Here is a 230,686-nt window from a genome sequence, read left to right as displayed (position 1 = left end):
AAAAAAGAGGCTCAAAAGCGGCTTTTGTGATTGAAGAAATTATTGGTGGGGGACAATCAAAAACCTTTGATTTCAGGCTGTCGCCAAACGACACCGATGAACCATTTCATCATTTTGATGAGATTTTCAACACCCGGATTGCTGAGGCCAACGAATTCTATGAAGAAGTTCAGCACGATGTAACGAATGATGATGAAAGAAATGTTCAACGTCAGGCTTTCGCAGGGCTATTATGGAACAAACAATTTTATCATTATAATGTTGGGAAATGGCTTAAGGGAGATCCTAATTTTGATGCACCGAGGGATTTCAACCACTATGTAAGAAATACAGAGTGGAACCACATGCACAATAAGGACATTATTTCAATGCCTGACAAATGGGAATATCCATGGTATGCTACCTGGGATCTCGCTTTTCACTGCGTTCCCTATGCATTAATTGATGCCCAGTTTGCAAAAAACCAACTTCTCTTGTTAACCAAAGAGTGGTATATGCATCCTAATGGACAACTTCCGGCGTATGAATGGAACTTAAGTGATGTAAATCCACCTGTCCATGCCTGGTCTTGCTTCAGGGTATTTAAGATTGATGAAAAGACCAATGGAAAACCGGATCTCCTGTTTCTGGAAAAGGTTTTTCAAAAATTACTTTTGAACTTTACCTGGTGGGTAAACCGTAAGGATAAAAACGGTAAAAATATTTTCGGCGGCGGTTTTCTAGGTCTTGATAATATCGGAGCTTTCGATCGTAATATGGAACTTAAAGACGGTGAGCATCTTGAACAGGCAGACGGTACAAGCTGGATGGCAATGTATGCATTGAATATGATGAGAATTGCAATGGAACTTGCCCAATACTATCAGGTATATGAAGACATGGCCATTAAGTTTTTTGAGCATTATCTTTACATCGCGGAAGCAATGGAAAACATGGGTGATGGAAAAGAAGGCCTTTGGAATGAAGAAGATGGTTTTTTCTATGATGTACTACAACTTGGGAACGGCGAAAGTGTTACGCTTCGTTTAAGAAGTATTGTCGGGCTTATTCCTTTATTTGCTGTGGAGATTATTGATCACGGATTATTGGAAAAAATGCCCAACTTTAAAATAAGAATGGAATGGGTGCTGAAAAATAAGCCGGAACTTACGAAACTGGTTTCCCATTGGGATGAAGAAGGTCACGGCAGAAAACATTTAATGAGTATCCTTCGTAAAAACAGACTAACAAAAGTCTTGACAAGAATGCTGGATGAAAAAGAATTTTTAAGTTCTTATGGTATCAGGGCCATGTCTAAAGTATATGAAGAAAATCCTTTTATTTTCTCTGTTCATGGGACAGAAAATGTGGTTTATTATACCCCTGCGGAAAGTGACAGCAGAATGTTTGGAGGAAATAGTAACTGGAGAGGCCCGATCTGGTTCCCTATTAACTTTTTGATTGTCGAAAGTCTGCAGCGTTTTCATTTCTATTATGGAAACAGCCTGAAAGTGGAATTACCGACAGGAAGCGGAGATAAAAGGAATCTGGATGAAGTAGCACAAAATATCAGTAACAGGCTATGTTCTATATTCCTTAAAGATGAACAGGGACAAAGAGCTTTTAATGGGGGAAACAATAAGTTTAATCACGATGAGCATTTCAAAGATTATATCACCTTTTATGAATATTTTCACGGAGATAACGGACGTGGAGTTGGCGCCTCACATCAAACAGGATGGACGGCAACGGTCGCTAAATTGATGAAACCGAGATAGAATAAAAATGTACCACTTTCTTAAGTGGTACATTTTTTTTATCAATTAATTAACCTTTAGTATTGAACATCATTGATGCCTTAATTTTAGCCATAAACCAAAACAAGCAACAAAAATAATAATTATAATAGATTATTGATAAATATTTCATATATTTACATCGTTAATCTTTAAGAAAATGAAACTCAATGTTTAAATCTTAAAGAAAGAAAATACCCTCAACAACACATAATAAGCATAAAGCCGGATTTTAACAATCCGGCTTTTTTATTTTGTTTATAACATCCTTAAATTTTTTCTCCATTTACAAATACATCATAACCGATTTCTACGTTAGGCTCCAAAGTTTTAGAAACAGAACAGTATTTATCAAATGATAACTGCGCTGCTTTCAAAGCCTTAGCAGGGTCTATGTTACCTTCCAAAAAAAACTGAACTTTAATTGATTTAAAAGGCTTAGCATCATCGACAGGGACTCTCTCACCTTCTACTTCTGCTTTAAAACCTGTGATATCCTGTCTTTGTTTTTTTAATATGGACACGACGTCTATTCCACTACATCCTGCAACTGCCATTAAAACACTTTCCATGGGAGAAACTCCTTTAGCTCCAGGCTGCGAAGTATTATCCAAAAGAATGGAATTCCCTTGGGAATTTGTACATTCAAACAAAAAGTCATCGTTTATTCTATTAAGTGTTATTTTCATTGTTCTGTTTATATTATTAAATCCTAGAATTAATCTATGATGTATTAAAGTTATCTATGCAAAATTATAAAATTCCTCTTGCTTTGATCTCAAGATATTTATTGATAACGTCAATATTTAAATTTTCAGGAAGGGTATACACTGTATAAATACCATACTTTCGAAGTTCCTGTATGATTAGTTTTTTTTCAAATTCAAATTTTTCAGCAATAACTTCATCATAAATCTCCTGCATACTCTCCGGATTCTTATGAATTAAAGTCTGGAGTTCCGAATTCTTAAAAAATACAACGACTAACAAATGATTTTTTGCAATGCCACGCAAGTACTTTAACTGCCTGTTCAAACCATCCAGCGTTTCAAAATTTGTAAAAAGTAAAATCAGACTTCTTTGGTTGATTGAATATTTTACATCCTGATAAAGGCGGTTAAAATCACTTTCAAAAAAATTGGTTTTAATATTATAAAGTGATTCCGAAATTTTCTTTAGCTGACCGGATTTGTTTTCTGCAGCTATCTTGTTTTCAGTTTTTTTAGAGAATGTCATCATCCCTGCCCGATCTCCTTTTTTTAATATAATATGAGACAGGGCCATTGTCGCATTGATAGAATAATCAAGAAGACTTAACTCTTTAAATGGCATTTTCATGGTTCGCCCAGTATCAATCAGCATGAAAATCCTTTGAGATTTTTCATCCTGAAACTGATTAACCATCAAACGATTGGTCTTTGATGTAGCCTTCCAATTGATTGTCCTGATATCATCCCCGGGAACATAATCCTTGATCTGCTCAAACTCCATGGTATGGCCGAGCTTTCTGATTTTTTTGATACCCCCCAATAAGAATTCACTTTGAAGAGCCATTAATTCATATTTCCGTAAATGAATAAAAGAAGGATATGCCGCTAAATTTGCATTTTTCTGGAATCTATATCTTTTTGAAACAAAACCTATCGGAGAAGAAGTATAAACATTTAAGCTACCAAAATTATATTCACCTCTTTCTTTAGGCTCAAGAATATATTGAAAGAATGCATTTCTGCCGGGATCAATTTCTTTTCGAATTAAAAAATCCCTTTTCTGAAACTGAAACGGAATTTCATCGATGATTTTAGTATTGATCTTAAAACCATAATTATTTTTAATATCAATTTTTATTGGATTCTCATCACCATTTGATAACTTTTCAGGTAAGATCCTTTGTGCTAAAACACCTTCTTTTTGATTAAAAAGTAAAAGATAATCTACCATTGCAGCCAAAAAGCAAAGCAAGAGCACAATATGAGCTACATAAATAAAAATTGGAAAGAAAAAAGCCAGAACATAAAGTATCCCCACTCCAATGAGCGTAAAGAAAAAGCGATTATTAATGTATAAGTTTCTCATTTTTCAGGTTGTGGATAACAGATTTTATGGCAGCCTTATAAATCCACTACAAGGAATCTATTAATCTCTTCAACATTTTGAAATTCTATAATATCACTTATTATTTATCTTGGAATTTCTATTCCCTCCAGAATCTGTCTGATTATTTCGTCAGCACTTAAACCTTCCATTTCTCTTTCCGGCGAAACAATTACTCTGTGTCTCAACACTGCATAACTGGCTTCTTTGATATCTTCCGGAGTTACAAAATCCCGCCCCCTTAAAGCCGCAAACGCTTTAGATGCCGTAAGTAAGGCTAAACTTGCCCTTGGTGAGGCTCCTAAATATAAAAACTGATTTTCTCTTGTATTAACAATGATTTTAGCAATATACTCCATCAGCTGTGCTTCTACAATGATTTCTTTCACCAACTGCTGATAGTTTTTTAATTGCTGCGCAGTGATAACACGTCCTACTGCTTCTGTTTTATCTTCGGTCCTGCTTTCATGTTGATTCTTAATAATCAGAACTTCCTGTTCAAGATTAGGATACCCAACATTTATTTTAAACAAAAACCGGTCTAACTGTGCTTCCGGAAGCCTGTATGTTCCTTCATGCTCAATCGGATTTTGTGTAGCAACGACTAAAAACGGCTCCTCCATCGTATATCGGATACCGTCCATTGTAATCTGCCTTTCTTCCATTACTTCAAACAAGGCAGCTTGTGTTTTTGCCGGAGACCTGTTGATCTCATCAATTAAAATAAAATTGGAGAAAATAGGTCCTTTTTTAAACTCAAACTCCGAATTTTTCACGCTGAATACTGAAGTCCCTAAAATATCCGAAGGCATGAGATCAGGGGTAAATTGTATTCTGCTGAAATTTACATCAATAGTTTTTGCCAGCAACTTTGCCGTAATGGTTTTTGCAACTCCGGGAACTCCCTCAATGAGAACATGTCCATTTGAAAGGAGCGCTGCCAAAAGATGTTCTATCATACTCTCCTGCCCCACAATCACCTTACTTATTTCGGCTTTTACTTTTTCTAAACTCACACGGAGTTCAATCATATCGATTCTCGATTGAAAATCGTTTTCTTCTTTATCAAGATTTATAGAACTTTGATTTTCTACATTTTCGTTCTCAAGGTTTTCCATACAATTTAATTTATCATTTGTCAATGTATCCGTAACCACAGTTACTACATCGTTATATTATTTATCGTATTATTTCATCCAGGATCGTATTCATTCTGGTGAGATCTTCTTTCATTACACTGGCATAAGGATCCTGAGCTTTCCGGATAAGAGCAATAGCTTCGGTAATTACCTCTATATTTTTCCCTGTTTTCAATTGCAGTTTCTTTGCAAACTCACTATCGAGATTCTGGGTATCGATAAGAAGATCCATTCTAACTTTATTCAGGAAATATTGGGCTTTTTTAGCCATCATATCATGAAAATCACCTTCCTGCAGATAAAGATTTCCGATACTTTTCACAAATTCTACAGAAGTATTTTTCAGAGGTTCTATTACAGGAACAATTCTCTGTTTCCTTTTTGCATTGAAAAAAATAAATAAGATCATCCCTCCTAAAAATACCCACCATGCATATTTCAGCGCTGGTTTTGACAGAATAAATCTCATAAAAAAGCGGGAAGAAGCCTTGGCATCTGCAGCTTCCACAAACCAAACGGTTTCCTTATCGTTAAGATACGAAAAAACATCCTGTGCATATTTTATATTTCCAGGTTTCAGAAGATAATAGTTGGTGAGAAAAAGTGGCTCACTATGAACGAAAATATTTCCCTTTCCCAACTTTACTTTTATAAAATTTGCCTGATCCGTGTTATTCTTTTCAACAGTCTTTCCTAGTATCTCAACACCGGGTTTAACATAAGAAAATCCTCTTCCAGACGGAAATTTATCTAAGTTAATAAAATCATTCTGATATTTCTTATCTGTAAACTTTAACACATTCTGATCTTCAAAAGAGATTTGAGAAGCATAAAAGCCTATACTATCAGAAATTTCTTTTGGTATCCTGCCTGCAATCAACATAGCATCCGATCCTTTGGAGACTTCATTCAAGATACTGCGCCAGGATTCCCTGTCAATTTCTTTTTCTATTATTAAAATATTGTGAGACTGCTTTTTATTCTCATTATAATATTCATAGGGTGTTTCAGCTATTTTCTTAAGCTGATTTTTAAAAAGATCTTTAGACTCTTTGTTAAATACAAATAACCCAAAAGGTGATTTTTCATTTGGATCAAAGTTCTTTCGCCAGTCTGTAACTTCCTTTTTATTAACTTCAAGCAATGCCAGAATCACCATGATAATGATGAAAATTACAGCATATATTTTGAAAGTTTTATTCATTTTTAAAGATTTTATTATGGCTTAAATGTCTGATATTGATTTTTAAATTTCAAATAATCCTGTTCGGTAATACTAAATTCACCATACCATACATAATCAAATATATAGGAAAGGTTTGAAAATTCTTTTTTCAGGTAATCTGCTTTAAGCTCTGTCGCATAATCTTTATTCGTCTTCTCAGGATTCCAGATGATAAGCTTTTTATCGCTCAACTTTTTAAGAACGTATAAAAACTGATAACGTACTGCGGAACGGTAATCTCCTGTTACTTCAAATTTTGCAATGCTCTCGGGAAAATTGATTTCATGGATATTTTCATGCAATTCTTCTTCATTGATATTTACTTTTTTATTCTTTTTCCCAAAGAAGAAGTTGCCGTCTTTACTTATGAGATACCTGACAATAAAATATAGCAGAAAACCTATAAGTAGAATGGCAAATAAACGCATCACAATAGTGGTAACCTTTGCAGAGGTTCCAAAGGTATCCTCACCGAAAATACCCTCAAGAATTCTTGCTATTTTCCGTTGCAGTTTTTGCCAGAAAGATTCCTTGGGTTTTATCGTTGTGTAATCAAACTCGTTTCCTTTGTATCTTGACTTAAGATTTTCCCTGAATTTTTTAGGATAAACCGTATTTTCAGAAACCGGGTGTTCTATCAATACAGAATCTGCACGGTACATATTTTTATAATGCCCTGTACTCAAAGAATCTTCAACATATGCTTCCGGTGGCAATTCATTGTCATCCTGAGCATACACGAATCCTGTTGAGAAAAAGATCAGTAAGAAAAAAACAATTTTATTCATTATTACCGATGGTTTCTATTTCTGCAAGTTCCACCTTCTGATGCAGATCTGTCCTGCTATCGTAATACATCAATCCAGAATTGATATACATAATATTTGAAAGAAAAAATGAAAGCAGCATGGAAATCCCATATATCACAAAAAAAAGCACTCCCATGGCTCCCTGAAAGGGATTTTGTTCAAAATTTCCATCAGGAGCTGAAGTAAGAATTGAACTGTAGAAAAATATCATGGGAATAAATGTGAAAATGGTGGTTATGGTATACATGATAAGAAAAATGATCGTTGTAGCTCCCCAATACTTCCAGTAAGGAGACTTTTCCCTTCCGTTGGTATAAGAAAACTGTGATCTTATCGAATAACTTAAACTCTCAAAAAAGCCGCGGCCACTATTAAAATAATCATACATCAAAAATGTAACAACATTAAACAATGTCGGATACACCAGCAACATAATAAATAATCCGATGATAATTAGTATCAATGCGTATGAGATGCCGATCATAATCAAAGCCAGGGGAGTTACAATAAATACCATTCCCAAGCAAAGTGTACCTATTCTTCCTGCGTTATTTTTAAAATCGCTGAGAATATCATCTGTCCTTATTTTTTCTTCGCCCTTTGAAAGTCTTTTCAGATAAAAAACAGGATAAAGATAATTGACAATCACCAGGATAAAAAAAAGCAGAAACGTAAGCAAGCAAACAACAATTAACATCCCTGCATTATCTTCAAAATACTGCTGAAAATAGTAACTGTTACCATTCATATTTGACCCGAATATCTGGGAAAACAGTTCCCTGTATCCAAAAACAAAAATGGTAGTCATTAAAATCAGCAACAAACCATTCAGCAAAATATAGTTTTTGAAATAATTCTTTCCATATAATTTGAAAAAATTAAAACTATCACTGATAAAGGTCCCGAAATCTCTTTTTTTATATAGCTGCATCATCTGTGTTTTTAATTTTTTTATTGACAACGGATGGATAAATAAAATAATAATATCCGATAACCGTTAGCGAACCTAGGATAATAATTAAATTTAAAGCTAATGGCATTTTTAAAGCATGCCTTGTAACATAGCCTTCAATAATTCCCGCACAAATGGTAAAAGGAATTGTACTTAAAAATATTTTGAAGGAATCTTTAAATCCATTTTTAAATGAGTTGAATCTCGACAGGGTTCTTGGAAATAAAATTGATGCCCCGAGAATTAATCCGCACATAGCTTCAACAACCATTGCGAAAATTTCAAAAACACCGTGTAACCATATTCCTCTTGCACTATCCTTAAGTGCCCCATAGTCATAAAAGAAGTACTGGAAGGATCCGAGCATCACACTGTTTGAAAGTAATGCATACAGTGTACCTACTCCTCCAAAAACTCCGTAAATATACAATTTAGCACCTACCCCAATGTTATTAAAGATAATCCCAATGGTACTTCCCCATGTAGAACCACTTTGATAGACACCAACCGCATTTCCTTTCTTAATATTCTCTATTGTTTCATTCACATAACTTTCACCCAAAATTATATTTACAAAATCCTTATCATAAATTGCTGAAAGGACTCCTATTGAAGTAAACAATGCAAAAAACAAAAACGCGTAGAGCAAATATCTTTTGTATTGATACACTAACAAAGGAACCTCTGTTTTGAAGAAATAAAGGACTCTGTTTTCCTCTACCCTTTTTGTTTTGTAAATTTTCTGGAATATCTGTGAAGAAAGATGATTTAAATAAACCGTAGTATTACTTTTAGGATAATAAGTCTGAGCAAAAGAAAGATCATTAATGAGGTTGATATACAACGATGACAGGTCATCCGGATTTTTTTTTATTTTCCCTTGAATAACCTGTTCAATTCCCAACCATTTTTCTTTATTTTGTTTTATGAAATAAACTTCTCTCATAATCTAAAGGCTAAAATAATAAAAATTATGTCTCAAATTGCGATTAATACCTCACAAAATGTAAATATTAATTTCAACATTGCCAGTGTTGGAGAAAGAATGCTTGCATTTATTATAGATCTCCTGATCAAAGTCGCTTATGCAGTCGTTACTTTCTATGTATTTTTCAATTTTCTTGATTTGGGATATTTATTAAATGGCCTGGATCAATGGTCTCAGATGGCTATTTATATTGCCATCACATTTCCCATTTACATCTATCCTTTGGTTTTGGAAAGCTTAATGGAAGGGCAGACTCCCGGAAAAAAAGTAATGAAAATCCGTGTGGTAAAAATCGACGGATACCAGGCTGGTTTTGGAGATTATCTGATCCGTTGGGTATTCAGGATAATAGACACATCTTTTGCGGGTGTTATCGGATTAATTTCCATGATTGTTTCTAAAAATAATCAGCGCCTCGGGGATATCGCATCAGGCACAGCTGTTATTTCATTAAAAAATAGCATTAATATTTCTCATACTATCCTGGAAAACATACAGGAGGATTATGTTCCTTCATTCCCTCAGGTTATTGCATTAAGTGATAATGATATGAGAATTATTAAAGATAATTACACAAAGGCCCTAAGAGTAGATGACCGGCAAATCATCAGTAAGCTTTCCGACAAGATCAAGAATATTTTGAAACTGGAAGTTGATCCCGTAAAAATGACGGAAAGGCAGTTTATCAATATTATCATCAAAGATTATAACTATTATACAGGAAAAGATAATTAGAATTTCTGTTTGGAATTATCTTTGTCCATAGATTACACTCGAATCCAAGTCGGTGCAGTTTTTGCACGTGATACAATACTAAGCTTTTAATTATGAAATTTGAAAACAATAAATCCGGAAATGGAGGAGTACTTACACTAAACAATGAACTTACAGAAATTGGCAGACTGACCTATACCATCTTCCCGGAAGAAAACAAATTCATTATATCCTTCGTTTTAGTGCATCCTGAATTTGAAGGCAGAGGAATGGGAAAATATCTCGTAGAAGAGGCCATCAGATTCGCAAGAGAAAACAATTGGAAAGTGTATCCTCATTGTTCTTATGCCAGATCAGTAATGATGAGAATGAATGATGTAGATGATATTTTTTTAAAGAATTAAAACCTCATTTAACAGTATTTGTTCAATATCATCAGGGTAATCTACTTTAATGTGATGATCTGAAGCTACCCATTCCATTATTTCCCCAAGCTTTAATACTTTAGAATTGGGAATTCCCATCGTATCCAGAGCACAGGCATTGCACTCCTGCTCATATTGATTATGAATTGGAATAACAAACAACTTTTTATCCATAAAGAGAGCTTCAGCCGGAGCTTCAAAACCTGCATTACATAAAATACCATCACAATTTTCAAAACAGGTCAGGTATTCCTTTTCATCGATGGGGAATATTTCAACATTTTTTATTTTAAGTCTCACTTTGCTGTACTTGGAAAAAACCTTCCACTGCACAGGAATTTGTTTTAATACTTTAATAATATTTTCATCAGAAAAGCTTGGTAAATAAACCAGGTAGTATCCTTTTTTATCAGGATTAAGATTTCGTATTTTATGTCTTATGACCGGCTTCTTTATTTGTGGATGATAATTTTCAAAATGAAAACCAATCCTTCTTTCACTGGGTACATAATACTTCAAGATAAGTTCACCCAGGAAGTCTCTTTTTTTAGGTTTTGGAGTTTCAGCAAAACTCATCGAAGCCTGATGACTAAGCTCAATCATCGGAAGATTCTTTAGCTTGCTTGCCCACCCCGTTAACGGTTCATAGTCATTAATGATGAGATCGTACTGCTTTAGTTCCAGATCATTGATTGTTTTTGCCGCCTCAATAAATTTATTTTCAGTAAATGTTTTTCGATAGGATAAACCACCTGTTTTGTTATAGAGTAAGGAAATCCCTTTATATTGAAAGTTAATGTCAAAATCAGCCTTTAATTGCGATTGATGACCACTGATTAAAGTATCAACCGAAGCATATTTTTTTAATATAGGAATGATCTCCTGAGCCCTTGCAACATGTCCGTTACCTGTGCCTTGAAACGCATATAAGATTTTCATTCAGAAAAGTTAGTTACAATTTTAAGAAGTTCGTTGGTATCAAGATCCTGAATTTCCTCTGTTTCATCATCCTGCAGCAGATGTTTATGCTCATCATAGTAAAAGATCTTCCATTCTTTATCATGGTACTCCAAAGCTGATAAGTTCTCTATCCAGTCTCCGGAATTAAGATAAGTGCAAGCGCCTTTTTTATTGGTAACTTTACGAATTTGAGGCTGATGGATGTGACCACATATGACAAAGTCGTAATGATTATCTATTGCAAGTTCAGAAGCCGTAAGTTCAAAGTCACCAATATACTTTACCGCCTTTTTTACGTTATTTTTGATTTTTTTGGAGAATGAGTATTTTTCCCTACCCATTTTTTCCAGGATCCAATTAACGACGTTATTGATCATGATTAGCAAATCATATCCTTTTCCGCCTAGTTTTGCGATCCATTTAGAATGTTGAACAGATGCATCAAATACATCACCATGAAAGATCCATGTTTTCTTTTTATCAATATCAAGACAGATTTTGTTGCAGACTTTAAGTTTACCTAATTCGAAATCGGTAAACTTTCGGAACATCTCGTCATGATTTCCGGTAATGTAATATACCTTGGTATTTTTTGTTGCAAATGAGAGAATCTTTTTAATTACCTTCAAATGAGGTTTAGGGAAGTAAGACTTTTTGAATTGCCAGATGTCAATGATATCACCATTCAAAACCAGAATTTTCGGTTGAATAGAATTCAGATATCTTAACAATTCTTTAGCCTTACATCCATAAGTTCCCAAATGCACATCCGAAATTACAACTAATTCAACGTTTCTTTTCATAGTTTTATGCAAAGAAACTAATTGAAAGTTAACTGTATATGAATGTTATATTATTTTTTTACAAAGAGTTCATAAGCTCCTCTGTAATTTCCATGTTATGATAAACATTTTGTACATCATCATCTTCCTCAAAGCGATCAAGCATTTTCATATTGGCTTTAAACTGCTCTTCAGTAACTTCTTTTGTATTGTTTGGAATTCTTTGAAGCTCTGCACTTTTAACTTCAATTTTTAGTTCATCTAATTTATGAGATAAAGAACCGAAATCTTCAAATGCAGTAGTGATCATTATTTCTTCATCATCTTTATCAATATCTTCTGCACCACCATCAATCATCTCCATTTCAAATTCATCCCAATCCATTTTTACCTGGCTCGGATCGATGTAAAAGATCCCTTTTCTATCGAAGATAAAGGCCAGTTCCCCGTTTTTCCCCAGGTTACCATCAAATTTATTAAAGACAGCTCTTACATTCGCTACCGTTCTTGTCGTATTATTTGTAGTACATTCTACAAAGAAAGCAACTCCTCCTTGTCCATACCCTTCGTATGTTACCTCTTCATAGTTTTCAGCATCAGCTCCACTTGCTTTTTTGATTGCTCTTTCTACGTTATCTTTCGGCATATTTGCACCTTTGGCATTCTGGATGCATCTTCTTAACGCCGGATTTGATTCCGGGTCTGCTCCACCTGCTTTTACTGCTAACGCTATATCTTTACCAATTTTAGAGAAAGTCTTGGCCATTTTATCCCAACGCGCCATTTTCGAAGCTTTTCTATATTCAAACGCTCTTCCCATTTTTATTTTTAAATTTTGAACAAAATTACTTAAAAGTCAACGAAAAAAAAATACCTCCAAAAAATTTGGAGGTATTAATTATTTAGAAAAATTAATTATTTTCTTTTTTTAGCTGGAGCTTTTCTTTTAGCTGGAGCTTTACCTTTCTTCACTACAGTCTTCTTCTCTACAACTTCTAGATCAGATTTCTTAAGTGCATCCCAAGCAGCACCGTTAACAGCTTCTACAACTACTTTTCTGTCTACCATTCTTTCAGCATCAGATGCTTTTTCAGATACAGTAGCATCTCTTTCACCTACACCTACAGATTTCAATTGAGTTCCGCTAACACCTCTTGATTCTAAAGCAGCAACTACAGAAGCAGCTCTTTGTCTAGAAAGTTTCAAGTTGTAAGCATCAGCACCTTTCTTATCTGTGTGACCAGTTACTAAGAATGTTCCGTCGTTAGATTGCTTAATGATTGTTGCAGCTTGATCTAATTTAGCGCTAGATTCAGGTCTGATAGTCGCTTTGTTGAAATCAAACAAGATATCTTTAAGAGCACCTGTAGCTTCTTTAGCGATTACATCTTTAGGCTTAGGACATCCGTTGTATTCTGGTAATCCAGGAACTGTAGGACAAGCATCATCTTTATCAAGGATACCGTCACCATCTGTATCTGGCCAAGGACAACCATTGTTTTCAGCTGGACCTGCTACTGTAGGACAAGCATCATCTTTGTCGATAACACCGTCACCATCTGTATCTGGCCAAGGACAACCGTTGTTTTCAACTGGTCCTGCTACATCTGGACATTGATCGTCTTTATCTGGAACTCCATCACCGTCAGTATCAGGACATCCTTGGAATTCTGGTAAACCTGGAGTATCAGGACAAAGATCGTCTTTATCTAAGATACCATCTTTATCTCTATCTCTGTTACCAAATCTAAAGTTCAAAGATGCAGAAGCTTGCCAGAAGTTTGCAACTGTAGATTTATCACCTGGAGTTGAAACATAATCTCCTTGAACACCTAAACCGAAGTTTTTAGTTACCCAGAAGTTGATACCTGCACCAGTAGAAACTGTAAAGAAGTTAGCTTTACCATTTTCATTACCGTTATCCCCGTTACTGATAACATAACCGTTAGCGTCAGTTCTTGGGAAAGTTAATGCAGTATAATCATGTCTTAAATAGTTCGCACCTACTCTTAAGTATGGATCAAACCAAGACTCCTCGTTCCATAAAAGACCCGCTGCCTTAGCTTGGAAACCAAGACCAGTCATTAGGAAAAATTCTTTCCCGCTGTTGAATCTCTTATTGTCAACGTTCCCTACTGAAGTCTGCCAGTCGATTACTAAACCTTTACCGATATTTCTTGCTACAGTAAGTTTAGATAATGGAGGCGTAATAGAGAAGTTGTTCATATTGAACAAAGTCTTTGTTAAATTTCTTGCAGCAAAAGTATTACTGAAGTTGTTTCTCTGAGCTGTATGATTTTCCGCATGAGCACCAACTCCGATCATCCACGGATTGTTGGTAGTCTGTGCGAATACAGTAGAAGCAACAGTAAGTGCCAATGCTGAAATTCCTAATTTTAGATTTTTCATAGAATTAAATGATTAAATAATTGATATTGCAAAATAAATATAATTTTTCTTTATATACAAAGTTTTTTGAATGATTTTTAACTTTTCTTTAATATTCTATCCAGGGTTCGTTTATTTTCTCTATCTTTTATCGCTTCCCTTTTATCAAAAAGCTTTTTCCCTCTTGCAAGGGCTATTAAGACCTTAGCTTTTCCCTTATCCGTAATATATAACTTCAAAGGTATAATTGTGTTCCCTGCATCTTTTAACTTTTTCTCGAATTTTTGTAATTCTTTTTTGTGCAAGAGCAATTTCCGTTCCCTTTTTGTTTTATGATTGTAAAAAGTACCTAATTTGTATTCATCAATCATCATGTTAATGATGTACAATTCCCCATCAATAAACTGACAGAAGGATTCTGCGATAGATGCTTTTGAAGAACGTAAAGATTTTATTTCTGTGCCTGTTAAAACCATTCCAGCTTCAATTTCTTCAATGATTTCGTACTCAAAACGGGCTCTTCTGTTTAATATGTTAACTGTTTTCTCGATCTTCATTATATTAAAATTTCTTTATGAAATATACAAAAATACCTTTCATTTAAAAACTTGACTATTACATTATTATAAATTACCCAAATTCTTTTCGTATTTTTGCGCCAAATTTACAAAACTATATGTTAACAGTATCTAACTTATCTTTACAATTCGGGAAAAGAGTTCTTTTTGACGAGGTAAACATTATGTTTACTAAAGGAAATTGTTATGGGATTATCGGAGCTAATGGTGCAGGAAAATCAACATTCCTTAAAATACTAACCGGAAAACAAGACCCAACCACAGGAAGTGTATCATTAGAGCCTGGAAAAAGAATGTCTGTTTTAGAACAGGATCACTTTGCATACGACCAATATAATGTCCTTGAAACAGTATTAAGAGGTAACAAAAAGTTATTCGAGATAAAAGCGGAAATGGATGCGTTATACGCAAAAGAAGATTTCTCTGATGAAGATGGTATCAAAGCTGGAGAGCTTGGTGTTATCTATGATGAAATGGGAGGATGGAATTCAGAATCTGATGCGCAAACAATGCTTTCTAACGTAGGAATCAAGGATGATATGCATTGGCAGATGATGAGTGAGCTAGAAAACAAAGACAAAGTAAAAGTTCTTTTAGCTCAGGCATTATTTGGAAATCCTGATGTTTTAATTCTGGATGAGCCTACCAATGACCTTGACATCGACACTATCGCATGGCTTGAAAATTTCCTGGCTGATTATGAAAACACCGTTATTGTTGTTTCTCACGACCGTCACTTCTTAGACACCGTATGTACGCACATCGGAGATTTAGACTATGCAAAACTTAATCTTTATACCGGTAACTATTCTTTCTGGTATCAGGCGTCTCAGTTGGCAACAAGACAGAGAGCCCAGGCAAATAAAAAAGCAGAGGAAAAGAAGAAGGAACTTCAGGATTTCATCGCAAGATTCAGTTCAAACGTAGCAAAAGCAAAACAAGCTACAGCAAGAAAGAAAATGATCGACAAACTGAATATTGATGATATCAAGCCTTCTTCCAGAAGATATCCTGCGATTATTTTTGAAATGGAAAGAGAAGCCGGAGATCAGATTCTTGAAGTAAAAGGTCTTGAAAAATCTAAAGATGGAGAACTTCTTTTTTCTGATATTAACTTAAACCTTAAAAAAGGAGATAAAGTTGCAGTTCTTTCAAAAAATTCATTGGCTATAACTGAGTTTTTCCAGGTATTGGCTGGGGAATCACAACCAGACAAAGGAACATTCAATTGGGGAATTACTACTTCTCAATCTTATATGCCTCTCGATAATACTGACTTTTTCCAGGAAGACATCAACTTAGTTGACTGGTTAAGACAGTTCACTAAAAATGATGAGGAACGCCATGAGGAATTTGTAAGAGGATTCCTTGGAAGAATGCTATTCTCCGGTGACGAAGCTTTGAAATCTTGTAAAGTGCTTTCAGGAGGTGAGAAAATGAGATGTATGTTCAGTAGAATGATGCTTCAGAAAGCCAATATTCTATTGTTAGATGAGCCTACCAACCACTTAGACCTGGAAAGTATTACAACATTGAACAACTCTTTATCTAATTTCAAAGGAAATCTTTTACTGGCGTCTCATGACCACGAAATGCTTCAAACAGTCTGTAACAGAATCATTGAATTAACTCCTAACGGAATTATCGATAGAGAGATGAGTTATGATGATTATCTTGCGGATAAAAAAGTAAAAGAATTAAGAGAAAAAATGTATTCTTAATTGATCAAGACAAATTGAAAATAAATAAAAAATCCTCAAATAAATTGAGGATTTTTTATTTTCAGGTATTTACTATTTAGTAAGTTTAGTTGTTGGTAACGTGACAGTTCCAGGATCTTTCCATAGACCATCCTTTTCTGCTCTTTTCTTAATATTCTGAGCGCGCTTTTCACTATCTGGATGGGAATTAAACATTTTTTGAAAACCGGATTGTGTACTTCCTTCGGAAAGCAAAGCCAACTTTTTAAATGCTGTATATTCTGCTACGACATTATACTTATTCGTTTTCATAAAATCGTATGAGTATACATCTGCTTCAGATTCCTGTTTTTTACTGTGTGAAGCATCCATAAATGCATTAGCCATCTTCCCTATCTGGCTGTCATTTAATGTAGCTACCGCAGAGGATGCTGAAGATGCAGCATCTAATGCCGCAGCCTTTAAATAAGCCGATTTAATAGCGTCTTTAGTATCCTGATTTTTAACATGACCGATTTCATGTCCGATTACCGCCAGCAGTTCATCATCTGTCATTATATCCATTAATGAGGAAAACACGCGAACGCTTCCGTCTGCACAGGCAAAAGCATTAATGTCTTTTACTTTATACACTTTGTAATTAAGATTAAGACCATCTTGTGATTTATGTTTACCGAAAAGTTTATTCAGTCTGATGGTGTATGGGTCTTTAGGGCCGGCTACAGGATTATTTTTATCCATCCATTCTACAGATTCTTTAGATAACTTTACAGCATCTTCATTGGTAAAAGTGAGCGCCTTCGCTCCTTTAGAAGCAACATCTGTAATTTTTCCTAAACTAATTTTTTGTCCCTGAAATGCGTGAACAGCTCCCAGTAAGCATACGCTTAAAACAATTCTTTTCATATTAATTTTATTTTCCTTTTGGCCGGCGAATATATGATTTTTTTCAACAAAAAAATCCTTTTCTGAAAAATTTCAGAAAAGGATCCACACCTAATATTAAGAAATCACCTACACAATAAATAAAGATGCAATTGCTGTTGCATCACTACCACTTAAAATTTCATCGTAAGCAGCAGAACCTGCTGCAGCTCCAAATGCAGTTGAAGTATTGTATCCGGCTTGATTTGTATTATCCTCACCCGCGTACACAGGGTTTGTTGCAGACGGCATGTTTCCTCCGTTGGCCAGTTCAATCCACCCTTTATTTCCTCTCATTCTTCTTACTTGCGAAGCATGTCTGGCTTCTACAGAGTGAATTTGTAAAGCAGCCTGTAATACTACTTTATTAGACATTACATTTCCTGCCTGTCCCTTATAGGCTCTAACGCCCGTATCTTCAAAGGCTTGCGCCAGAACAAGAAACTGATTATAATCTGTAAACGGAGTAAAATTACCTCCCGCCGTAAAGTCAAAAGTAGGTTTCGATGCGGGTGTAACTCCCAAAGAAGTTAATGTACTTTTCAAGAAACCAACATGTGCAGACTCATGTTTAGAGATTTGCATAAAAACGGTACGGTCAGCATTAGGAATTAAACTTGCTGTAGATAGTCCAATACTGTAATATTCATTTTCTAAGTATTCCAGCGTCAGGGCCAGTTGTAACGCATCGGTTAAAGTACTTTTTAAAAAGCTTCCTGTAACTGGTGTTGTATTTCGGTTTTCAGCTTTCGCCGGAGTTGACATTGCGACTCCTAAGCCCAGAGGAACCGAAGCAATAGCTGCTTTTTTTCCAAATGCTGAAAGATTTGTAATGGTCTCTAATCTTGATGCTTCTGTTGTAAAGAATTTATCATCAGAAAATCTATCTAGTAATTTAAGAATGTTCATAATAGTACGTTTTTAAAAGTAAATAATTTAGTTAATGCCTCTTTCTTTCCAGGTAAAAGGTGTCTTTATAAATCCTCCTGCAGCCATTACAACATCTTTTGGCTCTTTTGCCACATCCAATCCATTGGCATCAATCACATCATCCCCTGAAAAATCAGCAGATCCGGGATTGATAAGATTTCTGATCGCAGAAGCATGTCTTGCTTCCACAGAAACTATTTTCCCTGCAATTACTAAATAATTAGGATCCGTAATATACTTTCCTGCTGCATTATACGCAGCAACACCTGTATCTTCCAAAGCCTTAGCAGTAGCTAATACTGAACTTCTGTTATTAAAATTCACACCCGGATATTGAAATTCAAGCTTTGGCAGTACATTAGCAGTAACTCCTGATATTGCAGCTTTAAAGAAATCCCGATGGATTAATTCGTGATGATAGAGGTCAGTAAATAATTCTTTTTCAATGGTTGAAATACCTGAATAAAAACTGTTAACAACTTTAGTATAGAAATCTGCTTCGAGCTGCTCAAGAGCATAAGCATAATTCAATACCCCGACATCGCCTTTACCAAGGTCGAATACCTGGCCGTCTGTCATTTGAAAATCATCATTATCATCACAGCCTACTAATGCAAGACCTGCCATGGCAAGTCCAATGCCGCCGAGTTTTAAGAAATTTCTTCTACCGGTATCCAGTGTGGCTCCCTGGCTAGAAACATTAATCGTCTTTTTCATAATATTAATTTTTAAAGTGTTTAGTTATTTAATATCATTTACGACAATCAATTATCTTTGGATTTACAAAATCAAAAAAATGTTAACTTTTCTCTAAAACTTTTCCAAATAACCTATTGAACATCTAAAAAGCGACTCGATAAATATTAATAACAAATCAGAATTGAAAGGTCTTTAACGTCACTTAAAATCTTTGTTTTATATTATTATATTAACAGTTCATCATTCCTTTTTAAAATATATTTTCCCTATTTTTGTGAAATGAGTCAAAAATGGATTTACAGACCTGAACCCGATGAGGAAGTTGTAGACAGATTAAGTTCGTCACTTGGTTTCGGAACTTTTGAATCTAAACTTCTCGTTCTTAGAGGAATTGACAATTATCAAAAGGCAAGAGAATTTTTTAAGCCCAATCTCACTGATATACATAGTCCGTTTTTAATGGCTGATATGCAAAAAGCTGTAGAGCGTATTGCAACAGCTATCGAGAATGGTGAAAAAATATTGGTTTATGGAGATTATGATGTAGATGGAACAACTGCTGTTGCGCTGATGTATTTATACCTCAGCAAAATAGTTCAGAAAAAATATCTTGATTATTATATTCCGGACAGAAACTCTGAGGGATACGGTATTTCAACAGAAGGGATAGATTTTGCAAAGGAAAATGGATTTTCTTTGATTATAGCTCTGGATTGTGGGATCAAAGCAATTGATATGATTAATTATGCGCAGAATTTAGGCGTTGATTTTATTATTTGTGACCACCACTTACCAGGAGAAGAAATTCCTAATGCAGTTGCCGTATTAGATCCTAAAAGAAGTGATTGCAGATATCCTTTCAAAGAGCTTTCAGGGTGCGGAGTTGGCTTTAAATTATGCCAGGGTCTAAATACAATCTACAAAATACCGGATTCGGAGTTGTTTGAATTAACCGATTTGCTTGCAATTTCTATTGCTGCAGATATTGTCTCAATGACCGGAGAAAACAGGGTTCTGGCCAAAATGGGTTTAAAAACCCTTCGAAAAACAAGAAATTTAGGATTAAGACTCTTAATTCCCGAAGATAAACTTTCCCATTTTGAAATTTCAAACATTGTTTTTGAAATTGCTCCAAAGATCAATGCTGCCGGTAGAATTTCTCATGGAAAAGCAGCTGTAGAACTTATGGTTTCAGATAATCTGAAACATGCGCATCAGATTGTAAGTGACATTATGGGACTTAATGATGAAAGACGGGAACTCGATATGAATTCGACGCTTTCGGCACTTAATCAAATTATTGAATCTCAACAGGAAACCAATCTGACAACGATTGTTTACCATCCTGAGTGGAATAAAGGTGTTATTGGAATCGTAGCATCCAGACTCATTGAGACTTATTACAAACCCACTTTGGTTTTTACAGATGGTAACAACGGAGAAATGGTTGCTTCCGCAAGATCAGTTTCTGATTTCGATGTTCATGAGGCGTTGGATATGTGCTCAGAGTACTTTTTGAAATTTGGAGGACATCATGCTGCAGCGGGACTTTCAATGGAAAAATCAAAATTCGAGGCCTTTAAGGAAAAATTCGAAAAGGTGGTCGCTGAAAAGATTCAGGAACACCAGAAAGAATCATCGATCATTATAGATTCTGAAATAGAAATTGATGATATCAACCGCGAGTTTATAAATTTCCATAGAAAACTTGCACCCTTTGGTCCACATAATATGAAACCCATCCTCACTTTAAGAAACCAGAAATTATCGGGTTATATAAAAACAATGGGGAAAGATAATAACCACGTGAAATTTTATATTAAACAGGAATCCACCGGTAGAAATATAGAATGCGTTGGTTTTAAATTGGGGCAATTCTCTGAAGACTTCAGAAATAAACATTTCGATCTCGCATTTACTCTGGAAGAAAATCACTGGAAAGGAAATGTAACACACTACCTGAATATAAAGGATGTGAAGTTTAGGGACTAAGGATAAAATACAACTTTAACGCTATACTTTGCATCTCATATACACCTGCAAATGAAAATGAAAAAAATCGGTTTATTCTTCGGATCTTTCAATCCTATACATATTGGACATCTTATTCTTGCGAATTATATTCTGGAAAATTCAAATATGGAAGAATTATGGTTTGTTGTAAGTCCTCAAAATCCTTTTAAGGATAAGAAATCATTGCTTAAAGATCATAATCGACTGGATATGGTACAGGCAGCGATTAAAAATTACCCGAACATGAGGGCTTCCAATGTGGAGTTTTCTTTACCCAGACCAAGTTATACTATTGACACTCTGACGTATCTCAATGAAAAATACCCTGATCATTCATTCAGCTTGATTATGGGAGAGGACAATTTGCAGGGACTCCATAAATGGAAAAATTCCGAAACTTTATTAAAGAATCACCATATTATTGTTTATCCACGAATTTTTGAAGGCGAGAAAAAAGATTCTGAGTATGTACAACACGAAAATATTTCTTTTATCAAAGCCCCTATCATTGAAATTTCTGCAACCGAAATTCGCCATATGATCAAGGAAGGTAAAAATGTGCGGCCTATGCTCCCTCCTGAGGTTTTTGAATATTTGGATGGTAGTAGTTTTTATAAGTAACAAATATGAAATTTTATATCTTTTTTTTCATTTTTCTCACTCAAGCCTTTTTATTTGGTCAGGATACATCTACTAAAATAGCAGATTCTTTACGAAAGGAAAAAGAGATAGAATACATAAAAAGATTTCAGGAAAGGCAAAAATATTATAATGAACAATGTAGTAATGATTCAATTAAAGCAGTTGAAGATTCAAAAATTGAAAATAAATATTTTATATACCATATCGCACCAGGTGGAGATGATTTTCCAGCAAAGAAAGAGCTCGAACAAGCTTTAAAGAAGCACAATATTATTTGGGGAGGAACTTTTATCGGAAGCGACATACCAGCACATTACACCAGTAATTTATGTTATCATCGATATATGAATTACTTTACAGAAAAAAAATTTGGTAAAGATCTTATCGAGGACATTGTAAAACAATCACTTTTAGATCATGTGAATAAAAATCCTTCTATAATTTTTGAATATAATGATAATTTAAATTGGATCTATAAAGGAGATCCTAAATTAGCTGATATTTTACTCAATACCTTTTTTTTCAAAAATTTCATGTATCCAAAAGGATACATAGATTCTTCACAAAAGAATCAATCTTTTACTAAAGTTATGTTATATGTAGATGAGAATGACAATACTTTAAAAGTGGAAAGCTTTGATCATCATATAATAAATCTATACAATAAGCAGTTTATTCCTTACTTTGAAAAAAAGATTAAGAGCTTTATAAAATCTAGTAAATTTGTCCTCTCAAAACGAGCCATTCTGTATAATGGTATTAAATATTCTTTTAAAATTTATTATAAGTAATCGAAATGAATTTCATCGAAAAATTTTTCTCAAAATATCCCCAGGAAAAAATCATTAAATGGTTCAAGCAAATCTGTGTAGCTGAAGCAGTTTCCTGTTTTTTACTTTATGGGGTTGCCATGATCTGGAAAAGATACGATGACGAAGGATTGCTTCCCACAATTTTTATTATTGTCATCGGAAACATTCATGGTCTTTTTTTTACTATATATCTTTTACTTTGTCTTCCGGTGAGAAAAATATTCAAATGGGATGATGAAGATTTTGTTTTTGCCCTGCTCTCGGCATTTTTCCCATTTGCCACAATATGGGTAGACAAAAAATTAGCCCGTTTCGACAGAGAATAAATCGGTTTTCCACTGAATATACAATATATTAAAAAGGACTTATCAGTCCTTTTTTTATTTATCTACATTGCATTCCTAATACATATCTATCATATCACTTTTAATTGAGTAATAATCAACATCGAAATATAACTGAGACAGAAACTTTTTTAAGTCTCTTTTATGTTAATTTTTCCTAATTGCCGATTATGATGTAACAACTTTAGAACTTAAGTTGTCTAAATAATTGAAACAATCTTAATCTTTAAAATTTTTAATTTAAAATTTACATCCTGAAAATCAACAAGTTAATAATAAATCAAAAACATTTCAAGTACTTTGTATTGCATAATACTAAATTTATTATATATCTTTGTAATGTTAAATAATAACAAATACAAGCTATTAACAAACTAAAAATAAAATCATGAAAACGCCACTTCTCATTTCAGCTTTATTTTTCAGCGGATTTATTTTTGCCCAACAAAAATCTGATACTTTAAAAACTAAAAATATAGAGGGTATAACTTTAAAGAAACAGGTCTTCAGAAAACAAAGCGACCGTTTTATTTATGATGTTGCATCATCCCCTATTGCGAAAGGAACCAACTCTTTCAATCTGCTAAAACAAACTCCTATGATTTCCAGCATTGACGGAAAATCGTTAAAAATTATGGGAAAGTCAGAGGTTGTTATCTACATCAATAATAAAAAGACCAACATGGATTCTGAATCATTAATTGAAATGCTAAAAAATACGCCTTCAGAGGATATTCAGAAAATTGAGGTAATTACAGTCCCTGGCAGTGAATTTCAGGTTGAATCCAACGAGGGAGTTATCAATATTGTGATGAAAAAGAAGAGGAATAATGGTTATAATGGAACTTTGAAAATGCAAAATGAACAAAGTTATTATAACAATCCTTCAGCCGGAGTTTCTTTTAATTTCAGACAGAATAAATTTGCTGTAAATACCAATTTCAATACAGGAAGCTGGACAGAAAGAGAAAAATACAGGTTGTCAAACGGAGATTCCACCTTTAAAAATGAATCTTTTGGATTTAATGATGATCCAAACAAAAATTTTGGAGGAAGCGTAAATATTGATTATGAAATCGATAAAAAACAGAACCTCAGCTTCACTTATAATATGAGGTATAATAAGAGCTTTAACTCAATCTTAGATATCACAAATATTCAGAACGGAGTTTTAAAAAACAGAACCGTAAATGATGAAGACGCACAAAGAAGAAACCATTCTTTCAATTTAAATTATGAAATAAAAACGGATACATTAGGTAGTAAACTAACTTCCAATATTTCATATTTGTGGTTCAACAGGGATAAATACAGTATTAACGAAACCTTTCCATTTGTAACTGACAAGGATAACAAATATGGAGCGTTTAAACAATGGGTTCCCCAGATCATCAATAATTATGCTGCTAATATCGACTACCTTAAAAAAACAAAATCTGGAGATTCATGGTTGATGGGAGTAAGCTATAACAATACGAAAACAGATAACGATACAAGACAGGATATTTATACTGCTAATGGTTTTGTAAATGACTACGATCAAACAAATTATTTTATTTACAAGGAAAACATCTTAGGAGCATACATCACTTATGAAAGGAAATTAAACGAAAAATTGTCCGGTAAAATAGGAACCCGCTATGAAATGACTAAGAGCAGCGGAGAGATTCTGGGAAAAACCAGCTTCGACAGAAATTATAACAACCTGTTGCCGTATGTTAATATCAACTATGCAATTAATGCAGATAATAACATAAGCTACACTTTCTCAAGCCGGATCAGAAGACCAAGATTCTGGGAACTGAATCCATCAAGAACTTACTTTACACCGGATAATTATACTCAGAATAATCCTTTTGTATTAGCTTCTAAACACTACAATCAGGAAATTAACTATATGTTTAAGAATGCATTTTACGCAAATTTAAGCTTTAACTATGTAGAGGATGCTTCGAATCAGGTGCCATTACAAGGAACAGTCACCAAACCGGAAAAGGACAAAAATGGTCAGATCATTCTGGATGAAAATGGAAATCCTAAAATGGTTACGACTAAATTCCTAAGATATATCAGAACGAATTATGGAAATAACAAACAGCTGGGTCTCACTCTCGGAATGAATAAATCATGGATCAAAGAAATCTGGACAACCAATTACTCTGTTAATTTAGCTTATGTAATGTATTCAGGGACAGTAAGTGAAGATCCAACATCTGTTCAAATACCAGGACAAACAGAAGTTCTTGCCCCGTATATCGTTGATGTGAAAAATTTCAATTTTTCAGCACAGTTTAATAATACCATCCGCTTATCTGCCAAAAAAGACTGGTTCCTGGGAATCAATTATTTCTTTGCAAGCAAAAGTAAAATGGAAATCGGAGAAATGGGTATCAGACAAAGTCTCGACCTGAGTGTCAAAAAGATCATGGGTAACTGGACTTTTGTAGCAGAATTATATGATGTGTTTAATCAGAACTTCAATAAAATCAACGGTGTCCAGCCTAATGGTAGCTATAATAATGTGACCAATTTTGGTTATCCAAGAATATTGAATATCGGGGTCACTTATAACTTCGGAAACCAGAAACTGCAAAAAGCAAGGGAAATAAAATCAGCAAATGATGCTGTAAAATCAAGAACTTAATTAACTAACCTATTACAGCTTTAGATCATATACATAAGAGTCCAAAGCTCTACAAAAAAATAAATTTCATGAAAACGCCACTACTCATCGCAGCCTTATTTTTCAGCGGATTAGCACTCGCCCAGGAAAAAAAATCAGATTCGGTAAAAACCAAAAATATCGAAGGAGTTACTCTAACAAAACAGATTTTTAAAAAGCAGAGCGACCGCTTTGTATATGATGTAGCTGCTTCACCAGTTGCTAAAGGAAATACAACATTTGATCTTTTGAAGCAAACACCACTGCTATCAACTACAGATGATAAAACATTAAAAATAGCAGGAAAGAATAATGTACTGATCTATATCAACGGACGAAAAACCAATATGGACTCTGAGTCTCTGGTGCAGTTCCTTAAAAATACTCCTGCAGAAAATATCCAGAAAATTGAAGTCATTACGGTTCCCGGAAGTGAATACCAGGTAGAATCTTCTGATGGAATCATCAATATCGTTTTAAAGAAAAAAATGAGCGACGGATTGAATGGGAATATGAGAATGTCCAATAGCCAAAATAAATACAATGCAAGTTCAGCCAGTTTTTCTGCTAATTACAGAAAAGATAAATTAGGAATCAGTGCTAATCTCAACGGGGGAGAAAATATTCAACCTCAATCTTATATTCTGCGAAATGGTACAGATCAGCTAAAAAATGAATCGGTAGGAGATATTGATGATCCAAATAAAAATATTGGTGGCTATCTGAATATTGATTATCAACTGACCGAAAAAAGTAATCTGGCATTATCATGGAATTCCTGGGCTAACAGAAGTTACAACTCCACGATCGATTTATTTAATACCTTAACGCAACCAAACTCGTTGGGTGTGGTAGAAACAACGCATACATGGACTAAAAACAGAGAAGATTCCAGAAACTACAATAACTCTGTGAATTTAAACTATGAGCTAAAACTGGACTCCCTTGGAAGTAAATTTAATGCAAATGCCGCATATCTTATTTACAAAAGGTTTCAGTTTTCAAAAAATAACACCATGATTCCGGATGAAAACGGTAACGGTTATTCCAGACCAGGAAAAACAATCACACAAAATACTCCGCAGGTCATTAAGAATTTTTCAGGTACTGTAGATTATATTCAGAAATTTAAGAACGACTTTACCCTCTCTTTAGGTGGAAATTTCAATAAAACCAAAACTGATAATGATACAAAGAACTTTACATATCAGTTTATAGATAAGGATGGTAATTATAACAACAATCCACAGCCAGCACCGGATTTCAACCATTTTATATATGATGAAAATATCTATGGAGTGTATCTCACTCTTGAAAAAAAGTTTTCAGATAAATTTTCAGGAAAGGTTGGTGCCCGATATGAAATTACAAACAGCCTGGGAACAGCAGATAGTCCTACCAATATAATAGAAAGCCAAAAACATCAGAGAATTGAGAGAAATTATAATAATTTCCTGCCGTACCTCAGCTTCAATTATGCTATCAATGATAAGAATAATATTTCCTATTCATTTTCAAGCAGAATGAGAAGACCAAGCTTCTGGGAATTAAACCCGATAAGAAATTACATTACAGAGTTTAACTACACACAAAACAATCCCTTTGTAAAAGCTTCATCAACATACAATCAGGAATTGACTTACATGTATAAAAACTCTTATTTCCTGATTTTAAACCACTCTTATTTTAAAGATCAGATCACACAGGTTCCTTTACAAGGCTTTATAAAATCTGCGGATGGAAAAATAGGCACTCAAAATGTACTGCGTTACATCAGAACAAATTTTGGAGACAAGCAGGAAATGTCTGCCATGGTAGGAATTCAGAAAAATTTCTTTAAACAATACTTGACCCTGAATTTTAATGCCGGTGTTCAGCACAATATCAACAATGGTTCTTTGGCTGAAGATCCAACTACAGGAGACACTTTTGTTGATAAGGACGGAAAGCCATTGGTTTATACTAATACTGTAAAATCGACAAGCATTGTAATCACGAGTAATAACACCATTCGTCTAGATAAGAAAAAAACCTGGTTTTTAGGAGTTAATTATTTCTTTATTGACAAACAACAAATAGAGCTTGGAATGCTGAAAAACCTGATGAGTCTTGATTTAAGTATAAAGAAAAACTGGAACGACTGGACCTTTGCTCTTAATGTGAATGATGTTCTAAGAACCAATATCGTAGAAATAGAAGATTATCAGCCAAACGGAAATTATAATTACATCAGAAATGATCAGTACAGAAGAGGAATGACTTTAAGCATCACTTACAATTTCGGAAATCAAAAAATAAAAAAGGTAAGGGATATTGAAAGCGCCTCAGATGATATTAAAAACAGAACCCGATAAAAACATTCATTCTTCATATCAATTATTTTTGCCAAACTCACTGATTTCTCAGTGAGTTTTTTTATTCTGATTTCATTACTTCTGTTCTTTCCGAGATTCCATTAGCGTTGAAAGCTTCTATCTGAAAATAATACGCATCCGTTCTGTCTGCTCCAGTAAAGAAATACTCATTCTTTCCATATACCATGATGCTTCCGTATAATTTATCCGGCGACTTACCCCAATATATTACATACCCATCGGCATCCTGGTTTTGCTGCCATTTCATCCAGATACTTCGTCTTTCTCCATATTTCTTTGCATCAGCCCGCAAAGGAACAAAGTTCTGAACTTTTGGAGGTTTTTGTCCCGCTCCTTTTCCAAATACCCTGAAGCCACTTAATGCAAATTTTCCGGTAGGCATTTTAAGGTTTTCCATTTTAAGGAATCTTGCTTTTGCCGGTTTTTCCAGCTCCACATAATCGTGAGGAACATCCTTTGTGTTTTTACTTTTATCCACAATAACAGTCCATTTTTTCCCATCATTGGATCCATAGATTTTGTATTGATGCATCTTCCCTAAAGTTTTCCCTAAGAATTCCACGTCCTGATCAGCATAATTGATCTGAATTGCATTGATCGTGGAAACTTCGCCAAGATCCGTCTGAAACCACTCACCAGAATTACCTGTTTTAGCACTCCAGTAGGTCTTTATATCTTCATCAACAGCATAGTTTGAATGATATCCTCCTAATGTCGAAGAAACCTGGACAGGCTTATTATAATTCAACAGCATCCAACCTGCAAAAAGACCTTTGGAGAAATCTTTTCCCTGCGCATATTGTGGAAGATAAGTAGGGTAATCTCCATAGGATGTATCACAATACATTACATCATCTTTATCGAAACCTGCAGGCCAGATCCCCAGTCTTCTCTCAAAATTATTTTTTGTGGAAATAAAAATTGTTGAAACATGCCACCAGTTTTTATAATTGTCTTCGAAGGTTGCTCCATGTCCGGCACCTCTTGCAAAACCACCTGGTTTGTATGAAAAGGGATTATGCTGTTGATATTCGAAACCTTCTAAAGGGTTTTTACTCACATACACTCCATCAGAATATCCACTGAATTCAGTAGCTGGAGCTCCGTACTGCATATAATATTTGTTATTATGTTTCGTCATCCATGCACCCTCAACAAAAGGCTGTAAAAATACATTATCATTATACTCTCCAAAACGTTCCCAGCCATGATCCTCCGGCTTTAATCGCAATATAGGTTTTACAAATCCTTCAGATTGTAATGTCTTTACTTTTACTTCTGTTCCAAGCAAGGGCCATTCATTACTTGAACCCCAATACAGGTAGAGTTTATTTTTGTCTTCGTCATAATGAAAGGCAGGATCCCAGGCTCCGACTTTTAAAGTATCTACAGCAATTTTCCAATCATCTTTCGTGGGATTTGTACTTTTCCAGATCGGAAAGTCCTGTTCCCAGGTCGAGCCGAAAACATATAAAGTATCTTTCATGGCCCAAACTGCAGGTGCGTTTAGATCATGAATATATTTCTTATCCCGTAAAAATTTTCTTTGTACAAATTTCCAGTCAAGCATATCATCACTATACCAATAACCTTCTTGGTTTGTGGAAAACAAAAAAAGTTTGTTTTTAAAGTTTACGATAACCGGATCAGCAGTCGCCCGGTGTTTTCCCTGTTGGGAAAAAGATTCAAAAGGCGTATATCCGTAGTCGATATTAATGGGATTACAAAATGTTTTTTGCTGGGCTTTCAGACTTGCTCCCAACAAAACAAGCATCATAAAAAAGTACTTCTGCATCTTCATAATTTTTATGTAAGATCCAAATTTACTTAACTTTTTTCGGTTTTCTCCAAATAAAGCCATCTAATAGGTAATGGGTTAATTGAGGAACAACTAATAAAGGGACAATAAAGTGAAGCCAATTTAAAGAAGAATGGAAGCCTACTGAAAAGTGCTCTCGCCATACCAATATTTCCCATAAAAATTCTTCAAAAAAAGCGAATGCAACAATGATTATTATGAATAAATAAATTCCAAAAGCAGATTTAAACAGGGATAGCTTGTTTAATTGGGCATTATCCTTTTGCTTAATTTCTCTAATATAAATCAGGGAGATGTATGGAATTCCATGCGACAATACATTCAATAAAGTGAATATCAAATCATTATTAAAATATACAATTCCAAAGTACCAGGAAAGATATGTCCCTACAATTAGGGCGACTTTTGGGATGTTCATTTGCCTGGCCTTAAAAATATCAAAACCAGTTTTGACGATCCAAACGGACAAAATAATAAAATATAAGACTGTAATAAGATTTATATAATCTGGTAAGCTTCTAAGCCAGACAAATTCATTTTCAACAAACCATGTAAACGCCCTAGGTGTTTTTATCCAATATAGCATAGGATAAATCGTTGCTGTGTAAATAGCCACCTCATCTATTTTCTTACTCCAGATATTTGGTTCTAAACGGGAATAAATTCGCATGAAACCATATTGCTGTCTAATAAAATGAAAAACAGCAACCAAAGCCAAAAATGACCAAAAGGTCAGGCTGCCGAATTGATAGAGCAACAAACCCAAAATCCAACTCAACAAAGGAATCCCCAAATATAAAAGCTTTTTGCGCTGAACCTCTTTTTTAATAAAATAAGTTTTAAATAAGGTTGAGTAAACGTGAGCTACATCTACAAATACAATCAGGAATAACCAGGTGTAAAAAGAATATTCGTTTTCTAAATTTAGAATTTCCTTCTGAAAAACACAAATGATTAACAAAATCAAAAAGGGAGGTGCAAGTATAAACCAACCATCTGTTTTAGCATTATGAATCCAAGGCTGCTTCATATCATCTTTTCTGCAGTTCTGATTCCCTGATAAAAAGCTTCCTCAAAAATAGATATTCCTGAAAGGTCAGTATGAGCGAAAAATATTCTATTTCCAATAGACTGCTTAGCCATTTCAGCCTTTCCAAAAATTTGACCAGGAACAGGAGCAATCATAGCATGACCAATTTTATGAAATTGCATCTCAATAATAAAATCTTCAATTAAAGGGTGAGCTTTCTTAAGATCATCTAAAACGAAATTCTTAAGGTTATCTTCATCCATAGAAAATAGTTTTCTCCTTGCTTTTCTACAATCATTAGTCGAAAAACTTCTATAGTATGTGATTACTTTTTCACCCATAATCTGATTGACATTCTGATGCTGATTATAGATATACCCAAGACCATCAGATCCATAAATCACATTATCCCATGCTAATTCTTCATCTCCTCCAAATTCATTTTTCAAGGTAATTGTTGCTAAAAGCCAAGGTACATAGTTGAAAGATTTTGTATCTCTATCCATAAAAATTCTCTCATTTACAAATTGTGGCGTTGCGAATAGAACTTTTTCAGCAATTATTTTTTTTGTCTTTTTTTGAACATTATCAAAAGATAAAATCTCAGCATTATTCTTATTTAACTTTACGTCAAAAACCAAATGATTCGTTAATTGTTTTCCTTCTATATATTTAAAAAAATGTTTTACCAGATTGGCGTTTCCTTCAGGCCACGTAAAAACCTGATCCTTATATTTTTTGCTCCAATTATTTTTCCTTCCGGCAAAATAGTGAATACCAGCCCATGCTGAAACATAATCAATTCCTAAACCATAGTCATCCCTGCAGGAATAATCCAGTACCCATAGTAATTCTTCAGATTTAAAACACTGGTGTTTTAGCCAGTCTTTGAAAATTATTTTTTCCAATTTTACCCCCTCAACTTCCCTACTGGAATCTTCAACTGGAATAGCAAACCAATATTTATTATTTAGATCTTTTTTCTCACGATAATCATCCATAAGTTTAAAAAACCGATTAAGCTCATGTTGGACTTCAGCAGAAATTCCTTTTTGAGGAACAATATCATTTTGCCAGGCATTTTTATAAAATAGTCTTTCCTGCTGGGGAAACGTCATTTGGTATTCATCGAGTATTGGCTCTCCACTTTCATCATCTCCCTCATAGATCCCGCATTCTTGCAAAAAATCAATAATTTCCTTATTCTCCTTATTAGGTAAAGGCAGATAGTGTGCTCCTAAAGGGAATTTTGAATATCTATTTTCACCATTCGAAGAGTTCCCTCCAAAGTGATTTTCCATTTCAATTAACAGATAATCATCCTGGTTATTTTTGTTTAAAAATCGACATGCAGAAAGGCCCGATATTCCACCTCCAACGATAAGATATTTTTTATGTATTTCTTCAGTAGAGGCGGGAAAATCTTTAGCCCAAAGTTGATGTCCAAGAATGTGTTTAGTACCTGTAATTCTAAGCAATAGAGATTTCCCCTTCTTTTCACAATATTGTAAAAAAGGAAAAATAAGACTCCCAAAAACCATCGTTTTAAGAAAATCTTTCCTACTGTACTTTCCCCCACTCTTCATCAAAGTATCGAACTAATATCTGGTTATCCAATCTATTAACTTCCACATTATTTATTTTCATGTCCTTGCTAAAGTATGACAGCTGTGAGAAGTTATAATCATAAAATCTCAAATTAGGAATTCTTCTGTAGACTTTGTTATTTATTGGTTCAAAAGAGGCCATAGAGAATCCCCACTCACCGAAAGAAGGAACATAAGCATGATAAGCAGATGTAAAAGGAAATATCTGATGGAGTGTTTTCTCAATACACCAAAATGACTTTGGTGCAAAATAAGGAGATGTTGTCTGCACTACAATTTTAGTACCAGTTGTTGCAAGTCTTTCCAATTCTTTATAGAATTGCAGTGAATAAAGCTTTCCCAAACTGTAGTTTGACGGGTCTGGAAAATCAACGATAATCACATTGAATTTCTTTGTACCCTCTTTAGCCCAAACATAAGCATCTTTATTGATAACATTTACTTTGGTATTTGATAGAGAGCCATCATTAAGTTTGCGCATTGTTTCATTAGTTTTGAAAAAATTGGTCATTTCACCATCCAAATCTACTAAAGTGATATTTTTAACATCCTTATATTTTAGCACTTCCCGAACTGCAAATCCATCACCTCCGCCTAATATCAATACATTGCTGATATTTTTAGCCATTGACATTACCGGATGCACCAATGCTTCATGATATCTGTATTCATCTGTGGAAGAAAACTGGAGATTATTATTTAAATATAATCGAAACTCACGATTATTCCTTGTTAATACAATCCGTTGATAAGGCGAACTTTTTGTATACACTACATTTTCGCCATATAATCTCTCTTCAGAATAAGACAGAATCCTATCTGAGAATATAAAAAGTCCCAACAATAATAGAAATGCTCCAATTGATTTCACTCTTAAAGAAAGTGGACTTGATAATTCTTTCTTAAGATAAAAACATAAAAAGATAGCAATCGAAATATTAATTAACCCAAAGAATAAAGGGGTTTTTACAATTCCTAAATTTGGAATAAGGACAAGAGGAAAAAGGATAGATGCTAATAAAGCTCCGACATAATCAAATGCAAAAACATTGGAAACTAAATCCTTAAAACCAATTCTATCTTTTAGAATATTCATCAGAAGAGGGATTTCCACACCCACAAGCGTTCCGGTAAAAAAGACAAACAAGTACAAAACACTCTCGAAATGAGCTAAAGCATTGAATAATGTAAATAAAATAACAGAGCTTATCCCCCCGATTATTCCAACAAGAATTTCTATTTCAATAAATTTATCAATAAGATTTCCTTTTATGAATTTTGCAAAATAGGATCCAACCCCCATTGAGAAAAGATAAACTCCAATAATAAATGAAAATTGCTTTACAGAATCTCCTAAAAGATAACTTGCCAATGCCCCAGCAACCAATTCGTAAATTAATCCACAGGTTGCAATAACAAACACTGAAAACATTAAAAGTAACTCCAGAGGAATCCTCTTCTTATCCATGAATTGCTGCACTTATGATAATTGAAATTCCAACGATGATCGCTCCAAAAATAATAGCTAAAGCTACGTTTTGATTTCTAGCAATTTCATGCCATGTCCTTTCGGGTGTTAATTTTTCAACGATAAGATAGCAGATTAATAAAATCCCTATTCCTAAAAATGAATAAAGAATTGAATTAATTATTGGCAATAAATTAATTTTGTCCATATGTAATTTTTATTTGTGGTAAAATCTATAGAAGCCAACTCTTGAAGTATGACTTCTTGTTGTTCCATCGCGATAAGTTTCTGTTTTTTCACAATCGCAAACTTGATTTCCTTCATATGTAAGGTATATAAACCAAGTCAGAAATATCCCCCCTACTAAGAAGACGAACCAATTTTCTTTTAGATAATTAAATACTACTGACATAATTAAGATTGCATATATGGTGAATTTGAACTATCACTCCATTTGGATACATTGAAGAGATGTCTGCCCCAATAACAAATGATAAAGAAAATAATCATCAAAGTTAGGACAATTCCAAAGTTCCAGAATGAGACAGGTAACCAGGTTGCTTTAATATCCACAGAACTATTATCTCTATTCTCTATATTTCGTGAAGCCTCTGATAACGTTGTATTTAAACTAAGAAGCGAGTCTAGATTTTGATTTCCAAAAGTTCTTCTTACAAGTTCACCTATATCAGATTGATCTTTTCTTAATGTATTAAGATCTCCAAATGACACTGATTCTCGTGTATTATTGTTCACCACATTAATTATTCCAGATGCTTCCCTGGATAAACTTACACTACCGTCCGCGGAGGTATAATAATTAGAAGCTGTACTAGTTAAAATAGATTCCTGTTTTTCAGCTGAAATTACAAAATGATATTTCCCGGAAGAAATACCACAAAGATTAAATTCTTCGCTTGTACTACCTTCACTCCAGTTTTCACCATCTTCATATCCATGATACTCTTCAATATCTTTAGAGGTATAAACAACTTCGTTTGTATTTTCATTAACAAGACTCAATTGAACATTCGCCCATGAATTATCTACAGCTGAATGTAAATTTACTTTCAAAGGAGCTGAACCTCCGGAAAGAGAAAAGCTTTTGCTAACCATTTCTTTATTTTTCACATCTTCAAACTTTACCGTCTGCTCAAATACTGTATAGTTACTTCGTGAAGTATAAACATACAATTGTAACAGGCAAATTAAGAGTGCAACAATACAAAGAATATTAATAGCCTGTTTTAAATTAAAATAAAATGGCTGTACAATCCCAATTCCTGAATAATTAGGAAGATGTGGAATTTTAAATGCTCTTTTTATAGTATGCTTAGAAACATGATTGCCCACAAAATATTCCGTGGCGCTTACAGACTGTTCTTGAGAAATCATTTCTGTACCATTGACATATTCTTTATAAGTAGCCAAATTAAAGTTCAATGCATCTTCAAAAAAACCAGCTGCTGCATCAATATAACATTGCGTAGTTTCATACCATCTATATGTCTTCTGATCCCTAAAAATCTGCTTAGAACTTTTTGTTCTTAAGTTCTCTTTAGCCAGAGGTAACAAGAAGATCCAATGCCCATTACTTTCACTCAGAAAAGCATCATTCCTCTTTTCATCCTTCAAATAATACTCACGCCAATAAATACTTGAACCATATTTACGAACAATAATTCCTACAACACTATATTCTGTATCATTTATTATTCCTTTTCTTCCAATATCCAACACAACATTTTCAACTGGCTTTTTAACGACCCTACTTGAAGCGTTTTTGTGTACATTAATAAGATTAGCACATGATCTGCACACGTACTCATTTACAGGAAAATTAATTTCGTGTGTGTTTACAGTTTTGCAGACGGGACAAACATAATCCATTTTTTATCTATAAATCTTGTGTTTTTGGATGACTTTGGCTTTAAAGTAATGAATAATCTCATCTGCAATTTGTTCAACTTTATCGGTGTTATCCCTTAGATAATTGCAAAGGAAAACATCAAATGTTAATTGCTTATACTCAGGCCATGTGTGAATACACAAATGAGATTCTTTAAGGCATACAGCAGAAGTAAAGCTTTGGTTTTCAAATATGTGATTCGTTATTCCCACGATTTCAACTTCTTTATTTTCCAAAATTCCTTCGGTATATTTAAGAAAACCATTACTGTCTAATAGCAAATCTTCTAACTCCGTTTCCAAAGTTAGAAGAATATGTAAACCTTTACTGGTTGATAATTCCAATTAATTATATTTTGCGCAAATATATTATTTTCCTTTTATATCTAATTCTTAGGCAAGAAAACCTCTGCCAGCATACAACGTGCACTTCCACCACCATTTACTTCTATTGTATTTAGATCTGAATAGATAATTTCACAATATTTTTCAATGGCTGATACTTGATCTGATGTTAAAGATTCATATGCAGTCTGGCTCATTACTAGAAATTTCTGACCCTCCTTATTCTGGACCTGAAGCATATTCCCCGCAAATTGCTGCATCTGTTCTTCTGAAATCTCAATAATTTCTTTTCCTGAATTTTTGATGGTTTCAATAACCTTGCTTCTTTCAAGCTCGCTATCTATACAGTCCAGGCAAATGACAACAAATTTGTCAGCTACACACATCATAACATTGGTATGGTAAATAGGAAGTCTCTCTGAACCTACGGTCTGAAAAGAATGAAAAACAATAGGTTCGAAACCATATTTTTCGCAAAAATCTCTGAATAATTTTTCATCCAATCTTAAAGAAACAGAACCATAAGCGATTTTATTGTCATGGTCAAAGATCATGCTTCCTGTTCCCTCTAAAAAGTGTCCCTGGATTTCAGGAAGTGACCAATCATCTACTTCCGTTATTTCAAAACCTTTACTTTTTATTGTTTCCAGGATATCTTCTCTTCTCTCAACTCTTCTGTTTGAAGCAAACATAGGGTATAAAACTACTTTACCATCATTATGGAAGCTTACCCAGTTATTCGGAAAAATAGAATCCGGAGTATGAGGATCTGGGGTATCTTTAATTGTAATCACATTGATCCCCTTATTTCTTAACTTTTCAACAAAAACATTGAATTCGCTTAAAGCTTTAGCCTGAACATCCGAATCTTTCTGTTCAACCTGAAAGTAATTATTTTCTGCGGTCTCCGCATTATAACCGAAAGCAATCGGTTCAATCATTAATACTGTATCTGTAGTTTGCATTGTTTTTTAATTTAAAAATTGAAAGATTGGGCTATTAAACCTCTTTACTCTCTCACACTCTTACTTTATTATTCTCTCACTAATGGCATTGTAGAGCAGCGTAAAAGTCCGCCCATTTTGGAAATTTCACGGTATGGAATCTCTTCTACGGTCATTCCCCATTCATTTCTCAGATGGTTGTTCATTCTTGTAAATGTTTGATCTGAAACCACTATTTCAGGAGATATAGAAAAGATATTAGGAAACATTTCAAACATCTCTTCATCTGTCAAATGGAAACAATTTTCCTCCCCGAAAATATCAACAATCAAACGATAATCGCTTTCGTCCACAAAACCATTCTTATAGATAAGGCATTTATCCTTTCCAACAGGATTGAATGTACAATCTAAGTGAAGGATACCCTCGAAAGGAATTTTATCATTCTTTTTTAACTCGAGGTCTATGATCCTCTTTTTGGGAAAGTACTCTTTTAGGATCTCTATGGCGTATTCGTTGGTTCTTGCTGTTTTGTAATTTCTGTAATCTTCGCTAAAGCAAGTTCCTATAAACAGGAAATCATCCCAGACAATAACATCTCCACCTTCAATATGAGCCGTTTCCGGGAGATTAATAATTTTTCTCCAGGCCACTTTCTCAAAAACTTTTTTGTAAGCTTCCTGCTCATCTGCCCTGTCAGCAATTACATTGGAAATAATCATCTTATCATCAATTACAAAAGCAACATCTCTTGCAAAAACCTGATTGTAATCTTTGATAATGCTCGGACGCAAAACTTCCACATCGTATTTTTTCAGTACTGCTTCAAAAGCATTCATTTCATCAATAATATCCGATTCTTTAGGATATATGTTGTGTTCGATTGAGTAGTATGACTTGGCATCATAGCTTTCCTCAAGGGTGGGAACCGGTCCCAGAGAATTAGGTTGGCCCAGAACAACTGATTTTAACCTCCCCGTTTCGTTTTTAATATTTAGTTTCATAAAGATTTATGCAATGTACAAATATAAGTAAAGGTCCCTAGCTGGAAAACTTTTGAATTAGTTTCTCGAAGAATTTATTCTTGGTTACAATAGAATAATGCTACTCATTCATTTCTGAGACCCGTTAAACTTTAAAAAAATCTATAAACAACTGTTTATCATCTACATTTGTTGAAAAATAATAGTAAATATTACAAATAAAACTCCTATATTAGTGATATAATTTTATATAAAATTAAAACTAAATCATCAACATCAAAAAATCAAAATCATGAACAAGAACATTTCAGTGCTAAAAAATGCACAAAAATTAGGAAGAGATCAACAGAAATCAATTATTGGAGGTGCTGGCCCAACGAAGCCAAGATACTGCTGTGAATGGAATGATGACGGAAGCTGCAGAATCTGGACATGTGGTAATTGTGTATGTCCATAATTAAAAAACAAAAACCTGCTAAAATAGCAGGTTTTATTTTATCTTGTTCTATTCTCCTCGCCAGTTTTCTGTATTTCCTTTCCCTGATATTTTGAGCTTCCGAAATTGCAACTTACCCCCGAAAGTCATTGTATATTAGTTTTTTACACCAAGTAAAAATAAGAAATTTCAACATCCGATTTTTAAAATCCCATCATTTCTTTATTATAATTCTTCCTCCTACACCCTACAAAGAATATGATAAGAAACAAAAAATCCCAAAGCTCACTTTGGGATTTTTTTATTGTTGAAGCAGATATTATCTGTTTACCATATCGATATAGTCTCTTTGCTGAGCTCCTTGATATACCTGTCTTGGTCTTCCGATAGGATCTCCTTTTAATCTCATTTCTTTCCACTGAGAAATCCATCCCGGAAGTCTTCCTAATGCAAACATTACAGTGAACATTTCTGTAGGAATTCCTAACGCTCTGTAAATAATTCCTGAATAGAAATCTACGTTTGGATATAATTTTCTTTCAATGAAGTATTCATCCTCAAGAGCTACTCTTTCTAATTGCATTGCAATATCTAGAGCTTTATCCTGGATTCCTAATGCACTAAGAATATCATCAGCAGCTTTCTTAATGATTTTAGCTCTTGGGTCGAAGTTTTTGTAAACTCTGTGTCCGAATCCCATCAAACGGAAGTTATCGTTCTTATCTTTTGCTTTTGCAACATATTTAGAAACATCTCCTCCATCTTTTTCAATTAATTCAAGCATTTCAATTACTGCCTGGTTAGCGCCACCGTGAAGAGGCCCCCAAAGAGCAGATACCCCAGCAGAGATAGAAGCAAAAAGACCTGTATGAGCAGAACCTACCATTCTTACAGTAGATGTAGAACAGTTTTGCTCGTGGTCAGCGTGAAGAATTAATAACTTATCCAATGCACCTACAACTACCGGATCGATTTCGAAATCAGCATTTGGTAATCTGAAAGCCATTTTATAGAAATTCTCAACATAGTTAAGATTGTTATCTCCATGGTTTAATGGTAAACCTTGAGTTTTTCTGTAAGTCCATGCACAAAGATGAGAGAATTTAGCAATCATCAATTCAGCAGCATGGTCCATTTCCTCTTTAGAATTTACGTTAACAGCTTTTGGGTTAAAAGCGGTTAATGCAGAAGTCAGGGAAGATAATACTCCCATAGGGTGAGCAGAACGAGGAAAAACATCAATGATCTTTTTCATTTCGTCTGCGATGAAGTTATATTTTTTGATATTGTTTTCGAAAGAACTGTACTGATCCTGAGTAGGTAATTCACCGTGTAATAAAAGATACATTACCTCCGTAAAGTTAGATTTTTCAGCAATCTGCTCGATTGGATAACCTCTGTAGAATAATTCTCCTTTATCTCCGTCTAAGTAAGTAATATCACTAATGGTAGCTCCGGTGTTTTTATACCCTAAATCCAGGGTAATAAGACCCGTCTGGTCTCTTAGTTTTGAAATATCTATCCCTCTGTCTCCGATAGTACTATCCACGATAGGATATTCATATGAATTACCGTCGTAATTCAATATAACTTTGTTGTCTGACATTATTTATTTATTTTTTTTAAATTTACTAAAATTCCATAAAAAAACAGCAAACAAATTATCGTTCGCCGTTATTTATATTTTCAATTATCTTTTAATTTTAAATGCTTCCAATCCTGGGAAAATAGCTGTTTCTCCAAGAGCTTCTTCTATTCTCAATAACTGGTTGTATTTAGCCATTCTGTCTGATCTTGAAGCTGATCCTGTTTTGATCTGCCCGCAGTTCATAGCTACTGCTAAATCAGCAATAGTAGAATCTTCTGTTTCTCCTGATCTGTGAGACATTACTGAAGTAAATTTGTTGTGCTGAGCCATTTGTACAGCAGCCATCGTTTCAGATAGAGAACCTATCTGGTTTACTTTTACAAGTATTGAATTGGCAATACCTTCTTTAACACCTCTTGCAAGTCTCTCAACATTGGTTACGAATAAGTCATCACCTACAAGCTGAACTCTGTCTCCGATTTTATCCGTTAACATTTTCCAACCTTCCCAGTCATTTTCCTGCATACCATCCTCGATAGAGATAATAGGGTATTTAGCTGCTAATTCAGCAAGATAAGAAACCTGCTCACTGCTTGTGAACTGAGCAGCGTCAGCCGTCTGGAATTTTCTGTAGTCGTAAATTCCATCTTTATAGAATTCTGATGCAGCACAGTCCAGCGCCAGCATAATATCATCTCCAGGTTTGTAACCTGCTTTCTCAATAGCCTGAAGTAATGTATCCAAAGCATCTTCCGTTCCTGTAAACGTTGGAGCAAAACCTCCTTCGTCACCCACCGCTGTAGATAAACCTCTTGAATGAAGAATAGATTTTAAGCTGTGGAAAATTTCAGTCCCTTTTCTCAATGCATGGGAAAATGAATCTGCTTTTACAGGCATGATCATAAATTCCTGGAAAGCAATTGGCGCATCTGAGTGAGATCCTCCATTGATTACGTTCATCATAGGTACAGGAAGTGTATTTGCATTTACTCCTCCTACATATTTATATAATGGCATTCTTAACTCTGTTGCTGCTGCTTTTGCTGCTGCTAATGAAACTCCAAGAATAGCATTTGCTCCAAGATTTCCTTTATTCTTAGTCCCATCAAGGTCGATCATGATCTGATCTAAAAGGTTTTGGTCATAAACCGGAAGCCCTACTAATTCAGGAGCAATAACTTCTCTTACATTTTCAACGGCTTTAAGGACACCTTTCCCCAAATATTCTGAACCTCCGTCACGTAATTCAACGGCTTCATGCTCTCCCGTAGAAGCTCCTGAAGGTACCGCAGCACGCCCCATTGCACCATTCTCCGTGAATACATCAACTTCTATTGTAGGATTCCCTCTTGAATCCAAAATTTGTCTCGCTTCAATGTAAGAAATGTAACTCATAATTTTTCTGTTTATACTATCTGCAAAATGCTTCCAGTTGTTTATTATTAATTAATATACTTGAGTTACAAATTTAATGAAAAAAACAGTGGTATGAAAAAACTGGACTTTAATATTTGGTAATAAAAACATAAAATTCTCCAAAATTTTCAGGGTAATTTGGAGAATTTAAAAATGCATGACATAGCAACTGATTTTTGTTGCTTATTTCACGGTGTCAAATCATATTTTTTTCGTTCTTCCGGCGTTAATGTTCTTAAAGTTTTAGCTTTTTCTTCTTCAGCCTGGGCTTTTGCTTTATTGGCTTCCTCTTTTGCCGTTTCTGAAATTTTGCCCTGAAGTTCAGTTATATTATTAACAATATTATTAAAACTAGTCCAATAGAGCTCTCCTTTGCATTGCTCTTCAAAATTAATACAATGTTCTTCCAATCTGTATAATGCATCTCTAAGCATATTAACTGGAGCAGTCCTTTCACCAAGCCTGGAAAGGCTTTCTGTAATTTTAGTCATTTGTTCAGCAGAAACACTATCCCCCGACTTCAGCTTACCCATGAGCGTACTTGTTATATCTGTGGTTCTGGCAATGGCAGCATCTGGTTGCACCTCCGATAATATTTTGTTGATTTTCCCATCTGGTTTGATGCTTACTATGGCTCCTCTTCGCATGGCATCATACGACATCTGATAGTTTGAGGTTGTACTTTTCAGTTCTTCCAATGTTGCCTTATGCAGGTTACTGCAAGAAGTGAACAAAAGAACTGTTCCCAATGTTAAAAATATATTTTTCATCACATTACATTATAAATTGAGTTATCAGTTGGGTCATATTTGGCTTTGCCTTTTCCAAGTACATGTGCTAATGCACTGAAAGTTTCGTAATCTAAATCCTCCATGATTTCTTCAGATCCTGCATCTTTAAACTTTAAGATGATCTTTCCGCTTCTGGATTTAATGTTCCAATCTAATAGGTAGTTTGTGATAATTTTAGTCATGATTATAGTTTTTAGGTTATTTGTTAGGTGAAGGAGCTAAAAGTCCTGCCAGGGCTCCAATCGCTCCTGATGAAATAGCAGTAAAAATGGTAATTAACTGCTCGTTTAAAGTAATTTCCTTGTGCAAGGATAATATAATCAATCCTGTTATGATACCAATAATCGCAAGCCCAAACATCAGGACGATAATTCTATATATCCAGGTATCGGTTTCTTTGGGATTTTTTACTTCAATACTATTGACAGCCTGAATAGGATTATCCCTAAATTCCTGCTGTAGTTTATTGTTGTTGCTTAGTGTCTGTTTGAAATCTTCAAAACTGTTGTTAATTGTAGTTTTCATGATGGTGAATTTTACTCTATCAAATTTCTCACTAAAAGAGATTAAAGTCAATTACACAAAAGGGTTATTATGCAATTAGTCTGATGGTTATATCACTATTGTAAAAATCAAAGCAGTTCCATCTTCTTTGGAAACAATTTCAAATTCTCCATTTAGTTCCTTCATCCTGCGTTTCATATTTCGAAGACCATTCCCTTCATTTTTTCCTTCAATCATCCCTATTCCATCATCCGAAATCTCCATACTAAATTCACGATCCATTTGTGAAAACGAAATTGATATTTTATTTGCCTTGCTATGTTTATAGGCATTATTCAATGATTCTTTTAAGCACAAAAACATATTTCTTCTAATTTCAGCGGAAACCGGCATATTGTGAATGATCCCCCGATCTGTCACAATAAAATTGATGGATGTTTTTTTCAGGAAGCTTTCAGTATACATTTTTGAGTAACTTGTAAAGCTTCCAATCGTATCGTTTCCTGTATTCAAATTCCAAAGCATTTCCCTCATCGAAATATTCATTTCTTCAGATGTTTTTAGCAGCTCGTCAATATCATTTGTTAGATCACTATTTTCTGCTTTTTGTTTTAAAAATTCTGCCTGAAGCTTAAGAGCTGAAATTCCTGCTCCCAGATCATCGTGCATATCATGTGAGATCCGTTCCCGCTCCTGCTCAATCAGTTTTTGTTTTTCGAGCTCTTTTTGTAACAATTGATTTTGGTATTCTGCTTCTTTAAGTTGTTTTTCTTTTACAAACAAAAGCTGCTTCCTATTGTACATTAATACTACAAAGATGATAAATACCACAAAGAACAGCATAACAACTGTAATGATTGCATAGGTTAATTTTAATTCATTAAGAGAAGTCATTATGTTTTTTTGTGTATTTGGATAAAGAAATTAAAAAAAGGAAATAAAAAATGATATTAACAATAAAAAAAAATGACTGTGACGCAATTAATACTTTATCATCAATTTTATCAAAAACGTACCGCGGTATAATTCTTAAAATAAAAAATACTCCCCAAAATAATAGCCCACAGGAAATCCAGAACTTTGGATCCTGCATGATGCTCCTGGTATTTGGACGTTTTAATTTTCCATAGAACCAAATTAGACTATAAAGTATGTATACTAACGAAAAAGCAATACCTATTGTCTGATTGACTTCTTTATAATTTTTTAAAATGAAACCAAGATAGATAATGAGAAAAAGAAAGAAAATTACATTATTGATTTTAACCAGGACGATATCCTGTCCCCGATTAAAATAAATGAGGAAAAATAATGTACAAAATAGAATATAAGCATTGTATAAGAAACCAAAGTTCGCGGTGGTCTTAAAATATATCTGGACAATGTACATTAAAAATTCAAGAATAAAAGTCAATCCGAGGTAGAGACACAAAAATTCCTGTTGCTTCTTTCCATTCCTTATACTTAGGATCAACGAAAAAGAAGCAACAAGAAAAAGAATAATCAAATATGCTAATTGGAAATCAGAGTACATTATGGTTGCATATTACCTATATCATAGAATCCTTGATCTTCCTTTTGAAATGCTAATGATAATCTGCTTTGTTTTTTATTATCATTTAAAACTCTTGATACTGCAACATTTTGACTGTTAATATCACAATTTTTATGTATTGCAATTAACCTCACATTCACCTCTTTAAAGTTTCCGGACAAATCATTTCTAAAGGTTTCAAACATAACATTAGAAAAAGATATATATTCTGTAATTGCATTGTACGTAGAGTTTTCTCTAATAGCCTTTCCTACTCCTCCCAAAAACTCTTTTCTCATTTCAGCATAAATTTCATTTGGCAGTTCTATTGTTTTAGCCATTCCGGCACTATCTACTAAATAAGCATCATAAGTGATAAAATCAAAAACATTCAGATCTTCATGATCACACACAACAATTATATAGTATAAATTATGCTTATGACTTCCCGGTTGAATAGTAGGGAATCTCATCAAAGAGGTTTTATCCACAAAAATAAAGTGTATATATTTATATTTTATGGGAAGGTTTTTGAAAGATCCGGTTTCAATTTTAAAGTCTTCAAGAGTTTCCTTCAGTATTCTATTTGCTCCCTCGTTCATACATCCGGTTTGTTCTGCTGAAAGTTTCAAGTTCACAAGTGGACTCAGTGTAGAATAATCATTGATTACCTCGCAATCTAATTGTAAAATATCTCTTATTAAGTCCAATTTTTTTTCAGCACAGTCTGTGCTTTCATTCTCTAAGTTTCTCATGGTTTTTTAGTTTTTAAAGTGGTTAAATTTATTGATAGCTTCTACTTTATTGCTTACATGCAATTTTCGATAGATATTTCCAACATGCTTTTTTACCGTATCCATGCTTATGCATTTTTGATCTGCAATTTCTTTATACAACAAGCCTTGTGAAAGTAGTTCAAGAATTTCTTTTTCCCGATGCGTCAATTCATCAAATTCTTTTACATCGGTTGTCTTTTTTTCAAAATGATTTAGCACCCTTCGTGCTATAGAAAAGCTCATCGGTGCACCTCCATTGTATACATCACGAATAGAGGCGAGAATTTTGTCCATGCTTTCTCCTTTGATGAGATATCCCATTGCTCCTGCTTTTAGAGAATTAAAGATCTTTTCATCATCTTCGAAGCTTGTACACATGATAAACTGGGTATCGGGCATATCTTTCCGTACTTTTTCAATGATTTCAATTCCAAGCATATCCTGAAGTTGAATATCCATCATCACAACGTCCGGAGAAATAAGAGGTAAATTATGCAGTGCATCGTTGCCGTCAAAGAACTGGGCAATGACTTTCATATCAGCCTGATAATTGATGACCTTCTTCAACGCATTGTTGTAGTTTTTTTCATCTTCTACTATGGCTATTGAAATGGTCATGTCCTTTACTTATTTGAGACAAATATCTACAGAAAACAAAGCAGAATCAATTACACTTTTGTGTAATCTTTAAATTTGAGTTGGTTTATTTAGTTTTTCTTCTTTTAAAGTTAATCAATTTCTTTCAGTTAACGACTGATATCATATCACTTAATTTAAAATAATATTTTTTTGATTATTTAATCAATTCATCTAGAACTGGTGTACTTACACTGTTAATTTCTGATATGTTTTTATCATTAATCTGCTCAAAAACCTGAATAGTGTTTTCTCCTTTTTTCAACCATACACCAGGAACATACAATGTAAGCTGGGGACCTACCTTGCTCCAGTATCTCCCTACATTTTTTCCATTCACAAACACAATTCCTTTTCCGAAATTTCTCATATCAAGAAAAGTATCTCCTTTTTCTTTGAGTTGAAATTTTGCTTCTTTTATTACAGGGCTCCTTTCAGGAATATCTTTCGACTTATTTTTTAGTTCAGGTATCTTATCAAAAGGAAGCGAATACATTTTCCATAGACCTTTAACAGGATCTCCATTGATTTCAACAGGACTTATTATTCCCTTAAGGTTATGTACAATTTCAGCTCCGTAATTGATCCGTCCCATATTTTCAACAAGGATATCCAAAGTCTCCCCGGCTTTGATTGAGATATCAAGATCATATTTTTTATAGTATCTGTTCAATTCACCTTTCCAAACCTTATCAATATAAATATTTGCATAATCTCTCAACCCTTTTATTTCAAGTTTCCCTTTATGATCCTTATCAAATTTTATCCAGTAAAGAACGTAGCCGTTACCTTGATTCAGTTCTTCAAATGTATAGGGTCTTTCTGCTGATATAAATTTCTGTCCCTGTACTAAATCAAAAATAGAAAGAGTTTTAGAAAATTTCACATGTGAGAATGTAATAACCCTTTCCCTGGCGGGTACTTCAGGAAGCTTTTTTGGATTCAGTTTTTGAAATATAGTACGTAGTGCTGTATACTTTGGAGTTTCCCATCCTGCTTCGCTTATCGGAGCGTCATAATCATAGCTTGTAATATCCGGTTGAATGTCGTGGTTCTTATCATAATTAGCACCACTGGTAAATCCGAAATTGGTTCCTCCATGAATCATATAATAATTAAATGACACTCCATTCTTGATGTATAACTCAGTTTGTTTTACTACATCTTCTACAGGAACTTTCACAAAAGGTTCGGCCCAGTGGTCAAGCCATCCCGGATAATATTCAGCTACCATATACGGTCCTTTATTTCCGTTATATGCATTCACTTTCTCTTTAAGGGTCTCAATATTATCTTCCCCGTTGGCCGTCGGTAATGCACCTTCTATCGCTCCGCCCTCAAAAAGGGAGCTTCCGTCCGAGGTAAAGAATGGGACAGAAATGCCCGATTTAATCAACATATTTTTAATTTCATGGCTGTATCTTCGATGCTGCTCCAATGGTATGTCTTTTCTTTGGGCAACATAGGAGCCAAACTCATTTTCTGCCTGAACCATTATAACAGGTCCGCCATTATTGATCTGCAAAGGAATGATCTGCTTTGCCAGTTGATTAATATATTTTTCGCACTCTTTCAAAAAGGGCTGGTTATAGGTCCTTATTTCTAAATTTTTATCCTTTTGCAACCACCATGGATATCCTCCAAATTCCCACTCTGCACACACGTAAGGTCCAGGACGTATAATCACATACAATCCAACTTCCTGTGCTGTTTTTATAAATTTTTTCAGATCTTTTTCTCCAGAGAAATTCCACTTTCCAGGAGCTTCTTCATGATAATTCCAAAATACATAGGTAGTAACCGTGTTTAGCCCCATTGCTTTCATCATCTGAAGACGGTGTTTCCAGTACTCTGATGGCACTCTAGGATAATGAAGTTCACCCGAATGGATAATAAACTCTTTTTCATTCAAAAAAAAATGACCGTCTTTAATTTCAAATTGATTTCTTTTTATTTGAGAAAACACTGAATTAAAGGACATAATCAGAATGATCAGAAGAAAATATTTATAGTGAGATTTCATAGGGCAAGGCATGATTTTTGTAAAAATAAAGAATAAAATTAAAGACTTCATATTAAACTTTATCAATCATGAAAAAAACGATCATTTTACTCAACACTATATTTCTTTTAGCAGTAGTAGGCTGTAAAAAATCAACCGATGGCAATAAAAACATCATTAAAACTGATAGTTCAGTATCAGCAGTATCTGATCAAAATGGAAAGATAGATTCAGCTTCGGCAAGTTCATCCATTATAAACGTAAACGGTAAAAGAATTGAAAAAACAGATTTTGTATATAAGGCAACCGATGGATCCTTGGTAAAAGTAGTTTTCAAAAATGATCCAAAAGAGAATACTGTCGCAATAACCAGTAACAAAAAGACGTTTACCCTTCCTAAAGAAGAAACTAAAGATGGGGAAACAGTCTATAAAAAAGACGACATGACTGCAAGGGTAAAAGGAGATAGCCTGCACCTTGAGCAAGGAAACAATGTGATCGAATTAGTAAGAACCAAAATATAAAAATAAAAAAACCGTTCAGAGTCCTGAACGGTTTTTATTTATATCTGAATGAATATTATTCTTCAGTCTTTTCCTCTGTAGAATCAGCTGCTTCAGCCTTAGGCTCTTCAACTTTTTCTTCTACTACAGGAGCATCAGCAACTACAGTTTCTGCTTTTTTAGCAGTTGTAGATCTTCTGCTTCTTCTTGTAGCTTTTTTCTCTTCAGCATTAGGATTGTAAAGCTCATTGAAGTCTACTAACTCGATAAGAGCCATATCAGCAGCATCACCTTGTCTGAAACCAGTCTTGATGATTCTTGTATAACCGCCATTTCTTTCAGCGATTTTAGGTGCTACAGTTCTGAATAATTCAGTAACAGCTTCTTTATTTTGAAGATATGAAAATACAGTTCTTCTATTATGTGTAGTATCTTCTTTTGCTTTTGTTAATAGGGGCTCAACATATACTCTTAAAGCTTTAGCTTTAGCAACAGTAGTGTTGATTCTTTTATGCTCAATTAGAGAACAAGCCATATTAGAAAGTAACGCACTTCTGTGAGAAGCTGTCCTTCCTAAGTGATTGAATTTTTTACCGTGTCTCATTATTAATTATTTATCAGCGTCTAACTTATATTTTGCAACGTCGAAACCGAAGTTAAGACCTTTTGAATGCACTAATTCTTCTAGTTCTGTCAAAGATTTTTTACCAAAATTTCTGAATTTCATCAAATCAGACTTACTGTAAGAAACTAATTCTCCTAACGTTTCAACTTCTGCAGCCTTCAAACAGTTCAGAGCTCTTACTGAAAGATCCATATCTGCTAGTTTAGATTTAAGAAGTTGTCTTGTGTGAAGAGTTTCTTCGTCATATTGGATAGATGCTTTTACAGCTTCTGTTTCAAGCGTGATTCTCTCATCAGAGAACAACATGAAGTGATAAATTAATATCTTAGAAGCTTCTGTCAAAGCATTTTGAGGACTGATGGAACCATCAGTTTCTATATCTAATACAAGTTTTTCGTAGTCTGTTTTTTGCTCTACACGATAATTTTCAATACTGTACTGCACTTTCTTAATTGGAGTGAAAATAGAGTCAATAGCAATAGTACCTACAGGTGCATTGTTTGACTTATTTTGTTCAGAAGGAACATACCCTCTACCCTTTTCTATATTGAAAGTAATTTCGAAAGTTACATCACTGTTCAGGTTGCAAATCACCAACTCAGGATTCAAGATCTCAAATCCGTTGATTGATTTACCTAAATCTCCAGCAGTAATAATCGTTTGACCAGAAACCTTAGCAACAACCTGCTCGTTGGACTGGTTTTCCGCTATAGATTTTAATCTTACCTGCTTAAGGTTAAGAATAATTTCGGTAACATCTTCGATTACTCCTGGAATAGTTGAAAATTCGTGCTCTACACCTTCTATTTTGATAGATGAAATAGCATATCCTTCCAGAGAAGAAAGCAACACTCTTCTCAAAGCATTACCTATTGTAAGCCCGAAACCTGGTTCTAAAGGTCTGAATTCAAATTGACCTTTAAATTCATCAGAGTTAAGTAAAATTACTTTATCGGGTTTTATGAATTGTAAAATTGCCATATTATTGGGTTGAGCAAAAATTTGATTAAAAAATTATTTAGAGTAAAGTTCGACGATAAGCTGTTCCTTGATCTCCTCCGGAATCTGGATTCTTTCAGGCGCAGATACGAAAGTACCTTCTTTCTTCTCATCGTTGAATTGTAACCACTCATAGTTTGCTTTATAAGCTAATGCATCAGTAACTACTTCAAGAGACTTAGACTTTTCTCTTACTGCAATTACATCACCAGCTTTAAGCAAATAAGATGGAATGTTTACCAGTTCTCCATTCACAGTGATGTGTCTGTGAGAAACCAATTGTCTAGCACCAGCTCTGGTTTTAGCAAAACCTAATCTGTATACTACGTTATCCAATCTAGATTCGCAAAGTTGTAATAGAACTTCACCTGTTACACCTTTACTTCTGTGTGCTTTATCGAATAAGTTTGCAAACTGTCTTTCTAAAATACCATAAGTATATTTAGCTTTTTGTTTTTCAGCTAACTGAACTGCATATTCTGATTTCTTAGCACCTCTTCTTTTGTTAGGACCGTGTTGTCCTGGCGGTTGGTTTTTTCTTTTCTCGAAGTTTTTATCATCTCCGTAGATTGCAGCACCAAACTTTCTAGCAATCTTAGTTTTAGGTCCAATATATCTTGCCATAATGGGTAAATTCTAAAAATTAAACTCTTCTTCTTTTTGGTGGTCTACATCCATTGTGCGGCATTGGAGTCACATCAATGATTTCGCTAACTTCAATTCCTGAATTGTGAATAGTTCTGATTGCAGATTCTCTACCTGCCCCAGGACCTTTCACAAACACCTTTACTCTTCTTAATCCAGCTTCATGAGCAACATTAGAGCAATTTTCTGCTGCCATTTGAGCAGCAAATGGAGTATTCTTTTTAGAACCTCTGAATCCCATTTTACCGGCAGATGCCCAAGAGATAACTTCTCCGCTTTTATTTGTTAAAGAAATGATGATGTTATTGAAAGAAGCCTGAATATGCGCTTCACCAATAGCTTCAACTTTTACTTTTCTTTTCTTAACTACTTTAGTTTGTTTTGCCATAATTCCTAACGATTATTTACTAGCTTTTTTCTTGTTAGCAACAGTTTTTCTCTTTCCTTTACGGGTTCTAGAGTTGTTTTTCGTTCTCTGGCCTCTTAAAGGTAGTCCTAGTCTGTGACGTATTCCTCGTTGGCATCCTATGTCCATCAATCTCTTGATGTTCAATTGCACTTCAGAACGTAATTCTCCTTCTACTTTAATGTTTTCAGAGATATAAGTTCTAATTGCAGCCAATTCATCGTCATTCCATTCGTTGACTTTCTTGTCTTCGCTGATACCGGCAGCTTTAAGGATTTCAGAAGAAGTACTTCTTCCCACCCCATAAATATAAGTTAAACCGATAACGCCTCTTTTGTTTTTTGGTAAATCAATACCTGCAATTCTCGCCATAATTTAATATTAGCCTTGTCTTTGTTTAAATTTTGGGTTCTTCTTGTTGATCACAAAAAGTACACCTTTTCTGCGTACAATTTTGCAATCAGCGCTTCTTTTCTTAATTGATGCTCTAACTTTCATTTGATAGTATTTATTTTTTAACAATAGCCAAATGGAAACCCGAAGACTCCATTTGGCGTTTGTTTAATATCTAAAAGTAATTCTCCCTTTTGTCAAATCATAGGGAGACATTTCTAGTTTTACCTTATCTCCAGGTAAAAGTTTAATATAATGCATTCTCATTTTACCAGAAATATGAGCTATAAGTATATGCCCATTTTCTAGCTCTACACGGAACTGAGCGTTCGAAAGTGCTTCCGTTATTACGCCGTCTTGTTCAATATGTTTTTGTTTCGCCATAAATTAATATCCAGTCGTTCTTGATAATTTAGACTGCATTAAGCCATCATAATGATGGTTCAGCAGATATGTATTAATCTGTTGAACAGTATCTAAAATAACTCCAACCATAATCAATAGTGACGTTCCCCCGAAAAATAGGGCGAACGCATCTGTCTGAACTAAGCTTCCGTGTACAATTGCCGGAAGGATTGCAAAGATAGATAAAAATATTGCACCTGGCAAGGTAATTTTAGATAAAATATCATCTAAATAATCAGCCGTCTCTTTTCCTGGTCTTACTTTCGGTACCAAACCTCCGTTTCTCTTTAAATCATCGGCCATTTGGTTCACCGGAATTGTAATTGCAGTATAGAAAAATGAAAAGATTATAATCAGTAATGCAAACAATACATTGTACTGCCAGCTAAAAACATTCTTGAAACCTGCAAGAAAAGTATTGGATTCATCAAATTTAGTTAATAAACCTGGAACAAACATCAATGCCTGAGCAAAGATAATTGGCATAACTCCGGCAGCGTTAACTTTCAATGGGATCCACTGTCTTGCTCCCTGCATAAGATTTTTATTTACACCTCCTCTTGCTTGTGCTCTGCTTACATATTGAATTGGAATCTTTCTCACAGCAACAGATAACACTACTGCTAAAAGAACAACCAACATCCAGAATATCACCTCAATAAGGATCATAATAGATCCCATCCCTCCTTTTCCGTTCTGCACGGCCATTTCCTGAACAAATGCTTCTGGAAGTCTAGATAAGATACCTACCATAATAAGGATAGAAATACCATTTCCTATTCCTTTATCGGTAATTTTCTCACCTAGCCACATTGCAAATACTGAACCGGCAACCAAAATAACAATACTTGGTAACCAGAACATGATAGAATTTGGCTCTACATAGTATGCAGACTGGAACTGAGCATATGGTAAAAATAATTGAGTAATAGAAGTTAAATAAGAAGGTGCTTGTACTAAACACACACCGATTGTTAACCATCTTGTAATTTGATTCAATGTATTTCTACCTGACTCTCCATCTTTCTGAAGTTTCTGAAGATAAGGAATAGCCATCCCCATCAACTGAACAATAATAGAAGCTGAAATATAAGGCATTATACCAAGTGCCATAACAGAAGCGTGGCTGAAAGCCCCCCCTGTAAACGACGAAAGCAAGCCAAGGAGACCTGCTCCTTGCTTGTTACCGCCTTGACTTTTATAATGCTCTAAGAGATCTCCTACTTGTGCAAGGTTAATTGCAGGTAGAGAGATATAAGATGCGAATCTATACACAAGGATAATACCTAACGTAAAAAGAATTTTATCTCTTAATTCCTTTAGGCTCCAAATATTTTTGAGGGTTTGTATAAATTCTTTCATTAGTTACTATTATAATGTAATTGCTTTTCCACCTGCCTTAGCAATAAGCTCTTCAGCAGATTTAGTGAATTTGTCAGCAGAGATTGAAACCGCAGATTTCAATTCTCCTCTACCCATAATTTTCACTATTTCGTTTTTAGTAGCTAAACCGTTTGCTACCAAAACTTCTTTAGTAATATCTCCAGTGATAGATTTATTTTCTATTAAAGTTTGGATAGAGTCCAGGTTAATAGCTCTATATTCTTTTCTGTTTACATTTTTGAAACCAAATTTCGGTAATCTTCTTTGTAAAGGCATCTGTCCACCTTCGAAACCGATCTTCTGAGAATAACCAGCTCTAGATTTCTGACCTTTGTGTCCTTTTGTAGAAGTACCTCCTTTTCCACTACCTTGTCCTCTACCAATTCTTTTTGAATTAAAAGTAGAACCTGCAGCAGGTTTTATGTTGTTTAAATTCATTTTAATTTCTTTTTAAAATTATTTTTGAACTTCAAGTAAATGACTAACTGCAGCTATCATTCCTAAAATAGAAGGCGTAGCTTCGTGCTCTACAACTTGGTGAAGTTTCTTAAATCCTAATGCTTCAAGCGTTCTCTTTTGGGTTTTCGTTCTTCCAATAGCGCTTCTTACTTGCTTTACTTTAATTGTTGCCATTGTTTTTATATTAACCGTTAAACACTTTAGTTAAAGAAACTCCTCTCATTCTTGCAATTTCCTCAGGTCTTCTGATGTCTAACAATGCTTTGAAAGTAGCTTTCACCACGTTGTGAGGGTTAGAAGATCCTTTAGATTTTGAAAGGATATCGTGAATACCAGCAGATTCCAATACCGCTCTTACCGCACCACCGGCGATAAGTCCTGTACCGTGAGAAGCAGGTCTTAAGAAGATATCTGCACCACCGTATCTAGCAGTAGTTTGGTGAGGAATAGTGTGGTTCATTACAGGAACTTTCACAAGGTTTTTCTTAGCATCTTCAACTGCTTTAGCAATTGCAGAAGCAACTTCCTTAGATTTTCCTAAACCGTAACCAATAATTCCATCTTCATTTCCAACAACTACAATAGCAGAAAAGCCGAAAGCTCTACCCCCTTTAGTTACTTTTGTTACTCTGTTTACAGCTACGAGACGATCTTTTAATTCTAATCCTCCCGGTTTTACTCTTTCTATATTATCTAGTCCTAACATATTTTCCGAAATTTAATGATTAGAATTTAAGTCCACCTTCTCTCGCACCATCAGCTAGAGCTTTCACTCTTCCATGGTATACGAAACCGTTTCTATCAAACACAATATTTTCAATTCCTGCAGCGATAGCTTTAGCAGCGATAGCTTTACCAACAGCAGCAGAAACTTCAATTTTAGTTCCATTAGCGTCTACTCCTTTCTCTCTTGAAGAAGCAGCTACTAAAGTTTTACCATCTTTATCGTCGATTAACTGAGCGTAAATTTCCTTATTACTCTTATATACCGATAATCTTGGCAATTCAGAAGATCCAGAGATTTTTCCTCTTACTCTTCTTTTGATTCTTATTCTTTTTTCTAATTTACTTAATGCCATTTTCTTATAATTTATTAAGCAGATTTACCAGCTTTACGTCTAACATTTTCACCTACGAATCTTACACCTTTTCCTTTGTATGGTTCAGGTTTTCTGAATGAACGGATCTTCGCAGCCACCATTCCAAGAAGTTGCTTGTCGAAAGACGTTAAAGTAATAATTGGGTTTTTACCTTTTTCAGTCAATGTATCAATTTTAACTTCGCTAGGAAGCTCTAATGTAATACCGTGAGAGAATCCTAAAGCCAACTCAAGTTTTTGACCTGAGTGAGATGCTCTATATCCTACCCCTACAAGTTCTAGTTTCTTTTCGAAACCTGCAGATACACCAACAATCATGTTGTTGATTAACGCTCTGTATAAACCGTGAAGCGCTCTGTGTTGTTTAGAATCAGATGGTCTGTTTACATTCAGTTCTCCATCTTTTTGTTCTAAAGTAATTCCTTCTGTAAGTTCCTGAGTAAGTTCTCCTTTAGGACCTTTTACAGTTACTACACTGTTATTTTCAGTGATGGTAACTCCAGCAGGAATTGTTATAATTGCTTTACCAATTCTTGACATTTTCCTTTGATTAAAAATTAATAAACATAGCAGATTACTTCACCGCCTACTTTCTCTTCTCTAGCTTTCTTATCTGTCATTACTCCTCTTGAAGTAGAGATAATAGCTACACCCAAACCGTTCAATACTCGTGGAAGTTCAGCAGAACCTTTGTACTGTCTCAAACCTGGTCTTGAAGCTCTCTGGATAGATTTAATAGCTGGTTTGTTAGTTTGCTTGTCATACTTTAAAGCGATTTTGATAGTCCCTTGAACAGCGTTATCTTCAAACTTGAAGTTTAAGATATACCCTTGATCAAATAAGATTTTCGTAATCTCCTTTTTGATTTTCGATGCAGGAATTTCCACCACTTTGTGGCCTGCGCTTTGTGCGTTCCTTACTCTGGTTAGGAAATCTGAAATTGGATCTGTTACCATTTTTCTATTTTAAATTATTGGTTGAAGAACAATCAGTATTGAAAGGACTTGAAGAGTAAAATATCAGACTTCAGAAATCTTAGGTCTGATATTTTTTTCTTTAGTATCCAGACAACTTAATTGTCCCGATTATTGATTAATGATTACCAACTAGCCTTTTTAACTCCTGGGATAAGACCGTTGTTTGCCATTTCTCTGAAAGTTACTCTGGAAATTCCGAACGTTCTCATGTATCCTCTTGGTCTACCTGTTAGTTTACATCTGTTGTGTAATCTTACAGGAGAAGCATTTTTAGGTAATTTCTGAAGTGCTTCATAATCACCAGCTTCTTTTAAAGCTTTTCTTTTGTCAGCGTATTTAGCAACTAGTGCTTCTCTTTTGCGCTCACGCGCTTTCATTGATTCTTTAGCCATTTCTTAGTTCTTTTTAAATGGTAAACCGAAGTGAGTTAATAATGCTTTCGCTTCTTTATCTGTTTTCGCAGTTGTAACGAAAGTGATGTCCATCCCTTGGATTTTTTTCACTTTGTCGATTACGATCTCAGGGAAGATAATTTGCTCAGTAATACCTAAGTTATAATTACCTCTACCATCGAAACCATCAGCTTTGATACCAGAAAAATCTCTAATACGTGGTAAAGCAGAAGAAGTAAGTCTGTCTAAGAACTCATACATTTTATTCGCTCTTAAAGTAACTTTAGCTCCTACAGGCATTCCTTTTCTCAATTTGAAAGCAGCTTCGTCTTTCTTAGAGATAGTACCTACGGCCTTTTGACCAGTAATGTTTGTAAGTTCTTCTACAGCATAATCAATGATCTTTTTGTCTGCAGTAGCATCACCTAATCCTTGAGATAAGATGATTTTTTCCAATTTAGGCACCTGCATTACAGATTTGTACCCAAATTCTTCCATCATTGCAGGAACAATTGTTTCTTTATATGCTTTCTTGGGTCTTGCTATATATTCCATGTGTTATTTAAAATTATAAAGTTTCACCCGTTTTTTTGTTGATTCTTACCTTCTTATCTCCTTCAGTTTTGTAACCTACTTTTACAGCTTTACCGTCTTTACCAACTAAAGCTACATTTGAGATATGAATAGAAGCTTCTCTTTCAACGATTCCTCCTTGAGGATTTGAAGCTGAAGGCTTAACGTGTTTCTTAATGATGTTAAGTCCTGCAACAATTACTCTAGGGTCTCTACCTTCTTTTTTGATCACTTCAATAACTTCACCAGTCTTACCTTTGATATCTTTCTTACCAGTAGTAATGATTACGTTATCTCCTCTTTTTATTTTTAACTTTGACATTTTCTTTTAAAAATTTTTAAAATTAAAGTACTTCAGGAGCTAATGAAATGATTTTCATATATTCTTTGTCTCTCAACTCACGAGCCACAGGTCCGAAAACACGTGTTCCTCTCATTTCTCCTGCTGCGTTTAGTAATACACAAGCGTTATCTTCGAATTTGATGTATGATCCATCTTTTCTTCTAACTGCTTTTTTAGTTCTTACTACTACAGCTTTAGATACCTGACCTTTTTTAGCATTTCCTGATGGTGTAGAATCTTTGATCGTAACTACGATTTTATCACCAACTGAAGCATATCTTCTTCTGGTTCCTCCCAGAACTCTGATAACCAATACTTCTTTAGCACCTGTGTTATCAGCAACTTTTAATCTTGATTCTGTTTGTAACATTACTTAGCTTTTTCAATGATTCTTACTAATCTCCATCTTTTACTCTTGCTCATTGGTCTAGTTTCTTGGATAAGAACTGTATCTCCTTCTGTGCATTCGTTGTTTTCGTCGTGTGCAGTATATTTTTTCGTTTTTAATACGAATTTACCGTACATCGGGTGTTTCACTCTAGTAGTCTCACTTACAACAATGGTCTTTTCCATTTTATTGCTGGAAACTATTCCGATTCTTTCTTTTCTTAAGTTTCTTTCCATAATGTATGAAAATCTTATTGTTGTTTAGTGGTTAACTCTGTATTTAGTCTTGCGATTGTCTTTCTCAAATCTCTGATTTGAATTGGATTTTCAAGAGGACTGATTTTGTGAGCTAATTTCATTTTAGAGAACTCAGCTTTAGCTTCAGTCAATTTAGCTTGAATATCTTCTGCGCTTAGATTTTTAATTTCAGCTTTTTTCATTGTATTCAAAGATTATAGAGGTTTAACAAAATCGTTCGCAACTACAAATTTGGTCACTACCGGTAATTTCTGAGCAGCAAGTCTTAAAGCTTCCTTAGCGATTTCGTAAGGTACACCACCCACTTCAAACATAATTTTACCTGGCTTTACTACAGCTACCCAATATTCCACAGCACCTTTACCTTTACCCATCCTTACTTCAGCTGGTTTTTTAGTAATTGGCTTATCCGGGAAAATTTTGATCCATAGTTGACCTTCTCTCTTCATATATCTTGTCGCAGCGATACGCGCAGCTTCAATCTGTCTTGCAGTGATCCAAGCTCCTTCTGTAGCTTTGATTCCGAAAGTTCCGTAAGCAAGTTGATTACCTCTCTGAGCAATCCCCTTCATCTTCATCTTATGAACTCTACGGAATTTGGTTCTTTTTGGTTGTAACATAATTTCTTAAATTTTAGATTTTAGAATTTAGATTTTAAAAAAGTAACGGTCATTTAAAAACTATCCTCTAAAATTTTATTAATTATTTTTTTTATCTCTTGAAGGTCTTCTGTTATCTCTGTCTCCTCTGTTTCCTCCTCCTGAAGGTCCTTTTTTCTGTTGTCCTACTAAAGGAGAAAGTTCTCTTTTACCATAAACTTCACCTTTCATAATCCAAACTTTAACCCCAAGTCTACCATAAGTAGTATGAGCCTCTGCAATGTGGTAATCGATATCAGCTCTGAAAGTAGATAAAGGAATTCTTCCGTCTTTGAAAGATTCGCTTCTTGCCATTTCAGCTCCGTTCAATCTACCAGAGATCTGAACTTTGATACCTTCTGCACCCATTCTCATTGTGCTTGCAATAGCCATTTTAACAGCTCTTCTGTAAGAAATTCTGTTTTCAATTTGCTTAGCAATGCTATCAGCAACTAATACTGCATCAAGCTCAGGTCTTTTGATTTCGAAAATGTTGATCTGAATATCCTTACCAGTCAATTTCTTCAACTCTTCTTTCAATTTATCAACTTCCTGACCTCCTTTCCCGATGATAAGTCCCGGTCTAGCAGTAGTAATAGTAACTGTAACTAATTTTAATGTTCTTTCAATAAAGATTTTTGAAATTCCACCTTTAGATAATCTAGCTTCAAGGTATCTTCTGATTTTGTAGTCTTCAGCGATTCTGTCTCCATAATCGTTTCCACCAAACCAGTTAGAATCCCATCCTCTGATGATACCTAATCTGTTACCAATTGGATTTGTCTTCTGTCCCATACCTTGATTAATTTTCTTTATTACCTAAGATTAGTGTAACGTGGTTAGATCTTTTTCTGATTCTATGACCTCTACCTTGTGGAGCTGGTCTTAGTCTCTTCAATTGTCTTGCACTATCCACGAATATTTCTTTAATGATAAGGTTAGCTTCTTCTATATCCGAACCTTCGTTTTTCGTCTGCCAGTTTGCCATAGCAGAAAGAAGTAATTTCTCTAACTTGTTAGATGCTTCTTTTTTAGAATATTTAAGGATATAAAGAGCTTTATCTACCTGCTCTCCTCTGATGATATCAGCAACTAATCTCATTTTTCTTGGAGAAGACGGGCAATTGTTTAATGAAGCCTTTACAACGTCTTTGTTAGCTTCTTTTCTTGCGATTGAACTATCTTGTTTTCTTGATCCCATGATTATCTGCTTCCTTTGTTTTTGTTACCACCATGACCTCTGAAAGATCTTGTTGGAGAAAATTCGCCTAACTTGTGACCAACCATGTTTTCTGTAACATATACAGGGATAAAAGATTTCCCGTTATGTACAGCAATAGTTTGTCCTACGAAGTCCGGAGAGATCATCGATGCTCTAGACCAAGTTTTGATAACTGTCTTCTTACCAGACTCTATATTTGCCTGAACCTTCTTATCTAAAGTATGATGAATGAACGGTCCTTTTTTAAGTGATCTTGCCATAATTATTTTCTTTTAGATACGATGTAACGGTTAGACACTTTGTTTTTCTTTCTAGTTTTGTAACCTTTAGCCGGTTTACCGTTTCTAGACCTTGGGTGACCTCCTGAAGAACGTCCTTCACCACCACCCATTGGGTGATCTACCGGGTTCATTACAACCGCTCTTGTTCTTGGTCTTCTACCTAACCATCTGCTTCTACCAGCTTTTCCTGATACTGTTAATTGGTGATCAGAGTTAGAAACAGATCCAATCATTGCATAACATTCAGTAAGGATCATTCTAGATTCTCCTGAAGGCAATTTGATGATTGCATATTTTCCGTCTCTTGAAGTTAATTGAGCTGAAGAGCCAGCACTTCTTGCTAAAATAGCACCTTGTCCAGGCTTCATTTCAACACAAGAAATAACAGTACCTAATGGAATATTTTTCAATTTCATTGCGTTACCGATATTTGGCTCTACGCTTTCTCCTGCAATCACCTTTTGATCAACTTTAATACCGTTTGGAGCGATGATATATCTCTTCTCTCCATCTGCGTACTCTAATAAAGCGATAAATGCAGTTCTGTTTGGATCGTATTCTACAGATTTTACCGTTGCTTCAACATCATGTTTGTTTCTTTTGAAGTCGATAATTCTGTATTTCTTTTTGTGTCCACCTCCGGTGTAACGCATGGTCATTTTACCTGTTTGGTTACGTCCACCTGACTTTTTAATACCAACTGTTAGAGATTTCTCTGGTTTGTTGGTAGTAATTTCCTCAAAATTATTTACAATTCTGAATCTCTGTCCCGGGGTGATAGGTTTTAATTTTCTAACAGACATTACTATTATTTATAATTAATAATTAATTTACAGCAAAAATATCGATAACCTCACCTTCAGCAAGTTTGATTACCGCTTTTTTCAATTTGTTTGTCTTTCCTACTTGAAGACCTTTTTTAGTGTATTTCGAAGAAACCTTCGGAGCATAAATCATTGTGTTAACGTCTGCTACTTTTACACCGTAAGCTGCTTCAACAGCTTTTTTGATCTGGATTTTATTCGCCTTAGTATCCACTAAGAAAGAATAAGAACCTCTTAAATCTGTAAGGTAATTAGCCTTTTCTGAAATAACTGGTTTAATAATAATAGACATGACTTATTTCTTTAAATTTTCTTGGAATTTCTCGATAGCACCTTCTAAGAATACGATCTCACCTGCATTGATTAGGTCATAAGAACTAATTTCGTTATAAGCAAGAACTTTAGTCTTAGGTAGGTTTCTTGAAGATAAATAAACATTTTTGTTTGCTTCATCTAAGATGTAAAGAGATTTTTTACCTTCGAATCCTAAAGCGTTATTGATGTTGATAAACTCTTTAGTTTTAGGAGTTTCGAAATTGAAAGCCTCTAATACTTTAATACTGTTATCTCTCAATTTCTGAGATAAAACAGATTTTTTTGCTAATCTCTTAAGAGCTTTATTCAATTTGAATCTGTAGTCTCTTGGCTTAGGTCCGAATACTCTACCTCCACCTCTGAATGTTGGAGATTTAATATCACCATATCTAGCAGATCCAGATCCTTTTTGCTTCTTAAGCTTTTTAGTAGAAGCCGTAATTTCGCTTCTTTCTTTTGATTTATGAGTACCTTGTCTCTGAGCGGCAAGATATTGCTTAACTTCTAAGTAAACCGCGTGCTGATTTGGCTCAATTCCGAATACTGTTTCGTCTAGAGTTACTTTTCTTCCGGTCTCTTTTCCTGATGTATTTAATACTACTAGTTCCATTTTCTGATAATTACATAAGAATTTTTAGCTCCCGGAACAGCACCTTTTACTACTAAAAGATTTTGTTCTTGATCCACTTTTAATACTTGAAGGTTTTGAACAGTTACCTGCTTACCTCCCATTCTTCCAGCCATTCTCATCCCTTTGAATACTCTTGAAGGGTCTGAACCAGCACCGATAGAACCTGGAGCTCTAAGTCTGTTGTGCTGACCATGAGTTGCCTGCATTACACCTCCAAATCCGTGTCTTTTAACAACACCCTGGAAGCCTTTACCTTTTGAAGTCCCTGTTACGTCAACATACTCACCTTCAGCGAATAAATCAACTTTTACTTCTTCTCCTACTTTTACTTCATCAACGAATTCTCTGTAGAATTCTACCAATTTAGCTTTAGGAGCAGAACCAGCCTTTTTAAAATGGCCAGCTAACGCTTTACCAACGTTCTTTTCACTCTTGTCATCGAAACCTAATTGAACTGACTTATAACCGTCCTTTTCAATGGTTCTGACCTGTAAAACCGAGCACGGACCAGCTTGAATAACTGTACAAGGAATGTTTTTTCCTTCTTCGTTAAACAAAGACGTCATACCGATTTTTTTACCAATAATACCTGACATTGTTTATGTTATAATAAAATTTATCCTTTATTTATCCTCATTTTCAGCAAGCTAAGTAATTTCCACGTTTGAGATGGGCATACTTTTCCCCTAAAATGAGTGTGCAAATTTATGGATAATTTTTAGATTGACAAATTTTTACAGCAAAATATTTTGATTTTTAGTCGTTTACAAAATAAATTACTTTTCAAGCCCGAATCTAACCAGAGCATAGAACATAGCATGGCTACTTCGTGATAACACTCAGACCTATTTCTTCGAGCCTCTTTTTATCCTCTTCTAGTATGCCATCATCGGTAATCAGATAATCTATTTTATCTAAAGAAGAAATCTTACCGAAGCCTTTTTTGTTTAGTTTGGATGAGTCCGCCAATATCATCACTTTATCGGAACATTCTATCATTAATTGATTGAGATGTGCTTCAGCTGCATTGGAAGTACTGATTCCAAAATCCATATCAATGCCGTCTACCCCCAGGAATAATTTATTGCATGAAAACTGAGCAAGAATTGTTTCGGATATAGAGCCCACGATCGATGTAGAACTTTTACGAACCTCACCCCCCAATTGTATAATATTTATATTAGGATTATTGCATAACTCCAATGCCACTCTCAGCGATGACGTAAGCACAGTAAGACGGCCGAAATTCACCAGCATCCTTGCCAGATAATGCATTGTAGTTCCTGAAGCCAGAATAATACAATCGTTTTCTTCTATAAGTTTCACTGCCGCCTTGGCAATATTCTGCTTAGCCTCTACATTAATATTCTCCTTTTCATCTACGTTCTTTTCATACGCATACCTCACATGCTTGCTTGCACCTCCATGATTTCGAAAAAGAAGACCCAAGCTTTCTAAATAGTTCAGATCCTTTCGAATGGTAACGGAAGAAACATTATACTTTTCGCATAATTCCTGCACGAGAACATAATCTTTCTTTTCCAGCTCCTGCAGTATCTCAGTATGCCTTGGTATTAATTTTTCCATTCTTTTTCTTTCCCCAAAGTTATTGTTTTTTTCCAAGAACATAAAATTTCACTTATTTTCTTTTTACTTTCATTTTTAATTACTAGCTTTGAATTCGAAACTTAACGAAACATTATGAAACGAAATGAAGAACTCAGCAAATTAACCACCGTAAAAGAATGGGACTTTTTAGTCATTGGTGGAGGAGCAAGCGGTTTAGGTTCGGCATTGGACGCAGTAAGCAGAGGGTTTAAAACATTACTGCTGGAATCTCACGATTTCGCGAAAGCTACTTCCAGCAGAAGTACAAAGCTGGTACACGGCGGCGTAAGATATTTGGCACAGGGAGATATCGGTTTGGTAAAAGAGGCATTGAAGGAAAGGGGATTATTGGCAAAAAATGCAGCCCATGTGGTAAAAAATCAATCATTTATTATTCCTAATTATACATGGTGGGGAGGAATTTATTACAAAATAGGACTTTCGATTTACGATTTTCTGGCAGGGAAATTAAGCTTAGGTAAAACAAAATATATCAGCAAATCAAAAACAGTTGAAAAACTTCCGACGATTGAACAGAAAAATCTGGCAAGCGGGGTTGTATATCAGGACGGGCAGTTTGATGACGCGAGATTGGCTGTTAATTTAACCCAGACCATTATTGAAAAAGGAGGCACAGCAGTTAATTATGTTAAAGTAATTAACCTGATAAAAAACAGTTCCAATAAAGTAATCGGTGTAATCGCTGAAGATCAGTTTACTAAGCAGCAATTTGAAATCCACGCAAAAGTAGTCATTAATGCGACAGGAGTTTTCACGAATGATATCCTGAATATGAACAACCCGAAACATGGAAAATTCGTTGTTCCAAGCCAGGGTATTCATTTGGTACTGGATAAGTCCTTCTTGAAAAGTGACGACGCCATTATGATTCCGAAAACTTCTGACGGAAGGGTCTTATTTGTCGTTCCATGGCACGACAGAGCGCTTGTAGGAACAACCGATACATTATTGGAAAGTGAAAGTTTTGAGCCACGAGCATTGGAAGAAGAAATTAAGTTTGTTTTAAATACAGCAAGACAATATTTAGCAAAAAAACCTACTCGGGAAGATGTAAAATCTGTTTTTGCAGGACTTCGGCCGCTTGCCGCACCAAAGGATGGAAGCAAAAGCACAAAAGAAGTTTCGAGAAGCCATAAAGTGGTAACATCCGATACAGGATTGGTTTCCATTATCGGAGGAAAATGGACTACCTATCGAAAAATGGCAGAAGATACTATCGATGAAGCGATGAAAGTTCACCATCTGGGAACAACTACATCCAAAACAGAACATCTTTCGATTCATGGAAATGTAAAACCTGAAACGGTAGACAGAAGCAATCATTTGTATGTTTACGGATCAGACATTCCGGAAATCAAAAAACTACAGCAGAGCAATCCTGAATTTTCAGAAAAAATACATCCTGATCATCCATTCACAGTTGCTGAAGCAATTTGGGCAATCCGTCAGGAAATGGCAGAAACCATTGAGGACATCCTGGCCCGAAGAGTCCGTCTTTTATTTTTAGATGCAAGAGCAGCAATCGACAGTGCACATAAGATTGCTTCTATTATCGCAAAAGAAAACGGACATTCAGAGGAATGGGCTAATGAGCAGGAAAGAGAATTTATCGAATTGGCAAAGGGATACCTGTTAACTCCTTATTCGCCAAGATCCATTTAACCTAAATCAACGTCACAACATGAGTGAAAAGTTAATTCTCGCTCTGGACCAAGGCACAACTTCGTCAAGAGCCATTTTATTCAATCACAGCGGAGAAATAGAATTTGTTTCTCAGAAAAGTTTTGAACAGATATTTCCTACCCCGGGTTGGGTAGAGCATGACCCTAATGAAATCTGGTCTTCCCAGGTATCGGTAGCAGCAGAAGTTATCGCTAAAGCAGGTATCTCAGGGCTTGAGGTTGCAGCGATAGGGATTACAAACCAGCGCGAAACAACGATCGTTTGGGACAGAGAAACAGGTGAACCCGTTTATAATGCTATCGTATGGCAGGACAGGAGAACATCAAAATACTGTGACTCGCTAAAAGAACAAGGGTATACAGACATGATCAAAGAAAAAACAGGTTTGGTTCTTGATGCTTATTTTTCAGCAACCAAAGTAAAGTGGATCCTTGATAATGTAGATGGAGCAAGAGAGCAGGCAGAAGCAGGAAAATTGTGTTTTGGAACTGTTGATACATGGCTGGTATGGAAGCTAACGCGTGGAAAAATGTTTATCACAGATGTTTCGAACGCAAGCAGAACAATGCTCCTAAACATCCAATCTTTAGAATGGGATGAAGATCTTTTAAAGTTATTTAATATTCCAAAAGCGATCCTTCCTGAAGTAAAACAAAGCAGTGAAGTTTATGGAGAAACCGCTACCACTTTATTCTCAACAAAAATCCCAATTGCAGGTATTGCCGGAGACCAGCAGGCAGCTTTGTTCGGACAAATGTGTACAACACCGGGAATGGTAAAAAATACATACGGTACAGGATGCTTTCTTTTGATGAACACAGGGAAAGAGGCCGTTCACTCTAAGAACAACTTGCTGACAACCGTTGCATGGAAGATAAACGGAGAAGTTAATTATGCACTGGAAGGCAGTGTTTTTGTGGGAGGGGCTGCAATTCAATGGGTAAGAGACGGGCTCAAATTAATTAACTCAGCTGACGAAATTAACAGTCTGGCCAAAACCGTCGAAGATAATGGAGGTGTTTATTTTGTACCGGCACTTACAGGTCTGGGAGCTCCATATTGGGATCAGTATGCAAGGGGAACTATTGTTGGAGTGACAAGAGGAACCACTAACGGACATATTGCCAGAGCTACTCTAGAAGGTATAGCATTCCAGGTATATGATATTGTAAAAGCGATGGAGGCAGATTCCGGAACTGGTAGTTTAGAGCTAAGAGTTGATGGTGGTGCTTCCAATAGCGACTTACTAATGCAAATCCAGTCTGATCTATTCGGTTTCAAGATTACACGCCCAAGAACTTTAGAAACAACAGCCCTGGGTGCTGCCTATCTTGCCGGACTTGCAGTAGGTTATTGGAAAAATATTGACGAAATTCAATCTCAATGGATCGTGGATAAAGACTTCCACCCTCAGCTTGAGAAAGAAAAAGCCGACAAGATGATCCACTTCTGGCACAAAGCAGTAAAGCGTTCTCAAGATTGGATTGAAGATTAATTTCCACTAAATAAAATAAACTATGACTCCATTTATAGCAGAAATCATCGGAACAATGCTTATGATCCTACTCGGAAACGGTGTAGTGGCCAATGTTGTTTTAAAGGATACAAAAGGAAACAATTCCGGTTGGATTGTAATTACCACAGCCTGGGCACTTGCAGTTTTCGTTGGGGTAACGGTTGCAGGGCCAGTGAGTGGCGCTCATCTGAACCCTGCCGTAACGTTAGGCCTGGCTATCGCGGGAAAATTTTCATGGGATCTGGTTCCCACATATATCGCCGGAGAAATGATTGGCGCCATGTTAGGTGCTTTTCTTGTCTGGCTATTTAATAAGGATCACTTTGCCATTACCGAAGATGAAGGGGCAAAATTAGCATGTTTCAGCACAGGTCCGGCAATAAGAAAGCCGGTTTCGAATCTTATCAGTGAAATTATAGGAACGTTCGTGCTTGTTTTTGTGATCTTCCATTTTGCCGATCCAAGCCTCACTTTGGGTAATGATCCGACCGCTAAGATCGGACTGGGGACTGTTGGTGCTCTACCTGTTACCTTACTTGTTTGGGCTATTGGCTTATCATTAGGAGGAACTACAGGTTATGCCATTAATCCTGCCCGTGACCTTGGACCAAGGATTATGCACGCTATTCTTCCGGTAAAAGGAAGCAGTGATTGGGGATATGCATGGATTCCTATTGCAGGACCAGTGCTAGGAGCAACCCTTGCGGCTTTATTGCATCTCGCTTTAAGTTAATCAAAGAAAGTTTACAGTATGAAAAAACTACTTTTTATATGCCTGATTATTTTAGGTACAGGGAGTCTCTTTGCCCAGGAGGACACAGAAGTCAAGGATGACGGTCGCCTGGATTTCACTGCTAATATCCAGAATAACCACTTGTGGAGAGGCTTGATTATTACAGATAAGCCCGTGGTAATGGGAAACCTTTCTTACGCTTTGGATAAAGAAAAAAAATGGAAAGTGGGAATATGGGGAGCATCCGCTTTAACCGACGACAAGGATGGCACGCATTATAAAGAGATCAATTATTATGTTCAGTATTCTGACGGACGGCTTTATATTGGGTTATGGGACTTATTTAACTCCAGAAACATCAATACTGCAGTAGCTTCGGATGATATCTTTAATTATTCAAACAGAAGAACCGCCCATATTATTGATCTGAGAACAAATTACACCTTCGGTCCTTCGTTCCCTTTAAACATTGAAGCAGACATCATGCTTTATGGAGGCGCTAATGCGGGAGAAGTTGTTTTGAAACCGGACGGGAGCTATAAAAAGAATAAATATTCCACGTATGTTCAGGTAAGCTATCCTGTTATTGCCCATCAAAAAGTAAATCTGGATGCATTTGTTGGTGGAGGCTTTGCCTTCAATGACAGCACATTTTTATATGGTAATGGAAAAAACAGTTTTGATATCGTAAATGTAGGTATCAAAGTCAGCAAAGCTTTAAAGATAACGGAACATTATACCCTTCCCGTATCAATGATGGCCATGTGGAATCCATCAAATAAATATGCAAGGATTCAGCTGGCAGCAACCGTATTTTAAAAAAATCAACATAATAAGAGGTCCATTCCGGTCACAACCGGAATGGGCTTTTTTACATATATCATTGATATCCTTAAGACAAAGTAAATACCGTGTTTTTACGGTGTAATTCTTGCATAAATCTTTTTACATTTGATCAAAAAAATGAAAAAGATATTCTGCGTGCTTATCCTCTGCATCGCAACCCTTTCCTTTTCACAATCTAAAGTTCCGTTTACTGGAAAAAGATCTTTCAATATAATAGAAGGATATAGCGGAACCGGCACACCAGCCTATTATCTTGATGTAAAAAAGAACGGCGATGTTTATTTTGGCTATGTACAGGTAAATCAGGCTAGCGGAGAAGAAACCAGTGAAGAAATAAATGCAGGGAAATACACCCCTCAGGTCATGAAGGTCCAGTTCAAAAAGTACAATGAAACTTTCTATGTAAAGTTTGATAAAGAAAAAATATACCTTACTGATGAAAAGGGAAATATCCAGAAATCTGAGGATTGCTGTTCTGCGATGGAAAATGATAAAGAAAGTTGTACCTGTGAAAGCGCTTTTTACCAATAATGAAAATAATTAAGTTTTTAGTCATTCTTATTTTGCTTGTTTCATGCAGCGAAAGAGAGAAACATCCGTACACGTTTTATTACTGGAAAACAAAATTGTCTTTAGACAATGAAGAGAAAAAAGCATTAGATAAAACAACCGTCCCGATTCTTTACACAAGGTTCTTTGACATCAATAAAGTAAACGGTAGATTTCAGCCTTTAGCCGTCATCACCAAAGACGAAAGTTTCGAGACAGACAAACAAATTGTCCCTACCGTATTTATCACCAACCAGACTTTTGTTAATATTTCAGGGGAGGAAATACACTTCCTTGCAGAAAGCATACATCATTTAATTGACAAAAAGAGTAAAGAATATAAGCTGAAGACCAATCATGAAATTCAGATTGATTGTGACTGGACAGCCGGAACACGTGACGATTATTTCGCGTTTTTAAAAGAACTTCACAAAATTTCCGGGAAAGACATTGACTGTACGCTTCGGCTTCATCAGGTAAAAGATAAAGCAATAATGGGAATCCCTCCTGTAAAAAAAGTATTCCTGATGTGCTACTCCACCTCTTCTCCTTTGGAAACATCTGATAAGAATTCAATTCTGGATGTTAATATCCTTAAAAGCTATCTTTCAAAATTGGAAGATTATCCAATCAAGGAAATTGAAGTGGCTTTACCTATTTACTCGTGGGGAATTGTTACCAATCATTTAGGAAGACACAAGCTCATCAATGCTTTATCACAAAATGACCTGAAAAATCCTAATTTTAAAAAGATTTCAGATCATGAAATTGAAATTCAAAAAGATGGATTTTACTTTGGAAATTACCTGAATAAAGGATTTACCATAAAAGTTGAAGAAATTACAAACGACCAGCTCAGAGATGTCATTGCTTTTTTAGATAAAAAAATACCGTTGTTTAATATCGTTTATTATCAATTAGATACTAAATTTGTTATGAACCAAAATTTCAAACTGATGTCTAAATTCCAGAGTGATTTTTAACATCATAGAATACAATAAAACACAACGTAAAAAAATACTACATACCCATGAAAAAGTATATTCTCACAATTGCAGTCTTTTCACTTTTTTATACAAAATCAGAAGCTTGCGCCTGGTCAGATCCGGACTATGAGTATTTTAATCTTTTTACCCAAAGTATTATCAAGGATAAATCATATCTGCCATTTCTGCACAGTTACTCAACAAGATTTTATACTGACTTTAAACCAGGTCAGATTCCGGATGAAAATATTGGGGCATGGAGGAAATTCTTTGGCAATCAGCTGAGCTATCAGGAAACCAATTATCTGGTAAATAATATAAGCCTTAATGAGCTTAATGAGCTCAAAAAAGGAAATCCGGGTAATCAACTATTGAAAAAACTGGGAACAGGTTTCTATCAGAAATATCGCGAGGGAATTGATTACTTAATTGAAGCCAAATATCTTGAGCCCTATATGAGAATCAATTTTATTGAAAATCCTGACTCTTATTTTTACAACGGCCCTCAAAGTGATAAAAATGCAACCAACCTTGATTATAACAAAACTATTTCAGCATTAACCTCTTTATATAATGCTGCAAAAAATCCTGAGATAAAACAGCGATACGGTTACCAACTGGTCCGTTTCAATCATTATACCAGAAATTATGACGCTGCACTTCAGGCTTTCAGAACCTATATTGAGCCGATCAAGTTAAAAGGAGTTCCTTACTTTATGGCCCTTGACCAATTAGCCGGCGCACAAAGAGGTATGAAGATGAACAGTGATGCCAACTGGAACTTCTTTCAGGTTTTCATGAATAGTGATAGCCGTAAAGAGTCTGCTTTTGTTTCTATGAAACTTTCTGATACCGCATCTTTTAATAACATTTTAAAAAGAGCAGGTACTCCGAATGAAAAGAATATGGCTTATTTTCTTTTGGGATATGAAGATTTCACCAATCCTATTCCTATAATGGAGAAGATGTACGATATTGATCCTAATTCGGAAATTCTGAAAGTAATGGCGGTAAGAAGTATCAATGAACTGGAAAGAGCTTATCTTCCTACTTATTATTATTCTGACGACACAGATAACGCAACCGTTCAAAAAGAAAACTCAAGTACATCTGCTGATTCTCAGAAAAAAGAATCTCCGGAAGTAAAAGAAAAAAAACTTTCATTCTGGCAGAAGATTATCCGGTTCTTTAAAAACCTGTTCGGAGGGTCTAAATCGGATAAGACAGCTGATGGAAAAGCAGATCAAAGTGATGATGAGCTATTAGATAATCCTAATCGAATTCCTATCCACACAAAAAATCAAAGTTTTTGGTATGGAGATAGCAAGCAGATAGATTATCTTAATGATCTTGAAAAATTTACCTCAAAAACCAAAGAGAAATCTAAGGATGAATATTGGCAGATTGCAGATGCATACCTTAAATTCTTAAAAAAAGACTACAAAGCAAGTACTGAAATTCTGGAAGATATTAAAACAACCAATCCTGAATATCTTGAAGAGATCAAAAGGATGAAGGTCTTAAATGATATTGTTTCCCAACCGAAGATTACTTCCGATTACGAAGATCATCTAATGAAAGATTATCCGGAATATTTCATCGAAAAAGAAGTGAAGACAGACAGTACAAATTCCGATTATGACAATTATTACGGTCCTGTTCCATCTACTGCCTCATTCCTTAAGGACGTTTTAGCGAATCGATATTTCCTTCAGGGAGAGGATGGGAAATCATTCCTAATGAGTAATAAGCTTTCTGATCTCCAATATAATCCTAATTCAAGTTTGGTTAAAAGTGTAGAGGACTTTTACAGGAAGCCTAATAAAAATCAATTCGAACAGCAGATCATTGCCAAAAACATGGACGATGTAGGAAATATTGAGGCATTCTTCAGTGTAATTTATGGCGACCGGGCGATGAGAGTTGCCGATTTTGAAAAAGCAAAATCATATTATCAGAAAGCGCAGGACTTTGTAGGAATTCCTAGGATCAATTATGACTGGGTTTCCAGTGAACAACCAAAAGTTCCTCATCAATATGCTAAAGACGAATACAATGGTTTCAGAAATATCCCGGATTATGTTTTTGGCCATAATGTATGGGAAAGCTTCGAAAGTGATGCAGCCACCAGCATGGAAAACGAAGACTACACTCAATTTCCTTTCATAAAGACCATGATGAATAAGCTTGAATTAGCAGATGCTGCTATAGAGCTTAAGAAAATTGGTAACGGAAAAGATGAAAAAGCTGCTAAAGCGAGCCAGCTTATTGGTAATTTATTGTATAATACTTCTATTCTTGGTTATTACCGACAGCTGTTCGTAATGGATGTAAATAATAGTAATGGTGGCAAATATGATTTCTGGAATACAGATAAGAAAACACCATATCAATATTATTATAAAAATTTCCTTGACAGATCTTACATTGAACCGGATAATTTTGATCTGGCTATCAATTATTATAAAAAAGCACTGGCCCTTTCAGGGAATAAGGAAGAAAAAGCGAGAATCTTATTCCAGATGGCTAGTGCAGAGCAAGGAAAATACTATCAATACGAAGCAAAAAATCCATCAAAGATAAGCTACTCCGATCCTCAATATTCTGAGAAAAGCGATGCCTATCAAAAGCAACTGGACAATATAAAGAATGAAAAGTTCCGAACCTATTTTGCTTTATTAAAAACCCAGTATTCTGATACGGAAACTACCAAAAATCTAATGGGAAGCTGTTCTTATTTTAGTTACTTCATGAAATAGGAGCAATAGCTTTCGGTCTGAAATAAAAAAAGGAATCATAATGATTCCTTTTTTTGTTTTTCCAACCATTCCTCATGCTTCTTTTTAAACAGATCATGTTTGAAGCTTTGATTTCTTTTAGCCGCATCAATAGAATGGGAAGTATGGATATCCACATCATCTTGAGCAAAATCAGCTAATTTCTCATAATAGGTATGCAGCTGATCCAATTCTTTTTCGGATAAGTCTTCTATATCCACAATCCGGTTACTCGCTTTTTCATGGGCTGCGATCAGCTCATTTAGTTTAATCTGTATAGCTTTAGAATCTTTATTCTGGGATTTCTGAATAAGAAATACCATCAAAAAAGTAATAATCGTCGTTCCTGTATTGATCACCAGCTGCCAGGTTTCAGAATAATGAAATACAGGTCCGGAAAGGGCCCAGATTACAACAATAGCAGTAGCTCCAATAAAAGCATGGGAACTTCCTGTAAATTTGGTTGCCCAATCTGAAAATTTTTCAAAAAAATTATTATCCTTATGACTCATAGTGATTATTATTTTAAAGAATAAAAGTATTAAATAATATTGTTCTTTAAACAAAATAACTACAAAGCACTTTAGAAAAAGTAATTTGCTCCAAATTGATATCTGATTCCGTCGATCCTGAAGCCAAAGTTATTAGCCGGATCGGAGTTATCATTGCGGATATTTTTATCCAATAGATTATAAACACCAAAAGTAAAGCGAACATTTTTATTGAGTCGATATACCGCTCCTAAATCCAGTAAAAAATAAGATGGTATTGGAAATTCCTGTGCTCTTCCTCTGGATACTCCCGGCTGACTTTCACTTCTGTAGTTCATTCTTGACCAAAACTCGAGGCTATAATTTGCTTTCCAAGCTAAGTTTGCATTTACCATATGCTTTGGTATTCTTGCATATGCTTTATTGTAAAGCGAAGGAACTTCATTGGATTTAATTTTGGTGTCTGTATAGGTATAGTTGGTTTTTAAGGTAAGATCTTTTGTCAAGTTGATTCCAAGATTAGCTTCCATTCCTATACTTTTAGCTTTACCCAGATTTTCCCTTGTTGAAATAAAATCATAAACATGATTGTATAGACTTTCAAATTGTGCACATTCCTCAGTATTATTACACTTTCTTACTTCTACCAATTTATTTTTGAAATCAGTATTAAAACCTGTTACACTCAGACTAATAACTTTCTTGTTATCTTCAAACATTATAGTTGCTTCCTGATTAAAACTTTTCTCTGGTTGTAAGTCTTTATTTCCTATAATTACCCCATCCTGAGATCCTCCACCGGTTACTTGTCCCCAAGCTGGATTTACAGCTCGCAAACATGGTGCCTTGTACCCCCAAGAAGCCCCACCCTTGGCAGTGAAGTTTTTATTGATACTCCATACCAGGTAGCCTCTCGGAGTAAAATTGGATCCATAATTCTGATCATTATCCAAACGTGCTCCTGTAACTAAATGAAGCCTTTGAATCAATTTCCAGTTTCCTTCAGCAAAAGCGGACCAGTTCCAACGGGTTAATTGATCCACTACATCATTTTCTGATTTAAGTTTATTTCCAAAATCATTCAATCTTTCATATCTATATTCAGCACCGAAACTGATGACATGTTCCTTTATATTGAAATTGTTAAGGCTATAAGCGACAAAAGTCTCATACCTCATATCCCTGTTAGGGTTATTGGTATTGTCATATTGCAGATAGGAATTCGTATGAAAATTAGAATAGTCACCCTTATGGCTTAATGACAATACATTTCTTTCATAATTATTACTGGAACTTTTTGCATTAGCAGCTAATGAATACCCTGCATTCTGATTTCTTTCTTGACGATTAAAATCATAATTTAGCTTAAACGTGTTCTTCGTGTCAGGAGTAAGACTAAGTTCTGTTCCAAAAGCTTTAATAATACGTTCAGTAAATCCTCCAACAAATTTATCTTCATTTCTATCCGAATAACTTCCTGTAACTTTTAGTTGAAGAAGGTTTTTGATTAAAGATCCAGCAGTATATCCATCTATTTGATAAGTATTACCAGATTCTTTATGAACTTGCTGTATCAAACTGGTCGCTATTGACCCTTTCCAGCTATCTGTAAGCTTCTTAGTAATGATATTGATCACTCCTCCCATTGCATCAGAACCATATAGTGAGGACATCGGTCCTTTTACTACTTCAATTCTTTCAATAGTCTCCAATGGAGGCATCCATCCTTGTTCAATTCCGGGACCATCAGAATTTGGTCTTGTCTCCCTTGTATTAATTCTCTTCCCATCAATTAAGACTAATGTCTGCCCGGATTCAGCCCCTCTTATTGAGAAATCACTGGTACTTCCTCCTCCCGTAATAAAAACTCCGGGAACATCCTGTAAAGCATCTGTTATATCCCGATATGCCCTCTTTTTTAGATCTGCCTGTGTAATCACAGAAATAGTAGCTGGAGTATCTTTAATTTTTTGTGCATATCCTGATCCGGTTATAACCACTTCATCAATATTTCCGTTTTTTAAAGAATCTTTTACCTTCTGACCATTTGCTAAACCAATCCCTAGCAATGCTAAATAAATAGATACTGTTCTTTTCATCTTTTATTTTTTGCAAAAATATTATTTTTATTAATTCTAAATAAATTAATACTGGTGATATATGTCATTGCAAAGAATTACTCTTTGTAATTTTATTACCTCTCAGTTTAATTCGCAAAAAATTCTACAAACATAAAGTTCAATATTTACCAAATAAAAAAAAGGTCAATCGTTCTCAACAGACTCCTCTACTTCTTACGGTTCCTCATCCAAATACCATTGAAATCTTTCTTATTGATACATAAAAAAATCCGCCCCTTTTACAGAGGCGGATTCTATAATCATTGCAAAGTATGCAATTATCACACTTTAATTTCTACGTCAACACCGCTTGGTAACTCTAATTTCATTAGAGCATCAACAGTTTTAGAAGAAGAAGAGTAGATATCCATCAATCTCTTGTGAGCTGATAATTGGAACTGCTCTCTTGCTTTTTTGTTAACGTGTGGAGATCTCAACACCGTGAAAATTCTCTTGTTAGTTGGTAATGGAATAGGTCCGTTTACAACAGCCCCGGTAGCCTTTACCGTTTTTACGATTTTCTCAGCAGACTTGTCTACCAAGTTGTAATCGTAAGATTTTAGTTTTATTCTGATTCTTTGTGACATTTCTTTAATTTAAAAATTAACCTTTTGCTTTAGCAATGATTTCTTCAGCAACGTTTTGTGGAGTCTGAGCGTATTTCTCTAATTCCATAGAAGATGTAGCTCTTCCTGATGAAAGTGTTCTTAGAGTTGTTACATATCCAAACATTTCAGAAAGTGGAACAGAACCTTTGATAACAACAGCACCGTTCTTTTCTTCCTGACCACTGATCGTACCTCTTCTCTTGTTAAGGTCACCAATAATGTTACCCATATATTCTTCCGGAGTTACAACTTCCAGTTTCATAATAGGCTCCATAATTACCGGCTTAGCAGCTTTACCAGCTTCCTTAAATCCTAATTTAGCAGCTAATTCGAAAGAAAGAGCATCAGAATCCACCGCGTGGAAAGATCCATCTTTAAGAGTAACTTTAATACCTTCAACTTCGAAACCAGCCAATGGACCGTTCTTCATTGCAGCTTTAAATCCTTTTTCAATTGCAGGAACGAATTCTCTTGGAACGTTACCACCTTTGATCTCATTGATGAATTCTAAACCAACTTTACCTTCGTCAGCAGGTCCTAGTTCAAATACAATATCAGCAAATTTACCTTTACCACCTGATTGTTTTTTGTAAACTTCTCTATGGCTGGCAACTTTTGTTAAGTTTTCTTTGTACTCTACCTGAGGTTGTCCTTGGTTCACCTCAACTTTGAACTCTCTCTTCATACGATCTACAATGATATCCAAGTGAAGCTCACCCATACCAGAGATAATCGTTTGTCCAGAAGCTTCGTCAGTTCTAACAGTAAACGTTGGATCTTCTTCAGCCAATTTCGCTAATGCGTTACCCATTTTATCCTGGTCCGCTTTAGTTTTAGGCTCAACAGCGATACCGATTACCGGATCAGGGAAAACCATCGATTCAAGAACGATTGGGTTTTTCTCATCACACATTGTATCACCAGTTTTGATAGATTTGAATCCTACTGCTGCACCAATATCTCCTGCTTCAATATATTCTACAGGATTTTGCTTGTTAGCGTGCATCTGATAGATTCTTGAGATTCTTTCTTTATCTCCAGAACGAGTGTTCAGGATATAAGAACCTGCATCTAATCTTCCAGAGTATGCTCTGAAGAATGCTAATCTTCCCACGAATGGGTCAGTAGCAATCTTAAATGCTAAAGCCGCGAAAGGCTCATTTACGTCTGGTTTTCTTGTAATTTCAGCGTCTGTTCTTGGATCAGTACCTTTGATATCATCTTTATCCAATGGAGAAGGCAAGTATTTACATACTGCATCCAACATGAACTGTACTCCTTTATTTTTGAATGAAGAACCACAAGTCATTGGGATAATAGATAAATCAATAGTAGCTTTTCTAAGAGCTTCGTTGATTTCTTCTTCAGAGATTGAATCCGGATCTTCGAAGAATTTCTCCATCAAAGTCTCATCATAGTCAGCTACAGCTTCAACTAATTTCTCTCTATATTCGTGAACCTCAGCTTTCATGTCTTCAGGAATTGGCACTACTTCAAAAGTAGCTCCTTGTCCTGCTTCATCCCAGATGATAGCTCTGTTTTTAATTAAGTCTACAACACCTTTAAAGTCTTCTTCAGCACCGATTGGTAAAACGATTGGAACTGCATTAGATCCTAACATTTCTTTAACTTGTTTTACAACGTTAAGGAAGTCAGCACCTTGTCTGTCCATTTTGTTTACGAATCCCATTCTAGCAACTTTGTAGTTGTCAGCAAGTCTCCAGTTTGTTTCAGACTGAGGCTCTACTCCATCTACTGCAGAGAATAAGAATACCAAACCATCCAATACTCTCAAAGATCTGTTTACTTCTACTGTGAAGTCAACGTGTCCCGGTGTATCGATGATGTTGAAGTGGTAAGGTTTAGTGTCGGCTACAGGTTTTCCTTGATCTGTTGGAAAGTTCCAAGAACAAGTAGTTGCAGCAGAAGTAATGGTAATACCTCTTTCTGCTTCCTGCTCCATCCAGTCCATTGTAGAAGCACCATCGTGAACCTCTCCAATTTTGTGGTTTACACCAGTATAGAATAAAATCCTTTCTGTAGTGGTAGTCTTACCTGCATCAATGTGAGCAGCGATACCAATATTTCTTGTAAATTTAAGATCTCTTCCCATTTCAGATTAGAATTTAAAGTGTGAGAAAGCTTTGTTAGCTTCCGCCATTTTATGAGTGTCACTTTTCTTTTTATAAGCAGCACCTTCTTCTCTAGAAGCAGCAACAATTTCGTTAGCTAATTTCAAAGCCATAGACTTATCATTTCTAGCTTTAGAATATTTAATTAACCATTTCATCGCCATAGAAATTTTTCTATCAGCTCTGATTGGCATTGGGATTTGGAAGTTAGCACCACCTACTCTTCTTGAACGAACTTCTACGTGAGGCATTACGTTAGTAAGGGCATCTTTCCAGATCTCAAGAGAAGTCTTTTCAGTTTCTCCTTTTTTAATTTCTACAACGTCTAATGCATCATAGAAAATTTTGAATGCGATAGACTTTTTACCGTCTAGCATTAGGTTATTTACAAATCTAGTTACCAATTGATCATTAAATTTTGGATCTGGTAACAACGGTCTTTTTTTCGCTTTTGTCTTTCTCATTGTTTTGTACCTTATTTAATGATTATTTTTTCTTTCCTTTAGCTGGTGCAGCAGCTGCCTGACCTGGTTTAGGTCTCTTAGCTCCGTACTTAGATCTTCTCTGTGTTCTTCCATTTACACCTGCAGTGTCTAATGCACCTCTTACGATGTGGTAACGTACTCCCGGTAGGTCTTTCACCCTTCCGCCTCTTACCAATACTATCGAGTGCTCTTGAAGATTATGTCCTTCGCCCGGGATGTAGGCGTTGACTTCTTTACCGTTTGAAAGTCTTACCCTTGCAACTTTTCTAAGTGCAGAGTTAGGTTTCTTAGGAGTGGTAGTATATACTCTCGTACATACACCTCGTCTTTGTGGACAAGAATCAAGGGCAGCCGATTTGCTCTTCTTGGCAAGCGTGGCTCTTCCTTTTCTTACTAATTGTTGAATAGTAGGCATTTAATTGCTTTTTATTTTAAGCTGCAAAAATAGTAATATTTTTTTAATTGACAAGTAGTTATATATTTTTTATATACTTGAAACTAAAATATTTATTTGAATACTTCTTTGATTACTTTTCCTTTAGCGTACTGTAAAGGAACTCCTAAAAGTTCGGCAATAGTACTTGCTATATCAATCTGCTCATAATTTCCGGTACTAATCGTAGTGTTCTTTTTAAAATCCGGCCCAAGAGCAAAGAACTCAATATGTCTACATCCTTCACAATCATCACCATGATTTCTAAATCCACCTTTGCTGTCCAGATGTCTTCCATGATCATTAGAAACAATTAGTGTGGTCTTATCTTTATAAGCGGGCAGAGACTGAATATAATTCCAAATATCCTTAATAGAAGCATCCGTAGTTTTTATTGCCTGAATGTATTCATTATATTTATTATCATGTCCATATGAATCTACGTCTTTAAGATTGATAACAATCATATTAGGATTATACTTTTTCATGATCTCTTTTGTATTGGCCATCGTAACGGCATCCGCTCTATATCCAGATCCATTTCCGCTCACTCCGCAATCTACACTTGGCTGGAATTTGCCTTTCCAATCTGCCAGTTTACAATCGTTCAAAACTTCCAGTTTATCTTTAGAGGCAATAACCCATGCTTTTGTTTTATCTGCTCCTGTGAATTTAAGCCATTGCTGCATTACAGACGGAAAGCCTGGTAATTCTGTCCCATCATTCTTAATATTTTCATATACTCCAGAACACATGGCGCTATGCCCGGGGTTGGTGCTTGTAGTTCCATTGTTTTTAAAATTACTGATAAATACTCCTTGACTCAAAAGGCTCACTCTATTAGGAATATTCTTTTTTGTTGATTCTTCCCAGGTCTCAGAAATACGGGGACCATCTACAACCAATAAAACAATATTCTTGGTTTCGTATTTTTTTTCAGTAGGCGCCTGCCTGTCTTTATCTCTATCTGAACATGAAAAAATAAAAAGAAGGAACGCTAAAAGTAAAATAGTCTTTTTCATAATTTGTAGAATTTTGGTCCTAAAATTAGGAAAATACATCATCGAGTAACATTAATTAATTGTTATACATTTTTAAAATTAATCATAACAACAGTATGCAATAGAAATCACGAAACTGAAATTAATAAAAAGCTTTCTTCATCTACTAGTCCACAATACGAACTTCAACGTTCTTATTCCACTTAAAATCCCGGATATTTCTTCTTAATGTCTCCGGGTTAGTTTGTTCAAGCGCATAAATGGAAACCTCATCTTTTGATACAGCAATCATATTTTTAATCTTCAAAACGGCAATTTTTTTCCAATTTCGTGGAATATGACCCTGAAACCATTCATCATATATTACTGCGATTTCATATTTGTTATTAGTAGTATATTGAATTAGAAAATTCTCAAATTCCTCATCTAAATTTCTTTTATCAGCGGTAAAAGGAATCATTTCTACAGATCCAAGCCCCACAATATCCAGCAAATGGATATCTGTATAGTAACTTATAGCACCAATATCGTTCGCTACCACTTTAGATGTATTATAATAGGTATGTAAAAATCTTGCAGATTGTATTTGTTGTTCATAAATATTTTTTCCGCCATTCTCAAGAATACGATCTGCGAACCAACTTTTATAAAAAAGAAGCAGGATATTCATAATTACCAGGATAGTAATAAGTTTTTCTCCTTTGATGTAACTTTTATAGTTAGAAAACAGAGCAGATATTCTAGGAATAATTGCCATACAAAACCCTATCAATATATAGGCTTCGTATCTGAACATCCCTTTAAGATCAGCAAACATGGCATGGCAAATCATTAAGAGAGAAAAAACAATTAGGAAAAAGTCCTTTATAATCATTTCTTTTAAAGATTTATTCCTGATAGTATCTCTGCATATGAAAACAATACTTATTAAAATTGGAAAAATACCTATTTTATAAAAGCTTTTATTAAGGAATAAATGATCAAGAAAGATCGTTTTAAGCCGCATAAACATTTCAGGTCCTAAAGTCAATTGAGTTCCTTTTACCACAACTGAATTGGGAAAAAAATAACCATCCTGCTGATAATTGAAATAACAGAATAGTAATACAGGGACAAAACCTGCAATTAAAACACCTAAGGCATTTTTCCATTTTTTAACCGTAATAAGAACACCAGCGAGGATCACAAAATAAAACATACTTTCGAAGCGGACCAGCCCCATCAATATAAGGGAAAGATAAAATGCCGGAACTGCCATCCTGCTCTTATTCCAATTGCTGAAGGAATACATATTGACGATAAAAAGAAATACCTGAAAAACATGTTCCATACCGGAGAGTACCTGCAAATGCAAAACAGCAAAAAACAAAGTAACCAACGTTGCTAAAACAGTATTTTTTACATTCCTGAAAGTTTCTCCATAATACATGGAAAGGAAATAAAGAATTCCTAACGCGAAGGTTATATTAAAATACAGAGGGATCTGATCATGATTACCGAATACTTGGATTAAAAAACTGATCATAAAAGTAAACAACGGAGAGGAAGAAGTAGAGGAAAACCCATACCTTGTAATTCCCCATACATCATGTAAAGCAAAATTCCTAGCGATAGCGAGATGAATATAAGCGTCGTCAAGAGGATATACATATTGTCCATCTGTTTTTGAAATACTAACTATATAATAAAATATACAGATACCAAAAAATACAAAAAGAGATAAAAAGAAACTCTGCAAACCTATATTTCGCGATGACGACATTTTATGATAAATTATAAGAATACCAAAGATAAGTATCATCAATCAGGAACCTACTATTTCGGCACAATATTTACTGCATTTATAGCATAAAAAAATAAACGTATGAAAAATGCCAGTATTATCGGTCTTAAAGAAACCGATTGTAAAAACATTTCGGAAAAGCTTAATGTACTATTAGCCAATTATTCAGTATTCTATCAAAACACAAGAGGTTCTCACTGGAACATCAAAGGTGACCAGTTTTTCACACTACATCCGAAATTTGAAGAATTATATAATAGCCTTGTATTAAAGATCGACGAAATTGCTGAAAGAATCCTGACCTTAGGAGCAACTCCCGGACATAATTATTCAGACTATTTAAAAATATCTACAATTAAAGAAAGTAAGGAAGTAAGTGACGGAACGAAAAGCGTAGAAATCATTTTAAATTCTTTCAAAGTAGTTTTGGATCTTCAGAGAGAGCTTCTTGATATCACCGAAAAAGCAGGAGATGAGGGAACAAATTCACAAATGAGCGACTATATTACGGAGCAGGAAAAAGAAGTATGGATGTATAACTCTTATCTGGGTAAATAACCCACAAAGATCATCGATATATAAAAAAAATCGTCTTACATTTAGACGATTTTTATTTTTAATTATTAAATTTGCGTTAAAATTACACAATATGCACGACGTACGATTGAATTCCATTCTAGATAATGATTTCTATAAAATAACCATGCAGAATGCCGTGGTCAAATTATTTCCAAGCTCCATAGTTAAATATGAATTTATCAACAGAGGAAAACATCAGTTTCCGGAAGGTTTTGATATTGCCCTAAGAGAAGCTGTAAACAAAATGGCCGAACTTAAACTCACCAAAGATGAGAAAAAGTTTATGGCGAGAACCTGTCCTTACATCGACCTTCCCTACCTTGATTTTTTGGAAGGGTACCATTATGATCCTTCCGAAGTAAAGATCCATCAGGATGGTGGCGATCTTTCGGTAACTGTTGAGGGGCTTTGGTACAGAACTATCTTGTGGGAAGTTCCTTTATTAGCATTGATCAGCGAGCTGCATTACGAAATGAACCATATGGAAAGGGATTCCAATGAAATCGTTATGCATAGAACCATAGAAAAAGCAGATTCATTAGGAAGGCTTGGTGTTACTTTCGCAGAATTCGGAACCAGAAGAAGACATTCTTATAAAGTTCAGAATCTGGTGATGGAAGCCCTGACACAAAAAAAAGACTCCACTTTCATAGGAAGCTCAAATGTTCATTTCGCCATGAAATATGGGGTAAAGCCTATCGGAACCCATGCACATGAATGGTTCATGTTTCATGCGGCCGAATATGGCTTCAAAATGGCCAACGAACTGGCCTTGGAACATTGGGTAGATGTGTACAGAGGTGACCTTGGGGTTGCTCTTTCAGACACATATACCACTGATGTGTTTTTCCAGCAGTTTGATAAAAAGTTTGCAAAGTTGTTTGACGGAGTACGCCATGATAGTGGTGATGCACTGGAATTTGCTGATAAGACGATCGCCCATTACAAGAACAATGGAATCAATCCACTCTTTAAATACATCATTTTCTCTGATGCATTAAATCTTGAAAAAGTAGAAGAAATCACTAAATACTGTAAAGGTAAAATCGGTGTTTCATTCGGAATCGGAACCAATCTTACCAATGATGTCGGTTTGAAACCGATGAATATAGTTATGAAATTAATTGGTGTACAGGCTCCAAATAAAGAATGGATCCCAACTGTAAAATTATCTGATGAACATGGAAAATATACAGGTGATCCAAAAATGATCGAATTAGCAAAAGAGTTTCTTAGAATAAAAGATTAAGTAGATGCTAGATGTCAGATCTCAGACTTATAACTAAATAACCACTGTATCATGAAATTTAAAATTTATTTTTCTCTTAGTTTCCTGATAGCAACTTTATCTGTCGCTCAAGAGAAAAAAGAGGTAAAACCGAAATTCAACCAGGAACTGGCTACTTCGCTGGGAGCAGATCAATATGGAATGAAGGCTTATACTATTGTTATGCTTACAACAGGACCCGCAAAGATTGAAGACAAAGCTAAAATGAGTGAGATAATGAAAGGACATATGACTAATATTGGAAAATTAGCTAACGAGGGAAAGATTATAGTAGCCGGACCTTTTTTAGAAAAGAATAAGGAAAATTATCGTGGAATGTTTATTTTCAATACCAAGTCTAAAGAAGAAGCCGAACAATGGGTAAAAACAGACCCTGCAGTAAAGGCCGGAGTCTTCAGCTATGAACTTCTTCCCTGGTATGGATCAGCTGCCTTGCCTCTGTATGTAAAGCATCACCAAGAGATCACTAAGGAAAATCCATAAACAGGCTTTTATCCTCTTTATATATTTAATTAAACAGGATGAATTACCTGAAAAACAAGAGACAATCTGGCTGTATTTGTTACAACTGTCCTTAATTGCTTTTGTTTTATATTATTTATTTCCAATTAAAATAATAATTATATCTTCACCCATAACAAAATAACAACAATGAAAATAAGACTATTTGTATTGATATTTTTAGTATCGGCAAAACTACTCTTCGGGCAAAATACTCCAAAAGAATATACGGAGAAAGTAAAAAAGGCCGAAGCATTTTATAAAGCCAAGGATTTTAAAAACTCTGCTAATAATTATTCCGAAGCATTTAGGTCTAATGGGTGGAAAGCCTCTCTTAATGACAGATATAATGCAGCATGCTCATGGGCAATGGCATCCGTAACGGATAGCGCATTTTCTCAGCTGGAAAAAATTGCTACTCAATTTAGTAATTATAACCATATAACAGGAGATACGGATCTGAACTCTTTGCATGCAGATGTTCGATGGAAGCCATTGCTTGAAAAAATTAAACTCAACAAGGAGAAAGCAGATGCCAAATTGAATAAACCTCTGGTTGAAAAGCTTGGAAGCATTTATAATGAAGATCAAAACGGTAGACGCGAGATTGGAGAAATTGAAAAAAAATACGGCCGGGATTCAAAGGAAATGCAAGAGCATTGGAGAACTATAATTAAAAAGGATTCTTTAAATTTAATAGAAGTAAAAGCTATTCTTGATAAATATGGTTGGTTAGGCCCTGATGTAGTAGGTAACCAGGGAAATACCACCTTATTTCTTGTTATTCAACATGCTGATTTGGAGACGCAGGTAAAATATTTGCCTATGATGAGGGAAGCTGTAAAAAATGGCAAAGCCCAAAGCGGTAGCTTAGCTCTTTTAGAAGATAGAATCGCTTTAAGACAAGGTAAAAAGCAAATTTATGGAAGCCAGATTGGGCAAGATCCTGAAACTCATGCATTTTATGTATCACCTTTAGAAGATCCTGACCATGTAGATAAAAGGCGGGCAGAAGTTGGACTTCCTCCATTAGCAGAATATGTAACCCATTGGAATATGAAGTGGGACCCGGAACAATACAAAAAAGATCTACCGAATCTCGAAGCCAAAGAAAAACGCAAATAGAATAAAATTATTTTCAGATAGTTATATTCTCATGGAATAATTTACTACTTTAGTGTATATAACTCATTCTTATTTACTTAATTATAAAAAAGTAATAAAAGATAATCACTAAACAAAAAAATTAAACCATGAAAAAATCTAATTCAAAAAAACTTTCAAGAACAGAATTAAAAGATGTAATGGGAGGAACATTGTATCCGGCACAATGCCCGGGAGGATGCCCTGGTGAGGCCTTGATCAGATGTCCTGACGGTTCTACCACGATGACTAATTTTATATGTATGGGTGGAAGATGCGAACCGGCCGCAATGTGCAAGCCATTGGTTCTTGAGCCGTTCCCGGATCCGATTATCATCACGCCATAATCTGACCAAAGACAATATACAAAGTGAGCTTTCCGGCTCACTTTCTTTATTCATAAATCAAAAAAATGCCGGAATCCTCACATTCCGGCAAACAAAACTAACATGTAATAAAATTGAAAGAATTATAATGTTGCTTTGTATTTTTTCTGATATGCATAATAGAAAATAACAGGCAATACGGTAAAAGACAATATCATGCATATAATCAATCCTCCCACGATCATAATGGCTAAAGGCTTTTGAATCTCAGACCCCATTCCATTGGACATTGCTGCGGGAAAAAGTCCCATTGATCCCATCAAGGCAATCATTATCACCGGTCTGATTCTGCTTTGAACTCCCTGGCTGATTGCTTCTTTCAGGGACATTTTATTCTGAAGATTTTCTTTCATAACCCCTATTAATACAATTCCGTCAATTGTTGCAACACCAAACAGGATAATAAACCCTATTCCCGCTGAAATTCCAAAAATAGTTCCGGTAAACCAAAGTGATAAAAACCCGCCAATAAATGCAAAAGCCAATGTTACAGATGAAATCAGTGTATCTTTAATGTTACCGAAGTTAAAGTAAAGCAACATCAGGATAAGCAAGAGCGAAATCGGAACAACCATTGCCAACTGTTTGGCAGCCCTCTCTTTACTTTCGAATTCCCCTGCCCAGGTCATTTTATGGTTTTTAGGAATATGTACATCTTTTGCTACTTTTGCTTTTGCATCTTTAATCGTACTTCCAAGATCTCGTCCCTCAATATTAAATCCGACACCAATATATCGGCTATTACCTTCGCGATAAATAAAGGATGGCCCGGTATGGTAGTCAATCGTTGCAATTTCCTTCAACGGCACCTTCTTATTATCCTGTGTCGGAATCAGAATATTTCCTATTTTCTCCGGATTATCACGATATTGTTTTTCAAATCTTAGCATCACGTCAAACATCCTTTCATCTTCATAGAATTTTGTTGCTGCCTGTCCTCCGATAGTCATTTCAATCACCGCCTGTGCATCAGCAGTTGAGACACCGTATTTTGCCATTTTGGAATCATGAAGCTGGATCCTTAATTCCGGTAAGCCTATATTTTTAAAAACATTCACATCGGAAATTCCGGGTACGGTTCTAATGGAATTCGCAACCTGATTGGCATAGTTTTCAAGCTGGAAAAGGTCATTACCAAAAATCTTGATCACCAGAGGAGCCTTTACCCCTGCCACATATTCTTCCACATTATCCTGAATAGGCTGGCTGAACCCAAAATTAATGCCCGGATATTTTTCCAGCGAAACCCTCATTTCCTCCAGAAGTTCTTCTTTGGAAATCTTTTTCTTCCATTCATTTTCAGGTTTCAACTGAATATTAAATTCAATATTAAAAAACCCTGTCGGGTCTGTTCCGTCATTCGGACGACCGGTTTGCGTCATTACAAATTCCACTTCATCATATCTGGAAAGTATTTGTTTCATTTCTTTAGTAAGCCTCACGGATTCATCGAGATTTACACTATTGGGAAGGGTGGCACGAACGTAAATTGCTCCTTCATTAAGCTTTGGTAAAAATTCCGATCCATAATTGGAAAACCTCCATCCACAAATAACCAAAAGAACCCCAAATCCAATAATAAAAGCTTTTTTGTAGCGGGCGCTCAACTCATAAAGTTTAAAAATGTTCACCCTGAAAAATTTCGAAATAAAATTCTCCTTCTCTTCTATATTCTTCGTGAGCAAAAGTTTACACATCGCAGGAACATAGGTTAAACTCAGAATCAGAGACCCCAGCAAAGCATACCCTAGGGTAAATGCCAATGGAGAAAACATTTTACCTTCTACTTTCTGGAAGGAGAAAATAGGCATTAACGCTACAATAAGAATTAAAAGGGCAAAGAAAATATACCCTGCGACACTTCCCGCACTTTTCTTGATAATGCCCAGTTTCGACATTTTATTGAATCGCCGTAAGCCTACCTTTTTGGCCTTTTGTTCGAGAGCTACAAAAACATGCTCTACAATAACGAGTGTCCCCTCAAGAAGCAGTCCAAAGTCAAGGGCTCCCATTGAAATAAGATTAGCCGGCAATCCCTGGATCCTCAGCATAATGATCGCAAATAAAAATGCCAAAGGAATAACCGACGCCACAATAAATGTTGTTCGCCAATTGTATAAAAATATAAATACAATAATAGATACCAGAATCACCCCTTCCACCAAATTTTTGGATACGGTATGCACAGTGGTATTTACAAGTTCTGTACGATCGATGATAGGAACGATCTTTACATCGCCTGGCAATTCTCCTCCGTTCAATTCACCGATTCTTTCTTTAAGACGTCCAATCACCTCACTCGGATTCTCCCCACGAAGCATGATCACAATTCCTTCTACAACATCATTTTCTTTATTGTACCCCACCTGCCCTAACCTTGGCTTGGCAGAAACTTTTACTTCGGCCACATGCTTCACCAGGATCGGGGTGGATCCTTTAACCTCAATTTGTATGTTTTCAATATCTTCTTTACTTTCCAGAAGCCCTATACCACGAACCACATATGCCTGATCTCCTTTTGAAACCACATCTCCCCCTACATTAATATTACTTTTGGAAACAGCTTCATAAACATCCAATGGCGAAAGATCATAATTATGTAATTCAGTTGGATTGATCTTTATTTCATAAATCTTTTCTTCTCCCCCGAAACTTACAACATCCGCAACCCCCGGGACCGCACGAAGCTCTCTTTCAATCACCCAATCCTGAATAGAGGTAACCTCTTTAATAGGCAATTTACTTTTAATGATGTATCTGTAAATTTCTCCGGTAGCACCTGAAGGTGGTTCTATACTGTAATTTGCTCCATTAGGAAGTTCAACATTCCCCAATCGGTTCGAAGCATATTGCTGGGCATAAAAATCATCCACATGATCATCAAAAATAACCGTTACCACAGATAAACCAAATAAAGAAATAGACCGTACTGAGGTTTTATTCGGTATTGTGCTCATTTCTTTTGAAATTGGAAGCGTGACAAATTTTTCTATCTCTTCAGCACTTCGTCCCGGCCATTGTGTAATTACCCTCACTCTGGTGTTTGTAACATCCGGAAACGCTTCTATTGGAGTATGCATGTAAGAATAAATTCCACCAGCAAGCAAAAGCAGAGTACCCAGAAGTACAATCAAAGAATTTTTTAACGAGAAAGAAACTATACTTTGTACAAATTTTCGCATTACTTCGTAGAATTATTGGATTGATTTTTCATGTTTTCGTAGATAAGCAATCCATTGGAAGCAATAACCATCTCCCCTTCTTTAAGGTCTCCTTCTACGTAAATGTACTGACTGTTGGATGCCACTTCGGTAACAGCTCTCATTTCTATGGCACAATCTTTTTTATAGACCACAACATAACTTTGGTTATTATCAAAGATCAGAGCTTTGGCAGGAATTGCCAATGCTGTTCTGTTTTGTGCATTAATAGGTAAAACAATATCTGCAGACATTCCCGGTCTAAGTTTCATATTATTATTGTCCATAATAATTTTAGCTTTCAACACTCTTTCATTTTCATTAAAAACCTGGGAGATGACATTAATCTTTCCGGAAAAACTATCATCCGGATAGGCAAGCGTTTTTACCACGACAGGCTGATTTACGTACACATGTCTCATATTGGTAGCATACACATTAGCCATTACCCACACCTTATCAAGATTGGAAATGGTAAAAAGCTGTTCACCTCCGGCAGTTACAGGCATACCGGTAGAAATATTTTTAGCAATTACGTAACCATCTGCAGGAGCTTTAACCTGCATATTTGTACTGCCTGCAGAATACAGCTGCATATTCTTTTTGGTTTTGGAAATATTGGACTGTATGATCTGAACTTCAGACCTTGCTTCCTGCAAATCTTTTTGTGAGGCAATATCATCTTTATACATTGCCTCCACAGAAGAGAGCTTTCTTTTAGCAACAGCCAGCTGAGCCTGTAAAGTTTGGGTATCATCCTGCATTTCGTTTAGGGATACACTTTTTATACTGGCAAGGACTTGTCCTTTTTTCACATAATCACCCAAGGAAAAATAAGTATCCGTAACCACTCCATCCACTAAACTTACAAAAGGAACTGTTTTATCAGAATTGCTTTCAACTTCTCCGGTAAGAGTAATACTTTCTTCCACAGAGCGCATTTCTACTTTTGCCAGCTTAAGATCTTTTTTTAGCTCTTTGCTAATGCAGTAGTTTTCGGATCCCGTATTTTCATTGAGCTTTTTCTCTGTGCAACCGGTCAGGACAACAAGTGCTAAAAAATAGCCAGCTGCTATATATTTTGTGCTATTCATTTTCATATTTATAAGTCTTGCCCTACAACGTACTGCAGGTTTTCATAATATTGATTAAGTTCTTTTTTCGTATCGAGTATGATCATTTTATTTCCAATGTAGGTTTCCAGGAAATCCATATATTCCAGCATGCTGATATTTCTCAGCCTGAAGTTTTTCTCATGACTGGCCAATAAACCATCCAAAGTACTTTCATACGATCCATCAAGTTCCTCAGAAATCTTTTGCGTTCGGGTATAATTCTGAAATACGGAAACGATTTCATTTTCCGATTTAAGGATGTTTTTGCGGGTCTCAAAATTGGATTTGGCAACCTCCAGTTTAGCCTCCTGGATATTTCCTTTATTTCTGTCGAAAACCGGAAGGTCAAATGAAATACCCAACCCTACAAAATCCTTCATTATATTTCCACCCCGGTCATATCCCACGGAGAGCGCTATGTCAGGAGTTCTGAGAGCTCGTTGTAATTCAAGATTTTTTTGTGCGTATTTCTCTTTATTTTTTGTAATCTGGATGTCCGGACGATTTTCTTTGGCAATATTCACCCAGTTGGGTAATTCCAACTCAGAAAGCTCCTTTTCAGGAATTGACAAATGATCTGTAATAACAAGATAAGATGTAGCCGGAAGAATGAGTAAAGCTTTCAACTCGACCTGTTGTTCCGCAATTTCCTGTTGTAATGAAATTAATTTCTTTTTAAATTCAATTTCCTGGGCCTTCAGCCTCACATATTCGGATTTGCTTATGTTTCCAAGGTTTAACTGATTCTGATAGGATTTTGTTAGTTTTTCTATAGAGGAAATCTGACCGCGATACAGTTTCTGCTGTTCCTGATTGTAGATAACCTCTGTCAGGGTGTTCCGCAATAACTTTTTGAGCTCACGCAATACTTCCTGCAATTCATACTTTTCTCCATCTACTTCAATTTTCTGTAGTTCTATATTTTTCCTCCTTTTTCTTGCAGTCTGGATTAACTGCTCTATCTCAGCAGAGAATTGGGTATTCTTTCCCCAATTCCCTATTAAAGCTGGCTGCTGTTCGATATCGTAAGTACGCCAAAGATTAACTTCATTGACAGTCAGCTTAGGATTAGGCCAGAATTTCGCCTGAACGACACGGGCTTCCGCCTGGGAAATTTCCAGTTTTTGCGCAATAATATCCAGGTTATTCGCAAGAAATAATGTTTCCGCTTCTTTTCTTCCAATCTGCAAGGTGTCCGCAATTTGTGCCGAAAAGAACCCGAAAAAATGAATATAGAATAGTGTAAAAATGATTTTCTTCAAGGTCTTCTGTTTAAGACCACAAAGCTATTTTGTAAACATTAAAGCCAATTCCAAATACCATTAAGATTCGGTTAGTCCAAAATTAGAATTCGATTAGAAAACTATTTTGTAACCGGAAATATGAGCGAGACCTGGGTTCCTGAGCCTACAACAGAATTAATTTTCATCTGAATATGATGATGATCGAATATGCTTTTAGATAAGGATAGGCCAATGCCACTTCCTTTTATATTATCCACATTTTTTCCGCGATAAAAAGTTTCCGTGATCTTTTGAAGATCATCCTCCGAAATACCTCTGCCCTGGTCCTTAACTTCAATCAATAAATGCCTATCCTTTTCTTCAGACAACACAATCTCTACAGAATGATGCCCGGAATATTTAATAGAATTTTCAACAATATTGTACAATGCCAGATAAAGCAAAGTTTCATTACCCGGAAATTCCAGTAAATCCGGAGTGTTTACCTGAAGATTGATTTTAATAGAAGAATTATTTTCCTGGGCTTTAGGATTCAGCTTTTCATATATCTTCCAGATCAGCTCATCAATTCTTACCTGCTGGTGAGAACTTTCAAGCTTGGTAAGACCTGACATCAGCAGCAGGTTATTAAGGATACTTTCAATTTCATATACGTTATCCAATGATTCTTTGACCACTTTTCGATATTCTTCAGGCGTCCGGTCCTTTTGAGCAAAAACCTCAAGATTGCCCGAGATAGCGGCTAATGGTGTTTTAAATTCATGAGACACATAGTTGATAAAATTCTGCTGAAGCAAAATACTTTCAGAAATCCGTCCAAACAATTTGTTATAGGACTTGATCAGGTCATCTATTTCATCATGAGTATGGGTAGATGTAATTGCGCTGGAAATATTGGTATAATCTACATTATTGATCCTATCCACAACATTGGATAGAGGTTTATACACGATTTTGGAAAGATACCTGCTCAGGAAATAAATAGCAAGTAATCCTAAAATCAGTACTGCCAGCATAATTATGGAAAGCCTTACCATTTGTGATTTAAAAGAATCATTCGGGGCTTTGACAAAAACGACAAAATCACCCTGATTATCCGGATAGAATATGCCGTAATAAAAATTATTCCCGGCCATAAACTGTACCATCTTATTATTTCTTGCAGACTTCAGATGAAGTGCTTTGATATTCTTATCATTCAGGTTCTGCCCAAAAGTAACTTCATTGTATTTATTGTAAACGGCTACTTTTTTATTCTCTATCAAATGATTGTATTCCGTTTTTATCTGGGCATGCCTGCTTTTTGGCAATTCATCTTTTTCCAGATAATAAATGGCAGAAATAAGGGCCGTATTTCTTAATCTTTCAAAATAAGAGATTCTGGTACTGTCATAATAAGCAAAAAACACCACCGCAAAAGCGATGATGGTAACAATACCGAATGAAAGACTCGAAATTATGGTAAACCTGTTTCTTAACGTCATCTTTAATCTTTAATCAGATATCCTGTTCCTTTAATTGTGTGGATAATCTTTTGATCCGTTTCATTAATTTTATTCCGCACATAAGAAATGTACACATCAACAACATTCGTTGTACTGTCAAAATCAATTCCCCATACATTATGTAAGATCTGAGTCCTGCTCAGAACTTTGTTTTTATTTTCTAAAAGGAAAGTCAAAAGTTTATATTCTGTAGGGGAAAGTTCAATTTCTTTATTATCCTGAACCACTTTGTGGAGATCTGTATCAATTGTAAGGTTACCACAACGTAAAAGCTGCGATCCTTCCTGATAGCTTAATTTATTTCTTCTGGTCAATGCTTTGATTCTCGAAATCAATTCTTCAAAATGGAATGGCTTTGATAAATAATCATCGGCTCCCAGATCAAGCATTTTTATTTTATCATCAGGACTATTCAGAGCGCTAAGAACCAAAATCGGAGTATAATTTTTTTTGAAGCGGATGATCTGCGTCAGCTGCATTCCATCCAGCCCTGGCAACATAATATCCATGAGAATAATATCAAAGTCATAGGTACTGATTAGATCACGGGCTTTCTCTCCGGAATCTGCGAGAACCATTTGATATCCGGCCTCGCCCAAGCCTTTGACAAGAAATTTACTGATTCGCTCATCATCCTCTACTAACAAAATGTTCATAAACACTTAAATTTCCTATAAATATAAGTATTCTTATTCAGAAAGGAGGTTGTGGAAAGAAAGCTGGGAGCAATTGAAATCTCACAAAAAGTCAACAAGTATTTTATTTTTATCTATTTAAAAAACTTAAACTATTTAACGGAAAACAACAGGTTCCTGATCTCACTTCCAGCTTCCAGCGTTTTTTCATAATTTTGAAGAATGGAGATGACATATTTAATCGTAGGTTTTATAACCGGTGCCTTATTAGGTGCCGTTATTTTATATTTTATGCTGAAATCTTCAATGGTTTCAAGGGCTTCTTATGACGAGATAAACAATTTATATATAAGAAAGAATTCTGATCTGGAAAATATCAATCAAAAAATCCAGGAATTATATCAGGACATCAATCATGAAAAAGATCAGAATCAGCAACAATCAGATCTTCTCAATGATCTTAAAAATGAATATGCAAAAATTTCCGCGGAATATTCATCTTTAAATAGTCAGTTTCAGGAACAGAAACAAATTATTTCCAAACAAGCCTCGCAGCTTGAAAGCCTTCTTACGGAAAAGCAGCATTTGTATGCGCGTAACTCTGAACTTTCGGCAGTGAATGAAAATTTACAGAAATCACTTCAAACCCAGAAAGAAGAAATTATTAAGATACAGAAAGATTCAAAGGTTCAGTTTGAAAATTTAGCCAATAAAATCCTCGAGGAAAAAGCTGAAAAATTTACTACTCTGAATCAAAATAACCTTAAAACTATTCTTGAGCCTTTTCAGGAAAAGATCACTGATTTGAAAAACAGGGTAAATGAAGCTTATGAAAAAGAAAACAAGGAGCGTTTTTCGCTGGCTGAAAAAGTAAAAGAACTGGCAGAGCTCAATCAGCAGATTTCCGAAGATGCAAAAAAACTGACCCGGGCCTTAAAAGGAGAAAGTAAAACACAGGGAAACTGGGGAGAAATGATTCTTGAAAGCATTCTTGAAAAATCAGGCCTGGTTAAAGGAAGGGAATATTTTCTAGAACATGAACTGCGTGATGAGGATAATAAGGCGTTATTTTCAGAGTTTTCCGGAAAAAAAATGCGCCCGGATGCGGTAGTAAAGTATCCTGATGAAAGAAATGTTATTGTGGACTCCAAGGTTTCCCTCACTGCCTTTACAGAATTAGTAGACGAAACTGATCCTGAAATCTACGCCATGAAATTAAATCAGCATCTATCGTCCGTAAAAAATCATATCTCTCAATTAAGTCAGAAGGCTTATGATGATTATGGCAAATCTTTAGATTTTGTGATGATGTTCATTCCAAGTGAACCGGCCTATATTGCAGCAATGCAGGCCGATCAGAATTTATGGAATTTTGCTTATGACAAAAGGATCCTGCTTTTAAATCCAAGCAACCTGATTACTTCCTTAAAACTCATTGCAGATCTCTGGAAACGAGAATATCAGAACAGAAATTCTATGGAGATTGCAGACCGGGGGGCCAGATTATATGATAAGTTTGTAGGTTTTGTAGAAAACCTTGAAAAAGTAGGTAAAAATCTAGATCAGGCCAAAAATGTTTTTAATGATGCTTATAAACAGTTATCTACCGGAAATGACAACCTGATTATCCAAACACAAAAACTTAAATCCCTGGGAATAAAAAATAAAAAAGAGTTACCCCAAAGTCTAATTGACACCAATGAAATCATCCCGAATATAGAATAATAACATCTAAAAAATAGTGAAGTTTCGTAAAAACAGGATTTAAATTTTGTAAGATGAATCAGCGAGTTTCTTTTACATCCTTTCCCTATCCAAAATCGGAATCTCAAAAAGAGATTTTAATTTCCTCTGTACTTGCAGGAATTCTTATTTATCTGTTTTTAATAGTTTTTCAACCATTTGGAACGGATCAATTTCAGCATAGGCTTAAGTACCTTTTACTTTTTCCTTATTCCATTATTTTTGGAGCTGCTTTTTTTATCGTCAATCTGCTCACTATAAAAATCAACAACTGGAATATTGTTTATGAATTACTAAAAATAGCGGTCATCCTTTTATTAGCGTCTATCCCATCTTATTTTTATAATACATTATTCCTTAGCCATGTAAAACTGAGTTTCTCAAATTATCTCTACATGATTATGCTCACTTTTGCATTAGGCATTCCTATTTCTATTATTTACGTTCTATCAAGATATATTTATCTGAAAAAAAATCACGAAAACACTGCTGATAAGATTTCTGCTCAATTAGAGGAAATTGAACTTACTAGTCATTCGGAAAAAAAGACATTGGACATTATTGCCGGTACTACTCATTTACAAATTTCCGAAGATGATTTCCTTTGTGTCCAATCTCTTGAAAATTACTGTGCTATCTATTACATAGAATATAATTCTTTTAAAAAAGTTCTTTTGAGAATAAGCCTATCTAAATTATTGGATCAAATAGAAACCCATTCGATTAAAAGAAGCCATCGATCTTATATCGTTAACCTGACCAAAGTAACACATGTAAAAGGTAATGCGCAAGGCTATAAGTTAAGCCTCGAAAATATTGACTTCACAATTCCGGTTTCTAGAAGTTTCATTTCAACCACCATTAGTCATTTGCAAAGCCTGATTGAATGACCTTTGTTGCCCGTCACATTATCATGTTACTCGTCACATAAATTTGATTACAGGAATAATAAGCCACAATTTTGCTCAAATTTTCAAATATGAGTAAAACTGTTTATTTCTATACTGTATTTATCCTTGGGTTTTTAACCTATTATTTCTTTGATCTTTTCTGCTTTAAAACCATTCAGAATTTTAGCAATAAAACCATTAATAATAAAGTGATTGACCACGTGATTGCTTATTCCGTCACACTAATTCCTTTGATCCTAACAGCAAAGCTTTTATTCCCCAAAAAGAAACTATCTGAACTATTCTCTGTTGACAAGCCCATTTTTGTTGGATATGTTGTAGCCTGTGTAACAACTTTACCTATGCTAATTGGTTATTTTCTATTTTTTCATCTGGTGAAAGACATTCATTTTGATTCATTATTTATCAATACAGCATGTGCAGCTTTATTTGAAGAAATAATATTCAGAGCTTTCTTAATAGGGATTTTATATAGATATACAGGAATGGGCTTTATCACTTCCATACTATTTGGCTCCCTTCTGTTCGCGCAGGTTCATTTATATCAAAGTAGTGACACCAAAGAAATCATCGAAATACTAAGCATCACATTTTTAGGATCTATCCTTTTTGCATGGATCTATTTTGAATGGAATTTTAATCTTTGGATAGCAGTTTTTGTACACTTCTTCATGAATCTGTATTGGGAAATCTTTGCCGTTTCAGATAATGTTTCAGGCAATTTATATGGAAATATATTCAAATTCCTATCCGTACTCCTACTGATAGGTATTACCATCTATTATAAAAGGAAAAAGAAAATCCCTTTTAATATTACCATGAAAAGCCTTTTCTTAAAAAGGAGGGAAATTGAACAATAAATTTTGCATAATTTTGCAGGATGCTAATAGAAAGTTTCCAGAACGAAAAAATCAAGAACATTACTAAACTTCTTACAGATAACAGATTCCGAAAGAAATCCAAAGTATTTGTTGTTGAAGGGCAACAGGAAAATGAAAGGGCACAGAAATTTGATTTTGAACCGGTCGAATTTTATATCTGCGAAAAAATTTTCAAAGGAGAAACTCCTCTTGGGAAGGTATTTTATGTCAGTGAAAAAGTATATGAAAAAATTGCATATAGAGGCACTTCGGAAGGGATCATTGGAATTTATAAAATCAAAGAAGTTGACCTTTCCTCTTTTAAACCTAAAAAGGATGCAACTGTAATTATTGTTGAAGGAATTGAAAAACCAGGAAACCTTGGTGCTATTTTAAGAAGTTGCGAGGCCTTTGGAATAGATGCACTGATTATAACAGATGCAAAAGCTGATTTCTATAATCCTAATGTGATCCGATCAAGTGTCGGATGTCTTTTCGGAATGGAAGTATTCCAGGCCGGGAATGAAGAAACCCTTGATTTTCTGAAAAAGAATCAGTTCGATATTTATACAACCATTATGGACAAAGACTCTGAAGATCTCTACAAAAGGGATCTGACCCAAAAGTCTGCAATCTTATTCGGAACCGAGCATTCGGGTTTAAGTGATTTCTGGATTGGCAAAGGGGAAAATACATTAATTCCTATGGCAGGAAGTATAGATTCTTTAAATCTTAGTAATGCCGTAGCCATTACGTGTTACGAATCCCTGAGACAGAAAAAGGAATAAGGAAGATAATATATATAATAAAAAAACCGCTTCGCTGAGCGAAACGGTTCTTTTATTTAGTAACGTACTAGAATTATTTCTTAGCAGCGTCTTTAACTTCTTTAGCAGCTTCTTTAGTTGCATCTTTAGCAGCATCAGCAGCACCTTTAGCAGCATCAGCAGCTCCAGCAGCAGCACCTTTAGCAGCGTCAGCAGCAGCAGCAGTAGTTGCAGCAGCAGCACCTTTAGCAGCGTCTACAGTAGCAGTAGCAGCAGAATCAACAACTTGAGCAGCAGAATCAGCTACAACAGCAGCAGAATCAGTAGCAGCAACAGCAGCAGAATCAGCAGCACCTTCAGTAGAAGTAGCTTCAGTTTTTTTACAAGCAACTAGAGAGATTGCAGCGATAGCAGCTACGAATAACGACTTTTTCATAATAAATTAAATTTAATTTTGTTAATATTGTTTTATAAAATTTTCTTTCGTTCTGTTATTTGAACAAGACAAAGGTAGAGCAGATAGAAAGTTTGTCTATGAAAAATAATTGTAATACCTTTGTAAAACAATTTTACAAATAAGTACAACTGATAATCAATAACTTAATCACTTTATATAAACTTGACAGATTTAGATCTATTACACTTTGAGCAGCTGAAAAGGGATGTACAGGCTCAATATTTAGAAGAATACACTCCTTCCTATGATGATATTTCTAAATGGAAAGGGATTGATATTATCTATTTTCAGGAGGATCTTCGGAAAAAGGCGAAGGGAAACATCAGCGAAAAATCATTTTACACTTATTTCAAGAACTCACCGGTAACAAAATTGCCTAGGATAGACATGCTCAATTTATTGAGTATTTATGCGGGATACGACTCATGGTACGAGTTTAAAAAGCAACATCTTTTTGCAGGAGAATTATTACAGGATGAGAAAGATCTCAGCGATGAAGAACTGCAGGAATTGGAAGAAACGATCAACCAGCTACCTTCAACTCCAAAAAATGATGATCAGCCACAAAAAACGCCTATAAAAGGGCAAGAAAATGTTGATTTACAAAAATCAAATACTGAAAATCAAATAGTTAACCAAAATCAAAATTTCAACACTTTATCCGATACGGTTTCCCCTGAACCGGAAAAAAAGTTCATGAAAAAGAATGCCTGGGCCATGATAACCTCTATTTTAATTATCATTACCGGAGTTTTAGGCTTTAAGGATGAAATTTTCTCCAAAGAATATAAATATTGTTTCACAGATGCAGACAGAGGGGTTGCAGTAATCAATACCTTAGAAATAAAAGTATTTAAAGAAAACGAATCCCCGATCCTGTTTAAAATTAATCCGGGAGAATGTTTCAGGTATTCTACGAAGGATAAAATTCTGAAAATGCAGATCACGGCACCTTTCTACGAACCTCTAACTGTTAACAGAAGCCTGGAAAACGCCCCTGAGGAGGAAATGATCGAAATGAAGCCGGATGATTATAAAATGGCGGCTTATTACTTCTCTATCAAGGATGTAAAGGGAGGAAATCCGGAAGAACAATTTGCCCTGATCAAACAAAAAAGAAAACAGTTAGAAAATTTAATCAGCAACAGTGCCGTAATTTATCAGGTATATGACAACGATACGTATGGTATAGAAACTTTAGACAAACAAAAATATATTACCCTTGTGACGACTCCTACAACATCCCTGAAAAATTTAAAGGTGATTGAGATGAAAAAGGATGATAAGGGTAAAATAATATCTATTAAATTTAAAATTGCAAATACTGATGAAAAGAATAAATAAATTTTTAATTGCCTTATTACTGATAACAGCTTTTATTTCCTGTAACAATAAGAAAAGCGAGGTAAGTGATCTGGATAAATTGAGGAACAGCAATAATACAAAAACCTATCCGGCAGTTCAGATGGACAGTATGCAGGCTATTAATTCTATTACCAAGCAGAAAGTGCAGGAGCTTTTAGACTTATCTACATTATACCTGTCAGGAAAAAGAAATACGGAAATTGATACGGTAATTTACTCCCAGATGGAAAGCTATTTTCACAAACCGGACAGCCTTACCTTCAAAAATCTTTTCAGGGAACTAGACAGCTTAAAGGTGAAATCCGTGAAAGTAAATAACCTGGAAGTACATAAGGACTTTTATAAAAAAGATACTTTGGATTATGCAAAATTCAATGTAGAGTATTTCGACGATAAGAACAGATCACTTGGAACTTTTGAGAAAAACGCTCAATACACCCTTATGTCAAAACCAATAAAATTCAAAAAAGAATTCAAATTTTACTTTTTAAAATTCTATTCCTCTCCTGTAAAGAAAGACAGTACCTCAGTAGGAGTAACCAAATAATCTAAAGGGATATCATTTTCCCAGATATCATCTATAATCTCATCGGGATTGAAGTAATTCACCCCGATTTTTTTTGGTTTTCCGTAAAGTTCCTGAAAAAAGCTGTCATAAAAACCTTTTCCATATCCTACCCTATTTCCTAAACCATCGCAGTAGAGAACAGGGGTTATCACAAGGTCAAATTCCTTTATGCCGGAATCCTGATTGGAAACAGGCTCTGAAATCCCCCAGGAACTGGTTTCAAACAGGGAGTCTCTAAATATTTCAATTGAAATAAGCTTCTGATCAACAACTTTCGGGACGAAAACACGAATGCCACTGTTTAAGAAATACTCAACAAAAATCTGAGTATTGATCTCATTAAACTTTGCAATAGGAAGAAAAATATGCACCTTCTGACCTGGGAATGGCTTAAAAAAATTAACAAAATTTTTGAAAATCGCTTCAGATAACAAGAAAACCTCATCAGATGACAAGGTTTTTCTTTTTTGCATATATTCTTTTCTAAGTTCGGACTTTAGCATTTGTACTTCTCTTCTTGTTATACTCCTTCCGAAGGTTGTCCGACCTTATATAATTTATCTGACAAACGAATTCTAAAAGGAATTTCAAAAGTAATCTGATCTCCTTTTTTTGCCGTTTCACTTGAGCTTCCATTCACATAAATCTCAGTAATGGTCAATTCCTTTTCACCTGTTGTGGGCCCTGAAATCAATACTTTGTCACCCACGGTAAGTTCTTTATTTTCAATCAGGAATTGTCCGATCTTTGATTTTGAATAATAATGTTCTGCTTTCCCAATCAATACTTTTTTAACCGCTATTTTTTTGCGGATATCTTTGGTTTCGGCTTTTGCTAAAGGTTTAGCAGGTAAATCACCGGAATTCTTAAATTTCAAAGCATCGGATTTGCCTTTTCTGAAAACCTTGTTTCCTACCTGTAATCCTTTCCTTAATTTCACCTGTTCTTCCATTGGCAAATGTATGATATCCAAACACTCTGTAGAGCAGCAGTTTTCCATTGCCGCTTTACATTCATCACATTGGATAAAGAGTAGATGACACGCATCATTAGAACAATTGGTATGATTGTCACAAGGCTTTCCACACTGGTGGCACTGTGAAATGATATCATCTGTAATTCTTTCGCCTAAACGGTGGTCAAATACAAAGTTCTTACCGATGAATTTACTTTGTATTCCTTCCTCTTTTATCTGGCGGGTATATTCAATAATTCCACCTTCTAGCTGGAACACGTTTTTAAAGCCCTGATGTTTAAAATAAGCACTGGCTTTTTCACAACGGATCCCGCCGGTACAATACATCAACAGGTTTTTGTCTTCTTTAAAATCCTGTAATTGCTCGTTGATAATCGGTAAGCTTTCTCTGAAGTTTTCCACATCAGGTGTAATAGCCCCTTCAAAATGACCGACTTCACTTTCATAATGGTTCCTAAAATCAACCACAATGGTGTTAGGATCCTCAAGCATATTATTAAATTCCTGAGCTTTTAAGTGAACCCCTTTATTGGTTACGTCAAAAGTATCATCATTTAATCCATCGGCAACGATTTTATGTCTGACCTTTATTGTTAATTTTAAAAAAGAATGATTGTCTTGCTCAACAGCTACGTTCAAACGAATTCCTTTCATAAATTCATACACCTCCAGTGTATCGCGGAAAGCCTCAAACTGATCTGCAGGAACGCTCATCTGAGCATTGATTCCTTCGTGAGCAACATAGATACGCCCTAAAGCATCAAGTGCATTCCAGGCTATAAATAATTCGTCGCGAAATTTTTTGGGATCTTCAATTTTGGCATACGCATAGAAAGACAATGTAAGACGTTCCTTACCGGCTTCATCAATAAGTTGAGCTCTTTCTTCTGCGCTTAAGGTGTTGTACAGTTGCATGCTATAAACGTTTTAAGTGAGAAAAATTTTTGCAAAGATAATCATTTTTTCTATTAGCCCTATTCTCGGTTTAAAACACTATCTTTAATGGTGCTGAAGAAAAAGATTAATAAATATGGTAATTTGTTGTATGAAAATACAGATAATTTAACCTTTGTGACAATACAACCATCTATATGTCATATTGTCTTTAATAAATTTTTAAGTTTCGTTAATTGAGATTTCATCAATTATCAGTAGTACCATAAAAATACCGTATTCCTGTTAAATTTTAGTTAAAGTTGAAACACATTGCACTAATTGCACACCTATTTAGCATTAAATTTGTTTACTGTAAAACCAGAATTAATTAATAAAAAATAAAAGAAGATATACAATGAAGAGTACTTTAAAAAAACTATTACCATTTGCTGTAGTAGGAGTTATCTCAGGAGCTACTACCGTTGGCACGATACAATATTTCGGTCACAATGCCAACAACGGAGACCAATCTTATTTTACTAAATCTGCCAATACTTCTTTCGCTGGAATGAATACGGCAGCTACAGGAGATGATTTTGTAAAAGCTGCAAAAACAACAGTTCCTGCTGTAGTTACCATTAAAAATTACCAGACCAGGACTTCAAGCAGAGCGTCGGAGCAGGATTTATTTGATTTCTTCTTCGGAGATCCTTTTGGAGGAAGAGGCGGACAACAAAGACAGAAACAACAACAGATTCCGGACAACATGCCTTCAGGGATGGGTTCAGGAGTTATCATTTCTCCGGACGGGTATATCATTTCAAACAACCATGTTGTAGCAGGTGCCAATAAACTGGAAGTTGTTTTAAGCAATAAAAAGTCATATATCGCTACATTAGTAGGAACCGATCCTAATACGGATATTTCCTTATTAAAGATAGAAGAAAAGGGACTACCCTATTTGAATTTTGCTAATTCAGACAACATTGAAGTAGGGCAATGGGTTCTTGCTGTAGGTAATCCGCTTGGGTTGAACTCTACGGTAACTGCCGGTATTATTTCTGCAAAAGGAAGAGGAATCGGCATTCTTGGATCACAAGGAAAAGCAAGTAATCCGATTGAAAGTTTTATCCAGACAGATGCTGCTATTAACCCTGGAAATTCAGGAGGAGCCCTTGTAAATGCCAATGGCGACCTGATCGGGATCAATTCGGCCATTCAATCTACCACAGGTTATTATCAGGGATATGGATTTGCAATCCCTTCTAACCTGGCAAGAAAAATTGTTGAGGACATTAAAAAGTTTGGAATTGTACAGAGAGGATTCTTAGGAGTTGCTTCTTTAGACCTTTCAGATGATCAGCAGGTTGCTATGTACAACAAGCAGAAAAAAGCCAACGTTAAAGTAGGTTCCGGAGTTTATGTTACAGAAGTTACGGACAACAGTGGTGCTGAAAATGCAGGAATCAAAAACGGAGATATCATCACTAAAATAGACGGAACATTAATTACAGACTTTGCAGATCTTTCTATGGCGGTAGGAAGCAAACGTCCTGGTGATAAAGTTCAGGTTACTTATCTGAGAAACGGTAAAGAAAATGTGACTACGGTTACTTTAAAAGACCAGAAAGGAGGAACTTCTACGAGAACTAAGGCTGACCTTAGCGTTACAGAAAAAATAGGATCTGAATTTGAGCCATTAAGTGACTCCTTTAAAACCAGCTACGGACTAAACAGTGGTGTTATCGCTAAAAACGTATCAGAAGGAAGCGAAATGGCTAAAATAGGAGTTGTAGATAACTATATCATTATAGAGATCAACGGTAAGCCTGTAAACTCACAAAAAGATGTTGAAAAGATCCTTGACAAGTATCAGGGAAATGTTCAGGTGAAGTTTGTGGATGAATATGGAAGAATCTATACAAAAGGTTTCAAAATGCCTTAATCAATAAAGAAACTATAAATAAAAAAACGCTGCAAATGCAGCGTTTTTTTTATTTTGTTTTATTCATTTTATCAGCAATCCTCTTTTTCTTATTCCTCTCATAAATAACTTCTACAATCTTACCTCCGATCCAGGAGAAAGGGAAAAAGGTAAGAAATATGGAAATTTTATAAAATGTAGGATGGTAAGGAAATATAATAACATCCAGCATTGCTATGAACAGCATGATAAAACCAATGAGAATAGCATAGGCTACTTTAGCATATTTTACAATAATCGCGGTTGCCACACCTCCTATTGTTGTTCCTAAACCGGAAATAAACAACAGAAATCCAAAAAAGGCTCCGTCATTTCTCATGCTGTACAGAAATCTTTGCCAGTGTTCAAAAGGGGCAAAAGCGTCAAAAGTAATCCACTGCGGAAAAGCTCTTATACCAAGAGTAATAATAAGCCCTGCAATACCAAGACCTACCAACACCGCAAATGTATTTCTTATAAAGCTCATTAATCCTGATGTGCAATCATCGAAATTTCAATATCAACATTCTTAGGCAGGCAAGATACCTGTACCGTTTCACGAGCCGGATAGCTTTCTGCATCCAGATAAGATGCATAAATATCATTCATCACAGCAAAATCATCCATACTCTTAAGAAATATTGTCGCTTTTACAACGTTTTTAAAAGTCATCCCAGCTTCAGTAAGAATTGCCTCAAGGTTTTTCATTACCTGATGAGTTTCTTTCTCAATTCCTTCTACCAATTTACCTGTTGCAGGATCTACAGGAATCTGACCTGAAATATATAAAACTCCGTTAGCCATATTTGCTTGTGAGTAAGGTCCGATTGCTGCAGGAGCATTAACTGTGTTGATTATTTGTTTCATATGTGGATATTTATTTTTTTATCTATACTATCACCATTTGCTTTATCCCTCTTCCGGGACTTTAATGGATTCAGCAAAATTTATTTTGGGTGCAAATATAAAATTTATTCTCAAAACTCCACCTTATATTAGAAAGGTGCATTCGGTTGGGTAAAACTTCTATCCTTATATTTAAGTGCATCACTCAAAATATTAGCTTTTATCCCTATAAAAAAGTCATATACCTTATATTGTCCGAAAGGAACCCAGTTAAAATTAATCGTAAAACTTCGCTGATCCCTGGAGAACCCTATCCTTGTATATGCCAGCTGTTTGGTGATCATATCATAGTGTGTACTCCCGTTAATGTTCCAATAAGGAGTAAGCTTAATACTTCCATCCAATCCTACTGAAGCAATTTTCGTCCCAAATCTGGATAAGTTTTTGGAATAAGCGTAGTTTGCATTAACATTCAAAGTCCATGCCTGATCAAAATGAGCATAATGATCATCATCGAAATAATAATTTTCATTTCTTATTTCTCCTTTAGACTGGTATTTTTTAGCATAATCTGTTTTAGCTCCAAAGATCTCACTGCTTAAAGGATATGACACCTGAATATTGAACCCCTGTACACTAAATCCCCCAAAACGTTCAGTCCTGATACCAGTATCTGATCCCGGAACAAAAAGAATTTTATATGGATCTAATGACAGGCTGGTATTAACACTTAATTTATTCTCAAAAAATGAAGATTGTCCGTTAATTGAGAAAATTGACCATGGATGGTCTTTAGCAGCAAAATTATAACTTCCGGAAAGATTTAATGATTCGAAGATTTTTATTTTCTTCACTCCTGTAGAGTCTTTCTTAGACTTTACCTTCATTTCAATGTTATTCCCTATATTAAAACCTAATGATCCTTGCATACCACTTGTAGGCGATCCTACAATCCCACCGTCAAAAATAGAATAAGGAGTTAAAGCCCCGTTGGCATCATAATAATTCTTATAGTACCCGAATCCAGGTTTTCCGAAGTCAGGAGAATAAGTGAATCCGATACTTGGGGTCATCATATGCCTGATGGCTTCTATTGCAGATCCTTTTTTGAAATTAAGCATTCCGTATAATGTAGTCTGTAAACTCGCTGTACTTGAAAAATAAGAATATCCTGCAATCTGCTTATTCACCTGGTCTACCACTTTATTGGAATTGTTGCTTAAAGGATCATAATATCTGGTAAGGGTCTTTGTTGTCAGGGCATTATTAATTGTAGTTCCTAAACTGAAGGTAAAATATTTAGCAACGGTGGTATTCGTCCCTAAAGTAATATTATTCGTAAGACCTGTTTGAAGCTTATCCCACATAGCCTTAGTAAATAGCTCCCCTTCGTTTGTTGTCACAAAGTTTGTTAAATTTAATCCGGTATTTACCGTAATATTTTCCAGAAGACCTTGTCTTACTCCTGTTTTTGATTTAAATAAATAAAACTGATTGATTGCAACGTTCATTTGCGGCAAACGAAGATCTGCCAATCCGGTAGCAAAGTTCTGTGAATACGATGCCGTTGCCGTAACAGTAGCAGGAAGTTTTAAGAACCTTTTAGTCACGGTAACCGTCGAGTTCTGCTGTGTATTCAATACATTCTGATTGAATATATAGTTATTGTTGATGGTATTATTATAGAATTTATTACTTACGATATCTACCGATGCAGAAAATGTAAGAAACGGATTTGCTTTTGTATCCTGCGTATGTCTCCAGGCAATCCTGTATGTACTGCTTCTTGAATAATCGTCCAATCCTTTAATTCCTCTGATGGTCGTTCCTATATCAGCGGTGAAATTCCCCGAGTACCTGTATTTCTTTACATAGTTCATTTCCGGTCTCACGTTCCAGCTTCCTTTCGTATAAATGTCAGCAAGGACTTTCATATCAAAATGGTCTCCAATGGGCTGATAGTATCCGATGCCATTCAGGAAAAACCCTACATCCTGTCTTTCCCCGAAACTGGGGATCAGGATACCTGCAGACCTTTTACTGGAAAACGGTAAAATAGCAAAAGGCATAATTAGAGGTGTAGGCACCTGCTCTATATACATTTGTATCGGTCCTGTAATAATCTGGGATTTTTCTTTGGTTTTTACCAGTTTGATATTGGAAGCGAGCAAATGGTAATCTGCAGCAGTATCTTTTTTCTTCAGGAAATACTCATCTGTAGTATATAATGCGTGTCTCATTGCAAAAACAGAGTCATTATACTTTTTTGTTTTATTGGCAATGATTACCCCTTCACTCTCTTCTGTTCGTGCATTATAGGCAATCGCCTGTCTTGTCTTATAATTATAATTGAACTGATCCGTCTCATACTTTTTCCCGGCCTGGGTAGTAAGTACAGGTTCTATAATCTTCTTTCCTAAAGAATCCTGCTTTCCACGGGCATAGATCAGATTTTTCTGCTCATCAATAGAAATATAATCCGCATCAATCTGCATATCCTGATATTTTACCTGAGCTTTTTGGTTCAGGTATATCATTTTTTTAGGGAAATCTCTCCGGATATTATCTGCTTTTGTCATAAGAACATCATCTAATGATTCCTTCTTTGCAACAATGGTATCCTTTTTGGAAATAGTATCATTAATTACCGTATTTTTAGGCAATTTTTCAGGGGTTTTCTGTGCTAAAAAATTGTTAAAAATTAGGATAATTAAAATTTGTAATATATTTTTGAGGACGGTTTTGGCCAATTTTATTGTATGTAATTAAGGCTCAAAATTAATATAATTTTTAAAACTGTAAGATGTACAAACAAAAATTTAAAATAATTTTATCATTTATCCTCATTCTTTTGAGCCAATTTATTTTTTCACAAAAAAAATTTACGATCGTTTTAGATGCAGGACATGGAGGCAGTGATTCAGGGGCGAAGAGGACTTATAGTGATATTGGACTTCTTGCTGAAAAAGATGTAACCCTTTCAGTTGTCCTAAAATTAGGAAGGATGCTTGAAAAAAATAAAGACTTTAAAGTAATCTATACCCGCAAATTTGACGAATATCCTTCTCTTTCCGACAGAACCAATCTCGCGAACAGAAGCAAAGCTGACCTTTTTATCTCGGTACACTGTAACTCGGCACAAAGATCTTCAGCTTACGGAACGGAAACTTATGTACAGGGGCCCGACCAAAATGACACCAACCTGGAAGTTGCCAAAAGGGAAAATGATGTGATCTTTCTTGATGAAAAAGACAGACAGACCTTTGGTTCCTATGATGCCAGCTCTCCGGAATCTCTGATCGCCTTAAAGCTTCAGCAAAGCAAATACCTCGAATCGAGCTTATTATTCGGTGGATTGGTAGAAGATAACTTTGTAAATAAAGACAAAAGATTTTCAAGAGGTGTTTTCCAAAAGAACCTGCACGTTCTTCGTATGAATGCAATGCCTTCCGTACTTATTGAGACCGGATTTATCAATCATGCAGAAGAAAGTCACTATTTAGCCTCGGACAGAGGACAGGAAGAGATTGCAGAAAGTATCTATCAGGCGATTATCGATTATAAAAAAGCAATTGACAGAAAGTCAGGAGGTCCTTCTATGATCGCAACCAAAAAGCCTGAACCAGAAAAACCTGTAGAAGTTGCATTAAAAAATGATTTCAGAATTCTGCTAATGAGCTCCCCTACTAAATACAATGATGGAGATCCAGCTCTTAAAGGATTGAATTACATTCTTCCTATCAAAGAAAACGGACTGTACAAATATTATTATGGAGTAACGAATATGGCTTCCGTAAAAGATATTAACCTTAGAACAGCCAAAGATGCCGGATTCAAAAATGCATTTGCCGTAGGATTTATGCCTAACCAAAAACTAAGTACCGGATACTATACGATAGAGGTATATGTAGGAGATAAATTAAATGGTAACTCATTTATTCTCCAGACCCTGAAAGACGTGGAAAGGAATAAAGAAAGTGGAGTTTTCTACTACACTTATGGAAAAGTATACACATTGGAAGATGCTGTGAAAATCCAGAAAGAGCTTGAGACAAAGGGCATTAAGAATACTATCATACAAAAAGTTTACAGATAGTGTAAAAAATAATTTTGAAGTTAAGAAGTTAATTATTACTTTTGCAACCTCAAAATTTGGCCTATTCGTCTAGTGGTTAGGACTCAAGATTTTCATTCTTGCAACAGGGGTTCGATTCCCCTATAGGCTACCAAATTTGATATCATGCCGGATTTAAAAATTCAAGAAGCAACATTGCTTTTTAAGAAGATCCACTCTAACCCAAAAAGTTACGACTTGAAAGTTAATGAAGATGGGATAATAGGCAGAGATGACAAGATAAGTTTCAGACTTTACAGGTATGGAGAGAGGGTAGCCTTTGAAGTAACTATAGATGGACTAACTTTCACCAATACTACTGGAGAATGGAACAACGCAATGATAATGTTGGGAAATATTATCAAGAAAATAGATAAGGAACAAGAAAATTTTAAAATAGAACAAGCAATAGACAAACTGAGAAAATATTTATCTGAAGAAAATTGAAATTATTTAAAAATAAATTTGGCAGATAAAAAAAAAGTTTTTACTTTTGCACTCACATTTGAACGATATGGCAAATCATAAATCAGCATTAAAGAGAATTAGACAAAACGAAGTTAGAAAAGTTCGTAACAGATACTACCACAAAACTGCTAGAACAGCAATGAAGGTTTTGAGAAATGAAGAAGACAAAGCTGCTGCTGCAGAGCAATTGCCAAAGGTTATCTCTTTGTTGGATAAATTAGCTAAGAAAAATATTATCCACAAAAACAAGGCTGCTAACTTGAAAAGTAAATTAACTAAGCACGTTAATAAATTAGCGTAATACGGATAGTTGGCCCGTTCGTCTATCGGTTAGGACCTCAGATTTTCATTCTGGTAAGAGGGGTTCGATTCCCCTACGGGCTACTAATAAGAGTTGTAAACTTATAAAAACAAAAAATCTAACACATTAAGACATCTTAGTGTAATGGTAGATGGCCCGTTCGTCTATCGGTTAGGACCTCAGATTTTCATTCTGGTAAGAGGGGTTCGATTCCCCTACGGGCTACAAAAGCTGCAAACAATGTTTGCAGCTTTTTGTTTTATAGTCCCTCTCATTCATAAAGACGGGATTTTTAAAAATTTATTTATATATCTCTTTGCAATATATACTATAAGTCCTAGCTTTGCAATCATCAGATGATAAGATGTATATGACACAGATCCAAAAAAAGACATTAGCTCAGGAAGTTGCAGAAAGACTCACCGAAGGAATACTCAATGAGACTTATTCAATCGGTGATCAGCTACCTACGGAGCCGGAACTGATGAAAGTATATGGTGTGGGACGCTCGAGTATTCGCGAGGCTATTAAAATACTATCCATTAAAGGTGTATTAAGTGTACAGCAAGGTGTCGGTACATTTGTGGTTTCAAAAAATGTCCAGGAATCTCTGGAAATCCAGATGAGCAATGCAGAAATTGAAGAAGTAGAAGAAGTACGATCTCTGCTGGAGTCAAAAGTTGCCGCAAAAGCAGCTCTCAATCATACAGAAGCTCAACTGAAAACCATAAAAGAATATCTGGATCTGAGAAATAAGTTTGCGGAAGAAAATATGGCACTCGAATGTTACCAGGCTGATATCAATTTCCATTTATCCATAGCGGAAGCGTGTGGAAATAAACTCCTGAAAGAAATTTATAAAATAGCGAGCAGACAAGTCCTCAGAGTCTTTGAAAGCAGCCATAAAAACAATACTGAAGCATTCAGGATTTCACAGAAATTGCATGCGGAACTCTATGAATATATTAGGAACAGAGATGCGGATAATGCGGCTCTTATTGCTGAAAAAATAATTCACAAACTATTATAAAAAAGACTTTCTATTAACAACTTAAAATTCATCAGATGACAAGATGAATTAAAACTATTATTCTATGAACACTGTACAGACAAAAACAATTGACACCCATAAGATTGTTTATCCCATTCTCTTTATGATCAGCTTTTCTCATTTTTTAAATGACCTGATCCAATCTACAATTCCTTCCTTGTATCCCATTCTAAAGGGAGAGTTTAAGCTATCATTTTCCCAGATTGGTATTATTACCCTGGTGTTCCAGCTTACCGCATCTATTCTACAGCCCTTTGTTGGTATATACACAGATAAAAAACCTAATCCAAGGTCACTGGCTATAGGTATGGCGCTTTCCATGGCAGGATTATTACTCCTTGCGGCAGCACATGAGTACTATGTTATTCTCATTTCAGTTGCACTCATCGGAATGGGATCTTCCGTTTTTCATCCTGAGGCTTCACGGGTTGCCCAACTGGCTTCCGGTGGCCAGAAAGGGCTGGCCCAGTCTATATTTCAGGTGGGAGGAAACTCGGGAAGTGCAATCGGTCCCTTATTAGTTGCACTTATAGTCCTTCCCTTAGGCCAGGGTTATGTGGGACTATTTGCTATAGCTGCTTTCATTGGTATTATTGTTTTATGGAGAATTGGAAACTGGTATGCTGAAAGGCTATCCATAAGAAAGACGGTAAAACATTCAGATATGGTCGTACACATAGATCTTTCAAGAAAAAAAGTAATATTCTCAATTACTATCCTTTTGGCCCTTGTATTTTCTAAATACATCTATCTGGCATCAATGACCAATTACTTCACATTTTTCCTTATTGATAAGTTTCATATTTCAGTAAAGGATTCGCAGCTGTATTTGTTCATGTTCCTTGCAGCAGTTGCAGTAGGAACGATCCTTGGTGGCAAACTGGGTGATAAATATGGCAGAAAGAAAATAATCTGGATTTCTATCTTGGGTGCTGCTCCTTTCACGCTTTGTCTTCCTTATCTTTCTTTGATGTGGACAGTTATTTTTGCAATTCTTATCGGATTGATCATTGCATCCGCTTTCTCTGCTATTCTGGTTTACGCTACCGATCTTATGCCGGATAAAATCGGATTAGTAGCCGGGTTGTTTTTCGGATTCATGTTTGGAATGGGAGGTATAGGATCTGCTGTTCTGGGGGCGGTAGCAGATGACACCAGCATAGAATATGTATTTAAAATATGTGCTTTTTTACCTCTTATGGGTATTATTACCGCATTTTTGCCTAATATAAAAGGAACAAAAAAACACTGATTATAATTATAAATTTGGCAAATGTAATCCCCCTTTATACATGGTAAAGGGGGATTATTTTTAGTCTCATTTTCAATAGATTATACATTAAGCCATCGTTAATTCTTAATGAATTTTTCACACTATAGGTAGAATTAAAATACATAATACAATATTTGACATCCCTTTATAGACAAGGGATTACTTCATTTTCAACGACTTGCTTAGGTTAAGGAAAAAATAAAAATCATTATTAAATCACATAAATATGAAATAAATACATTATCGTAACCTTTTTTTTTGTAATTTTAAAATTCTAAAAACTAATTTCTAACATATGAAAACAAATCTATTCGCAGGCCAAAGCATGACGAAAAAAGTAGTCTTGGCTTCCTTACTATTGTTCCTAATGAACACAATGTCTTTTGCACAACTTAACAAAGTGTACGCAAGCAGTCAAACAAACCGGGCATATGGTATCTGTGTTGCCTGTTTTGTACAAAATCCAGAAAACGCAGTAGGCAGTAACGAAAACGACTACTCTACCCTACTTGTTCCTATTGGATTATTAGGAAGAACAGAACAGACTCTGATTTTCCCTACGTCCAATATCCTTGCTGATACGAATAAACTTGTCATTGGTGTTGGTACAGATCAATCTATTCTTACTGCACAACTCATAGGAGGAATATCTATAGAGACATTTCTTGGTGATGTTTCCAATAATGATTATATGAATATGTTCGATGATGTTCTTAAGCTTGGTGGGACGGATGCAAGTAGAGGAGCTATTGAACTTACCATGAACAAACCTTTTGACCGTGTGAAAATAAGCCTTAACTCAGGATTGCTTAACCTTAATGGAGGTTTCCGTATTTATTACGCTTATCAGTACAAAGATCCACACATCAGCTTAATGGCATACAGCAAGAATGGTCAGGTTACCCTTGATGGAAATGTACCTTTCGAAGGATCTGACGTTGCTTTAATCAATACATCAGGAAAAGAAGTGTACCGTTCAAAACTAAAATCAAAAACGTTTGAATCTACACTACCGGAAGGAGTTTATATTATGACCCTTACAACAAAAGAAGGAAAAATATACTCTCGTAAAATCATGATTAAATAAAAAAACATGTAATAACAACATGTGAAAAATACGGCAGGCTAAAAGCCTGCCGTATTTATTTGTAATCAATTTAGAATAATCACGATCATTGTGCCACTGAATATTTTCAACTCTACGAGAGTAAGCATTCGGGTAATCAGTTAAAAAACGGATATATAATCTGTTTCATGGTATCTTACAAAAGCCCTTAACCTATATAAAAAACCCTCTATCACATGATAGAGGGTTTAATGTATAAACTATCATTTAAGAATTTAATTCTTAATAAATTTCTGCTGGTAAACTGCTTTATCAGTAACTACCTTTAGAATATAAATTCCCTTTGTAAGCGTGCTTACGTTGATTTGTCCATTACTGAACTGAGTAGGAATAATTTTTCCGGAAGCATCATATACTACCGTATTCAATACTTTATCCTGAGTTTTAATATTAAGAACATCTGTCGCAGGATTAGGATAAATCCCCAATTCAAGCTTTCTAACATCCGCTGTTCCTAATGTAGACAAATTAGCATTTACTACAAGTGATTTTTCCACAAGCTTTCCATTTGAATTAAAGCTTATAACAACTGTAGAAGTTCCCGTACTTTGCGGTGTTAATACCAACTCATCATTTGTATTAATCACAGCATTTACAACTCCTGAATTACTATTGGACTTTACAGTTTTTACAATAGCTAACGAAAGGTTATCAGCATCAGAAACCATTGTTTTAAGGTCGATGGTAGTCGTACTGTTCACAGTAGTTTGTGATGGGAATGTACTTTGTACAACTGGAGCAATAGTATCCGGGAACACAGTAACCGCAGGGAACCAATAATAATCATTTAATATTTTAGTATTGGTAAGAGTTCCTGTACTACTGAATGTATGTACCCAGTTTTTCTGATAGTGTGCTCCATAACCACTTTCTGTTGTATTCAAAATCAATTCATCCGTAACAGGATTTACACGCAAAGCAGCTCCATAAGGAATCTGCTTGTAAGTTCCCGTTTGTCCTGGAATTGCGGCAAAGCTTTCGTTAAATGTTTTATTGGTAACATCAAATTTCACAATCTGGCTACCCGAAGAGAATGCATTAATTGAGTTGATCCAGTACAGCGCATTTTGTTTGGTACTATACGTCAATCTTCCGGCATACCATGCTCCCCAGTCTCCAATGTATTTAGTGGTAGGAATAGCATAATCTGTTGTTACAAAAGTAGTAGGATGGATATTCACCAATTTCTGTTGCTGAATCGCCCAAACACTTCCATCTTTAGCCTGTACAATTGAATAAAATGCACCTGCAATAGTCTGAACAACAGCGTTGGTATTCGGGTTGATCACAAGAATTCCCCCGTTTTGTGTCACAGCAAATACATATTGCGATGTACGAATCATATTCCCAATCTGGCCTTTACCATTAGTTTCGGGCACTAAAGTTCCAACCTGCAAATTATCAATATCAAATAAAAAGATTCCGGTAGTGGTCCCAATATATCCCTTATGTTCATTGACACCCAGGAAAAACCTTCCGTCTCCTCCTCCAATAGTATTAAATCCAGCGATCTTTTGCATGGTAGTGGCATTCGCTACAACAAGTCTACCTCCAGGTGTATATTGTGTATCACCCCCATCAGCAGCCTGTTTCGAAATAAAGTAAAACTTATCACCATAGATCGTTCCATACTGTGTAGTAGCTCCGAATGCTTCATTATTGTTTTTGTCACTATATATCCTATAGTTGATCTGACCATTATTATTTACAAAATTAACAGAGCCATTGGTATGTCCATACCAATCTTCATTCACCATAAAATAACCATCTGTAAACGTTGCCGGTGAAGCATAAGCCGATACTGGTGTTAATGTTGTAGAAATCGGCTGATCAACCATTCCCGGATAAAAATTCCAAAGATCCCATGCTCCGTTTTCTAAAGTACGGCTGCTGGCACCTAAACTAGAATATCCAAAATCGGTATCTGTAGGATTCTTCACCCAATAAGACCAGTATCCGGTAGTCCAGCCAGACTTCCAGTGATCATTAGCCGCATCTATCGCTGTATAATCATCGAAATCATATGCTGTCGTATTGATGATACCATTTAAAGGATACAATGGATATGTTACATTGTTATTCTTGTATAATCCATTGGTCCCTTGTCCGTTCAGATCAAAACCAAGTCCTCCGATCGCTGTTCCGAAAGTAGTTCCCTGATACAGCAAAGAATAAAAACGGTGGTCCGCTTTAGCAATGGCCTTTAGCATATCCTCTCCTGTAGCATTTCCATCCCACTTAAATCCCCAAACTAAAGCATCAGGATTTTTTCCATCATTCCATTGGACAACAAAAGCCGCCTTTTTAGAACCCGTCCCCACCCAGTACTGAATATCAGAAAAACTGGTTACGGTAGTTATTGTTTTCAGCCCATTTTTATGTACTGAATTTTGTTTGATGTCATTTCGGGGCACGCCCTGAACTGTGACCTGTGCATTCGTGAAAAATGCAAAGAATAACAGTAAAGTTAAAAGATAGATCTTTTTCATTTTTAAATAAATTTATTGTTGAATTTTATTTTATGTATAAATCGTATGCTCCTGCTACTTCCGTAGACACTTCTCCCAGCCAGCCTGCTTCCTGATTGATTCCCGTGTGCACTTTTACAAAATCGATCCCCGGAAGCTTTACATATTTCCCGCTCTTATCTACAGCCCAGGAAATATCAATATTGGATGCCTCATCATTATTCGGAGCGTTATCCGCGTATCCAAAGTCATATGATTTACCAATCCAATAAGACCCATTTCCACTCTGATCGTAAAAATTGTTTTGTAATCTAGTTCCTGACAAGCTGTAAGAAGCATCAGAAATCCATAAAGGGAAGTAGCTGTGATCATGGAACCCGTTCTTGGTTTTAAATCCGGTATTTCCCTGATTATCCTGCCATTTAATATATTCGATATCAGTTTGCCATGGCTCACTTCCGGGAACAGGAAGTTTAGTTTCATTGGGTTTGAAATAAGTGATGCTGTAATTCTTTACGGTTGTATTTTTAAAATATTCACTTCCAGCAATTTCGTACCACTCATTATCATCAGGTTTCCCGTTTTTATTTCTGTCATAAGCCACCATAATAATTCCCGGCTCACAAGAACCCGAACGTGGATCGTTAGCATTATTTCCCCAGAAAGCATTTCCAAGAATCTTAAAATCCCGGCCGTTCATATTTGGAATCGTATGATCAAACCCAAAAACAACATAGCCCCCGAATCCTCCTAAACTGATCATTGTGGAATTTGAGCCGATTAAAGATTCCCTGGCTTTTTGCAACATAGTATTGGCTGTATTTCCAGCAAGATATTCAGGAATTTCATTGGTAAACTGTCCTATTGCAGGGCGGAAATCCAGTACACTGGCAATATATTTACTGTAGGAATCTGTCTCCTTATTTACAATAATGGTAGATTGATATGTTTTCACATTTCCATTTTGTTCTATTTTCAGTGTCAGTGGATATGTTTTCGCGTAAGGGCTGATAAAATCGAGTTCGGATCCTTCAGAAATAATGGAATCTTTAATACTCCAGGTCAGTTTACCAGGAACATTTGCGGGAATATTCAGTACCTTAAAACGATTGATCGTGTAAGACTCTTCCAATCCCTTAAATGAAGACTCTTCATCTCTGTCACTTTTACATCCTGACATTCCGGTTAAAAGAAATATAACCAGTACAGCAGGTATTATTTTTAAAATTTTTCTGTCCATATCTAAGATTCAGTTATTTATATAAAAAGGTAAAGTGAGCCGGAATATTCCCTCCTTCCGTTTTCCATTTAAAATGACCACTTTTATTAAAGCAATAGACAAATCCCGTGGATACATAATTCCTCGCATCGGTAATATAAATATCCTCAGTAATGGGATTTACAGCAATTCCATAAGGAGCCTTGATTGCATCTGCATATTCCTGATCGATAATTTTATCAGAAATCACCTGTTCGGTATTTACATCAATAATTCCAAAAGTTTTAGTGTAAGAATGGGTATTATAATTGAATTCATTTCCATAGTAATAAAGCTTATCATTCACAATGGTCATTTCACTCACTGCGAGATGAAAATCTTTTTTCACAGTTCCAGTTGCTGCATCAACGAGGAATAAACTTGACGGTACATTGTAATAATCTCCTCTTGAGCTTACATACAAATCCCCGTAATTATCCTTTTTAAGGCGGTGAAGGTTGATTGCAACATTTATTTTTTTACTTTCTGTAAATGTATTGAGATCGATCACAGAAACAGTTTTATCATAATTTGGAACCATATACCCTCCTGAATTAGCTACAAAAAGCTGGTTTCCCACAATCTCAATTTCTTCAGGCTGATATCCTACGGTAACTTGTCTTTGAATGGCCAGGGAAGTCGTATCAATCTCTACAACTTTTCCTTTAGGAGAATTAGGATTAATATCAACCGGCCCAGCGTAACTGCTGGCATAGGCTTTTCCATCTTTGAATTTAATGTACCTGCAGTTTTGTAACTGGATTGTTTTGATTCGCTTTGCTGTTTTTGCATCCAGCACCTCGATTTTATTGGATACATTCACCACAACATACAATTTACCTCCGTAAATCTGAATATCATTTCCCACATCGCCTAATTCTTTGACAACATTGGGATTAATTTCTGCATAAATATTCCTTCTGTAGTTTCCTGTTGTATAATCAAAAAAATCAAGTGTGCATTTATTGCTCCCCATATTTCCTTCATTCAAAACATAAAAACCTTTGATTGCAGTATTTTCCGGTTGTGTAAGACCCGTCTCAACTTCTTCTTTCGGAGTGTATTCATCTGTTCTGCATGACAGTAATGAAAACGCAATGAATAAGAACACGTAATAGCTTATTTTTTTCATAATGTATAGCTTACAATAAGTTTAAAATTTCTTCCTGGCATTGGATAGTTCCTTACCACATCATAGTGCTGATTCAAAGTATTATTGACCTCAAAGCTTACCTTGAACTGGTGAGAATACCAGTTAAACTTTTTCTGAATCGATAAATCGTGCGTATACCAGGGTCTGATGAGATTATATTCAATATTGTTTTGTTGTGCATCATAACGTTTCCCCGTATACATAAAGCTATAATTAAAGCTCCACTCCTTATAATCAGCCATCAAAGTAAAAGTTCCTGAATGCCATGGCACATAAGGAATCTGATCTCCATAATATGACTCTCCTTTTTCAGTAAAATCGCGTGCACTTTGGTAGGTATAGCTCAACAATGGCTTCAATATTACTTTCCCAAGGTCCAGCTCAGCCTGTATATTCACATCTGATCCTATGATCTGAACATCTCCAAGATTCGTCATCATCCATCTGAAAAGATTGGTTGTGGGTACTGCAATGATCTTATTTTCCACTTTGTTATAATACCCGTCTGCCTTGAAGTAAATACTTTTCAGAACCTGATGGTCGTAAGTCTTCTGATAAGTAAAACCTATGTCATATTGATTGGTAAATTCAGGTTTAAGAAAAACATTCCCGATCATAGTATAGTACAGGTCATTGAAAGTCGGCATTCTAAAAATCCTTTTATAAAATGCTCTCACTGTTAAATTCTTAAAGGCCAGTGGCTGGTAACTCAAAAATACAGAGGGTGTCCATTCACTCTTATCCGGCGACTTTGAATTACGTTCAACATTCTCCCGAATAAAAGTGCCTAAAACACTTCCAAGAAATTTAAACCGGTTCCATTGGTAAGTGGTTGCAAAAGCAACCAATGAGGTATAACGTGTGGGAAATGAGAAAAGCTTAAGATCGGAATCCAGATTATTATACTGGAAATCAACATTAGCACTAACATCCCAGTTTGGTGTAATTGAGTAGATATTGGAAGATGATAAATATAATTCTCTCTGGATATATGTATTATCTGTTTTTAAAGCCGTTTCAGCTACATTTACCGTATCCATATACCGGGTATAGTCGTAGGCAAATTTAGCTTTGAGCTGAGTCTCAAATTTTGGAAATATTTTTTTCCTTAGGTGAGCCTGAACAAAATAATTTCTATCAAGTAATTTTTGTCCTTTCGGATCAAAACCATTATTCACAATTGCTGAGGGAATCCCACGATCTGAAATATATCCGTAGCCCCGGACATTCCAGTCTCCATTATTCAGATTTCCCTGCAGGCTGGTCTCAAATCTTTTGGCAGTAATATAAGAATCATATCTTGTTGCAATTGTATCATTGGCTATAGTACCATCGGGGCGTTTTTTCTGGTATTTGTATTTATATTGTCCGTCACTCTGTATAAATTCGGAGCTGAAACTTGCGGAAATTTTATCTGAAAGCTTTTGCTCCAATCGAAATGACGGGTTGAAAAGATCGATTGAGCTGTTTTTTATTCTAAGTACAAGATTCGTTTTTTTATTTCCGGAGAAATAAGGAGTCTTGGGTTGGAGATAAATTGAGCCGGAAGATCCAAAATCTTTTGCAGGCTGAAAGATCTCACTTTTCTGTCCGTTGTATAATGAAATTTCTCCGATATCATCCAGCGAAAACTTTCCCAGATCGATAACCCCGTTTTGTGCGTTTCCCAATTGAATCCCATCATAGAAAACACCGACATGCTGGCTACCCATGCTTCGGATATTAACCGTTTTCAATCCGCCAATTCCACCGTAATCCTTGATCTGTACTCCCGAAAAATAGCGTAATGCATCGGCTACGGACTGGCTGTTCAACCTTTCCAGCTGTTCTCCTGAAAGAGTTTGAGCGGGAAGAATTTCTTTAAAATCTTTTTTATAAATGGTAACCGGAAGGATCCCTTTTTCCTTTATACTATCTCTTGACTGAGAAAAATAAAGCTGGTTAATTAGCACAAGGATTGTGATAATTATTTTTTTAGTTGTAAAAGTAAATTTCGGTTCCATTAGCTCATTGAAAATAATCTTGACACTAATGGATATAAGAAAGCAGCAATAACATAGTACAGCCATAGCTGCACAGAAGCATTGTTGTCCTTAGCTTTATTCCACGAAAGCATCAAACTTTAATCTTCTGGCAGGTCTTCTGACTTACTCCATTTTTGAAATCCTTCCCATTAAAAACAGTGGATATATACATCAAAAATTTTGGTTTAGAGTTTACAGCAGCGGGTCTGTTCCGGATTTACACCGGATTCCCTTTTAAAAGCCTTTTACAGCTCACCAGATTCCGGCAAAGATAGAAAATTCTTCTTAGAAACAATATTATACCTAATAAAATGATTTTCAACAGAATAAAAACAAACATTCCATTACATGAGTAACGGAATGTTCATTTGATTTTTATATCCCAAAGTTAATAAACACACTGAATCTGGATTTAGCTTCAATGTTTCCACCGGCCAGATTTGAATAGGCCGGAAGCATCAGTTCACTACCCAGGCTCCATTTGCTATAAGAAAGTTCAAAACCTAATTTTCCATATAAAGCACTTCCGGCAGTATCCGGTAAGGCTTCATCAAATTGCTTATTCCTATCATATACTTCTCCCTGTAATCCGGCTTTCCCGGAAAAGATCATTTTTTTGTCCGCATGAAGCTGATAAAATCCGGTAGCTGCATAGTTCCATTGGTTTCCAAACTGATAATACTTCTTATTTTCACCTTTAACAGTATAATCCGTATTAACAATTACTGCAACTTTGTTCTTTTGGTATTTATAGTTCACAACCATCTGATAATCCCAGCTTCCTGTTCCCAATTGGAAACTCGGATTCACTCCCGTAATTCCTTTTTCATCAAATCTTCCTAACGGAACTTTTATTCCTAATCCTCCATTTAATTGGTGAGATGCATCTTTAGAATTGATCAGCTGATAAATACCCATTACATTCAGATCCCCCATTCCATTAATTCTGATGTCTCCCTGCATTGTTTTTTTTTCATGAAACTGAAAAGGGAGACTCCCGTAAACACTCAGCTTTTTCGTAATGGGAACTTTTCCCCATAACTGGATGGTATTGAAGTACTGATCCTGGGTGAGATCATTCACAAAAAGGTTTTCTTTGGCTTTATAATGCTGTGCAAAATATTTTATTCCTATAAATTGAGGATTAAGCAAAGACTCAAATCCTGATGATCCATTTCCTGCAGCACAGCCACAAGCATCACAATCATCATCAAAAAATTTGCTGGGGTTAAAACTATTTTCAGGAATATACAAACTGTCTCTTATGGGTTCTGCGTAGGCTATTTGGCATAAAAATAAACCCAATCCTATTAAAAAAATATTTTTCATGTTCGATTAAAATTTATTCTGAGAATTTTGGGTTGGTAACAAAATCTTTATCAGATAGAGTTTTCAGGAAAGCAATAATGGACTGCTTCTCCGCATAGTTCATCGTGAGTCCGATATGTCCGTTTTGTTTAAGCAGCGGATCAAGGTTAGGATCGTCCTCTACATTATCCGAGTAAAAATTAAGAACAGCATCCAGGGTATAGAATCTCCCGTCATGCATATAAGGAGCTGTATATTCCACATTCCTTAAGCTGGGCACCCGGAATTTCATCCAATCTACCTGATCCAATGTTACCCTATAACGCCCGGCATCCTTAAACTGACTATTGTAATACATCCCTGTATTGCGGAAGCTTTCATCCGTAAACAATTCTCCGCTATGGCATGAGGAACATTTCTGCTGGAATAGTGCCATTCCCTTCGTTTCCGTTGTAGTAAAAGTTGCTTTTCCCTGCTTATACTGGTCATACTTAGAATTAGCAGAAATCATCGTTACCATGAACTGTGACAAAGCCTTCAAAACCCTTTCCCCTGTAATATATTCATCACCATAAGCGGCTTTGAAAAGATTTCTATACTTACTGTCGGCATTTAATTTAGCAATCACTTCAGGCATTGAACTATCCATTTCGTTTGCGTCGGTAATAGGAATAATGGGTTGCTCATTAAGGTTATGAATTACCCCATCCCACATATATCGTTTTAAGAATGCCATATTCTGGATAGGAGGGGCATTGCGTATTCCGATCCTGTCTTCCACGCCATGGCTCACATTATGCCCATGGTGCGTAAAAGCATTTTCCTGTATATGGCAGAATCCGCACGAAATGGTATTATTTCGGGAAAGCCTTCCTTCGTAGAATAATTTCCTTCCCAGCTCTACTCCATTTTTGGTGACCGGATTCCCAGTTTTATCAAACGTCATTTCAGGAAAATAAGCTGGAAACTGTAAGTTATAAGCCTCATCCTTTTCCAATGGCTCAATAACCTCATCTGAGCACGATATGATATTAAAAAATGTAACAATAATCAATCCTGCCTTCAGAATATTTTTAATCTTCATCATTATGAACGTGGTTTACGGTAAACATTTTAGTAAGGTTGTTGGTTACACTTACCAAATGCGGACTCGACCCCATCATCATATCGTTAGATGTATTCAGGGTAAGTTTTGTGTCACCACTCAGATACTGATTAAGATCGGCCAGAATATGAATCGACGGTCTTATTTTTCCGGTCACTCTAGCCGTTGTTGGGAGGTCTAAAGTAATTTCCCGGTATAAATCAGGAGTATTATTAGCCGCTACATTTCCCATATTTCCCGTATGATTCATAAACTCCTTCTCTGCCGCAGTACTTCCGTATTTTCCTTCCAGTTTTACAAAAACATAGCCCGCAGCCCAGGACCAGGACATTCCTTTTGTTTTAGCTTTATTCCAAAACTCTGCCTGCCCGTCCATTCCCAGGAGATAAGCATTCTGGCTGATTCCCAGACCGAACTTCACTTTTTTATAATTGTTTTTAGGAATTCCGGTAAGGTTTACATAAACGATTCCTGCTACGGCATCTGCCTGGTCTATGATAAAGGCTCCTTTATCAGGATTATTTTCATTGTATTTAAATTCTTTCCCGGATTCATCAATCAGGCTGATATTACTTATAATATATTTTAAAGTAGAAAACTGGTGTTTTTGTCCGCTTGAAGAAGTTTGGGTTGTCTGATTCAAAACAATACCGCCAAGGTTATTGAATCCGTTTTCAAACTTTATCTGTAGGTTTCCCGGTGTAGTATCCTGTGAATTATCCCTATCGTCATTATTTTGACATGATGAAGCACTAAGTAATATAAGGCCAATAAACAATAGAGATAAAAATTTATAAATTTTCATTGTTGATTTTTTAAGTTGTATTTGTTTGAATAGAAATAAACATCGAATGTTGAAAACATTCATTTTTTCAATCCCAATAGACATAAAAGTTTTAGCACTTTAGAATTATAAAGTGAATCATGAAACAATTATGATGAACACATGAGTGTGGAAAATCTGTAATTTTCGCAGTACGTGAACTTTAACAATTGGAGATAAAATGTATAAACAACTTTAAAAAACCGGCGGCCTGAAAATATGTTTCAGGAAAAGAAAAGAGTAATTCTTTTGATAAATAAATGTAAAATTGTGATCGTATGTTAGACCTGTGTTTTTTATTTCTGTAATTTCCGGAAGGATGTAGATATCAAGAATTTTTTGTCCGGAAGTTTTTCCCTTACTCAAAGGGGCTGTTTCTGTATCATTGGTTTTAGCGAGTTCTTTACTCAGATAACATTTACCATTACAATTCAGCTCTGGTTTGTTTTTGTTAACACAAAGAACCTCAACAATATAATCATAATTTACAGCATATTCCATGATGGGGATCAGAGGTCTGACCACCATATAGAAGGTAAGGAATATGCTGCAAATATAATTCATGATCTATTTTTTGCTCAGTGCATTTTCATATCTCTTACTTACCTCTTTCCAGTTTAATACATTCCAGATCGCGGTAAGATAGTCAGCTCTCTTATTCTGATATTTTAAATAATAAGCATGCTCCCAAACATCAATTCCAAGAATTGGAGTTCCTTTTTCTTCTACAACATCCATTAAAGGATTATCCTGATTAGGTGTTGAAGAAACAAACAACTTCCCGTTCTTATCCACAGAAAGCCATGCCCAGCCGGAACCAAAACGATCAGCTCCTGCCTTGCTCATTTTCTCCTTAAAGGCATCAACACTTCCAAAAGTTTCTGTAATTGCTTTTAGTAATTTCGCAGAAGGTTGAGTATTTTTCTCAGGCGTTAACATGGTCCAGAAAAGTTCATGGTTAAAATGTCCTCCGGCGTTGTTTCTGATCGTTGGACTAAGAGTTGAAACTTTAGAAAGGATCTGGAATAAAGTCTCTTTTTCCTGGGGTGTTCCAGCAATTGCCTTATTCAAATTACTTACATACCCCGCAGCATGCTTTGTATAATGGATTTCCATCGTTTGTGCATCTATTGAACCTTCCAACGCATTGTAAGCGTATGATAATGGAGTTTGCTTGAATTGCGCAAAAGCAAATTGCGCCGCCAAAACTGCACCTACGGCAGCTATTTTCATAATCTTCATAATGTTTTGTATTTATGGTTTAACATTTTTTTTAAGAGTAAGTTTGATGATGGAAGACAAGGGTCAAAGACCTTTATTTATAATCAATACACTTCCTGACATCCAACTTTTAATTTAATAACTTCTTAATATCTTCAATCAGCCTTTCCCTGTCCGGATGATATTTGCCGGTAAGCTGTGTTTCTTTTCCTTCAGGATCCTTATAGTTTAATCCTGAATAGTAAAGGATAGGCATATTGTCTTTATTATATCTGCACCGGATATTTCCTTCCTGATCAACAAGCGCAATCATCCCGCTGTGATTAAGACTCTCTCCCTCATCTTCTTTATCCCCAACATAGATATTGAACTGATCCGCAAGGTTTCCAATGTACGTCCGGTCTCCGGTTAAAAAATGCCAGTTGGGAGATTTTGCTCCGATTCTATTGGCATGTTGTTTCAACGTTTCCGGAGTATCGTTCAACGGATCTATGCTTATGGAAATAATCCCAAACTCAGGATTGTTAATCTCCTCTTCGATCACTTTCATATTGCTGTTCATTACAGGACAGATGGTGGGACATTTACTAAAGAAGAATTCCACCAGATATACTTTGCCCAGCATATCTCTATTGGTAATCTTTTTATTATTCTGATCGGTAAGCTCAAAATCAGGAACCTTCATTACAGTATAAAGGTTTTTTTTAAAATAGCTCATACCAAAACCTACTCCCAGGAAAATAACTGCAATAATTGCAATGGGAATAACGATCCTGCTTTTTGAGCTTTGGGCTGTTTTTTTATTTTTGGACATATTTTTCAGGATTTTTGTTGAATTCGTCCTTACAGGAAGCACTGCAAAAACCGTACACCTTGTTCTTATATGTTGCTGTAAATTTTAAATAATCTGCCGTTTTCATATGACATACAGGATCTTCAGCGTTGACTACTTTTACCTTAAGGTTCTCCTTTGGAGTCATCATACTTTTACTATGCTTTACTTTAGGTGTTTCCTGGGCACAGGAAATAAATGATACTGACAGCAGCAAAGCTGTCAAAATGAATATATGTTTCATTGGATTGAAATGAAATTTATAATAATGGATTAATTCAGAGATGTGATTAAAACTAATCACATAATAAATAGCTAATAAAGATTAGGTATTCGACTAGTAAATTAGTTATTATAAATTATACTAAAGGAGGATGGAATATCCTGGAAAAATAATCTGAAGAATGCGATTTGATATAGCCTGGATTAGCAACTTTTTGCAAGATTTCAAATCCTTTGGCGTCAGCAAATGAAAGAATATCATTGGAAAGAAATACATCAATAACAGAAATTTTTATCGTTTGTGGCCCCGATTGCTTTTCTGTTTTAGCGAGTTCTTTTTCTACATAACATTTACCCTTACATGTAGATTGCGGTTTATCTCTGTTTTCACAGAGATTTTTTACAATATAATCATAGTTAACCGCATAGTTCACTAATGGCAATACAGGACGTATTGCTATGGTAAAAATAATGAATATGGATATGAAAAGCTTCAATGATCAATTCTATTCCACAAATATACTACTCAAATTCTTTTTAAGTATAATTTATGATGAAAGTCATCGATATTTTTCAGACAGAAGCCTCACTGAAATCCAGCAAGGCTTCTTATAATTAAGTTTAATTATGGTTTATGATTAAAATTTCATCCTTTGAATCCTTACGGCATTTAGGATTGCAATCAGTGAAACTCCGACATCTGCAAAAACCGCTTCCCACATGGTCGCCAAACCTCCTGCACCAAGGATCAAAACAATTCCTTTTACCACAAATGCCAGGGTAATGTTTTGCCATACAATCTGTTTGGTCTTCCTACCTATATTAATGGCCATAGGAATTTTACTTGGCATGTCATCCTGTATTACAACGTCAGCTGTTTCAATCGTTGCATCACTTCCCAATCCACCCATTGCAATTCCTACATCACTCAAAGCGACAACCGGAGCATCATTCACTCCATCACCAACAAAAGCAACCGTCTCATTTTTAGCTTTGATAGCTTTTACTTTATTCACCTTATCCTCTGGAAGTAAATCCCCATAAGCATTTTGAATTCCCAAAGTATCCGCCACATATTTTACAACTGAGCTTTTATCGCCACTCAGCATGGTTGATTTTATATTTAATGCTTTTAATTTATTGATCGTTAATTGTGCATCGTTTTTAATGGTATCTGCAATAGTAAGATATCCTACAAACTTATTATCATAAGCGACCGCAATTAATGTATACACAATATTATCCGGGTTGATATCATACTGAATATTGAATCTATCCATCATTTTGAAATTCCCAACCAATAAATCTTTTCCATTAATTGTTGCTTTCAGCCCGTGCCCCGCAATTTCCTCTACGTTTTCCATAGGAATGGAATGATCTATTTCTCCTACATACTCATGAATAGCTGTTGCTACAGGGTGCGTACTCTGGCTTTCTAAAAGGTTTACCAGTTTCAATATATCATTTTTATCAAACTCAGGCTTGAAGTCCACTTCCTGAACTTTGAAAACACCTTCTGTCATTGTTCCGGTCTTATCCATTACAACATTCTGGATTTTAGCAAGTGCATCTAAGAAGTTACTTCCTTTGAACAGAATTCCATTTCTGCTTCCCGCTCCAATCCCTCCGAAATATCCCAAAGGAATTGAGATCACTAATGCACATGGACAAGAAATCACAAGGAATACTAAAGCTCTGTACAACCAATCTTTAAATTGATAGTCCGCTACAAAGAAATAAGGTAATAATGCAATTGCTATAGCAAGCAATACCACAATCGGAGTATAAACCTTCGCAAATTTTCTAATGAATAATTCGGTTGGAGCTTTTTGCGCTGTAGCATTTTGAACCAGCTCCAGGATCTTACTCAGTTTACTATCCTGATATGCCGTGGTAACTTTAACCTGGCTAACAGTATTTAAATTGATCATTCCCGCAAGCACTGCATCACCTTTGGTTTTGGTATCCGGCTTACTTTCCCCTGTAAGTGCAGCTGTATTAAATGAAGCAGTTTCTGAAAGCAATTCTCCATCCAGCCCTAATTTCTCTCCGGATTTCAATTGAATAATTTCTCCTATACCTACAGTCTCTGCTTTCACTATTTGGGGTTGCCCACCTTTTAAAACAGTTACCTCATCCGGACGCTGATCTAATAATGATTTGATATTGCTTTTCGCCCTTGTAACGGCCAAAGTTTGAAATACTTCTCCAACGGCATAAAAAAGCATCACTGCTACTCCTTCAGGATATTGGGCAATAACAAATGCGCCAATTGTTGCAATCCCCATTAAGAAGAATTCTGAAAACACATCTCCTTTAATGATGCTTTCATAAGCCTCTCTTAATACTGGAAGTCCAACAGGAATATAGGCCGCTGAGTACCAAACGATCCGAACCCAACCGGTAAACCATTCTGTTTTTATATAATTGTCTAAAGCGACACCGATCATTAATAAAACAAAAGAGATTACTGCAGGTAAAAACAACTGGAAAGTCGTTTTATCTGAGGTATCATGAGAGTGACCGTGATCATGGCCATCTCCTTCAAAATGATTGTGCTCTTTTTTTTGAGGTTTTGTATTACAGCATTCTTCCATAACTTATAATTTTCAACAAAATTAATTTTAAAACAAGTGCAATACTATTGCAAACTTTCCAAACAATCTTCGCAAATCCCTTTAGCAAAAAGCCTTATTTCATCAATCCGGAAATTAGTTTGGATGTTATCTGGAAATGAAATATCTTCTTTACAGGTGGTTTGCTTACAAATTTTACAGTAAAAATGAAGATGCCAGTCTTTATGTGTTTTCTCGTCACAATCATCATCGCAAAGCTTATACTTGGTAGTTGTATTTTCCTGTATCCCGTGAACAATTCCTTTCTCTTCAAAAGTTTTTAAGGTCCTGTAAATAGTTGTTCGGTCTGCATTATCAAAATGACTTTCAATTTCAGACAATGACAAAGCAGCTTCCTGAGAGCTCAAAAAATCATATACCAGGATACGCATACTCGTTGGTTTGGTATTTTTGTCTATAAGCTTATCTTCTATTTCTTTTTTCATTTCTGATATTTTTTAATTAATAATGGGTAACATCTTCCTGATAACTTTCTTCCTCAATCTGAAAAGTAGTATGGCTGATGGTAAATCTGGATGTTGTTTCTTCGGTCAGTTTTTCCAGCAGCTGATTTTGAGTAATTGTATCATCTTTAACAATATGAGAACTCATGGCATTTACGCCGGAAGTAAGAGACCACACATGGAGATCATGCACGCTTTTTACGCCAGGAACCTGTTCCAGTGATTTACGTAACAGATCAATGTCTACATCTTCGGGAGTACTCTCCAGTAATACATTAACAGCTTCCTTAAGAAGTCGCCAGGTTCTGGGAAAGATAAGTAAGCCAATTGCTGCCGAGATCAATGGGTCGGCATAGTACCAGTTGGTTGTAAGCATAATTACACCTGCAATCATAACTCCTACAGAAGTAAGCATATCCGAAAGAACTTCAAAATACGCACCTTTCATATTAAGACTCGCTTCGGAATCTTTTCTAAGGATCAACATTCCTGCAATGTTTACTAAAAGTCCTATTCCTGCAACAATCAACATTGATTTACTCTGCACTTCTGGAGGGCTTTTAAATCTCTGATAAGCTTCAAATAAAACATACACGGAGATTCCCAGCAGTACCACGGCATTGATCACCGCTGCCAATATTTCTGTACGGTAATATCCAAAAGTCTTTTTGGAGTCCGCTTTCCGTTCTCCGATTTTTATTGCAATAAAAGCCAGTAATAATCCTACCACATCTGTAAGCATGTGAGCGGCATCTGCAAGCAACGCAAGACTATTGGTAAGAATTCCTCCAATAACCTCCGCAATAAGATATGCTCCACTAAACGATAATACAATAAGAAGATTCTTTTTATGTTTACTGGCTGCGGAAACTGTTTGTGTGTTTTTTTCGTTCATCATTTCAAAAATAAGTTGGGTTACATTTCGTAGTACAAAGGATTTTCTTTCTTCATAGGAACATTCTTTTCCCCGACCATCTGTCTCAGGTTAATTTCTATTGTCTGTGCTAAAGAAGTCATTGGGGTATCAACAGGGGTATTTTCAAAAGGATCCTGCATGATGATTGATGTTCTTTCTATAGCGATAAACATTGTAGGAACTAAAATAGTGACCAATACTTCGATTATCAATTGATTATCATCCAATCCAAATGGTAAAATAGCAGCAAATACATAGATTAACACATGGACCAAAATACTATATGATCGCGGGAAAACCGTATTCTTTAATCGCTCACATTTTCCCATGCTATCACAAAGCTTTGTAATGGCATCATTAAGTTGTAATTGTTGAAATTCTGAGATTTCCCCTGAAGAAAAAGCTTTTCTTACCTGCCTGGAATGTTCATCGAGTAATGCATTCGGAACATTTAAAGCATCAATTTGATGAGCAGTAAGATATTCCTGTACCTTTATGGAAAAGGGCAGCTTTCTAAGCGATTCCCCTAACGCAAAAGTCCAGATGATCTGTCTTTCCGCGAATTCCTGTGCTTGTTTTTCAGGTAAAAACTGAATTGCTAATCTGATCAAAGTCCGGGAATCGTTTACAATGGCTCCCCAGACAATTCTTGCCTCCCACCATCTTTCGTAAGATTGTGAAGTACGGAAAGCCAATAACAGAGAAACGGCCGTTCCCACTAATGCAGGAATATTCAGAGGAAGTGATATTTTTCTAAATCCGGGAAGTAAATCTAAAAGCCCTATACAAAAAGCAAATATGCAAATGAAAAGAATCTGAGATTTTATTTCATTAATGAAATACCAAATGGATAATCTTTTGTTTAATAACATAATTATTTTTTTTAAATTAAGTTCTAACCCTTTAAGATCTGTTGTTTTCTAAAAGTTTCGTTTTCATTTTTAATACTTTGAGTACAAAGTACATCATCATTGTAATGATCGTACCAGAAATGAACAACAAATTATGATCAGAATGATCTCTAATCCATTCTCCTGTAATATCGAACAGCGTAAAGATCAAAAACATAGCAAAAAGCCCATTCTTTTCTTTCTTCAACACCTTTTTTAGACTAAATGAGAGTTCGTTTTTCCTAAACAATCCTAAGTTAGGAATAAAAACCGGTACTTTGGATGCCCAGCTTCTATATTTTTCTCCAAATTTTCTTTCTAAAAATTGTTCCTCTGCATAAATAATCCGCTCATAATAAATCCAGTAAAAAAGAATGAAGGAAACGACAAACCATAAATTTTCTGTAAATAAGGCAAGTCCCAGCCACATAAAAAAGTTCCCAAGATATAAAGGATTTCTTACTACACTGTATATCCCTGTTGTATTAAGTGTATCAGCTACCTGACCTTCTGAGGTATTCCTTCCCGAGGTATTTTTAGGTGTATATCCCACTGTATAAACTCTAATCCCTAAACCTACAGCACTTATTAAAAGGCAGGCAAATTCGTATAGAATTTCGCAGCTCGTTGTTTCTTCTTTTAAATTCATTTGAACAGAAACCACAAAACCGATAAATAAAATACCTATCGGTAATGTGCTTCTATATTTGAAAAGCCAATTCCCTTGTTTTTCAAGTTCTTCTTTTAAAGCCATCTTGTGAAATAATATTATTGTGTTTTTTTGTCGGAAGGCTTTTAATTAATCCTGCTCGCCAGCATTGGTGAGCTTTGCATTTACAAAAAATGTACTTTTCACTACTATTTTAGAATCAGGGGCAATTTCTGTTACCGGAGTTATTGCTGTATAACCCATATCAGAAGACCCTTTTACTACTTCAATTTTCTCAAAATTGATCATTTTCACATTTTCTTTAGGCATTTCTTTCTTAGGTTTTTCTTCATCATGATTTTCTGCAGGCTTTTTATTCGTTTGAACAAAAATATAAGACTTGCCATCTGCTTCTACAATTGCATCATTAGGAACAGCCGGTGTGGTTGTTTTTTCGAGACTTACAACTCCGGTAATGCTCATTCCATCAATTAATCCTTCCTTATTCCCGATTACATTACAGTGTACAGAAATGGTCTTACTCGCATTCTCAAAAGATGAACCTATGCTGAATACTTTGGCATCATACTCTGTCTCCGGGTTGTTGGTTAGATTAAAATGAACAATTTGCCCAACTTTCATTTTCGGAAGATCTTTTTCGTATATCTGTAAATCCAAGTGAATGGATTCATTATCAATAACTTCAGCCACCGGAGATGAAACATCAACATAGCTCCCTATTTGTGCAGAAATACTACTCACAGTTCCATTGATAGGTGATGTTATTACCAAACCTGATCTCATATTTGCATTGTTAACAGCACCGGGGCTTATTCCCATCATCTGAAGTTGCCTCAACAAAGAGGCCTTCCTCGTTCTGAGGGTTTTTAATTCTGCATCGGAACTCTGCAGGTTTTTCTTGGCTCCTGCATCATTATCAAAAAGCTCTCGTTGTCTTCTGTACTCCTGTTCCGCAAATGTAATTCTACTATTCACAGTCAGGTATTCTTCCTGAAGTCTTATAAATTCAGGATTGGCAATTGTTGCGATCACCTGTCCTTTTCTCACCACACTACCTACCTGAACAGTAAGCGTTTTAATAATTCCTCCATATAAAGAGGTAATGGTGGCTTTACTGTTATTAGGTACATCCAAGGTACCATTGGCTTTAACGGTAGAAGTTAACTCCTTCATTTCAATGGTTCCCATTGTAATTCCAACAGCTTTTATTTGTTCTTCCGTTAATGAAGCAATAGTCTCGGAAGCTTCTGCGGGTTTCTCAATTTTTTGCTCTGCTTTTCCCGCAGGATTTTCCGCCACCTCTTCCTTTTTACTACAACTTACAGTTAACAAAGAAAGAGCAATACAATATATGATGATGTGTTTTTTTCTCATTTTATTTATTAATTATTGAATTAATCGTTACAACAGATTGGTTCACCTGCTGGATGGATTCCAGGTATTTTAATTGAATATTTGTCGCAGTCTGCAAGGCGAAAAGATACTCTACATAAGTAATTTCACCTGTTCTATATCCTAACTGAGCAGCTTTTACAATTTTCTCAGCATTAGGAATCGCTTGCCCCACATAGTAATTATATTGCTGCGTATCCTGTTGATATTGGGTTAATGCATTTTGCAATTGAGTGGAAAGCTGATTCTTCTGATACATAGCATTGGTTTCCGCAACCTGCTTCTGAAATTCCAAAGATTTTATTCTCGCCTTTGTCGCTCCGAAAGTTAGAGGAATTGCTATTCCTACATTTACAAAGCTAAACCGGTTGCCTGAGTTATAAAATACTTCCCGTCCGTTTACTGGATAAGATCCTGTTAAAGACTGGTTGGTATATCCTAAACTGAATTCCGGAAGTCCCTGCGCTTTTTCTACATTTTTGTTTCTTTCAGCAATTTCCATTTCCTGATAAAATGCTTTAATTGTAGGGTTATTATCAACCTCTTTGCTGTCCAGAATATTTCCGGATTTAAGCGGCTCATAATTTCCGTTAAACGGAACCTCAATGTCCTCAGAAATATTTAAAAGTGTCTTTAAATTTTTATATGCGTTATTTAAAAATACCTGATTTTGATTGAGCAAAAGGTTGATTTCTCCTTGTTGGGTTTCAGCAGTACTGATCTCAATCTTTTTTATGTCCCCAGCCTTGAACCTTACGGTGGCTATACGAATGAAATCGCGATACAGGCTGTCCAGATTCTTTAATTGCGCTTTATTGTATTGCAGATATTCAATCTGATAATAATAGGAGCGAACCTGTTTAACAAGCTCATTCATAGAAATTTCCTTCTCTATCTGTTTACCTTTTATAGTTTCCGCAATTAATTCTTTTCTGGCCTTGAATATAGTCGGAAAAGGAATACTTTGTGAAATTGCAAAAGATTGGTCAAAAGTAGGACTATTATACTGTCCGAGCTGTGCATTAAAATTCATTTTTGGTAATTCTTTAGCCGTAGGTTTTAAAGCCTTTGCAGCCTCAATGCCCAGGTCTTTGGATTTCAGTCCGGGATTGTTCGCCACGGCCTGCTCTACCGCCTGTTCTACAGTCAATGTTCTGGATTGAGCGCTGGCGAATTGACCCAACATTATAAATCCAAGAATAATCACCGGTGTAAATGGTTTCATTTTCATCTTCTTAATTCGAAGTTTTGTATTGAAAATAATATACAGCATTGGTAACACAAATAAAGTAAGAAAAGTAGCACTGATTAATCCACCGATCACAACGGTTGCCAATGGTTTCTGAACCTCAGCTCCTGCGCCCGTGGAAATTGCCATCGGTAAAAATCCTAACGATGCTACCGTTGCAGTCATTAATACCGGTCGAAGCCTTGTTTTAGTCCCCTCCATCACTCTTTTAAAGATATCTTTTTCGCCTTCTTTTTCTAATTCATTGAAGGTTCCTATCAATACAATTCCATTAAGAACCGCTACTCCGAATAAGGCAATAAATCCAATTCCGGCACTGATACTGAAAGGCATCCCTCTTACAAGAAGGGCAAAGATCCCACCAATAGCACTCATTGGAATGGCTGTAAAAATCAATGCTGCCTGTTTTAAAGAGTTGAAAGTGAAATACAATAATAAAAATATCAATAACAGCGATATAGGTACCGCAATCATAAGACGCTGGCTAGCCTCCTGAAGGTTTTCAAATTGCCCACCGTAAGTATAATAATATCCTGCAGGTAGCTTAACGTCTTTGTCAAGCTTCTTCTGAATATCCTGAACCACACTCTGTACATCACGTCCTTTAACATTAAAGCCTACAACAATTCTACGTTTTGCCTGTTCGCGGCTGATTTGTGCGGGCCCCATTTTGTATTTGACATCTGCGACCTGTGAAAGCGGGATCTGTTCTCCTGTTTTAGTATTGATCATCAGGTTATCAACATCATCAATATTAGTCCTGTTAAGACTATCCAAGCGAACAACCAGATCAAAACGTCTCTCATTCTCAAAAACCTGACCGGTACTTTTTCCTGCAAACGCGGTACTTAAGGCATTATTTACATCTTCAATATTGATTCCGTAATTAGCCATTCTTGTTCTGTCATAAGTAACATTGATCTGTGGAAGTCCACCCACTTTTTCAATTTGAGGAGCATTAGCTCCGTTTACCGATTGTATTGCTTTTCCAACTTTCTCTGCATAAATGGCCAGGGAATCCAGATTCTCCCCGAAAATTTTAACCGCTACATCCTGTCTGATCCCGGTCATTAATTCATTAAAACGCATTTGGATCGGCTGGTTTCTTTCAAAATATACCCCGGGAATCGCTTCCAGTTTTTTACTGATCTCATCTCCCAGTTCCGCATATGATTTTTTTGTTTTCCACTCGCTCTGTGGTTTTAGCACCACAATGATATCTGAAGCCTCTGGTGGCATCGGGTCGGTAGGTACTTCGGCTGATCCGGTTTTCCCTACAACCATTTTTACCTCATCAAATGACTTGATGATCCTTGATGCCTGCATGGATGTTTCCAAACTTTGACTCAATGAGCTTTGCTGAGGTAGGATACATTGAAATGCATAATCTCCTTCCTGCAATTGCGGGATAAACTCCCCTCCCATATTTTTGAATATGAAAATTGAAATCACAAAAATTGAAATCGTTATAGTGACAATTACGAGCTTCAATCGAATGGCTTTTTGCAACAAAGGCTGATAAATACCTTGAAGAAAGTCCATAATTTTGTCACTGAGTGTCTTTTTATGACTAACATTTTTAGAAAGGAACAACGAGCTTACCATTGGAATATAAGTAATGGATAAAATGGTAGCTCCAATAATTGCAAATCCTACTGTTTTTGCCATTGGGGTAAACATTTTACCTTCTACTCCAGCTAAAGAAAGTATTGGAATATAAACGATCAGAATAATAATTTGTCCAAAAATGGCACTATTCATCATTTTGGACGCTGCCGTTCCTACTTCCTTATCCATCTGGATCTGCGTAAGCTTCCCGCTGTTTTTATTATGTAATAAATGCAATGTTGCCTCTACAATAATAACGGCTCCATCTACAATAAGTCCAAAATCTATTGCCCCCAGACTCATCAGGTTGGCACTAACCCCAAACACGTTCATCATCCCTAAAGCAAATAATAAGGATAGAGGAATTGCTGACGCAACAATAAGCCCGGCCCGAAGATTTCCAAGAAAAACAACAAGTACGAAAATTACAATTAATGCACCCTCTACCAGATTTTTCTCCACTGTTTTCATTGCTCTTCCCACGAGATCAGTCCTATCAATGAAAGGCTCAATGACTACGTCGTCAGGAAGAGATTTTTGAATAGTAGGGATTTTAGCTTTCACATTGTTCACCACTTCATTACTATTCGCTCCTTTCAGCATCATTACAACTCCACCCACGGCATCTACTTTTCCGTTATAGGTCATCGCTCCATATCGCACAGCACTTCCAAAACGAACATCTGCGACATCTTTTATGTATATAGGAATACTTCCTGTTTCATTTTTTACTGCTATGTTCCGAATATCTTCTAACGAAGTGACCATTCCGACCCCGCGGATAAAATAGGCATTCGGTTTTTTGTCAATGTAAGCACCTCCGGTATTCTGATTATTTTTTTCTAAAGCAGTAAAAATATCGGAAATACTTACTCCCATCGCTTTTAGTCTATTGGGATTAATACCAACTTCATATTGTTTCAACTCACCTCCAAAACTGTTGATTTCTGCAACACCAGGAGTTCCGTTAAGCTGTCTTCGAACAATCCAGTCCTGCATGGTCCGAAGATCTTTAGCACTGTATTTTTTTTCGCTTCCTTTTTTCGGATGCAGAATATATTGATATATTTCTCCTAATCCCGTACTTACCGGAGCAAGTTCCGGAACGCCCACTCCTTTGGGAATCTCTTCAACGGCTTGTTTAAGTTGCTCACTAATAAGCTGTCGCGCAAAATAAACATCAACATCTTCTTTAAAAACAACTGTAATCACAGAAAGTCCAAACCTTGATACACTTCTCATATCTTCAATGCCTGGAACATTTGCTATACTCTGTTCAATTGGAAAAGTAACCAATTGCTCTACCTCCTGTCCCGCTAACGTAGGACATACTGTAATAATTTGAACCTGATTGTTCGTAATATCAGGTACCGCATCAATGGGTAATCTGGTAGCACTCCAGACTCCCCAGATAATCCACAGTAAAGTCATTAAACCAATAATGAACTTATTCTTAATACTGAATTTTATAATTTTATCTAACACAAAAAAGATTTATTTTATTGAAATTATATGCACAGACATTTTAAAATGTCAAGTGCAAAAATATCATGAAGATCCATGCAATAGAATTGCAAAGTTTCACGTAAGGTTGGAAAGCTGTGCTTTCCCTAAATCAATAAAATTAAATTTTAGGAGGCTGCCAGATGTTTTCGTAAACCTGATAGGCAAAGTTATTTTTGTGGAAAAGAATCTTTTTGGAAAAGTAGGCCTGTTCTTGTCTTGGAATACTTATCTGAGGTTCCATTTTAAAAGCCGCAACCGTTATCTGACAACAATTGCAAACACATAAAGGAGAACAGATATCTCCCTGATCCTTTGAATGAGACTGTTCAACGCTTAATGAGAAGTCAGTCCTGGAAGAACCCGATTGTTTATGCACATCTTCACATGGCATTACAGACAATGCCATAAAATAAAGCGCTAAAATCAATCTTAAGAAGTTCATTTGGACAAAGGTAGAATTTTTTTATTAAAAAAATATTAAATAAAATTAACCATACTCCATTAGCGCATTTTTTTAACAAACTAGTATAGTACTATATAAATTTATGAATCTATATAGTATTTATTTGTACAATTATTCAAATGATCACATCTTTGAACAGGAAATAATTCTTCAATATTTAATATATTAAAAAAAATATTAAATCAGTAGAATTTAAACAAATATAAATTATATTCGCGTTTTAAAATTTAACAAAAATTAACAATTCATGAAAACGACACTTGTACCGCTATTTATAGCCGTATCTTCTATGGCTTTTGCCCAATCCTGGAATCTTACAGGAAACTCAGGAACTACTCCTCCATCTAATTTCATCGGCACCATTGATGACCAGGAACTTGTTATCAAAACAAATAACATGGAAAGACTTAAGGTATTTAACGGACCTTATGCCAATGGTATTGCTATCGGAAACTCTGCTGCTGCAGGAACCGTTAACGGAGCCAAATTAGAGCTTGCAACAGTTCTTTGTAACGGCTGTGCTTCACGTTGGTCTGTTGCATCAGATGCAGTGATCAGAACTTTGGGAAGTCATAATCTGGAATTCCATATGCCTAATGACAATGCAGTTGATCCTAACTCTGACACTTCAACTCCTAATTCATCCGGAATCACCAGGATAAAATTTACAGATTCAGTACACCCCAGCAGCCTTGTGGTTTTCAATACCGGAAAAGTGACCGTAGGAACAGATCAGTATGATAGCGACCCTAACTTCATTTTTTATGTAAGAAAAGGAATAAAGGCTGAGCAAATAAAAGTGGAAAACCCTGCAACCAACGGATGGGCTGATTATGTATTTAAAAAGGATTACAAATTGAGATCATTGGAAGATGTTGAAAAACACATTTCAGAAAAAGGACATTTACCAAACATCCCTTCTGCCGGAGAAGTAGAAAAAAATGGAATCAACCTGGGAGAAATGGATGCTAAGCTGCTTGAAAAAATTGAAGAGTTAACATTATATTCTATTGAGCAGAACAAAACATTGAAACAACAATCCGATAAGATTGAAAAGCTTGAAAAACAATTGTTGTTGCTTCTTTCAGAAAAAACAAAATAAGTAAACTATGAAAAGAAAATTACTTTCCTTATTTTCTTTGTTGATTGGTGTTTTCGGATTCTCACAAACCGAAGTCTACTTCAAGTATGACGAAGCCGGAAACCAAAGATACAGAGGGACAGATGTGAGTGGTAAAAAAGCACCTGAAGACTTAAAAAATTTGGCTAAGACCGAAGAAAAACCTAAAGCTGAAGAGGTAAAGACCATCGCTGAGATCAAGCAACAACCGGTTCTGGATGAAAAAGCATTCTGGAAACAGATCAGGCTGTATCCTGTTCCTGTGAATGATTTCCTTACTATAGACTGGACCGATGAAGTAGACGGACTCATAGAATCCGTTTCTCTTTACCAGCACAGTACGGTTCACTGGAAATTCCAACAACAGAATACTCCGGGATTAAATAAGCAGCTAAAAATTAACATGTCCAATTACGAATGGGGTGTATATGTTTTACACTTTACATTAAAAGACGGCAGGGTCTTTAGCAAAAATATTACAAAACGATAAACTTTTAATCACAACAATTTACTAACAACCAAGAAAATATGAAGATTCTTTCATCATTGGTACTTTCCCTCTGCTCGGTTTTGGGCTATTCCCAGACCATACTCTATCAGCAGGAAAGTACATCAAGAACAGTACAGGATCCGCAAACCGTTGTCTTGGCTCAAGGGTTTAAGGCCTCCTCCGGCACTTCAAATCCTTTTGTGGCAAAGATCGGGCCTTCTACTGAAAATCCAGGTGGGGGACCTACAGATTCCCAAGCAGGAGCTAATAATCCTTATGGGACAATTGACTCATCAACTCTTAAATACGATGATACCAAAGGAAATATAGACGTTACTAATGGTGGTCAACTGCAATTTACACTACCAATTGCTTTACCGCCAGGGATAAAAAATGTATCGCCAAACATAAGTCTGGTATATTTAAGTAATTCAGGAAATGGAATTGCCGGCTATGGCTGGACCCTATCCGGATTAACCGCCATTTCAAGAGTTGGAAAAAACATCGAAAAAGATGGTATTTCCAGTGGTGTCCAACTAGATTATTCAGATTATTACAGTTTTAATGGGCAAAGACTCATTCTAAAATCAGGAGAGTATGGTAAGGACGGAGCTGAGTATGTTACTGAAAAATACTCTAATGTAAAAATTAAATCAATTGGAAACATCGCAAACTGGAAACAACCTCAATCTTGGGAAGTAACGTTTGAGGATGGTTCCCAAGCATGGTACGGAGGAACAAACGATTCTACGAATCGGATGGAATTTAATATTGTAAAGTGGAAAGATTCTCAAGGAAATTATATTACATATAATTATGCACAATCTGAAAATGTTGCAGTTGTTACATCTATTACCTGGGGAGGAAATCAAGATTTAAATACAACCCCTATTAACGAAATTGTCTTCAATTATATAGACAGAGATTTTGTCGAGGGAGCTTATATAAATGGGCCTGGAACCATGTATGTTCAAAGTAAATTACTAAAAGATATACTTGTAAAATCAAAAGGGAACCAATTCAAAAAATATGTATTTGATTATTTTAAGAACGGTACAAACTACCAATTTATTAATAAGATTACAGAATACAATGCAAATAATCAACCGGCAAATCCAATAAAATTTGAATATCCTGCACCAACAGGACCGGCAATCGCGAATGCTGATTACTCGAATGCTGATTATAATAATATAAAATTTACTGGGGATTTAAATGGAGATTCTTATGTAGATTTCATATTCAATAATGGCAATATAAGATTAAGTGCCTTTAACGATAGTTTTGTCACTGTAACTCCTAATAAAACATTCAATTCCACAGCACTCATTGTTAATACTTTACTTGACGAGGAAGGCCAGGTCCACAATGGAAATGGTATTGTACAATATGAAGATGGAAAAATTACAGGTTACATTTTTAAAAACAACGCCTTTGTAAAAACATTTGAAAAACAAGTATATGATTTGGCAAATTGCACAAATGTAGGCGATGAAAAATGCACACTACAAGCTAATTTAAGTGAAGGTGATGTAGATGGGGATGGGATATCTGATATCTTTCTTACACTCAATGCACGCAGATGTATTACAATAACTAATCCAGACTGTATTGATCCTTCAGTTAACTCTGATCCTACTTCTAAAAATGGGATAATTGGACCAATCAAATGTGTAGAAACCATTTGCAATACTGATTTTATCGGAAACTACATTGTGGATCTAAAAAATTCCAATAATCCTATTTCCTCCTATACTCTTGAAACAGGAGTTAACGAAAGTTCATATACCAATCAAAAATATATTGACATTGATGGAGATGGAAAAATAGATATCATTAATGTATCCAATAATGCATATACAGTTTTTGAATTCATAAAAACAGCTCCTAATCAATATCTTAAAAAAATTAAATTTACAGATAATTTAGTTGAGACTAAAGACAACGAGTTTCCTGTTCTATATGGAGATTATAATGGTGATGGAAAAATTGATTTTGCAATACCTACAGGTATTAAAAGCACAGGCTTAGAGGATTGGAGATTTTATATCGGAACAGGAAAAAGTTTTAATAATTATTTTAAACAAAATTTTTTAGGCTATAAAAAAAGAAATTCAAGCTCTGATGGCCGATATTTAAAAGAGTATTTTCTAAGTGTTGGGGATCTTAATAAGGACGGAAAATCAGATATTATACAAGTATTTTCGTATAGTGATGTTAATATGCAATCTAACGGCTGGAGAAATTTTGGCTTTACGATGACATCGAAAATGTCCAATGGAAATATGATGGATGGTTCTCCAGGCTTTGCATCATCACTTGAATATAACAGTACACAAGGATGGGTACAAAACATTTATAATACAAGTTTATATATTCCCGTTACCGTTCCTTTAAAATCGAATAACAATTATTATGACGTATTTATATTCAGGGAAGACGTCTTAATGAAAATTAGACCTCAGACTCCTATTTCAGAACTTGCAAGAGTTAAGGTAATTACTCAAGATGCCAACGTTATCACTTACGTAAAATATCTAGAAGCTGTTCCTGATGTCAATCCTAATTTTTACAGAAAAACTAAAAAGGAGTTTTATCCATATTTTTCACTAGAAAGAGTTGATCAAACATTTGTAGTCTCCCAATTAGAGAAGATCGGACGAACTCAAGATTTCCGTTATAGAGGAATGACTGGGCATCTACAAGGTAAAGGTATCACTGGGTATAATCAAATAGCAAGATCAACTTGGTACACCAATGGATATGAAAATACTAAAGTTTGGTCAGGAATTGAGACAGATCCTCAAAACGAAGGTCTTCCTATTAAAGAATGGTCTATAAGAACTAATGATGAGACAAAAATTTTTCCTGCGGATATTTCGGAAAACAACACTCAGCTACTTAGTTTCAAATCTACATCATATAAAATTGACAAATTATTAAATGGACAATTAGTAACAACTATAGCCGACTCTGATAAACCGAAAATTGTCACGGCAATTCTACCCAATGTTACGAAATCGAAAAATTTCTTGACAAATAATCTTATCACAGAAAATACTTCATATGGCGAATATTATCTGCCAAATAATTCTGTTACCAATATTAATAATGGATTTGCAATAACCAATTCTGAAATGACCTATACTCATAATCCTAATGGTGTAGGAAAAGATTATTACATTGGTCGTCCGGCATCTAAGATATTAAGCAATAATGTTTCTTCATATAATAGTGTAATTACTAATAAGGAAGAGTATACCTATGACTCCAATCTTTTAAAAACTTTGAGAAAATGGAATAGAGATAATACTGGCTATATTACGGAAACCTATAATTATAATGGATTTGGAAACATTATTGAAAAAACGGTTACCAATAGTGTAGATTCTCAAATCCAAAACACGAAAGCTCAATATGATCCTACTGGAAGATTTATCATAAAAAAAACAGATAACTTTGGTCTAGATACCCATATTACCTATAATGATTGGGGGCAGGTATTAACCGAAACCGATCCTTTAGGTAATACAACCACTAATAATTATGACTATTGGGGAAAAATTGTTAAATCTAAAAACAATCTTCAAGGTACTACTACCTACCAGTATCAGCATATTAATAATACTCAAAACCGAAAGATAACGACCTATTATCCAGATGGGAATCAAAATATTTCGTACAGAAATCAGCTCAACGAAAATTATCAAAATTCAGTTAAAATATTCAACCAGAATAAAATCATATCTACAGAATATTGGTTTGATCTTATTGGTAGAAAAACCAGAGAAAGTGAACCCTATATTGAAGGACAATCATTTGCTGACAAATGGAACAGTATACAATATGATGACACCGTTTTCCCAGCAAAAACAACGGTAACAACCTTCAATGGTAGACAAATCGAAACTACTATTTCTGGAAACATTACAACGGTAAAAGAGCTTAATGGCTACGGTAGAACAACTACTAAAACTACAGATCCCTTAGGAAATGTAATATCTACAACAGATAAAGGAGGTACTATCAATTTCATATATAATGCAGCTAAAGAACAGGTACAAGCAATATATGGACAAAATATTGTAAAAACTAAATACGATGTATGGGGGAGGAAATCTGAATATAACGATCCTTCGAACGGAATCTATAAATACGAATATGACGGGTTTGGACAAATCAAAAAAATGATAAGTCCGAAAGGGACCAAAGAATATTCGTACAATAATCTTGGTCAAATTATTTCTCAAAAGGAAATTTCAACTTTAGATGCAGGCCAGTCGACCAATAAACTAATTACTTTTACCTATGATGACAAAGGAAGAGTTATATCTAAAGGTGGAACATCCAATGGAAAAGCCTATAGCTCAAATCTATTATATGATCCACAAGGAAGATTGATCTCTTCGTCGGAAAGCAGTAATGGAAAATACTATATAAATAAAGGAATTACATACGACGATAAGTCGAGAGTAATATCTTATGAAAAAAGTTTGTTTTCTTCTGGGACAATGACAAAAGTAAATATAGAAAATGTTTACAGTGACTGGAACGGAGAACTATATCAGGTAAAAGATAAAAATTCAGGAAAAATCCTTTGGCAGCTTCAAGCGGTAAACGCAAAAGGACAGGTTTTACAATCAAAACTTGGAGAATCGAATATTGTTAATACATATGATAATAATGGTTTTTTAACAAATGTAAATCATTCTTCACAGGTTAAATCGGGTATTTTACAACTTTCCTATTCTTTTGATGCCGTGAAAAACGAGCTAAAAAGCAGAACTACCGGAGGTGATTTTAACATTGTAGAATCATTTGATTACGATGACAATAACCGATTAGTAAATTGGACCAATCCTGTAACTGGTGTCAAACCATCTACTAATAGAAATACTTATGATATTAAAGGTAGAATTGTAGAAAATGATCAGATAGGAACCATTAAATATGAAAATTCCGCTAAAATTTATCAACCTACTGGAATGACATTAAATGCAGCGGGCAGTCAGAATTATAACAATGATCTGATTCAAACAGTTGTTTATAATGAAAATAACGATCCTGTATTCATTGATGGGGAAAAAGGAGATGTCGCTTTTCAGTATGGCTTAACAAGCATGAGACAAAGAGTTACATACGGTGGTAATTTTGGTTCGAATGGTAATGGTAATTTCACTAAATTTTATAGCGAAGATGGAAGCTTTGAAATAGTAGTAGATAATACAACCGGAAAAGAAAAGCACGTACTTTACATTGGAGGAACTCCTTATGAAAGCAATTTTGTTTATTTAAAAAATTATAATGAATCAAATGGCTCATATAAATTCTTACATAAAGATTACCTAGGAAGTGTTCTGGCTATAAGTGATGAAGCAGGAAATAAAGTAGAACAAAGACATTTTGATGCTTGGGGTAACTTCACTCATCTTCAAATTGGAAGTGGAGCAATAATTACAGATAAAAATGTTATTAACAATACTTCGTTATTAGTAGAAAGAGGCTACACCAGCCACGAACATTTTGCTGAAGTAGGAATCATTCATATGAATGGAAGATTGTATGATCCTTTATTGAGGAGATTCTTAAATGCAGACGAAAACATACAAGATCCTTATAATACTCAAAATTATAATAAATATGGTTATGTATTAAATAATCCTTTAATGTTTAATGACCCAAGTGGAGAATTTTTACAATTTTTAGTTCCTATACTTATCAAAGTTGCTATAGGAGCAGCCTATGGAGCAATAGTTGGTGCAGGTGTAGCAGCTGCAGCATATTCTATAAAAGGACTAATTACAGGAAATTGGAGCTGGAGTGGTTTTGGAAGAGCAATAATTGGAGGAGCTATTGCTGGCGCAATATCCGGTGGATTAAATGGGCTCGGTGCAGCCTTATTTAGTACAAGCAGTTTCATGCTTAATTCCGGAACATGGGATCTTCTTTCAAACATGGCGACAATGTTTTTACAAGATGGCAAAATAGATGTAGCTACTATTGGTGCTTCTGTTATCGGAGCTTTTGTTGGTACTCAATTACCTGGATGGAATGGTGTTAGTGGAAAGGGATTGTTAGGATGGACCAAAAATGCAGTGGGTGAAATCTTACATAGCTCTTTAAGGTATGGAATCACAGGATCTATATCCGGAGGGTTCTCAGCTTTATTCAGAGGTGAAAATGTATGGTTAGGGGTAAAAGGCGGATTTGAGAACGGGGCAATAAATGGAGCTGCACAATCTAGCTTTATGATCATGACATTTGGTGCAACTTATAAACCTTCTGATGAACAATTGCAGTATGTTAAAGAAATTTCAAAAGGAAGTGGCGTAGGTTATGAAAATGTAAACTGGAGAAGTGGTGGATTATACCAATTAGCACAGCCATACATTGCCCGACTATTAGATAAGGAAGGAAAAGGACAACCCATTGAAAATTATCGAAGAGAGGTGACATGGGGAAATAATGTAGCCACTTTTGGTTCTTCAGGTACCTTTACAAGTCCCGCTACTTTTGGGCACGAATTTGGTCATATCTTCCAGGTTCAGAGACAAGGTTGGGGTAATTTTCAAGCTAGAGGAATATGGGAACAGTTATTTATGAAGGGTAATCCTTATGAAATTATAGGAACTAACGAGAGCCAAGCAGAATCAATTTATCAACATTATAGAAATAAAATGTATGGGTATTAAGAAAATTTTCCTTTTAACGATACTTTTTTTTACAACAAGCTGTGTATCTACAAATTTTGAGAGCTATAAAAGCCTGGATAATCTCAAGAAAGATAAAAATTATTTTGAGGTTTTAGAATCACAAAGTAAGAAAAATTATGTTGAAATTGGAGTCCATACCATTTACAACAGAGAGAACATTTATTCTATTTATGTTTCTTTTAAAAATAAATTGTTAGAACCTGTTGAAATTGAATCCTATAGATTTGGAAAAATCCCACAATCTGCAGAAGATGACAAGGTGTATCTTAAAAGGATTGAATATCGGAGGCCTCAAAATGACACTATATTGATTAAATTTTCCGGAAATAAAATATATAAATTTTGTAATGAAAAAAGTCAATAAATAGCTAAACCGGTACAGAAATTTCTGTACCGGTTTTTTTATTAGTTTTAATCTGATTTATAATAAAGTATTTTACGTTATCAAATAAAGTTAATTTTAGATATATATTAACCAGATTAGTCAGGAAAAGAAAATAGAATTCTCCTTCGGCTTTTTTTACGATTCCATCCGAAACTTCTTTTTAATACTGAATCCATCCTATTAAATCATTATAAGAGCATAACATGAATATAAATTTATGAATCTATATAGTATTTATTTGTATGATAATTCAAATGATTACATCTTTGAATGAGAAAAATATTGTTTATTCTACTTTTAAAGAGTTTTTCAAAACTCATTTAAAAAATAATTTCAATCAATATAAATTATATCACGTTTTACAATTTAATAAAAATTAACAACTTATGAAGACTAAACTTGTACCGCTATTGATAGCCGTATCCTCTATGGCTTTTGCCCAATCTTGGAATCTTACTGGAAACTCAGGGACTAATCCGTCTAGTAATTTCATTGGAACTACAGACAATCAACCTCTGGTTTTTAAAACGAATAATACAAAAGTAATGAGTATTCTTCCAAATGGAGTAGTAAAAGTAGGAATTAATGATCCCGGAGGAAGCGGTGAAGCTTATTTCAGAATCTATAAGGAAGACAATCCTGCTTTTGAAATTGCAAATTCATTAGGCTCTTTCCAGATTGGAAAATCAGGGTGCTCGGGCTGTTGGGGCGGGCAAATTGGAGATACCGTTCTTAGAAACCTGGGGCAAAGCCACAATATCATTATTGCTCAGCCTAATGATGGTAATGATGGCTCCACGTATTTCGGTATTCAAGACGCTTATAACGGAACTTGGGTAAAATTCTTCAACAATGCTATTGCCAGATTTGATGGTAAAATTAAGGCTAAAGAAGTTGAAGTAAAAGCTAATGTATGGGCAGATTATGTGTTTAAAAAAGAATACCCACTGAGATCTTTAGAGGATGTTGAAAAACATATTCATGAAAAAGGACATTTGCCTAACATTCCAACGGCTAAGGAGGTACTTGAAAACGGGATTAACGTTGCTGAGATGAATTCCAAACTTCTTGAAAAGATAGAAGAACTAACTCTTTATTCAATTGAACAGAATAAACAAATAAAGCATCAGGCAATACAACTAAAGCTGCTTCAGGATGAAAATGAAGTTTTAAAAATCCAATCTGCAAAGATTGAAAAACTTGAACAGAAGGTTCAAGAGCTGCTTTCAACACAAAAATAATTACAAAATGAAAAGAAAATTACTTTCCTTATTTTCTTTGTTGATTGGTGTTTTCGGATTCTCACAAACCGAAGTCTACTTCAAGTATGACGAAGCCGGAAACCAGAGATACAGAGGGACAGATGTGAGTGGTAAAAAAGCACCTGAAGACTTAAAAAATTTGGCTAAGACCGAAGAAAAACCTAAAGTTGAAGAGGTAAAGACCATTGCTGAGATCAAGCAACAACCGGTTCTGGATGAAAAAGCATTCTGGAAACAGATCAGATTGTATCCTGTTCCTGTGAATGATTTCCTTACTATAGACTGGACCGATGAAGTAGACGGACTCATAGAATCCGTTTCTCTTTACCAGCACAGTACGGTTCACTGGAAATTCCAGCAACAGAATACTCCGGGATTAAATAAGCAGCTAAAGATCAATATGTCCAATTACGAATGGGGTGTATATGTTTTACACTTTACATTAAAAGACGGCAGGGTCTTCAGCAGAAATATTACAAAACGATAAACTTTTAATCATAACAATTTACTAACAACCAAGAATATGAAGATTCTTTCATCATTGGTACTTTCCCTCTGTTCGGTGTTGGGCTATTCCCAGACCATACTCTATCAGCAGGAAAGTACATCAAGAACAGTACAGGATCCGCAAACCGTGGTCTTGGCTCAAGGGTTTAAGGCCTCCTCCGGCACTTCAAATCCTTTTGTGGCAAAGATCGGGCCTTCTACTGAAAACCCAGGTGGGGGACCTACAGATTCCGGCGCGGGAGCCGGTAATCCAACCGGGACATCTGCACCAACAGGCCAGAGTTTCCATGATACCAAAGGAAATATAGAGGTTTCCGGAACCGGACAACTGCAATTTAGCTTACCAATAGCTTTACCTCCAGGAATAAAAAGTGTAGCACCTCAGATCAACCTGACATATACAAGTGGTTCTGTCAATGGAATTGCGGGTTATGGTTGGGATATTTCAGGAATAACAGCAGTATCTAGAATAAGTAAGAATATTGAAAAAGACGGAATAACCAAATCAGTACAGCTCGATTATTCAGATAATTATAGCTTTAACGGACAGAGGCTCATTCTTAAATCCGGAGAATATGGAAAAGATGGAGCTGAATATGTTACTGAGAAATACTCCAATATCAAAATCAAATCATTAGGAACAAAAAATGGAGTTCAAGGACCCATGTTGTTCCATGTTACCTTTGATGACGGCTCGCAGGCATGGTATGGAGATACTGAATACAGCGATCCGGAGCATTATAGTGCAGCCAGAACCTCTATGGGATATAATCTTGTAAAATGGATGGATGCCCAGGGGAATTACATCACCTATGAATATGAGAAGAACCAATATCTTACTTCTCAACCAGTTCCAGGTGGGGATGTTACCCGGATAAAGAAAATAAAATGGGGTGGGAATGAAACCCTGAATAAACCACATTTCAATGAAATTTCGTTCAATTATAACCTGGATAGGACTTTTAAGGAGATTTCCTATCATCAGGGATTTTATTACAATCAGGACAAATTATTAAATGAGGTTGTCGTTTCCACTAATGGTAATCAGTTTAGAAGATATGCATTAGAATATACGGATAATGGTACGAGTTATCAGTTTGTCAATAAGATTACGGAATACAACAGTAATAATGAGGCAGCCAATCCCATAGCTATAGAATATGAACCTGCTCAGACTGCAGGAGAGGAAACAACTAAAGAATATAATATCACCACGACCAATACCAAAAAATATGGTGATTTTGATATGGATGGTATCACAGACTATCTGGAATACGTTCCCACTCCAGGGACTGCGGGATCCACACAGGTAGGTGTTTTGAACTTTAAGAGCTCTGTGTACAAAGATGTTCCGGTTATGCCGCTACAGTATGAACTTAATCGATTTACAGCTGCTGAGTTTGGTAAGGCGGCATCTGTGACTTTCAAAAAAGACGGATACGTAAAAAACAAAGCAGGAATTGTTATTCCTCATACCGTTGCTACAGGAGATCCTAAAAAACCCAATTATGAATTATTGGTATACTCTGTAGATATTTCAGATTTCAGATTCAAGCTGGAATATTCGAAACTAATTACGTATGATCAGTATGCTATTGGTGATCCCGGAGATGACGATCTTCCTATGACGGGCTGTAACTATTCGGTTGTAAGCTTATCGGAATTGACAAGCTATGATTATGACGGGGACGGAATTACGGAACTTCTTTTTAATTTCAGAAGAACGAGAACATGTATTAATGGAGGATTTGATCCGGAACCTATTGGTAAAACTATTTCAAATCCTGTTGCCTTGGATGAAACTACGCCGCCTACACTCCCTTATATCGAGCCTTCAGTTAACTCATCCAATACTGAAGAATATGGAGTACCTCCGATCGACAATGGAGAGGTAAACATTATTCCAGGAAGTACTTTAACAAGTTTTTACTCATCCATATTATTTGATCTAAGTGAAAACCTTCCGGTTGCCGAAAGCATTTACAAATATGACGAGGGAACAGGAGCTGCAAAGAAAATCCAGTTCGCAGATTTTAACGGAGATGGAATCCAGGATATTATCTGGCTCAATAGCTCCAATGGTACTATGACCAAAGTATTTAATATCAATAAAATATCTGCAGGAAACTTTGTATTATCCAATGTAGGAAACTTCACAGGACAAGCATTGGGAGGATTCTTCAATGGTGCACTATACGGTGACTTTAACGGCGACAGCAAAATTGATGTCTTAGTTCCTCAAGGCAATAAATCTTATAACTGGAATTTATTTTTATCTGATGGGAAAAAGCTGAATCAGTTCTACATCAATAACTTTATTTTCTACTCTTCAGGAACCGAAACCTTAACACAAGGTGTTCATAATACCTTCTTTGAAAGTGGATGTGCGTATGGTATGAGCAGATATTTCCAGTATAATACAGCAGATTTGGATGGCGATGGAAAATCTGAAATTATTGTTTCAAATGTTTTAATTACTGACCATACATGGAATGCTCACCATGACAAGGAATGGACTAATACCAATGTTACAGTTTACTCTGTTAACAAAGTATCCGGAGCCAATGATAAAAGTATTGTTTACAATCCTCCTATTACTATTCTGGGAGCAAGCATTCCACAACCTTATAATACTGAAAACACAGTTTCGATCCAAACTAATAGTGGTATCAACTTCTACAAAACAAGAAACTGGTTAAAGTCTTTTAACGAAAAGGTAATTCCTTTTAGTAATTTGACCATTAATAAAGACAACCAACAGGTTATCCTTTTAGGAAAACCAGATGATTGTTCTGGAGTTATCGGGTGCGGTTACAACTATGTGATTCAGTATGGATATCCTTATGTACCCGCTTTGGCAAGAGCTAAGAATATCAAGCAAGGAGGAATCACCACAGAGATTAGCTACAAAGAACTTAACTCAAAAACAGATGCTAATTTTTATCAGCCCGTACAAAAAGAACTTTATCCTTATTTTGAATTGGAGCAAGCACCATTATCCGCTGCTGTATCACAGATTAAACAGTATACGCCAGCCGGTACTCTGATCCAGGATTTCAGATACAGAGGTTTTTTAAGTCACTTTACAGGAAGAGGGGTAATTGGCTTCCGTCAAACTGCCCGCTCCTCCTTATATGCTGCCGGATTTGAAAATGCTAAAATTTGGTCGGGTATACAAATAGACCCTTTATTGGACGGAGTTCCGGTAAAAGAGTGGTCCATCAGAACCAATAATGAAAACCTGATATTCCCGGCAGATATCTCTGAGAACAACACTCAGTTATTAAATTACAAATCAACAATTTATAAGACAGATAAACTTCTCAACGGGCAAGTTGTTACAACAGTTTCTGATGCTGACAAACCTAAAGTTGTAACAGCTACTGTCGCAACCTCTACATTAGCTAAGGACTTTTTGACGAATGTTACAACAGCAGGAACAGCTATTTACAATACCTACTACCTGCCGTCTAAAACCACTTCCAATGTTAATGATAATTTTTCAGTAACCACGACGGACTTTATTTACACTCATAATCCTTCAGGAATTGGAAAAGATTATTTCATTGGTCATTTGGATGCAAAAACTATGCAGCATGCGGCTTATAATACGACCAATAAAGTAAGCCAATATTACTTGTACCAAAATAATCTCCCTAAAACAGTAATTAATGTTTCTGGAAATAACTTCTCCAATAACTTCTCGGACAATCTTACCGAGGATTATAAATATGATGGATTCGGTAATGTCATTGAGAAGAAAGTTACAGCCGGAAGTGATTCACAGTTCAGAATTAACAAAAGCGAATATGATGATAAGGGAAGATTTGTTATAAAGAAAACGGACAACCTTGGATTAGAAACCAGTATTACCTATAATAACTGGGGACAGATTTTGAGCGAGACAGATCCATCAGGAAATACAACAACCAACACTTATGATTTCTGGGGAAAACAGTTGACTGCCAAAACAAATATTGGTGGAACTACTAGCTACCAGTATATAAAAGATGACCAGGGAAATACCATGGTGATCACATATGAAGCAGATGGAAGTATCTCTAGAAAATATAATAACAAATTGGGTCAGGAATATAAAACCCAGACTAAAGGTTTTGAGCAAGGGAAATTCGTAGCAGTTTACCGCATGTTTGATGCTTTAGGCAGAAAAATTAAAGAGTCCGAGCCGTACTTTGACCAGGCAACTGAAGACTTGCCTGCCAATATCCAGTGGAACACATTTACCTATGATGATAGTGTATTCCCAGCTAAAATGACAGCTTCATTCTTTAATGGCAAACAGACGGAAAGTTGGGTATCAGGAACTGTCACAACTTTAAAAGAGCTTAACGGATATGGAAGAACAACGACCAAAACGGTAGATGCTTTAGGCAATGTAATCTCTACAACAGATAAAGGAGGGACTATTAATTTCACGTATAATTCCCTTGGAAAGCAGCTGACTGCTCAATATGGAAGCAACGTTGTAACAACAAAATATGACGTTTGGGGTAGAAAGACAGAACATATTGATCCATCCAACGGAAAATACACATATGAATATGATGGTTTTGATCAGGTTAAAAAAATCATCAGTCCTAAAGGGACGAAGGAGTATATCTATAATACTGTCGGTCAGCTGATCACTCAGAAAGAAATTTCAACAGTAGATGCAGGGGCTGCAACCAATAAACTGATTTCATTTGTTTATGATAATAAAGGAAGGGTAATTTCTAAAACCGGAACTTCTAAAGGAAAAGCGTACAGCTCAAGTCAAGTTTACGACCAACAAGGAAGACTTTTATCTGCATCTGAAAACAGCAACGGTAGATACTATATGCAGAAAGGAGTTACCTATGATGATAAAGGAAGGGTGATTTCTTACGAGAAGAGCCTATATTCATCTGGAGTGCTTACAAAGATAGATATTGAGAACGTTTATAGTACATGGAACGGGGAACTTTCCCAGGTAAAAGACAAAACATCAGGTAAAATATTATGGACCTTAATGCAGGCTAACGCCAAGGGTCAGGTATTAAAAGCAAAACTTGGAGCTTCAGAGGTTAATAACGTATATGATCCTAATGGATTCTTAGCAAGTGTAAACCATTCCTCACAAGTAAAGCCAGGTATTTTACAACTTTCTTATTCATTTGATGCAATAAAGAACGAGCTGAAAAGCAGAACAACGGGGGGTGATTTTAATATCGTTGAATCATTTGATTATGATGACAACAACAGATTGATCAACTGGACCAACCCTGTAACAGGAATCAAACCTTCAAGTAACCGTAATGTCTACGACGAGAAAGGAAGAATCTTAGAAAACGATCAGGTTGGAACTATTAAGTTTAATAATTCTGCCAAAATTTACCAACCAACAGGAATGACTTTAAATGCTGCAGGAACTCAGAATTATAATAATGACCTGATTCAAAGTATCGTTTATAACGAGAACAATGACCCGGTATTTATTGATGGTCAAAAAGGAGATGTAGCCTTCCAGTATGGATTAACAAGCATGAGACAAAGGGTTACTTATGGAGGTAACTTTGCAGCTGACGGAGATGGTAAGTTTACTAAATTCTATAGCGGAGATGGAAGTTTTGAAGTCGTATTAGATAATACTACAGGTAAAGAAAAGCATGTTCTTTACATTGGAGGAACTCCTTATGAGAGTAATATTATTTTCCTGAAAGATTATAACGAAACCAATGGCTCATATAAATTCCTTCATAAAGATTATATTGGAAGTATCCTAGCCATCAGTGATGAAGCAGGAAATAAACTAGAACAAAGACATTTTGATGCATGGGGTAATTTCACCCATCTTCAAGTTGGAAATGGTGCTATTATTACCGATAAGAATATTATTGACAATACAGCGTTACTGATTGAAAGAGGATACACCAGTCATGAACATTTTGCCGAAATAGGAATCATCCACATGAACGGAAGATTGTATGATCCACTGTTGAGAAGATTTTTAAATGCTGATGAGAATATTCAGGAACCTTACAACACCCAGAATTATAATAAGTATGGATATGTAATGAATAATCCATTGTTATTTAATGACCCAAGTGGTGAATACATCTTCGGTATTGAGTCTGCTTTATTGGCAGCAGTAGTTATCGGAGCGATCGTTGGTGCGGCAAGTTACATTGTAAGTGCTATTATCACAGGACAGAAGTTTTCTCTTCTGGGATTATTTAAATCTACTGTATTTGGTGCTATATCGGGTGCCGTCACCTTTGGTATAGGCCAGCTCTTTGCCCCCGCCATTCAATCTGCAGTGCAGGTATCTAATACAGCTTTGAAGGTAATGGCTCAAACAGGTGTAGCATTAGCGCAAGCCACAGTACATGGAATTGCTCAAGGAACTTTATCCTTAATGCAGGGTGGATCTTTCCACCAGGCAATGCTTTCAGGGGCATTGGGTAGTTTAGGAGCTTCAGCATTTGGTGCTTTTGCTAAAGATTTTGCTAATCAAACCGTAGGAAAGGTACTCTTTGGGGCTATCTCAGGAGGTGTAGGTGCCGAATTGTCCGGAGGTAACTTCTGGCAGGGTGCTGTGATCGGTGGAATTGTTGCTGGATTAAATCATGCGATGGAGCATCTACAAAAGACTTATGAAGTAAGTGTTCTTCACGATTATGGCGGTGCTAACGGAGCAGGTCATGAAGCCATAGCATTTGAAAATCCAGATGGTACACTACTTTATATATCTAAGGATGGAACCCATGAAAATGGAGGGGTATATGGAGAAACTCTTAAAACTGATCAAAATTTTAAAAGTATTGAGGAAATTAACGACTTCTACAGCACCAAGGTTTCACCAGGTAAAAGGTATGATGCGGTTGCTGTTTACAGAGCGACAAGAGCCCAGATCAATCGCGGAATTGCTGCTGCAAGAAATGTAATCTCAACGAAGTACAAACTGCTTACTTCAAGTTGTACTACTGTAGTGGAGCAATCATTGAAAGCAATGTATAATGCTAGAATATATTCAGGTATGATGGCTCCTAATATTAATTTCTTCATTAATAATTTTATATTTGATAAGCATTTAGTTAAGTTTTATGATATTAAATAAATTATGAAAAATCTGATTTTCTTATGGGCAATATTTTCAATCACTGTTTCGTGTGTAGGTTCTGATACTGAATTTTTACCTGCAGACATATCTGAAGCAAGAGAGAAAAAATTACTGATCCATGTGTATAAACCAACCAGCAATAAAATAACAATTAACCGGACAGAGTATTTAATTCAGGAAGTTTTTACAACTTTTAAATACAATTCGAAAAATGATCAAAGAATCAACAAAAATTTCTTTGCTTTAAGTATTAAAATCAAAGATTTAAAAACCAATCAAAAAGGTTTAAGTGTTGAGGATAGCGACCATAGTCGGTTTATCAATTTTCACTGTGATTTTTGTGGTGGTTTGAATAATGATAATATTGTGATGTACTACGATGATATCAGCAAAAGGAATACACTAGATTCCGTAAAAATCGGCTTTAAGGATTATAAGAATCATGAACAACTTATTTACCTTATAAAAAAGTAAATAAAAAATTCCCCGCTTTTAGCGGGGAATTTATTTTTTAAATATCATTAGATTGGTGACTTATGGAAAACCTCCTCATTAAATAATAGGCTACAAATTCGGGTTATTCTCCACCTCCTTCTGCGGAATCGTAAACAAATAATACTTACTGTTTGGCGCAAAGGCAGATTGATCAGGAAAAGAAAATACAGAATGTCCTCTTCCATTCACTGTTTTTACAGTTCCATCCGGAGTTGTTACTTGTACTTTAATTGGCTGACCATTGGAATCAGTAAAAGGTTTTCTTACTACAGTTCCCTGAGTTCTTATGATATCAGACAATGAAAATCCTTCTCCAAACAATTCCTTTCTTCTTTCGATCAGGACTTCTTTGATCACATCATTCTGGGCTAAAGATCCACTGTACAGATTAGCCTGTCTCGCTGATTTCAGTTGATTCAAAACTGCCACAGCATTGGTCACATTTCCATTTCTGGCTTCTGCCTCAGCTTCAATTAAATACATTTCAGCTGATCTCATAAACACAATATCAGCAATGAGATTGGCTTTAAACTTAAATTTAGCATATCTCAAGAGACCTTCCCTCCCGGGAAGTCCGTCCCATTGAAACAATTGGTACCTGATGTCATTGGTGTCAAATAAATCTTTAAAATAAGGGTCCGCCATAAAACTGTAGTAATAGCTTCCTGATGAAGAAACATCTAAATAATGGAATGCATAGCTTTCCCCTGATTGTTCCTGCGTCTGACCATGTCCCCAGATCCATTCCCCATTGGTAATATCATTAAACCCGTCCTTATACTTTTCGGGAGCCATCAACGGAAAACTAGCTTTTGCAATTTGAGCAGCAGCAGTAGCCTTAGTCCACTCACCCGTATTTAAGTAAGTCCTGGCCAATAATCCATATACTACAGACTTATCAATTTTATCCTTATTATTTCTTGTATAATTTGCTAATAAAAGTCCTGCCTCTGATAGGTCGTTTTTAATCAAAGTATAAATTTCTTCAAGGCTAGCTCTCTTTTTTCCTACAGAATTTGTGGTTGTAGGTTCTGTATAAATTGGAGCTACTAAAGCGTTTTTATCTTTTAAATAACTAAACTGATAAAGGCTTGCTAAATTCAAGTAACAAAAAGCACGTAAAGCTTTTGCCTGGCCCCTAACCTGATCCTTTTTAGACTGACTTCCTTCTACTCCATCAATACGACTAATCACATTATTCATGTTATTGATTGCAGAATATAATAAACTCCATACAAATTGAGAACGACTTCCGGTACTATTCACTAAATCGGTAAAAGCGTAAGCCGATGCAAAGCCATATTTATTAGTAAGGACAGCGACATCACTTCCCATAGCATCGCTGGCCCGTAATACTGTTGAATAGCCAATGTTAGCATAGGTAGGCCCGTCATCATTGAATTTTGCCCATGTCCCATTAATCACCGTTTCAGCACTTTCAGCTGTCTTGAATATCTCGGCTTCATTAGCCTGATTAGTAGGAGCTGTTTCCAAATCATTAGTACATGCAGTAGAAGAGAAAGCTGCTATAAGTATAAATGATATATATTTTATTTTTTTCATTGTTTTGATTGTTTTAATATAAACTTAAAGTGTAGCCTGAAGACCGAATGTTATTGTTCTCATTGCCGGATATCTGTAATAAGTGGTACCATCTATAGCTTGCTCGGGATCCATTCCTTTGTGCTTGTAGAAAGTTAAAAGGTTTTCAGCCTGAAGATAAATTCTGAACTTTTTCAGTCCCAGTCTTCCGAAATAATCTGAAGGTAACGTATATCCGATACTCACATTTTTCAATCTGGCATAAGTCCCCGAGTATAAAAACCTTGAGGACGTTGAAGTCCAGTTATTTGTCGTTGTACTTAAAGCCGGAACATCCGTGTTGGGATTTTCAGGCGTCCATCTGTTTAACATCTCTGCGCTCCATGCCCTTCCAGCATTGCTTCCATTTGACATTAACATGGTGTAATCTGTATCAAGAATTTTTCCTCCAACACTAAAAGTTAGCAGCGCGGATAAATCAAAATCCTTATATGTAATATTTGTAGTGATTCCACCGGAGAATTTAGGCAAAGAAGAACCCTGCAATGTTTTTGTCGCCTTTGCATATTCAGAAGTTGTTCCTTCTATTGTATTCCCATTGGCATCCTGATAAACATATTTCCATAGCGGAGCACCGTTACTTGGATCAACTCCAACCCATTCCGGAATAAAGAAATCATAAACAGAACCCCCAACCTGCAATAATTTAGTTCCTGTTACAATTGGGCCTTTAGGAAGTTTCGTAATTCTGTTTTTTAGGGTTGTTACATTAACATCAACATCCCATTGGAAATCGTCCGTTTTAATCGGAGTTGTGAATAATGAAAATTCAAAGCCTGTATTTTTCAATTCTCCAATATTCGCTGAATAACCACTAAAACCAAGAGAGGGAGCCAAAGGCCTGTCAAATAAAAGATCTTTACTTTGACGCTGGAAATATTCCACATTACCCTTAACCCTGTTTTTAAGAATAGCAAATTCCAGCCCCACATTCAAGTTAAGATTGGTTTCCCACTTAAGATCAGGAGTGGGAAGCCTGCTAGCAACTGTTCCTCCTTCTCCCAGATTATTGTAAAATGCGTAAAGACTTTGGTAAGCATAATAAGTACTCAACTTATCATTTCCCTGTCCTCCGTAACTCGCACGAAGGGTTAGCTGATTAAAGAAATTTAGATTTTTAATGAATTGCTCATTAGACGCCTTCCACGAACCTCCTACTGACCAGAAAGTTCCCCATCTATTTTGAGGTGAAAAACGGGAAGATCCGTCTGATCTTACAGATCCGGAAATAAAATAAGTGTTATTGAAATCATACTCTGCTTTACCTAAAAAACTCAGTAAACCTAATTTATCACTATTACCACTAAAACCTCCTAATAAAGCCGCTGCATCCGGTTCATAATAATAAGGTAAAGAAAACTGACTTCGGCTTCCGGATATCGTCTGATACTCATAATGATAAAACTCCTGTCCGGCTAGAATATTGAAATGATGCTGATCGAATTTTTTGTCATAGGTCAAGATATTACTGGTTGTATAAGATAATGTCCGTGAATTTGTCTTGGTCACCGAACCTCCGATTTCACTACCCTCCCCAAGTAACGGATTTGAATAATAATGCCCATTATAATTTACCAGGTCAATTGAAAAACTGGATTTAAATTTTAATTCCGGTAAGAAGGTAAAATCCAAATACCCTTTTCCTGAAAAGTTATCTTCCCTGTTTTCATTTTTGTCTAATGGCAAAGTTGCTGCTGCATTTTGATTTTGCAAAGCACTTGTCGGCCTGTACTTTCCGAAGTCGTAAATTGTATTTCCGTTAGCATCAAGCTTATAGCTTCCATCAGGATTTCTTTCATAGTATGGATAAAAAGAAGGAATTACTCTGGCTGCATTAATAATATTATCAGTTCTTGAATCGGAAGATGGTGGTGCCTCCTGAAGACTATTGGTATAGCTAAGGTTTGCTCCAACTGTTAACCATTTTTTCACTTCATTATTAATCTTCAATCTCGTACTGTATTTTGTAAATCCGGATCCTATGGCAATACCCTTATCATCAAGATATCCCAATGAGAAAAAATAGTTTCCTTTTTCATTTCCGCCACTAAAATCAAGATCAACCTGGTTTCTTGAGGCCACTCTTTGTAGTATATCCCTCCAGTCATCATTCCATAAAGGCCTTGCTCCAGGCAGCAGTTTTCCATCTGTCCCTACCGGTTTTGCATAGTTAGAACCATATGGATTGATGCCCAGATTATTCACAAGATTATCTGTGGCCATTTGTGCAGCCTGTTGTGCTGAAACCTGTCCTGATTTATATCCATTTCTCATTGCTTCCCAATATAATTGAAAATACTGGTCCGTGGTAACCTGTTCATAGTCCTTTACAGCCCTGCTGGAAAATCCCTGACTGATATTAAAATTGATTCGTGATTCTCCTTTTTTCCCTGACTTTGTAGTCACAATAATCACTCCGTTAGCACCTCTTGATCCATACAGAGAGCTTGCCGTAGCATCTTTCAAAACACTAATTGATTCTATATCATTTGGGCTGATAGAATTGATATTTCCATCAAAAGGAATTCCATCCACCACGAATAAAGGATTACTTGAGGCACTAATAGATCCGATCCCCCTGATACGGATTGTTGCCGTAGCACCCGGTTGGCCTGAAGCACTTACTGCCTGTAATCCCGCTACCTGCCCTTCCAAAGCTTTTGTAATATTGGTTACCGGCCGATTATTAATCTTTTCGCTGGAGATCGTCGCTACAGAACCTGTGTAACTCGTCTTTTTCGCTTTACCGTAAGCTACCACAACGACTTCATCAATATCTTTTTCCCTAAGCGTATCTTTCTTCTGCTTTATCTCCTGCCCATTAACACTAATAATGCCTAAGAAAAACAAAGCACCGGGTGAAATCCAAACACCAGCTTTTAATAAACTTTTACTAACCATAATCAATTTTATTTGTTAAATATTAAAAAAACACCCTTTGCGGAAAACACAGCAAAGGGCATCAAGAAATTGATTTAACCAAATGCTTATTTTTCCTTAAAAGGCTGAATGTAACACCTTGCATCATGCAGGTTGTTAAGACTTCGTAGGGTCAGTTCCCTCCATCTTTCTTTATAAGCCGATCGAAATATGGTTGCAAATCTAAAAACAATTAGTCTATAAAACAAGTAGACTAATTTATTTTTTATTTTAAATTCTCAAAAATTAACTTAATTTTCACTTAAGACACCTGTTAATAAACCATTAGAGAAAATGTTAAATTTTTAAACATGAGAAATATCATTAAAAATAATGTAAAACATTCCCTTCAAATAAAACCCGTAAAATATCCGCACTAATCGAAAAAAACTTTTTAATTTTATGTTATGAAAATTTTAATCATAAACGGACCGAATCTAAATCTGTTGGGTACAAGAGAACCTGAAATTTATGGAATAATTTCAATGGATGAATATTTGGAAAAATTAAAAGATGAATTCCTTTCTTACGAACTGAACTATTATCAATCGAATATTGAAGGAGAATTAATTAACAGACTTCAGGAAGATGATTTTGATGCTGTTATTATCAATCCGGGGGCTTTTACTCATTACTCTTATGCGATAGCCGACTGTTTAAAGAATATACAGAAACCTAAGATTGAAGTACATATCAGCAATATTTATAAAAGAGAAGAATTCCGGCAAAAGTCAGTAACAGCGGCTCACACAGATGCTGTATTATCCGGCTTTGGAATGAAAGGATACAGACTGGCTTTATTAAGCTTTTAGGATGTTTTAATACATAAAAAAGCCTCATCAATGATGAGGCTTTTCTTTTTTTATATTGTTTGTTCTTGTAATTGAGGTCCGGAAGCAACCAGCTTTTTCCCCTCTTCAGTGTTACAATACTGTTCAAAATTCTTAATATATCTTGATGCTAAGTCTTTAGCCTTCTCTTCCCACTCTGAAGCATCACTGTATGTATGTCTTGGATCCAGAATGCCTTCTGAAACATTGGGTAAAGAAGTAGGAATTTCCAAGTTCATAATAGGTACTTGTGCCTTAGGAGCGTTCTCAATAGATCCATCAATTATTGCATCAATAATGGCTCTTGTATCTTTTAATGAGATTCTTTTTCCTGTACCGTTCCATCCTGTATTTACCAAATAAGCTTTTGCTCCATGTTCTTTCATTTTACCAATCAAGGTTTTAGAGTACATGGTAGGATGTAACGTAAGAAATGCCTCACCAAAAGCCGGAGAGAATGAAGGTTCTGGAGAAGTAATTCCTCTTTCAGTTCCTGCTAATTTAGAAGTATATCCACATAAAAAGTGGTATTGAGCCTGATTTTCATCTAAAATTGAAACCGGAGGTAATACTCCGAATGCATCAGCTGAAAGATAAACAATCTTCTTAGCATGCCCAGCTTTAGAAGGCAGTACAATTTTGTTAATATGGTAAATCGGATAAGAAACTCTCGTGTTTTCAGTGATTGAATTATCAGTATAATCAGAAACACCATTATTTACAACAACATTTTCAAGAAGAGCATCTCTTTTAATTGCTCTGAAAATGTCCGGTTCTTTTTCTTCCGATAAGTCAATTACTTTTGCATAGCAACCTCCCTCATAGTTGAAAACTCCATTGTTATCCCAACCGTGTTCATCGTCACCAATAAGATATCTTTTAGGATCAGCGGATAAAGTTGTTTTACCTGTTCCGGAAAGGCCGAAGAACAAAGCAACATCTCCTTCTTCTCCTACGTTTGCAGAACAGTGCATAGATGCCATTCCTTTTAGCGGAAGGTAGTAGTTCATCATTGCGAACATTCCTTTTTTCATTTCTCCTCCATACCAGGTTCCTCCAATGATCTGTAATTTTTCCGTAAGGTTGAACATTACAAAATTCTCGGAATTTAGTCCCTGAGCTTCCCAATTCGGATTCGTTGTTTTAGAACCGTTCACAACAGTGAAATCAGGTTCTCCAAAGTTTTCCAGCTCATAATGAGATGGACGGATGAACATATTAGTAACGAAATGCGCCTGCCATGCAACTTCTACGATGAATCTCACTTTAAGTCTTGTGTCAGCATTTGTTCCACAAAATGCATCCACTACATAAATTTTCTTAGAAGAAGAAAGTTGGTCTAGCACTAATTCTTTACAAGACTTGAAGATTTCTGCTGTTGTAGGCAAGTTCACTTTGCCATCCCAGAAAATTGTGTCTCTTGTAACATCATCCTGAACAATGTATCTGTCTTTTGGAGAACGGCCAGTAAAAATTCCTGTTTTTACTGATACTGCACCAGATTCCGTAAGTTCAGCTCTCTCAAAACCCTGATTTTCAGGAGAAACTTCTGCTTGAAATAATTCCTCATATGAGGGATTATATATTATTTCGTAGTCTCCCTTAATCCCTAATTTTTGCAAATCCTGGATGATTTTAGCGTGTTTCATTTTACTTATATTTTCTATTTCTTTTTTTAGTCCAACAAAATTAAATATTAATTTAGTGTTACAGGTGGTTAAATATAATGATATAAGTCAGAATGACAAAGAAAAAAACAGAACGGCAAATTACTAAATATCAAGCAATTATATCAGTCCATTCAAAAATAGTCGCAAAACCTTTTCCCCGAAAATAGTCCTCAAAGCCCCTAAATTTGGCACTCATTACAAAATCTCCCCCCCAGGCACCCAAACTTTTCACAAAAACCGGACAGTCGGAGAAGAATTTGTCTTTAACGGTAGGAATATTCAGAAAATCAGAAATTTTTCTTTCATGAACAGTCATTAAATGACAAAAATCATTTAATTCATTACATAATAGAATTTCATTGGTAAGGGCAGAAAATACTTCGATCAGTTTCCGGGATTTTATTTTAGACTTATACAGTTCGATTGCTTCCCTGCTGTCTTGTTTTTGATTTAAATGGATAAAAATCAAGTCGTCCTTAAAGATAGGATCAAAGGTTACTCTTTTATATTGTATTACCGGTTTATTCTGATACAAAACTGCTGATTTTTCCTTTGCGACAGCAATATCATAACCACTTCCACCCAAACTTAGACTATTTAGCATGAAAGGATCTGTATCAGCCCACACAGAAAGGTTGTTCATTAATGTTGAACTGCTTCCCAATCCAAAATCGGAAGGGAACTGTAGATTTGTTTTTAAAAAGTATGAATCTGCATTCTGGAATTTACGAGTAGAAAGCTTTTGGACGTTTTTCAACGTTTTTATAAGAAATTCGGCACTGGGAGCTATATTTGTCTCAAGGATTTTCCAAGAGGAATAATCAATGATCACTTTCAGCCATAGTTTATTTTGATGGTAAGCTTCCCAAAAAACCAATGATTTCCCATCTTCCGTTTCTTCAAAGAAAAACTCTTGTCCCAGCCTGGTTGGTACCGCTAGGACAAGAGCTCCATCTATAGCGAAATATTCTGAAGTAAGCATGAGCTTTCCCGGTGAAAATATTTCGCCCATTTGTTTATTTTTTAGATTGCCGAAGCAACGTCTACAGAACTATCAATTTTCTTGATCAATCCCTGTAAAGTTTTTCCTGGTCCAACTTCTACAAAGTTAGATGCTCCGTCTTTAATCATATTCTGAACAGATTGTGTCCATTTTACAGGACCTGTTAACTGAGCAATCAGGTTTTTCTTAATTTCGTCAGGATTTGTAACTGCAGTCGTGGTAATATTCTGATAAACTGGAATCGTTGCTTTTCTGAATTTAGTTTGTTCAATAGCAGCGGCCAATCTTTCTTGTGCAGGTTGCATCAATGGAGAATGAAAAGCCCCATTAACAGGTAGCAATAATGCTCTTTTTGCTCCCGCTTCTTTCAATTTAATACAAGCTTCTTCTACGGCAGCAGTTTCTCCTGAAATTACAAGTTGTCCAGGACAATTATAATTTGCAGGAACAACAATCCCATTGATCTGTGCACAAATTTCTTCAACTTTGGCATCTTCCAATCCTAAAATTGCAGCCATTGAGCTTGGATTAATATCACAAGCTTCCTGCATTGCTTTTGCTCGCTCAGATACTAATTTAAGACCGTCATCAAAAGACAGAACTCCATTAGCGACCAATGCTGAAAATTCTCCTAAAGAGTGACCGGCTACCATTTCAGCACCAAGTCCATTTACAGCTTTTAAAGCAGCTACAGAATGTATAAAAATAGAAGGCTGAGTAACCTCGGTTTTCTTTAGATCTTCTTCTGTCCCATTAAACATAAGGGATAAAATATCGAAACCTAAAATTTCATTGGCAGATTCCATCAGGTCCTTTATGTCTTTTCGAGAATCATATAGTTCTTTTCCCATCCCAACAAACTGAGAACCCTGCCCAGGAAATACAAGTGCTTTCATCTAATAATTTAAAATATTATGCAAATATAAACATAATGTGAAGATTTTCTTTCATCCAATCTACTTCACTAAGGAACTAATCGGATTACACGATAACCAGTATTCACATAAGCTCCATTAGCTTTGGACTTTACAAATTCAAACTTGGTTGCAAGCTGAGTTTGAACTTTATTCATTTGTTTAAAAATTTCTCCTTTTTTATTCTCTCTGGTTAACATGTCATTGACAACATCAAAACCAATAATTGCATATTTGGGAGGAGTCTTGCAATATTTACCTTTATAGGCTGCCAAAATCTCTTTTTCAAAACTTCCGTCCGTATTGATTTTTCTGTCCATTAAATAAACCAAACTCGCCTGACTAAGGTCGTCTACCTTTTTCTCAAAACTTGGAGCATAATACATGCTAAAAGCTTTTATTCCCTGTACTTCTTTTGTCAGGGCAATAACTCTATTTGAAAAAGCCTCGCCCGTACTATCGTTATCACTTGCTAAAATAGCTATTACAGGAGCAGATTGTCCCGTCATCATATTCTGGTCTGCCTTAATTTCTGCAGGAGAACTTACAATTGTTACATTTGGATTTTTCACTGCCTTTTCGAGACCAGCTTTAATATAATTTGCATTTTCCTTTTTGCTGTCTGCAACTATATAAATTTTTTGATCCGAGTATACAGTTTTTACTTCATCTACAATTTTATCCGCATAGGTTTGATCATTCGTTTCAATAATAACCAGATTACTGTAGTTATACAATTCCGGAGAATTTGCAAACGGCGCTACAATTGGAATTTTCTGGCTTTTAGTAAAGTCTAAAACATCAATGACATTCGATTTAAAGAATGGGCCTATAATTAAATCTGTATTATTAGGATTGATTTGAGTCAATGAATTCCTAAATGAAGCTTCATTACCGGAATCAACTACTTTAATATCCAGTTTCTGACCGTTTCTTGCATTTCTTTCAATGGCTAATTTAGCTCCTGTAAGAAAATCCATTGCCATTCCCCTATATTGAGTTTCATTTGTACTATAGCCGAAAGGAAGCATCAAAACAACACTTAAAGCATCTCCGCTTTTCTTAATGTATGCAGGATCAAGCTTCTTAATTTTCAAAATCATTCCGGTCTTTAGTCCGTGGGTTAAATCCGGGTTTAAAGCGATTAATTCGTCAATGGAAATACCATATTTATTGACAATAGAAAAAACAGTATCTCCTTGCTGAACAGTGTAAGTAACATATTCATCTCCTGCCTCCTCATTCACGTTAGAGGAATTATTAGCAGATGACTTTTCGTTGCCTGAATCAATTTTAGTTTTAGGATTAACAGGCTCCGTAATCACATTAGCAACATTGCTATTTGATTTTTTAACACGGATAACCTCTCCTGGTTTTAATCCTTTTTCTTCCAATCCAGGATTTAAAGCATACAGCTCTTGCTGGCTAACTCCAAATTGTTTTGTAATTCTGTAATAATTATCTTTTGATTGAATTGTATAGCTATCCTCATCCGTTGCCACGGCAGTTGATGGAGTATTATTAGCAGTTGCTTCTACAGTTTTTGAAGCTACAACAGGTTGTTGGTTGCCTCCATATTTTTTTATGCTTTCAAAAGGTAATGTAATCTCATCACCGATCTTCATATGAGAATCCAATTCAGGATTCAGCTTTCTCAAGTCAGTTTCAGAAATACGGTATTGCTTTGTAATTCCATAGATGGTTTGTTTCGGCTGTAATACAATTTTACCAAGCTGAGCATTGGGTTTAGCTTTTTCAATGACAGCACTTTTTGTAACAGGAGCAGAAGTGCTTTTATCAGATTTAACTGTAAGCACATCACCGACTGTCAACTTTCCATCTTTAAATTTTGGATTTAGTTTCAGCAGTTCATCCACCGTTATACCATACTTCTTGGCAATATTATAAGGATTGTCTCCTTTAACTACGGTATGTGATTGTTGAGCGGAAACGCCCAAAACCATACATAAACTGGATAGAATAAAAAACCTTTTTATCATAGTAGATAATTATAATTTACAAAAATACTCCTTTAAAATTAAATGGCAACAATTATTAATTTTGATTCTTGAACCACCATTTCTTCTAAACAAGTTTCAAGCCATGAATATCCATAATCAGCGAAAAATACACTAAAATTATAAACCCTTTCCTGCCATGTTTTAGAAGGATGTACGTTTAAAAATAAATTTTCCAACCTTTCAAGCAATTCACTTTGTTTTATCTTTTCTGCATGAAGAAGTCGCTTTTTCATCCTTTTGTAAGATTTGAGCTGTCTAATTTCTTCCGCCTTAACCATATTTCCAAAAGATTTCTCGGTAGTTTCGGCGATAGACCGTAATTCAGAAAAGCTATTGATCAAAAGAGATTCTTTTTCTTCAAGTAACCTGAGAATACTACTATTATCTAAGATCCTGTTGTTCGTAATAGCTGCAAAATTCTGAAAGAAATCATCAACTTTCAGATCAAGCTTATCTATTTTTTTTAATACTTTCTCCTGTAAGAACAACATTGAGTTTCGGGGAATCAAAACAGGAAAAGGGATATCTATTTTAGTAAAATAGTCTTTTAACTCAAGCCAATACATAATTTCTGCATTACCCCCGATATAGGCTAAATTAGGCAATACTTTTTCCTGATAAACCGGACGCATTAATGCATTAGGGCTAAATCTTTCCGGGGCTTTATCCAACTCATTTAAGATCTCTTCCTTTGTAAACCGGATGGGAGTATCCACCACACTATAATGATCTCCTACCAATTCTATCCGATCTCTCGTGTCAGAAAGGTAAAACAAATTAATTTCCCTGGGATTCACCTGAACCTTTCCATATTTATCTGTGAGAAATTTCACTTTTTCTTTAGAAGCATGATATAATGCAGAATGAATTAACTCTTCCCGGAAAATTTCTTTGACCTGATTTTTCAATATGCCTGAATCCCCATCAATGATTAACAAACCAAACTCTGAAAAAAGTCTGTTCACTAATGTCTTTATAGCTTCTGTAAGAGTATTCCCGACTTTGTAAGCTTCTTTAAGCATTAAAATAAGCTCTGTCCCAAAAACAGAATCCTTAAATTCCTTTTCAAACTCAGAAATGAAAAATGTATCGCTTATCTGAATTCTCCCGACAGGTCCACCAGACTTTTCATTAATTTCGTAATAATTATTCTCGGTTTTGAAGTGATTGATCTCAGCAAAATCGTGATCTTCAGAAGCCATCCAATATACAGGAACAAAATTAAAGTCCGGAAAATTAAATTTTAAATAAGAACAAGTCTTAATAGTTTGTAAAATTTTATACACAAAAAAAACAGGCCCCGAAAAAAGGTTTAGTTGATGACCTGTTGTTATAGTAAAAGTATCAGGAAGCTTTATGTTGTTTAAATTTTCCCTTTGCTTTTTAGAAAGTATGAGTCCGGATAACTGTTGTTCAAGAGCGGTGGATAATACCACTCTCTGTTCTGAAGTAAAAGATTCTTGTTTTAGATGAATTTTTTTTCTAAAATGGTCTAATGAAAATGTATTTTCTTCAAAACCCTCAATTTTATGATTTAAAAAATCTTTTATTAACTGAGGTATATTTTCTATATCATTAAATGATATTTTACTGATTGTTTTCAACTGGTGTTATGATTTTAGTTGAACAAATACCAAACAATTCCAAGGTTCAGTCTAAAATCATAAACCGGATAATGTGGAAATGCATAGGCTTTATTAGATGAGATAAGTGTACCTATCTGTTGCCCTTCAATAAAGAAGAACATTTTTTTAACTTTCATATTGATATAAACATCGGCAATAGGCTGTCCCCCGATTGAAAATGAATCCGCTCTTGGTAAAATGTATTCGTTAAGTATCGGAAAATATTCTCTTGAAGCAAACTTTGAGAAATAGTAAACTTTCAGTCCAGCTTGGATTTCTGCAGCATTTTTAAACGCTTTGGTCTGATAAAAGAAATTAGCACGGCCTATAAATCCAGGCATCGGATACAAATCTTTATTTGTTAGCGCGTTCTGAAACTGCACTCTTGTATTTAAATGATATTTACCAAAACTGAATGTAGCATCTCCTCCGATCTGAGAAATATTCAGCGACCCTTGACTTTGTTTAGGCATTGATGCCGCATCGAGATAAGTAAAATTGTCTATTCTGAAATAATTAACAAACAATTCTGTTTTAAACCATTTTAAATTAATATTCCCACCAATCTCAGTTATCGATTGGTTTTTAACATTCTGTTTATAATAATTAAAATTATTATAAACAGAAGTATTTAAAAGATAATTAAAAGAAGGATAAGCACTCTGGAAATTTACTTTAGCATTTACAAAGTAATCTTTGATCGGTTCAAATTTAATGTTGTTAGTAGTTTTTACATAAGTTCCGAACTGACTTCCATTAGAAAATTCCGCAAATGAATTAAGCTGGATTTTATCTAAAAGCTTTATCTGTAAGTTTCCTACTGCTCCAATTCTATTCTCTTTAATCTCATTTGGAATCTGTAATGTAGGCAGAGTAACTTGCGTTGCTCCAAACTTTATCATTTGATAACGCACTCCTGCATCCAGTTTGAACTTTTCATTATCCCAAACCAGACTAACAGTATTGCTTAGATTATTGGAATATTTCTTTGTTGAAAGAGGAAAACCATTAACGATTTCGGCGGGTGTATCGTACCAATACCCTTCTAAAGCATTTTGGGAGTAATAATATTTATTCCCTTGGTTAAAAATGGTATGCCTGATCCTAAAAGGAAATTTTTCAGCGTTAAAAGGAGTAAACTGATGGCTTAAATAATATCTTCTGTATCCAAATTGCGAACTTGAAGATGCAAGATTCACTTCTGCATTGATTCTGTTTCTGAAATCACTGTTCCCACTCTGGAACAGATCATCAGCCACAATTCCCCCGTTTTCCTGATTATTAACATTTTGATGCAGGTAATGAGCAAATAATTCATAGTTTCCGCTCTTACTTAGATAGTGTCCAGAGAATAGTGTATTATTATTAGCTGCCAATGAGTTCCTGTAAAGACCTTGTGATCGCAGTCCCATATATTCCAAAGCAAAATTAAATCGCTTCCCAATATTTTGAGTGTAGGTAGATCTTAAAACCGCTCCGTTCTTTATAGAATTATGATAAACAAAAGTTGCTGTTGGAGTTTTTACGTCATAATATTTCACGTCATTAATCCCAATAATTCCATAAGATTTATTGGAAGGCAACAGTGAAAGATTCTGCTCTGCATTCACCTCATAAGAAAGAGGATTAAATCCCGCCCCCACATTAGGAAATTGAACTCTCCCAAAGTTATCCTTATTGTTATATTGTGAAAAGATGTATGTTTTTTCGTAAGTCATCACCGTATCAAATATTTTCTTTTCAGAAAATTGAGTCTGATAAAGATAATCATTGATGGTAGGTTTGAATATTTTTAAAGAATCCTTCTTTCCAGAGTCAATGACTAAAGTATCAGCCAGTTTTTTTCCAAGCTTGTTAGAATCTGTTTTATTAACAACCTGTGCATTGAAAAAATTAGCAAAGAAAAGGATGATAAGAAATATATATTTCATGCGTTAATTTATATGGTTCAAAAGTGATACAGAACCATAACGGTTTTCATATTACATTTTGTACAGCAAAAATAAGAAATAAAAGGAAATAAAAAACCCTGCTTAGAGCAGGGTTTAATATTATATGATTATTGTTTATTAATAACCGTCGTTTTGCTTGATGTTTGGATTCTGTTGGATAGCTGTTTGTGGAATTGGCCACTGCCATTTTGTGCTTCCACTTGCTAGTGTTTGTGCAACAGAGGGGGTTCCAGTTCCATTTGATTGCTCACCTTTTCCAGATCTTTGAACAGGTAAGCCCAATCTCTTCAATGTGTACCATCTGTCATTTTCAAAAGCTAATTCTAATCTTCTTTCTTTGTAGATAGCATCCAGTAAAGCTTGCCCTGATTCTGTACCAGGAACGTAAGGATCAGTAGCCGTACCATATCTTTGTGATCTTAAAGAATTAAGCAAAGTTAATGCTTTAGTAGCATTTCCAGACTTATATGCAGCCTCAGCAGTATTTAATGCAACTTCTGAAGATCTAAGATACTTTACTGTTACAACGTTAGGAGCTCCTCCATTAGAAGAATACTTAGTTATATTATTGTATGTCTTTCCATTATAATTTGAAGTAGTAAAATATACTGATTTTCTCACATCTGTATCTTGATAAGAATTAAAAAAATCATAATCTGCTACAAATTCAGATCTTATTTGACCTCCTATTGTTTGGTTATAAGCAACTCCTACAGTCACACCTTCAGCAGCAGAATTCAAAATTTGAAATAATACTCCATCAAGATTTGTAGCTTTCCATAATGAAGTAAAGTTAGCTTTAGAAGTTAAACTAGGCGATGCAGCCAATGCTAAATCTCCATACTGTACTGTTTTAGCATAATCTCCCTTATATAAGTATACTCTACTTAGAAGACCATATATAGCAGTTTTACTTAATCTTCCTTTATCCGCATCATTTTGAGAAATATTATCAACTGCAAATAATAAGTCATCGATAATTTTATCGTAAACTTGAGAAACAGTTAAATTTCTACTAGCAGATGTATTAAGGGGGTCATATTTATCAGAATAATAAATACCTATGCTTGATCCTGCATCTGTAGACTGCGTAGGTATTTTAGCATAAGCTCTTACAATGTCGAAATGCATAATAGCTCTCAAAGCTCTTGCTTCAGCAGCAGTATTTGCTTTTGCCGCCCCTGTAAGAACACCATTATCAATATACTTTAATACAAAATTTGCTTTGCTTATTGCATTATAGGCAGCACCATATAAGCCAGTCGTTTGAGTATTATCAGAAGAAAATTCAAAGTTTGATGCAGCAAAATTACTTCCTCTTCCTGCAGGACTTCTTACAAGATTATCAGAAGTTAGGTCAGCGACTATAAGTTGACTTCCTGTATCGCCTCCGTAATAAGAAACTCCTCCTACGCCATTAAGGTTTACAGTTTTAAAGGCTGTATAAACTCCATCTAGAGCTTGTCTGAACGACTCAGGTCTTGTCATAGCACTTTCTTCAGGCTCATTAAGATATGATGACTGATCCAATTCTCTGTCACATGATGTAAGAGCAAGAGAAGTGAAAGCAACTGAAACGGCTATCCCTATTTTTATTATATTATTCTTTTTCATAGTAGTTTAAATATTAAAATTCAAATTGCATCCCCACCATAATTGTTTTAACAGCAGGATAAGTATAAAGGTTATATGATCCAGGAACAAAAAGAGAAGTTGATCCCGCAGATCCTAGAGAAACCTCAGGTTCTCCGTGGAATTTTGTTGCCGTAAATAAGTTTTGTCCTTGAACATACAATCTTACTTTGTTTAATGGAACATTTTCTCCAAAGAAATCCCTGTCAAATGTATATCCTAAGGTAAGAGATCTTAATCTTAAATAATCAGATTTCTCAATCCATTGATCGGAATCTCTCAATCCATTAGAATCAACCTTTTGGAACACTCCGGTATCACCTGGTTTTTGCCAGAAGTTAGCTGCCGCTTGAGCAACATTATACCCTGAAACTGCACTTAAAGGATCAACCGCTTGATAATACATATTATTATAAGTATATCCACCTAGTTTGAAAGTAAAATCTGCACTGAAATCTAATCCTTTATATTGCAAAGTAGTTCCAAATCCACCAAAACTTTTTGGGAAAGGAGATTTACCTTCAATTGCAACTGCATTATTAGCACTGTAAACATTGGTTACATTCCCATTTTTATCATAGTACAATGCATCACCATTATTAGGATCAACACCAGCGAACCTAACATTATAGAACATATAAGGAGTTTCACCTACTTTTAGATATGTGTATCCTAGATTTCTTTCAGTTTGTCCGTTGGATAATTTATCCAATACACTTTTTTGGAAAGAAATGTTTGCATGCAAATTCCAAGTAAAATCTCTATTCTTTAAAACATCTACACTTAGTTCAGCTTCAAGACCTTTCTGAGTCATATCTCCTGCATTGGAGTATTGTTGATAGCTTCCTTGCTCCGTTGTAAAAGGGAACAACTGGATAAAATCCTTTCTCTTATTTTGATATACTTCCACAGAACCTCTTACTCTTCTGTTCCAGAATACATAATCCACCCCAAGGTTGGTAATTGCATTAGATTCCCATTTCAAGTCTGGGTTACCAATAGTATTCAAAGGAGACAAAGTTGGATTTGTTCCATACAATCCATAACCAACATTAGTTACATTAGTGTAATCAACAACAGTTCCATCATTACCTGTAGTACCATATGAAGCTCTTAATTTTAAATCATTAATAAAACCTCCACTCATGAAATCTTCTTTCGCGATATTCCATGCCGCACTTGCAGACCAGAAAGTACCATACTTAGAGTTAGCTCCGAATCTCGAAGAACCATCTCTCCTAATTGATCCAGTAACTAAGTATTTACCTTGGTAATCATAGTTTACAATACCTGCCAAACTGAATAATGTATTTCTAGTTTTAGTACCTGTAAAAGTATTTCTCGCTGACGGAGTAGTTATAGAAGGTACACTGATCTGATCACTCTTTAGACCATATGCACTTGCATTTAAAACTTCGTTGAAATTGTCATTATATTCGACAAATCCTAAAACATCAAAGTGATGCCCTCCGAATGATTTAGTATAGTTTAATGAGTTATTCCATGTGTAATTAAAACCATAGAACGAATTTTTAGCAAGCTGACCGGTTGGTGTTCCGTTAACCGTTAAGTCTAGGTTAGATCCTTTTTTCAACCAGCTCGTACTCATAAACCAATCATAAATTGCATTAAAGTTTGATTTAAACTTCAATCCATTGATAATCTTATACTCGCCAAATACAGTAACAGGAATTCTTAATCTCTGATCATGAAGAGGATAATTTCTTACTTGTTCAACCACGTTAGATCCAGCACTCATACCTTGGTTATAGCTACCATCAGGATTATATATCGGCTCATAAGGAGCATATAAGTACATTGCAGCAAAAGGATTCTGAGTATTAAATCTATCAAGATAGTTATCTGTCTCCTGATATTGAGCACTAAGATTAACTCCTAATTTTAATTTTTCACTTAATTGATTAGTAAATGCAAAATTACCAGTATATCTGTCTAGGCCGTTAATATCCCTTAGGATACCTGTATCTTTATCATACCCTAATGAATAGTAAAATGTACTCTCTTTTGATCCTCCTTGAGCACTGAATAGGTATGACTGAATTGAAGATGGTCTTAAGATATCTTTTTGCCAATTATGATCAAAAGCAGAAAGTTGAGCTATTTCGCCAGGTGTCCAAGGTGTTACCCCTAAAAATCCTAACTGATTCTGAAAGTTCAACAATTCATTTGAATTCATCATTTTGAAGTTGTTATCCTTCAACTTTTCACTGAAACCAAACTTTGTTTCAAATGAATACACTGTTTTACCAGCTTTTCCTGATTTTGTAGTTACAACTACAACCCCGTTTGCTCCTCTAGCTCCATATTGGGCAGTTGCAGCAGCATCCTTAAGAATGGAGATGGATTCAACATCTGCAGGGTTAATAGCACTGAATTGTCTAGCGGTCATATACATACCGTTGACTACATAAGCAGGTTCAGAAGAACCTCCTACTCCAGCAACACCTCTTACTAAAATAGTAGCTACAGAACCTGGTTGTCCTGTTAAACTCTGTACATAAACACCAGAAGCTCTACCCTGAAGAGAGTTACCAAGTGAAGTAGTAGGAGTGTTTCGTCTAATCTCATCACCTCCGACTACTGATTGAGCCTGTGTAATTTCATCAGCTTTTTTCTTCTGATAACCCGTAACTATAACTTCATCAATTTGAGTTTCTTTAGTTAAGGTGTCCTTTTTCACAGACTGTGCAAAAGCAGCTTGTCCTAAAAAAAACAATGCTCCAGCACTTAAAACACGCAATTTCACATTCATATTAACAAATTTTAATATATTTAAGAGAGCAAATATGTTAATAAATATTAATACTGGCAACTTTTTAATTTGGCGATAATTATGATGAATACGATATATAAAAATTAATAATTTACTTCATAGATTAAAATTTAACAAAAAATAACATTTAACATTTCAATAAAACAAATTTTCCACAATTCAAAATATCTTTAACAAACATTTATCACCCTTAAAAATATTATTTAGAATCGTTATAAATTATTAAACAGCTATAAATTCCAAAGGAGCCTATTTTCCAATAGGCCCTCCTGAATTTCTTTGTATGTCTAATTTAACAAGCAATAATGCTTAATAAACTATTAAAATCATCAATATTTTTAAATTTATTCTTTTTAAAATTTTGATCTAATTCTTCAGATTTATTAGGAAATAATGCTTTAATTTCATCTTTTTTCAATGGAGTAATTACCTTTTTAGCCATATCAAACAAAAAATAATCCGGTTTAGTTCTTGAAAACTTCGGAGATCTAGCTTGATCATAGGTATTCTCCGCAACTTTTCCTGGCGTAAAGGCTATATTCTCTTTTCGAACAATTACATAATTATTTTTATCCGAAGAGGAATCAATATAATATTTCCCATTAATCAATCTCACAACATATTTATTATTGATTTTAAAATAATCAGCCTCTTCTTTTGGGATTTTATAATATTTATCATCACTCTTTAAGATAATTTCATCATTATAGATATTATATCTTAAAAGAAATGCTCCACTCTCTCCTTTAATCATTGATGGTAAAAACTCTTTTTCTAAAAAAGGAGAACCTTCATAATTATCATTATCGGCACTTTCCCCAACGCCAATTTTATTAACCGAATTAGACAACAATCTATTGTTATTAAGATTGTAAAGCACAGCACTTTGTCCAAAACAGAAGCTAAAGCCTAAAATTGACAATATAATTCCCGTCTTTTTCATTTTAAATTATTTTCTTTTTTTAGTGAGGTTGTTCTTAATTTCCTACAAACGCTTCTTTTTTGTTTCCGTAAGCCGCCGTAGTACCTTTAAGGTAATAATTCCCATACACAGTTAATGTCTTCGTACACGGATTAAATGATGAAACTTGCGAAGCATCAGTAGATTGCTTAACCCAAATTGGAGCTCCGGCATATGGAGCAGCACTATAGTTTGATCCCGTATATTGATCCGGAATAGTAACTACATATGTATCCGGATTATAATTTAACACCAAATCTATACCTACGTCCAAAAAGTCCTTTACCTTCAATTGATTTGTCGTTGACGATTGAACAATATCATAATTTCCATTTGGAGTATTCCAAAAAGCCTCTGTATTTTTAAAATTAGCATTCATCAACGTAGCCGAGCATTTCAATGACATACTCATTGTATATGTTTGATAATCTATAATAGCATTCTGAATAGAATTCGATTGTAATTTAAAAACAGCTTTTTTAGCCACACTGGTCGCTCCGCTTTCCAACAATCGCACAACGAAAACTCCATTAACTTTACCCGAAGGATTATCAGTACCTTTCACAAGTTGGAAATCAACTCCCTCTTTTGCAGTTGAACTTGGATCTAAAACTAATTTAACCTCCTTATCTCCAGATACCTGCGAAATTGTCCCATATTTAACTTCAACATCTTTATGTCCACTACCCTGTTCTATTAATTGATCCGAACCTGAAGTTACAAAATGTAAATATGGCTCACCTTCGTAATGAATTTCATCATTTGTACATGACATAACAAGACAAACAAGAAATAGATATATATACTTTATTGTTTTCATTTCTAAGTTTTTTTTAATTAATACCCAGGATTCTGTTGAATTGTTGGATTTCCTTGCAGCTCAGCCCTTGGAATAGGCAGCGATCTCATACGATAATCATTAATTGGTATAGTCACCGGGATCGTTTTCACATCGTCTGTAGGATCCCTATCAATAGCCACTCCCGCAATTGCTCCCAATCTTTTTAAGTCTAAATATCTATGCCCTTCCAAATAGAGCTCTTTCCTTCTCTCCAAAAGGATATCAACATATGCCTGCTGTTTACTTGAATACACCGGTAAATCCACAGGACCCAGGTAGTTACGCGCATCCCTAACATTCTTTATAAGTGTTGCAGCCGTAGTGAAACTACCTTCTTCAACAGCGCATTCAGCTAAAATAAAATACATCTCAGATAACCTGAAAATTGGAATATCGTTTCTTAATACATTCTGACTTAAAACCTTTTCCCGTGTAGGATCTGTAGGAATTGGATCAGGCGCCAAAGTTGCTCTGCCAGGATATTTATCTATCACAAGCACATCCAAAGCTCTGTAATTATCTATAGTCGCGTAATTGGAATTAATTACAGCAGTAGGATCAATATACGCAAACCTCCTAATATCTCCAGGAGTACTAGCATACAGGTTAAAAGTTTTTCTACCCATATCATACAAAATAGATCCATTAGCCTGCGACGCATTGGTTGCAAACAGAGTTACAATATTTCCCCAGCTTTGAAGTTGCGGCCTGTTTAAAGAAAATATTAACTCTCTCGGATTACCAGTATCTGTATTATTCCACATTTTAACGTATGGATTCTTGGAAGTATATGCATTCAGATCTTTATGAGCCTGATTATTTTGAGCCAGATTACCTGGATTAGGAGGACTTGCCACCGTAAGTGATAAACCAGAAGTATTTAACACCGCCTGTGCCGCAGCTTTAGCTTGAGGATACATACCTCTGTATAAATAATACCTTGCTTTAAAGGCATTTAAAAAATTTTTCGTAATCCTGTAATAATCACCACTGGTTGTCAAATTACTTTCTGCAAAGGTGATATCCGCATCAATTAATGCAAAAATTTGAGAATTCGCAACCCTTGGTTTAGTTTCTGTCAACTCAGGGACATCTTCTATTAGCATAACCCCTAAAGCATTAGGATCTTTCATGTCCGTAGAAAAATAGGACAAAAGAGTAAAATAAGAAAATGCTCTTATTAGTCTAGTCTGCGAAACCACATTATTATATCTAGCTCGTTCAGACTCTGCCGGCACTATACCCTTGGCTCCTACCAAAAGCCTGTTAGCCCTATTTATTGTTGTATAATTCCCGAGCCAGATACCAGAAGTAGGTCCATTAGTAATATCAAGGTAAAATTGATGAGCACTAAGTGCCAACTCAGAATTCTGAGGCCCCATCCCCAACTCATCAGTTATTTGAGCAGATAAAAATAAATTATTGGTAATATCTAAACTAGTATATACAGCACCATTAAGATATTTATCTAAATCGTTTGTATTAGTGAATGTCGACTCACCATTCAGTTCTCCCGCCTGAGTGATATCCAATGCATCATTACAAGAAGATACACTTACAATAACAGCTAAGGATAATATTGTTGTTTTAAAAATACTTTTCATATTGAATAATTAATAATTACTAAAAATCTAAATTAGCTCCAATTGAGAACGTTCTTGGGTTTGGATAAACACTTAAAGGAAATGTACCCAATCCTTCAGGGTCATACCCTCTCCATTTTGTCCAGGTAAAAATATTTTCACCTTGAACAAAGATTCTAGCAGCCTTTAGTATAGATTTTTCATTAAAGAATTTTTTAGGTACATTGTACCCTAGAGTTACATTCTTCATCCTCAAGAAGGATGCATCATATAGAAGCCTATCAGTAATGCTAGACATGGGTGCATTTAACGAAGGAATATCTGTATTAGTGTTAGTAGGAGTCCACGCATTAAGCAAATCAGCAGAAACATTATTTCCAGCACGCATGTATGATGGATTTAACGCCCACGCCAACTGATTGTCTGATCTCCAGAACTTAGCTTGAAATGAGAATAATGCATCTAAGAAAAACCCTTTATATTCACTATTAAAGCCAAAACCTCCCGTGTACTTTGGAAAATAGTTTTTCCCCGTTTTTCTTCTGTCTTTATCTAATGCTTGTTCTGATACATTTCCGTTTGAATCCAAATATAACTCATTTCCATTATTAGGATTCACCCCTAAATAAGGCACTAGATTCCATTCATTGATGCTACCTCCTTCTACTAAAAGTAAAGATCCTGTACTTACTGGAATTGACAGTTTTTTAATAGTATTTTTATTATATGAACCGTTAGCAAATATTGTTAACTTATAATCTGATTTGTTAAAAATATTATATCTCAGCACCGCTTCAAAACCTTCATTTTTTAAAGCTCCATAATTACCTCTATAAGTATATTGACTGGTAATTGCTGATGAAGGAATATTATAATAAAGCATATCGGTATCTTTTCTGTAGACATCAAAATTACCTTCCAGCCTATTCTTAAACAATTTAAAATCCAACCCGAAGTTTGTTTGTTTAACCTCTTCCCATCGAAGTGTAGGGTTTGCTATATTACTAACAAAATAACCTGAAGTGTTGGAATACCCATTTCCAACCACATTCAAATCCCTTGTAATACCAGTTCCTAAAAGCATAGGATTCGTATCATCTCCAGCCGCAATTACGTTAGCATTCCCTTGGGTACCATACGAAGCTCTCAACTTCAACATATCGAATATTGATCCCTGCATAAAGTTTTCTTTATCAATATTCCAACGTCCTCCGACAGACCAAAACGTTCCCCATTTATTACCAGGAGCAAATCTATAACTACCATCCCGTCTTAACGTTCCACTAAAACCATATTTATCTTTATAATCGTAATCTGCCGTTGCAAAATAAGAAAGGGAACCAGCAGTAGCCTTAAATGCCGAAACCGATGGTAGATAAATATTTCTCACAGGATCGAAAGCAATATACCCGACACCTGAACCAATCGCAAATGATCTTGGATCTAAACCATTTTGAGTTTGACTACTGGAATAGAAATGAACCTTGTTATACTCTAAGTATGCTCCTACTCCAATAGTATGATCTCCTAATACTTTATTATAATTAACGCTGGAAACTGTAGTAAAGTTCAGCTCTCTGGAGTTACCAATAGTCTCACTACCTCCGTACTCTGTCCCATTTGTTGCAGCAACCACCAACGAAAGATACCCGTTAGGATTTCTTCCTGCCATTGAATTTCCTATTTTAACATCTACCCCCGTTCTATTATTAAGCGTAAAGTCATCTGTAAGTTTGTAGGATGTAGTTACATTAGTGAAAATAGAAGTTTCATTGAAACGTCCAAATACGGATTGATCACCCCTCAGTACATCTTCAAGAATGTAGGCAAAATTACCCTCCGCTCCGGAATTAGTCCCAATTGCATTAAATAAATCGCGACCATTAGCATATTGCCCAGAAGCAATATAAGGCAAAGCCAGAAAAGATCCTATTAATGGATTTTGAACATAATTTCCATTTATACCCGAATTACTTTCTTGATTCAGCTGTTTTCTAGCAGAATACCCCAAACCAACTATAGCAGTATAATTAAACCTCTTATCAGCTGATCTACCTGTGATATTATTTCTAAATGTAAATCTCTTAAAATTAGTATTCGGAACCAAACCTCCTTGCTCCAAATATCCTAAAGATGAATATACCGATGTATTTTCACCACCAAAAGTTGCAGAAACATTATGTTGCTGGGTAACATCTGCCTTAAAGAAAGTTTTTTCCCAATTTGTATTAATTGGATAGTTTGCAATTTCTTCATCAGTAAGTTTTCCCCCTGTAAGACTTGTTTGATTATTATTTTTTTGAATCCTAAGTAACTGCTGAGCATTCGCCATATTATATTTGTTTTTAGGCATAACACTAACCCCAGTCATAGTACTATAGCTTAATCTCAATTTTGAGTTAAACTTACCTCCTTTAGTTCTAATCAACAATACTCCATTTGCTCCCCTATTTCCATAAATTGAAGTCGCTGCCGCATCTCTCAAAATTGAGATAGATTCTATATCCTCCGAATTTAAATTCCTAAACTGATTAGCCCCAGTAGGAACCCCATCAATAATCACTAATGGCTCTGTATCTGCCGAAAGTGATGAAATCCCTCTAATAACCAGATCAATTTTTGCAGAACCAGGAGAACCCGAATTAGACGCAATAGTAACCCCAGGAGCAGAACCTTGTAATGAGTTTAGAAAACTAACATTTGGCCTGTTCTCTAAAACCTCCGCATTTACAGTAGTATTTGCACTGACATCCTTAGGCTTAGTTAAAGTTCTATTATACCCTAAAACCACAACCTCCTCAATATCTTTTGATTTGATTGTATCATTTTTTTTAACAGTTTGTGCATTATATAGGCCACATATAAAAAATAGCGCGCCAGCACTCACCACCCGTAATTTAACATTCATATTAACATATTTTAATATATACAAGACAAATATGTTAATTAATACTAATATTTACAAATACACCAAACAAATAAAACCAACCAATTTTAACTTTAATTTAAAAATCACATACAAATGAATAATTATTCATTAAAAAAAGGCGAAAATATTAAATAAAAATATAATTATTATAATTATTTAACTTAAATAATGATAATATAAAAAAATGTTAAAAAACCAATTTAGAATCAATATAAATTATATTTTTTAAACAAAAAAACCACTTTTATAAAAAAGTGGTTTTCAAATATTTAGATAATTAATAAATTATTTCAATTTCTTCTTCACTGCAACTTCTTCATATACTTCAAGAATATCGCCGATTTCAATATCGTTATAACCTTTTAAATTCAATCCACATTCGTAACCTTTAGTAACTTCCTTCACATCATCTTTAAAACGCTTTAAACTCTCCAGTTCCCCGTCAAATTTAACGATACCATCTCTTAGAACTCTTACTTTAGCACTTCTTGTAACCTTCCCTGAAAGAACCATACATCCGGCAATTGTTCCCACCTTCGAAATTTTAAATACTTCTCTGATTTCCACATTACCAATTACCTGCTCTTTAATTTCAGGAGAAAGCATACCTTCCATTGCCTCTTTTACCTCATCAATAGCTGCGTAAATTACAGAATAAGTTCTGATTTCAATTTCTTCCTTATCTGCTAATTCTTTAGCATTACCACCGGCCCTAACATTAAATCCAATGATAATAGCATCCGAAGCTGTAGCTAAGTTAACATCAGATTCTGTAATCTGACCAACTCCCTTATGTAAGATATTAACACTGATCTCTTCCGTTGACAACCTTTGTAATTGATCTGATAATGCTTCAACAGAACCATCCACGTCACCTTTCAGGATTATATTCAACTCCTTGAATTCACCTAGAGCAATTCTTCTTCCAAGTTCTTCAAGTGTTGTATGTTTCTTAGTTCTGATAGAAAGTTCTCTTTGAAGCTGCTCTCTCTTATTGGCAATAGTTTTTGCCTCACTCTCATCAGCATAGACTTTAAATTTATCCCCTGCTGTAGGAGCACCATCCAGACCTAAAATAGTAACCGGGATTGATGGCCCTGCCTCTTTAAGGTTTCTACCACGTTCGTCGAGCATTGCTTTCACTTTACCATGGTTTTTCCCCGCAAGTACATAATCACCAACCCTTAAAGTTCCGGTTTGAACAAGCATCGTAGCTACGTATCCTCTTCCTTTATCTAGTGAAGCTTCAATTACAACTCCCTGAGCATTTCTATTCGGATTAGCTTTCAGCTCAAGCATTTCTGCCTGAAGCAACACTTTCTCCAATAAAAGGTCAATATTGTTACCAAACTTCGCAGAAATTTCCTGAGCCTGAACATTACCACCCCATTCTTCAACCAAAATATTCATCCCAGATAATTGCTGACGGATATTATCAGGATTTGCACCCGGCTTATCAACTTTATTCAAAGCGATAATCATTGGTACACCTGCTGCCTGCGCATGAGAGATCGCCTCTTTAGTCTGAGGCATCACATCATCATCGGCTGCAATTACAATAATAGCAATATCGGTAATCTGAGCACCCCTTGCTCTCATAGCCGTAAAGGCTTCGTGACCAGGAGTATCCAGGAAGGTAATCCTCTGCCCGTTTTCTAACTTCACATTATATGCTCCAATGTGCTGTGTAATACCTCCTGATTCACCAGCGATAACATTGGTTTTTCTGATGTAATCAAGTAAGGATGTTTTACCGTGGTCAACGTGTCCCATTACGGTTACAATTGGTGCTCTTGGAGAAAGATCCTCCTCAGCATCCATATCTTCTTCAGATTCTGCTTCTTCAAGATCAGCATCCGAAAACTCAATTTTATATCCAAATTCATCAGCTACCAATAATAAGGTATCAGCTTCAAGTCTCTGGTTCATAGTTACCATAACACCTAGAGAGAAACATGCAGAAATAACTTCTGTTGGAGAAACGTTCATCAAACTGGCAAGTTCCCCTACTGTAATAAATTCAGTAACTTTTAATGTTCTGTCCTGCGCATCAATCTCTTGCTGACGTTCATCCTGCTCTCTACGATAAGTTCTCTTATCTTTTCTATGCTTAGCAGATTTAGATTTACCTCCTTTATTAGTTAACTTCTCAAGGGTTTCTTTAATCTGATTCTTTACTTGCTCATCAGTTAGCTCCACAGGCATTGTTCTTTGACCCGGTCTATTATTCTGACCCCCTTTCTTGAATCCACCACCTTGACCTTGTGGACGGTTTCCTTGATTGTTATTATTGTACGGACGGTTTCCACCAGGACCACCTTGACCTTGCGGGCGATTACCTTGGCCACCCTGACCTTGTGGGCGGTTGCCTTGATTACCTCCTTGCGGACGGTTTCCTTGCCCCCCTTGCTGATTGTTTCCTCCAGCCTGCTGATTGTTCCCTATATTCTGTTGATTAGGTCCTCCAGGTTTTTCAATCCTCTTTCTTTTCTTCTTCGCACCAGAGTTAGGCTTAGGAGCAAATTGCGTTAAATCAATTTTTTCACCAACAATCTTAGGTCCGTCTAATTTTTGATAAACGGTTTCAATCTTCTGAGGCTCCTGAGATTGCTCGTCATCTTTTACAGATTCTTCCTTCACAGCATCAATTGGTTTGGCCTCAGTTTCAACAACTGGTTTTGGAGTTTCTTTCACAACTTCAATTGGTTTTTCTTCAGCTTTTTTCTCCTCCACTTTTGGTTTATCTTTTTTAACTGGTCTGTTTCTTGACTCTATTTGTGACAAGTCAATTTTATCCAGAACTTTAAATTCCTGTTTCTCTGTAGCTGCTTTAGTTTCAGGTTCCGGTTCTGACACTATCTCTTCCTTCTTCTCAACCGGAGGAGTTACAGGAACAACCGGAGCCTCAGAAATCTCTTCAGCCTCAGGTTTCTTAGAATCCAAATCTATTTTACCTAAAATTTTAGTTTCTGGTTTATTAGCTTTAGCTCTTATTACTTCAGGGGTTTTCTTTTCTTCTATTTCCAGTTTTTCTTCCGGAACTTTAATGATCACCACCTCATGGGAAGCTTTACGTTGTTCGCCATCCTTGGCAAACTCAGCCTCCAATGCAGAATATGCCGCTTCTTCTAATTGAGCGTTAGGATTGTTTTCAACCTCGAAATCCTTTGACTGTAAAAACTCTACTAATCTGGACATCGAAATGTTGAATTCCTTAACCGCTTTATTTAATCTTATTTTTGGCATTTATATTATTTACTGTTTTTTTTAATTTCTAAAATTAAAGTATTTCTTTTTTACTTTTTATTAAAATTTATTTAAAATCTTAATCTTCAAATTCTTCTCTCAGAATGCGCTTTACATCTTCGATGGTTTCTTCTTCAAGGTCAACCATATTTAAAAGACTTTCAGTATCCTTATCCAATACTGATTTCGCAGTAGTAAGACCTACTTTCTTAAATTCATCCAAAATCCACTGCTCGATATCGTCATTAAATTCTCTCAAATCAACATCGTCATCCTCGCTAGACTCTCTATAAACATCTATTTCATACCCTGTCAACCAAGAAGCCAGTCTGATATTTTGACCTTGCTTTCCAATTACCTTAGAAATTTCTTCTACAGGTGTATAAACTAACGCATAGCTACTGTTCTCATTGATGTCTATTTTGTTAATTGTAACGTTACCTAACGCTCTCTTAACTAAAATTTCAGGATTTTTAGACCACTGAATAACATCTATATTTTCATTTTTCAACTCTCTTACAACTCCATGAATCCTGGATCCCTTAACACCCACACAAGCACCAACCGGATCAATTCTATCATCATAAGCATCTACGGCAATTTTAGCCTTTTCACCAGGAATTCTTACCACTTTTTTAAGCATAATCGTTCCATCCTGAATCTCAGGAATCTCCAGCTCCAATAATTTCTCAAGGAACTTAGGTGCAGTTCTGGAAATAATAATTTGTGGCTTTGAACCTTTAAAATCAACTGACTCTACGATAGCTCTGATGTTCTCTCCTTTTTTAAAGAAGTCAGAAGGAATCTGGTTTTCTTTTGGTAAAATAAATTCATTACCCTCATCATCTAACAAAATTACATGTTTGTGACGAATATGATGAATTTCTCCAACAACAATCTCTCCAATTCTGTCTCTGAACTGCTCATACAACATTGCATTATTATGCTCCTGAAGTTTTGTAGCGAGAATCTGCTTCAAAGTTAATATATTTCTTCTTCCCAGCTGTGCTACAGGAATCTCCATTGTAAAGTCTTCCCCTACTTCAAAAGTCGGATCGATTTTTTTAGCTTCAGAAATTTCAATTTCCAAATCATCGTCTTCCGACATCTCATCCTCTACGATTGTTTTATTTAAAAATATCTGAAAATCCCCCTTATCAGGGTTTACAATCACATCAAAATGATCATCTGAATCAAACCTTTTTCTCAAAAGAGTTTTCAGTGAATCTTCAATAATTGCCATAAGATCAATTTTACTGATCCCTTTTTCGTCTTTAAAATCACCAAAGGATTCAATCAACGCTATATTATCCATTTATTCTTTTTTCTTTTTAAAATTTAATTACTACTAATGCTTTTTTTATCTCAGAGTAAGGAATTTCCTTTTCCTCCTCCACATCTACTTTACCCTTTCCAATATCTTTTGGTTTTCGGTATCGTAAAATAAGTGTGATTTTTTCTTCATCCACTTTTGACAATTCACCTTCTATTTTAGAAGAATCCTCAAGAACAATTTCAATTTCTCTTCCTATATTTTTGTTAAACTGTCTGGGAGTAGATAACGGTTCGCTTAGTCCCGCAGACATCACCTGAAGACTAAAATCATGTTCTTCACGATCCATATTGAACTCTATTGCCCGGCTTGCATCAAGACAATCCTGCAAAGAAACTCCATTATCACCATCTAAAATCACTGTAATATCATCCCCTGCAGAAAACTTCAGATCAATAAGAAATAAATCTTTTCTGGTTTCAAGGAATTCATTTAATAATTCTTCAATTTTCTTTCTAAACTCCATAATTTTATGCTTGATTTACAGTACGAAAAAAGGCTTTCTTCCGAAGCCTTCCCATTTTTTTCCGTAAATCCAATGCAAATATAAGATATTTTTTCTAAAAAAGCAAAATCATCTTATTATCAGATAAATAACCCGGCAATGTATTAACATTAAATTTAAAGAGGGGTTGACAGTATTTTTATTATTTTTGTGATGAATTTTAAAAACAAACATTTTGAATATAACAATTGTAGGAACAGGTTATGTGGGATTAGTTACCGGAACTACCCTTGCAGAACTTGGCAATTCAGTATACTGTGTTGACATTGATGAAAAAAAAGTTGAAGGAATGAAAAACGGCATTGTTCCCATATATGAGCCGAACCTTGAAGAGATGTTCCATAGAAACATTCAGTCTCAAAGGTTATTTTTCACCACCAATTTAAAAGAAGCATTAGATAAAAGCGAAGTCGTATACCTTGCTTTACCTACCCCTCCCGGGGAAGACGGATCTGCTGATCTTTCTTATGTGTTGAGTGTTGCCAATAGTATTGGCGAACTGATGACTGAATATAAGGTCATTGTTAACAAAAGTACAGTTCCCGTGGGAACGGCAGAAAAAGTAAGAGAAGTTATTTCTTCAAAAACAAACATTCCTTTTGATGTTGTTTCCAATCCGGAATTTTTAAGGGAAGGCTTTGCTGTAGAGGACTCTATGAACCCTGCAAGAGTTGTTGTCGGATCAAGTTCAGAGAGAGCTAAAAATATCATGTCCAAGATATATCAGCCTTTTACCAATACAGGAATTCCTATTATATTCATGGATGAAAAATCGTCTGAACTTACCAAATATGCATCAAACTCATTTTTAGCGGTGAAAATTACATTCATGAATGAGATTGCCAATTATTGTGAAAAAGTAGGCGCTGATGTTGACAAAGTAAGACTGGGAATGGGAAGTGATGACAGAATTGGTCACCGCTTTTTGTTTCCCGGAATTGGGTATGGGGGAAGTTGTTTCCCTAAAGATGTGAAGGCATTAATTAAATCTGGGAAGCAGGAAGATTTTAATTTCCAGATTTTAGAAGCTACAGAAAATGTAAATACAACTCAAAAAGTTATTCTGGTTTCTGATATTGAAAAATATTTCGGAGGAGATCTTAATGGAAAAAAGATTGCAATTTGGGGACTAGCTTTTAAGGCAAATACCGATGACATACGTGAAGCTTCCTCTTTGGACAACATTAATCTTTTGTTGAAAAAAGGAGCTAAAATAACCGCGTATGATCTAGTCGCTGAAAACAATGTTCGTCAGATTATTGGAGACCAGATCCAATATGCAAAAACGATGTACGATGCTTTAGAAGGAGCTGACGCATTATTTATTGCTACGGAATGGCCCGAATTCAAAAATCCTAATTTTGATCTGATGGCTGAAAAAATGAACAATAAAGTTATATTTGACGGAAGAAATATGTATCCTTTGGAGGTTCCCAAACAACATGGATTCTATTATAAAAGTATTGGAAGACAAACTATCCCGAATCCATAAGCTCAATAACAAAAACAAAGTACCGTTTATTTTCTGTATAAAAAATTCAATACCCTATATTTATAATAGCAGGTATAGAATTTATATTAATACCTTAGTAACTTTAATCTTAACTGTTTCAAAATATTAAAATGAAAAATATAATTATTACGGGAGGAGCAGGTTTTATTGGCTCCCACGTTGTTAGAGAATTTGTCAAGAATAACCCTAACACCACGATAATCAATCTGGACGCCCTTACTTATGCTGGAAATTTAGAAAATTTAAAAGATATCGAAAACGAACCCAATTACGTTTTTGAAAAAGCAGATATAACAAAACCGGAAGAATTAAGAATAATTTTTGAAAAATATAACCCTGATGCTGTTATACATTTAGCTGCAGAAAGTCATGTAGACAGAAGTATTACTGACCCCATGGCTTTTATTAATACGAATGTAAATGGTACTGCCAATCTTCTTAACTTGTGTAAAGAATTCTGGACGCTTAATCCCGAACATACCCATGGAAGATTTCCAGATGAAATCAGAAAGAATTTATTCTATCATGTTTCCACGGATGAAGTATACGGCAGTTTAGGAGAAACTGGTTTCTTCCTGGAAACAACATCTTACGATCCACAATCTCCTTATTCCGCTTCTAAAGCAGCTTCCGATCATTTAGTAAGAGCTTATGGAAATACCTACGGAATGCCTTTTATCGTATCCAACTGTTCAAACAATTATGGTCCCAATCACTTCCCGGAAAAGTTGATTCCTCTTTGCATTTCCAATATTATTAATGAAAGACCGTTACCTATTTATGGCGATGGTAAATATACCCGCGACTGGTTATTTGTTATTGATCATGCAAAAGCAATTCATCAGATATTTAATGAAGCCAAGACAGGTGAAACTTATAATATCGGAGGATTTAATGAATGGCAAAATATTGATCTGGTAAAAGAATTAATCAAGCAAATGGATGCAAAACTTGGAAAACCATCTGGTTACTCTGAAAAATTAATCACTTTTGTAAAAGACAGACCAGGCCATGATAAGCGTTATGCTATTGATGCATCAAAGCTGAATAAAAACCTGGGATGGAAACCATCAGTGACATTTGAGCAGGGATTATCAAAAACAATTGACTGGTATCTTGAAAACAAAGAGTGGTTAGAAAACGTAACCTCGGGAGATTATCAAAAATACTACGAAAAACAATACAACTAAACCATCAAAAAACAATCATTTCACCAAATGCAATGTTCCAATAGGACATAATTGAAAAAATAAAAAAAAACAAATACATGAAAGGAATAATTTTAGCCGGTGGTTCCGGTACTAGACTTTACCCTCTTACCATTGCAGTAAGTAAACAGCTAATGCCTGTTTATGACAAACCAATGATATACTATCCTTTATCTACATTATTATTAGCGGGAATAAGGGATATACTAATTATAACAACCCCTCATGACCAGGAAGGTTTCGTTAAACTACTAGGAGACGGATCTCAGATAGGTTGCAATATTCAATATGTGGTGCAGCCAAGCCCGGATGGTCTTGCTCAGGCTTTTATTCTTGGAGATTCTTTCATTGGGAACGATCCGGCAGCACTAGTATTGGGAGATAATATTTTTTATGGATCTGAAATGGGAACCCTTTTAAAAAACAAAACAAATCCTGATGGCGGAGTTGTCTTTGCCTATCACGTTTCCGATCCCGAAAGATATGGAGTTGTAGAGTTTGACGATGATTTTAAAGCTGTTTCTATAGAAGAAAAACCTACACATCCAAAATCCAATTATGCAGTTCCCGGTTTATATTTTTATGACAATGAAGTTGTTGAAATTGCAAAAAACATACAGCCTTCTGTACGAGGTGAGCTTGAAATTACAGATGTAAACAATGTTTATCTTAAAAAAGGAAAGCTGGAAGTTGGTGTTTTGGACAGAGGGACAGCGTGGCTTGACACCGGAACTTTTGATTCTCTTCATGATGCTTCAGAGTTTGTAAGTGTTATTGAAAAGAGACAAGGATTTAAAATCGGATGTATTGAAGAAATTGCATTTAGAAATAAATTTATTAACGAGGAAAAGTTATTACAGACAGCTTTAAAGTACGGAAAAAGCGGATATGGCAAATACCTTACGCAACTCGTAAACAAATAATCTTAAATCAGGAATTTATAAAGCTGTTATCTTCAATGATTACAGCTTTTGTTTATAATAATAAATATCAATATATTAGTTATTATTTTTAGTTTTTACATGAATAACAATTCATAATATATAGAACTATGAGAAAATTAATTATTATAAATTTGCATAAACTTAACACAAATGAATGAACCACAACAAAAGTGGACAGAAACCATTGAGGCCAACCATACTTTATTTGACTTAAGGCTCAAAGAAGTATGGAGATATAAAGATCTTATTTATATGTTTGTGAAAAGGGATTTTATATCCAGTTTCAAACAAACGATTCTGGGACCTATATGGTTTTTTATTAATCCGATTTTCACCACAATTACGTATCTGATTGTTTTTGGGAAACTTGCTAATTTACCTACAGACGGTGCACCACCATTGCTATTTTATCTAGCTGGGGTTACTCTTTGGAACTATTTTTCAGGGGCACTACTTGGTACTTCAAATACATTTGCAGGAAATGCGGCTATCTTCGGAAAGGTGTATTTCCCGAGACTTGTCACCCCTATTTCAATTGTAATTTCAAATTTAATGCGTCTTGGTGTTCAATTCTTTTTGTTCATCATTGTTTGGGGATACTATCTCGCTAAAGGAGATATTCATTTTAATATATGGATCTTGGCTACTCCGTTTTTGGTCGTTCTTATGGCTCTTTTCGCATTAGGTGTTGGTATGATCTTTTCTTCTCTTACAACAAAATACAAAGACCTTAACATGCTATTGGGCTTTGGTGTAAGCTTATACATGTATGCAACTCCGGTTATCTATCCTGTATCATCGCTACCCGGATATTTTAAAAAGTTAGCCTATTACAACCCATTAACAGGTATTTTTGAATGTTTTAAGTATGGATGGTTAGGTGTTGGAGATTTTTCACCATTGATGCTTGGAATAAGTACTATAATCATCCTTATTCTTTTGGGGATAGGAGTTGTTGTTTTCAATAAGGTTGAAAAAACATTTATGGATACTGTATAATTATTAAACTAAAAAAATATGCTCGCTTTAAAAGCAGAAAATATATCAAAACAATATCGTTTAGGACAAGTTGGAACAGGCACACTTTCTCATGACCTTAATAGATTCTGGTACAGGTTAAGAGGTAAGGAAGATCCTTATTTGAAAATTGGAGAAGCTAATGACAGAACTTCAAAAGGAGATTCCGAATATGTTTGGTCACTTAGAGATATTAATTTCGAAACAAAGCAAGGGGATGCTTTAGGAATTATTGGCAGAAATGGTGCAGGAAAATCAACACTATTAAAACTTTTAAGTAAAGTTACCAAACCCACAACGGGAAAAATCTACACCCAAGGAAGAATAGCTTCTTTGCTTGAGGTTGGAACTGGCTTCCATCCGGAAATGACAGGCAGGGAAAATGTATTTTTAAATGGGGCAATTTTGGGTATGACCCGAAAGGAAATCACAAGAAAGTTTGATGAGATCGTTGATTTTTCTGGCGTAGAAAGGTATATAGATACTCCGGTAAAAAGATATTCATCAGGTATGTATGTACGTCTGGCATTTGCTGTGGCTGCCCATTTAGAATCGGAAATTCTTATTGTAGATGAAGTTTTGGCTGTTGGAGATGCAGAATTTCAAAAAAAATGCCTGGGGAAAATGGGTGATGTCACCAAAGGAGAAGGAAGAACTGTACTTTTTGTAAGTCATAATATTACTGCTATTAAAGAGCTTTGTAACACTGCATTATTATTAGATAAAGGATTATTAATAAATCAAGGGGATATTAATAAATGTATTATAGAATATCAAAAAAATAATGAAGCCAAATTTTTCTATAATTATCTGGATGATCCTATAAAGCTTGAAAATGAGAAGATTTTAATTAAATCCTTCAAAACCGAACCAATTAATGGAGATATGATTAATATAAAGTCGGGTATCCTTGTGACTGTTTCTTTTATGTCAAAGATGGCGAATGTCGATATTGATCTTTCCTTTCTTCTTAAAAATAGCCACGATCTTACAGTAATGAGTACTGGACTGATGTTAAGTACTAACAGAGAATCTCAAAAAGGAGATTATACTGTTACATTTGAAATACCTCCTTATACCCTTAATGAGGATTCCTATTATTTTGATTTTTTCTGGGGTGTTAATAGATCAGACATTGCATTCAGAACACAAATTTTTGGTTTTGAAGTAAATGGAATGCAAAATCAATTCGGGGAAATAATTAAATCTCCAGGAGTTTTATTTCCAAAAATCACACATAATGTAAATTATGAGAAAATGTAAAAATAATGGATATCTGGATAATATATTATTAAAGTCCATTACATCCTTTGTTATATAAAATTTATACATTTACTTGAAATAATTTATTACTAACTAATTATATTCATTCGATGGATATCCCACATATCATAAATTTCTCTAAAATTGGTTCCCAGGATTTGGGATATATTACTGTTGCAGAAACACAAAAAGACACTCCTTTTGAAATAAAGAGAGTTTACTGGACCTATTATACTCCTCAGGATGTTATAAGAGGAGGTCATGCACATAAAGAACTTCAACAAGTGATATTTGCAACCTCTGGTATTATAGAATTTAACACGCTTGATCTTCAGGGAAATAGAGAAACTTTTATTTTAGATTCACCTTCGAAAGGCCTCTATATTCCTAAACTAATTTGGAGAGATATCAAGTTTAGCCACAATGCTGTACTCCTGTGTTTAGCATCAGAACTGTATGATGAGAAAGATTATTTCAGAGATTTTGAGGAATTTAAAAATTATAAAAAATGATTCACTCTCTGGCTGATGTACAATCTCAAAATATAGGTGAAGGAACCTACATATGGCAATTCTGCGTCATTCTTAAAGACGCAGAAATTGGAAGTAACTGTAATATCAATTGTCAGGTATTTATAGAAAATAAGGTAATTATAGGGAATAATGTAACAATAAAGCCCGGTGTTCAGATCTGGGATGGAATTACAATAGAAGATGATGTTTTTATTGGCCCTAATGCAACTTTCACGAATGACCTGTTTCCAAAATCCAAAAATAAGCACTTTAAACTGGAACAGACATTGATAAAAAAAGGAGCATCTATTGGTGCAAACGCAACCATACTGGCAGGTGTGACAATTGGAGAAAATTCGCTTATCGGAGCAGGGAGTGTTGTTACCAAAAACATTCCTGCCAATGAAATCTGGGTTGGAAATCCAGCAAAATTTTTAAAGAAAAATACTCATGATTAAATTTCTTGATTTACAGAAAATAAATCTTACCCATCAACAAGAAATTGAAGATGCCATCTTAAGTACTTTCCGTTCTGGATGGTATTTGTTGGGTGATAGAATAAAAACATTTGAAACAGAGCTTGCTCAATATTGCGATGTTCCTCATGCCATTGGCGTGGCAAATGGGTTAGATGCATTAAGGTTAATTTTCAGAGCTTATATTGAGCTTGGTATTATGACTGAAGGAGATGAGATTCTTGTTCCCGCCAATACCTATATTGCTTCTATCCTTGCCATCACAGATAATAAATTAGTTCCGGTTTTAGTAGAACCAGATCTTAATACTTACAACATTGACACTTCTAAAATAGAAGAAAAAATTACTTCACGGACCAGAGCAATTCTACTTGTTCATTTATATGGGAGTATTGTATTTTCAGAGAAAATACAACAAATTTCAGAAAAATATAATCTAAAAATAATTGAAGATAATGCTCAAACAATTGGAGCATTGTGGAAAAACAAAAAATCAGGAAGTTTAGGAGATGCTGCAGGATTCAGCTTTTATCCAGGGAAAAATCTTGGAGCTATAGGAGATGCCGGCGCTGTCACTTGTAAAGACAATGAATTGGCGACTTGTGTGAGAACTTTGGCAAATTACGGTTCTCAAAAAAAATACGTTAACCAATATCGTGGTTACAATTCGCGTTTAGACGAAATTCAGGCTGCTGTGTTATCTGTAAAATTAAAATATTTAGACGCAGAAAATTACGAACGAAAAAAAATTGCAGATAGATACCTTAAGGAAATTATAAATCCAAAGATTATTCTCCCTCAACATAAATTAGAAGAAAACAGCCATGTATATCACCTTTTTGTAATCAGAACAGAAGATAGGGATAAGCTGCAAAAGTATCTTGAAGAAAATGGAATCCAAACCCTCATACATTATCCCATTCCACCTCATCATCAGGAAGCATACTCAGAATGGAAGGAACTTAGTCTGCCTGTTACCGAAAAGATTCATAATGAGGTTTTAAGTTTACCAATTTCCCCAGTAATGACAGATGAGGAAATTTTAAAAGTTATACAAACCTTAAATGCATTCTAATGGTTCTCAATATAATATTTTCTTACAATCGTGCGATTCAGTTAGATTACTTATTACAATCTACTTTAAAACATTTTAAAACAGATTCAAAAATCGTTGTTTTATATCATACGAGTGGACCTCATAAGGAAGGATATGAGCTTCTTAAGAAAAAATATGCAGAACAGCGTGTAAATTTTATTGAAAGAAAGAGTGTTATTTTCGATTTATCTTATTTCAAATCACTTAATTCAAAAAAAGATTGGGAATTCTTCAAGAAAAAAAATTTATTTAATAAAAACGGAGATAATTTCAAAGGATTACTTCAAAAAATCATTCGCAACAGCAATTGTGAATTCCTAATGTTCAATACAGATGATGGAGTTTTTTATGATGATATTACAATTCCGAAAGAAGTGTTTGACATCATAAGAGCCAATCCTGAAAATGCTTCTTACAGATTGTACGTTGGTGAAAATTTGGATGGACAACCATCATATCTTGAGAAAAAGAACAACTACTATCAATGGGATTATTATACCGATACGGTTATTCATCACTGGTCTTATCCTTTTTCTGTTGATGGAACAATCTATAATTCCAAAGGACTTCTTAAGCATCTCGAAAAAATGGTTTATCATAATCCGGTAACCCTTGAAGAAAATGGATTTCAGTATATTAAACAACGTAAACTTTTCCGCATTGGTTTAAGTCCATTAACATCCAAGTTAGTAGCAACTAAATTGAACAGGGTGTCGGTAGACTCACTTAATCCGACAATTCACATAAAACCGGATTTCCTCAACGAAAAATTTATTGCTGGCTACACGTTAGAGCTAGTGATTCCAAAGAAAATCGACAATGCTAATATAGTCCCATCTGAAATCTATCTGGTAAAGAAAGATCAAAGAGAACTTATTTATTCCTTAGATGCTCACGGAGAAAAGGTACAGAGTTTGTTAGGAATTGAAGGGGCAAAGGAACAATTAGAATAATTATTTTGGAAAAAAAAGGGTTAGTAAGTATTATAGTTAGTAGCTATAATCATGAAAAGTATATTAACGAATGTCTGGATAGTATTAAATCACAGACCTATCCATACATAGAATTGATTCTTGCAGACGATTTTTCACCGGATGATTCGGTTTCTGTATATGAAAATTGGCTTAAAAAAAATAACTATTCAGCCAAAACCAATTTTCAGAAAAAAAATACTGGCCTTTCAACTATGCTGAACAATTGTATGAATCTTGTAGAAGGAGAATACATAAAAATAATTGCAGCCGATGACTTTCTCCATCCTGAAGCGATAGAAAAATGTGTAGCAGAACTGGAAAGACTAGGTAATGGGTTCGGAATGGTATTCACAGACACATATGGAGTAGATGAAAATTCAAACAGCATTCCGGATATCGCAGATTATAACTCGCTGGGAAATGTTGATAAAGACCTTTTTAGGAAACAATTAATTAAGAGCAACAGAATTGCTGCCCTAACAGTTCTCATGCGAAAAAAAGCCCTTGTAGATACAGGAGAATATAAATCAGACTTTTTAGTGGAGGATTATTTTAGATGGCTAAAGATAAGCGCTCTTTATTACATAGCTTATATTCCTCAAAAACTAGCTTATTACAGAATTCATGATAATAATCTTTCTTCTGCTAAAAAAGAAAGAATAGAGATGGAAACCTTGATTCTTCAGATGATGTTTGATAAAAATGGTGATATAAAAGATAAAATAAACGGAATAACACAGAAACATTATATATCGGGTGAAAAATTACCTTTGCGATATCTCAAAGCCTACAAAAATTATCCTTTTAAAGTAAAACGATTATATACTGCCATGCATTATAAGCTACCGGTTCCATTATTTAAACTTTTAAATAAAATCATTTAAAAAAAATGAATCCAGAAATTTCCATAATCGTTCCATGCTACAATCAGGCTCAATTTCTTGATGAATGCTTAGAAACAGTTCTCGATCAAAATTATGAGAACTGGGAATGTATTATTGTAAATGACGGTTCTCCGGATAACACAGAAGAGATAGCAAAAAAATGGATTGAGAAAGACCCTCGTTTTCAGTATATTTATAAAGAAAACGGAGGATTATCTTCAGCCAGGAATGCGGGTATAGAAATCTCAAAAGGAACATGGATATTACCATTGGATGCCGATGATAAAATAAGCAGCCGGTACCTTGATTTAGCTGCAAAAGAATTTAATAAAGGATATACAATTATCTATTGTGAAGCAGAAAAATTTGGTTCAGAAAATGGAAGTTGGGAACTACCGGCCTATAGCAGAAAGATGCTTGCCGTAAAAAACATGATTTTTTGTTCTGCTTTCTTTAAAAGAGAGGACTGGATGAAGGCAGGAGGCTATGATACTAACCTTATTTACGGATGGGAGGACTGGGATTTTTGGATTTCTCTTTTGAAGGAAAAAGGTAATGTTTTCAAAATTAAAGAAGTAGGGTTTTATTATAGAATTAAAGAAATATCTATGATAAAAGAAATGTCGGCAAATGGTAATTCAAAGAAATTGTATACTCACAATATAATCTATAGAAAACATATAGAGTTTTTCACGAAGGAGCTTGGAAGTTTTGAAAATTTATTCGAAGCTAATGAAAAGTTAACCTCCGAAAACAAACACCTAAAAGCTATTTTAAACAGTAAAAGGTATGTTTTAGTAAGTAAAGTTTTTAAATTTTTCAAATTATGAAGGTATCAGTAGCACTGTGTACATACAATGGTGAAAAATATTTATCCACTCAGCTAGATAGCATTTTACATCAGACTTTGATTCCTGATGAGCTGATCATCTGCGATGACGGCTCTACTGACCGAACAATTGAAATTTTAAGCACTTATGAGAAAAAGTATCCTGAGATTATCAAAGTATTTACAAACGAAACCAATTTAGGATTTATAAGAAATTTTGAAAAAGCGATCTATTTATGCAATAATGAAATCATAATTATTAGTGATCAAGACGATGTATGGGAAAAGAACAAGATAGAGGAGACGATTCTTTTCTTCCAGAAAAACCCTGATTCCGATGGAGTATTTCATGATTTAAAACTAATCGATGAAAATAATGTTCAGCCATCATATCTTAATTGGAAAAATATAACACACGAAAGTATTATTAATGACATTCGGGAGCATAAGCTTTTTGTTTCATTAGTAAGTAAAGGTAGTTTTATTCTGGGTTGTGCACTTGCCATAAGGAAAAATGCACTTGAAAAATACAATATCAAAGATTTTCCAATGGCTCATGATTATTTTATTGTACAAATACTGAGTATTAAAAATAAATTGGGATTCATTCCAAAAGCCCTTTCTTCCTACAGACTTCATCCTGGTCAGGTATATGGGCTCAGATATAATTCTGAGAAATCTGAAACTCCCTCCAGTCTTTCGGTACACCAAAAGTATTTTAAAAATTATGTATGGCCATATTTAAAATCTATCGAAAGGCTTCAGGAAATAAATCCTAAAGAGGATCCTCAAAAAACAGAAATATACTCTGCCTTTATTAAAAATAGGAATTCTTATTTGAAAACAATGAACTTTCTTGACAGGAAGATATATATAGCGAAATGTATTCGTCATAAATATTTAGACTTGAAATTGTCAGACCTGTTTACAATCTAACTCATTATGGATATCAGTATTTGCATCACTACATATAAACATGAAAAGTATATCAAAGAATGTCTGGAAAGTATTTTTTCCCAGGAATTTTCCGGTTCCTATGAAATTATTGTATGCAATGACAATTCTCCCGACAACACAGAAGATATTATTAATCAACTCATTACCACACATCCCAAAGGTAACAGAATCAAATATTTTAAAAACATACCCAATTTAGGTTATGTTAAAAATACTTTATTTTCTTTTTCAAAAGCTTCAGGAAAATATATTGCTATTCTAGATGGAGATGATCTGTGGATTGACCATTCAAAAATTCAAAAGCAATTTGATTTTTTGGAATCTCATCCCGATTTTTCAGCTGTAGGAGCAGATTCCAAGGTTGTTTATGAAGATACTCCAACCCCAAGCCATAGCTTTACTGATCATCCGGGAGATGAATTGTTAAAAGATGATTTAACCGATCTGAAAATATGTCAGACATCCACCTTTTTTTTTAGAAAATCGATATTAAAGGATGACTTTCCAACGGATATTATTTCCGCAGACAGATGTTTATATTTATTGGCAGGTTGCTATGGCAAAGTAAAAATATTTCCGGAACAAATGAGTACCTACAGACAATTTGGAGCCAGTATTTCAAAAAATGTAACTTCAGAAGTCATGAAAAAAGATTTTGCTATTATTCCCTTTATAAAAAAATATAACTCAGATTATAGCCAATTAAAACTTAAGAGCTATTTTTATTATACCCTTATGTCTTATTCAAATATGATAAGCAAAATCGATTTTTTTAAGGCGAGCATTGGTTATTTTTTTTATAATGTTTTGTCTAAATTTTCCTTTACTCCGACCAAATTATACCATACCATTAAATGGAGCAGAAGAACAATTAAACAAAAATATCAGATAAAAAAACAAAACAATAGTTTTGTATAGATTAATAAACACAAAATATGATTATAGGAAACGGGCTTATTGCTAATTCATTAAAAAATATTGATACTGAAGATGTTCTTTATTTTGCTTCTGGTGTTTCAAATTCCCTTGAAACTAAAGAAACCGAATTTAAAAGAGAATTTGATCTTTTAAGCAACGCCCTTGTAAATAATAAAGAAAAGAAATTGGTATATTTTTCCACTCTAAGTGTACATGATCAATCAAAGCAGAAAAGCAATTATGTATTACATAAGCTTGAAATGGAAAATTACATTAAGAATAAATCTAATAATTATCTTATCTTAAGAATTGGAAACATTGTAGGAAAAGGAGGTAATCCCAATACTCTTTTCAACTTTCTCAAAACAAAAATTAAAGATAACAGTAGATTTACAGTTCACCGTAATGCCAGAAGATTGTTATTAGATATTGATGATATTTCAGGCTTTCTTGATACTACATGCAGATCTGTAAAAAACGAAACAATCAATTTTGCATTTCCTTATTATTATAACTTAAGAGAGATTGTCAATGCTATTCAGGATCAGATACAACAGGAAGCTTACTATGATGAGGTCGAAGAAGGAGATTTTTATAAAGTAACTTTTGACCAAAATACGGATGCTTTTTTTTCAGGAGTAAAACCTGATGTCTATTTAAACAATTTAGCTCAAAAGTATATTTAAAAATAAAAAATAGTGATACCTAAGATTTATTTTATTATTGTTACCTACAATGCCATGAAATGGGCAGAAAGATGCTTTACAAGTCTAAGAGAATCTTCTGTACCTGTACAGTGCATTGTTATTGATAATGGATCTACTGATGGCACACAGGAATATATAAAAGAAAAATTTCCTGAAATACAGTTTATTCAGTCCCCAGAAAACTTAGGATTTGGAAAAGCTAATAACATCGGAATTGAGAAAGCATATAAGGATGGTGCAGATTTCTTTTATTTAATGAATCAGGATGCATGGTTATATCCGGATAGTATAAAGAACCTCCTGCAAGTCTACAATACCCACCCCGATCAAAACGACATTGGAATTATAAGCCCAATGCAAGTAGACGGATCAGAAAAATACCTGGATATTTTTTTAGATAAATATATAGCTCAGAACTGTGATAAGACGAGATTAATCTCTGATCTTTATTTTCAAACAATAAAACCTTTCTACGAAATCAATTTTATTAACGCAGCACATTGGCTTCTACCGAAGCAAACGATAGAAACAGTTGGCGGATTTAATCCTTATTTTTTCCACTATGGCGAAGATAATGAATATGTAAATCGGGTTCATTTTCATAAAAAAAAGATTATCCTCGTGCCCTCTAGTAAGGCAGTGCATGATGGAGTACAGTTACTGAATAAGATTGATTACAATAAGTATAAAGATCTGCGTATTGAAACAAATATTATAAATCCAAACTTACCTAACGCTCTACAACTGGAGAAAAAATCACTGAAACAGAGTATTTTCAAAAACCTTTTACTAGGGAACAGAACCGAATATAAAAAATTATCTCACCGATATAAAAAAATATCCCAAGAGGAAAAAACACTTATTGATATTCGAAATAAGGTAAAACAGGAAGGTCCTTCTTTTCTCAATCTTTCGTAAATTAGTCCCAAGAGATGGAATTTTTTTAACAAAATGGTGATGAAAAAACAAAACAAATGTGTGGAATAGCAGGAATTATCAGCAGTAATGCCAGAAATTATACAGAAGAAATCCAAAAAATGACTGATGCAATTGCACATCGTGGCCCGGATTCTTCCCATTATGAATTTTATGATCATATTGCTTTGGGACATCGCAGATTATCAATCATCGATTTATCTGAAAATGGAATTCAACCCATGTACTCCAACACAAAAAACGAGTGCATCGTTCTGAATGGTGAAATTTACGGTTATCTTGACATCAAAAAAAGGTATGCCGAATATCCATATCATGGAAGTTCTGATACGGAGGTGATTTTAGCCATGTATCAAAGGAAGCAGGAAAACCTCATTCATGATCTTCCCGGGATGTTTGCATTTGCTATTTGGGATGAACAAAAGCAACAGTTGTTTTGTGCCCGTGATCGTTTTGGAGAAAAACCTTTCTTTTATGCTATTGGAAATAACAATGAATTTATTTTTGCCTCAGAAATCAAAGCAATACTTGCTTCCGGACTTATACAACCTAAGGTAAATCCTGATGCATTAGGACACTATCTCCAGAATGGATATGTAAACACATATCAAAGTATATATGCTAATATCTTTGCACTTCCTCCAGCCCATCAACTCATCTGGAAGGATGGAAAAATTGAAGTTTCACGCTATTATAATTTACCTGCGAAAGACAGAGTTATAAGCTTATCTGATGCTAAAGAAGAATTTTTATACCTTTTAAAAAATGCGGTTAAAAAACAGCTCATAGCAGATGTGGAAGTGGGAAGCTTTCTAAGTGGAGGACTCGACTCTTCCTCTATTGTTGCATTAGTTAATGAATTTTTACCTAAACAAACTACTATTAGTTTTGGCTATGATCATAAAGATAGCGAGCTGAAATATGCAAAAGAGATTGCTGAAAAGTACAACACCAACCACATTGAAGTTCATGAAAAAAAACAGGATATAGCAGCTTCACTTTTAAAAGTTTCACCCTTTCTGGATGAGCCCTTTGCTGATATTTCTTATCTCCCACATTATGAAATCTGTAAGAACGCAAGAAAGAATCTCACCGTGGTTCTATCAGGAGATGTTGGCGATGAATTATTCGGGGGATACCATTTTTATAAAGTTGAAGATCAATTAAGAAATCATTTTAGCTATAAAAACATCATCGCAAAATTTGGATTAAAGCTTTATCAGAATTTTAGAAAGACTTCTTTTGTTACCCAAAAGAATCTGCAATATTCTTCTGTTTTGGATTTTCATCAGAATTCTGTGAGAAATGCATTTAATAAAAATGAACAAAAGCTTTTGGGAATCTCAACAGATTATCATCAGTCTTATAGTTTTATTCCTGACCCTGATTCTCTGAATGATATTATGAGGGTAGATCTTGAAAATTATGTACCTGGCAATATGATGATGAAATCCGATAGGATGGCAATGGCTAATTCGCTGGAAGTTAGAACCCCTTTTCTCGATATGGATTTTGCTGAATTTTGCATCCAACTTCCGGAACAATTGAAATTGAACGGTAATGACGATAAAATCATACTCCGTGAAGCTATGGGGTCGTATTGGACTGAGACTATAAGAAAACGGCATAAGCAAGGATTTGGAATGAGCATTAAGGCATGGTTTGAAGAAGAGTCACTCATTAACCTTTCTGACGACCTGCTCAAAGATCCTAATCAGAAAATCTTTGACTATATTGATTTTGGTAATGCTCAAAAATTTCTGAATAACGATCATAAACATTGGAATTTATTACAGCTTGCTTTATGGGCTTATAACAATAAATCTGTATTATGATGCTTGAAATCTCAGTAATTATTCCTGTATATAATGCAGCTGAGTTTTTAGAAAAATCAGTTCAGTCAGCATTACAATTTGAAGAAGTAAAAGAAGTTATTTTAGTCGAAGACAAATCAATTGACAATTCACTGCAAATCTGTAAAAGATTAGCTAGTGAAAACAACAAAATCATACTTCTTCAACATCCTGATAAAGAAAATCATGGTGCTGCAGCCTCGAGAAATCTCGGGATGCAAAAATCCACAGGAGACTTTATCTCATTTTTAGATGCAGACGATTATTACTTACCCAATCGTTTCGATGCAGAAAAAGAAATATTTAAAGATCCTAAAATAGAAGGAATCTTTGGTGCTATTGGCATAGAATACCTGACCGAAAAAGGGAGACAGGAATTTCAGTCTAAGTTTAATGATACCTTTCTTACCACAGTAAATTATCCCGCAGAAGGCATGGAGGTTTTTAAAGGACTTCTGGGGTTAACACCTAAAACCTTCGGTACTTTTTTTCACTTAAATGCACTCACTATAAGAAGACATTCTATCAACACACATAACCTCGGCTTCAACGAAATCCTCAGGGTTCACCAAGATTCGGATTTTATAATTAAACTGACTTATCATTGTTACTTAAAGTCCGGGATTATAGATAAACCTGTCGCCATTCGAGGCATACATGATGACAACAGAATCACTAAAATTATTAAATATTCTCCTCAATACAATCAAAGGCAACTTCTTTTCTGGAAATCATTATATGATTGGGCTGAGCAACAAAATATTTCCTCTGGATCCAAAGAAAAAATTTATTTAAAGTATAAATCCTTTGATTTATCACAAAAAACCGGACTCATAAAATATTATAATATCTTTATTGAAGCAATTAAAAACCCCAATATATTAAAAACACAATATCGATTTAACTATCAAAAATAGATGAAATGAAAATCTCAGTAATTATTCCTGTATATAACGCTGAAAAGTATGTTTCTCAGGCAGTGGAGTCAGCAATAGTGCATGATGAAGTATTCGAGGTGATTTTAGTAGAAGATGCATCACCGGATTCTTCTTTAGAAGTTTGTAAGGAATTAATCTCAAAGCATGATAAAGTTAAATTATACCAACATCCGGATAAAAAAAACCATGGAGCCGGCCCCAGTAGAAATCTTGGGATAGAAAAATCTACTGGAGACTTTATCGCCTTTTTAGATGCTGATGATTATTATCTCCCCAATCGTTTTGAAGCGGAAAAAAAGCTTTTTATAAATCCTGAAGTAGAAGGAGTTTATGGTGCAATCGGTGTTCATTATTATTCGGAAAAAGCAAAAGAACAGTATTATAAGCTTTTTAAAGACTCACTTACCACCGTATATAAAAAACATAGCCCAAAAGATGTTTTTCCCGGATTAATTCATAAACTTGGAAGTTTTGGACTCTTCAGTTTGGATGGGCTGACTATCAGAAAAGCTTCGATGATAAGAAAACTAAATCCATTATTTAAACCGATGAAGCTTCACGAAGACACGGAATTCTTATTTCGTTTGTCTTATTATCTTGAACTATATCCTGGAATTATTGAACAGGCAATAGCAATGAGAGGAGTACACGAAAGTAACAGAATTACTAAAGTAGATTCCAATAAAACCAAGCCTGCGATTTCAAGAACTATCCTCTGGAATGAAACTTATAAGTGGGCAAAAGATGAAGCAACCATATCTGATGATATTAAAATTCATATCAAGAGAATGCAGCGCAGTTTTGAAATTGCTAATGCCCCTAAACTAAAAAAATGGGGTATGATAATCAAATATTTAGTGACAGATTATGAAAGTATAAAGTCTGGATTATATAATATTAACTTCAGATATTCATTAATTTCGTAATCTTGTATAATATTATATCGTTTGCCTGTTTAAATTAATTGATCATAATGAAAATATCTGTCATTATACCTGTTTACAATGCAGAGAATTACATCTCTCAAGCTGTGCAATCAGCTCTTCAGTTTGAAGAAGTATTTGAAGTAATTCTTGTGGAAGATAAATCTCCGGATAATGCATTGGTCGTTTGTCAAAGACTGGTGGAAGAGCATGACAGAGTAAAATTATATCAGCACCCTGATAAACAAAATCATGGTGCCGGAGCATCTAGAAACCTGGGGATCCAAAATGCCACAGGTGATTTTATCGCTTTTTTAGATGCAGACGATTATTACTTACCCAATCGTTTTGATGCAGAAAAAGAGCTTTTTCAAAATCCTGATGTTGAGGGGGTATATGGGGCAATTGGAGTACACTATTATTCGGAAAAAGCTAAGGAACAATACTATAAAATTTTTGAAGACCGCCTGACCACTGTTTATAAAAAACATAATCCTCAAGATGTATTTCCCGGCCTTCTTAATATGAAAGGAAGTTTTGGCCTTTTTAGTCTGGATGGATTAACAATAAGGAAAAGTGCTTTATCTAAAGTAGGACAATTCTTCAAAACTCAATTAAGACTTCACCAGGATACTGAATTCATCTTCAGACTATCGTTCTATCTCCGCCTTTATTCTGGGCTATTGAATACTGCAGTTGCAGTAAGAGGAGTTCATGAAAATAACAGAATTACACAGGTAGACGTTGGTAAAATAAAACCTTCATCCACCAGAATTATGCTCTGGAGAGAAGTCAATAATTGGGCACAGCATGAAAATTTGATTTCAAATGATATAAAGAAACATATTGAAAGGACTCTCCGAAGTTACCAGATTGCAGAAGCTTCTCTTCCCAGAAAATGGGGGATGATCACAAAATATTTGTTCACAGATTTTCGAAGCATTAAATCTGGATTGTATAATATTAACTTTAGAAAGTATTTACTTTAGTATCTTTTTAATATATCAAAATTTCATTACTATAAGAAAATAATCTATACTATTGTTCTGATATAATTTACTTGATAAAAATTCCTACAAACTTATTATCCATTTCAATAATGGTCGTTTCAATATGATTTTTTTCACAGAAATCCTGATAGGCTGAATTATCACCGATATCATCACTAATAAACACTCCTCCACTCCTTAAATGGGAATAGAGTTCATTATAAGCCCATGACATCCCGTTATAACTCTTGTCTGAATCGTAATGGATAACATCAAAAATTTTATTCTCAACAAAAATTTTCGGCAAAGATTCTTTATCTGCAAAACGGAATAGTTTCCAGTTTCTTTTAAGATTTTCAGGAACTACATATCCAACATATTGATCTCCATTTTGTCCCAGGTAAGGCATATCGGAACTGTACAAGGTTCCATTTCTTTTTTCCAGAGAAAGCAATGATGCCAATGAGGACCATCCATAGGCTACTCCTGTTTCTACTACATTTTTCGCCTGCGAAAATTCACATGCATAATAAATAAGTTCTAAGGCTCCAGGTCCTCCCATTTTTATTGGACACTCCTTCTCTCGTTGCACAGCATAATCTAAAATTTCACGATAACTGGATTCAAATGAAAATGTATTTACGCCAAAAAGCTTTGTTATAGCATCTCTCTGGGAAATTGCTTTTGATCTTGCCCAAAAATTTGCTTTTTCCTTTCCTTTAAACGCATTATTTCGGTTAACTGTATTTTTTAAAATTTTCCTACCCAGTTCAGGATAGAGATCCGGCCTTTTAAGATAGGCTACAAATGTTGTAAAAACTCTTTTTAATTCTCCCATCGTGTTACTTTACACAAAAATATATTTTTTTTTAGTTACATTTGTTTAAACTAAAATCAATTTTAGTACTCAAATGATAAAAATTAGTGTAAGGTACTTGCAAAAGATCTGCCAATAATTTTAAAAAAAAATAAACAAAGATAAAAGAATGCTTTCCCGATTTTTTGAAACTCTTCAAAGAAAAAAACAAATTACTATCCTTCACAAACATCCCAAAGTAATTTTAGGAAGTATAAAACTGGGGATTTCTAATCACTTTATCATCTATAAAAACATTGGAAAAGCAATTTTTGGAAAAAATATTAATTTCAGAAATTACATTCATATTTTAGTTAAGGATGAAGGAGTCCTGGAAATTGGGGATAATGTTTTTATGAATAATTTTTGCTCTATCAATTGTTTAGACCACATCTCTATCGGTGAAAATACTTTGTTTGGTGAAAATGTAAAATTATATGACCATAACCATGCACATCAAAGTATACCGGAATTCAAAATTTTCCATAATGAGTTTACAAAAGCTCCTATAAAAATTGGGAAAAACTGTTGGTTAGGAAGCAATGTTACTATATTAAAAGGTGTAAATATCGGCGATAACTGTATAATAGGAGCAGGCTGCACCATATATAAAGATATTCCTGCTAATACAACAGTCCTTAATAAGCAGGAATTAATTTTCAAATCATAAAAAAATGAAATTTTCAGTTCTTATAGCACATTATAACAATGGTAATTACTTTAAAGATTGCTATGAAAGTCTTCAACAACAAACCTATACGAACTGGGAAGCTATTATAGTGGATGATTGTTCTGCTGATACCGAGAAAGAAATGATAAAATCCCTGATATCCGATGACAGTAGGTTTTTGTTTTTTGAAAATGAGACCAATAAGGGAGTAGGCTATACCAAACGAAAATGCGCCGAGCTTGCCACTGGTGAGATCTGTGGATTTGTGGATCCCGATGATGCCATTTTTCCGACAGCTATCGAAGAGTCAATAGAAGTTTTCAAACAGAAAAAAAATGTAGTCCTTACCTATTCCAGATTTTTATCATGTGATCAGAACTTAAATATTCTTTATCCTTTTAAATCTGCAAAACAGATCCTAAATAATGATCCTTATTTTTTTAATTATCCAATCCAGATTGCTCATTTTGTAGCATTCAGACGAGAAATATATTTAAAAACTGAAGGTATTGATTCTACATTAAAGAGTGCCGTTGATCAGGACCTATATTTAAAAATATTAGACTTTGGTGACGCATACTTTATTGCCAAGGATCTATATAAATACAGACTTCATCCTAATGGGGTATCTCAGGCAACATCAAAAGGAAAGGCTAAAGACTCATTTGCAAAAGTTATTTTTAATACATTTAAAAGAAGAAATATTATATCTATAAATGGGCGAGCTGTTCCCCAAGTTTATCAAAATGCTGAAGAGGTTTTCAGTTTACTTGATTATCAAAACAAAATGGCACACAGATTAAAGATTAAAATATTAACATTTTTTCAGAACAATTGATATACTTGAAACTAAACACACTTCATAGAAAAAATTATTTATACAAAAGTTCAGAATAATGGAGCATAATAAAAAAATAAAAGTTCTTTTCAGACATCGCTCTATGGAGATTGGCGGTGTGGAAAAAGTAGTATTAAGTATGCTCAACAACCTCAACAAGGATAAATTTGAGCTCACAATATGCTTAAGCCTTAATCAGGGAGAGTTACGGAATGAGTTTCCTGACAACATTAGAAAAGTATACATCGCGGAAGGGAAAGAAGATTTCTCAAAAAATCCGATTATTCAAAAAATTCAACTGGCTAGAAGAAAATTTAGACTTAATAAGATCGACAAAAATCCCAGGCTTACGGATGGGATTTTAAAAGATCAATATGATGTAGAGATTGCAACTACATACGGCATTTATAAAGCCGTTCTAAACTCAACAAATAAAGAATCTAAAAAGATTGCATGGCTTCATTCAGATCTTTCATTGGAAGGCTTTGCTCCTTACCGTGAGGAAATCTTTAAAAACATGCAACAGTTTGATTATATCATTTATGGTTCACAGCAATGTAAAGATATATTGACTGAAAAATTTCCGGACCTTAAGTTGCCTCCGGGCGAAGTTGTTCTGAATGCTATTCCCATAAAAGAGCTAAAAACAAAAGCAAAAGCATTCATTCCTGAATTTGAAGAGCTCCCTACTTTTGTATCAGTGGGCAGACTGCACTATAGAAAAGGATACAGAACATTACTGGAGGCTCACAAAAAACTAATTGATGACGGGTTTGATCATCGGATTGTTGTTATCGGTGATGGAGAGGATTATGAACTTCTTTCCAAAAGGATTGAGGAATTAAATGTAAAAAATTCTTTCAAGCTATTAGGTACCCAAATGAATCCATACCCATACGTTTCCAATGCAGATTTTTATATCATGCCGTCGGAAAGCGAAGGATGGCCATTAATTATTGCAGAAACCCTGATTCTCCAGAAACCAATATTAGCAACCAATGTTGGGGGAATTCCTGAAATGATTACTCATAAAGAATCCGGTTACCTGACAGATTATTCCCAGGAAGGCTTGTACAACGGTATCAGGGAATTTTTAACCAACAAAGAGCTTGTCCAACATATACAGGACAACCTGAAGGATATCGAAAAGCGTTTTGATAATGAAAAGATTTTCAAAAGTGTGGAAAATATTATCGAGAATCTATATCAAAGTAAAATTAAAAACCAATAACTCTTAAAGTATATCATAACACAAGTTGCAAAAGATGAATTCCTTTATTGAAAATTTACACCAATCTTTTCTCCTCAACAGCAAACAAGTCTGTTTAAGCGTAGAGGATAAAGAATACACCTATGAGGAAGTCTTAAATTTGACCCATCAAATAAGATATCAGCTACAAACCATAAATTCTCAAAACGTAGGAATCTATCTCACTGATGATGTATACATGTATGCTTCAATTCTTGCAGTTTGGTTTGCAGGAAAAACATACGTTCCCATACATCCGGAATTTCCTTTCAGCAAGAATATGAATGTTATTCAGCAAGCGGATATAGAAGCAATCCTTACATCAGCTGAAATAACAGAGAACTATGAAACTAAGCTGATTGACACAAAAAAGATGGCTGAAGGGGTACTTTCTACATTACCCTCAGGGTCCTCCATAGATAATAATGCCTACATCCTCTTCACTTCCGGAAGTACAGGAAAGCCGAAAGGTGTTCCTATCCGGTTCTCCAATTTATACTATTTCTCTGATGCTTTCCATTCAACTTTTGGAAAATTAAATTCTGAGGATCGTGTGCTGCAAATGTTTGAGCTTACATTTGACCTTTCGGTAATGAGTTATCTGATTCCCTGGTTAAACGGAGCAACGGTTGTTGGTCTTCATAAAAAAGAAACTAAGTTTTTGCAGATCCTGGACCTGTTAGAAGCAGATAAAATTACGATAGCCTTAATGGTTCCAAGCATCTTAAATCTGATTATACCTTACCTTGATCCCGAAATAAAAAATAGAAGCTTAAGGCTAAATTTATTTTGTGGTGAGGCATTATTGACAAAGCAGATTACCGGGTGGAAGGATTTCGTACCCAATGCCAGTATCTACAATGTATATGGACCAACAGAAAATACAATTTTCTGCACTCATTATAAAGTGGAAGACCCCATAAAAGAAAAAAATGGCATCATAAGTATCGGAAAATCGGTTATCAACTCTACAATGAGCTTTTCTGACAATGAAATGAATGAAGGAGAACTTTTATTATCCGGAAAATTGTTGGCAAATTCTTATTGGAAAAATGAAGAAAAAACAAAAGAAGCATTTGTTCAAAGAGATCACACAACTTTCTACAGGACAGGTGATTGGTGCGTAAAAGATAATGAAGGAGATTATTTCTATCTGAACAGGATCGATTTTCAGGCTAAGATCAATGGTTTCAGAGTAGAGTTAGCAGAGATCGAATATTTTTCAAATGAAAAACTGGAAAATGCAATCAGTGTTGCTGTTATTCACAAGGACAAAAACAATAATGATATTCTCGTCTTGTTTATCAATGAGCCAAGTGCCGATGAGGATTTAATTCTTTCTCACCTGAAAGATAATCTTCCGGAATATTGTATTCCTTCAAAAATCATTAAACTCGAAAAGTTTCCGGTCAATACATCCGGAAAAATAGACCGAAACGAATTAAAAAAGACTTTGTTATGATCAGCATCAGAAAAGCCACAAAAGATGACATTCCCTTGATCATAAAAGGAATATTAGCCATTGAGACCCACCCAATATCACTGTCTGATACTTTCAGCAATATTTTCGGAACCGACATTGATACGACTAAAGAATATCTTAATCAATTTTTTTTAGATGATGAGAACTTCGATACTGAATTATCTCTGAATACATATACCATAGCAGAAGTGGATGGGATAGCCGCAGGATGCTGTGCACTGATCCTTACCAATGTCAATTACTATCAGAATAAAAGTGAATTATTTCCCATTCATCTGAAAGGTGATCATTTATCTTCATTCATAAATAAGGCAAAAAACTTACCTGAGACCAAAAGTTATTCTGAAAACAAATACCTGATCCAATATGTTTTTGTAGATGATCTCTTCAGAGGAAAAGGAGTGGCGGAATTTTTATTAAAGCACATCATTTCGGAGATGAAAAATCTTACTGATGAACTTTACATAGATGTACTCGAAAGCAGCCCGCACCTTATACAATACTATGCTAAATTTGGATTTTCCGAATATGAAACAATGGAAATAGACACTCAGGAAAATAAAATTTACCCCAGTATCAAAAAGGTTATTCTGAAAAAGAATTTAAAAGACTAGTCGAACTTCTCTTTTCCTATGGCCTCCGTTAAATCTTTTATAGTATTAATACTTCTGAAAGATCTTGGATTAAGGCTTACGCCAAATTGATTTTCAACCAACTGCATAACCAAAACTGCTGACAGAGATCCATAACTTTCTAATTCCTTAAAATGAGTATCCGCAGTTATTGTAGTTTTTTCGTTAAGTTCTTGCTGAAGCAGTTCGCAAAAATGTTCGATCTTCATTGTGTTATATATTTGGAGGGACAAATTTATAAAATAATTTCTAACTTTGTTTTACTATGATGATATATAAGATTATTAATAAAATATCTACCCTTACTCAGGATTTCCAACATTCCGTTTACCTTAAAATATGCAAAAACAGCGGGCTAAAACTAGGAAAGAATGTAGTGGTACGAAATAATGTTTCCTTTGGCTCCGAACCATTTCTCGTGGAAATTGGAGATGATACAAGAATTGCCTCTGGGGTAACGTTTGTAACCCATTCAGGAGCTACTGCCAATATCAGGAAGCTGGAAGGCTATGAAGAGGTAAGAAATTTCGGATGGATAAAAGTTGGGAAAAACTGTGCCATCGGTAGCAATTCGGTAATATTACAAAATGTTGAGATAGGAGATAATTGTGTTCTCGGAGCTAATTCAGTTTTGTCCGAATCAATGCCTGAACATACTGTCTACGCAGGAAATCCCGCCAAATATGTTTGCGAAATAGAAGATTATGCTGATATTCTAAAAAAAACCACGATTGACTATCCTATCCATCTTGAAAAGAATAGAAAAGAGCTTAACCAGTGGCTGAAATTGAATTTACCTCAAAAGTTCAAAACTTCGAAATAGTGCCTAAGAAAAAGATCCTTATCAGAATTGGTTCCCTACGTCACGGCGGCGCAGAAAAAGTACTTGTAACTTTTCTAAAAAATTTACCTTCTGATCGCTATGAAGTTGATTTACTCTTAAACTTATACTCTGGAAAATATTTACCGGAAGTCCCGGATTGGATCAATGTCATTTACCTTAATAAAGGTGAAATGATCACTACAAACCGCATACAGGATATTCCTAAAAAAGCAATCCGTGTTATTTATCAGAAATCACTAAACCGATTTCCGTCTCTTCTTTACAATGGCAAATTAAAAAATAAAAAATACGACATTGAGTTTGCCGCTATCCACGGAATGCGGGATGAAATTCTAAATTCTCCTCTTCAATCATCTAAAAAAATCGTCTGGATCCATAATGATTTATCACAAGTCAAAGGATATACCCATGATGAAATCCGTAAATTTTTCGGATTTGATAAAATACTGGTTATTTCTGAAAAGATTGAACAGCTATTTTATAAGGCAGCAAAAAATGAATCGGAGAAACACAAAATTATTAAGATCTACAACCCTCTTGACACAGAGGAAATTCTACAAAAAGCAGAAAAATCAATTGATGATTACAGCTTTGATTCGTCTGTACCCACTTTTGTTTCCGTGGGAACCGTATTTCCACAAAAAGGATTTGACAGACTTTTAAAAGTTCACCAAAAACTTATTGATGAAGGCTTAAAACATAGGGTTTTAATTATCGGAGACGGATATGATTTTGAAAACATCAAAAAATTGAAATCGGAACTTGGAATAGATGAAACGGCTACCATGCTAGGATTTACGGACAACCCTTATCCCTACTTCAAAAGTGCCGACTTTTATATTTTAAGTTCAAGATATGAAGGTTTTCCAACGGTTTTATTTGAGGCCATAACTTTAAAAAAGAAAATTATTGCTACAGATGTTTCCGGGGTAAAGGAAATGTTGAACAACGGAGAACTTGGTATGATCGTAGACAATTCCGAAGAAGGCATCTACTCCGGAATGAAGCAGGCTTTATTACATCCAGATACTTTTCTACAATATAAAGAGGCTTTGAATAATTACCTTATGCCTTTTAACCTTAAAAATTCCGTACAGAAAATAACCCGTATTTTAGATGAGTTATAAATAAATTTATCTTTCTAACCCTACATATAATTTATATGCCAGATCAATATACTACTATCCAAAAAGACTTCTACCGCGAAAATGGAAAATGGCTTTCTAAATTTGAGATGTGGGCTAAATGTGTAAACCCCAACCTCCATTTTATTTATATACTTAGAAAAGCCCAATCCTACAAAAAGAAATCCCTTGCCGGAGCATTCTGGAGATTTGTATTAAGGCACCACCAGATAAAGTATGGGTTTCAGATCTATCCGGAAACCCAAATTGGAGAAGGGTTCTACTTAGGACATTGGGGAAGTTTGGTCATTAATCCTAAAACTAAGATCGGAATTAATTGTAACATTGCTCAAGGTGTAACCATTGGCCAGCAAAACCGGGGGAAAAACACTGGAATTCCGACTATTGGAAATGAAGTATGGATAGGCGCTAACGCTGTAATCGTAGGTGGAATTACTATTGGAGACAATGTACTAATTGCACCCAACTCCTATGTTAACTTTGATATTCCTTCCAATTCTGTAGTTGTTGGTAATCCTGGAAAAATATATCCCAAAGAAGATGCTACGGAAGGATATATCAATAACAAAGTATAAAATTTCCGCCTTGCTGAAAAGCATGTTTTAAGCATTTAAGAATATTTTAATTCTTAAATCCACACATTCTGTCTAATTGTTCGTATTTTTATTTAGATTTTTGTTCCGTTTAAATTTTGAAAAAGTCAATAATTGGTATTAAAAATAAGATATAATGCTTGGTTTTAAAGCAGATGTATGATTTTAAGCATATTTTAATATTAAACTTTGTTAAAAGAGATCAACTTTTCATCAAAAATTATATTTTTGCATAATTATTGATTTGATCTATTGGATTTGAAAATAATTTAAACGAAATGAATAATTATAAACCTTAAAAATTTATTTTATGTCCCAATCGTACGAAGTTATTTTTGAAAACAACAAAAAATGGGTCGAATCCAAAATTTCACAGGATCCGGCTTTCTTTGAAGAATTAGCCAAAACCCAACATCCGGACTACCTATATATAGGATGCTCGGACAGTAGGGCGACAGCTGAAGAATTAATGGGAGCTAAACCTGGAGAAGTTTTTGTCCACAGAAACATTGCCAATGTTGTAAATACTTTGGATATGAGTTCTACAGCGGTTATTCAATATGCAGTAGAACACTTAAAAGTAAAACACATTATTGTTTGCGGGCATTATAACTGTGGTGGAGTAAAAGCAGCGATGACTCCTCAGGATTTAGGATTATTAAATCCATGGCTTAGAAATATTCGCGATGTTTACAGATTACACCAGACTGAACTGGATTCAATTCAGGATGAAGGAAAACGTTATGACAGGCTTGTAGAACTTAATGTTCAGGAGCAATGTATCAACGTAATCAAAATGGCTTGTGTTCAGGAGAGATACATATTAGAAGAGTATCCTATAGTTCATGGCTGGGTTTTCGACCTTCGAACCGGAAAAATTATAGATCTGGAGATTGACTTTGAAAAGGTTTTGAAAGACATCCAGAAAATATATAATCTAACCGAATCAGACTGGGTCATGAATAGAAAAACAAAATAGTTTTTCCAAAAAAGAATGAAATGAAATTCTGGAGTATTATTGTATTGACGGTTTTCCTAAACTTTACAGCCTTGCCGAGCATTGCTGCAGTAGCGGGCTGGGATTTACTGAGAACCAATATAATAGTCAATGAAGAAGAACCACACTCCCATCCTACTTCTTTTACAGTGTACGAAAAAACACTTCCTAAAACATTAGATGTATTTGATTATCTCAAGTTCTTTGAACCGGACGTAAAAGACAGATCTTTTGTATTGGTGGATGATGATTTTCACCTGTCTCCCTTATTAACCATATTTTCTCCGCCTCCCGAAGCTTAATTTTTATAGTTAGAGTTTTTTGATACCTATTCCTTATCAACTTTTTTGATAATGAATACATACGTGCTTTAAAAATTAAATTTTCAATCTTTATAACTAGCTTATTTAAAGACAAATATGCTGGTTATATCTCACAGCTTCACATCATGAAAAAGACATCATTAATAGGAGGAATCAAGGAAAATTTCCCTTCAGGACTCGTGGTATTCTTAGTAGCACTTCCTCTTTGTTTAGGAATTGCTTTAGCATCAGGTGCACCTCCTTTATCCGGAATTATCGCCGGTATCGTAGGTGGCCTGGTCGTAGGAACAATAAGTAATTCAAACATTTCTGTTTCCGGCCCTGCAGCTGGTTTAACAGCAATTGTTTTAACAGCCATTACAGATCTTGGCGCCTTTGAATTGTTTCTTTGTGCAGGAATTATTGCAGGATTTATTCAATTGATTTTAGGGTTTGCAAGAGCTGGAAGTATTTCCAACTACTTCCCTAATAATGTAATTGAGGGAATGCTTGCGGCAATAGGAATTATTATTATCCTAAAGCAGATTCCTCATGCATTAGGATTCGATAAAGACTACGAAGGACATGAATCTATTTTCGACAATGGCTTAAACTTTAATTACTTTACCGAACTTTTCGGAGCCATACATCCGGGAGCCGTTCTTGTAACAGTAGTATCAGTGAGCATTCTTCTGCTTTGGGATAAAGTTCCCGCACTTAGGAGAATGAAGATGCTTCCTGGAGCATTGGTTGCCGTAGTTACAGGAATCCTATTAAATGAAACTTTTAAAATGACTGGAAGCCCACTGGCCATAAAAACAGAACACTTGGTTTCATTACCTGTTCCAAAATCCATTGATGATTTTAAAAATTTAATCTTATTACCGGATTTTACCGGATTTACAAATCCCAAAGTATGGATCGCGGGTGCAACGATCGCTATTGTTGCCTCCATTGAGACCTTGCTTTGTATTGAAGCATCTGACAGGCTGGACAGACAGAGAAGAATAACAGATACCAATTTAGAACTTAAAGCACAGGGAATCGGAAACCTTGTCAGCTCATTTATCGGCGGATTACCTATGACCTCCGTTGTTGTAAGAAGCTCGGCAAATGCTAATGCAGGGGCAACATCAAAACTCTCAGCAATGATTCACGGTGTTCTGCTTCTGGTATGCGTACTGACCATACCATTTCTACTCAATTTAATACCATTGGCAACATTAGCCGCCGTATTAATTTTAGTAGGTTATAAATTAGCAAAACCGGCTACATTCAAACATTTCTGGCATTTGGGAAAATTTCAGTTTATCCCTTTTTTAGCAACAGTTATAGCTGTTGTGGCAACAGACTTGTTAAAAGGGGTTGGAATAGGTCTTGCCATTTCCATTTTCTACATCCTTCAGGGAAATATGAAAAGAGCGTATTACCTTAGCAGGGAGAATCTGGATGATGCAGACGAAATCAATATCAAACTGGCTGAAGAAGTTTCTTTTTTAAACAAAGCAGCCATCAAAAAAACACTTAAAAATATAAAACCTAATTCTGCAGTAACCATCGATGCCAGGGATACTTCATATATAGCGACAGACGTTTTAGAAATGATCCAGGATTTTGCCAACATCCGCGCAAAAGAAGAGGATATAACGGTAGAGCTTCTGGGCTTCAAAACCTCGTACAGAGATTACGAAAAAAATGAAGATTCACACATACTGGTTACACACAGAAGAGCTATGTAAGCTCATTTATCAACAATTATTTTTTAACTTTAAAATTTGAAAAAACCATTAAATTATATGAAAGCACATACGTACGAAACCCAATCAACGATTACTCCCGAGAAAGCTTTAGAGTTTTTAAAAGAAGGAAACCAAAGATTTGTAAACAACTTAAAGGCTAACAGAGACCTTTTGGAACAGGTAAATGCTACCCGTGAAGGACAGTGGCCTTTTGCAGTTGTTTTAAGCTGTATAGACAGCCGTACCTCAGCAGAGCTAATCTTTGACCAGGGATTGGGTGATGTTTTCAGCATCAGAATTGCCGGTAACTTTGTAAATCAGGATATTCTGGGATCAATGGAGTTCGGTTGTAATGTTGCAGGTTCCAAACTTATCGTTGTTTTAGGGCATACCAAATGTGGTGCCTTAAAAGGAGGACTTGATGCCGCACAAATCGAAGGAATGGGAATGGATAACCTGAACCACCTGATTAACCATTTTGATCCGATCATCAATGAAGTGATTGAAGAGAATGAAGAACGTTCATCAAAAAACAGTTCATTATTAGAAAGACTGAATCATCAGAATGTAAAAAATGCTATCGAAGACATCCGTAAACAAAGTTCAACGCTTAGAAACCTTGAAAATGAAGGTAAAATCAAAATCGTTGGAGCGAACTACGATGTTGAAACAGGTGCTGTAACCTGGTTATAGTATTCAGATATTACTATGTAATAGTTTAGATTAATTAATTTTTAAATTCACAATAAAGAACCATCGCACCCCGGTGGTTCTTTTATTTTAAGCGTAAGAATTTTCAAGGCTCAATTTTTCCTTACATTTGATGCGTAAAAATTAATGTTGCAGACAAACTTATGAAACTACAGGAAAACTTCATTCTGATTGGAATTTTAGTAATATTGAGTGGATCTTTAAAAGCACAAAAGCAAGTTACAGATACCCTCGCTTATCTTAAAAAATTTGAAACAAACAAAGAAAAATACATTGGTAAACCTTTTTCACTACTACTAAAAGACCTTTCCCAGTTACAACCTAAAAAAGCAAAATCAGATATTAATGAAAATCCCGGTAGTCCTTTGTTAAATACAACATTCAGGTTTTCAGAAAGCGATATCAACTCCGCTCAGGAACCCACAATTATTATTAAATGGAAACCCGATAACTCTCCCACAACTCCAATAGAGTTTTTTGAACAGGAGCATAATTACCGTTTTACAACCAGTGAAAGGAATTTTTTTGAAAAGAAAATTGTAAAGGATATTGTTGTTGCTAAATAATAAAACCTCCTGACGGAGGTTTATTGTTTTATGTAAAATCTGATTTATTTCCCGTTGAAAGCTGACATTGTATTATTAATGCCCGCAAAAACAAATGAAAGGCAGGCCTTTGAAAATTGTTCAATTCTTTCTGGCAATTTTTCTCTTTCCTCTTCATTCCACGTACCCAAAACATAATCTACCTGTCTCCCTTCAGTAAAGTCCGCAGAAATTCCAAAGCGAAGCCGTGCGTAATTCTGTGTCTTCAGAACTTCATTAATATTTTTTAAACCGTTGTGTCCCGCATCAGATCCTTTCATTTTCATTCTTAATGTCCCGAAAGGAAGTACCAGATCATCCGTAATAATTAATATATTTTCCAGAGGGATATTTTCTTTCTGCATCCAGTATTTTACAGCATTACCAGAAAGATTCATATAAGTGTCCGGTTTTAAAATAAAGACTTTCCTGCCCTTATATTTCCCTTCTGCCATCCATCCGAAATTGGTTGTATTAAATGAAGCTTCAAGACTTTCTGCTATTTTTTCTGCAACCTTGAATCCTATATTATGACGTGTATTTTCATATTCCGCACCCTTGTTACCAAGTCCGACTATTAAATATTTCATTTGAAATTTTTTGCAAAATTAAGGGATAAAAAATAAAAAAACTCAATCCGTTAAAGAATTGAGTTGATCTATTGTTAAAAAAATTTTATAAAGGCTTGTAGATATAATTTATTCCATACCCTTTTGTTACGTAAGTCTGTGGATCGTAATGATAATCTGTACTGAACACTGCCGGAACAGGAATTGGTGTCGTAAGATCCGTTATCGCCATTCTCTTAGGACTGTTTGGAGATAGGATCAGACTTCTCTTATCATTCATTTCTGTAGAAAGGATCACAGATATTTTATAAGCAAAAGGAAGCAATGTATATGCACTTATCTGAGTGTCAAAGTTCGCATAATCATAACCCAGTTTACCTGTTGGTGCGCCAAATACGTCATTACTCATCGGGCCATAATGTCTTACTACTTTACTTACATTATCCCCTAAATAAGTATACCCAGTTCTTGAATAGTTTTTGTAAACAAACGGAACTCCTGAAACATCCTCTCCTGATCTCATGATAATACTGTCAAGCTTGCTTGTTGAAGCTGCATATTTCAAATTATAAAGAGTCTTGGTTTTTCTGAAAAGAGTTTGAGGACCTGGAGGATCTCCCGGAATAACCGGAGGTGTTCTCCTGAACACTGAACGGCTTTCAGATACCTTGTCTATTTTTCCCGATACACCATAAGTGAAAATCTGAGAATACGAAACACTATCCTTATCTAATTTTCCATTATTATCTAAATCAAGAAAACCTCTGAAATCAATCTTGCTTACCTTATCTCCGCTATACATAATATCTGTAATAGAAGCACTATCTGTAAGCACACGGGATAAAAGCAGCCCACTGTAATGATACTCTGCAATGGTATCAGCATCCGTAATTTCTCTATACAAAGCTCTCGGCCCTGTCAGTCCGGTATTGTTATGTAAATCAACAAGTGGATTTCCGTCTTCATCAATAAGATCTTTACACGAATGAATGGAAGAAAAACCAGCAAACAGTAAAATAAAATAGAAAAGTTGTTTCATTTCCAAGGGGATTATTTATTTTTTCACAAATATAATTTTTTTTTAAACAAAAAGCATATATTTATTTATATTATAAGAAAACTAACAATCAAATAAGCAGGTTTTCTTGTACTTTAGATATTCTGAAGAGAAAAGTTGGGTAAAAAAACATATTTCACTGTAGACTATATCTTTAGATGAGCTATTTACTTATAAGTAAGTTGTGCTATAAAACAAAAAAACTAAAAGACCCGCTTTTAGTTTTTTTGTTTTTTTATCGATAAAATTAATGATTAGTAAGGTTGCAGTACCTGAGTAGTAAGTACTGATTGTGCCATATCATCATTTAAATAAGTTGTATTTACAGCTTTTCCTGTTCCTAAAGTTCCGGAGTTCAGGTTTCTTTTAGTACATGCTGCTTTAACGCTATAGTTATTCTGAGGAGTAAGGTTAGTAAGTGTAGCATTAAGATTGAAAATCTTATTTGTACCATCACCTCCAACCAAAACGTCTGTTCTCACAGCCTTAAGCGTATTGTTCACAAAAATTCCGCAAGCATAACTTATTGAAGAATTTGCATTAGCCGTTTTTTGTGTCGTTGTCTGAAAAGTAAACACTACTTTATTCGTTGCATTAGTAATAGAAAAAGTATCAACAGCTCCTGTCAGAACAGTCCAAGTAGCATCCAGTGCCGCATTTTCTGCATAAGGTGATGTAGAACCGTTTGCCCCTGAAAAAGTAGCACCTACTTTATCAGAAACCGTATTGATGGAAAACAAAGCCATACTTCCCTGTCCATCTGCAATCTTTATACTTTTCCAATCGTTACTAACCAAATCGGAATTGTTATGAAAAATCTCTCCGGCATTTCCTGCGTTCCCTTTTACGGTATTAGTCCCTCCTGTTCTCAATTCTTTATTTACATTGACATCTCCATTAATATCTAATGTGTTTACAGGTGTGTTAGTATTGATTCCCACTTGAGCTTTAGACAAACCAACACCTAATAATAATGTTATTAAAAATATTTTTTTCATGATTTAATTTAAAATGGTGTTAAAGACTTGAGGGATTTCGTAAACGTCCACTTTAAGAGAAGACTGGGCAATAAAGCTATCGATATTGGTTGCCACATTGATTCCTATTCCCAAAGTAGCATTATTCGTATTATATGACTGCAATCTTGAACAAGCCACACTTACAGTATGAGTTCCTTTTGTAAGATTCGAAGCAATTCCGATTTGATTGTGAGTTAAAAAGGTATTACTTGCAGTACTTGCTTTAATATTACCTTGTCTTAGGTTCACCAATTTATTATCTACAAAGATTCCGCAAGCATAATCAATCGAAGTATCTGTAGCACCATTAGCAGGGAAATTCGTATGAATTACAGTTTCAAACTGAAAATACGTTTTACTATCCGTACTGTATACCTGGAACGGCTGAGATAAAGCATTGATCTTTTTAAAGTTATTAAAAGTGCTGAAGTCGCTCCCTTTTACAAAGCTCGTAGATCGTGTAGATCTTGTAGAAGATTCCTCAGTTCCAGTAAAAGTAACACCTGTTCTATCTGAAAAAGAGTTATTAAAGATCAGGTAAAACTGATTAGGTTCATATTCAGGAATTCTAAGTGTTTTCCAAATCGGAGGATAATTTTCTCCCTGTGAAACCAATATCTGGCCATTTGTCCCCTGAACGAGGCTATTGTCTGTTGTATTTAAAACAACCAGTTTATTACGAAGGTTAATATCTCCGTTTACATCAAGTTTTGCTCTTGGAGTTACTGTTTTTATTCCTATCTGCGCAGAAACAGAAAGTCCGATTGATAAGAATAGAAGCGATAATATATTTTTCATAATTAGTTGGCTTTGTAGGTTACGTATTCAATAATATCAATCTTTAGATCCGATTCTAAAGTAAAGGCATTAGAAACTGTATTGGAATTCGAAATGTTACGTCCAATCGAAAATTGGCTGTTCACATCAGAAGACTCAATTTTTCTACAAGCCACTTCAATTTTCTGAGCACCAAGGGGAACGTTTTGCTCAGTGTAATTCAGTGTAAAAATATAATCCTGAAATCCTCCTTTGTCTGTATTATTTGTAGAAGAGACCTTATCAGGACGAACAGCAACAAGCTTACCTCCTCTGAATACTCCGCATGTAAAGCTTATATTCTGGGAAGTAGTAGCCACGGGAGCTTTCAATTCAATCCCTGTCTGGAATTGATAAGTAATCCTGTTTTTAGGATTTTTAACTGTAAAATTATTTTCAAGGCCTTCAATCTTTACCCATTTACCCTTGCTGGTATCGGTTATATTATCCCCAACAACATTGGTATAGATCATATCACCTGCCACACCATTAGATAGACTGGTAATTCCTTTTTGATCCAGAGACAAGTACGAGTTAATTAATTTGTACTGTCCTTCTTCCATAAAAGATACGTTGATTGATTTCCATACAGGAGGTAGATTTTCTCCCTGCGAAACTAAAACTTGTCCGTTTAGTCCGGCATTTCCAACTTGAGTAGGAGTACCTCCCACTCTTAATTCTTTTCTTAAGGTGGTTTTCCCGTTTACATCGAGAGTCGAATTTGGTGAATTAGTGTCAATTCCCACCTGCGCGTGAGCATAGACAGAGCAAAGCCCTGCTATGCAGTAATACATAGTTTTTTTCATAATAAGCGGCACAAAGGTACACAATTTTAATATAAAACCCTATAGTTTAATTATTTATACCATAGAAATATGCCTATGTATTAATAGAATTCTTCGTAACGAAAAGTAGAATTATCTTTAAAACAGGGCTATAGCTGCAATATAGACCTCAACAAAATATTTACTTCATCTACATTTTTCACCTTATCTTTTCTCATCATTAAATTATTCCCTTCTTTTCCTATTTTTTCTTTTAATTGAGCCTCCGAAGGATTTTGAGTAAGGTAATTGATAATGTTTCTGAATTTTTCTGTCTGATAAAACTTATCTTGAGGATTACCTGGAAAATACCCTAAAAACACACCATTCTTCATAACTATTTTTTCAAATCCAATGTCTGCAGCGAGCCATTTTAAAGACACACTTTTTAAAAGATTAACAGCTTCCTCCGGTAAAGGCCCAAAACGGTCTATCAATTCGGATTCAAATTTCTGAAGATCTTTTTCATTATCAATTTCTGCAATCTTCTGATACAGCAATAACCTCTCTTCTGTATTAGAGATATAGAAATCAGGAAGCATGAGCTCCAGGTCGGTATCTATATTCACTTCCTTTACAGATTTAAAAAGTTTCTGCCTGTCCTCTTCATTGTCAAACAGGTTTTCAAAATCTTCATCATCTTTTAACTCCTCCAAAGCTTCCTGCATCAGCTTCTGGTATGTTTCAAATCCCATTTCATTAATAAATCCACTTTGCTCAGCACCTAACAAATCTCCTGCGCCACGGATTTCCAGATCTTTCATGGCAATCTGGAATCCACTTCCAAGATCTGAAAACTGTTCAATAGCTTCCAATCTCTTTCTCGCATCAGAAGTCATCATATCATAAGGAGGAGTGATCAGATAACAGAAAGCTTTCCTGTTACTTCGTCCAACCCTTCCCCTCATCTGGTGGAGATCTGCCATACCAAACCTTTGAGCATCATTGATAAATATCGTATTGGCATTCGGAACATCTACCCCACTTTCCACAATGGTTGTTGAGACCAATACATCATATTTGCCCTCCATAAAATCAAGGACATTCCGCTCCAGCTGCTTCCCTTCCATTTGGCCATGACCGGTAATAACCCTGGCGTCCGGAACCAATCTCTGGATGAGTCCGGCAATATCTTTTAAATTTTCAATCCGGTTGTTGATAAAATAGACCTGTCCGTCTCTTTGTAATTCATACGAAACGGCATCACGAAGAATCTCTTCATTAAACCCGATAATCTGAGTGTCTACCGGCTGCCTGTTAGGCGGTGGTGTTTTGATGACAGATAAATCTCTTGCAGCCATCAGGGAGAACTGCAAAGTCCTCGGAATAGGTGTCGCTGTCAGTGTAAGTGTATCCACATTGCTTTTAAGCGTTTTCAACTTATCTTTTACGGATACTCCAAACTTATGCTCTTCATCAATAATCAACAAGCCTAAATCTTTAAACTTAACACTATTGCTGGCAAGCTGATGCGTTCCTATGATGATATCTACTTTACCATTTTTTAATCCTTCTAAAGCTTCCGATTTTTGTTTTGCTGACCTGAATCTATTGATGTATGAAACATTCACCGGAAAATCTTTCAGCCTTTCCTTAAAGCTTCTGTAATGCTGAAATGCAAGAATTGTCGTTGGAACTAAAACCGCAACCTGTTTGCCATCTGTTGCTGCCTTAAACGCAGCCCTTATTGCAACTTCTGTTTTACCAAAACCTACATCTCCACACACCAGACGATCCATCACAGTACTTGCCTCCATATCCGCCTTCACATCAATCGTTGCTTTTTCCTGATCCGGAGTATCTTCATAAATAAAACTGGCTTCCAATTCATTTTGTAAATAAGAATCCGGGGTATAAGCAAAACCTTGAGCGGTTTTTCTTTGTGCATAAAGTTTGATAAGATCAAAAGCGATCTGCTTTACTTTTGCTTTTGTTTTTTGCTTTAAAGACTTCCATGCCGGAGATCCTAATTTACTCAGAACAACTTCTTTGCCATCAGGCCCGTTATATTTTGATATTTTATGAAGTGAATGAATACTTACGTAAAGTAAATCTCCATTTTTATAGGTAAGTTTAAAACATTCCTGAATTTTCCCATCATTATTAACTTTTACCAATCCCATAAATTTACCGATCCCATGATCGATATGGGCAATATAATCCCCGACTTTAAGAGACATAAGATCCTTGAGGGTAAGCTGCTCAGATTTAGCAAAAGTATTTTTAGCCTTATATCTTTGATAACGGTCAAATATCTGATGATCGGTATACACAGATATTTTATGGTTATTATCAACAAAACCTTCATGAAGTTCAGATTTAAAGCTTTTGAAGATCATTTGATGTTCAAGTTCTTCAAAAATTGACTCCAGTCGTTCTCTTTGTTTTTCTGTTGAAAACGAAATCCAGGTATCGAAACCGTCATTCTGCTTCTCTTCCAGATCCTGAATTAATAATTCAAAATTTTTATGAAAAGAAGGCTGGGAAGTTTGCTCTATACTAATCTCATAAGTGTTAAGCCCTTCAATAGCAACACTACTGAAATCAATTGTTTTGAACTTCTTGTAATCAAATAAAAACTCCTGATCGGAAATAAACAATTCATCAGGGGTCCTGTGGGCAATATCTTTACTTAAAGATTCATACTTTTCCAACGACTTCTCATAGAATGATCTTATTTTTTGCAATCCTACCACTCCATTTTTCGAAATCACAAAACTCTCTTTCGGCAGAAGCTGAAGTAAGGAAACCCGGCTGCCAGAAACCGAAAAGTTCATATTTGAAACAAGCTGAAATTCTTTTATCTTATCTACCGACAGCTGCGTTTCGATGTCAAAAGTTTTGATGCTTTCCACCTCATTACCAAAAAAAGTGATTCTATAAGGCTTTTCATTAGAGTAAGAAAAAACATCTACAATTCCTCCTCTTACTGAAAACTCTCCTGGCTCGGATACAAAATCTGCCTGCTGAAACTGATAATGGGAAAGCAATTCATCCACAAAATCAAAATCGAGCTGATCTCCTACTTTGATATGATGTGAAATTGCTTTAAAATCTTCTTTTTTCAGAACTTTCTCTGATAAAGCCCCGGCATATGCTACAATTACTTTTGGAGATTTCCCGGAATTTATTTTATTTAAAACCTCTGTTCTTAAAACAAGATTTGCATTCTGAGTTTTTTCAACCTGATAGGGTTCAAGATGAGTTGCAGGAAAATAAAGAACCTTGTCTTTACCCAACAGGTCTTCCATTTCCGTATTAGCATAAAGAGCATCTTCCTTATCATCTATAATGTAAAGAATATTCTTCTTTTGGGTCAGGAAAAGCTCTGCCACAAAAACAGAAGTGGAAGATCCTGCATTCCCTTTTACCGAGATGTGTTGATTCGCTTCCAGTTGTGTGAAAATTTCTTTGCCAAATTCTTTTTGTAGTAAATCCGGAAGAAATTTTTCATGAATAGGTTTTAACTGCATAAGTAATAACGGTATAAACGACAAAATCGATTTCGGGAGTTCTCCGAAACCGTTCATCAATTTAGAACAAAGGTAGCTATATTTTTTCCAACACAATAAAATAGCAAATTATTTAAAAATCAAAATAATCCACCAACGATAATCTAAATAGCATCTTTTTACTAAAAACTCTAATTAAAAGTTAAAAAACTAACCTTTTTACTTCATGGCACAGTGTTTGAAAACTTCATTCATACGAATATAACAACACTAAAAATAGTATTATGAAAAAAGCAATTAAAATTCTGGGCATTTTTATGGTGACATTTTTTGCAGCAGTCACTATAGCATCATGTAGCAGGGATGATGATCCTGCAAACAATGATTTCTTCGCAGGCACATACCGTGGAAGCGTATCTTATAACGACGGTGGTTCAACAAATACAAGCACCAATGACGGTAGTGTATTTGTAACAAAAATCGCCAGCGGTACAAAGTATAATTTTGCATTTTCAAATGACATTCCTGCTCTTAATGGAATAGAGTTTGAGCAAAAAGGTGATAATAGTTTAGTTATGATTGGCTCTAGCGCAACCTCTTATATAAGGATTGATAATAATGAATTAAAGATCCTTTATCTTAAAGATGGCAAAACGTGGACAGCCAATTGTACACGCTAATAATTATTTTTTTTTAACAGGCCTGTTTCTTTTTAGAAACAGGTTTTTTCTTTTAATATCTGCGATCGTTTAATCTTTTTTTAATCTGTAATAAACTTTAGTTAAGTTTCTATATACTAGATCTATCTGTACGATTTTTGCATACCTTTACTCAACAAAACCAAAATAATGTAATTCTATGAAAAAATTATTAACCGCAATGTCATTAATCTTAGGATTAGGTCTTGCAACTGCTCAACAAACAACTCCGGCAACTGCGACTAAAACTGTTCAGCAGGCTCCGAAAACTTTGAAAGCTCAGGAAGCGCCAAAAGCATTGAAAGCCACTGAAACTAAATCTGCTGCTACGTCAAATGGAATGAAAATGAAAAAGGACGGAACTCCTGATAAAAGATACAAAGCAAACAAACATTTAAAAAAAGACGGCACACCAGATAAAAGGTATAAAGCCAACAAATAAACTCAACATATAGTTGTTATTTTCATAATCAAATTTCGAAGAACCGATGAGGCTATCATCGGTTTTTTTTTATTTCATATTCCATAAAAGTATTCTCAGATTATTTAGTTATTTATAAATTTGAACCATGTTAAGCTTCCTAAAGAAAAATATAGCACTGGCCTGGGCAAAAAAACATGTCCAAAAAGCCGAAGAATTCAAAAAGAATGCAGAAAAGGATCAGGAAAAATTGCTTTTATCACTGATTGATACTGCAAAAAAGACTCTTTTTGGAAGAGAACATCAATTCGAAAATATTCAGTCTGTACAAGACTTCCAGGAAAAAGTACCTGTATCCGATTATGAAGATTTAAAGCCTTACATCGAACGGGTAAAAAAAGGACAAGCAAATATCCTTTGGCCGGAAACTCCCCAATACTTTGCCAAAACCTCGGGAACAACTTCAGGATCAAAATACATTCCCATTTCAAAAGAAGGAATGCCCTTTCAGGTAGCAGCAGCTCAAAGTGCATTATTCCATTATATTTCCCAGAAAAAAAACGCTGATTTCGTCAATGGAAAAATGATTTTCCTGCAGGGAAGCCCTGTTCTTGAAGAAGTGTATGGAATAAAGACAGGACGTCTCTCAGGCATTGTAGCCCACCACATTCCTAACTATCTGCAAAAAAATCGTCTCCCAAGCTGGGAAACGAATATCATTGAAGATTGGGAAACCAAGGTTGATAAAATTGTAGAAGAAACAGAGAAAGAAAATATGACCCTGATATCGGGAATTCCGCCATGGCTCATCATGTATTTTGAAAAGCTTACTGAAAAGCATGGTAAAAAGATCAAACAACTTTTTCCAAATCTTCAGCTTATTGTTACCGGAGGAGTAAACTATGAGCCGTATCGTGATAAAATGGAGGATCTTCTGGGCGGACCGGTTGATATCATCCAAACCTTTCCTGCTTCAGAAGGCTTTTTTGCGTTTCAGGATAGCTATACCAAAGAAGGACTACTCCTTCTTACCCATCATGGTATTTTTTATGAATTCATTCCGTTAGAGGAATACGGGAAACCGGATGCCCGAAGATTAACACTAAAGGATATTGAACTAAATAAGGATTATGCTTTGATATTAACAACCAATTCCGGACTGTGGGCTTACTCTATCGGGGATGTTGTGCGATTTATCAGCAAAAATCCTCACCGGATCTTAGTAAGTGGGCGAACAAAACATTTTACATCCGCTTTTGGAGAACATGTCATAGCTTACGAAGTAGAGGAAGCCATCAAAGCCACTTTAGAAAAGTTTCCCGCTCAGATTACAGAGTTCCATCTGGCTCCGCAGGTAACTCCCATTGACGGACTCCCATATCATGAATGGTTGATCGAATTCGAAAAAGAACCTGTAAACCTTCAACTTTTCAAGGATGAACTGGATAATCAGCTACGCAAACGTAACACCTACTATGATGATCTTATTTCAGGAAACATCTTGCAAAAGCTGCACATTACGCTTCTGAAAAAAAATGCATTTCAGGAATATGCAAAATCTCAGGGCAAACTGGGAGGACAAAATAAAATACCAAGATTGGCAAATGACAGAAAAATTGCTGATTTATTGGAAATTTACAAATTATAATTACATTTTTTCAATTCCAAAAACAAATATTCAAAAAAAATTATAAATTTGAAAAACTAAATAAAAATAATGAAAGCATCTGTACTTTTAAAATCATCTTTACTTACCTCTTTATTTTTAATCTCTTCATGTGCTACTACAAAGTACAGTGAAGATATTTCAAAAAATAATTATTCTAATCTGGAAGCGGGAAGAATATACATTGTCACTATGAAAGACGGTTCTAAAAAACAAAAAATGTTATTCCGTAATATCCAGGGTGATAATATCGTAGGAACAGCAGGTAAAAAAGACAGTACAGAAGTAATTATTCCAAAATCCAATGTTGCTGCCGTAAAAGACAGATCAAGAGCAAGGGTAACAGGAGGAGCAGTGCTTATCGGTGCAGCTGCGGCTGCGGCCATCGTAGTGAGTGCTTCAAGGGCAGACTAAATAGATTTTATCTTTCAAAATACATTTGATTTATCATTTGAAAAATCAACTTCTCAGTAGCTCTAAATAAATATTTAGAGCTACTTTTGCGTATGATTTCCTTTACTCCCTTAAAAACCTTAGAAAATATTGAATTCAGAAATCTACTTACCGGAAGATTTTTCATTGTTTTAGCCTTCAGAATGCTTGCCACTTTATTGGGGTGGTGGGTGTACCAGTTAACAAAAGATCCTTTCTCAATAGGATTAATTGGTCTTTCGGAAGTAATTCCGGCTGTCAGTTGCGCACTATATGCAGGACACGTAATTGATATGAATGAAAAAAAGCGACTCTTGCTCATTTGCAACTATGCTTATATTTTTCTCATCGGGCTCCTGCTTATTCCAGCTTTTTTCAATGTTGAAATGCATTTTAGCGGGCATCAGATCACCTATTTTATTTATAGTGTGATTTTTTTTACGGGAATTGCAAGAGCGTTTATTGGTCCCATCGTTCCCTCGATGATTCCTAAGATTGTAAAAAAGGAGAATCTTCCTCATGCTGTCACCCTTAATCAAGCTACATTTCTGATATCTTCTGTTTGTGGTCACGCCATAGGAGGTTTCCTTATTGGTTTTTTTGGCGTAAAATGGACTCTTGTGGTCATCATCCTGCTCATTTTTATCGCCTCGTTATTTTTCTGGCAATTGAAAAAACAATTTTCTGAATATAAAAAAGGGAATATTAATGTTGTGGAAAGTATGAGGGAAGGTATTTCGTATATTTTCAAAACTAAAGAAATCTTAGGAGCATTATGTCTGGATATGTTCGCCGTACTGTTTGGAGGTGCCGTAGCCATGATCCCGGTTTATGCTACCGACATATTAAAGGTGGGAGCTGAAGGTTTCGGGCTTCTTAATGCAGCCTCAGATATTGGCTCCATGTGCATCATCACCATTCTCTCCATTGTTCCACTGAGAAAAAATCAGGGAAAAATATTACTTGGTGTGGTTACCGGATTCGGGCTTTGTATTATAGGATTCGGACTCTCTCATATATACTGGTTATCATTTATGTTTTTAGTGATGAGTGGAATGCTGGATGGTATTTCCGTTGTAATTCGTGGAACCATTGTACAATTGAAAACACCTGATCATATAAGGGGACGTGTACTCAGTGTTAATTCAATTTTTATCATGTCCAGCAATGAAATGGGACAATTTGAAAGTGGGTTATCTGCAAAACTACTGGGCGTGGTCCGTTCGGTAGTATTCGGAGGAAGTATGACGGTTCTTATTGCCTTACTTGTCGGAAGTACGAATCCTAAGCTACGAAAAATGCAATATTAAACACATATTCCACGTTATATTAAATAAAACTTAAAAACATTAATTAAAATTTAATAATTTTTTATATTTGTCGTACAAAATCCCCCCTTATGAAAAAATTTCTACTAATTTCAGGCTTCTTCTTGGCTGGCTTTTGGGTAAACGCCCAAACCTACTCAGAAAAAGACTTCCAACAATCTATATCACAAGTAAATACAGCTAAAACAAAAGCCGACTACGACAACCTTTTCCAAAAATTTTCCAAATTCACAGGATACAAAAAGAATGACAGATGGCAAGCTTATTATTATGCCGCAGTTTCTATGTATCTTAAAACAGAGATTCAGCTAAATCAAACCATGCATGAAGATCTTCCGGGCGCTAACGCTCTCGCCAGAAAATTTGCAAAAGGGGCATTTAATGCTCAACAGGACAATGCCGAAGCTAATATTCTGTTAGGATTGCTATATTTCCAGAAAATGCAGGTGAGTCCATCAGGTGACACACAAAAGGATATGGAAATTGTTTCTCAGGCAGTCGCAAAAGCTGAGGCTACCTCTCCAAATAATCCAAGACTTGCCATTCTAAAGGCGAGAATAAAAGAAAAATCAGGAAACCAAGCTGACGCTGATGTACTACTGCAAAAAGCAAAAAACGGATTCGACAGTAAAACTTCTATGGGCAGTGCTGCACCAACATGGGGCAGACAGTTAATTTCAAATAAATAAGAATTAAAATTTTAAACTGATCAAAATGAAAAAAGTTCTACTTATTTTTCTGATAATTATATCTCAGATAAGTTTTGCCCAATCCAGCTCTGACTGTGGTGGAAATGTTCAGGTTTGCGGAAATACACCTATTTCTTTCACCCCTACAGGACCTGGAGACATCCACGAAGTGTTGGGAGATTGTCTAAGCATGGAACATTATTCCATCTGGTATACTTTTACGGTTGCCACATCAGGAACCCTGACATTTAATATCGATCCAAACGTTTTCGCTGACGATTACGACTGGGCTGTTTATGGACCGAATGTTACTTGTGCAAATCTTGGGTTTCCCATAAGATGTAACTATTCCGGCGCCGATGGCCCTACCGGTTTAAATATGACCGCAACCGGAACATCAGAAAATGGAGGAGGCCCGCCATTCTGTTCTTACATGAATGTTGTTGCTGGCCAAACCTATTATATGGTTGTTGATAATTTCTTATCCACTGCAAATGGTTTCGTATTAACATGGGGAGGGACTGCAACTTTGGTTTCCCCTTTCAACAATGCTTTCCAACCTTATCCGTTTATGGAGCCAGGAAGCGCAGGACCAACACCTAATGATCCGAGAGAGGTTATTATCTGTTCAAATCCGGCAGTTTTTAATTTTAATTCATTATCTGCAGGAATTATAAACAATAACCCAAACTTCATAGTAACTTATTATACTAACGCAAACGATGCGATTACAGGTAATAATCCGATAACAACGCCTATAACCGTCAATACTACTGATATTTATTATTACGCCATTAGTTATTCCGATCCAAATGCCCCTTCAGGCGCGATCAACAGGTGTAGGATTCCGGGTAAATTTAAATTTATACAAAGAGCTATCACAGCGACTGATGTCACATTAACAGAATGTAATAACAACAATACGGGTACTGCTATATTTGACCTGACTACTGCTGCTGTAATTGCCGACCCAACCGTGACAAAAAAATACTATCCTACCCTTACAGAC

Annotated in this window: 211 protein-coding genes, 3 tRNA genes and 2 riboswitches (2 of these 216 only partly in view); of the genes, 88 read left to right on the top strand and 126 right to left on the bottom strand. The window is 35.2% G+C overall.

Annotation, left to right across the window (positions count from 1 at the left end; all coding sequences use genetic code 11):
• Positions 1–1,757 carry the 3' portion of a glucosidase gene (locus tag PFY10_15930; GenBank protein ID WBV55713.1) on the top strand. 850 nt of this gene lie to the left of the window's left edge, so only the last 1,757 of its 2,607 coding nucleotides appear in the window; its start codon lies off the left edge, out of view; it ends in the stop codon at positions 1,755–1,757.
• Positions 1,758–2,044: 287 nt separating this feature from the next.
• Here PFY10_15930 and PFY10_15925 read toward each other — a convergent pair whose 3' ends face one another.
• The 7 genes from PFY10_15925 to PFY10_15895 form a co-directional block, all read right to left on the bottom strand.
• Positions 2,045–2,464: an OsmC family protein gene (locus PFY10_15925; protein ID WBV55712.1), complete on the bottom strand. Its 420-nt coding sequence runs from the start codon at positions 2,462–2,464 to the stop codon at positions 2,045–2,047.
• Between the two features lie 64 nt (positions 2,465–2,528).
• Positions 2,529–3,851 (bottom strand): DUF58 domain-containing protein, encoded by a 1,323-nt coding sequence (locus PFY10_15920; GenBank protein ID WBV55711.1) that lies wholly within the window; start codon positions 3,849–3,851, stop codon positions 2,529–2,531.
• Positions 3,852–3,955: 104 nt separating this feature from the next.
• The gene (locus PFY10_15915) at positions 3,956–4,987 is read right to left on the bottom strand and encodes a MoxR family ATPase (GenBank protein ID WBV55710.1); all 1,032 of its coding nucleotides are present in this window, start codon (positions 4,985–4,987) and stop codon (positions 3,956–3,958) included.
• Between the two features lie 61 nt (positions 4,988–5,048).
• On the bottom strand, positions 5,049–6,212 hold the full coding sequence (locus PFY10_15910) for a hypothetical protein (GenBank protein WBV55709.1): 1,164 nt from the start codon (positions 6,210–6,212) through the stop codon (positions 5,049–5,051).
• A 14-nt stretch (positions 6,213–6,226) separates the two neighbouring features.
• Complete coding sequence (locus PFY10_15905) at positions 6,227–7,021, bottom strand: DUF4129 domain-containing protein (protein ID WBV55708.1); 795 nt, start codon at positions 7,019–7,021, stop codon at positions 6,227–6,229.
• The gene (locus PFY10_15900) at positions 7,014–7,973 is read right to left on the bottom strand and encodes a DUF4013 domain-containing protein (GenBank protein ID WBV55707.1); all 960 of its coding nucleotides are present in this window, start codon (positions 7,971–7,973) and stop codon (positions 7,014–7,016) included. Before PFY10_15900 ends, PFY10_15905 begins: the two co-directional genes overlap by 8 nt.
• On the bottom strand, positions 7,960–8,940 hold the full coding sequence (locus tag PFY10_15895) for a stage II sporulation protein M (protein WBV55706.1): 981 nt from the start codon (positions 8,938–8,940) through the stop codon (positions 7,960–7,962). The genes PFY10_15900 and PFY10_15895 overlap by 14 nt, the downstream gene beginning before the upstream one ends.
• A gap of 27 nt (positions 8,941–8,967) precedes the next feature.
• Between PFY10_15895 and PFY10_15890 the strand changes: the two genes are divergently transcribed.
• Both PFY10_15890 and PFY10_15885 read left to right on the top strand, forming a co-directional pair.
• Positions 8,968–9,717, top strand: coding sequence for an RDD family protein (locus PFY10_15890; GenBank protein ID WBV55705.1), 750 nt, complete (start codon positions 8,968–8,970; stop codon positions 9,715–9,717).
• Positions 9,718–9,809: 92 nt separating this feature from the next.
• Positions 9,810–10,100 carry a GNAT family N-acetyltransferase gene (locus PFY10_15885; protein WBV55704.1) on the top strand — a complete coding sequence of 97 codons (291 nt, stop codon included), beginning with the start codon at positions 9,810–9,812 and terminating at the stop codon, positions 10,098–10,100.
• On the opposite strand, the gene PFY10_15880 is transcribed toward PFY10_15885, so the two are convergent.
• From PFY10_15880 to smpB, 5 genes are all read right to left on the bottom strand, one after another.
• Positions 10,089–11,060: a glycosyl transferase gene (locus PFY10_15880; protein ID WBV55703.1), complete on the bottom strand. Its 972-nt coding sequence runs from the start codon at positions 11,058–11,060 to the stop codon at positions 10,089–10,091. The two genes, PFY10_15885 and PFY10_15880, sit on opposite strands and share 12 nt — an antisense overlap.
• Complete coding sequence (locus PFY10_15875) at positions 11,057–11,884, bottom strand: UDP-2,3-diacylglucosamine diphosphatase (GenBank protein WBV55702.1); 828 nt, start codon at positions 11,882–11,884, stop codon at positions 11,057–11,059. Before PFY10_15875 ends, PFY10_15880 begins: the two co-directional genes overlap by 4 nt.
• Before the next feature lie 58 nt (positions 11,885–11,942).
• Complete coding sequence (locus PFY10_15870) at positions 11,943–12,683, bottom strand: YebC/PmpR family DNA-binding transcriptional regulator (protein ID WBV55701.1); 741 nt, start codon at positions 12,681–12,683, stop codon at positions 11,943–11,945.
• Between the two features lie 95 nt (positions 12,684–12,778).
• A complete protein-coding gene (locus tag PFY10_15865; protein ID WBV55700.1) occupies positions 12,779–14,272 on the bottom strand; it encodes an OmpA family protein in 1,494 nt (497 codons plus the stop codon).
• A 77-nt stretch (positions 14,273–14,349) separates the two neighbouring features.
• Complete coding sequence (gene smpB, locus PFY10_15860) at positions 14,350–14,808, bottom strand: SsrA-binding protein SmpB (protein WBV55699.1); 459 nt, start codon at positions 14,806–14,808, stop codon at positions 14,350–14,352.
• Positions 14,809–14,927: 119 nt separating this feature from the next.
• Here smpB and PFY10_15855 point away from each other — a divergent pair, with 119 nt between their 5' ends.
• Complete coding sequence (locus PFY10_15855; GenBank protein WBV55698.1) at positions 14,928–16,550, top strand: ATP-binding cassette domain-containing protein; 1,623 nt, start codon at positions 14,928–14,930, stop codon at positions 16,548–16,550.
• A 72-nt stretch (positions 16,551–16,622) separates the two neighbouring features.
• Here PFY10_15855 and PFY10_15850 read toward each other — a convergent pair whose 3' ends face one another.
• The 3 genes from PFY10_15850 to PFY10_15840 form a co-directional block, all read right to left on the bottom strand.
• A complete protein-coding gene (locus PFY10_15850; GenBank protein ID WBV55697.1) occupies positions 16,623–17,435 on the bottom strand; it encodes a M48 family metallopeptidase in 813 nt (270 codons plus the stop codon).
• Positions 17,436–17,543: 108 nt separating this feature from the next.
• On the bottom strand, positions 17,544–18,362 hold the full coding sequence (locus PFY10_15845) for a ferritin-like domain-containing protein (GenBank protein ID WBV55696.1): 819 nt from the start codon (positions 18,360–18,362) through the stop codon (positions 17,544–17,546).
• A 27-nt stretch (positions 18,363–18,389) separates the two neighbouring features.
• Positions 18,390–19,100 carry a ferritin-like domain-containing protein gene (locus PFY10_15840; GenBank protein ID WBV55695.1) on the bottom strand — a complete coding sequence of 237 codons (711 nt, stop codon included), beginning with the start codon at positions 19,098–19,100 and terminating at the stop codon, positions 18,390–18,392.
• A 261-nt stretch (positions 19,101–19,361) separates the two neighbouring features.
• Here PFY10_15840 and recJ point away from each other — a divergent pair, with 261 nt between their 5' ends.
• The 6 genes from recJ (at position 19,362) to PFY10_15810 (ending at position 27,909) form a co-directional block, all read left to right on the top strand.
• Positions 19,362–21,074, top strand: a complete 1,713-nt coding sequence (recJ, locus tag PFY10_15835; protein WBV55694.1) for a single-stranded-DNA-specific exonuclease RecJ — start codon at positions 19,362–19,364, stop codon at positions 21,072–21,074.
• A gap of 57 nt (positions 21,075–21,131) precedes the next feature.
• Positions 21,132–21,716, top strand: coding sequence for a nicotinate (nicotinamide) nucleotide adenylyltransferase (nadD, locus tag PFY10_15830; protein WBV58953.1), 585 nt, complete (start codon positions 21,132–21,134; stop codon positions 21,714–21,716).
• Between the two features lie 5 nt (positions 21,717–21,721).
• Positions 21,722–22,528 carry a hypothetical protein gene (locus PFY10_15825; GenBank protein WBV55693.1) on the top strand — a complete coding sequence of 269 codons (807 nt, stop codon included), beginning with the start codon at positions 21,722–21,724 and terminating at the stop codon, positions 22,526–22,528.
• Positions 22,529–22,533: 5 nt separating this feature from the next.
• Positions 22,534–22,875 (top strand): DUF3817 domain-containing protein, encoded by a 342-nt coding sequence (locus PFY10_15820; protein WBV55692.1) that lies wholly within the window; start codon positions 22,534–22,536, stop codon positions 22,873–22,875.
• Positions 22,876–23,281: 406 nt separating this feature from the next.
• Positions 23,282–25,537, top strand: coding sequence for an outer membrane beta-barrel family protein (locus PFY10_15815; protein ID WBV55691.1), 2,256 nt, complete (start codon positions 23,282–23,284; stop codon positions 25,535–25,537).
• Between the two features lie 68 nt (positions 25,538–25,605).
• Positions 25,606–27,909: a TonB-dependent receptor gene (locus PFY10_15810; GenBank protein WBV55690.1), complete on the top strand. Its 2,304-nt coding sequence runs from the start codon at positions 25,606–25,608 to the stop codon at positions 27,907–27,909.
• Between the two features lie 61 nt (positions 27,910–27,970).
• Here the strand turns inward: PFY10_15810 and PFY10_15805 are convergent, their stop codons facing one another.
• From PFY10_15805 to PFY10_15765, 9 genes are all read right to left on the bottom strand, one after another.
• Positions 27,971–29,725: a discoidin domain-containing protein gene (locus tag PFY10_15805; GenBank protein WBV55689.1), complete on the bottom strand. Its 1,755-nt coding sequence runs from the start codon at positions 29,723–29,725 to the stop codon at positions 27,971–27,973.
• 28 nt (positions 29,726–29,753) lie between these two features.
• Positions 29,754–30,779, bottom strand: coding sequence for a hypothetical protein (locus PFY10_15800; protein WBV55688.1), 1,026 nt, complete (start codon positions 30,777–30,779; stop codon positions 29,754–29,756).
• Positions 30,776–32,320, bottom strand: coding sequence for an NAD(P)-binding protein (locus tag PFY10_15795; protein WBV55687.1), 1,545 nt, complete (start codon positions 32,318–32,320; stop codon positions 30,776–30,778). The genes PFY10_15800 and PFY10_15795 overlap by 4 nt, the downstream gene beginning before the upstream one ends.
• Positions 32,321–32,339: 19 nt before the next feature.
• Positions 32,340–33,854, bottom strand: a complete 1,515-nt coding sequence (locus PFY10_15790; protein WBV55686.1) for a polyamine aminopropyltransferase — start codon at positions 33,852–33,854, stop codon at positions 32,340–32,342.
• A complete protein-coding gene (locus PFY10_15785; GenBank protein WBV55685.1) occupies positions 33,847–34,062 on the bottom strand; it encodes a DUF350 domain-containing protein in 216 nt (71 codons plus the stop codon). The genes PFY10_15790 and PFY10_15785 overlap by 8 nt, the downstream gene beginning before the upstream one ends.
• 206 nt (positions 34,063–34,268) lie before the next feature.
• Positions 34,269–35,744, bottom strand: a complete 1,476-nt coding sequence (locus PFY10_15780; GenBank protein ID WBV55684.1) for a DUF4178 domain-containing protein — start codon at positions 35,742–35,744, stop codon at positions 34,269–34,271.
• A gap of 3 nt (positions 35,745–35,747) precedes the next feature.
• Positions 35,748–36,107: an S-adenosylmethionine decarboxylase gene (locus PFY10_15775; protein WBV55683.1), complete on the bottom strand. Its 360-nt coding sequence runs from the start codon at positions 36,105–36,107 to the stop codon at positions 35,748–35,750.
• A gap of 41 nt (positions 36,108–36,148) precedes the next feature.
• Positions 36,149–37,072 (bottom strand): arginine deiminase-related protein, encoded by a 924-nt coding sequence (locus PFY10_15770; GenBank protein ID WBV55682.1) that lies wholly within the window; start codon positions 37,070–37,072, stop codon positions 36,149–36,151.
• Positions 37,073–37,140: 68 nt separating this feature from the next.
• Positions 37,141–38,055, bottom strand: a complete 915-nt coding sequence (locus PFY10_15765) for an arginine deiminase family protein (GenBank protein WBV55681.1) — start codon at positions 38,053–38,055, stop codon at positions 37,141–37,143.
• A 271-nt stretch (positions 38,056–38,326) separates the two neighbouring features.
• Between PFY10_15765 and PFY10_15760 the strand changes: the two genes are divergently transcribed.
• Positions 38,327–38,491 carry a hypothetical protein gene (locus PFY10_15760; GenBank protein WBV55680.1) on the top strand — a complete coding sequence of 55 codons (165 nt, stop codon included), beginning with the start codon at positions 38,327–38,329 and terminating at the stop codon, positions 38,489–38,491.
• Positions 38,492–38,789: 298 nt separating this feature from the next.
• Here the strand turns inward: PFY10_15760 and PFY10_15755 are convergent, their stop codons facing one another.
• The 9 genes from PFY10_15755 to PFY10_15715 all read right to left on the bottom strand — a co-directional run bounded on the left by PFY10_15755 (position 38,790) and on the right by PFY10_15715 (position 47,738).
• Positions 38,790–40,076 (bottom strand): citrate synthase, encoded by a 1,287-nt coding sequence (locus PFY10_15755; GenBank protein ID WBV55679.1) that lies wholly within the window; start codon positions 40,074–40,076, stop codon positions 38,790–38,792.
• Between the two features lie 84 nt (positions 40,077–40,160).
• Positions 40,161–41,453, bottom strand: coding sequence for a phosphopyruvate hydratase (gene eno, locus PFY10_15750; protein ID WBV55678.1), 1,293 nt, complete (start codon positions 41,451–41,453; stop codon positions 40,161–40,163).
• A gap of 209 nt (positions 41,454–41,662) precedes the next feature.
• A complete protein-coding gene (locus tag PFY10_15745) occupies positions 41,663–42,244 on the bottom strand; it encodes a hypothetical protein (protein WBV55677.1) in 582 nt (193 codons plus the stop codon).
• Positions 42,244–42,447 carry a hypothetical protein gene (locus tag PFY10_15740; protein ID WBV55676.1) on the bottom strand — a complete coding sequence of 68 codons (204 nt, stop codon included), beginning with the start codon at positions 42,445–42,447 and terminating at the stop codon, positions 42,244–42,246. Before PFY10_15740 ends, PFY10_15745 begins: the two co-directional genes overlap by 1 nt.
• A gap of 16 nt (positions 42,448–42,463) precedes the next feature.
• Complete coding sequence (locus PFY10_15735; protein WBV55675.1) at positions 42,464–42,790, bottom strand: hypothetical protein; 327 nt, start codon at positions 42,788–42,790, stop codon at positions 42,464–42,466.
• A gap of 87 nt (positions 42,791–42,877) precedes the next feature.
• Entirely contained in the window at positions 42,878–43,663 is a 786-nt protein-coding gene (locus PFY10_15730) for a histidine kinase (GenBank protein WBV55674.1), read from the bottom strand.
• 639 nt (positions 43,664–44,302) lie between these two features.
• Entirely contained in the window at positions 44,303–45,058 is a 756-nt protein-coding gene (locus PFY10_15725) for a hypothetical protein (GenBank protein ID WBV55673.1), read from the bottom strand.
• 6 nt (positions 45,059–45,064) lie between these two features.
• Positions 45,065–45,697, bottom strand: coding sequence for a response regulator transcription factor (locus tag PFY10_15720; protein ID WBV55672.1), 633 nt, complete (start codon positions 45,695–45,697; stop codon positions 45,065–45,067).
• A 175-nt stretch (positions 45,698–45,872) separates the two neighbouring features.
• Positions 45,873–47,738 (bottom strand): beta-galactosidase, encoded by a 1,866-nt coding sequence (locus PFY10_15715; protein WBV55671.1) that lies wholly within the window; start codon positions 47,736–47,738, stop codon positions 45,873–45,875.
• Positions 47,739–47,806: 68 nt separating this feature from the next.
• Between PFY10_15715 and PFY10_15710 the strand changes: the two genes are divergently transcribed.
• Complete coding sequence (locus PFY10_15710) at positions 47,807–48,241, top strand: hypothetical protein (GenBank protein WBV55670.1); 435 nt, start codon at positions 47,807–47,809, stop codon at positions 48,239–48,241.
• 55 nt (positions 48,242–48,296) lie between these two features.
• Here PFY10_15710 and rplQ read toward each other — a convergent pair whose 3' ends face one another.
• From rplQ to PFY10_15565, 29 genes are all read right to left on the bottom strand, one after another.
• The gene (gene rplQ, locus PFY10_15705) at positions 48,297–48,824 is read right to left on the bottom strand and encodes a 50S ribosomal protein L17 (protein ID WBV55669.1); all 528 of its coding nucleotides are present in this window, start codon (positions 48,822–48,824) and stop codon (positions 48,297–48,299) included.
• 6 nt (positions 48,825–48,830) lie between these two features.
• Positions 48,831–49,826 carry a DNA-directed RNA polymerase subunit alpha gene (locus PFY10_15700; protein ID WBV55668.1) on the bottom strand — a complete coding sequence of 332 codons (996 nt, stop codon included), beginning with the start codon at positions 49,824–49,826 and terminating at the stop codon, positions 48,831–48,833.
• Between the two features lie 33 nt (positions 49,827–49,859).
• Positions 49,860–50,468, bottom strand: a complete 609-nt coding sequence (rpsD, locus tag PFY10_15695; protein WBV55667.1) for a 30S ribosomal protein S4 — start codon at positions 50,466–50,468, stop codon at positions 49,860–49,862.
• Between the two features lie 19 nt (positions 50,469–50,487).
• Complete coding sequence (gene rpsK, locus PFY10_15690; GenBank protein WBV55666.1) at positions 50,488–50,877, bottom strand: 30S ribosomal protein S11; 390 nt, start codon at positions 50,875–50,877, stop codon at positions 50,488–50,490.
• A 12-nt stretch (positions 50,878–50,889) separates the two neighbouring features.
• Positions 50,890–51,267, bottom strand: a complete 378-nt coding sequence (gene rpsM, locus PFY10_15685; GenBank protein ID WBV55665.1) for a 30S ribosomal protein S13 — start codon at positions 51,265–51,267, stop codon at positions 50,890–50,892.
• Between the two features lie 9 nt (positions 51,268–51,276).
• A complete protein-coding gene (gene rpmJ, locus PFY10_15680) occupies positions 51,277–51,393 on the bottom strand; it encodes a 50S ribosomal protein L36 (protein ID WBV55664.1) in 117 nt (38 codons plus the stop codon).
• A gap of 63 nt (positions 51,394–51,456) precedes the next feature.
• The gene (infA, locus tag PFY10_15675; protein ID WBV55663.1) at positions 51,457–51,672 is read right to left on the bottom strand and encodes a translation initiation factor IF-1; all 216 of its coding nucleotides are present in this window, start codon (positions 51,670–51,672) and stop codon (positions 51,457–51,459) included.
• A gap of 3 nt (positions 51,673–51,675) precedes the next feature.
• Positions 51,676–53,055 carry a preprotein translocase subunit SecY gene (gene secY / locus PFY10_15670; GenBank protein ID WBV55662.1) on the bottom strand — a complete coding sequence of 460 codons (1,380 nt, stop codon included), beginning with the start codon at positions 53,053–53,055 and terminating at the stop codon, positions 51,676–51,678.
• A gap of 9 nt (positions 53,056–53,064) precedes the next feature.
• Positions 53,065–53,514 (bottom strand): 50S ribosomal protein L15, encoded by a 450-nt coding sequence (rplO, locus tag PFY10_15665; protein ID WBV55661.1) that lies wholly within the window; start codon positions 53,512–53,514, stop codon positions 53,065–53,067.
• 18 nt (positions 53,515–53,532) lie between these two features.
• Positions 53,533–53,709 (bottom strand): 50S ribosomal protein L30, encoded by a 177-nt coding sequence (gene rpmD, locus PFY10_15660; protein ID WBV55660.1) that lies wholly within the window; start codon positions 53,707–53,709, stop codon positions 53,533–53,535.
• A gap of 10 nt (positions 53,710–53,719) precedes the next feature.
• The gene (rpsE, locus tag PFY10_15655) at positions 53,720–54,241 is read right to left on the bottom strand and encodes a 30S ribosomal protein S5 (GenBank protein ID WBV55659.1); all 522 of its coding nucleotides are present in this window, start codon (positions 54,239–54,241) and stop codon (positions 53,720–53,722) included.
• A gap of 19 nt (positions 54,242–54,260) precedes the next feature.
• Positions 54,261–54,614 (bottom strand): 50S ribosomal protein L18, encoded by a 354-nt coding sequence (rplR, locus tag PFY10_15650; GenBank protein ID WBV55658.1) that lies wholly within the window; start codon positions 54,612–54,614, stop codon positions 54,261–54,263.
• Between the two features lie 14 nt (positions 54,615–54,628).
• The gene (gene rplF / locus PFY10_15645; GenBank protein ID WBV55657.1) at positions 54,629–55,174 is read right to left on the bottom strand and encodes a 50S ribosomal protein L6; all 546 of its coding nucleotides are present in this window, start codon (positions 55,172–55,174) and stop codon (positions 54,629–54,631) included.
• 17 nt (positions 55,175–55,191) lie between these two features.
• On the bottom strand, positions 55,192–55,590 hold the full coding sequence (gene rpsH, locus PFY10_15640) for a 30S ribosomal protein S8 (protein ID WBV55656.1): 399 nt from the start codon (positions 55,588–55,590) through the stop codon (positions 55,192–55,194).
• Between the two features lie 143 nt (positions 55,591–55,733).
• The gene (gene rpsN, locus PFY10_15635; protein ID WBV55655.1) at positions 55,734–56,003 is read right to left on the bottom strand and encodes a 30S ribosomal protein S14; all 270 of its coding nucleotides are present in this window, start codon (positions 56,001–56,003) and stop codon (positions 55,734–55,736) included.
• A gap of 3 nt (positions 56,004–56,006) precedes the next feature.
• Positions 56,007–56,558 carry a 50S ribosomal protein L5 gene (gene rplE, locus PFY10_15630; protein WBV55654.1) on the bottom strand — a complete coding sequence of 184 codons (552 nt, stop codon included), beginning with the start codon at positions 56,556–56,558 and terminating at the stop codon, positions 56,007–56,009.
• A gap of 13 nt (positions 56,559–56,571) precedes the next feature.
• The gene (gene rplX / locus PFY10_15625; protein ID WBV55653.1) at positions 56,572–56,898 is read right to left on the bottom strand and encodes a 50S ribosomal protein L24; all 327 of its coding nucleotides are present in this window, start codon (positions 56,896–56,898) and stop codon (positions 56,572–56,574) included.
• A gap of 22 nt (positions 56,899–56,920) precedes the next feature.
• On the bottom strand, positions 56,921–57,289 hold the full coding sequence (rplN, locus tag PFY10_15620; GenBank protein ID WBV55652.1) for a 50S ribosomal protein L14: 369 nt from the start codon (positions 57,287–57,289) through the stop codon (positions 56,921–56,923).
• A complete protein-coding gene (gene rpsQ, locus PFY10_15615; GenBank protein WBV58952.1) occupies positions 57,289–57,546 on the bottom strand; it encodes a 30S ribosomal protein S17 in 258 nt (85 codons plus the stop codon). Before rpsQ ends, rplN begins: the two co-directional genes overlap by 1 nt.
• 11 nt (positions 57,547–57,557) lie before the next feature.
• The gene (gene rpmC / locus PFY10_15610) at positions 57,558–57,746 is read right to left on the bottom strand and encodes a 50S ribosomal protein L29 (protein ID WBV55651.1); all 189 of its coding nucleotides are present in this window, start codon (positions 57,744–57,746) and stop codon (positions 57,558–57,560) included.
• Positions 57,747–57,758: 12 nt separating this feature from the next.
• Positions 57,759–58,184 carry a 50S ribosomal protein L16 gene (gene rplP / locus PFY10_15605; protein WBV55650.1) on the bottom strand — a complete coding sequence of 142 codons (426 nt, stop codon included), beginning with the start codon at positions 58,182–58,184 and terminating at the stop codon, positions 57,759–57,761.
• Between the two features lie 78 nt (positions 58,185–58,262).
• Entirely contained in the window at positions 58,263–58,997 is a 735-nt protein-coding gene (gene rpsC / locus PFY10_15600; protein WBV55649.1) for a 30S ribosomal protein S3, read from the bottom strand.
• A gap of 7 nt (positions 58,998–59,004) precedes the next feature.
• On the bottom strand, positions 59,005–59,403 hold the full coding sequence (gene rplV, locus PFY10_15595; protein WBV55648.1) for a 50S ribosomal protein L22: 399 nt from the start codon (positions 59,401–59,403) through the stop codon (positions 59,005–59,007).
• A gap of 2 nt (positions 59,404–59,405) precedes the next feature.
• Positions 59,406–59,684 (bottom strand): 30S ribosomal protein S19, encoded by a 279-nt coding sequence (rpsS, locus tag PFY10_15590; protein ID WBV55647.1) that lies wholly within the window; start codon positions 59,682–59,684, stop codon positions 59,406–59,408.
• Positions 59,685–59,686: 2 nt separating this feature from the next.
• Positions 59,687–60,508 (bottom strand): 50S ribosomal protein L2, encoded by an 822-nt coding sequence (rplB, locus tag PFY10_15585; GenBank protein WBV55646.1) that lies wholly within the window; start codon positions 60,506–60,508, stop codon positions 59,687–59,689.
• A 22-nt stretch (positions 60,509–60,530) separates the two neighbouring features.
• Positions 60,531–60,821 carry a 50S ribosomal protein L23 gene (gene rplW / locus PFY10_15580; GenBank protein ID WBV55645.1) on the bottom strand — a complete coding sequence of 97 codons (291 nt, stop codon included), beginning with the start codon at positions 60,819–60,821 and terminating at the stop codon, positions 60,531–60,533.
• Positions 60,822–60,824: 3 nt separating this feature from the next.
• Entirely contained in the window at positions 60,825–61,454 is a 630-nt protein-coding gene (gene rplD / locus PFY10_15575; protein WBV55644.1) for a 50S ribosomal protein L4, read from the bottom strand.
• On the bottom strand, positions 61,445–62,071 hold the full coding sequence (gene rplC / locus PFY10_15570; protein WBV55643.1) for a 50S ribosomal protein L3: 627 nt from the start codon (positions 62,069–62,071) through the stop codon (positions 61,445–61,447). Before rplC ends, rplD begins: the two co-directional genes overlap by 10 nt.
• A 226-nt stretch (positions 62,072–62,297) precedes the next feature.
• Complete coding sequence (locus tag PFY10_15565) at positions 62,298–63,062, bottom strand: DeoR/GlpR family DNA-binding transcription regulator (GenBank protein WBV55642.1); 765 nt, start codon at positions 63,060–63,062, stop codon at positions 62,298–62,300.
• Between the two features lie 114 nt (positions 63,063–63,176).
• Here PFY10_15565 and PFY10_15560 point away from each other — a divergent pair, with 114 nt between their 5' ends.
• From PFY10_15560 to PFY10_15530, 7 genes are all read left to right on the top strand, one after another.
• Positions 63,177–64,766, top strand: coding sequence for a glycerol-3-phosphate dehydrogenase/oxidase (locus PFY10_15560; GenBank protein WBV55641.1), 1,590 nt, complete (start codon positions 63,177–63,179; stop codon positions 64,764–64,766).
• Positions 64,767–64,785: 19 nt separating this feature from the next.
• On the top strand, positions 64,786–66,282 hold the full coding sequence (gene glpK, locus PFY10_15555; protein WBV55640.1) for a glycerol kinase GlpK: 1,497 nt from the start codon (positions 64,786–64,788) through the stop codon (positions 66,280–66,282).
• Between the two features lie 22 nt (positions 66,283–66,304).
• On the top strand, positions 66,305–67,036 hold the full coding sequence (locus PFY10_15550; GenBank protein WBV55639.1) for an aquaporin family protein: 732 nt from the start codon (positions 66,305–66,307) through the stop codon (positions 67,034–67,036).
• A gap of 18 nt (positions 67,037–67,054) precedes the next feature.
• On the top strand, positions 67,055–67,855 hold the full coding sequence (locus PFY10_15545; protein WBV55638.1) for a hypothetical protein: 801 nt from the start codon (positions 67,055–67,057) through the stop codon (positions 67,853–67,855).
• Positions 67,856–67,999: 144 nt separating this feature from the next.
• Positions 68,000–68,413 (top strand): hypothetical protein, encoded by a 414-nt coding sequence (locus PFY10_15540; protein WBV55637.1) that lies wholly within the window; start codon positions 68,000–68,002, stop codon positions 68,411–68,413.
• The gene (locus PFY10_15535; GenBank protein WBV55636.1) at positions 68,413–69,414 is read left to right on the top strand and encodes a hypothetical protein; all 1,002 of its coding nucleotides are present in this window, start codon (positions 68,413–68,415) and stop codon (positions 69,412–69,414) included. Before PFY10_15540 ends, PFY10_15535 begins: the two co-directional genes overlap by 1 nt.
• Positions 69,415–69,461: 47 nt before the next feature.
• Positions 69,462–72,176: a hypothetical protein gene (locus tag PFY10_15530; GenBank protein WBV55635.1), complete on the top strand. Its 2,715-nt coding sequence runs from the start codon at positions 69,462–69,464 to the stop codon at positions 72,174–72,176.
• A gap of 35 nt (positions 72,177–72,211) precedes the next feature.
• Here the strand turns inward: PFY10_15530 and PFY10_15525 are convergent, their stop codons facing one another.
• The 8 genes from PFY10_15525 to PFY10_15490 all read right to left on the bottom strand — a co-directional run bounded on the left by PFY10_15525 (position 72,212) and on the right by PFY10_15490 (position 81,226).
• Positions 72,212–72,706, bottom strand: a complete 495-nt coding sequence (locus PFY10_15525; GenBank protein WBV55634.1) for a low affinity iron permease family protein — start codon at positions 72,704–72,706, stop codon at positions 72,212–72,214.
• A gap of 71 nt (positions 72,707–72,777) precedes the next feature.
• Positions 72,778–74,784 (bottom strand): TonB-dependent receptor, encoded by a 2,007-nt coding sequence (locus PFY10_15520; protein ID WBV55633.1) that lies wholly within the window; start codon positions 74,782–74,784, stop codon positions 72,778–72,780.
• Positions 74,785–75,086: 302 nt separating this feature from the next.
• Complete coding sequence (gene rpsJ, locus PFY10_15515) at positions 75,087–75,392, bottom strand: 30S ribosomal protein S10 (GenBank protein ID WBV55632.1); 306 nt, start codon at positions 75,390–75,392, stop codon at positions 75,087–75,089.
• A 16-nt stretch (positions 75,393–75,408) separates the two neighbouring features.
• Complete coding sequence (gene fusA / locus PFY10_15510; protein ID WBV55631.1) at positions 75,409–77,526, bottom strand: elongation factor G; 2,118 nt, start codon at positions 77,524–77,526, stop codon at positions 75,409–75,411.
• Between the two features lie 6 nt (positions 77,527–77,532).
• Positions 77,533–78,009 (bottom strand): 30S ribosomal protein S7, encoded by a 477-nt coding sequence (rpsG, locus tag PFY10_15505; GenBank protein WBV55630.1) that lies wholly within the window; start codon positions 78,007–78,009, stop codon positions 77,533–77,535.
• A gap of 22 nt (positions 78,010–78,031) precedes the next feature.
• Positions 78,032–78,445 (bottom strand): 30S ribosomal protein S12, encoded by a 414-nt coding sequence (gene rpsL / locus PFY10_15500; protein WBV55629.1) that lies wholly within the window; start codon positions 78,443–78,445, stop codon positions 78,032–78,034.
• Between the two features lie 92 nt (positions 78,446–78,537).
• Positions 78,538–79,485, bottom strand: a complete 948-nt coding sequence (locus PFY10_15495; GenBank protein ID WBV55628.1) for a sulfatase-like hydrolase/transferase — start codon at positions 79,483–79,485, stop codon at positions 78,538–78,540.
• A 145-nt stretch (positions 79,486–79,630) separates the two neighbouring features.
• Positions 79,631–81,226, bottom strand: a complete 1,596-nt coding sequence (locus tag PFY10_15490; protein ID WBV55627.1) for a hypothetical protein — start codon at positions 81,224–81,226, stop codon at positions 79,631–79,633.
• Positions 81,227–81,328: 102 nt separating this feature from the next.
• Between PFY10_15490 and PFY10_15485 the strand changes: the two genes are divergently transcribed.
• The 5 genes from PFY10_15485 (at position 81,329) to PFY10_15465 (ending at position 85,105) form a co-directional block, all read left to right on the top strand.
• Positions 81,329–81,805: a DNA starvation/stationary phase protection protein gene (locus PFY10_15485; protein ID WBV55626.1), complete on the top strand. Its 477-nt coding sequence runs from the start codon at positions 81,329–81,331 to the stop codon at positions 81,803–81,805.
• Positions 81,806–81,896: 91 nt separating this feature from the next.
• Complete coding sequence (pncB, locus tag PFY10_15480; GenBank protein ID WBV55625.1) at positions 81,897–83,075, top strand: nicotinate phosphoribosyltransferase; 1,179 nt, start codon at positions 81,897–81,899, stop codon at positions 83,073–83,075.
• A gap of 51 nt (positions 83,076–83,126) precedes the next feature.
• Positions 83,127–83,597 (top strand): YciI family protein, encoded by a 471-nt coding sequence (locus PFY10_15475; GenBank protein ID WBV55624.1) that lies wholly within the window; start codon positions 83,127–83,129, stop codon positions 83,595–83,597.
• Positions 83,598–83,765: 168 nt separating this feature from the next.
• On the top strand, positions 83,766–84,740 hold the full coding sequence (locus PFY10_15470) for a hypothetical protein (GenBank protein WBV55623.1): 975 nt from the start codon (positions 83,766–83,768) through the stop codon (positions 84,738–84,740).
• 128 nt (positions 84,741–84,868) lie between these two features.
• The gene (locus PFY10_15465; GenBank protein WBV55622.1) at positions 84,869–85,105 is read left to right on the top strand and encodes a hypothetical protein; all 237 of its coding nucleotides are present in this window, start codon (positions 84,869–84,871) and stop codon (positions 85,103–85,105) included.
• 122 nt (positions 85,106–85,227) lie between these two features.
• On the opposite strand, the gene PFY10_15460 is transcribed toward PFY10_15465, so the two are convergent.
• The 5 genes from PFY10_15460 to PFY10_15440 all read right to left on the bottom strand — a co-directional run bounded on the left by PFY10_15460 (position 85,228) and on the right by PFY10_15440 (position 92,864).
• Positions 85,228–88,326: a CusA/CzcA family heavy metal efflux RND transporter gene (locus PFY10_15460; GenBank protein WBV55621.1), complete on the bottom strand. Its 3,099-nt coding sequence runs from the start codon at positions 88,324–88,326 to the stop codon at positions 85,228–85,230.
• Positions 88,326–89,438 carry an efflux RND transporter periplasmic adaptor subunit gene (locus tag PFY10_15455; protein WBV55620.1) on the bottom strand — a complete coding sequence of 371 codons (1,113 nt, stop codon included), beginning with the start codon at positions 89,436–89,438 and terminating at the stop codon, positions 88,326–88,328. Before PFY10_15455 ends, PFY10_15460 begins: the two co-directional genes overlap by 1 nt.
• Before the next feature lie 8 nt (positions 89,439–89,446).
• The gene (locus tag PFY10_15450) at positions 89,447–90,721 is read right to left on the bottom strand and encodes a TolC family protein (protein WBV55619.1); all 1,275 of its coding nucleotides are present in this window, start codon (positions 90,719–90,721) and stop codon (positions 89,447–89,449) included.
• Positions 90,722–90,822: 101 nt separating this feature from the next.
• Complete coding sequence (locus tag PFY10_15445) at positions 90,823–92,187, bottom strand: HAMP domain-containing sensor histidine kinase (protein ID WBV55618.1); 1,365 nt, start codon at positions 92,185–92,187, stop codon at positions 90,823–90,825.
• Between the two features lie 2 nt (positions 92,188–92,189).
• The gene (locus PFY10_15440) at positions 92,190–92,864 is read right to left on the bottom strand and encodes a response regulator transcription factor (protein ID WBV55617.1); all 675 of its coding nucleotides are present in this window, start codon (positions 92,862–92,864) and stop codon (positions 92,190–92,192) included.
• A gap of 207 nt (positions 92,865–93,071) precedes the next feature.
• On the opposite strand from PFY10_15440, the gene rmuC reads away from it, so the two are divergent.
• From rmuC to PFY10_15420, 4 genes are all read left to right on the top strand, one after another.
• Positions 93,072–94,568 (top strand): DNA recombination protein RmuC, encoded by a 1,497-nt coding sequence (gene rmuC, locus PFY10_15435; GenBank protein ID WBV58951.1) that lies wholly within the window; start codon positions 93,072–93,074, stop codon positions 94,566–94,568.
• A 53-nt stretch (positions 94,569–94,621) separates the two neighbouring features.
• The gene (locus tag PFY10_15430) at positions 94,622–95,476 is read left to right on the top strand and encodes a LytTR family DNA-binding domain-containing protein (protein WBV55616.1); all 855 of its coding nucleotides are present in this window, start codon (positions 94,622–94,624) and stop codon (positions 95,474–95,476) included.
• An 89-nt stretch (positions 95,477–95,565) separates the two neighbouring features.
• Positions 95,566–96,357: a CPBP family intramembrane metalloprotease gene (locus PFY10_15425; GenBank protein WBV55615.1), complete on the top strand. Its 792-nt coding sequence runs from the start codon at positions 95,566–95,568 to the stop codon at positions 96,355–96,357.
• Positions 96,358–96,377: 20 nt separating this feature from the next.
• Positions 96,378–97,145: an RNA methyltransferase gene (locus PFY10_15420; GenBank protein ID WBV55614.1), complete on the top strand. Its 768-nt coding sequence runs from the start codon at positions 96,378–96,380 to the stop codon at positions 97,143–97,145.
• A gap of 73 nt (positions 97,146–97,218) precedes the next feature.
• On the opposite strand, the gene PFY10_15415 is transcribed toward PFY10_15420, so the two are convergent.
• Entirely contained in the window at positions 97,219–97,560 is a 342-nt protein-coding gene (locus PFY10_15415) for a hypothetical protein (protein WBV55613.1), read from the bottom strand.
• Positions 97,561–97,743: 183 nt separating this feature from the next.
• Here PFY10_15415 and PFY10_15410 point away from each other — a divergent pair, with 183 nt between their 5' ends.
• Entirely contained in the window at positions 97,744–98,925 is a 1,182-nt protein-coding gene (locus tag PFY10_15410) for a hypothetical protein (protein ID WBV55612.1), read from the top strand.
• Complete coding sequence (locus PFY10_15405; protein WBV55611.1) at positions 98,909–99,493, top strand: hypothetical protein; 585 nt, start codon at positions 98,909–98,911, stop codon at positions 99,491–99,493. Before PFY10_15410 ends, PFY10_15405 begins: the two co-directional genes overlap by 17 nt.
• Here PFY10_15405 and PFY10_15400 read toward each other — a convergent pair.
• Both PFY10_15400 and PFY10_15395 read right to left on the bottom strand, forming a co-directional pair.
• On the bottom strand, positions 99,442–99,987 hold the full coding sequence (locus PFY10_15400; GenBank protein WBV55610.1) for a 5-formyltetrahydrofolate cyclo-ligase: 546 nt from the start codon (positions 99,985–99,987) through the stop codon (positions 99,442–99,444). The genes PFY10_15405 and PFY10_15400 overlap by 52 nt on opposite strands.
• Before the next feature lie 47 nt (positions 99,988–100,034).
• Positions 100,035–101,405: a rhodanese-related sulfurtransferase gene (locus PFY10_15395; GenBank protein WBV55609.1), complete on the bottom strand. Its 1,371-nt coding sequence runs from the start codon at positions 101,403–101,405 to the stop codon at positions 100,035–100,037.
• Between the two features lie 376 nt (positions 101,406–101,781).
• Here PFY10_15395 and PFY10_15390 point away from each other — a divergent pair, with 376 nt between their 5' ends.
• Positions 101,782–103,311 carry a trypsin-like peptidase domain-containing protein gene (locus PFY10_15390; protein ID WBV55608.1) on the top strand — a complete coding sequence of 510 codons (1,530 nt, stop codon included), beginning with the start codon at positions 101,782–101,784 and terminating at the stop codon, positions 103,309–103,311.
• A gap of 49 nt (positions 103,312–103,360) precedes the next feature.
• Here PFY10_15390 and PFY10_15385 read toward each other — a convergent pair whose 3' ends face one another.
• The 3 genes from PFY10_15385 to PFY10_15375 form a co-directional block, all read right to left on the bottom strand.
• The gene (locus PFY10_15385; GenBank protein WBV55607.1) at positions 103,361–103,816 is read right to left on the bottom strand and encodes a hypothetical protein; all 456 of its coding nucleotides are present in this window, start codon (positions 103,814–103,816) and stop codon (positions 103,361–103,363) included.
• Positions 103,816–104,196 (bottom strand): RidA family protein, encoded by a 381-nt coding sequence (locus tag PFY10_15380; protein WBV55606.1) that lies wholly within the window; start codon positions 104,194–104,196, stop codon positions 103,816–103,818. Before PFY10_15380 ends, PFY10_15385 begins: the two co-directional genes overlap by 1 nt.
• Before the next feature lie 128 nt (positions 104,197–104,324).
• Positions 104,325–106,925, bottom strand: coding sequence for a putative LPS assembly protein LptD (locus PFY10_15375; protein WBV55605.1), 2,601 nt, complete (start codon positions 106,923–106,925; stop codon positions 104,325–104,327).
• Between the two features lie 53 nt (positions 106,926–106,978).
• On the opposite strand from PFY10_15375, the gene PFY10_15370 reads away from it, so the two are divergent.
• From PFY10_15370 to PFY10_15330, 9 genes are all read left to right on the top strand, one after another.
• Positions 106,979–108,271 carry an N-acetylmuramoyl-L-alanine amidase gene (locus PFY10_15370; protein ID WBV55604.1) on the top strand — a complete coding sequence of 431 codons (1,293 nt, stop codon included), beginning with the start codon at positions 106,979–106,981 and terminating at the stop codon, positions 108,269–108,271.
• Between the two features lie 58 nt (positions 108,272–108,329).
• A tRNA-Glu gene (locus tag PFY10_15365) sits at positions 108,330–108,404 on the top strand.
• An 11-nt stretch (positions 108,405–108,415) separates the two neighbouring features.
• Entirely contained in the window at positions 108,416–108,736 is a 321-nt protein-coding gene (locus tag PFY10_15360; protein ID WBV55603.1) for a hypothetical protein, read from the top strand.
• A gap of 67 nt (positions 108,737–108,803) precedes the next feature.
• Positions 108,804–109,058 (top strand): 30S ribosomal protein S20, encoded by a 255-nt coding sequence (rpsT, locus tag PFY10_15355; GenBank protein WBV55602.1) that lies wholly within the window; start codon positions 108,804–108,806, stop codon positions 109,056–109,058.
• An 11-nt stretch (positions 109,059–109,069) separates the two neighbouring features.
• Positions 109,070–109,141 (top strand) — tRNA-Glu (locus tag PFY10_15350).
• A gap of 70 nt (positions 109,142–109,211) precedes the next feature.
• A tRNA-Glu gene (locus PFY10_15345) sits at positions 109,212–109,283 on the top strand.
• A 145-nt stretch (positions 109,284–109,428) separates the two neighbouring features.
• A complete protein-coding gene (locus PFY10_15340; protein WBV55601.1) occupies positions 109,429–110,088 on the top strand; it encodes a FadR/GntR family transcriptional regulator in 660 nt (219 codons plus the stop codon).
• A 64-nt stretch (positions 110,089–110,152) separates the two neighbouring features.
• On the top strand, positions 110,153–111,361 hold the full coding sequence (locus PFY10_15335; protein ID WBV55600.1) for an MFS transporter: 1,209 nt from the start codon (positions 110,153–110,155) through the stop codon (positions 111,359–111,361).
• A 316-nt stretch (positions 111,362–111,677) separates the two neighbouring features.
• Positions 111,678–112,469, top strand: a complete 792-nt coding sequence (locus tag PFY10_15330) for a T9SS type A sorting domain-containing protein (protein WBV55599.1) — start codon at positions 111,678–111,680, stop codon at positions 112,467–112,469.
• Positions 112,470–112,723: 254 nt separating this feature from the next.
• Here PFY10_15330 and PFY10_15325 read toward each other — a convergent pair whose 3' ends face one another.
• The 20 genes from PFY10_15325 to PFY10_15230 all read right to left on the bottom strand — a co-directional run bounded on the left by PFY10_15325 (position 112,724) and on the right by PFY10_15230 (position 136,674).
• Complete coding sequence (locus tag PFY10_15325) at positions 112,724–114,997, bottom strand: DUF5074 domain-containing protein (protein WBV55598.1); 2,274 nt, start codon at positions 114,995–114,997, stop codon at positions 112,724–112,726.
• Positions 114,998–115,022: 25 nt separating this feature from the next.
• Entirely contained in the window at positions 115,023–116,216 is a 1,194-nt protein-coding gene (locus PFY10_15320; protein WBV55597.1) for a cell surface protein, read from the bottom strand.
• Between the two features lie 13 nt (positions 116,217–116,229).
• On the bottom strand, positions 116,230–117,366 hold the full coding sequence (locus PFY10_15315; GenBank protein WBV55596.1) for a YncE family protein: 1,137 nt from the start codon (positions 117,364–117,366) through the stop codon (positions 116,230–116,232).
• The gene (locus PFY10_15310; protein ID WBV55595.1) at positions 117,363–119,390 is read right to left on the bottom strand and encodes a TonB-dependent receptor; all 2,028 of its coding nucleotides are present in this window, start codon (positions 119,388–119,390) and stop codon (positions 117,363–117,365) included. The genes PFY10_15315 and PFY10_15310 overlap by 4 nt, the downstream gene beginning before the upstream one ends.
• A 111-nt stretch (positions 119,391–119,501) precedes the next feature.
• Positions 119,502–119,686, bottom strand: a riboswitch (cobalamin riboswitch).
• A gap of 100 nt (positions 119,687–119,786) precedes the next feature.
• Positions 119,787–120,740, bottom strand: a complete 954-nt coding sequence (locus PFY10_15305) for a transporter (GenBank protein ID WBV55594.1) — start codon at positions 120,738–120,740, stop codon at positions 119,787–119,789.
• A gap of 13 nt (positions 120,741–120,753) precedes the next feature.
• A complete protein-coding gene (locus PFY10_15300; GenBank protein ID WBV55593.1) occupies positions 120,754–121,806 on the bottom strand; it encodes a c-type cytochrome in 1,053 nt (350 codons plus the stop codon).
• Positions 121,793–122,629 carry a hypothetical protein gene (locus tag PFY10_15295; protein WBV55592.1) on the bottom strand — a complete coding sequence of 279 codons (837 nt, stop codon included), beginning with the start codon at positions 122,627–122,629 and terminating at the stop codon, positions 121,793–121,795. Before PFY10_15295 ends, PFY10_15300 begins: the two co-directional genes overlap by 14 nt.
• A gap of 213 nt (positions 122,630–122,842) precedes the next feature.
• On the bottom strand, positions 122,843–123,211 hold the full coding sequence (locus tag PFY10_15290; protein ID WBV55591.1) for a hypothetical protein: 369 nt from the start codon (positions 123,209–123,211) through the stop codon (positions 122,843–122,845).
• Positions 123,212–123,214: 3 nt separating this feature from the next.
• Positions 123,215–123,889, bottom strand: coding sequence for a superoxide dismutase (locus PFY10_15285; protein ID WBV55590.1), 675 nt, complete (start codon positions 123,887–123,889; stop codon positions 123,215–123,217).
• A 109-nt stretch (positions 123,890–123,998) separates the two neighbouring features.
• Positions 123,999–124,691, bottom strand: coding sequence for an SCO family protein (locus PFY10_15280; protein WBV58950.1), 693 nt, complete (start codon positions 124,689–124,691; stop codon positions 123,999–124,001).
• Complete coding sequence (locus PFY10_15275) at positions 124,669–124,944, bottom strand: YHS domain-containing protein (GenBank protein ID WBV55589.1); 276 nt, start codon at positions 124,942–124,944, stop codon at positions 124,669–124,671. Before PFY10_15275 ends, PFY10_15280 begins: the two co-directional genes overlap by 23 nt.
• 115 nt (positions 124,945–125,059) lie before the next feature.
• A complete protein-coding gene (locus PFY10_15270) occupies positions 125,060–125,419 on the bottom strand; it encodes a hypothetical protein (protein ID WBV55588.1) in 360 nt (119 codons plus the stop codon).
• 141 nt (positions 125,420–125,560) lie between these two features.
• Positions 125,561–127,519, bottom strand: a complete 1,959-nt coding sequence (locus PFY10_15265; protein ID WBV55587.1) for a heavy metal translocating P-type ATPase — start codon at positions 127,517–127,519, stop codon at positions 125,561–125,563.
• 44 nt (positions 127,520–127,563) lie between these two features.
• Entirely contained in the window at positions 127,564–127,983 is a 420-nt protein-coding gene (locus tag PFY10_15260) for a transcriptional repressor (GenBank protein WBV55586.1), read from the bottom strand.
• Positions 127,984–127,999: 16 nt separating this feature from the next.
• Entirely contained in the window at positions 128,000–128,896 is an 897-nt protein-coding gene (locus tag PFY10_15255) for a cation diffusion facilitator family transporter (protein ID WBV58949.1), read from the bottom strand.
• A gap of 20 nt (positions 128,897–128,916) precedes the next feature.
• The gene (locus tag PFY10_15250) at positions 128,917–129,789 is read right to left on the bottom strand and encodes a bestrophin family ion channel (protein ID WBV55585.1); all 873 of its coding nucleotides are present in this window, start codon (positions 129,787–129,789) and stop codon (positions 128,917–128,919) included.
• Between the two features lie 31 nt (positions 129,790–129,820).
• Complete coding sequence (locus PFY10_15245) at positions 129,821–130,561, bottom strand: isoprenylcysteine carboxylmethyltransferase family protein (protein ID WBV55584.1); 741 nt, start codon at positions 130,559–130,561, stop codon at positions 129,821–129,823.
• 45 nt (positions 130,562–130,606) lie between these two features.
• Positions 130,607–131,851, bottom strand: a complete 1,245-nt coding sequence (locus tag PFY10_15240) for an efflux RND transporter periplasmic adaptor subunit (protein ID WBV55583.1) — start codon at positions 131,849–131,851, stop codon at positions 130,607–130,609.
• Position 131,852: 1 nt separating this feature from the next.
• Positions 131,853–136,211 (bottom strand): CusA/CzcA family heavy metal efflux RND transporter, encoded by a 4,359-nt coding sequence (locus tag PFY10_15235; GenBank protein ID WBV55582.1) that lies wholly within the window; start codon positions 136,209–136,211, stop codon positions 131,853–131,855.
• 139 nt (positions 136,212–136,350) lie between these two features.
• Complete coding sequence (locus tag PFY10_15230; GenBank protein WBV55581.1) at positions 136,351–136,674, bottom strand: hypothetical protein; 324 nt, start codon at positions 136,672–136,674, stop codon at positions 136,351–136,353.
• Between the two features lie 268 nt (positions 136,675–136,942).
• On the opposite strand from PFY10_15230, the gene PFY10_15225 reads away from it, so the two are divergent.
• From PFY10_15225 to PFY10_15190, 8 genes are all read left to right on the top strand, one after another.
• On the top strand, positions 136,943–137,797 hold the full coding sequence (locus tag PFY10_15225) for a cell wall anchor protein (protein WBV55580.1): 855 nt from the start codon (positions 136,943–136,945) through the stop codon (positions 137,795–137,797).
• A 7-nt stretch (positions 137,798–137,804) separates the two neighbouring features.
• The gene (locus PFY10_15220) at positions 137,805–138,305 is read left to right on the top strand and encodes a hypothetical protein (protein WBV55579.1); all 501 of its coding nucleotides are present in this window, start codon (positions 137,805–137,807) and stop codon (positions 138,303–138,305) included.
• Between the two features lie 38 nt (positions 138,306–138,343).
• Entirely contained in the window at positions 138,344–144,997 is a 6,654-nt protein-coding gene (locus tag PFY10_15215; protein ID WBV55578.1) for a SpvB/TcaC N-terminal domain-containing protein, read from the top strand.
• Positions 144,987–145,382 (top strand): hypothetical protein, encoded by a 396-nt coding sequence (locus tag PFY10_15210; protein ID WBV55577.1) that lies wholly within the window; start codon positions 144,987–144,989, stop codon positions 145,380–145,382. The genes PFY10_15215 and PFY10_15210 overlap by 11 nt, the downstream gene beginning before the upstream one ends.
• A gap of 407 nt (positions 145,383–145,789) precedes the next feature.
• On the top strand, positions 145,790–146,644 hold the full coding sequence (locus tag PFY10_15205) for a cell wall anchor protein (protein WBV55576.1): 855 nt from the start codon (positions 145,790–145,792) through the stop codon (positions 146,642–146,644).
• A 7-nt stretch (positions 146,645–146,651) separates the two neighbouring features.
• Positions 146,652–147,152, top strand: a complete 501-nt coding sequence (locus PFY10_15200; GenBank protein ID WBV55575.1) for a hypothetical protein — start codon at positions 146,652–146,654, stop codon at positions 147,150–147,152.
• Between the two features lie 36 nt (positions 147,153–147,188).
• On the top strand, positions 147,189–154,268 hold the full coding sequence (locus tag PFY10_15195) for a SpvB/TcaC N-terminal domain-containing protein (GenBank protein WBV55574.1): 7,080 nt from the start codon (positions 147,189–147,191) through the stop codon (positions 154,266–154,268).
• A 3-nt stretch (positions 154,269–154,271) separates the two neighbouring features.
• Entirely contained in the window at positions 154,272–154,745 is a 474-nt protein-coding gene (locus tag PFY10_15190) for a hypothetical protein (GenBank protein WBV55573.1), read from the top strand.
• 90 nt (positions 154,746–154,835) lie between these two features.
• Here PFY10_15190 and PFY10_15185 read toward each other — a convergent pair whose 3' ends face one another.
• Together PFY10_15185 and PFY10_15180 are read right to left on the bottom strand one after the other, a co-directional pair.
• A complete protein-coding gene (locus PFY10_15185; GenBank protein ID WBV55572.1) occupies positions 154,836–156,329 on the bottom strand; it encodes a RagB/SusD family nutrient uptake outer membrane protein in 1,494 nt (497 codons plus the stop codon).
• A 24-nt stretch (positions 156,330–156,353) separates the two neighbouring features.
• Complete coding sequence (locus PFY10_15180) at positions 156,354–159,269, bottom strand: TonB-dependent receptor (protein WBV55571.1); 2,916 nt, start codon at positions 159,267–159,269, stop codon at positions 156,354–156,356.
• 83 nt (positions 159,270–159,352) lie between these two features.
• Positions 159,353–159,449, bottom strand: a riboswitch (SAM riboswitch).
• 245 nt (positions 159,450–159,694) lie between these two features.
• Here PFY10_15180 and PFY10_15175 point away from each other — a divergent pair.
• Positions 159,695–160,099, top strand: coding sequence for a 3-dehydroquinate dehydratase (locus PFY10_15175; GenBank protein WBV55570.1), 405 nt, complete (start codon positions 159,695–159,697; stop codon positions 160,097–160,099).
• Positions 160,100–160,149: 50 nt separating this feature from the next.
• Here PFY10_15175 and pckA read toward each other — a convergent pair whose 3' ends face one another.
• From pckA to rimP, 15 genes are all read right to left on the bottom strand, one after another.
• Positions 160,150–161,766 (bottom strand): phosphoenolpyruvate carboxykinase (ATP), encoded by a 1,617-nt coding sequence (gene pckA / locus PFY10_15170; protein ID WBV55569.1) that lies wholly within the window; start codon positions 161,764–161,766, stop codon positions 160,150–160,152.
• 130 nt (positions 161,767–161,896) lie between these two features.
• Positions 161,897–162,799, bottom strand: a complete 903-nt coding sequence (locus PFY10_15165) for a GYDIA family GHMP kinase (protein ID WBV55568.1) — start codon at positions 162,797–162,799, stop codon at positions 161,897–161,899.
• 11 nt (positions 162,800–162,810) lie between these two features.
• Positions 162,811–163,686: an ACP S-malonyltransferase gene (fabD, locus tag PFY10_15160; GenBank protein ID WBV55567.1), complete on the bottom strand. Its 876-nt coding sequence runs from the start codon at positions 163,684–163,686 to the stop codon at positions 162,811–162,813.
• A gap of 68 nt (positions 163,687–163,754) precedes the next feature.
• Complete coding sequence (locus tag PFY10_15155; GenBank protein ID WBV55566.1) at positions 163,755–165,704, bottom strand: LysM peptidoglycan-binding domain-containing protein; 1,950 nt, start codon at positions 165,702–165,704, stop codon at positions 163,755–163,757.
• Positions 165,705–165,742: 38 nt separating this feature from the next.
• The gene (gene bshC / locus PFY10_15150; GenBank protein ID WBV55565.1) at positions 165,743–167,329 is read right to left on the bottom strand and encodes a bacillithiol biosynthesis cysteine-adding enzyme BshC; all 1,587 of its coding nucleotides are present in this window, start codon (positions 167,327–167,329) and stop codon (positions 165,743–165,745) included.
• 14 nt (positions 167,330–167,343) lie between these two features.
• Positions 167,344–169,281 carry a hypothetical protein gene (locus PFY10_15145; protein WBV55564.1) on the bottom strand — a complete coding sequence of 646 codons (1,938 nt, stop codon included), beginning with the start codon at positions 169,279–169,281 and terminating at the stop codon, positions 167,344–167,346.
• A gap of 138 nt (positions 169,282–169,419) precedes the next feature.
• Positions 169,420–170,832 carry a RagB/SusD family nutrient uptake outer membrane protein gene (locus tag PFY10_15140; GenBank protein WBV55563.1) on the bottom strand — a complete coding sequence of 471 codons (1,413 nt, stop codon included), beginning with the start codon at positions 170,830–170,832 and terminating at the stop codon, positions 169,420–169,422.
• 97 nt (positions 170,833–170,929) lie between these two features.
• Positions 170,930–173,707, bottom strand: a complete 2,778-nt coding sequence (locus tag PFY10_15135; protein ID WBV55562.1) for a SusC/RagA family TonB-linked outer membrane protein — start codon at positions 173,705–173,707, stop codon at positions 170,930–170,932.
• A gap of 313 nt (positions 173,708–174,020) precedes the next feature.
• The gene (locus tag PFY10_15130) at positions 174,021–174,671 is read right to left on the bottom strand and encodes a hypothetical protein (GenBank protein WBV55561.1); all 651 of its coding nucleotides are present in this window, start codon (positions 174,669–174,671) and stop codon (positions 174,021–174,023) included.
• 34 nt (positions 174,672–174,705) lie between these two features.
• Complete coding sequence (locus tag PFY10_15125) at positions 174,706–175,509, bottom strand: hypothetical protein (GenBank protein ID WBV55560.1); 804 nt, start codon at positions 175,507–175,509, stop codon at positions 174,706–174,708.
• 17 nt (positions 175,510–175,526) lie between these two features.
• The gene (locus tag PFY10_15120; protein ID WBV55559.1) at positions 175,527–177,134 is read right to left on the bottom strand and encodes a RagB/SusD family nutrient uptake outer membrane protein; all 1,608 of its coding nucleotides are present in this window, start codon (positions 177,132–177,134) and stop codon (positions 175,527–175,529) included.
• Between the two features lie 19 nt (positions 177,135–177,153).
• Positions 177,154–180,021: a SusC/RagA family TonB-linked outer membrane protein gene (locus tag PFY10_15115; protein ID WBV55558.1), complete on the bottom strand. Its 2,868-nt coding sequence runs from the start codon at positions 180,019–180,021 to the stop codon at positions 177,154–177,156.
• A 306-nt stretch (positions 180,022–180,327) separates the two neighbouring features.
• Entirely contained in the window at positions 180,328–183,288 is a 2,961-nt protein-coding gene (infB, locus tag PFY10_15110; GenBank protein WBV55557.1) for a translation initiation factor IF-2, read from the bottom strand.
• A gap of 79 nt (positions 183,289–183,367) precedes the next feature.
• A complete protein-coding gene (gene nusA / locus PFY10_15105) occupies positions 183,368–184,603 on the bottom strand; it encodes a transcription termination factor NusA (protein WBV55556.1) in 1,236 nt (411 codons plus the stop codon).
• A 16-nt stretch (positions 184,604–184,619) separates the two neighbouring features.
• Complete coding sequence (gene rimP, locus PFY10_15100; GenBank protein ID WBV55555.1) at positions 184,620–185,087, bottom strand: ribosome assembly cofactor RimP; 468 nt, start codon at positions 185,085–185,087, stop codon at positions 184,620–184,622.
• Between the two features lie 214 nt (positions 185,088–185,301).
• Between rimP and PFY10_15095 the strand changes: the two genes are divergently transcribed.
• The 19 genes from PFY10_15095 to PFY10_15005 all read left to right on the top strand — a co-directional run bounded on the left by PFY10_15095 (position 185,302) and on the right by PFY10_15005 (position 204,063).
• Entirely contained in the window at positions 185,302–186,618 is a 1,317-nt protein-coding gene (locus PFY10_15095; protein WBV55554.1) for a UDP-glucose/GDP-mannose dehydrogenase family protein, read from the top strand.
• A gap of 131 nt (positions 186,619–186,749) precedes the next feature.
• A complete protein-coding gene (gene rfbB, locus PFY10_15090; protein ID WBV55553.1) occupies positions 186,750–187,829 on the top strand; it encodes a dTDP-glucose 4,6-dehydratase in 1,080 nt (359 codons plus the stop codon).
• A 77-nt stretch (positions 187,830–187,906) separates the two neighbouring features.
• A complete protein-coding gene (gene rfbA, locus PFY10_15085) occupies positions 187,907–188,770 on the top strand; it encodes a glucose-1-phosphate thymidylyltransferase RfbA (protein WBV55552.1) in 864 nt (287 codons plus the stop codon).
• A gap of 171 nt (positions 188,771–188,941) precedes the next feature.
• On the top strand, positions 188,942–189,790 hold the full coding sequence (locus PFY10_15080; GenBank protein ID WBV55551.1) for an ABC transporter permease: 849 nt from the start codon (positions 188,942–188,944) through the stop codon (positions 189,788–189,790).
• Positions 189,791–189,808: 18 nt separating this feature from the next.
• Positions 189,809–191,071: an ABC transporter ATP-binding protein gene (locus PFY10_15075; GenBank protein WBV55550.1), complete on the top strand. Its 1,263-nt coding sequence runs from the start codon at positions 189,809–189,811 to the stop codon at positions 191,069–191,071.
• A 110-nt stretch (positions 191,072–191,181) separates the two neighbouring features.
• Positions 191,182–191,583: an FdtA/QdtA family cupin domain-containing protein gene (locus PFY10_15070; GenBank protein ID WBV55549.1), complete on the top strand. Its 402-nt coding sequence runs from the start codon at positions 191,182–191,184 to the stop codon at positions 191,581–191,583.
• Positions 191,580–192,041 carry an acyltransferase gene (locus PFY10_15065; GenBank protein ID WBV55548.1) on the top strand — a complete coding sequence of 154 codons (462 nt, stop codon included), beginning with the start codon at positions 191,580–191,582 and terminating at the stop codon, positions 192,039–192,041. Before PFY10_15070 ends, PFY10_15065 begins: the two co-directional genes overlap by 4 nt.
• On the top strand, positions 192,034–193,134 hold the full coding sequence (locus PFY10_15060) for a DegT/DnrJ/EryC1/StrS family aminotransferase (protein ID WBV55547.1): 1,101 nt from the start codon (positions 192,034–192,036) through the stop codon (positions 193,132–193,134). The genes PFY10_15065 and PFY10_15060 overlap by 8 nt, the downstream gene beginning before the upstream one ends.
• The gene (locus PFY10_15055; GenBank protein ID WBV55546.1) at positions 193,134–194,108 is read left to right on the top strand and encodes a hypothetical protein; all 975 of its coding nucleotides are present in this window, start codon (positions 193,134–193,136) and stop codon (positions 194,106–194,108) included. The genes PFY10_15060 and PFY10_15055 overlap by 1 nt, the downstream gene beginning before the upstream one ends.
• A 5-nt stretch (positions 194,109–194,113) precedes the next feature.
• Positions 194,114–195,013, top strand: coding sequence for a glycosyltransferase (locus PFY10_15050; protein WBV55545.1), 900 nt, complete (start codon positions 194,114–194,116; stop codon positions 195,011–195,013).
• A 5-nt stretch (positions 195,014–195,018) separates the two neighbouring features.
• Positions 195,019–195,843: a glycosyltransferase family A protein gene (locus tag PFY10_15045; GenBank protein WBV55544.1), complete on the top strand. Its 825-nt coding sequence runs from the start codon at positions 195,019–195,021 to the stop codon at positions 195,841–195,843.
• Entirely contained in the window at positions 195,840–196,778 is a 939-nt protein-coding gene (locus PFY10_15040; protein WBV55543.1) for a glycosyltransferase, read from the top strand. The genes PFY10_15045 and PFY10_15040 overlap by 4 nt, the downstream gene beginning before the upstream one ends.
• A gap of 6 nt (positions 196,779–196,784) precedes the next feature.
• A complete protein-coding gene (locus tag PFY10_15035) occupies positions 196,785–197,717 on the top strand; it encodes a glycosyltransferase (protein ID WBV55542.1) in 933 nt (310 codons plus the stop codon).
• Positions 197,718–197,734: 17 nt separating this feature from the next.
• Positions 197,735–198,403 carry a hypothetical protein gene (locus PFY10_15030; protein ID WBV55541.1) on the top strand — a complete coding sequence of 223 codons (669 nt, stop codon included), beginning with the start codon at positions 197,735–197,737 and terminating at the stop codon, positions 198,401–198,403.
• A 12-nt stretch (positions 198,404–198,415) separates the two neighbouring features.
• Positions 198,416–199,342, top strand: a complete 927-nt coding sequence (locus PFY10_15025; GenBank protein WBV55540.1) for a glycosyltransferase family 2 protein — start codon at positions 198,416–198,418, stop codon at positions 199,340–199,342.
• 56 nt (positions 199,343–199,398) lie between these two features.
• Complete coding sequence (gene asnB / locus PFY10_15020) at positions 199,399–201,195, top strand: asparagine synthase (glutamine-hydrolyzing) (GenBank protein WBV55539.1); 1,797 nt, start codon at positions 199,399–199,401, stop codon at positions 201,193–201,195.
• The gene (locus PFY10_15015; protein ID WBV55538.1) at positions 201,192–202,130 is read left to right on the top strand and encodes a glycosyltransferase family 2 protein; all 939 of its coding nucleotides are present in this window, start codon (positions 201,192–201,194) and stop codon (positions 202,128–202,130) included. Before asnB ends, PFY10_15015 begins: the two co-directional genes overlap by 4 nt.
• Positions 202,131–202,135: 5 nt before the next feature.
• Positions 202,136–203,077 carry a glycosyltransferase family 2 protein gene (locus tag PFY10_15010; protein WBV55537.1) on the top strand — a complete coding sequence of 314 codons (942 nt, stop codon included), beginning with the start codon at positions 202,136–202,138 and terminating at the stop codon, positions 203,075–203,077.
• A gap of 47 nt (positions 203,078–203,124) precedes the next feature.
• Complete coding sequence (locus tag PFY10_15005) at positions 203,125–204,063, top strand: glycosyltransferase (GenBank protein ID WBV55536.1); 939 nt, start codon at positions 203,125–203,127, stop codon at positions 204,061–204,063.
• 67 nt (positions 204,064–204,130) lie between these two features.
• Here PFY10_15005 and PFY10_15000 read toward each other — a convergent pair whose 3' ends face one another.
• Positions 204,131–204,901 carry a class I SAM-dependent methyltransferase gene (locus PFY10_15000; GenBank protein ID WBV55535.1) on the bottom strand — a complete coding sequence of 257 codons (771 nt, stop codon included), beginning with the start codon at positions 204,899–204,901 and terminating at the stop codon, positions 204,131–204,133.
• Between the two features lie 148 nt (positions 204,902–205,049).
• On the opposite strand from PFY10_15000, the gene PFY10_14995 reads away from it, so the two are divergent.
• The 5 genes from PFY10_14995 to PFY10_14975 are packed head-to-tail and all read left to right on the top strand — an operon-like array spanning position 205,050 to position 209,773.
• Positions 205,050–205,589 carry an acyltransferase gene (locus PFY10_14995; GenBank protein ID WBV55534.1) on the top strand — a complete coding sequence of 180 codons (540 nt, stop codon included), beginning with the start codon at positions 205,050–205,052 and terminating at the stop codon, positions 205,587–205,589.
• A gap of 4 nt (positions 205,590–205,593) precedes the next feature.
• Positions 205,594–206,427, top strand: a complete 834-nt coding sequence (locus PFY10_14990; protein ID WBV55533.1) for a glycosyltransferase — start codon at positions 205,594–205,596, stop codon at positions 206,425–206,427.
• Positions 206,428–206,485: 58 nt separating this feature from the next.
• A complete protein-coding gene (locus tag PFY10_14985) occupies positions 206,486–207,658 on the top strand; it encodes a glycosyltransferase (GenBank protein WBV55532.1) in 1,173 nt (390 codons plus the stop codon).
• Positions 207,659–207,692: 34 nt separating this feature from the next.
• Positions 207,693–209,138 (top strand): AMP-binding protein, encoded by a 1,446-nt coding sequence (locus PFY10_14980; protein WBV55531.1) that lies wholly within the window; start codon positions 207,693–207,695, stop codon positions 209,136–209,138.
• Positions 209,135–209,773, top strand: a complete 639-nt coding sequence (locus PFY10_14975) for a GNAT family N-acetyltransferase (GenBank protein ID WBV55530.1) — start codon at positions 209,135–209,137, stop codon at positions 209,771–209,773. Before PFY10_14980 ends, PFY10_14975 begins: the two co-directional genes overlap by 4 nt.
• On the opposite strand, the gene PFY10_14970 is transcribed toward PFY10_14975, so the two are convergent.
• Entirely contained in the window at positions 209,770–210,000 is a 231-nt protein-coding gene (locus PFY10_14970; protein WBV55529.1) for an acyl carrier protein, read from the bottom strand. The two genes, PFY10_14975 and PFY10_14970, sit on opposite strands and share 4 nt — an antisense overlap.
• Positions 210,001–210,056: 56 nt before the next feature.
• On the opposite strand from PFY10_14970, the gene PFY10_14965 reads away from it, so the two are divergent.
• The 8 genes from PFY10_14965 to PFY10_14930 all read left to right on the top strand — a co-directional run bounded on the left by PFY10_14965 (position 210,057) and on the right by PFY10_14930 (position 216,688).
• The gene (locus tag PFY10_14965) at positions 210,057–210,614 is read left to right on the top strand and encodes an acyltransferase (protein ID WBV55528.1); all 558 of its coding nucleotides are present in this window, start codon (positions 210,057–210,059) and stop codon (positions 210,612–210,614) included.
• Complete coding sequence (locus PFY10_14960; GenBank protein WBV55527.1) at positions 210,614–211,762, top strand: glycosyltransferase; 1,149 nt, start codon at positions 210,614–210,616, stop codon at positions 211,760–211,762. Before PFY10_14965 ends, PFY10_14960 begins: the two co-directional genes overlap by 1 nt.
• A 35-nt stretch (positions 211,763–211,797) precedes the next feature.
• A complete protein-coding gene (locus PFY10_14955) occupies positions 211,798–212,355 on the top strand; it encodes a serine acetyltransferase (GenBank protein WBV55526.1) in 558 nt (185 codons plus the stop codon).
• A 328-nt stretch (positions 212,356–212,683) separates the two neighbouring features.
• The gene (locus PFY10_14950; protein WBV55525.1) at positions 212,684–213,352 is read left to right on the top strand and encodes a carbonic anhydrase; all 669 of its coding nucleotides are present in this window, start codon (positions 212,684–212,686) and stop codon (positions 213,350–213,352) included.
• A gap of 20 nt (positions 213,353–213,372) precedes the next feature.
• The gene (locus tag PFY10_14945; protein WBV55524.1) at positions 213,373–213,672 is read left to right on the top strand and encodes a hypothetical protein; all 300 of its coding nucleotides are present in this window, start codon (positions 213,373–213,375) and stop codon (positions 213,670–213,672) included.
• Between the two features lie 146 nt (positions 213,673–213,818).
• Positions 213,819–215,411: a SulP family inorganic anion transporter gene (locus tag PFY10_14940; protein ID WBV55523.1), complete on the top strand. Its 1,593-nt coding sequence runs from the start codon at positions 213,819–213,821 to the stop codon at positions 215,409–215,411.
• Between the two features lie 57 nt (positions 215,412–215,468).
• Positions 215,469–216,104 (top strand): carbonic anhydrase, encoded by a 636-nt coding sequence (locus tag PFY10_14935; protein WBV55522.1) that lies wholly within the window; start codon positions 215,469–215,471, stop codon positions 216,102–216,104.
• Positions 216,105–216,265: 161 nt separating this feature from the next.
• Positions 216,266–216,688 carry a hypothetical protein gene (locus PFY10_14930; GenBank protein WBV55521.1) on the top strand — a complete coding sequence of 141 codons (423 nt, stop codon included), beginning with the start codon at positions 216,266–216,268 and terminating at the stop codon, positions 216,686–216,688.
• A 44-nt stretch (positions 216,689–216,732) separates the two neighbouring features.
• On the opposite strand, the gene pth is transcribed toward PFY10_14930, so the two are convergent.
• The 6 genes from pth to mfd form a co-directional block, all read right to left on the bottom strand.
• Complete coding sequence (gene pth / locus PFY10_14925; protein WBV55520.1) at positions 216,733–217,296, bottom strand: aminoacyl-tRNA hydrolase; 564 nt, start codon at positions 217,294–217,296, stop codon at positions 216,733–216,735.
• A gap of 85 nt (positions 217,297–217,381) precedes the next feature.
• On the bottom strand, positions 217,382–218,314 hold the full coding sequence (locus PFY10_14920; GenBank protein ID WBV55519.1) for a hypothetical protein: 933 nt from the start codon (positions 218,312–218,314) through the stop codon (positions 217,382–217,384).
• 272 nt (positions 218,315–218,586) lie between these two features.
• Positions 218,587–219,330 (bottom strand): hypothetical protein, encoded by a 744-nt coding sequence (locus tag PFY10_14915; GenBank protein WBV55518.1) that lies wholly within the window; start codon positions 219,328–219,330, stop codon positions 218,587–218,589.
• Between the two features lie 3 nt (positions 219,331–219,333).
• Complete coding sequence (locus PFY10_14910) at positions 219,334–220,149, bottom strand: hypothetical protein (protein WBV55517.1); 816 nt, start codon at positions 220,147–220,149, stop codon at positions 219,334–219,336.
• A gap of 2 nt (positions 220,150–220,151) precedes the next feature.
• Positions 220,152–220,961: a hypothetical protein gene (locus tag PFY10_14905; protein ID WBV55516.1), complete on the bottom strand. Its 810-nt coding sequence runs from the start codon at positions 220,959–220,961 to the stop codon at positions 220,152–220,154.
• Between the two features lie 140 nt (positions 220,962–221,101).
• Positions 221,102–224,464 carry a transcription-repair coupling factor gene (mfd, locus tag PFY10_14900; protein WBV55515.1) on the bottom strand — a complete coding sequence of 1,121 codons (3,363 nt, stop codon included), beginning with the start codon at positions 224,462–224,464 and terminating at the stop codon, positions 221,102–221,104.
• Positions 224,465–224,727: 263 nt separating this feature from the next.
• Between mfd and PFY10_14895 the strand changes: the two genes are divergently transcribed.
• The 7 genes from PFY10_14895 to PFY10_14865 all read left to right on the top strand — a co-directional run.
• Positions 224,728–225,123 (top strand): hypothetical protein, encoded by a 396-nt coding sequence (locus PFY10_14895; GenBank protein WBV55514.1) that lies wholly within the window; start codon positions 224,728–224,730, stop codon positions 225,121–225,123.
• A 178-nt stretch (positions 225,124–225,301) separates the two neighbouring features.
• Positions 225,302–225,583: a hypothetical protein gene (locus PFY10_14890; protein ID WBV55513.1), complete on the top strand. Its 282-nt coding sequence runs from the start codon at positions 225,302–225,304 to the stop codon at positions 225,581–225,583.
• 127 nt (positions 225,584–225,710) lie between these two features.
• Entirely contained in the window at positions 225,711–227,210 is a 1,500-nt protein-coding gene (locus PFY10_14885) for a GH3 auxin-responsive promoter family protein (GenBank protein WBV55512.1), read from the top strand.
• Positions 227,211–227,279: 69 nt separating this feature from the next.
• Positions 227,280–227,642 (top strand): hypothetical protein, encoded by a 363-nt coding sequence (locus PFY10_14880; GenBank protein ID WBV55511.1) that lies wholly within the window; start codon positions 227,280–227,282, stop codon positions 227,640–227,642.
• A gap of 92 nt (positions 227,643–227,734) precedes the next feature.
• Entirely contained in the window at positions 227,735–228,970 is a 1,236-nt protein-coding gene (locus PFY10_14875) for an MFS transporter (GenBank protein WBV55510.1), read from the top strand.
• 89 nt (positions 228,971–229,059) lie between these two features.
• Entirely contained in the window at positions 229,060–229,677 is a 618-nt protein-coding gene (locus tag PFY10_14870) for a hypothetical protein (protein ID WBV55509.1), read from the top strand.
• A 25-nt stretch (positions 229,678–229,702) separates the two neighbouring features.
• Positions 229,703–230,686 carry the 5' portion of a gliding motility-associated C-terminal domain-containing protein gene (locus tag PFY10_14865; protein WBV55508.1) on the top strand. The gene runs 1,092 nt beyond the window's last position, so the window shows 984 of its 2,076 coding nt (coding positions 1–984); its start codon is at positions 229,703–229,705; the stop codon falls past the right edge of the window.

Source organism: Chryseobacterium daecheongense, from assembly GCA_027920525.1.
Lineage (GTDB): Bacteria > Bacteroidota > Bacteroidia > Flavobacteriales > Weeksellaceae > Chryseobacterium > Chryseobacterium proteolyticum.
This window is presented reverse-complemented; position numbering and strand designations above follow the sequence as displayed.

What these genes read in the sequence shown, in the direction of transcription:
- PFY10_15925 (WBV55712.1), bottom strand. Translation starts at nt 2,464, where the DNA reads ATGAAAATAACACTTAATAGAATAAACGATGACTTTTTGTTTGAATGT.
- PFY10_15920 (WBV55711.1), bottom strand. Translation starts at nt 3,851, where the DNA reads ATGAGAAACTTATACATTAATAATCGCTTTTTCTTTACGCTCATTGGA.
- PFY10_15915 (WBV55710.1), bottom strand. Translation starts at nt 4,987, where the DNA reads ATGGAAAACCTTGAGAACGAAAATGTAGAAAATCAAAGTTCTATAAAT.
- PFY10_15910 (WBV55709.1), bottom strand. Translation starts at nt 6,212, where the DNA reads ATGAATAAAACTTTCAAAATATATGCTGTAATTTTCATCATTATCATG.
- PFY10_15905 (WBV55708.1), bottom strand. Translation starts at nt 7,021, where the DNA reads ATGAATAAAATTGTTTTTTTCTTACTGATCTTTTTCTCAACAGGATTC.
- PFY10_15900 (WBV55707.1), bottom strand. Translation starts at nt 7,973, where the DNA reads ATGCAGCTATATAAAAAAAGAGATTTCGGGACCTTTATCAGTGATAGT.
- PFY10_15895 (WBV55706.1), bottom strand. Translation starts at nt 8,940, where the DNA reads ATGAGAGAAGTTTATTTCATAAAACAAAATAAAGAAAAATGGTTGGGA.
- PFY10_15890 (WBV55705.1), top strand. Translation starts at nt 8,968, where the DNA reads ATGTCTCAAATTGCGATTAATACCTCACAAAATGTAAATATTAATTTC.
- PFY10_15885 (WBV55704.1), top strand. Translation starts at nt 9,810, where the DNA reads ATGAAATTTGAAAACAATAAATCCGGAAATGGAGGAGTACTTACACTA.
- PFY10_15880 (WBV55703.1), bottom strand. Translation starts at nt 11,060, where the DNA reads ATGAAAATCTTATATGCGTTTCAAGGCACAGGTAACGGACATGTTGCA.
- PFY10_15875 (WBV55702.1), bottom strand. Translation starts at nt 11,884, where the DNA reads ATGAAAAGAAACGTTGAATTAGTTGTAATTTCGGATGTGCATTTGGGA.
- PFY10_15870 (WBV55701.1), bottom strand. Translation starts at nt 12,683, where the DNA reads ATGGGAAGAGCGTTTGAATATAGAAAAGCTTCGAAAATGGCGCGTTGG.
- PFY10_15865 (WBV55700.1), bottom strand. Translation starts at nt 14,272, where the DNA reads ATGAAAAATCTAAAATTAGGAATTTCAGCATTGGCACTTACTGTTGCT.
- smpB (WBV55699.1), bottom strand. Translation starts at nt 14,808, where the DNA reads ATGAAGATCGAGAAAACAGTTAACATATTAAACAGAAGAGCCCGTTTT.
- PFY10_15855 (WBV55698.1), top strand. Translation starts at nt 14,928, where the DNA reads ATGTTAACAGTATCTAACTTATCTTTACAATTCGGGAAAAGAGTTCTT.
- PFY10_15850 (WBV55697.1), bottom strand. Translation starts at nt 17,435, where the DNA reads ATGAAAAGAATTGTTTTAAGCGTATGCTTACTGGGAGCTGTTCACGCA.
- PFY10_15845 (WBV55696.1), bottom strand. Translation starts at nt 18,362, where the DNA reads ATGAACATTCTTAAATTACTAGATAGATTTTCTGATGATAAATTCTTT.
- PFY10_15840 (WBV55695.1), bottom strand. Translation starts at nt 19,100, where the DNA reads ATGAAAAAGACGATTAATGTTTCTAGCCAGGGAGCCACACTGGATACC.
- recJ (WBV55694.1), top strand. Translation starts at nt 19,362, where the DNA reads ATGAGTCAAAAATGGATTTACAGACCTGAACCCGATGAGGAAGTTGTA.
- nadD (WBV58953.1), top strand. Translation starts at nt 21,132, where the DNA reads ATGAAAAAAATCGGTTTATTCTTCGGATCTTTCAATCCTATACATATT.
- PFY10_15825 (WBV55693.1), top strand. Translation starts at nt 21,722, where the DNA reads ATGAAATTTTATATCTTTTTTTTCATTTTTCTCACTCAAGCCTTTTTA.
- PFY10_15820 (WBV55692.1), top strand. Translation starts at nt 22,534, where the DNA reads ATGAATTTCATCGAAAAATTTTTCTCAAAATATCCCCAGGAAAAAATC.
- PFY10_15815 (WBV55691.1), top strand. Translation starts at nt 23,282, where the DNA reads ATGAAAACGCCACTTCTCATTTCAGCTTTATTTTTCAGCGGATTTATT.
- PFY10_15810 (WBV55690.1), top strand. Translation starts at nt 25,606, where the DNA reads ATGAAAACGCCACTACTCATCGCAGCCTTATTTTTCAGCGGATTAGCA.
- PFY10_15805 (WBV55689.1), bottom strand. Translation starts at nt 29,725, where the DNA reads ATGCAGAAGTACTTTTTTATGATGCTTGTTTTGTTGGGAGCAAGTCTG.
- PFY10_15800 (WBV55688.1), bottom strand. Translation starts at nt 30,779, where the DNA reads ATGAAGCAGCCTTGGATTCATAATGCTAAAACAGATGGTTGGTTTATA.
- PFY10_15795 (WBV55687.1), bottom strand. Translation starts at nt 32,320, where the DNA reads ATGGTTTTTGGGAGTCTTATTTTTCCTTTTTTACAATATTGTGAAAAG.
- PFY10_15790 (WBV55686.1), bottom strand. Translation starts at nt 33,854, where the DNA reads ATGGATAAGAAGAGGATTCCTCTGGAGTTACTTTTAATGTTTTCAGTG.
- PFY10_15785 (WBV55685.1), bottom strand. Translation starts at nt 34,062, where the DNA reads ATGGACAAAATTAATTTATTGCCAATAATTAATTCAATTCTTTATTCA.
- PFY10_15780 (WBV55684.1), bottom strand. Translation starts at nt 35,744, where the DNA reads ATGGATTATGTTTGTCCCGTCTGCAAAACTGTAAACACACACGAAATT.
- PFY10_15770 (WBV55682.1), bottom strand. Translation starts at nt 37,072, where the DNA reads ATGCAAACTACAGATACAGTATTAATGATTGAACCGATTGCTTTCGGT.
- PFY10_15765 (WBV55681.1), bottom strand. Translation starts at nt 38,055, where the DNA reads ATGAAACTAAATATTAAAAACGAAACGGGGAGGTTAAAATCAGTTGTT.
- PFY10_15760 (WBV55680.1), top strand. Translation starts at nt 38,327, where the DNA reads ATGAACAAGAACATTTCAGTGCTAAAAAATGCACAAAAATTAGGAAGA.
- PFY10_15755 (WBV55679.1), bottom strand. Translation starts at nt 40,076, where the DNA reads ATGTCAGACAACAAAGTTATATTGAATTACGACGGTAATTCATATGAA.
- eno (WBV55678.1), bottom strand. Translation starts at nt 41,453, where the DNA reads ATGAGTTACATTTCTTACATTGAAGCGAGACAAATTTTGGATTCAAGA.
- PFY10_15745 (WBV55677.1), bottom strand. Translation starts at nt 42,244, where the DNA reads ATGAAAAATATATTTTTAACATTGGGAACAGTTCTTTTGTTCACTTCT.
- PFY10_15740 (WBV55676.1), bottom strand. Translation starts at nt 42,447, where the DNA reads ATGACTAAAATTATCACAAACTACCTATTAGATTGGAACATTAAATCC.
- PFY10_15735 (WBV55675.1), bottom strand. Translation starts at nt 42,790, where the DNA reads ATGAAAACTACAATTAACAACAGTTTTGAAGATTTCAAACAGACACTA.
- PFY10_15730 (WBV55674.1), bottom strand. Translation starts at nt 43,663, where the DNA reads ATGACTTCTCTTAATGAATTAAAATTAACCTATGCAATCATTACAGTT.
- PFY10_15725 (WBV55673.1), bottom strand. Translation starts at nt 45,058, where the DNA reads ATGAGAAACTTAGAGAATGAAAGCACAGACTGTGCTGAAAAAAAATTG.
- PFY10_15720 (WBV55672.1), bottom strand. Translation starts at nt 45,697, where the DNA reads ATGACCATTTCAATAGCCATAGTAGAAGATGAAAAAAACTACAACAAT.
- PFY10_15715 (WBV55671.1), bottom strand. Translation starts at nt 47,738, where the DNA reads ATGAAATCTCACTATAAATATTTTCTTCTGATCATTCTGATTATGTCC.
- PFY10_15710 (WBV55670.1), top strand. Translation starts at nt 47,807, where the DNA reads ATGAAAAAAACGATCATTTTACTCAACACTATATTTCTTTTAGCAGTA.
- rplQ (WBV55669.1), bottom strand. Translation starts at nt 48,824, where the DNA reads ATGAGACACGGTAAAAAATTCAATCACTTAGGAAGGACAGCTTCTCAC.
- PFY10_15700 (WBV55668.1), bottom strand. Translation starts at nt 49,826, where the DNA reads ATGGCAATTTTACAATTCATAAAACCCGATAAAGTAATTTTACTTAAC.
- rpsD (WBV55667.1), bottom strand. Translation starts at nt 50,468, where the DNA reads ATGGCAAGATATATTGGACCTAAAACTAAGATTGCTAGAAAGTTTGGT.
- rpsK (WBV55666.1), bottom strand. Translation starts at nt 50,877, where the DNA reads ATGGCAAAACAAACTAAAGTAGTTAAGAAAAGAAAAGTAAAAGTTGAA.
- rpsM (WBV55665.1), bottom strand. Translation starts at nt 51,267, where the DNA reads ATGGCGAGAATTGCAGGTATTGATTTACCAAAAAACAAAAGAGGCGTT.
- rpmJ (WBV55664.1), bottom strand. Translation starts at nt 51,393, where the DNA reads ATGAAAGTTAGAGCATCAATTAAGAAAAGAAGCGCTGATTGCAAAATT.
- infA (WBV55663.1), bottom strand. Translation starts at nt 51,672, where the DNA reads ATGGCGAAACAAAAACATATTGAACAAGACGGCGTAATAACGGAAGCA.
- secY (WBV55662.1), bottom strand. Translation starts at nt 53,055, where the DNA reads ATGAAAGAATTTATACAAACCCTCAAAAATATTTGGAGCCTAAAGGAA.
- rplO (WBV55661.1), bottom strand. Translation starts at nt 53,514, where the DNA reads ATGAATTTAAACAACATAAAACCTGCTGCAGGTTCTACTTTTAATTCA.
- rpmD (WBV55660.1), bottom strand. Translation starts at nt 53,709, where the DNA reads ATGGCAACAATTAAAGTAAAGCAAGTAAGAAGCGCTATTGGAAGAACG.
- rpsE (WBV55659.1), bottom strand. Translation starts at nt 54,241, where the DNA reads ATGTTAGGACTAGATAATATAGAAAGAGTAAAACCGGGAGGATTAGAA.
- rplR (WBV55658.1), bottom strand. Translation starts at nt 54,614, where the DNA reads ATGGCATTAAGTAAATTAGAAAAAAGAATAAGAATCAAAAGAAGAGTA.
- rplF (WBV55657.1), bottom strand. Translation starts at nt 55,174, where the DNA reads ATGTCAAGAATTGGTAAAGCAATTATAACAATTCCTGCTGGAGTTACC.
- rpsH (WBV55656.1), bottom strand. Translation starts at nt 55,590, where the DNA reads ATGGTAACAGATCCAATTTCAGATTTCCTAACCAGAGTAAGGAACGCA.
- rpsN (WBV55655.1), bottom strand. Translation starts at nt 56,003, where the DNA reads ATGGCTAAAGAATCAATGAAAGCGCGTGAGCGCAAAAGAGAAGCACTA.
- rplE (WBV55654.1), bottom strand. Translation starts at nt 56,558, where the DNA reads ATGGAATATATAGCAAGACCCAAGAAAGCATATAAAGAAACAATTGTT.
- rplX (WBV55653.1), bottom strand. Translation starts at nt 56,898, where the DNA reads ATGTCAAAGTTAAAAATAAAAAGAGGAGATAACGTAATCATTACTACT.
- rplN (WBV55652.1), bottom strand. Translation starts at nt 57,289, where the DNA reads ATGTTACAAACAGAATCAAGATTAAAAGTTGCTGATAACACAGGTGCT.
- rpmC (WBV55651.1), bottom strand. Translation starts at nt 57,746, where the DNA reads ATGAAAAAAGCTGAAATTAAAAATCTAAGCGCAGAAGATATTCAAGCT.
- rplP (WBV55650.1), bottom strand. Translation starts at nt 58,184, where the DNA reads ATGTTACAACCAAAAAGAACCAAATTCCGTAGAGTTCATAAGATGAAG.
- rpsC (WBV55649.1), bottom strand. Translation starts at nt 58,997, where the DNA reads ATGGGACAGAAGACAAATCCAATTGGTAACAGATTAGGTATCATCAGA.
- rplV (WBV55648.1), bottom strand. Translation starts at nt 59,403, where the DNA reads ATGGGATCAAGAAAACAAGATAGTTCAATCGCAAGAAAAGAAGCTAAC.
- rpsS (WBV55647.1), bottom strand. Translation starts at nt 59,684, where the DNA reads ATGGCAAGATCACTTAAAAAAGGACCGTTCATTCATCATACTTTAGAT.
- rplB (WBV55646.1), bottom strand. Translation starts at nt 60,508, where the DNA reads ATGTCTGTTAGAAAATTAAAACCTATCACCCCGGGACAGAGATTCAGA.
- rplW (WBV55645.1), bottom strand. Translation starts at nt 60,821, where the DNA reads ATGTCTATTATTATTAAACCAGTTATTTCAGAAAAGGCTAATTACCTT.
- rplD (WBV55644.1), bottom strand. Translation starts at nt 61,454, where the DNA reads ATGGAACTAGTAGTATTAAATACATCAGGAAAAGAGACCGGAAGAAAA.
- rplC (WBV55643.1), bottom strand. Translation starts at nt 62,071, where the DNA reads ATGTCAGGTATTATTGGTAAAAAAATCGGTATGACGTCTTTGTTTAAC.
- PFY10_15565 (WBV55642.1), bottom strand. Translation starts at nt 63,062, where the DNA reads ATGGAAAAATTAATACCAAGGCATACTGAGATACTGCAGGAGCTGGAA.
- PFY10_15560 (WBV55641.1), top strand. Translation starts at nt 63,177, where the DNA reads ATGAAACGAAATGAAGAACTCAGCAAATTAACCACCGTAAAAGAATGG.
- glpK (WBV55640.1), top strand. Translation starts at nt 64,786, where the DNA reads ATGAGTGAAAAGTTAATTCTCGCTCTGGACCAAGGCACAACTTCGTCA.
- PFY10_15550 (WBV55639.1), top strand. Translation starts at nt 66,305, where the DNA reads ATGACTCCATTTATAGCAGAAATCATCGGAACAATGCTTATGATCCTA.
- PFY10_15545 (WBV55638.1), top strand. Translation starts at nt 67,055, where the DNA reads ATGAAAAAACTACTTTTTATATGCCTGATTATTTTAGGTACAGGGAGT.
- PFY10_15540 (WBV55637.1), top strand. Translation starts at nt 68,000, where the DNA reads ATGAAAAAGATATTCTGCGTGCTTATCCTCTGCATCGCAACCCTTTCC.
- PFY10_15535 (WBV55636.1), top strand. Translation starts at nt 68,413, where the DNA reads ATGAAAATAATTAAGTTTTTAGTCATTCTTATTTTGCTTGTTTCATGC.
- PFY10_15530 (WBV55635.1), top strand. Translation starts at nt 69,462, where the DNA reads ATGAAAAAGTATATTCTCACAATTGCAGTCTTTTCACTTTTTTATACA.
- PFY10_15525 (WBV55634.1), bottom strand. Translation starts at nt 72,706, where the DNA reads ATGAGTCATAAGGATAATAATTTTTTTGAAAAATTTTCAGATTGGGCA.
- PFY10_15520 (WBV55633.1), bottom strand. Translation starts at nt 74,784, where the DNA reads ATGAAAAGAACAGTATCTATTTATTTAGCATTGCTAGGGATTGGTTTA.
- rpsJ (WBV55632.1), bottom strand. Translation starts at nt 75,392, where the DNA reads ATGTCACAAAGAATCAGAATAAAACTAAAATCTTACGATTACAACTTG.
- fusA (WBV55631.1), bottom strand. Translation starts at nt 77,526, where the DNA reads ATGGGAAGAGATCTTAAATTTACAAGAAATATTGGTATCGCTGCTCAC.
- rpsG (WBV55630.1), bottom strand. Translation starts at nt 78,009, where the DNA reads ATGAGAAAGACAAAAGCGAAAAAAAGACCGTTGTTACCAGATCCAAAA.
- rpsL (WBV55629.1), bottom strand. Translation starts at nt 78,445, where the DNA reads ATGCCTACTATTCAACAATTAGTAAGAAAAGGAAGAGCCACGCTTGCC.
- PFY10_15495 (WBV55628.1), bottom strand. Translation starts at nt 79,485, where the DNA reads ATGAAAAAGACTATTTTACTTTTAGCGTTCCTTCTTTTTATTTTTTCA.
- PFY10_15490 (WBV55627.1), bottom strand. Translation starts at nt 81,226, where the DNA reads ATGTCGTCATCGCGAAATATAGGTTTGCAGAGTTTCTTTTTATCTCTT.
- PFY10_15485 (WBV55626.1), top strand. Translation starts at nt 81,329, where the DNA reads ATGAAAAATGCCAGTATTATCGGTCTTAAAGAAACCGATTGTAAAAAC.
- pncB (WBV55625.1), top strand. Translation starts at nt 81,897, where the DNA reads ATGCACGACGTACGATTGAATTCCATTCTAGATAATGATTTCTATAAA.
- PFY10_15475 (WBV55624.1), top strand. Translation starts at nt 83,127, where the DNA reads ATGAAATTTAAAATTTATTTTTCTCTTAGTTTCCTGATAGCAACTTTA.
- PFY10_15470 (WBV55623.1), top strand. Translation starts at nt 83,766, where the DNA reads ATGAAAATAAGACTATTTGTATTGATATTTTTAGTATCGGCAAAACTA.
- PFY10_15465 (WBV55622.1), top strand. Translation starts at nt 84,869, where the DNA reads ATGAAAAAATCTAATTCAAAAAAACTTTCAAGAACAGAATTAAAAGAT.
- PFY10_15460 (WBV55621.1), bottom strand. Translation starts at nt 88,326, where the DNA reads ATGCGAAAATTTGTACAAAGTATAGTTTCTTTCTCGTTAAAAAATTCT.
- PFY10_15455 (WBV55620.1), bottom strand. Translation starts at nt 89,438, where the DNA reads ATGAATAGCACAAAATATATAGCAGCTGGCTATTTTTTAGCACTTGTT.
- PFY10_15445 (WBV55618.1), bottom strand. Translation starts at nt 92,187, where the DNA reads ATGACGTTAAGAAACAGGTTTACCATAATTTCGAGTCTTTCATTCGGT.
- PFY10_15440 (WBV55617.1), bottom strand. Translation starts at nt 92,864, where the DNA reads ATGAACATTTTGTTAGTAGAGGATGATGAGCGAATCAGTAAATTTCTT.
- rmuC (WBV58951.1), top strand. Translation starts at nt 93,072, where the DNA reads ATGACATATTTAATCGTAGGTTTTATAACCGGTGCCTTATTAGGTGCC.
- PFY10_15430 (WBV55616.1), top strand. Translation starts at nt 94,622, where the DNA reads ATGAATCAGCGAGTTTCTTTTACATCCTTTCCCTATCCAAAATCGGAA.
- PFY10_15425 (WBV55615.1), top strand. Translation starts at nt 95,566, where the DNA reads ATGAGTAAAACTGTTTATTTCTATACTGTATTTATCCTTGGGTTTTTA.
- PFY10_15420 (WBV55614.1), top strand. Translation starts at nt 96,378, where the DNA reads ATGCTAATAGAAAGTTTCCAGAACGAAAAAATCAAGAACATTACTAAA.
- PFY10_15415 (WBV55613.1), bottom strand. Translation starts at nt 97,560, where the DNA reads ATGAAAAAGTCGTTATTCGTAGCTGCTATCGCTGCAATCTCTCTAGTT.
- PFY10_15405 (WBV55611.1), top strand. Translation starts at nt 98,909, where the DNA reads ATGAAAAGAATAAATAAATTTTTAATTGCCTTATTACTGATAACAGCT.
- PFY10_15400 (WBV55610.1), bottom strand. Translation starts at nt 99,987, where the DNA reads ATGCAAAAAAGAAAAACCTTGTCATCTGATGAGGTTTTCTTGTTATCT.
- PFY10_15395 (WBV55609.1), bottom strand. Translation starts at nt 101,405, where the DNA reads ATGCAACTGTACAACACCTTAAGCGCAGAAGAAAGAGCTCAACTTATT.
- PFY10_15390 (WBV55608.1), top strand. Translation starts at nt 101,782, where the DNA reads ATGAAGAGTACTTTAAAAAAACTATTACCATTTGCTGTAGTAGGAGTT.
- PFY10_15385 (WBV55607.1), bottom strand. Translation starts at nt 103,816, where the DNA reads ATGAGCTTTATAAGAAATACATTTGCGGTGTTGGTAGGTCTTGGTATT.
- PFY10_15380 (WBV55606.1), bottom strand. Translation starts at nt 104,196, where the DNA reads ATGAAACAAATAATCAACACAGTTAATGCTCCTGCAGCAATCGGACCT.
- PFY10_15370 (WBV55604.1), top strand. Translation starts at nt 106,979, where the DNA reads ATGTACAAACAAAAATTTAAAATAATTTTATCATTTATCCTCATTCTT.
- PFY10_15360 (WBV55603.1), top strand. Translation starts at nt 108,416, where the DNA reads ATGCCGGATTTAAAAATTCAAGAAGCAACATTGCTTTTTAAGAAGATC.
- rpsT (WBV55602.1), top strand. Translation starts at nt 108,804, where the DNA reads ATGGCAAATCATAAATCAGCATTAAAGAGAATTAGACAAAACGAAGTT.
- PFY10_15340 (WBV55601.1), top strand. Translation starts at nt 109,429, where the DNA reads ATGACACAGATCCAAAAAAAGACATTAGCTCAGGAAGTTGCAGAAAGA.
- PFY10_15335 (WBV55600.1), top strand. Translation starts at nt 110,153, where the DNA reads ATGAACACTGTACAGACAAAAACAATTGACACCCATAAGATTGTTTAT.
- PFY10_15330 (WBV55599.1), top strand. Translation starts at nt 111,678, where the DNA reads ATGAAAACAAATCTATTCGCAGGCCAAAGCATGACGAAAAAAGTAGTC.
- PFY10_15325 (WBV55598.1), bottom strand. Translation starts at nt 114,997, where the DNA reads ATGAAAAAGATCTATCTTTTAACTTTACTGTTATTCTTTGCATTTTTC.
- PFY10_15320 (WBV55597.1), bottom strand. Translation starts at nt 116,216, where the DNA reads ATGGACAGAAAAATTTTAAAAATAATACCTGCTGTACTGGTTATATTT.
- PFY10_15315 (WBV55596.1), bottom strand. Translation starts at nt 117,366, where the DNA reads ATGAAAAAAATAAGCTATTACGTGTTCTTATTCATTGCGTTTTCATTA.
- PFY10_15310 (WBV55595.1), bottom strand. Translation starts at nt 119,390, where the DNA reads ATGGAACCGAAATTTACTTTTACAACTAAAAAAATAATTATCACAATC.
- PFY10_15305 (WBV55594.1), bottom strand. Translation starts at nt 120,740, where the DNA reads ATGAAAAATATTTTTTTAATAGGATTGGGTTTATTTTTATGCCAAATA.
- PFY10_15300 (WBV55593.1), bottom strand. Translation starts at nt 121,806, where the DNA reads ATGATGAAGATTAAAAATATTCTGAAGGCAGGATTGATTATTGTTACA.
- PFY10_15295 (WBV55592.1), bottom strand. Translation starts at nt 122,629, where the DNA reads ATGAAAATTTATAAATTTTTATCTCTATTGTTTATTGGCCTTATATTA.
- PFY10_15290 (WBV55591.1), bottom strand. Translation starts at nt 123,211, where the DNA reads ATGAATTATATTTGCAGCATATTCCTTACCTTCTATATGGTGGTCAGA.
- PFY10_15285 (WBV55590.1), bottom strand. Translation starts at nt 123,889, where the DNA reads ATGAAGATTATGAAAATAGCTGCCGTAGGTGCAGTTTTGGCGGCGCAA.
- PFY10_15275 (WBV55589.1), bottom strand. Translation starts at nt 124,944, where the DNA reads ATGAAACATATATTCATTTTGACAGCTTTGCTGCTGTCAGTATCATTT.
- PFY10_15265 (WBV55587.1), bottom strand. Translation starts at nt 127,519, where the DNA reads ATGGAAGAATGCTGTAATACAAAACCTCAAAAAAAAGAGCACAATCAT.
- PFY10_15260 (WBV55586.1), bottom strand. Translation starts at nt 127,983, where the DNA reads ATGAAAAAAGAAATAGAAGATAAGCTTATAGACAAAAATACCAAACCA.
- PFY10_15255 (WBV58949.1), bottom strand. Translation starts at nt 128,896, where the DNA reads ATGAACGAAAAAAACACACAAACAGTTTCCGCAGCCAGTAAACATAAA.
- PFY10_15250 (WBV55585.1), bottom strand. Translation starts at nt 129,789, where the DNA reads ATGTTATTAAACAAAAGATTATCCATTTGGTATTTCATTAATGAAATA.
- PFY10_15245 (WBV55584.1), bottom strand. Translation starts at nt 130,561, where the DNA reads ATGGCTTTAAAAGAAGAACTTGAAAAACAAGGGAATTGGCTTTTCAAA.
- PFY10_15240 (WBV55583.1), bottom strand. Translation starts at nt 131,851, where the DNA reads ATGAGAAAAAAACACATCATCATATATTGTATTGCTCTTTCTTTGTTA.
- PFY10_15230 (WBV55581.1), bottom strand. Translation starts at nt 136,674, where the DNA reads ATGAACTTCTTAAGATTGATTTTAGCGCTTTATTTTATGGCATTGTCT.
- PFY10_15225 (WBV55580.1), top strand. Translation starts at nt 136,943, where the DNA reads ATGAAAACGACACTTGTACCGCTATTTATAGCCGTATCTTCTATGGCT.
- PFY10_15220 (WBV55579.1), top strand. Translation starts at nt 137,805, where the DNA reads ATGAAAAGAAAATTACTTTCCTTATTTTCTTTGTTGATTGGTGTTTTC.
- PFY10_15215 (WBV55578.1), top strand. Translation starts at nt 138,344, where the DNA reads ATGAAGATTCTTTCATCATTGGTACTTTCCCTCTGCTCGGTTTTGGGC.
- PFY10_15210 (WBV55577.1), top strand. Translation starts at nt 144,987, where the DNA reads ATGGGTATTAAGAAAATTTTCCTTTTAACGATACTTTTTTTTACAACA.
- PFY10_15205 (WBV55576.1), top strand. Translation starts at nt 145,790, where the DNA reads ATGAAGACTAAACTTGTACCGCTATTGATAGCCGTATCCTCTATGGCT.
- PFY10_15200 (WBV55575.1), top strand. Translation starts at nt 146,652, where the DNA reads ATGAAAAGAAAATTACTTTCCTTATTTTCTTTGTTGATTGGTGTTTTC.
- PFY10_15195 (WBV55574.1), top strand. Translation starts at nt 147,189, where the DNA reads ATGAAGATTCTTTCATCATTGGTACTTTCCCTCTGTTCGGTGTTGGGC.
- PFY10_15190 (WBV55573.1), top strand. Translation starts at nt 154,272, where the DNA reads ATGAAAAATCTGATTTTCTTATGGGCAATATTTTCAATCACTGTTTCG.
- PFY10_15185 (WBV55572.1), bottom strand. Translation starts at nt 156,329, where the DNA reads ATGAAAAAAATAAAATATATATCATTTATACTTATAGCAGCTTTCTCT.
- PFY10_15180 (WBV55571.1), bottom strand. Translation starts at nt 159,269, where the DNA reads ATGGTTAGTAAAAGTTTATTAAAAGCTGGTGTTTGGATTTCACCCGGT.
- PFY10_15175 (WBV55570.1), top strand. Translation starts at nt 159,695, where the DNA reads ATGAAAATTTTAATCATAAACGGACCGAATCTAAATCTGTTGGGTACA.
- pckA (WBV55569.1), bottom strand. Translation starts at nt 161,766, where the DNA reads ATGAAACACGCTAAAATCATCCAGGATTTGCAAAAATTAGGGATTAAG.
- PFY10_15165 (WBV55568.1), bottom strand. Translation starts at nt 162,799, where the DNA reads ATGGGCGAAATATTTTCACCGGGAAAGCTCATGCTTACTTCAGAATAT.
- fabD (WBV55567.1), bottom strand. Translation starts at nt 163,686, where the DNA reads ATGAAAGCACTTGTATTTCCTGGGCAGGGTTCTCAGTTTGTTGGGATG.
- PFY10_15155 (WBV55566.1), bottom strand. Translation starts at nt 165,704, where the DNA reads ATGATAAAAAGGTTTTTTATTCTATCCAGTTTATGTATGGTTTTGGGC.
- PFY10_15145 (WBV55564.1), bottom strand. Translation starts at nt 169,281, where the DNA reads ATGAAATATATATTTCTTATCATCCTTTTCTTTGCTAATTTTTTCAAT.
- PFY10_15135 (WBV55562.1), bottom strand. Translation starts at nt 173,707, where the DNA reads ATGAATGTGAAATTGCGTGTTTTAAGTGCTGGAGCATTGTTTTTTTTA.
- PFY10_15130 (WBV55561.1), bottom strand. Translation starts at nt 174,671, where the DNA reads ATGAAAAAGACGGGAATTATATTGTCAATTTTAGGCTTTAGCTTCTGT.
- PFY10_15125 (WBV55560.1), bottom strand. Translation starts at nt 175,509, where the DNA reads ATGAAAACAATAAAGTATATATATCTATTTCTTGTTTGTCTTGTTATG.
- PFY10_15120 (WBV55559.1), bottom strand. Translation starts at nt 177,134, where the DNA reads ATGAAAAGTATTTTTAAAACAACAATATTATCCTTAGCTGTTATTGTA.
- PFY10_15115 (WBV55558.1), bottom strand. Translation starts at nt 180,021, where the DNA reads ATGAATGTTAAATTACGGGTGGTGAGTGCTGGCGCGCTATTTTTTATA.
- infB (WBV55557.1), bottom strand. Translation starts at nt 183,288, where the DNA reads ATGCCAAAAATAAGATTAAATAAAGCGGTTAAGGAATTCAACATTTCG.
- nusA (WBV55556.1), bottom strand. Translation starts at nt 184,603, where the DNA reads ATGGATAATATAGCGTTGATTGAATCCTTTGGTGATTTTAAAGACGAA.
- rimP (WBV55555.1), bottom strand. Translation starts at nt 185,087, where the DNA reads ATGGAGTTTAGAAAGAAAATTGAAGAATTATTAAATGAATTCCTTGAA.
- rfbB (WBV55553.1), top strand. Translation starts at nt 186,750, where the DNA reads ATGAAAAATATAATTATTACGGGAGGAGCAGGTTTTATTGGCTCCCAC.
- rfbA (WBV55552.1), top strand. Translation starts at nt 187,907, where the DNA reads ATGAAAGGAATAATTTTAGCCGGTGGTTCCGGTACTAGACTTTACCCT.
- PFY10_15080 (WBV55551.1), top strand. Translation starts at nt 188,942, where the DNA reads ATGAATGAACCACAACAAAAGTGGACAGAAACCATTGAGGCCAACCAT.
- PFY10_15075 (WBV55550.1), top strand. Translation starts at nt 189,809, where the DNA reads ATGCTCGCTTTAAAAGCAGAAAATATATCAAAACAATATCGTTTAGGA.
- PFY10_15070 (WBV55549.1), top strand. Translation starts at nt 191,182, where the DNA reads ATGGATATCCCACATATCATAAATTTCTCTAAAATTGGTTCCCAGGAT.
- PFY10_15065 (WBV55548.1), top strand. Translation starts at nt 191,580, where the DNA reads ATGATTCACTCTCTGGCTGATGTACAATCTCAAAATATAGGTGAAGGA.
- PFY10_15060 (WBV55547.1), top strand. Translation starts at nt 192,034, where the DNA reads ATGATTAAATTTCTTGATTTACAGAAAATAAATCTTACCCATCAACAA.
- PFY10_15055 (WBV55546.1), top strand. Translation starts at nt 193,134, where the DNA reads ATGGTTCTCAATATAATATTTTCTTACAATCGTGCGATTCAGTTAGAT.
- PFY10_15045 (WBV55544.1), top strand. Translation starts at nt 195,019, where the DNA reads ATGAATCCAGAAATTTCCATAATCGTTCCATGCTACAATCAGGCTCAA.
- PFY10_15040 (WBV55543.1), top strand. Translation starts at nt 195,840, where the DNA reads ATGAAGGTATCAGTAGCACTGTGTACATACAATGGTGAAAAATATTTA.
- PFY10_15035 (WBV55542.1), top strand. Translation starts at nt 196,785, where the DNA reads ATGGATATCAGTATTTGCATCACTACATATAAACATGAAAAGTATATC.
- PFY10_15030 (WBV55541.1), top strand. Translation starts at nt 197,735, where the DNA reads ATGATTATAGGAAACGGGCTTATTGCTAATTCATTAAAAAATATTGAT.
- asnB (WBV55539.1), top strand. Translation starts at nt 199,399, where the DNA reads ATGTGTGGAATAGCAGGAATTATCAGCAGTAATGCCAGAAATTATACA.
- PFY10_15015 (WBV55538.1), top strand. Translation starts at nt 201,192, where the DNA reads ATGATGCTTGAAATCTCAGTAATTATTCCTGTATATAATGCAGCTGAG.
- PFY10_15010 (WBV55537.1), top strand. Translation starts at nt 202,136, where the DNA reads ATGAAAATCTCAGTAATTATTCCTGTATATAACGCTGAAAAGTATGTT.
- PFY10_15005 (WBV55536.1), top strand. Translation starts at nt 203,125, where the DNA reads ATGAAAATATCTGTCATTATACCTGTTTACAATGCAGAGAATTACATC.
- PFY10_15000 (WBV55535.1), bottom strand. Translation starts at nt 204,901, where the DNA reads ATGGGAGAATTAAAAAGAGTTTTTACAACATTTGTAGCCTATCTTAAA.
- PFY10_14995 (WBV55534.1), top strand. Translation starts at nt 205,050, where the DNA reads ATGCTTTCCCGATTTTTTGAAACTCTTCAAAGAAAAAAACAAATTACT.
- PFY10_14990 (WBV55533.1), top strand. Translation starts at nt 205,594, where the DNA reads ATGAAATTTTCAGTTCTTATAGCACATTATAACAATGGTAATTACTTT.
- PFY10_14985 (WBV55532.1), top strand. Translation starts at nt 206,486, where the DNA reads ATGGAGCATAATAAAAAAATAAAAGTTCTTTTCAGACATCGCTCTATG.
- PFY10_14980 (WBV55531.1), top strand. Translation starts at nt 207,693, where the DNA reads ATGAATTCCTTTATTGAAAATTTACACCAATCTTTTCTCCTCAACAGC.
- PFY10_14975 (WBV55530.1), top strand. Translation starts at nt 209,135, where the DNA reads ATGATCAGCATCAGAAAAGCCACAAAAGATGACATTCCCTTGATCATA.
- PFY10_14970 (WBV55529.1), bottom strand. Translation starts at nt 210,000, where the DNA reads ATGAAGATCGAACATTTTTGCGAACTGCTTCAGCAAGAACTTAACGAA.
- PFY10_14965 (WBV55528.1), top strand. Translation starts at nt 210,057, where the DNA reads ATGATGATATATAAGATTATTAATAAAATATCTACCCTTACTCAGGAT.
- PFY10_14955 (WBV55526.1), top strand. Translation starts at nt 211,798, where the DNA reads ATGCCAGATCAATATACTACTATCCAAAAAGACTTCTACCGCGAAAAT.
- PFY10_14950 (WBV55525.1), top strand. Translation starts at nt 212,684, where the DNA reads ATGTCCCAATCGTACGAAGTTATTTTTGAAAACAACAAAAAATGGGTC.
- PFY10_14945 (WBV55524.1), top strand. Translation starts at nt 213,373, where the DNA reads ATGAAATTCTGGAGTATTATTGTATTGACGGTTTTCCTAAACTTTACA.
- PFY10_14940 (WBV55523.1), top strand. Translation starts at nt 213,819, where the DNA reads ATGAAAAAGACATCATTAATAGGAGGAATCAAGGAAAATTTCCCTTCA.
- PFY10_14935 (WBV55522.1), top strand. Translation starts at nt 215,469, where the DNA reads ATGAAAGCACATACGTACGAAACCCAATCAACGATTACTCCCGAGAAA.
- PFY10_14930 (WBV55521.1), top strand. Translation starts at nt 216,266, where the DNA reads ATGAAACTACAGGAAAACTTCATTCTGATTGGAATTTTAGTAATATTG.
- pth (WBV55520.1), bottom strand. Translation starts at nt 217,296, where the DNA reads ATGAAATATTTAATAGTCGGACTTGGTAACAAGGGTGCGGAATATGAA.
- PFY10_14920 (WBV55519.1), bottom strand. Translation starts at nt 218,314, where the DNA reads ATGAAACAACTTTTCTATTTTATTTTACTGTTTGCTGGTTTTTCTTCC.
- PFY10_14915 (WBV55518.1), bottom strand. Translation starts at nt 219,330, where the DNA reads ATGAAAAAAATATTTTTAATAACATTATTATTAGGTGTTGGTTTGTCT.
- PFY10_14910 (WBV55517.1), bottom strand. Translation starts at nt 220,149, where the DNA reads ATGAAAAATATATTATCGCTTCTATTCTTATCAATCGGACTTTCTGTT.
- PFY10_14905 (WBV55516.1), bottom strand. Translation starts at nt 220,961, where the DNA reads ATGTATTACTGCATAGCAGGGCTTTGCTCTGTCTATGCTCACGCGCAG.
- mfd (WBV55515.1), bottom strand. Translation starts at nt 224,464, where the DNA reads ATGCAGTTAAAACCTATTCATGAAAAATTTCTTCCGGATTTACTACAA.
- PFY10_14895 (WBV55514.1), top strand. Translation starts at nt 224,728, where the DNA reads ATGAAAAAAGCAATTAAAATTCTGGGCATTTTTATGGTGACATTTTTT.
- PFY10_14890 (WBV55513.1), top strand. Translation starts at nt 225,302, where the DNA reads ATGAAAAAATTATTAACCGCAATGTCATTAATCTTAGGATTAGGTCTT.
- PFY10_14885 (WBV55512.1), top strand. Translation starts at nt 225,711, where the DNA reads ATGTTAAGCTTCCTAAAGAAAAATATAGCACTGGCCTGGGCAAAAAAA.
- PFY10_14880 (WBV55511.1), top strand. Translation starts at nt 227,280, where the DNA reads ATGAAAGCATCTGTACTTTTAAAATCATCTTTACTTACCTCTTTATTT.
- PFY10_14875 (WBV55510.1), top strand. Translation starts at nt 227,735, where the DNA reads ATGATTTCCTTTACTCCCTTAAAAACCTTAGAAAATATTGAATTCAGA.
- PFY10_14870 (WBV55509.1), top strand. Translation starts at nt 229,060, where the DNA reads ATGAAAAAATTTCTACTAATTTCAGGCTTCTTCTTGGCTGGCTTTTGG.